146 protein-coding genes, 1 tRNA gene, 1 rRNA gene, 1 pseudogene and 3 riboswitches are annotated in these 177,412 nt (G+C 73.4%); of the genes and pseudogenes, 63 read left to right on the forward strand and 86 right to left on the reverse strand.

The genetic code is table 11. The annotated features are described in order from the left end of the window. The 4 genes from ACIRVF_RS06580 to ACIRVF_RS06595 all read right to left on the reverse strand — a co-directional run. Positions 1–93 (reverse strand): 16S ribosomal RNA (locus ACIRVF_RS06580); the annotation flags it as partial. Positions 94–542: 449 nt separating this feature from the next. After that, complete coding sequence (locus tag ACIRVF_RS06585; RefSeq protein WP_402815740.1) at positions 543–1,619, reverse strand: threonine aldolase family protein; 1,077 nt, start codon at positions 1,617–1,619, stop codon at positions 543–545. Continuing rightward, complete coding sequence (locus tag ACIRVF_RS06590) at positions 1,616–2,371, reverse strand: SDR family NAD(P)-dependent oxidoreductase (RefSeq protein ID WP_402814646.1); 756 nt, start codon at positions 2,369–2,371, stop codon at positions 1,616–1,618. Before ACIRVF_RS06590 ends, ACIRVF_RS06585 begins: the two co-directional genes overlap by 4 nt. Next, a complete protein-coding gene (locus ACIRVF_RS06595; protein WP_402814649.1) occupies positions 2,368–3,768 on the reverse strand; it encodes a DUF6421 family protein in 1,401 nt (466 codons plus the stop codon). The genes ACIRVF_RS06590 and ACIRVF_RS06595 overlap by 4 nt, the downstream gene beginning before the upstream one ends. 524 nt (positions 3,769–4,292) lie before the next feature. Between ACIRVF_RS06595 and ACIRVF_RS06600 the strand changes: the two genes are divergently transcribed. From ACIRVF_RS06600 to ACIRVF_RS06620, 5 genes are all read left to right on the forward strand, one after another. Next, the gene (locus ACIRVF_RS06600) at positions 4,293–5,186 is read left to right on the forward strand and encodes an ABC transporter substrate-binding protein (protein ID WP_402814652.1); all 894 of its coding nucleotides are present in this window, start codon (positions 4,293–4,295) and stop codon (positions 5,184–5,186) included. Between the two features lie 173 nt (positions 5,187–5,359). Continuing rightward, positions 5,360–6,181, forward strand: a complete 822-nt coding sequence (locus ACIRVF_RS06605; RefSeq protein WP_402815741.1) for an amino acid ABC transporter permease — start codon at positions 5,360–5,362, stop codon at positions 6,179–6,181. Continuing rightward, the gene (locus ACIRVF_RS06610; protein ID WP_402814655.1) at positions 6,178–6,936 is read left to right on the forward strand and encodes an amino acid ABC transporter ATP-binding protein; all 759 of its coding nucleotides are present in this window, start codon (positions 6,178–6,180) and stop codon (positions 6,934–6,936) included. Before ACIRVF_RS06605 ends, ACIRVF_RS06610 begins: the two co-directional genes overlap by 4 nt. 276 nt (positions 6,937–7,212) lie before the next feature. Continuing rightward, positions 7,213–7,785: a DUF5134 domain-containing protein gene (locus ACIRVF_RS06615; protein ID WP_402814657.1), complete on the forward strand. Its 573-nt coding sequence runs from the start codon at positions 7,213–7,215 to the stop codon at positions 7,783–7,785. Between the two features lie 225 nt (positions 7,786–8,010). Then, entirely contained in the window at positions 8,011–8,958 is a 948-nt protein-coding gene (locus ACIRVF_RS06620) for a M56 family metallopeptidase (protein WP_402814659.1), read from the forward strand. 146 nt (positions 8,959–9,104) lie between these two features. On the opposite strand, the gene ACIRVF_RS06625 is transcribed toward ACIRVF_RS06620, so the two are convergent. After that, positions 9,105–9,551 (reverse strand): MarR family winged helix-turn-helix transcriptional regulator, encoded by a 447-nt coding sequence (locus tag ACIRVF_RS06625; protein WP_402814661.1) that lies wholly within the window; start codon positions 9,549–9,551, stop codon positions 9,105–9,107. An 87-nt stretch (positions 9,552–9,638) separates the two neighbouring features. Between ACIRVF_RS06625 and ACIRVF_RS06630 the strand changes: the two genes are divergently transcribed. Both ACIRVF_RS06630 and ACIRVF_RS06635 read left to right on the forward strand, forming a co-directional pair. Then, entirely contained in the window at positions 9,639–11,153 is a 1,515-nt protein-coding gene (locus ACIRVF_RS06630; protein WP_402814664.1) for an MFS transporter, read from the forward strand. Between the two features lie 227 nt (positions 11,154–11,380). Then, a complete protein-coding gene (locus ACIRVF_RS06635; protein ID WP_402814666.1) occupies positions 11,381–11,986 on the forward strand; it encodes a TetR/AcrR family transcriptional regulator in 606 nt (201 codons plus the stop codon). Positions 11,987–12,069: 83 nt separating this feature from the next. Here ACIRVF_RS06635 and ACIRVF_RS06640 read toward each other — a convergent pair whose 3' ends face one another. After that, entirely contained in the window at positions 12,070–12,936 is an 867-nt protein-coding gene (locus ACIRVF_RS06640; protein ID WP_402814669.1) for a helix-turn-helix domain-containing protein, read from the reverse strand. A 418-nt stretch (positions 12,937–13,354) separates the two neighbouring features. Between ACIRVF_RS06640 and ACIRVF_RS06645 the strand changes: the two genes are divergently transcribed. After that, complete coding sequence (locus ACIRVF_RS06645) at positions 13,355–13,948, forward strand: ATP-binding protein (protein ID WP_402814672.1); 594 nt, start codon at positions 13,355–13,357, stop codon at positions 13,946–13,948. A 325-nt stretch (positions 13,949–14,273) separates the two neighbouring features. Here ACIRVF_RS06645 and ACIRVF_RS06650 read toward each other — a convergent pair whose 3' ends face one another. Next, positions 14,274–14,537, reverse strand: coding sequence for a DUF397 domain-containing protein (locus ACIRVF_RS06650; RefSeq protein WP_402814675.1), 264 nt, complete (start codon positions 14,535–14,537; stop codon positions 14,274–14,276). 558 nt (positions 14,538–15,095) lie between these two features. Here ACIRVF_RS06650 and ACIRVF_RS06655 point away from each other — a divergent pair. Both ACIRVF_RS06655 and ACIRVF_RS06660 read left to right on the forward strand, forming a co-directional pair. Further along, positions 15,096–16,043 (forward strand): hypothetical protein, encoded by a 948-nt coding sequence (locus tag ACIRVF_RS06655; RefSeq protein ID WP_402814678.1) that lies wholly within the window; start codon positions 15,096–15,098, stop codon positions 16,041–16,043. Positions 16,044–16,505: 462 nt separating this feature from the next. Beyond that, positions 16,506–16,668, forward strand: a riboswitch (cyclic di-AMP (ydaO/yuaA leader). Positions 16,669–16,675: 7 nt separating this feature from the next. Then, positions 16,676–17,974 carry a transglycosylase family protein gene (locus tag ACIRVF_RS06660; RefSeq protein ID WP_402814680.1) on the forward strand — a complete coding sequence of 433 codons (1,299 nt, stop codon included), beginning with the start codon at positions 16,676–16,678 and terminating at the stop codon, positions 17,972–17,974. A 567-nt stretch (positions 17,975–18,541) separates the two neighbouring features. On the opposite strand, the gene ACIRVF_RS06665 is transcribed toward ACIRVF_RS06660, so the two are convergent. The 5 genes from ACIRVF_RS06665 to ACIRVF_RS06685 form a co-directional block, all read right to left on the reverse strand. Next, positions 18,542–19,561 carry a LacI family DNA-binding transcriptional regulator gene (locus ACIRVF_RS06665; protein WP_191093550.1) on the reverse strand — a complete coding sequence of 340 codons (1,020 nt, stop codon included), beginning with the start codon at positions 19,559–19,561 and terminating at the stop codon, positions 18,542–18,544. A 25-nt stretch (positions 19,562–19,586) separates the two neighbouring features. After that, positions 19,587–21,302 (reverse strand): glycoside hydrolase family 13 protein, encoded by a 1,716-nt coding sequence (locus ACIRVF_RS06670; RefSeq protein ID WP_402814682.1) that lies wholly within the window; start codon positions 21,300–21,302, stop codon positions 19,587–19,589. A gap of 55 nt (positions 21,303–21,357) precedes the next feature. Beyond that, complete coding sequence (locus ACIRVF_RS06675) at positions 21,358–22,266, reverse strand: sugar ABC transporter permease (protein WP_402814685.1); 909 nt, start codon at positions 22,264–22,266, stop codon at positions 21,358–21,360. Positions 22,267–22,305: 39 nt separating this feature from the next. Further along, on the reverse strand, positions 22,306–23,307 hold the full coding sequence (locus ACIRVF_RS06680; protein WP_402814687.1) for a carbohydrate ABC transporter permease: 1,002 nt from the start codon (positions 23,305–23,307) through the stop codon (positions 22,306–22,308). A gap of 79 nt (positions 23,308–23,386) precedes the next feature. After that, a complete protein-coding gene (locus ACIRVF_RS06685) occupies positions 23,387–24,667 on the reverse strand; it encodes an extracellular solute-binding protein (RefSeq protein ID WP_402814689.1) in 1,281 nt (426 codons plus the stop codon). A 309-nt stretch (positions 24,668–24,976) separates the two neighbouring features. Here ACIRVF_RS06685 and ACIRVF_RS06690 point away from each other — a divergent pair, with 309 nt between their 5' ends. Then, positions 24,977–25,489 carry a GNAT family N-acetyltransferase gene (locus tag ACIRVF_RS06690; protein WP_402814692.1) on the forward strand — a complete coding sequence of 171 codons (513 nt, stop codon included), beginning with the start codon at positions 24,977–24,979 and terminating at the stop codon, positions 25,487–25,489. Here the strand turns inward: ACIRVF_RS06690 and ACIRVF_RS06695 are convergent. After that, the gene (locus tag ACIRVF_RS06695) at positions 25,482–26,558 is read right to left on the reverse strand and encodes an aldose epimerase family protein (RefSeq protein ID WP_402814695.1); all 1,077 of its coding nucleotides are present in this window, start codon (positions 26,556–26,558) and stop codon (positions 25,482–25,484) included. The genes ACIRVF_RS06690 and ACIRVF_RS06695 overlap by 8 nt on opposite strands. 213 nt (positions 26,559–26,771) lie before the next feature. Continuing rightward, on the reverse strand, positions 26,772–29,771 hold the full coding sequence (locus ACIRVF_RS06700; protein WP_402814697.1) for an AAA family ATPase: 3,000 nt from the start codon (positions 29,769–29,771) through the stop codon (positions 26,772–26,774). Between the two features lie 336 nt (positions 29,772–30,107). On the opposite strand from ACIRVF_RS06700, the gene ACIRVF_RS06705 reads away from it, so the two are divergent. The 3 genes from ACIRVF_RS06705 (at position 30,108) to ACIRVF_RS06715 (ending at position 33,419) form a co-directional block, all read left to right on the forward strand. Further along, complete coding sequence (locus ACIRVF_RS06705; protein WP_402814699.1) at positions 30,108–31,055, forward strand: terpene cyclase; 948 nt, start codon at positions 30,108–30,110, stop codon at positions 31,053–31,055. A 273-nt stretch (positions 31,056–31,328) separates the two neighbouring features. Next, positions 31,329–32,828 carry an aldehyde dehydrogenase family protein gene (locus ACIRVF_RS06710; protein ID WP_402814701.1) on the forward strand — a complete coding sequence of 500 codons (1,500 nt, stop codon included), beginning with the start codon at positions 31,329–31,331 and terminating at the stop codon, positions 32,826–32,828. A gap of 267 nt (positions 32,829–33,095) precedes the next feature. After that, positions 33,096–33,419 (forward strand): nuclear transport factor 2 family protein, encoded by a 324-nt coding sequence (locus tag ACIRVF_RS06715; RefSeq protein WP_402814704.1) that lies wholly within the window; start codon positions 33,096–33,098, stop codon positions 33,417–33,419. 18 nt (positions 33,420–33,437) lie between these two features. On the opposite strand, the gene ACIRVF_RS06720 is transcribed toward ACIRVF_RS06715, so the two are convergent. Next, positions 33,438–34,658 carry a serine hydrolase gene (locus tag ACIRVF_RS06720; RefSeq protein WP_402814706.1) on the reverse strand — a complete coding sequence of 407 codons (1,221 nt, stop codon included), beginning with the start codon at positions 34,656–34,658 and terminating at the stop codon, positions 33,438–33,440. 85 nt (positions 34,659–34,743) lie between these two features. On the opposite strand from ACIRVF_RS06720, the gene ACIRVF_RS06725 reads away from it, so the two are divergent. The 3 genes from ACIRVF_RS06725 (at position 34,744) to ACIRVF_RS06735 (ending at position 38,271) form a co-directional block, all read left to right on the forward strand. Next, positions 34,744–35,262 (forward strand): NUDIX hydrolase, encoded by a 519-nt coding sequence (locus ACIRVF_RS06725; RefSeq protein ID WP_402814709.1) that lies wholly within the window; start codon positions 34,744–34,746, stop codon positions 35,260–35,262. Between the two features lie 140 nt (positions 35,263–35,402). Further along, positions 35,403–36,278, forward strand: coding sequence for a TetR/AcrR family transcriptional regulator (locus ACIRVF_RS06730; protein ID WP_402814711.1), 876 nt, complete (start codon positions 35,403–35,405; stop codon positions 36,276–36,278). Positions 36,279–36,417: 139 nt separating this feature from the next. Next, a complete protein-coding gene (locus tag ACIRVF_RS06735) occupies positions 36,418–38,271 on the forward strand; it encodes a hypothetical protein (protein ID WP_402814714.1) in 1,854 nt (617 codons plus the stop codon). A gap of 30 nt (positions 38,272–38,301) precedes the next feature. Here the strand turns inward: ACIRVF_RS06735 and ACIRVF_RS06740 are convergent, their stop codons facing one another. The 12 genes from ACIRVF_RS06740 to ACIRVF_RS06795 form a co-directional block, all read right to left on the reverse strand. Continuing rightward, positions 38,302–39,381, reverse strand: a complete 1,080-nt coding sequence (locus ACIRVF_RS06740; RefSeq protein WP_402814717.1) for a TetR/AcrR family transcriptional regulator C-terminal domain-containing protein — start codon at positions 39,379–39,381, stop codon at positions 38,302–38,304. A 137-nt stretch (positions 39,382–39,518) separates the two neighbouring features. After that, entirely contained in the window at positions 39,519–40,226 is a 708-nt protein-coding gene (locus tag ACIRVF_RS06745) for a spermidine synthase (protein ID WP_402814719.1), read from the reverse strand. Positions 40,227–40,386: 160 nt separating this feature from the next. Then, complete coding sequence (locus ACIRVF_RS06750; RefSeq protein WP_402815742.1) at positions 40,387–41,445, reverse strand: YeiH family protein; 1,059 nt, start codon at positions 41,443–41,445, stop codon at positions 40,387–40,389. A gap of 14 nt (positions 41,446–41,459) precedes the next feature. Further along, the gene (locus ACIRVF_RS06755) at positions 41,460–42,041 is read right to left on the reverse strand and encodes a cysteine dioxygenase (RefSeq protein WP_402814721.1); all 582 of its coding nucleotides are present in this window, start codon (positions 42,039–42,041) and stop codon (positions 41,460–41,462) included. A gap of 106 nt (positions 42,042–42,147) precedes the next feature. After that, positions 42,148–43,053 carry a LysR family transcriptional regulator gene (locus ACIRVF_RS06760; protein WP_033348451.1) on the reverse strand — a complete coding sequence of 302 codons (906 nt, stop codon included), beginning with the start codon at positions 43,051–43,053 and terminating at the stop codon, positions 42,148–42,150. Between the two features lie 140 nt (positions 43,054–43,193). Further along, entirely contained in the window at positions 43,194–44,060 is an 867-nt protein-coding gene (locus ACIRVF_RS06765) for an amino acid ABC transporter permease (RefSeq protein WP_402814724.1), read from the reverse strand. Then, positions 44,057–44,701, reverse strand: coding sequence for an amino acid ABC transporter permease (locus tag ACIRVF_RS06770; protein ID WP_402814726.1), 645 nt, complete (start codon positions 44,699–44,701; stop codon positions 44,057–44,059). Before ACIRVF_RS06770 ends, ACIRVF_RS06765 begins: the two co-directional genes overlap by 4 nt. A 12-nt stretch (positions 44,702–44,713) precedes the next feature. Further along, positions 44,714–45,637, reverse strand: coding sequence for a glutamate ABC transporter substrate-binding protein (locus ACIRVF_RS06775; protein WP_402814728.1), 924 nt, complete (start codon positions 45,635–45,637; stop codon positions 44,714–44,716). Positions 45,638–45,647: 10 nt separating this feature from the next. Next, positions 45,648–46,367: an amino acid ABC transporter ATP-binding protein gene (locus tag ACIRVF_RS06780; RefSeq protein ID WP_402815743.1), complete on the reverse strand. Its 720-nt coding sequence runs from the start codon at positions 46,365–46,367 to the stop codon at positions 45,648–45,650. Positions 46,368–46,423: 56 nt separating this feature from the next. Beyond that, entirely contained in the window at positions 46,424–46,669 is a 246-nt protein-coding gene (locus tag ACIRVF_RS06785) for a LapA family protein (protein WP_402814730.1), read from the reverse strand. 138 nt (positions 46,670–46,807) lie between these two features. Continuing rightward, entirely contained in the window at positions 46,808–48,580 is a 1,773-nt protein-coding gene (locus tag ACIRVF_RS06790; RefSeq protein WP_402814733.1) for an ABC transporter ATP-binding protein, read from the reverse strand. A 73-nt stretch (positions 48,581–48,653) separates the two neighbouring features. Next, positions 48,654–50,414, reverse strand: coding sequence for an ABC transporter transmembrane domain-containing protein (locus ACIRVF_RS06795; RefSeq protein ID WP_402814736.1), 1,761 nt, complete (start codon positions 50,412–50,414; stop codon positions 48,654–48,656). 457 nt (positions 50,415–50,871) lie between these two features. On the opposite strand from ACIRVF_RS06795, the gene ACIRVF_RS06800 reads away from it, so the two are divergent. Next, positions 50,872–51,735, forward strand: a complete 864-nt coding sequence (locus tag ACIRVF_RS06800) for an aldo/keto reductase (protein WP_402814739.1) — start codon at positions 50,872–50,874, stop codon at positions 51,733–51,735. 220 nt (positions 51,736–51,955) lie between these two features. On the opposite strand, the gene ACIRVF_RS06805 is transcribed toward ACIRVF_RS06800, so the two are convergent. Next, the gene (locus tag ACIRVF_RS06805; protein WP_402814741.1) at positions 51,956–52,822 is read right to left on the reverse strand and encodes a MarR family winged helix-turn-helix transcriptional regulator; all 867 of its coding nucleotides are present in this window, start codon (positions 52,820–52,822) and stop codon (positions 51,956–51,958) included. 402 nt (positions 52,823–53,224) lie between these two features. Between ACIRVF_RS06805 and fabG (ACIRVF_RS06810) the strand changes: the two genes are divergently transcribed. After that, the gene (fabG, locus tag ACIRVF_RS06810) at positions 53,225–53,992 is read left to right on the forward strand and encodes a 3-oxoacyl-ACP reductase FabG (protein ID WP_030281264.1); all 768 of its coding nucleotides are present in this window, start codon (positions 53,225–53,227) and stop codon (positions 53,990–53,992) included. 232 nt (positions 53,993–54,224) lie between these two features. After that, a complete protein-coding gene (locus tag ACIRVF_RS06815) occupies positions 54,225–55,067 on the forward strand; it encodes a phosphatase PAP2 family protein (RefSeq protein WP_402814743.1) in 843 nt (280 codons plus the stop codon). Positions 55,068–55,085: 18 nt separating this feature from the next. Here ACIRVF_RS06815 and ACIRVF_RS06820 read toward each other — a convergent pair whose 3' ends face one another. Then, positions 55,086–55,304, reverse strand: coding sequence for an I78 family peptidase inhibitor (locus ACIRVF_RS06820; RefSeq protein ID WP_402814747.1), 219 nt, complete (start codon positions 55,302–55,304; stop codon positions 55,086–55,088). 77 nt (positions 55,305–55,381) lie between these two features. On the opposite strand from ACIRVF_RS06820, the gene ACIRVF_RS06825 reads away from it, so the two are divergent. Beyond that, positions 55,382–55,654 carry a DUF6343 family protein gene (locus tag ACIRVF_RS06825; RefSeq protein WP_402814749.1) on the forward strand — a complete coding sequence of 91 codons (273 nt, stop codon included), beginning with the start codon at positions 55,382–55,384 and terminating at the stop codon, positions 55,652–55,654. 58 nt (positions 55,655–55,712) lie between these two features. Here ACIRVF_RS06825 and ACIRVF_RS06830 read toward each other — a convergent pair whose 3' ends face one another. The 15 genes from ACIRVF_RS06830 to ACIRVF_RS06900 form a co-directional block, all read right to left on the reverse strand. After that, positions 55,713–57,113 carry an aspartate aminotransferase family protein gene (locus ACIRVF_RS06830; protein WP_402814752.1) on the reverse strand — a complete coding sequence of 467 codons (1,401 nt, stop codon included), beginning with the start codon at positions 57,111–57,113 and terminating at the stop codon, positions 55,713–55,715. Continuing rightward, entirely contained in the window at positions 57,103–59,013 is a 1,911-nt protein-coding gene (dxs, locus tag ACIRVF_RS06835; RefSeq protein ID WP_402814754.1) for a 1-deoxy-D-xylulose-5-phosphate synthase, read from the reverse strand. The genes ACIRVF_RS06830 and dxs overlap by 11 nt, the downstream gene beginning before the upstream one ends. 135 nt (positions 59,014–59,148) lie before the next feature. Next, positions 59,149–60,177: an adenosyl-hopene transferase HpnH gene (hpnH, locus tag ACIRVF_RS06840; protein ID WP_402814757.1), complete on the reverse strand. Its 1,029-nt coding sequence runs from the start codon at positions 60,175–60,177 to the stop codon at positions 59,149–59,151. 2 nt (positions 60,178–60,179) lie between these two features. Next, positions 60,180–60,860: a 1-hydroxy-2-methyl-2-butenyl 4-diphosphate reductase gene (locus ACIRVF_RS06845; RefSeq protein WP_402814759.1), complete on the reverse strand. Its 681-nt coding sequence runs from the start codon at positions 60,858–60,860 to the stop codon at positions 60,180–60,182. Then, complete coding sequence (shc, locus tag ACIRVF_RS06850) at positions 60,857–62,938, reverse strand: squalene--hopene cyclase (RefSeq protein ID WP_402814762.1); 2,082 nt, start codon at positions 62,936–62,938, stop codon at positions 60,857–60,859. Before shc ends, ACIRVF_RS06845 begins: the two co-directional genes overlap by 4 nt. 7 nt (positions 62,939–62,945) lie before the next feature. Then, a complete protein-coding gene (locus tag ACIRVF_RS06855) occupies positions 62,946–64,034 on the reverse strand; it encodes a polyprenyl synthetase family protein (RefSeq protein ID WP_402815744.1) in 1,089 nt (362 codons plus the stop codon). A gap of 239 nt (positions 64,035–64,273) precedes the next feature. Then, the gene (gene hpnE, locus ACIRVF_RS06860; protein WP_402814765.1) at positions 64,274–65,707 is read right to left on the reverse strand and encodes a hydroxysqualene dehydroxylase HpnE; all 1,434 of its coding nucleotides are present in this window, start codon (positions 65,705–65,707) and stop codon (positions 64,274–64,276) included. A 148-nt stretch (positions 65,708–65,855) separates the two neighbouring features. Beyond that, positions 65,856–66,713, reverse strand: coding sequence for a presqualene diphosphate synthase HpnD (gene hpnD, locus ACIRVF_RS06865; RefSeq protein ID WP_402815745.1), 858 nt, complete (start codon positions 66,711–66,713; stop codon positions 65,856–65,858). Positions 66,714–66,754: 41 nt separating this feature from the next. Beyond that, positions 66,755–67,702, reverse strand: a complete 948-nt coding sequence (gene hpnC, locus ACIRVF_RS06870; RefSeq protein ID WP_402814768.1) for a squalene synthase HpnC — start codon at positions 67,700–67,702, stop codon at positions 66,755–66,757. Positions 67,703–68,007: 305 nt separating this feature from the next. Then, positions 68,008–68,817, reverse strand: a complete 810-nt coding sequence (locus ACIRVF_RS06875) for an ABC transporter ATP-binding protein (RefSeq protein WP_402814771.1) — start codon at positions 68,815–68,817, stop codon at positions 68,008–68,010. After that, positions 68,810–69,751 (reverse strand): ABC transporter permease, encoded by a 942-nt coding sequence (locus tag ACIRVF_RS06880; protein ID WP_402814774.1) that lies wholly within the window; start codon positions 69,749–69,751, stop codon positions 68,810–68,812. The genes ACIRVF_RS06875 and ACIRVF_RS06880 overlap by 8 nt, the downstream gene beginning before the upstream one ends. Before the next feature lie 140 nt (positions 69,752–69,891). Further along, the gene (locus ACIRVF_RS06885; RefSeq protein ID WP_402814777.1) at positions 69,892–70,794 is read right to left on the reverse strand and encodes a glycosyltransferase family 2 protein; all 903 of its coding nucleotides are present in this window, start codon (positions 70,792–70,794) and stop codon (positions 69,892–69,894) included. Beyond that, complete coding sequence (locus ACIRVF_RS06890; protein ID WP_402815746.1) at positions 70,791–71,528, reverse strand: CDP-alcohol phosphatidyltransferase family protein; 738 nt, start codon at positions 71,526–71,528, stop codon at positions 70,791–70,793. Before ACIRVF_RS06890 ends, ACIRVF_RS06885 begins: the two co-directional genes overlap by 4 nt. Before the next feature lie 91 nt (positions 71,529–71,619). Next, positions 71,620–72,681, reverse strand: coding sequence for an iron-containing alcohol dehydrogenase family protein (locus ACIRVF_RS06895; RefSeq protein WP_402814779.1), 1,062 nt, complete (start codon positions 72,679–72,681; stop codon positions 71,620–71,622). Further along, positions 72,669–73,424, reverse strand: a complete 756-nt coding sequence (locus ACIRVF_RS06900; protein WP_402814781.1) for a sugar phosphate nucleotidyltransferase — start codon at positions 73,422–73,424, stop codon at positions 72,669–72,671. Before ACIRVF_RS06900 ends, ACIRVF_RS06895 begins: the two co-directional genes overlap by 13 nt. A gap of 487 nt (positions 73,425–73,911) precedes the next feature. Between ACIRVF_RS06900 and idi the strand changes: the two genes are divergently transcribed. Further along, positions 73,912–74,559: an isopentenyl-diphosphate Delta-isomerase gene (gene idi / locus ACIRVF_RS06905; protein ID WP_402814786.1), complete on the forward strand. Its 648-nt coding sequence runs from the start codon at positions 73,912–73,914 to the stop codon at positions 74,557–74,559. A gap of 209 nt (positions 74,560–74,768) precedes the next feature. On the opposite strand, the gene ACIRVF_RS06910 is transcribed toward idi, so the two are convergent. Beyond that, positions 74,769–75,326 carry an ATP-binding protein gene (locus tag ACIRVF_RS06910; RefSeq protein ID WP_402814789.1) on the reverse strand — a complete coding sequence of 186 codons (558 nt, stop codon included), beginning with the start codon at positions 75,324–75,326 and terminating at the stop codon, positions 74,769–74,771. 356 nt (positions 75,327–75,682) lie between these two features. Here ACIRVF_RS06910 and ACIRVF_RS06915 point away from each other — a divergent pair. Further along, positions 75,683–75,767 (forward strand) — tRNA-Leu (locus ACIRVF_RS06915). 297 nt (positions 75,768–76,064) lie between these two features. After that, entirely contained in the window at positions 76,065–77,732 is a 1,668-nt protein-coding gene (locus tag ACIRVF_RS06920; RefSeq protein WP_402814792.1) for an APC family permease, read from the forward strand. A 212-nt stretch (positions 77,733–77,944) separates the two neighbouring features. Here the strand turns inward: ACIRVF_RS06920 and ACIRVF_RS06925 are convergent, their stop codons facing one another. After that, positions 77,945–78,919 carry a class I SAM-dependent methyltransferase gene (locus ACIRVF_RS06925; RefSeq protein WP_402814795.1) on the reverse strand — a complete coding sequence of 325 codons (975 nt, stop codon included), beginning with the start codon at positions 78,917–78,919 and terminating at the stop codon, positions 77,945–77,947. A 387-nt stretch (positions 78,920–79,306) separates the two neighbouring features. Here ACIRVF_RS06925 and ACIRVF_RS06930 point away from each other — a divergent pair, with 387 nt between their 5' ends. Then, the gene (locus ACIRVF_RS06930) at positions 79,307–79,837 is read left to right on the forward strand and encodes a DUF6624 domain-containing protein (RefSeq protein WP_402814798.1); all 531 of its coding nucleotides are present in this window, start codon (positions 79,307–79,309) and stop codon (positions 79,835–79,837) included. A 102-nt stretch (positions 79,838–79,939) separates the two neighbouring features. Continuing rightward, the gene (locus tag ACIRVF_RS06935) at positions 79,940–81,367 is read left to right on the forward strand and encodes an aldehyde dehydrogenase family protein (RefSeq protein ID WP_402814800.1); all 1,428 of its coding nucleotides are present in this window, start codon (positions 79,940–79,942) and stop codon (positions 81,365–81,367) included. 45 nt (positions 81,368–81,412) lie between these two features. Here the strand turns inward: ACIRVF_RS06935 and ACIRVF_RS06940 are convergent, their stop codons facing one another. Continuing rightward, positions 81,413–82,888: a glycine hydroxymethyltransferase gene (locus tag ACIRVF_RS06940; protein ID WP_402814803.1), complete on the reverse strand. Its 1,476-nt coding sequence runs from the start codon at positions 82,886–82,888 to the stop codon at positions 81,413–81,415. Positions 82,889–82,908: 20 nt separating this feature from the next. Next, a riboswitch (ZMP/ZTP riboswitch) is annotated at positions 82,909–83,004 on the reverse strand. A 536-nt stretch (positions 83,005–83,540) separates the two neighbouring features. Between ACIRVF_RS06940 and ACIRVF_RS06945 the strand changes: the two are divergent. The 3 genes and pseudogenes from ACIRVF_RS06945 to ACIRVF_RS06955 all read left to right on the forward strand — a co-directional run. After that, positions 83,541–84,062, forward strand: a pseudogene (locus ACIRVF_RS06945) (ABC transporter permease); the annotation flags it as partial. A 50-nt stretch (positions 84,063–84,112) separates the two neighbouring features. Then, positions 84,113–85,315 (forward strand): dipeptide ABC transporter ATP-binding protein, encoded by a 1,203-nt coding sequence (locus tag ACIRVF_RS06950; protein WP_402814806.1) that lies wholly within the window; start codon positions 84,113–84,115, stop codon positions 85,313–85,315. A gap of 379 nt (positions 85,316–85,694) precedes the next feature. Then, complete coding sequence (locus ACIRVF_RS06955) at positions 85,695–86,258, forward strand: EF-hand domain-containing protein (RefSeq protein WP_402814809.1); 564 nt, start codon at positions 85,695–85,697, stop codon at positions 86,256–86,258. A 77-nt stretch (positions 86,259–86,335) separates the two neighbouring features. Here the strand turns inward: ACIRVF_RS06955 and ACIRVF_RS06960 are convergent, their stop codons facing one another. Further along, complete coding sequence (locus ACIRVF_RS06960) at positions 86,336–87,367, reverse strand: EamA family transporter (protein ID WP_402814812.1); 1,032 nt, start codon at positions 87,365–87,367, stop codon at positions 86,336–86,338. A 133-nt stretch (positions 87,368–87,500) separates the two neighbouring features. Between ACIRVF_RS06960 and ACIRVF_RS06965 the strand changes: the two genes are divergently transcribed. From ACIRVF_RS06965 to ACIRVF_RS06990, 6 genes are all read left to right on the forward strand, one after another. Continuing rightward, positions 87,501–87,944, forward strand: coding sequence for a gamma-glutamylcyclotransferase family protein (locus ACIRVF_RS06965; RefSeq protein WP_402814814.1), 444 nt, complete (start codon positions 87,501–87,503; stop codon positions 87,942–87,944). A 76-nt stretch (positions 87,945–88,020) separates the two neighbouring features. Beyond that, entirely contained in the window at positions 88,021–89,259 is a 1,239-nt protein-coding gene (gene cbiE / locus ACIRVF_RS06970; RefSeq protein ID WP_402814817.1) for a precorrin-6y C5,15-methyltransferase (decarboxylating) subunit CbiE, read from the forward strand. Next, a complete protein-coding gene (cobM, locus tag ACIRVF_RS06975; RefSeq protein ID WP_402814820.1) occupies positions 89,256–90,017 on the forward strand; it encodes a precorrin-4 C(11)-methyltransferase in 762 nt (253 codons plus the stop codon). The genes cbiE and cobM overlap by 4 nt, the downstream gene beginning before the upstream one ends. After that, on the forward strand, positions 90,014–90,769 hold the full coding sequence (locus ACIRVF_RS06980) for a cobalt-precorrin-6A reductase (RefSeq protein ID WP_402814823.1): 756 nt from the start codon (positions 90,014–90,016) through the stop codon (positions 90,767–90,769). The genes cobM and ACIRVF_RS06980 overlap by 4 nt, the downstream gene beginning before the upstream one ends. Before the next feature lie 70 nt (positions 90,770–90,839). Continuing rightward, positions 90,840–91,343 (forward strand): DinB family protein, encoded by a 504-nt coding sequence (locus tag ACIRVF_RS06985; RefSeq protein ID WP_402814826.1) that lies wholly within the window; start codon positions 90,840–90,842, stop codon positions 91,341–91,343. A 56-nt stretch (positions 91,344–91,399) separates the two neighbouring features. Continuing rightward, positions 91,400–91,906: a protein phosphatase gene (locus tag ACIRVF_RS06990; RefSeq protein WP_402814829.1), complete on the forward strand. Its 507-nt coding sequence runs from the start codon at positions 91,400–91,402 to the stop codon at positions 91,904–91,906. 42 nt (positions 91,907–91,948) lie between these two features. Here ACIRVF_RS06990 and ACIRVF_RS06995 read toward each other — a convergent pair whose 3' ends face one another. Together ACIRVF_RS06995 and ACIRVF_RS07000 are read right to left on the reverse strand one after the other, a co-directional pair. Continuing rightward, positions 91,949–93,478, reverse strand: coding sequence for a UDP-N-acetylglucosamine 1-carboxyvinyltransferase (locus ACIRVF_RS06995; protein ID WP_402814831.1), 1,530 nt, complete (start codon positions 93,476–93,478; stop codon positions 91,949–91,951). 166 nt (positions 93,479–93,644) lie between these two features. Beyond that, a complete protein-coding gene (locus ACIRVF_RS07000) occupies positions 93,645–94,835 on the reverse strand; it encodes a cobalt-precorrin-5B (C(1))-methyltransferase (protein WP_402814834.1) in 1,191 nt (396 codons plus the stop codon). 326 nt (positions 94,836–95,161) lie between these two features. Between ACIRVF_RS07000 and ACIRVF_RS07005 the strand changes: the two genes are divergently transcribed. After that, positions 95,162–96,901, forward strand: a complete 1,740-nt coding sequence (locus ACIRVF_RS07005; protein WP_402814837.1) for a TIGR03767 family metallophosphoesterase — start codon at positions 95,162–95,164, stop codon at positions 96,899–96,901. A gap of 156 nt (positions 96,902–97,057) precedes the next feature. Here ACIRVF_RS07005 and ACIRVF_RS07010 read toward each other — a convergent pair whose 3' ends face one another. From ACIRVF_RS07010 to ACIRVF_RS07020, 3 genes are read right to left on the reverse strand one after another with little or no spacing between them, the layout of a single operon-like run. Next, positions 97,058–98,575: a precorrin-2 C(20)-methyltransferase gene (locus ACIRVF_RS07010; protein ID WP_402814840.1), complete on the reverse strand. Its 1,518-nt coding sequence runs from the start codon at positions 98,573–98,575 to the stop codon at positions 97,058–97,060. Next, positions 98,572–99,198: a precorrin-8X methylmutase gene (locus ACIRVF_RS07015; RefSeq protein ID WP_402814843.1), complete on the reverse strand. Its 627-nt coding sequence runs from the start codon at positions 99,196–99,198 to the stop codon at positions 98,572–98,574. The genes ACIRVF_RS07010 and ACIRVF_RS07015 overlap by 4 nt, the downstream gene beginning before the upstream one ends. Then, complete coding sequence (locus tag ACIRVF_RS07020; protein ID WP_402814846.1) at positions 99,195–100,487, reverse strand: cobalamin biosynthesis protein CobG; 1,293 nt, start codon at positions 100,485–100,487, stop codon at positions 99,195–99,197. The genes ACIRVF_RS07015 and ACIRVF_RS07020 overlap by 4 nt, the downstream gene beginning before the upstream one ends. Before the next feature lie 223 nt (positions 100,488–100,710). Next, a riboswitch (cobalamin riboswitch) is annotated at positions 100,711–100,796 on the forward strand. 157 nt (positions 100,797–100,953) lie between these two features. Here ACIRVF_RS07020 and cobN point away from each other — a divergent pair. Beyond that, complete coding sequence (gene cobN / locus ACIRVF_RS07025) at positions 100,954–104,568, forward strand: cobaltochelatase subunit CobN (protein ID WP_402814848.1); 3,615 nt, start codon at positions 100,954–100,956, stop codon at positions 104,566–104,568. A 162-nt stretch (positions 104,569–104,730) separates the two neighbouring features. Beyond that, a complete protein-coding gene (gene lnt / locus ACIRVF_RS07030; RefSeq protein WP_402814850.1) occupies positions 104,731–106,326 on the forward strand; it encodes an apolipoprotein N-acyltransferase in 1,596 nt (531 codons plus the stop codon). A gap of 8 nt (positions 106,327–106,334) precedes the next feature. Here the strand turns inward: lnt and ACIRVF_RS07035 are convergent, their stop codons facing one another. The 4 genes from ACIRVF_RS07035 to gdhA form a co-directional block, all read right to left on the reverse strand. After that, entirely contained in the window at positions 106,335–107,099 is a 765-nt protein-coding gene (locus tag ACIRVF_RS07035; protein ID WP_402814853.1) for a VOC family protein, read from the reverse strand. A 67-nt stretch (positions 107,100–107,166) separates the two neighbouring features. Continuing rightward, positions 107,167–108,075, reverse strand: a complete 909-nt coding sequence (locus ACIRVF_RS07040) for an NADP-dependent oxidoreductase (RefSeq protein WP_402814856.1) — start codon at positions 108,073–108,075, stop codon at positions 107,167–107,169. A gap of 182 nt (positions 108,076–108,257) precedes the next feature. Continuing rightward, a complete protein-coding gene (locus ACIRVF_RS07045) occupies positions 108,258–109,133 on the reverse strand; it encodes a GyrI-like domain-containing protein (protein WP_402814859.1) in 876 nt (291 codons plus the stop codon). A gap of 151 nt (positions 109,134–109,284) precedes the next feature. Beyond that, complete coding sequence (gene gdhA, locus ACIRVF_RS07050; protein ID WP_402814862.1) at positions 109,285–110,694, reverse strand: NADP-specific glutamate dehydrogenase; 1,410 nt, start codon at positions 110,692–110,694, stop codon at positions 109,285–109,287. A gap of 290 nt (positions 110,695–110,984) precedes the next feature. Between gdhA and ribA the strand changes: the two genes are divergently transcribed. Continuing rightward, entirely contained in the window at positions 110,985–111,659 is a 675-nt protein-coding gene (gene ribA, locus ACIRVF_RS07055; RefSeq protein ID WP_402814865.1) for a GTP cyclohydrolase II, read from the forward strand. 125 nt (positions 111,660–111,784) lie between these two features. Here the strand turns inward: ribA and ACIRVF_RS07060 are convergent, their stop codons facing one another. From ACIRVF_RS07060 to ACIRVF_RS07070, 3 genes are all read right to left on the reverse strand, one after another. Next, positions 111,785–115,231, reverse strand: a complete 3,447-nt coding sequence (locus ACIRVF_RS07060; protein WP_402814868.1) for a hypothetical protein — start codon at positions 115,229–115,231, stop codon at positions 111,785–111,787. 252 nt (positions 115,232–115,483) lie between these two features. Then, positions 115,484–117,604, reverse strand: a complete 2,121-nt coding sequence (locus tag ACIRVF_RS07065; RefSeq protein ID WP_402814871.1) for a putative bifunctional diguanylate cyclase/phosphodiesterase — start codon at positions 117,602–117,604, stop codon at positions 115,484–115,486. An 82-nt stretch (positions 117,605–117,686) separates the two neighbouring features. Then, on the reverse strand, positions 117,687–118,493 hold the full coding sequence (locus ACIRVF_RS07070) for an SAM-dependent methyltransferase (protein ID WP_402814874.1): 807 nt from the start codon (positions 118,491–118,493) through the stop codon (positions 117,687–117,689). A 298-nt stretch (positions 118,494–118,791) separates the two neighbouring features. Here ACIRVF_RS07070 and ACIRVF_RS07075 point away from each other — a divergent pair, with 298 nt between their 5' ends. From ACIRVF_RS07075 to ACIRVF_RS07110, 8 genes are all read left to right on the forward strand, one after another. Further along, positions 118,792–119,307, forward strand: coding sequence for an SRPBCC family protein (locus ACIRVF_RS07075; RefSeq protein WP_402814876.1), 516 nt, complete (start codon positions 118,792–118,794; stop codon positions 119,305–119,307). Between the two features lie 209 nt (positions 119,308–119,516). Beyond that, the gene (locus tag ACIRVF_RS07080; RefSeq protein WP_402814879.1) at positions 119,517–120,572 is read left to right on the forward strand and encodes an aminotransferase class I/II-fold pyridoxal phosphate-dependent enzyme; all 1,056 of its coding nucleotides are present in this window, start codon (positions 119,517–119,519) and stop codon (positions 120,570–120,572) included. Positions 120,573–120,707: 135 nt separating this feature from the next. Next, positions 120,708–122,141 (forward strand): ergothioneine biosynthesis glutamate--cysteine ligase EgtA, encoded by a 1,434-nt coding sequence (gene egtA, locus ACIRVF_RS07085; protein WP_402814882.1) that lies wholly within the window; start codon positions 120,708–120,710, stop codon positions 122,139–122,141. Further along, complete coding sequence (gene egtB / locus ACIRVF_RS07090) at positions 122,138–123,490, forward strand: ergothioneine biosynthesis protein EgtB (RefSeq protein WP_402814885.1); 1,353 nt, start codon at positions 122,138–122,140, stop codon at positions 123,488–123,490. Before egtA ends, egtB begins: the two co-directional genes overlap by 4 nt. Then, entirely contained in the window at positions 123,490–124,239 is a 750-nt protein-coding gene (gene egtC / locus ACIRVF_RS07095) for an ergothioneine biosynthesis protein EgtC (RefSeq protein WP_402814888.1), read from the forward strand. The genes egtB and egtC overlap by 1 nt, the downstream gene beginning before the upstream one ends. Positions 124,240–124,284: 45 nt before the next feature. Beyond that, positions 124,285–125,256 carry an L-histidine N(alpha)-methyltransferase gene (gene egtD, locus ACIRVF_RS07100; protein ID WP_402814891.1) on the forward strand — a complete coding sequence of 324 codons (972 nt, stop codon included), beginning with the start codon at positions 124,285–124,287 and terminating at the stop codon, positions 125,254–125,256. 155 nt (positions 125,257–125,411) lie between these two features. Continuing rightward, a complete protein-coding gene (locus ACIRVF_RS07105) occupies positions 125,412–126,836 on the forward strand; it encodes a sugar porter family MFS transporter (RefSeq protein ID WP_402814894.1) in 1,425 nt (474 codons plus the stop codon). A 154-nt stretch (positions 126,837–126,990) separates the two neighbouring features. Beyond that, positions 126,991–128,235, forward strand: a complete 1,245-nt coding sequence (locus ACIRVF_RS07110) for a nitric oxide synthase oxygenase (RefSeq protein ID WP_402814897.1) — start codon at positions 126,991–126,993, stop codon at positions 128,233–128,235. Between the two features lie 77 nt (positions 128,236–128,312). On the opposite strand, the gene ACIRVF_RS07115 is transcribed toward ACIRVF_RS07110, so the two are convergent. Beyond that, positions 128,313–128,966, reverse strand: a complete 654-nt coding sequence (locus ACIRVF_RS07115; protein WP_402814900.1) for a TetR/AcrR family transcriptional regulator — start codon at positions 128,964–128,966, stop codon at positions 128,313–128,315. A 128-nt stretch (positions 128,967–129,094) separates the two neighbouring features. Between ACIRVF_RS07115 and ACIRVF_RS07120 the strand changes: the two genes are divergently transcribed. The 4 genes from ACIRVF_RS07120 (at position 129,095) to ACIRVF_RS07135 (ending at position 133,992) form a co-directional block, all read left to right on the forward strand. Further along, positions 129,095–130,258, forward strand: a complete 1,164-nt coding sequence (locus ACIRVF_RS07120; protein ID WP_402815747.1) for an acyl-CoA dehydrogenase family protein — start codon at positions 129,095–129,097, stop codon at positions 130,256–130,258. A gap of 42 nt (positions 130,259–130,300) precedes the next feature. Next, on the forward strand, positions 130,301–131,500 hold the full coding sequence (locus ACIRVF_RS07125; RefSeq protein WP_402814903.1) for a thiolase family protein: 1,200 nt from the start codon (positions 130,301–130,303) through the stop codon (positions 131,498–131,500). 29 nt (positions 131,501–131,529) lie between these two features. Continuing rightward, positions 131,530–132,288 carry a 3-oxoacyl-ACP reductase FabG gene (gene fabG, locus ACIRVF_RS07130; protein ID WP_402814906.1) on the forward strand — a complete coding sequence of 253 codons (759 nt, stop codon included), beginning with the start codon at positions 131,530–131,532 and terminating at the stop codon, positions 132,286–132,288. A 297-nt stretch (positions 132,289–132,585) separates the two neighbouring features. Beyond that, the gene (locus ACIRVF_RS07135; RefSeq protein ID WP_402814909.1) at positions 132,586–133,992 is read left to right on the forward strand and encodes a S8 family serine peptidase; all 1,407 of its coding nucleotides are present in this window, start codon (positions 132,586–132,588) and stop codon (positions 133,990–133,992) included. A 277-nt stretch (positions 133,993–134,269) separates the two neighbouring features. Here ACIRVF_RS07135 and ACIRVF_RS07140 read toward each other — a convergent pair whose 3' ends face one another. After that, positions 134,270–136,567 (reverse strand): hypothetical protein, encoded by a 2,298-nt coding sequence (locus ACIRVF_RS07140; protein WP_402814912.1) that lies wholly within the window; start codon positions 136,565–136,567, stop codon positions 134,270–134,272. Between the two features lie 172 nt (positions 136,568–136,739). Between ACIRVF_RS07140 and ACIRVF_RS07145 the strand changes: the two genes are divergently transcribed. Then, positions 136,740–137,243, forward strand: a complete 504-nt coding sequence (locus tag ACIRVF_RS07145) for an HAD domain-containing protein (RefSeq protein WP_402814915.1) — start codon at positions 136,740–136,742, stop codon at positions 137,241–137,243. 97 nt (positions 137,244–137,340) lie between these two features. Here the strand turns inward: ACIRVF_RS07145 and ACIRVF_RS07150 are convergent, their stop codons facing one another. From ACIRVF_RS07150 to ACIRVF_RS07210, 13 genes are all read right to left on the reverse strand, one after another. Then, complete coding sequence (locus tag ACIRVF_RS07150; protein WP_402814918.1) at positions 137,341–141,309, reverse strand: LysM peptidoglycan-binding domain-containing protein; 3,969 nt, start codon at positions 141,307–141,309, stop codon at positions 137,341–137,343. 92 nt (positions 141,310–141,401) lie between these two features. Continuing rightward, positions 141,402–141,860: a TadE/TadG family type IV pilus assembly protein gene (locus ACIRVF_RS07155; protein WP_402814921.1), complete on the reverse strand. Its 459-nt coding sequence runs from the start codon at positions 141,858–141,860 to the stop codon at positions 141,402–141,404. A gap of 173 nt (positions 141,861–142,033) precedes the next feature. Then, positions 142,034–142,492, reverse strand: coding sequence for a TadE/TadG family type IV pilus assembly protein (locus ACIRVF_RS07160; RefSeq protein ID WP_402814924.1), 459 nt, complete (start codon positions 142,490–142,492; stop codon positions 142,034–142,036). Then, complete coding sequence (locus ACIRVF_RS07165; RefSeq protein ID WP_402814927.1) at positions 142,489–142,863, reverse strand: TadE/TadG family type IV pilus assembly protein; 375 nt, start codon at positions 142,861–142,863, stop codon at positions 142,489–142,491. Before ACIRVF_RS07165 ends, ACIRVF_RS07160 begins: the two co-directional genes overlap by 4 nt. Positions 142,864–142,898: 35 nt before the next feature. Then, positions 142,899–143,198, reverse strand: coding sequence for a hypothetical protein (locus tag ACIRVF_RS07170; protein ID WP_402814930.1), 300 nt, complete (start codon positions 143,196–143,198; stop codon positions 142,899–142,901). Positions 143,199–143,247: 49 nt separating this feature from the next. Continuing rightward, on the reverse strand, positions 143,248–144,126 hold the full coding sequence (locus ACIRVF_RS07175) for a hypothetical protein (RefSeq protein ID WP_402814932.1): 879 nt from the start codon (positions 144,124–144,126) through the stop codon (positions 143,248–143,250). After that, the gene (locus tag ACIRVF_RS07180; RefSeq protein WP_402814935.1) at positions 144,123–145,076 is read right to left on the reverse strand and encodes a type II secretion system F family protein; all 954 of its coding nucleotides are present in this window, start codon (positions 145,074–145,076) and stop codon (positions 144,123–144,125) included. The genes ACIRVF_RS07175 and ACIRVF_RS07180 overlap by 4 nt, the downstream gene beginning before the upstream one ends. Then, complete coding sequence (locus ACIRVF_RS07185; protein WP_402814938.1) at positions 145,076–146,743, reverse strand: CpaF family protein; 1,668 nt, start codon at positions 146,741–146,743, stop codon at positions 145,076–145,078. The genes ACIRVF_RS07180 and ACIRVF_RS07185 overlap by 1 nt, the downstream gene beginning before the upstream one ends. After that, positions 146,733–147,986, reverse strand: coding sequence for a hypothetical protein (locus ACIRVF_RS07190; RefSeq protein WP_402814941.1), 1,254 nt, complete (start codon positions 147,984–147,986; stop codon positions 146,733–146,735). Before ACIRVF_RS07190 ends, ACIRVF_RS07185 begins: the two co-directional genes overlap by 11 nt. Then, the gene (locus ACIRVF_RS07195; protein WP_402814943.1) at positions 147,986–148,843 is read right to left on the reverse strand and encodes an SAF domain-containing protein; all 858 of its coding nucleotides are present in this window, start codon (positions 148,841–148,843) and stop codon (positions 147,986–147,988) included. Before ACIRVF_RS07195 ends, ACIRVF_RS07190 begins: the two co-directional genes overlap by 1 nt. A gap of 65 nt (positions 148,844–148,908) precedes the next feature. Beyond that, entirely contained in the window at positions 148,909–149,805 is an 897-nt protein-coding gene (locus ACIRVF_RS07200) for a hypothetical protein (RefSeq protein WP_402814946.1), read from the reverse strand. Between the two features lie 26 nt (positions 149,806–149,831). Then, complete coding sequence (locus tag ACIRVF_RS07205; RefSeq protein ID WP_402814948.1) at positions 149,832–150,224, reverse strand: hypothetical protein; 393 nt, start codon at positions 150,222–150,224, stop codon at positions 149,832–149,834. 367 nt (positions 150,225–150,591) lie between these two features. Then, the gene (locus ACIRVF_RS07210; RefSeq protein ID WP_402814951.1) at positions 150,592–151,443 is read right to left on the reverse strand and encodes a hypothetical protein; all 852 of its coding nucleotides are present in this window, start codon (positions 151,441–151,443) and stop codon (positions 150,592–150,594) included. A 174-nt stretch (positions 151,444–151,617) separates the two neighbouring features. On the opposite strand from ACIRVF_RS07210, the gene ACIRVF_RS07215 reads away from it, so the two are divergent. The 3 genes from ACIRVF_RS07215 to ACIRVF_RS07225 all read left to right on the forward strand — a co-directional run bounded on the left by ACIRVF_RS07215 (position 151,618) and on the right by ACIRVF_RS07225 (position 154,176). Beyond that, on the forward strand, positions 151,618–152,091 hold the full coding sequence (locus tag ACIRVF_RS07215) for a pyridoxamine 5'-phosphate oxidase family protein (protein ID WP_402814954.1): 474 nt from the start codon (positions 151,618–151,620) through the stop codon (positions 152,089–152,091). 102 nt (positions 152,092–152,193) lie between these two features. Next, complete coding sequence (locus tag ACIRVF_RS07220) at positions 152,194–152,646, forward strand: MaoC family dehydratase (RefSeq protein ID WP_402814956.1); 453 nt, start codon at positions 152,194–152,196, stop codon at positions 152,644–152,646. 351 nt (positions 152,647–152,997) lie between these two features. Continuing rightward, positions 152,998–154,176: an MBL fold metallo-hydrolase gene (locus ACIRVF_RS07225; RefSeq protein WP_402815748.1), complete on the forward strand. Its 1,179-nt coding sequence runs from the start codon at positions 152,998–153,000 to the stop codon at positions 154,174–154,176. A gap of 153 nt (positions 154,177–154,329) precedes the next feature. Here the strand turns inward: ACIRVF_RS07225 and ACIRVF_RS07230 are convergent, their stop codons facing one another. Both ACIRVF_RS07230 and ACIRVF_RS07235 read right to left on the reverse strand, forming a co-directional pair. Further along, a complete protein-coding gene (locus ACIRVF_RS07230) occupies positions 154,330–157,128 on the reverse strand; it encodes a DUF6493 family protein (protein WP_402814959.1) in 2,799 nt (932 codons plus the stop codon). Next, on the reverse strand, positions 157,125–158,480 hold the full coding sequence (locus tag ACIRVF_RS07235) for an SWIM zinc finger family protein (RefSeq protein ID WP_402814962.1): 1,356 nt from the start codon (positions 158,478–158,480) through the stop codon (positions 157,125–157,127). Before ACIRVF_RS07235 ends, ACIRVF_RS07230 begins: the two co-directional genes overlap by 4 nt. Positions 158,481–158,606: 126 nt before the next feature. Between ACIRVF_RS07235 and ACIRVF_RS07240 the strand changes: the two genes are divergently transcribed. Together ACIRVF_RS07240 and ACIRVF_RS07245 are read left to right on the forward strand one after the other, a co-directional pair. Beyond that, on the forward strand, positions 158,607–159,518 hold the full coding sequence (locus ACIRVF_RS07240) for an acyl-CoA thioesterase (protein ID WP_402814965.1): 912 nt from the start codon (positions 158,607–158,609) through the stop codon (positions 159,516–159,518). A 221-nt stretch (positions 159,519–159,739) separates the two neighbouring features. Then, a complete protein-coding gene (locus ACIRVF_RS07245; RefSeq protein WP_402814968.1) occupies positions 159,740–160,390 on the forward strand; it encodes a TetR/AcrR family transcriptional regulator in 651 nt (216 codons plus the stop codon). 14 nt (positions 160,391–160,404) lie between these two features. On the opposite strand, the gene ACIRVF_RS07250 is transcribed toward ACIRVF_RS07245, so the two are convergent. Beyond that, positions 160,405–161,670 (reverse strand): sulfite oxidase, encoded by a 1,266-nt coding sequence (locus tag ACIRVF_RS07250; protein WP_402815749.1) that lies wholly within the window; start codon positions 161,668–161,670, stop codon positions 160,405–160,407. A gap of 174 nt (positions 161,671–161,844) precedes the next feature. Between ACIRVF_RS07250 and ACIRVF_RS07255 the strand changes: the two genes are divergently transcribed. The 4 genes from ACIRVF_RS07255 to ACIRVF_RS07270 all read left to right on the forward strand — a co-directional run bounded on the left by ACIRVF_RS07255 (position 161,845) and on the right by ACIRVF_RS07270 (position 164,924). After that, a complete protein-coding gene (locus tag ACIRVF_RS07255) occupies positions 161,845–162,624 on the forward strand; it encodes an alpha/beta fold hydrolase (protein ID WP_402814971.1) in 780 nt (259 codons plus the stop codon). Between the two features lie 69 nt (positions 162,625–162,693). Further along, positions 162,694–163,065, forward strand: coding sequence for a MerR family transcriptional regulator (locus ACIRVF_RS07260; protein WP_402814974.1), 372 nt, complete (start codon positions 162,694–162,696; stop codon positions 163,063–163,065). A gap of 193 nt (positions 163,066–163,258) precedes the next feature. Then, complete coding sequence (locus ACIRVF_RS07265) at positions 163,259–163,438, forward strand: hypothetical protein (RefSeq protein WP_402814977.1); 180 nt, start codon at positions 163,259–163,261, stop codon at positions 163,436–163,438. A 112-nt stretch (positions 163,439–163,550) separates the two neighbouring features. After that, positions 163,551–164,924, forward strand: coding sequence for an NAD(P)/FAD-dependent oxidoreductase (locus tag ACIRVF_RS07270; RefSeq protein WP_402814980.1), 1,374 nt, complete (start codon positions 163,551–163,553; stop codon positions 164,922–164,924). A gap of 238 nt (positions 164,925–165,162) precedes the next feature. On the opposite strand, the gene ACIRVF_RS07275 is transcribed toward ACIRVF_RS07270, so the two are convergent. Further along, positions 165,163–166,956: a DUF2398 family protein gene (locus ACIRVF_RS07275; RefSeq protein WP_402814983.1), complete on the reverse strand. Its 1,794-nt coding sequence runs from the start codon at positions 166,954–166,956 to the stop codon at positions 165,163–165,165. Positions 166,957–167,190: 234 nt separating this feature from the next. On the opposite strand from ACIRVF_RS07275, the gene ACIRVF_RS07280 reads away from it, so the two are divergent. Further along, entirely contained in the window at positions 167,191–167,934 is a 744-nt protein-coding gene (locus ACIRVF_RS07280) for a lysoplasmalogenase (RefSeq protein ID WP_402814986.1), read from the forward strand. A gap of 70 nt (positions 167,935–168,004) precedes the next feature. On the opposite strand, the gene ACIRVF_RS07285 is transcribed toward ACIRVF_RS07280, so the two are convergent. From ACIRVF_RS07285 to ACIRVF_RS07315, 7 genes are all read right to left on the reverse strand, one after another. Continuing rightward, positions 168,005–168,592 (reverse strand): hypothetical protein, encoded by a 588-nt coding sequence (locus ACIRVF_RS07285; RefSeq protein ID WP_402814988.1) that lies wholly within the window; start codon positions 168,590–168,592, stop codon positions 168,005–168,007. Between the two features lie 177 nt (positions 168,593–168,769). Then, positions 168,770–169,573: an exodeoxyribonuclease III gene (locus ACIRVF_RS07290; RefSeq protein ID WP_402814990.1), complete on the reverse strand. Its 804-nt coding sequence runs from the start codon at positions 169,571–169,573 to the stop codon at positions 168,770–168,772. Between the two features lie 133 nt (positions 169,574–169,706). Next, entirely contained in the window at positions 169,707–171,500 is a 1,794-nt protein-coding gene (gene ggt, locus ACIRVF_RS07295) for a gamma-glutamyltransferase (protein WP_402814993.1), read from the reverse strand. Between the two features lie 323 nt (positions 171,501–171,823). Further along, positions 171,824–172,930 carry an ROK family glucokinase gene (locus tag ACIRVF_RS07300; protein ID WP_402814995.1) on the reverse strand — a complete coding sequence of 369 codons (1,107 nt, stop codon included), beginning with the start codon at positions 172,928–172,930 and terminating at the stop codon, positions 171,824–171,826. Beyond that, the gene (locus ACIRVF_RS07305) at positions 172,927–173,784 is read right to left on the reverse strand and encodes an ATP-binding cassette domain-containing protein (RefSeq protein WP_402814998.1); all 858 of its coding nucleotides are present in this window, start codon (positions 173,782–173,784) and stop codon (positions 172,927–172,929) included. The genes ACIRVF_RS07300 and ACIRVF_RS07305 overlap by 4 nt, the downstream gene beginning before the upstream one ends. Beyond that, on the reverse strand, positions 173,781–174,821 hold the full coding sequence (locus ACIRVF_RS07310; RefSeq protein WP_402815001.1) for an ABC transporter permease: 1,041 nt from the start codon (positions 174,819–174,821) through the stop codon (positions 173,781–173,783). Before ACIRVF_RS07310 ends, ACIRVF_RS07305 begins: the two co-directional genes overlap by 4 nt. Then, positions 174,818–175,837, reverse strand: a complete 1,020-nt coding sequence (locus ACIRVF_RS07315) for a sugar ABC transporter substrate-binding protein (RefSeq protein WP_402815004.1) — start codon at positions 175,835–175,837, stop codon at positions 174,818–174,820. Before ACIRVF_RS07315 ends, ACIRVF_RS07310 begins: the two co-directional genes overlap by 4 nt. A gap of 361 nt (positions 175,838–176,198) precedes the next feature. On the opposite strand from ACIRVF_RS07315, the gene ACIRVF_RS07320 reads away from it, so the two are divergent. Continuing rightward, complete coding sequence (locus ACIRVF_RS07320) at positions 176,199–177,275, forward strand: alpha/beta hydrolase (RefSeq protein ID WP_402815007.1); 1,077 nt, start codon at positions 176,199–176,201, stop codon at positions 177,273–177,275. The last annotated feature ends 137 nt before the right edge of the window (positions 177,276–177,412 follow it).

Consider the following 177,412-nt stretch of genomic DNA (forward strand, 5'->3'; position numbering starts at 1 on the left):
ACTGATCCACCCCGAAGGGCTTCACCGTTCGACTTGCATGTGTTAAGCACGCCGCCAGCGTTCGTCCTGAGCCAGGATCAAACTCTCCGTGAATGTTTACCCGTTGTCGGGTCGACACCCGCGTTGAGCGGCACGGCAACCACCGGAATAGGGCGGCCCCGCGCACTGCGTCCTCGCTAGTGTTATTTCAAAAGGAATCTCCAACCCCGATCATGCGATCGAGGCCGGGGATGTCAACATATCTGGCGTTGACTTTTGGCACGCTGTTGAGTTCTCAAGGAACGGACGCTTCCTTCGGACCGCCTTCCAGCGGGCCCTCCGGGCGCTTCGTTCTTTCGTGTTTCCAGCTTATCAGATGTTTTCCGCTCCGTTTTCCGGAGTTTCATTCATCGGATTCGCTTTCCGCTTTGTCGCCCCGGTCTCCCGCGGCGACTCCGGAACTGTACGGGCACCGGCCCGCCACATGCAAATCGCCTCCGCCCGGGGTCCCGGACGGAGGCGATCGTCGTTCGCGCGGAGTCGGCGCGCCGTCAGGAGCGTCGTCAGACGCGGCCCATCTCCTCGGCGATGGCCGCCGCGAAGGCGTCGATGTCCGCCTCCGTGGTGTCGTACGAACACATCCAGCGCACCTCACCGGTGTGCTCGTTCCAGAAGTAGAAGCGGTAACGCTTCTGCAGCCGCTCACTCACCTCGCGCGGGAGGATCGCGAACACCGCGTTGGCCTGAACCGGCCGGACGATCTCGACGCCGTCGATCTTCCGGACCGCTGCCTCCAGCCGGCTGGCCATCGCATTGGCGTGGCCGGCGTTGCGCAGGTAGAGGTCGCCCGCGAGCAGGGCCTCGAACTGGACGGAGACGAAGCGCATCTTCGAGGCGAGCTGCATCGAGGTCTTGCGCAGGTACTTGATGTTGCGCACCCGCTCCGGGTTGAGCACCACCACGACCTCGCCGAGCAGCAGGCCGTTCTTCGTGCCGCCGAAGGACAGCACGTCGACGCCGAGGTCCGTCGTGAAGGCCCGCATCGGCTGGCCGAGCGAGGCGGCGGCGTTCGCCAGTCGGGAGCCGTCCATGTGGACGAGCATGCCGAGCTGGTGGGCGTGGTCGACGATCGCGCGGATCTCTTCGATCGTGTAGAGGGTGCCGAGCTCGGTGCTCTGGGTGATGGAGACCGCGAGCGGCTGCGCGCGGTGCTCGTCGCCGAAGCCGTAGGCCTGGAGGTCGAGCAGCTCGGGGGTGAGCTTGCCGTCCGGGGTGGGGACGGTGTGCAGCTTGATGCCGCCCATCTTCTCCGGGGCGCCTCCCTCGTCCACGTGGATGTGGGCGGTGTCGGCGCAGACCACGGCGCCCCAGCGGGGCAGCAGCGACTGGAGGGCGACCACGTTGGCGCCGGTGCCGTTGAACACCGGATAGGCCTCGGCCTTGTCGCCGAAGTGGCGGCGGAAGACGTCCTGGAGGTGGGCCGTGTAGTCGTCCTCGCCGTAGGAGATCTGGTGGCCTCCGTTGGCCAGGGCGATCGCGGCGAGGACCTCGGGGTGCACGCCGGCGTAGTTGTCGCTGGCGAAGCCGCGGACGGCGGGGTCGTGCCGCCGTACCGCGTCCGTACGGGTGAGGTCGGTCATCGGGCTGTCAGCCACAGGTGCTGTCCGTTCAGTTCTGCTGCGGGGCGGTCCCAGAGGTCCGCCAGGTGTCCGGCGAGGTCGGCGGTGTCGGTGAAGCCGGCGAACTTCGCCTCCGGCTTCTCGGCCCGCATCTCGGGGCTGACCAGCGCCTTGATGACCAGGATCGCAGCCGCCGCGGTGGGCTCGCCGTCCGGGGAGGTGGTCTCCTTCTTGAAGGAGTCCGCCATGGCGAGGGTCCAGGCCTCGGTGGCGGCCTTGGCGGCCGCGTAGGCGGCGCCGCCGGCGGTGGGCTTGTGCGCGGCCGCGGCGGAGACCATGGCGTAGCGGCCGGCCTGGCTGCGGACCAGCGCGGGCTGGAAGGCCAGCGAGGTGTGCTGGAGGGTCCGCACGACGGTGTCGTGCAGGAAGTCCCAGTCGTCCAGGCGGGTGTCGAAGAAGGTCTTGCTGCCGCGCCAGCCGCCGACCAGGTGGAACAGGCCGTCGACGTGGCCGTGCTCGGCCTCCAGGTGGTCGGCCCAGTCGTGGACCTCCTGCGGGTCGAGCAGGTCGATCACCTGGCCGCTCACCTTGGCTCCGCGCACCGCGACACGGGTGGCGTCGAGGGCGGACTCAAGGCGCTGGGGGTCGATGTCGGCGCCGATCACGGTCGCGCCGTCGGCGGTGAGGCGGCGCAGCACGGCCTGCCCGGCCGGGCCGCTGGCGCCCGCGACGGCGATGACCTTGCCGGCCAGCTTGGTGGAGGTGGTGGTCATGCGGCGACTCCCTGGATGCCGGCGCCGGTGATGCCGGCGGTGGCGGCGATGACGCCGCGGAGCTTCTTGGACAGGGCCTCGTAGAACATGCTCAGCGGGAACTCGTCCGGGAGCACGGCGTCGCACAGCGCCTTGTTCAGGGCCTTGCCGTCGGTGATGTCGAGCGGGAGGGCCTCGGGGCCCTTGGCCCAGGTGGAGGCCGGGTGCGGGGTGAGGTAGCGGGAGACCAGCTCGTAGGCGGCGATCCAGTGGGCCGGCTTGGGCCGGTCGATGCCGTCGCGGTACAGGGTCTCGATCTCGCCGCAGAGGTCGTTGGTGACCTGCGGGGCGCGCTCCCAGTCGATGGTCAGGCGGTTGTCGCGCCAGCGCAGCGCGTCGTGCTTGTGCAGGTACGCGAAGAGCAGCTGGCCGCCGAGGCCGTCGTAGTTGCGGACGCGGTCGCCGCTGACCGGGAAGCGGAACAGGCGGTCGAAGAGGATCGCGTACTGGACGTCGCGGGCGTGCGGGTTGCCCTCGGTCTCCAGCTTCACCGCCTCCTTGAAGGTGGTGAGGTCGCAGCGGAGCTCCTCCAGGCCGTACATCCAGAACGGGCTGCGCTGCTTGATCATGAAGGGGTCGAACGGCAGGTCGCCGTGGCTGTGGGTGCGGTCGTGGACCAGGTCCCACAGGACGAAGGTCTCCTGCGCGCGCTCCTGGTCCTTGAGCAGGCCTTCGGCGTCGGCCGGGATCTCCAGGCCGAGCTGCTCGACGGCGCTGCTGGAGACGGCGCGGAAGCGGGCGGCCTCGCGGTCGCAGAAGATGCCGCCCCAGGTGAAACGTTCCGGCGCCTTGCGCACGGCGACCGTTTCGGGGAAGAGGACGGCGGAGTTGGTGTCGTAGCCGGCCGTGAAGTCCGTGAAGGTGATCGGCACGAACATCGGGTTGTCGAAGCGGGTGCGCTCCAGCTCGTCCAGCCACTCGGGCCACACCACGCGCAGCAGGACGGCTTCGAGGTTGCGATCCGGGTTGCCGTTCTGGGTGTACATCGGGAAGACGACCAGGTGCTCCAGGCCGTCCTCGCGCTGCTCGGCGGGCTGGAAGGCGAGCAGCGAGTCCAGGAAGTCGGGCTCCCGGTAACCGGTGTCGGCCCACTTGGCGAGGTCCGCGTCGACGGCGGCCAGGTAGGCGGCGTCGTGCGGGAAGTTCGGGGCGAGCTCCTCGACGGAGGCCCGGACAGTGGCGACCAGCGGGTCGACGGTCTGCCGCTGCACGGCGGACAGGTCGATCGAGCCGTCCTTGGACTGCAGCGGGCGCAGCGTCTCGACGGCCTCCTTCAGGCGCAGCCACGCCGGGTGGACGGCGAGGGTCGAGACCGGGGCGTCGGCCGCCGCTGCGAGCCTTGGCGAAAGATTCTGCATCGTGGACTCACTTCGACAGGAGTTATTTCAACGAGGACACCATAAGTACGAAAGGTTCTCCTGTTCAAGGGGGTCCGGACCGACAAACCTCCGGCGTGCTGCCGTTCCGGCCCCAAAACCTGCACCGAGGCAGCGGGTGTCCGGCATGTGGACGGTGTCCTGGATGCTCTGGACAGATGCGCGGCTCTGATGCGAACCTCCCCGCATGCTCCCGGCGGTGATCACGGTGGCCGAGCGCCACGACAGCCCGTTCCGGGTGCCCTCCCGTCAGCAGGCCTGTTGTTGCCGCTGCCGCACGCACGGCCGCTGTCGCCGCTGTCGTTGACCCGGCCGCGGCCCACCGGCTGCCGCTGATCCGGCCCGGGGCGCCGCGGAAGCGGGCCCGTACGCCGACCATGCCGCGTGTGTTCCGGCGCCGCCACCGGGGGAAGTGACCCGCCGGGAAGCGGCCCGCCCGGCCCGTACCGCCGCCGCCCGCCCGGCCTCTCCCTGTTTCCCGTCGGTCCTTCCCCTGGAGTCCTGCCATGAGCCTCCGCAAGCCGTCCGCCGTCCTGCCCCTCGCCGCACTGGTGGTGGCCGCCGCCTCGCTCACCGGATGCGCGCCGCAGGACGCCAGGTCCGACGCGGCCGCCGCCTCGGGCGCCTCCGGTCCGACCGGTGCGGCGGCGGGTTGCGCGCCGGGCGCACTGGCCACCCGGACCGCCGGGAAGCTGACCGTCGGCACCGACAAGCCGGCGTACGACCCGTGGTTCTCCGGGGACGACCCGGCGAACGGCAAGGGCTTCGAGTCGGCGGTGGCGTACGCCGTGGCGGAGAAGCTGGGGTACCCGAAGGACAAGGTCGGCTGGGTGGTGGCGCCGTTCGGCAAGGCCACCGCGCCGGGGGCCAAGGACTTCGACTTCGACATCAACCAGGTGTCCATCAGCGACGAGCGCAAGCAGGCGGTGGACTTCTCCTCCGGCTACTACGCCGTGCGCCAGGCCGTCATCGCCCTGAAGGGCTCCAAGGCCGCGGGGGCGAAGACCATCGCCGACCTCAAGGACGCCAAGCTGGGCGCGCAGATCGGCAGCACGAGCCTGGACACCATCACCAACACCATCAAGCCCAGCGGCGGCCCGGCCGTGTTCGACTCCAACGACCTGGCGAAGGCCGCGCTGAAGAACGGTCAGGTCGAGGCGCTGGTGGTCGACCTGCCGACGGCCTTCTACATCACCGGTGCCGAGGTGCCGGAGGCCCAGGTGGTGGGGCAGTTCGAATCTGCCCCGCAGGGCGAGCAGTTCGGGCTGGTGCTGGACAAGGGGTCCCGGCTGACCTCGTGCGTGTCGGGCGCGGTGGACGCGCTGCGCGCGGACGGGACGCTGGCGAAGCTGGAGAAGCAGTGGCTGTCGGACGCCGTCTCGGCGCCGGTGCTGAAGTGAGCGGGGAGACGGGCGCGGCCGGACCGGTCGAGCTCGCGCAGGAGCCGACGGAACCGAAGGAGCTGACAACGGCGAGGAGAGCGACGGGGCCGAGGAGGGCGACGGCGGCCGGGGCGACGGAGGCCTTCGCGGCCGGGGCGGAGCAGGACGGGTACCGCCCGTCCGAGCGACGGCTGGCGCACGAGGCGTACCGGCGCTCCCGCGCCCGCCGCTCGGCGCTGATCGCCACCGCCTCGACCGTGCTGACGGCGGTCGCGCTGTACCTGCTGGTCGTCAACTCCCCCGGTTGGGAGGTGACCCGGCGGACCTTCTTCAACCTGGACTACGCCCGCCGGGCGCTGCCCGAGGTGTTGCGGGGGCTTCGGCTCAACCTGGAGCTGATGCTCGGCTGCGGGGTGCTGATCCTGGTGTTCGGGCTGCTGCTCGCGGTGCTTCGGACGCTGCGCGGGCCGGTGTTCCTGCCGGTGCGGCTGCTGGCCACCGCGTACGTGGACTTCTTCCTCGGGCTGCCGATGATCATCTGCCTGCTGGTGATGATCACCGGGGTGCCGGCCCTGCGGCTCACCGGGGTGACCACCGATCCGCTGCTGCTCGGCGGGGCGGCGCTGGTGCTGACGTACTCGGCGTACGTGTCGGAGGTGTTCCGCTCGGGCATCGAGTCGGTGCACCCGAGCCAGCGGGCGGCCGCGCGGTCGCTGGGGCTGACCAACGCCCAGGCGATGCGGTACGTGGTGCTGCCGCAGGCGGTCCGGCGGGTGGTGCCGCCGCTGATCAACAACCTGGTGAGCCTGCAGAAGGACACCGGGCTCGTCTCGATCGGCGGCGCGATCGACGCGGTGTACGCGGCGAAGATCATCGCGGCGCACTCCTTCAACTTCACGCCGTACCTGGTGGCGGGGCTGGTGTTCATCGTGCTGACCATTCCGCTGACCCGGTTCGCCGACTGGCTGACCGGGCGGATGAACCGTCGGCAGTTGCAGGGGGGTGCGGTGTGAGCGGGACCGAGGTGCTCCGGCTGGAGTCGGTGCGCAAGGCCTTCGGCAGCCAGGTGGTGCTGCGCGACGTGGACCTCGCCGTGCCCGAGCACTCGGTGACGGCGCTGATCGGGGCGTCCGGCTCCGGGAAGTCCACCCTGATGCGGTGCGTCAACCTGCTGGAGGGGATCGACGACGGGGCGATCTTCCTGGACGGCGAGGAGATCACCGACCCGCGCGCGGACGAGGACGCGGTGCGGCGCCGGATCGGGGTGGTGTTCCAGTCGTACAACCTGTTCCCGCACATGACGGTGCTGGAGAACATCACGCTCGCGCCGCGCCGGGTGCACGGCGTCGCACGGGCGGAGGCCGAGGCCAGGGCGCTGGAGCTGTTGGACCGGCTCGGGCTGGCGGCGAAGGCGAAGGAGTACCCGGACCGGCTCTCCGGCGGGCAGCAGCAGCGCGTCGCCATCGTGCGGGCGCTGGCGGCGGGACCCCGGCTGCTGCTGCTCGACGAGATCACGGCGGCGCTCGACCCGGTGCTGGTCGGGGAGGTACTGGCGGTCGTACGGGACCTCAAGGAGCAGGGGATGACGATGGTCCTCTCCACCCATGAGATGGGCTTCGCCCGCGAGGTCGCCGACCGGGTCTGCTTCCTGGACGGCGGGGTGGTGCTCGAACAGGGGCCGCCGGAGCAGGTGTTCGGCGACCCGCAGGAGGAGCGGACCCGGCAGTTCCTCAGCCGGGTCGTGGCCTCGGGGCGGCTCCAGGGCTGAGCGCCGCACCACGGTGGTCACCACTGTGCGCCCCTGCACGCGCCCTGGCCGCGCCGGGGGCCCAGCGGTGATCGTGGACGGGACGATCGTCGCCGTGGCGGAGGGACGGCGGGAAAGCGGACGACGGCGGAGAGCTGGCAGCCGACAGAGGACAGATAACAGATAACAGATTTCGACATCTGTTCTCTGAAATCTGTTCTCTGAAATCTGTCAGCTGTTCTCTGTCAGCCGTTCGCTGCCCGTCGTTCACCGCCCGCCACCCCCGGGAGGCCGCCGTTGCACGGACCCAACCTGGTCAACTGGCTCCTCGCCCTCCTCACCGCCACTACCGGCGTCTACTGCCTGACCCGCCTGCGGCACACCCCCTGCGCCACCGCCGCCGCCCCGGGCGCCCGCCCGGGCCATCCGCCGCTCGCCCGGGAATCCGACGCCGCCGAAGCCCTGATGGGGCTCGGCATGGCAGCCATGGCCGTCACCGGCGCCACCGTCCCGGCCGCCGTCTGGGCCTGCCTGTTCGGCCTCCCGGCCACCGCCTTCCTGCTCGCCGCCGTGCACGCCCCCGCCGGCCGGGCCCACCGGCTGCACCACGCGGTCGGCGCGCTCGCCATGACGTACACCGCCCTCGCGATGACCGCCTCCCCCGGCGGCGGACACCACCACGCCACCGCGCTCGGCACCCCCCTGGTGACCGGCACCCTGCTGCTCTACTTCGGCGGCTACTCGCTCTGGGCCGGCGCCCGCCTGCTGCGCACCCCGGCCGGCACCCTCGTACTCGGCACCACCGGCCTGCCCCGGGCCTGCCGGCTGACCATGGGCATCGGCATGTTCGCCATGCTCCTGACCATGTGATCCACCCGTACGAACCGCCCCCACACGGCCCCACGCCGCCACCCGCGCGTCCGCGCCCGCGTCCGCGCCCGCGTCGGCGCGAGAGCTGGAGCCCCCGCCAAAGCCCGCTCCCCCGCGTGGCGTTGGTCACTGGCCCGTCGAAAGCCGTTCCACCGGCCGTCGCCAGCGCATAGGTTGGCAGGGAGCGCGTTGTCGCGTTCCGTGCGTACTCGGGGAGCCCATGCGATGACTGCCCTGATCGGCCTGCTGCTGCTCGGCCTGCTGCTCTCCACCGTGGTGCCCCGGGCGCTGGCCCGGGCCCGCTGGGTGGAGCGCGAACCGGTGCTGGCCCTGCTGGTGTGGCAGTGCATCGTGGTGGCCGTCCTGCTGTGCTGCGCCCTGGGCCTGGTCCTCGCCGCCGCCGCAGCCGAGCCCGAGCTGCGCGCCTGGGTGTTCTCCGGCGCCCCGCACGGCGTGGAGGACGCGTACGGCCTCCAGGACGCCGAGGGCTGGGGCCGGCTGTGCGCCGCCGCCCTCGCCGCGGGCGCGCTGCAGACGGTGCTCGCGCTCACCCGCGAGGTTCGTACGGCCAAGGCCCTGCGCAACCGTCGGCACGCCCAACTGGCGACCCGCGCGCCGGAGTTGCCAGCGGCGATCGAAACCGCCCGGAGCCGCCGGGAGCGGTTGGTGGTCCTGGAGAACGTCCGCCCCGAGGCCTGGTCACTGCCCGGCCCGAACTCCCGCCTGGTGGTCACCACCGGCGCCCTCCAGCAGCTCACCGAACGGGAGTTGGCAGCCGTACTGAGTCACGAGCGCGGACACGTCCGCGCCCGGCACCACTGGCTCCAGCAGTTCGCCCAGGCGCTCGCCTCCGGCTTTCCCGGCATCGGCGTGTTCCGCGCCTTCCGGGACCAGGTGGCGGAGCTGGTCGAGCTGGCGGCCGACGACCGGGCCGCCCGCCGGCACGGCCGGCACACCACCGCCCTCGCACTGGCCGAACTCAATCTGGACCGCGGGGTGTTCGGCTCCTGCCCGCCAGGCCTGGCGCAGTCGCCGAAACGGGTGGACCGGCTGCTCGCGGGCCGCCCCCGACTGTCCGTCCCGCAGCGGCTGCGGCTCACCGCCGTCGCCCTGGCCGCACCCGTCGGGGCCGTCCTGCTGGCCGTTGCCCCGGGGCTCCACTCGCTCCTCTGACGAAACGCCGCCTATCACCGACGCCATTGATCACCGGCGCCGCCTATCACTGACGCCACAGGTCACCGACGCCCCCGTTCACCGACGCCGCAGGTCACCTGCCTCACCAGTCAACCAAGAACAGCAGTAAGTGAGTTGGCGCGAAGTCAGCCCGCCGCCGAATCCCCGCAGAGCGGAGCGAACCGCCCGCCGAGCGTCTGCCCGAGCACCTCGCGGTGGAGCGGCCGGGCCTGCTCGTAGCGTTCCCGCCCGGCCTCGGTCAGGGCGACCATGATCCCCCGCCGGTCGCTCGGACACATCGCCCGGGTCACCAGACCGGCCTTCTCCAGGCGGGCGATCAACCGGGACAGCGCACTCTGGCTCAGATGGACGATGGATGCCAGCTCGCTCGCCCGTAGGGCGTGCCGGGCCTCGGCCTCGCACCCCTCCACCAGGCGTTCCAGCACCTCGAACTCGCTCATGCCCAGCCCGTACTTCTCGCCGAGTTCACGGTCGAGCGCGCAGACGGCCGCGGCATGGCGAGCGAGCAGCTCGCGCCATTCCGCGATGAGACCGGCCTCCGCCGAGGCTTCGAGGGAGTCGAGTTCAGCCACGCCGCCAGCCTAGCACGTGCATCGTAAATTTATGCGTTCACATCTAATTCATTTGCATTGAATGCACGTGCATGTAATGTCCTCCCCATGACCACCGCGACCGTCACGCCACCCGACGCCCCGTCAACCAGCGGGCCGAACTGGACACCCCGCCTCTGGGGCACCCTCGTCGTGCTCTGCGCCGCCATGTTCCTGGACGCCCTGGACGTCTCGATGGTGGGCGTCGCCCTCCCCTCCATCGGTTCCGAACTGCACCTCTCCACCTCCACCCTGCAGTGGGTGGTGTCCGGCTACGTGCTCGGCTACGGCGGCCTGCTGCTGCTCGGCGGGCGCGCCGCCGACCTGCTCGGCCGCCGCCGGGTCTTCCTGGTCGCCCTCAGCGCCTTCGCCGCCGCCTCACTGGTCGGCGGCCTGGTCGACGACGGCGGCCTGCTGATCGCCGCCCGCTTCCTCAAGGGCGCGAGCGCCGCCTTCACCGCCCCGGCCGGCCTGTCGATCATCACCACGACCTTCGCCGAGGGCCCCGCCCGCAACCGGGCACTGTCGATCTACACCACCTGCGGTGCCAGCGGCTTCTCGCTCGGACTGGTGCTCAGCGGCCTGCTCACCTCGGTCGGCTGGCGCTGGACCTTCCTGATGCCCGTCCCGGTCGCGCTGCTCGCCCTGGTCCTCGCCGTGCGCCTGCTCCCCCGCCCGGTCGAGGAGCCCGCCAAGGGCGGCTACGACGTGCTCGGCGCGATCACCGGCACCGCGACCGTCCTGCTGCTGGTGTTCACCGTGACCGAGGCCCAGGGCGCGGGCTGGCTGAGCCTGCGCACCCTCGGCTCGCTGGTGGTGGTCGCCGCGCTGGCCGCCGCGTTCCTGCTGGTCGAGAGCCGTACCGCCCACCCGCTGGTCCGGCTCGGGATCTTCCGCAACGGCTCGGTGGCCCGGGCCAACGTCGTCGCCTTCACCATGACCGGCGCGTACGGCGGCTTCCAGTTCGTCGTCACGCTCTACCTTCAGCACCTGCTCGGCTGGTCGGCCCTGCAGATGGCCCTCGGGCTGCTGCCCGCCGGCGCCTTCATCGCGCTCTCCGCGCCGTTCATGGGCCCGATCGTGGACCGCTTCGGCACCGCCCGGCTGCTGCCGATCGGCCTGCTGGCCCTGGCCGGCGCCTTCGCCCTGTTCCTTCGCCTGGACGAGCACAGTTCGTACCCGGCCCTGGTGCTGCCCTCGATGCTGCTGCTCGGCGTGGGCTTCGCCCTGGCCTTCCCCTCGGTGAACATCGCCGCCACCGACGGAGTGGCCGACGAAGAGCAGGGGTTGGCCTCGGGGCTGGTGAACACCGCGATCCAGGTCGGCACCGCCGTGGTGCTGGCCGGGGCGACGGCGATGATCACCGCCGGGAGCGCGGGCGGCGACAGCGCCCGGGCCCAGTTGGACGGCTACCGGCCGGCCCTGGTCCTGGTCACCGCGGTCGCGCTGCTCGGACTTCTGGTGGCCGCGGTCGGTGCCGTGGTGGACCGACGCCGGAATTCAACTCCTGTGCCGGTGCCGGATTATGATTATCCGCCTGCCGGACCGGCCGTTGCCCGGACCGAAGTCCTGACCGAGCGCTGACCCACTGGCCCCCGCCCACGGTCGACCCCTGACCGCCGGGCACCGGTGCCGGCTCCACCAAACCCCCGTGTTGGTGGAGCCGGCCGTCTTTACGGGCCGCCCGGGCGGCGCCCCCAAGGGCACGGTTCCACGGCGCGGCTGCCGGCTCCGCAAGTATATTGGCCCGGAGCCAACGAACGTTCGGAGCAGACACGATGGCACCTCGCGGGGATTCGGTCAATGAGGAGATGCGGCAACGCTCCCGCCGCCGCATCATGCGGGCCACCATCGAGCTCGTCGACCAGCGCGGCTATGCGGGCACCACGCTGACCGACATCGCCGAGCGGGCCGGACTCGCCCGCGGCCTGCTGTCGTACTACTTCGACGGCAAACGACTGCTGATGCAGTCCGCCACTCACCGGATGATGCACCAGGCGCTCTCCGGCGCCCTGGCCGAACTGCCGCCGGGCGCCTCCCCCGAGGCCAGGTTGGCCCGCGCGATCGACACCGTCCTCAGCCTGGCCATGGACCACCCCCGGGTCATGCGCTCCCACCTGGCGCTGATCCTCGACCCGGACACCGGCGCCTTCGTCCAGGACCCCGAGCAGCAGCAGGTCGGCGCGATCCTGCAGGGCCTGCTGGAGGACTGGGGCGCGCCGGATCCGGTCGCCGAGCACGGGGTGCTGCGCAGCGCGCTGATGGGCGGTTGCATCGGGGTGCTGCTGCCGGGCGCGGAGATCCCGCTGGCGCCGATCCGGGCCGACCTGTTCGGGCGCTACGGCCTCGCCTGGGAGCTGGGCCGCCCGCCGCAGCCGCTGCCCCCGGAACGCGAACGGCCGCCGACCCGCGGTTGACGGCGGGCGGGCGGCGGGCTTGCGGCGGGTTGGCGGCCGGTCGGCGGCCGGGGCCCGGATCCCCCGGGCCGCACGGGAGTTGCTCAGCGCTCCTTCAGGATCGAGGCGAGCAGGTCTATCGTGCGCTCGGGCGTGAGACTGTCCACGCAGAGCCGCTCCATGACCTGGACGTACGCGTCGACGTCGTCCCGCTTGTCGAGGTAGAGCGCACTGGTGAGCTGTTCCAGGTAGACCACGTCCGCGAGGTCCTGCTCGGGGAAGCGCAGGATGGTGAACGCCCCGGACTCGCCCGCGTGCGCGCCGAAGCGGAACGGCATGACCTGGATGACCACGTTGGCCTGCTCGGCGACGTCGATCAGGTACTGAACCTGACCGCGCATCACCTGGGGGCCGCCGACCGGCCGGCGCAGCGCCGCCTCGTCGATGACCGCCCACAGCCGCGGGCTCGCGCCCTCGGTCAGCAGCTTCTGGCGGCGCAGGCGGAGGCTGACCCTCCGCTCGACCTCCTCCTCACTGATGACCGGCCGACTCTGACCGAAAACCGCCCGTGCGTACTCCTCGGACTGCAGCAGTCCGGGGATGAACTGCACCTCGTAGGTGCGGATCAGCTGGGCGGCCTCCTCCAGGCCGACGTAGGTCTGGAACCAGCCCGGCAGCACGTCGTTGAAGCTGTGCCACCAGCCGGACTTGTTGGCCTCGCGGACCAGGCCGAGCAGGGCCTCCCGCTCCAGTCCGTCGTCGACGCCGTAGAGGCTGAGCAGGTCGGCGACATCCCGCTCCTTGAAGCTGACCCGGCCGAGCTCCATACGGCTGATCTTGGACTCGGACGCGCGGATCGCGTAGCCCGCGTCCTCACGGGTGATCCCGCGCGCCTCGCGCAGGCGGCGCAGCTGCGAGCCGAGGAGGATCCGGCGGACCATCGAGCCGCCGCCCGGCTGAACTGTGGTCATGCGGTCGAAACCTCCACCTAGGGCAAACAGCGCACAGTCTGCCATCAGTTGAGCGCTCACGGTGCCGATACTGACGGATGTTCCTATCAGTTCCGCGCTCCGCACACCAGGATGCACGTGCATCCGGCGCTTGCATATGCCAATAGTGCGACTGCACGTGAATCGACTCTTGCATCTGCAGTGAGCGCACACCACCATGGTGCACGTGCACCTGCACATCCCTGGCAATCCCGCGGGCTCCGCGTCGACCCCACGCGCGACTCCGTGCACCGGCTCGACGGCGTCCCCCGCGCCATCGGGCGTCCGAGTGCGCGCGCGCCTGGTCGAGGGGGCGGCCGAGCGGCCGAGCGAGTCGGAGGTGACCGGCATGACCCCGGCGGGTCCAGCCGTGTCCGCCCCCTTATGGGAGGAGCTCTTCATGAGCACCGGTACGGCTTTGGCGGTTGACCCCCTTGTGGTCACCTGTACGCTCGCTCCTCGCTTCGAAGCCGTGAGAACCGCGCGCGACTTCGCCCGGACCACTCTTCAGCGCTGGGGCCTGACGGAGCTGTTCGACGATGTCGCGCTGGTGGCCTCGGAACTCGTGACCAACGCGCTCCGGCATGCGATCGGCGCACGGCCCGGCCCGTCGGGCGGCGCCCTGGGCGAGTACGACTTTCCCACACAGCCGACCCCGGAGGGGCGGCTGCCGATCCGAATAAGCCTGGTGCACCGCGCTCCCCAGGTGGTCTGCGCGGTGAGCGATCCGAGCAGCGTCGGCCCGGTGGCCCGGGAGGCGGACTTCGTCGCCGAGTCCGGCCGCGGACTGCACCTGGTGGAGTCGTTCAGCCGCTCCTGGGGCTGGCACCCGCTGGGCAGCGGCAAGGTGGTCTGGGCCGTGTTCGAGGCGGAGCCGGCCGGCGGCAGCAGGCTCGACGGCGCCGGGCTCGACTGCGGCCCCCTGGACGGCCGCCAGCTGGACAAGCTGGACGGACGAGTCGAAGTCGGTGGACGGCACCGGCGCTCGGCCTAGCGCCGCAGGGCGCACGGCCGGCCGAGGGACGACCCGGGAGGACCACGCCCCGGGCCCTTCAGCCAGGCCCCCGCGCCGGTCCGGACCGCGGTCCCGGCACCGGCTCCCCGCACCGGACACCCGGGCTCCGGAGGAAGCGGGCAGCCCGCGGGAGCACCCGCGGCACCCCGGCAGGCCCCGCCGCACGGTCCACCACGGGACCGGACGGGAGCGGGACGGGCCCCGGGCAAGGACAGAGGCCGTCGTGACGGGCCCCCGGGCAAAGACAAAGGCCGTCGTGGTGTCAGCACCCACGACGGCCCCCCGATGGTGGAGCAGCAGCCGGTCAGACCGCCAGGTGGTCGAACTCCCCGTCCTTGGCCCCCAGCAGCAGGGCGGCGATCTCCGCCCGGGTGTAGATGAGCGCCGGACCGTCCGGGAAGCGCGAGTTGCGCATCGCGACGTCGCCGCCCGGCAAGGCCGCGAACTCGACACAGTTGCCCTGGGAGTTGCTGTGCCGGCTCTTCTGCCAGACCACCCCCTGGAGGTCGGCGGCGGCCATCCCGTTGTAGGTGTGGTTCGAGCCGTGCTTGTCCTGCGAGTCGTGCATAGAAGTCTCCCGAAGAGCTCCGGAGTTGTCGTCCAGCGCGGCGCCCCGGCACCCGCCGAACGAGAGGACCGGCCCCGTACCGGTCCGGCGCAACGCCTCACTTGACGCGATGATAGCTGCAGTGCACGTGCATCAGCACGGGACATTGCAGGTGCACGAGGGCTTTTACCGGTCGCCCCGAACTCTTCACGGCCCCTTCTCCTGACGGTACGTAAACGGACATAGCCGATGGAATCGTCGGTTCGTCCATAACCGGCCGTGAGCATCCCCCCGCTAAATGTTGATCTTCGAATGCCGGGAGTCGCACCGTCGTGACCCTCCGTCAGGCCACCTCCGGGCTGTGAGACATCTCACGCACCCCGGATGCAACGCGCCGCCCCACCGGACACGTCAGGGCAACAATGCGGGCCCTGGCGGACATGGGGCGAGGAATGTCCGGATTGTAGGCAAACCGCCCGGACCGGCAGGGCGGCGACACGGCCTCCGCACCACGACCACCCGAAACCCGTACGGCAGCCGACTGCAGGCCTGACGGGCCGATGTCCTACGATCTCCGGCATGAGCACCGCAGCCATCCCGGGCGCGCCACTGCCCGTCCGCACTCCAGGCTCCCGTGCGCGGGGGCGCCACCGCCGCCCCGAGCGCCCCGAGATCCGCACCGGCTCGCCGGCCCTGGTGCTCGCCGTGCCCGCGACCGCGGGGCCCGAGTCCCGTTCGGTCGTCGAGGAGCTGCTGTCGATCGTCCGCAGCGAGCACGCCGGCGTCCAGGCCGCGGTCGGCTACCTCCCGGCCGACGGCGCCGGGGACGGCGGCTCCGAGGACCGCACCGTCGCGGAGCTGCTGGCGGCGGCCGCCGAGGCCGGACTGCCGACGCCCGTCGTGGTGCCCCTGGTGCCCGGCCCGCACGGCTTCCTGACCGGGCTTCACGCCCTCGCCGCCGAGTACGGCGCGACCGTCACCGACGCCCTCGGCCCGCACCCGCTGCTCGCCGAGGCCGTCCACGTGCGGCTGTCCGAGGCCGGACTGGCCCGGGCCGACCGGGCCCGGCTGTTCGCCATCGCGACCGCCGCCGACGGCGTCGTGCTGACCACCGTGGGCGGCGAGGACGCGGCCGCCGCGGCCGGCATCACCGGCGTGCTGCTGGCCGCCCGACTGGCCGTCCCGGTCGTGGCCGCGGCGCTCGACGTGCCCGGCTCGGTCGCCGGGGCCGTCAACCACCTCAAGGAGACCGGTTCCGAGCGCCCGGCGCTGGCCCCGCTCGTCATCGGCCCGGAGGCGGACTCCGAACTGCTCGCCACGGCCGCCGAGGAGACCGGCTGCCCGTCGGCGGCGCCGCTGGGCGCGTACCCGACCGTCGGCCAGCTGATCGCCTCCACCTACCTGGCCGCGCTGCCGACGCCGTCGGCGGAGGAGCTGGCCGAGGCCGAGGCGGAGGCCGCCACCGCCGGGGCCGGGGAGGGCTCCCGGCGCGCCCACGCGGCCGCTCAGGGGCCCGTGGAGGGCTGACGGAACCCCGCGGCCACCCGTCGCCGCACCCGTACCACCGAGGGCCCGGAACGACCGCGTTCCGGGCCCTTTCCGTTTGTTCTGTTTGCCCCGCAGGAGAGTTACGCGGGCATTGCCATGCAATGTCCGTTCTGGTGCCTTTTGTCGATGAATAGTCGGCGCATCATCGGGCGCTCGGGTTCGGGACGCTCCCCCGGCCCGGCGAGCGCGCCCCCTCCACAATTCAACGCCCCGTCACCTCACTTCTGAGGCGGAGCCAGTTTTGGGAATTCATCGCAGAATTGCCGGAAAACGATCATTTCCGATCATGGAATTCAAGCCGCTCGACCCTTTCCCGTAAACCGTGATGCTCATCACAGGTATTTGCAGTTCGAACTTAAGTCTGCTTAACGTGCTCCCCGTTCGTGACCACACGGACCCAGTTCATCCGCGACGCCGAGTCCTGCCGTCGGATGTCCTGGCAGCGCGAAAACGCATCACGGCAGGAGCGGGGGAACCACAGGTAAGTCGCCCCGGACCGCTTCCCGGAAACGGTCCTGGGCTAGGGGTGAAGCCGTGCCACAGCGCGGCCGGGCAACTCCAGCCCGAATCCGACAGCTCACCTCGCAGGCGTGGGAGAGGACCGCGTCTTCATGCTGCCTTCCAACGGCAACCGCCTGTCCAGCCGCACCCGTCGCGTGATCGCCGCCCTCGGCGTGGCGGGCGTCGGCCTCACCGTCCCCTGCCTCACCACCGGCACCGCCAACGCCGCCTCCGTCGCCACCTGGGACAAGGTCGCCCAGTGCGAGAGCGGCGGCAACTGGAGCATCAACACCGGCAACGGCTTCTACGGCGGCCTGCAGTTCAGCTCCAGCACCTGGGCCGCCTTCGGCGGCACCGCGTTCGCCCCGCAGGCCAACCTCGCCACCAAGGACCAGCAGATCGCCGTCGCCGAGAAGGTCCTCGCCTCGCAGGGCCCCGGCGCCTGGCCGGTCTGCTCCGTCCAGGCCGGTCTGACCCAGGGCGGTGCCCCGGCCGCCGTCGACACCTCGACGACCGCCAAGCCCGCCGCCAAGCCGGCCCAGACCCCGGCCCCGGCCCCGGCCGCGACGTCCGCCAAGCCGTCCGCGCCCGCCCAGGCCCAGGCCTCCGGTGACTCCGCCTCGGCCTCCGCCAAGTCCGCCACCGGCAACTCGGCGAAGCAGCGCCCGGCCCAGGCCCGGACCGGCGACTACACCGTCGTCGAGGGCGACTGGCTGTCCTCCATCGCCGCCAAGCACAACGTCCAGGGCGGCTGGCAGCACCTGTACGAGCTCAACCGCAGCACCCTCACCGAGGGCCCGGACAGCATCTACCCGGGCCAGCAGCTGACCTTCGGTGACGGCACCGCGGCCCAGGCCGACCAGTCCTCCACCGCCACCAAGTCCGGCTCGGACTTCAGCTGGTTCGACCGCTCGCAGAAGTCCGGCCAGGCCTCGAACGGCGGTTCCGTGGACGCCAAGCCGATCGCCCAGAGCACGGCCCCGGCCGCCAAGCCCGCCTCGAAGCCGGCCGCCCCGGCGCAGACCCAGGCCCCGGCCCAGACCGCCACCGGCAGCATGGCCGCCGCGGTCGCCTTCGCCGAGTCGAAGGTCGGCCAGGCGTACGTCTACGGTGGTACCGGCAACGGTGGTTGGGACTGCTCCGGACTGACCCAGGCCGCGCTGCGCGCCGCGGGCATCAACATCCCGCGCGTCGCCGCCGACCAGGCCGCCGCCAGCACCCACGTGTCGCTGGACAGCCTCCAGCCGGGCGACCTGCTCTTCTGGTCGAACAACGGTCAGGACTCCGGCGTCTACCACGTCGCCATCTACGTCGGCGGCGGCCAGTACGTCGAGGCCGCCAACCCGAGCTCGGGCGTCCGGCTCCAGACCATCGCCAACTGGGCCCCGGACTTCGCCGGCCGGGTCTGAGCACCGCTCACGCCGAACAGCTGACAGGAAACGGCTGACGGACGACAACTGACGGACGACAGATAATGGATAACAGATTTCATCATCTGTCACCTGTCACCCGACAGCCGTCCGTCCTCACCCGTCAGCCCTCGCCCGACCGCCCCCGGGGAAGAGCCCGCTCGCTCCTCCCCGGGGCGTCGGCGTACCCGGACGACCGGACCCCCCAGCCCCCCCGGTTCCGCATGGTCAAACTCCCCCGCAGCGGGCATCCTGCTGCTCCGCAGCCGAGGAGGAGTCACCATGGCCCAGGTCACCGTCACGATCGATGCGAACCTCGCGATCGACGCGATGCTGCTCTCCGGTACCAAGAACCCCCAGGACGCCGTCGAACGGGTACTGCGCGACTACCTGGCCCGCGGCCGCCGCACCGAGACCCGGACCGGCGACGCGGCCGACGGCCGGCGGGTCCCCACCGACCGCCGGAACGTCCAGGGGGGGCTGACCGGCCGCCGAACGCCGACCGGCCCCGGAGAGCAACCGCCCTCCGGGGCCCGTCAGTCGGCCCGTTCCCGCCGACCGGCCGGCTCAGCGTGCGCAGGCCCCCGTGGAGCCCCGCATCACCAGCTCCGGCTGGAACATGAACTCCCCGCGCTGGGCGGCGTTCCCGCCGACCTCCTCCAGCAGCGCGTCCACCGCCGCCGTCGCCATCGCCTCGACCGGCTGGCGGATCGTGGTCAACGGCGGCTCGGTGAAGGCGATCAGCGGCGAGTCGTCGAAGCCGACCACCGAGACGTCGTGCGGCACCGACAGCCCGCGCTGCCGCACCGCCCGGATCGCCCCGAGCGCCATCATGTCGCTGCCGCAGACGATCGCCGTGCAACCCTTGTCGAGCAGCGCTCCGGCCGCCGCGTGCCCGCCCTCCACGCTGAACAGCGTGTGGTGGACGAGGCCTTCCGCCTCCTCCTGCCCGAGCCCGAGCACCTCGCGCATCGCCGCCGTGAAGCCCTCGATCTTGCGCAGCACCGGCACGTACCGCCGCTGCCCGACCGCCAGGCCGATCCGCTCGTGCCCGAGTTCCGCCAGGTGCTGGACGGCCATCCACATCGCGGACCGGTCGTCCGGCGAGATGAACGGCGCGTCGATCTTCTCGCTGAAGCCGTTGATCAGCACGAACGGCACCCCGCGCCCGGCCAGCCGGGCGTAACGGTCGTGGTCCGCCGTGGAGTCGGCGTGCAGCCCGGAGACGAAGACGATGCCCGCCACGCCCCGGTCGACCAGCATCTCGACCAGTTCGTCCTCGGTGGACCCGCCCGGGGTCTGGGTGCACAGCACCGGCGTGAAGCCGTGCCGGCTGAGCACCTGCTCGATCACCTGCGCCAGCGCGGGGAAGATCGGGTTGCTCAACTCCGGCGTGATCAGCCCGATCAGCCCGGCACTGCGCTGGCGCAGCCGGGTCGGCCGCTCGTAGCCGAGCACGTCAAGCGCCGCCAGGACGGTCTGCCTGGTGGCGGCGGAGACGTTCGCCTTGCCGTTGAGCACGCGGGAGACGGTGGCTTCGCTGACCCCCGCCTGTGCCGCGATGTCTGAGAGTCGCGCCGTAGTCACGGTCCCAGAGCCTATTGCAACCACGTCAGACCGCCCACCAGCCGGTGGCGTCCGGAGCGAGCACCGTCTCGCCGCCGTCCACCACGAGTTCGGTCGAGGCGAGCAGCAGTCGGCCCGGGGCCGCGATCCGCACCGGCTCGCCGGTGGTGTTCACCGTGCAGACGAAGGAGCCGCGCCGGAAGAGGAGGGTGCCCTCGGGGCCGTCCAGCCACTCGACCTCGGTGCCGGCGCCCAGGTCGGGCTGCGCCCGTCGGACGGCCAGCGCGCTGCGGTAGAGCTCCAGGGTGGAGGACGGGTCGCCGGTCTGCGCCTCGACACTCAGCTCGGCCCACTCGGCCGGCTGCGGCAGCCAGGACGGTCCGCCCGCGACCGGCCCGAAGCCGTACGGGGCCTCGCTGCCGGACCACGGGATCGGGACGCGGCAGCCGTCGCGGTAGCCGTCCTGGCCGGCCTGGCGGAAGAAGGACGGGTCCTGGCGGACCTCGTCCGGGAGGTCGGTGACGTCCGGCAGGCCGAGCTCCTCGCCCTGGTAGACGTACGCGGAGCCGGGCAGCGCGAGCATCAGCAGGGTGGCGGCGCGGGCGCGGCGCAGGCCGAGCGCGCGGTCGCCGGGGGTGCGGATCTGGGTGCCCAGGCCGGGCTCGTTGGCGAACCGGGTGGCGTGCCGGGTGACGTCGTGGTTGGACAGCACCCAGGTGGTGGGGGCGTCGACGGGGCGCATCGAGTCGAGCGAGAGGTCGATCACCTCGCGCAGCGCGGCGGCGTCCCAATCGGTGCCCAGGTACTGGAAGTTGAAGGCCTGGTGCAGCTCGTCGGGGCGGACGTAGTTGGCGGTGCGCTGGACGGTCGGGGTCCAGGCCTCGGCGACGCCGATGCGCTGCCCCGGGTACTCGTCGAGGATCCGGCGCCAGCTGCGGTAGATCTCGTGCACGCCGTCCTGGTCGAAGAACGGCATGACGTCGTTGCCGAGCAGCTTGAGCTGGTCTGCGCCGCCGATGTCGGGCAGCCCTGGGGCCTTGACCAGGCCGTGGGCGACGTCGATGCGGAAGCCGTCCACGCCCATGTCCAGCCAGAACCGCAGGATCGAGCGGAACTCGTCGGCGACGGCCGGGTTCTCCCAGTTGAAGTCGGGCTGCTCCGGGGCGAACAGGTGCAGGTACCAGTCGCCGGGGGTGCCGTCCGGGTTCTCGGTGCGGGTCCAGGCCGGGCCGCCGAAGATGGACTCCCAGTCGTTGGGCGGCAGTTCACCCTCCTCCCCCTTGCCGGGGCGGAAGTGGTAGCGCTCGCGCAGCGGGGAGCCGGGGCCCTCGCGAAGGGCGCGCTGGAACCACTCGTGCTGGTCCGAGGAGTGGTTGGGGACGAGGTCGACGATGATCCGCAGGCCCAGCTGGTGGGCGTCGCGGATCAGCGCGTCGGCGTCCAGCAGGGTGCCGAACATCGGGTCCACGGCGCGGTAGTCGGCGACGTCGTAGCCGGCGTCGGCCTGCGGGGAGGCGTAGAAGGGGGAGAGCCAGACGGCGTCCACACCGAGGTCGCGCAGGTACGGCAGGCGGCTGCGGATGCCGGGCAGGTCGCCCATGCCGTCGCCGTTGGAGTCGGCGAAGCTGCGCGGGTACACCTGGTAGATGACCGCGTCCCGCCACCAGCCTCTGGACGTGCTGCCGGTCACAGGATCCAGGGCGGCCGCCTCGTGAGCGGCGTCGGCGGCAGGCCGGGAGGTGTCGGCCAGGTTCTGGGTCATGGACGGTATCCCTTGGGGACTAGAGGAGCGAGGAGCGCTGAGGGGTGCGGGGGCGTCACGACTTGGAGGCACCGGCGGTCAGGCCGGTGACCAGGTGGCGCTGCACCAGGTAGAAGAAGGCCGCCGACGGGATCGCGATCAGCACCGCCGTGGCGGCCATCAGGTTCCACTGGGCGTCGTGCTCGCTGACGAAGCTCTGCAGGCCGACGGCCAGCGTGTACTTGTCGGAGCTGAGCATGAAGGTGGAGGCGAACGGCACCTCGGCCCAGTAGGTGAGGAAGGAGTAGAAGGCGGCGACCGCCAGGCCGGGGCGGGCGAGCGGCAGCACCAGCCGCCAGAAGGTGCCGAACGGGCTGAGCCCGTCGACCCGGCCGGCCTCGTCGATCTCCACCGGGATGGTGTCGAAGTAGCCCTTCATCAGCCAGGCGCAGTACGGCACGGTGGTGGTCGAGTAGACCAGGATCAGGCCGGTGTAGCTGTCCAGCAGCCCGAGTTCGGAGAGCATCGTGTACATCGGCACGATCAGCACCGCGATCGGGAACATCTGGGTGACCAGCAGCGACCACATCAGCGGCTTGTGCCCGGGGAACTTCATCCGGGAGACGGCGTAGCCGGTGGTGGCCGCGAGCAGCACGCCGAACACGGTGGTGACGCCGGAGACCAGCAGGGCGTTGCCGAACCAGGTGAAGAAGTCGGTGTCGGCCAGCACGTGCTGGTAGTTCGACAGCGTGAGCTTGCCGAAGATCTCGCCGGGGTGGAGGTAGTCGGTCTTGTCCGGTCCGAGCGAGACGAAGAGGATCCAGCCGACCGGGAACAGCGCGATCAGGCTGGCCAGGACCAGGACGCCGTGGGACAGCGCCTTGGACAGCGGGCTGCTCTCACCGCGCGGCCGGAACCTGGCGGGCCGGGCGGCCGGGGCCGCGGTCGCCGCGGCGGCGGCGGGGCGTTCGGTGGTGGTGCTCATCGGGTTACCTGCCTTCGTGGGTCAACTGGGTCCGGGGCCTCAGCCGTTGGCCTGCTCGTTGCGGGCGAGCCAGCGCCGGTAGAAGGCGGTGAAGACGATCAGGATGGACAGCAGGATCACGCCGTACGAGGCGGACTGCGCGAAGTCCTGGGGGATCTGGCCGAAGGCGAGGCGGTAGGCCCAGGTGACCAGCAGCTGGGCGTCGGGGGCGCCCTTGCCGAACAGCAGGAAGATGACGTTGAACTGGTTGAACGTCCAGATCACGCCGAGCAGCACGACGGTGGAGGAGACGCTGCGCAGCCCGGGCAGGGTGATGTGGCGGAACTGCTGCCAGCGGGTGGCGCCGTCCATCTCGGCGGCCTCGTACAGCTCGGCCGGGATCGCCTGCAGGCCGCCGAGCAGCGAGATCATCATGAACGGCACGCCGGCCCAGGTGTTGACCAGGATCGCGGCCGCCTTCTGCGCCCAGGGGTCGGTGAGCCAGCCGGGCTCGGGCAGGTGCAGGCCGGACAGCACGGTGTTGACGACGCCGCCGTCGGAGAGCATGAGGCGCCAGGAGAAGACGGTGACGAAGGTCGGGACGGCCCACGGGAGGATGAGCAGCATCCGGTAGGCGGCGCGCCCGCGCAGCTTCTTGTTGAGCAGGACGGCGAGGCCGAGGCCGAGGGTGTAGTGCAGGCAGACGCAGATGACCGTCCAGGCGATGGTCCACACGAAGTGGGACCAGAACCGGTCGTAGGAGCCGGGGCCCCAGAGGATGTCGGCGTAGTTGTGGAAGCCGATGTACTGGTAGCTGGCCGGGATCTCGTTGACGCCGATGTGGCGGGCGACGTTGAGGCTGTTGGCGTCGGTGAGGGTCAGCCAGATGCCCTGGACGAGCGGGTAGAACACCAGGACGCCGAGCACCAGCACGACCGGGGCGATCATCGCGTAGGCGTACCAGTGCTTGGCGTAGGAGCGCTTGAGGCGTTCCAGCAGGCCCGGACGCTGATCGCGCTCCCGGCTGCCCTTGCCGGTGGCGCCCTGCACGGCGACTGACATCGTTTGCACCTTCTCGGGGGGAAGTCTCGGGGGAGCCGACGGCCCGGCCCGCCGGTGTCGGCGGGCCGGGCTGCGGGGACTACTTGGCGAAGCCCGGCAGGAGCTTGGCGTAGTCCGTGGCCACGGTGTTCAGCGCGTCCTGGGTGCCGGTGCCCTGGACGGCCTTGCCCAGGTTGGTGCCGAGCGAGTCGAACAGCGAGCCGTACTCGGGCAGTTCGGGGCGCGGCTTGGCGCTGCCGAGGATGGCCTGGAAGCCGGAGATGCCCGGGTCGGCCTTGACGTCGGCGGTGAAGGCGTCGGAGCGGGTCGGGAGGGTGGAGTTCTTCTGCGCGATGAACGCCTGGCTCTCGGCCGAGGTCATGAAGGCGGCGAACTTCTCGGCGGCGGCCTTGTGGGCCTTGTCGGCGCCGGCGTAGACGGCGATGTTGTGGCCGCCGGTGGGGGCACTGGCCTTGCCGCTGGAGCCGGCCGGGACGGGGGCGATGCCGAGGTTCTTCTTGTCGGCGAAGGCGGAGCCCTTGTAGATGTTGGTGATCTCCCAGGGGCCCTGGATGATCGCCGCGACCTTGCCGCTGTTGAAGGCGTCCATCATGTGGGCGTAGGCGTCGGTGGTGACGTCGGCCTTGGCCGTGCCGGGCGAGGTGAACATCGACTTGTAGGTCTCGATGCCCTTGACGGCCTCGGGCGAGGTGATGGTGATCTTCTTGTTGGCGGCGTCGACGGTGTCGGTGCCCTCACCGAACAGGAACGGCATCGCGTAGTAGCCGTCGGCGGCCTTGAGCCAGAAGCCGTCGACGCCCGCCTTGTCCTTGATGGCGGCGGCGTCGGTCTTCAGCTCGTCCCAGGTCTTGGGGGCGTCGGTGATGCCGGCCTTGGCGAACAGGTCCTTGTTGTAGAGGAAGCCGAGGGTGTCGGTGACCAGCGGGACGCCGTACAGCTTGCCCTGGTACTTGGCCTGCTGGATCAGGCTGGGCTGGAAGGCGGAGGTGTCGGCGGCGGCGGGGGTGCCGTCCAGCGGCTCCAGGAAGCCGGCCTTGGCGAAGGCGGCGGTCCAGCCGACGTCGGAGCGGAACACGTCCGGCGCGCCCTTGGCCCCCATGGCGGTCTGCAGCTTGTTCTGGGCCTGGTCGAACGGCACGTTGACGAAGTTGACCTTGATGTTCGGGTTGGCCGCCTCGAACTTCTTGGCCAGTTCCTGGTAGTTCGGAGCCTCGTTGGTGGCGTTCGACGTGTCCCAGTACGTGAGGGTGACCGGGCCGTCGGCCTTGCTGTCCGAGCCGGAGCCGCCACTGCTGCCACAGGCAGCCATCGAGACCGCGAGGGCCACAACGAGGGCAGAGGCCGCGATGCCACGCCGCATGAGAACTCCTTGGGAGGGTGGGGGTGCCCGAGATGTTCGGAGACAGGCGCATAATGGCTGCCTCGTGCCGACCGCACCGTTGCTGCCGTCGGGCTCGGAAGGAAGTTAACAGCGGCGCAAGAGTGACGGAAAGTCCTTGCAGCAAGTTTCTGCAAGAAACGCTGATTGTTACGCCCACGTGTCCTGGACGTAGCCGCACGGTAGTTGACGGCGCGGTGCGATGTCCGTCTTCGTCCGTTTCACCCCGATCCCGGCTGGCCGGCACCACCACCCTCGGTGGCTGAAAGACGCTTGCAGCAGACTGGGCGCATGCGCATCAGAGCCGTCACCGAGGACGAACTGCCCCTGCTGGGCGAACTGGAGCGGGCCGCCGGAGCCCCCTTCGCCGCGATCGGGATGCCGGAGATCGCCGAGGACGAACCCCCGACCCCGGAGGAGTTCGCCCGCTACCTGGAGCACGGCACCGCCCTGGTCGCCGAGGCCGCGGACGGAACCGTCGCCGGCTACCTGCTGGCCGAGCCGGTGGACGGTGCGCTGCACGTCGAACAGGTCTCCGTCCACCCCGACCACGCCCGCCGGGGCATCGGCCGGGCGCTGATCGAGCACCTCGCCGAGGGCACCGACGCCCCCGCGCTCACCCTGACCACCTTCGCGGACGTCCCCTGGAACGCCCCCTACTACGCCCGGTGCGGCTTCCGCCCGCTGACCGACGCCGAGCTCACCCCCGGCCTGCGCGAGATCCGCCGCAGGGAGGCCGAGCACGGCCTCGACCGCTGGCCCCGGCTCTGCATGCGCCGGGACCTCGGCCGAGCGGTCAGCTGACCCCCAGCCGCAGCACGGTGGTCGAGCGGAACTCCTGCCCCGGCCGCAGCTCGGTGCTCGGGAAGGCCGGGTGGTGCGGGGAGTCCGGGAAGTGCTGGGTCTCCAGCGCGATCCCGGCGAACGGCCCGTACGGCACCCCGCTCGCGCCGGTGACCGCGCCCTGGAACTTGTTCGCCGTGTAGACCTGGACGCCCGGCTCGGTGGTCAGCACCTCCAGGGTGCGGCCGCTGACCGGGTCCTCCAGCAGCGCCGCCCTGGCCGGTCGGCCGTCCGCCGGGCGGGGGCGCAGCACCCAGTTGTGGTCGTAGCCGCCCGGGCCGGTCAGCTGGGGGTGGTCGTTGTGCACCGACTTGCCGATCGGGGTGGCCACGGTGAAGTCGAAGGGCGTGCCGGCCACCGGCTCGGTCCGCCCGTACGGGATCTGCCGCTCGTCGGCCGGGGTGTACTCGTCGGCGTCCAGGGTGAGCAGGTGGCCCAGGACGTCGCCGCTGCCCTCACCGGCGAGGTTGAAGTAGGCGTGGTTGGTCAGGTTGACGACGGTCGGCCTGTTGGTGACGGCCCGGTAGTCGATCACCAGCTCGCCGGCCGCGCCCGGGGCGTACGACAGGGTGTAGGAGACGGTGACGTCCAGCGCGCCGGGGAAGCCCTGGTCGCCGTCCGGGCTGTGCAGCCGCAGCAGCACCCCGTCCTCGACCGGCTCGGCCGCCCACATCCGGTGGGCGAAGCCGTCCGGGCCGCCGTGGATGGTCATCCCGCCGCCGGTCGGGGCCAGCGGGTGCTCCTGGCCGTCGATGGTGACGCTGGAACGGTCGATCCGGTTGGCGTACCGGCCCACGACCGTGCCGTAGTGCCGCGCGGGGCCCAGGATCTGCGCCAACTCGTCGGTGGAAAGCAGCAGTTGGGCCGTACGGCCGGCCCGGTCCGGCGCGCTGAGGGTGTGCAGGGTGGCGCCGAGGGTGAGCACGCTCGCCTCGTACGGGCCGGCGGTCAGCGTCCAGCGCTGGATCGCCGCGCCCGCGCCCGAGGGGTCGAGGGGTTCGCGGCGCACCGTGGTGGCCTCGCTCGCCATGGCCTGCTCCTCACTGGCGGCGGCAGTGCGCCGCCTCCGCCCGGTCCCGGTCCGTCCAGGGGCGTCGCGGCGGCCCCGTGGTGTCCGGTCAGCCTAGCGAGGGCGGCGCCGCTGGGGGCGCTTCCACGCCTCCGCGCGCCGCCCGGACGCCTCGGCCGCCCGCCCCTCACGGCCGCCGCCCGCCGCCGGGCCCTCGCCGTGCCGCGCCCGCCGCTACTCCGCCGGCTCCTCGCCCTTCCGCTGCTGCAGGCCGAGCGCCGAGGCCAGCCCGTCCGGCCCGGTGCCCGCCTTGCGGTAGACCGCCGCCAGCCGCCGGTTGACCAGGCTCAGGTGCACCCCGAGCTGCTCGGCGATCCGCTGCGGCGGCAGGCCCTTGACCGCCAGGTCGGCGACCTCCCGCTCCGGCCCGCTGAGCGCCTCCAGCGTCTCCTGGAAGTCGTGCAGCCCCAGCCGGTTGGGCCGCAGCCCGTAGTTGGCCAGCTCCCGCCGGGCCCGGTCGACCAGCTTCTCCGCCGAGCAGTGCTGGGCCAGCTCGATGCCCTGGTACAGGTACTCCTGGGCGTCCTCCAGCCGGCCGACCCGGCGCAGCGCGGCACCGAGGTCGACCAGCGCGACGGCGTGCTCGTACCCGGCCGGGGACTGCCCGAGGTGCTCCACGGCCTGTTCCAGCAGCTCCACCGCCTGCTGACCGTCCTCGATCCGCGCCTGCAGCCGCAGCGCGCTGCCGACCGCCGAGGCGGTGCCGAAGGTGCGGGCGTCCCGGACGGCCTTCTGGGCGTACTCGCGGGCGCGGTCGGGCTCGTCGGTCGCGATCGCGACCGCGAGGTGGCCGGCCCACGGCGCCCAGACGGTGTTGCGCCAGCCGCGGACCTCCAGCTGGGCCCCGGCCTCGGTGAGCGCGGCGGCCGCCCCGGCGTGCCGGTTCTTGGCGACCAGCAGCTTGCCGTACAGCGAGGCGGCGTCCGGCAGCACCATCGCGGTCGCGTGGTACGGCGGGTGGAAGCCGAACAGGTTGGCCTCCTCCCAGGCCTCCTCGACCCGGCCGCGGGCGATGAGCGTGTCCACCAGGACGCCGACGGCGTCCCAGGCCAGCGGCAGCTTGGGCCCGATCCGCTCGGAGATCCGGTAGGCCCGGCGCAGGAAGTCCTCGGCCTCGGCGAGCAGCCCGCGGCGGAACCGCGCCAGCCCCATCAGGAAGTAGGCGAAGCCCCGGTGGGCGCCGCTCCAGCCGGCCACCTCGAACTGGATGATGGCGTCCGCGGCCAGCCGCTCGGCCTGGGCGATGCGGTCGTTGTAGATGTACGTGAGGCAGAGCATCGAGGGCAGTTCGAAGCCCCAGGTGGTGTCGGTCCAGCCGAGGCCCTTGGGCAGCCGGCCGCCGTCCAGGACCTCGTCGGCGAGTGCCAGCGCCTCGGCCGAGGAGGCGCCGCGCAGGGTCAGGTCCCAGGCGCGCATGGCGAGCACGGCCCGGTCGGCGGCCTCCCGGCCGGTCAGGTTCCGGCAGAGCTCGGCGAGCCGGGCGGAGCGGCCGGGGCCGTCCTCCTCGGACTTGCGGAAGGCGTGCCACATGAAGGAGGCCGCCTGGAGCCGCTGGCGCCGGACCGGGTCGGCGGTCCGCTCGGCCTCCTCCTGGCAGACCAGGGCGGCCTGGCCGAGCTCACCGCTGTGGGCGAGCACCTCGGAGAGCCGGAAGGTGGCGTCCACCCGCAGTTCGGGGCGCAGCGGACCCTCGTCGGGGTCGAGGGCCAGCCGGAGCTGGTTGACGGTGGCGCCGGGGTCGGTGAGCAGTGCGGAGCAGCCGAGCTCGTACAGCACCTCGGCCTTGATGTCGTCGGCGGGCGGCTCGTTGAGCGCGCGGTGCAGGCAGCGCTGGGCGGCCTCGGGGGCGCCGATCAGCTGGTGCTCGACGGCGGCGCGGCGCAGCTTCTTGACGATCCGGTCGTCGCCCTCGCCGGAGTGGGTCTCGACCAGGTGTCGGGAGGCGGCGAGCAGGCCGAGTCCGGCGTTCTCGATCTCGACGGCGGCGATGCCGTGCATGCCGAGCCGGGTGGCGTCCGGCATGGTGTTGTAGATGGAGCTGGCGATCAGCGGGTGGACGAACTCCAGGTTCCCGTTGGGGGCCTGGGTGAGCACGCGCTGCTTGCGCAGCTGCTTGATGGACTCGCGGGCGCCCTCGGAGCTCTGGGTGGAGATCCGGGTGGCGAGGTCGACCCGGATGTCGGTGCCCAGCATCGCGCAGGCCCAGGCGAAGCGCAGGGTGGCGGGACCGAGCCGGTCCAGCCAGCTCTTGAGGGTCATCCCGGTGGCGTCGACGGCGAGTTCTCGCAGCTGCCGGGAGTTCTCCTCGACCGGTTCGAGCTCCTGTTCGCGGACCTGGTCGAGCAGTCGGCCGGCCTCGAACGGATTGCCGTTGACGACGTTCCAGAACTCGTAGCAGAAGGCGTCCTCGGCCTTGTCGCCGAGTTCGGCGCGGATCATGTCGGTGACGGAGCTCAGGGTGAGCCGACTGAGCTCGTGCTTGCGGCTGGCGAGGTTGAGGACGCCGCGGCGCAGGTCCTGCGTCTCGGCGGGCCAGTCGTTCTCGTCCTCGCGGAAGGCGAAGACCAGCAGCACCGGCAGTTCGCCGGAGCGGACGGCGAACTTGGCGAGCCAGGAGAGGGATTCGGCGTCCGCCCAGTGCAGGTCGTCGACGATCATCACCATCGGCGCGCGGCGCGGAGCGAGCTGGGTGAGGACGTAGTCGAGGCCGTCGCGCACGCCCTGGGGGTCGAGGCGGCGGGCGCCGGCCTTGGGCTGCTTGAGCCCCATGGCCGGTCCGACGACCTCCTCCCAGGTGCCCATGACCTGGCGGAACTCGTCGGCATCCAGCTTGGTCAGGACGGGCTGGAGGAGCTGGCGCAGCACGTGGTACGGCTCCTTGAACTGCTGCTCGCCACCGCGTGCGAACAGCACGCTGGCGCCCTCGCGCAGACTGGCGATCCGTCGGACCTCGTGCAGCAGGCTGGTCTTGCCGATGCCGGGGCGGCCGGAGAAGGCGAGCAGTTCGCCGATCTCGGTGCCGCCGGCGGCGAACTCGCGGCAGAGCCGGTCGACGGCCGCTTCAACGGAGCGCAGCTCGGCGTCGCGGTCGCGCAGCCGGACCCGGACCGCCGGCCCGTCGTCAACCCGGTCGACCCCGGTTCCCGTTCGAAGTTCGTTGCCCTGATCGGTCACCGTCGCGCCTCCGCCTCACCCGCTCGCGGCACGGCTCCGCCGCCGCGCGGAGGGAGCCGGTCCATCACTGTTCGTGATGCCGAGGTTAGCGCCGCGTAGGGCTCGCCGTGGGGCATTCGTGCAGGCTGGGGCGGACGGTGAGGGTTCGGACGGCTTGCCAAGGGCAATTGCCCTATATCCCTAACGTCCGATCATTGCATCAGATACCCTACGGCCCGCGAGGCGCGGATGATCTTGCGCGATCCACCCTCACCCGCCGCGCCCCGTCACGTCAACTCCCCCACGAGAAGTGCTCGAACCATAAGCGCCCCCACCCTCCGCTGCACCGGGAGTCCGATGTCTGACGACACCTCACTTCGAATCCCGTTCCCGTACCGCCGCAGTCCGCACGGCCCGTACGCCACCGCGCTGCACCGGGACTGGCTGATCCGCCACCCGCTGCTGCCCGACGCCGACCACCCCGGCTACGCGCACTGGGAGGTGGTCGACCTCGCCGCGCTCGGCTACCCGGATGCCGGTCCGGACGAACTCGCCTTGGCGGCCGACCTGATGGGCTTCTACTTCCTGTTCGACGACCAGTTCGACGGACCGCTCGGACGCCGCCCCGCCGAGGTCGCCCCGATCTGCGAGCGCCTGATCGCCGTCCTGCACGGCGCCCGGCCCGACCGGCACTCCCCGGTCGAGACCGCCTTCGCCGACCTGTGGGCCCGCAGCGTGCGCGGCATGCCCGCCCGCTGGCAGGCCCGGGCCGCCTACAACTGGGAGTACTACTTCGCCAGTCACCCGGCGGAGGCGGCCGGCCGGATCTCCGCCCGGCCGCCGGACCGCGACGGCTACCTTGAGCTCAGACGGGGCACCGCGGCGATGGAGACCATCTTCGACATGGTCGAACGGATCGGCCAGTTCGAGGTCCCGGCCTCCGTGCTGCACCATCCGGTGCTGCGTCAGATCCGGCAGCTGGCCGCCGACATACCGTCCCTCAGCAACGACGTGCGCTCCTTCCCCCTCGAAGCCCCGCGCGGCGACGTCAACAACCTGGTGATGATCGTCCAGCGCGAGCGCGAGTGCTCCGCCGAGGAGGCCTGCTCCGCGGTGATGGCGGAGGCGCAGCTGATGGTCGAGCGCTGCGCCGAGCTGCACGAGCGACTGCCGGACGTCTTCCGGGAGTTGGGCCTCTCACGGATCGAACGCACGATCGCCCAGCGCTACGCCGACGGGCTGATCACCTGGCTGGCCGGCTACCTGAGCTGGGAGGCCCGCACCGGCCGGTACCACGCGGTCTGAGCGGCCCCCGCCCCTCGGACGCCGGGGAACCGCCGGGCGCGGCCGCCCGCGACCGGCCGGAACGAGGACCCTCCGTACGGGTCCGGCGTACGGACCGTAGCCGCGGCGCACGCCCGGCGGCTATCGTGCTCGTCGGCGGGCGCCCCGGCGGGGCGCCGCCAGACTGCGTGTCCGCACCCTCCCGCCGGACCGCCCCCTGACCGGGCGGCCCGGCGCGCCGCCCCCGGTCCGACCGGCGCCGGGGACGCCCGACGTCGCGAGGAGACACAGAGCATGACGGTCTACCAGCCCCCCGGCGCGCCCGGCAGCATCGTCGCCTACCGTTCCCGGTACGACCACTGGATCGGCGGCGGATGGAAGCCCCCGGTGCGCGGCGAGTACTTCGGCGACCCGACGCCGGTCACCGGCGAGGTGTTCACCGAGGTCGCCCGCGGCACCGCGGAGGACATCGAGGCCGCCCCGGCCTGGGGCCGCACCTCCGCCGCCGAGCGGGCGCAGGTCCTGCTGCGGATCGCCGACCGGATGGAGGCCAACCTGGAGCAGCTGGCCGTCGCCGAGAGCTGGGAGAACGGCAAGCCGGTGCGCGAGACGCTGGCCGCCGACCTCCCGCTCGCCGTCGACCACCTGCGCTACTTCGCCGGCGCGCTGCGGGCCCAGGAGGGCAGCCTCTCCCAGCTGGACGAGGACACCGTGGCCTACCACTTCCACGAGCCGCTGGGCGTGGTCGGCCAGATCATCCCGTGGAACTTCCCGATCCTGATGGCGATCTGGAAGCTCGCCCCGGCACTCGCGGCCGGAAACGCGGTGGTGCTCAAGCCCGCCGAGCAGACCCCGGCCTCGGTGCTGCTGCTGGCCGAGCTGACCGCCGACCTGGTGCCGCCGGGCGTGCTCAACATCGTCACCGGCTTCGGCGAGGAGGCCGGCGCCCCGCTGGCCGCCAGCAAGCGGGTCCGCAAGCTCGCCTTCACCGGCGAGACCGGCACCGGCCGGCTGATCGCCCGCGCCGCCGCCGACAACCTGATCCCGGCGACCCTCGAACTCGGCGGCAAGAGCCCCAACCTGTTCTTCGCGGACGTCGCCGCCGCCGACGACGCCTTCTACGACAAGGCCGTCGAGGGCTTCGCGATGTTCGCCCTCAACCAGGGCGAGGTCTGCACCTGCCCCAGCCGTGCGCTGATCGAGTCCCCGGTCTACGAGCGGCTGCTCGGCGACGGCCTGGCCCGGGTGCGCGCGATGCGCCAGGGCGACCCGCTGGACACCGAGACCCAGGTCGGCGCCCAGGCCAGCGTCGAACAGCTGAAGAAGATCCTCTCCTACTTCGAGATCGGCCAGGCCGAGGGCGCCAAGGTCCTGGTCGGCGGCGAGCGCGCCGACCTCGGCGGCTCGCTGGCCGGCGGGTACTACGTGACGCCGACGGTCTTCGAGGGCGTCAACAGCATGCGGGTCTTCCAGGAGGAGATCTTCGGACCGGTCGTCTCGGTCACCCGCTTCGACGGCTTCGACGAGGCCGTCGCGCTCGCCAACGACACCCAGTACGGGCTCGGCGCGGGCGTGTGGACCCGCAACATCAACACCGCCCACCGGGCCGGGCGCGCCATCCAGGCCGGCCGGGTCTGGACCAACTGCTACCACGCCTACCCGGCGCACGCGGCCTTCGGCGGCTACAAGAACTCCGGCATCGGACGGGAGAACCACAAGGCGCTGCTGGAGCACTACCAGCAGACCAAGAACCTGCTGGTCAGCTACTCCCCCGACGCGGTCGGCTTCTTCTAGCCCCGGCCGGCCCCCGACCGGCCCCGACCGGCCCCCGGCCGGCCCCCGACAGAAGTGGAGCGGGAGACCTCCTCCGGCCTCCCGCTCCACCGCCACTCCCCGCGGCGGCATTCGGGGCAAATCCCCGATTCCGGGAATTCCACCTGGTTCGGGATCCAAGCACATCAATCGGCTGATTTTCCCGACGCGCCGCCGACATGCCCGGACGGCCCCCGCGAACGCCGTAGACAGGACTCCCCGTTCCCGATCCCGCCCTGGGAGTCCGGCATGACCATCGCCCCCGCCAAGCTCACCGACCCCACCGTGCGGGCCTTCGTCACCGCGGTCAACGCGGGCGACCGCGAGGCCTTCTTCCGCGTACTCACCCCGGACGCGACCATGTCCGACGACGGCTCCGACCGCGACCTCGACGAGTGGGTGGACCGGGAGATCTTCGGGCCGAAAGGCCGGATGGACGTCCAGAGCGAGTCCTCCGGCGGACACGCGCTGGTCGCCAACTTCACCAACGAGACCTGGGGCGAGATGCGCACCGCGTGGCGGTTCACCGTCGACGGCGGGAGGATCAGCCGCTTCGAGACCGGACAGGCCTGAACCCGCGGCCGACCGGCGTCAGGACAGCCCCAGGCACTCCCGGACCGCGCGGATCAGGTTGCGCGAGCGGACGTCCCCGGTGACACCCGGCTGCATGCCGTTGGTGACGTACCCGAAGCCGAGCCCGAGCTCCGGGTCGGCGAAGCCCAGCGAGCCGCCCCGGCCCGGGTGGCCGAAGCTCGCCGGGGAGGCCATCGGCGCGGTCGGGCCGTGCCGCCAGAAGCCCAGGCCGAAGGTGGAGTTGACGATCAGCACCCGGTCCGGGCCGTGCACCGCCGGCCCGACCGCGCGGGCCAGCACCTCCGGGCCGAACAGCGGCGGCAGCAGCGCGCCGGACCCGTCCGGGCGGTCGGCCGCGCCGATCAGCGCCGCGTAGAACCGGGCCACCGAACGGGCGGTACCGATGCCTCCGGCTCCCGGGATCTCGGCGGCCTGCACCGCCGGATCGTTCATGTTCACCCCGGGCAGCACCGAGGCGAAGGCCCGGGCGGTCAGCGAGGCCGGGTCCTGGTAGGCGTCCCGGACGGACTGCTTGGGGCGCAGCCGCAATCCGCTCGGCCCGGTCCGGGCCGCCTCCGGGGCGGGCAGGTCGACCAGCTTGCCGACCCGGGGCGCGGCGCCGGCCGGCAGCCCGATCCACAGGTCCAGCCCGAGCGGCCGGGCGATCTCCTCGGCGAAGTACTGGCCGACCGTACGGCCGCTCGCCCGGCGCACCACCTCGCCGACCAGCCAGCCGAAGGTGTACGGGTGGTAGCCGTGCGCCGTCCCCGGTTCCCAGGCGGGCGCCTGCGCTGCCACCGCGGCCGCCGCCCGCTCCCAGGTCAGCACGTCCTCCAGGCGCAGCGGCACGTCCAGCGCCGGCACCCCGGCCTGGTGCGAGAGCAGCCAGCGCACCGGCACCGCGCCCTTGCCGGACGCCGCGAACTCCGGCCAGTACGAGGCCGCGGGAGCGTCCAGGTCGAGCTGGCCGCGCTCGGCCAGCAGCAGCGCGGTGGCCGCGGTCAGGCCCTTGGTGACCGAGCGCAGCACCTGGGCGGTGTCCGCCGTCCAGGGCACCGCCGGCGCCGGCCGCCCGCCGACCTCGGGCCGGGCGTCCCCGCCCCACAGGTCGACCACCTTGCGCCCGCGCAGGTACAGCGCGAACGCCGCGCCCAGTTCGCCGTACACGGCGAAGTTCCGCGCGAAGGCCTCCCGTACGGGCTCGAACCCCTCGGCCGTCTCGCCCCAGATGTCCACCACCGCGTGCCGTCCTCAGGTCGTTCGTCGCCGCCCAGTTGATCGATCCCGCGTTCGAAGCGGGCTCCGAAACACTAACCTGTCGCTCATGAGCAACCCCGCCGAAGAGCTGCTGGACATCGTCGACGACAGCGACCGGGTGATCGGTACCGCGCTGCGCGGGGAGGTGTACCGGCAGGGGCTGACCCACCGCTGCGTCTTCGTCATGGTCCGCGACCCGGCCGGCCGGATCTTCGTCCACCGCCGCACCGACACCAAGCTGTTCGCCCCCGGCGCGTACGACATGTGGGTCGGCGGCGTGGTCGGCTCCGGCGAGACCTACGCCGAGGCCGCCGTCCGCGAGGCCGAGGAGGAGCTCGGGGTGCACGGCATCGCCCCGCGGCCGGTCTTCAAGTTCCTCTTCCGGGAGCCCGACGGCGGCAGGCTCTCCTGGTGGTGCGACATGTACGAGGCGGAGTGGGACGGCCCGGTCTCCCCGCAGGAGTCCGAGGTCGCCTGGCACGCCTGGCTCACCCCGGCCGAACTGTCCGAGCGCCTCGCCCGCGACACCTTCGTGCCCGACGGCCTGGAGGCCTACCGCCGCTACCTTGAGCTCCGGGCCGGCTAGCGCGGACCGGGGGGGCCCGCCCGTCCGGCCGCGCCGCCCTTCCGACCGGGCCCGCTCGACCGGGCCCCGGGCCGGCGGCCGGGAGATGACCGGGCCAGGTCGCATGGGCCCGCGGGCGGCCGCCGGATAGGCTGACGCGCATGGCCTCCCGTACGCCGTCGCCGACGGCCGACCGCGCAGCACGGACCGCCCCCGCCCCCGACCGGGGCGCCGCGGGTGAGCGGCCGCGCCGGCGGCTGAGCGTGGACGAGCGGCGGGAGCAGCTGATCGCCGTGGCGCTGGAGCTGTTCAGCCGGCGCCCGCCGGAGGAGGTGTCGATCGACGACATCGCCGCCGCCGCGGGCGCCTCCCGGCCGCTGGTCTACCACTACTTCCCGGGCAAGCAGGCGCTGTACGAGGCGTCGCTGCGGCGCGCCGGGCGGGAGCTCTCCGCCCGGTTCGAGGAGCCGATGGAGGGGCCGCTGTCGGACCGGCTGTACCGGGTGATGGGCCGCTACCTGGACTTCGTGCAGAGCCACGGGCCGGGCTTCGCCGCGCTGCTGCGGGGCGGCTCGGTCGCGGCCAGCGCGGGCACCTCCGCGGTGATCGACGAGGTGCGCCGGGCCGCGCACGACCAGATCCTCGCCCACCTGGCGATCCCCGCGCCGAGCCCCGGCCTGCGGCTGACCGTCCGGGCCTGGATCGCCAACGCCGAGATCACCTCGCTGGAGTGGCTGGCCGAGCGGTCCGTCCCGCTGGAGGAGCTGCAACTGCACCTGGTGCAGGAGTTCGTCGCCTCGCTCACCCTGACCGCCGCCCGGGAGCCCGCGCTCGCCGCCGAGCTGGCCTCCTTCTTCGCCGACGAGCGGCCGGACGGGCCGAGCGGGCGGCTGGTCCAGGACCTCGCCGGGCTGTTCGCCGTGCCCGGCATCCTCGACGCGGTCACCGCCCTGGCCGGCGGAGCGCGGCCCGCCGGGTCGGTGGACGAGGCGTCCGCGCAGGCCCCGGAGGGTTCCGGCGCGGCCCCCACGGAGTGATCACCGGGTGATCCTGCGGTTCGGCGACGACGGTGGGCTCTGATAGGAATGGGCGGGGACCTGACGGCCCGCCGTCCGGGCGGGGACGGTCCCACCCGAACCACCGACCGCAGACGGAGCAGAGCGGGGGGCTCACCAGTTGACCCAGGACGTCCAGTTCAGCGCGGAGGCCAACCCCTTCGCGGCGGCCGAGCAGGTCTGCGCGACTCTCGGCATCCTCACCGACGCCCTCTTCGACGAGCACACCTCGCGTCATCCGGCGGCCGCCCTGAGCGCCCTGAAACCGGCTGACCACCCCGCCGCCGAGGCGCTGTTCGGCCTGCCGCTGGCCCCCAACGGGCCGGTGCACGAGGCCCTCGACCGGCTCGGCACGGTGATCACCGCCGGCACGGCCCGACCGGGCACCGGCGCGCGGGTCGCCGACCGGGTCACGGCCGCTCTGCACCAGCGCTACGGCGGCGGAGCCGTGCGCGGCGCCATCGCCGACCGGGGCACCACCTCGGCCGCGCTGTTCCAGCTGCCGGTCACCGGCGAGTTCGCGGACGCCAAGCTGCGCCCGCCGTTCACCCCGGCGCTGGCCGCGCTGGCGGCCGGACAGAAGACCCGGCAGCCGGTCGAACTCGCCACCGGCGCGGGCACCGAGGTCCGGCTGGTCGTCCCGCCGGGCTTCCACCCGCTGACCTCCCCCGGCGGGCCCGCCGGGGCCACCGCCCGTACGGTGCCCCCGGTGCCGGACGGCGGCGACGGTACCGCGGGCGCCGACCGGGCCACCGTGGCGGCGGCCGCCGAGCTGACCGGCCACCTGGCCGAGGTCGCCGAGGAACTCTTCAGCGCCACCGGCCCGGAGCCGCGCCGCGACTTCGCGGTGATCGCGGCGACCCTGACCGACCTGGTGCAGGACGCCGGTGTCCGCTACGCGGGGGTGTGCGCCCTGGAGGTCGACGGGCGCGCCTCCGAGGCCGCGCTGGTCATCTCGCTCGCCCGCCACCCGCTGCCGATCACCGCGTTCGCCACCGAGCTGGCCACCGTACGGCGGCACGCCGAGGTCTGGACGGTGCTGCTGCCCGCAGGTCCGGCCGCCGTCCTGGTGGAGGGGCGGACCGTCCCGGTGCCCGGACCGCTGGCCGCCGACGGGCAGCGCCGCTGGGTCGTCACCTCGGTCGCCCAGGCCTTCGTGCCGCTGCCGGACGGCGGAACGGTGCTGTGCGCCCAGCTGTCCACGGCCCGGCCGGAGGACTGGGAGCTCTACACGGAAGCGTTCGCGGAGCTGCTGAGGAGCATCCAGTTCGGCTGGGACGGCGTGCCGCTGACGGCGGCGGCCGCGCCCTCGTCGACGGCCGCACCGGTGCCGGTTCCCACCGCCCCTCCCGCCACCGCCCCTCCCGCCACCGCGCCGGCCGCGGCTCCGGCCGCTGCGCCCGTGGCGGAGGAGCCGGAGGAGAAGCCGGTGCACCTGCGCGGGACGCCGGTGCGCATCCCGCCCGCGGACTTCAACCCCTTCGCACCCGTCGCGCAGGAGGAGGCGGCGGCGGACGCCGCTGCCGCGGCCGTCGGTGCCCAGCCGGCCGCCCGCAAGGGCACGCCGGTCATGATCCCGCCGCCGGACTTCGACCCCTTCGGCATCTCGGGTACGACCCCGGCCCCGGACGAACCGCAGGCGGAGGCCGCGGCCGGTCCGGCGGCGCCCGACCCGTTCGGGACGACGGTCGCGGCCGAGCAGAAGCCCGACCCCTTCGGCACCACCGTCGCCCCCCAGGGCCCGGCCGTCCCGCCGCCGCCCGCCGCCCCGCCGCTGATCCCGGCCCGGGCCCCGGCGGCCGCTCCCACGGGGAACGCCGAGGAGCCGGCCAAGCGCAAGGGCACGCCGGTCATGATCCCGCCGCCGGACTTCGACCCCTTCGGCATCTCGGGTACGACCCCGGCCCCGGACGAACCGCAGGCGGAGGGCGCGGCCGACGCCGAGGCGGAGCCGGAGCACCGGCCGTTCGGCTGAGGTCGGCGGAGGGGCCGGCCGGCCCCTCCGTCAGCCGTTACCCGTCAGCCGTGACCCGTCGGCCTTCCCCCGCGCCTCGATCAGCGCCCCCACCCCGTCCAGCATCCGCGCCAGCCCGAACTCGAACAGCGCGTCCAGACCGAGGTCGATCTCCGGCCGCCGGTTCAGCGCGTCGAACATCGGGAAACGCTCCGGGTCCGCCATCAGCCGGTCGCGGTCCTCGTCGTCCAGCCGTGCCATCCACTCGTCCGCGGACATCCCGCTGTCCTGCTCGGCCTGCGCCTCCCGCTCGAAGTGGACGGCCAGCCCGCAGGTGAAGGCCGCCAGGCTGACCGCGGCCTGGGCCATCTCCTCCCAGCTCAGCCCCAGCCCCGCCAGCGCGGAGATCGCCCGCTCGGTGTGCAGCGCCGCATCGGGCGCCGGCACCGGCCGGGTGAAGGACATCGTGGACGCCAGCCAGGGGTGGCTCCGGTAGATCCGCCACTGCAGCCGCGAGACCTCCTCCAGCCCCGTCCGCCAGCCGGGCGCCGGCGCCCCCGGGAGCGGCTGCTCCCCGAAGACCTTGTCCATCATCAGCCGCAACAGCTCGTCCTTGCCCGGCACATGGTGGTAGAGCGACATGGTGGCGACGCCCAGTTCGGTCGCGACGCGGCGCATCGACAGCGCCGCCAGTCCCTCGGTGTCGGCGACCCGCACCGCGGCCTCGACGATCCGCTCCCGGCCGAGCTCCCGTTCCCCGCCCCTCGGCAGCCGCGCGCTCGCCGCACCCGCCGCACCCGGCAACCGCTCCGCCTCCCGGGACGCACCACGGCCCGCGTCACGCCCCGCGTCCCGGCCGGTCCCCGGACGGGCGGCGTCCGCCGCGGCCCCCGCCGGAGCCCGCCGGGCCGCCACCACCGTCCCGACCCCCGGGACGGCCCGCACCAGCCCCTCCTCCCGCAGCCGGTTCAGCACCTTGGTCGCGGTGGCCATCGCCACGCCCCACTCCTGCATGATCCGCCGGGTGGAGGGCACCCGGGCGCCAGGGCTCAACTCCCCTGCCGTGATCCGGCGTCGGAGCTCGGCCGCGATCCGTTCCGAAGGCGTCCCGCCGTCCACCACAACCACCACCGCCCACTCGACCGCACTAGTGCACCGCAGGCACCCACGCTAGCAGTAGGCCGCGCGGCCAGGGCGAGGCCCAACCGGCACGGACGTCCGGTCAGTTGACGGCCGTCGTCGCCAACACGACGGAACGGCTGCCCGGTTCAGCCGGAGCGCCGCGCCAGGTGCACCACGTCCGGCACACCCCGGCTCACCGGGACCTCCCGGCTGACCACGTCCGTGAAACCCGCGGCCCGCAACGCCTCCTCGAAGTCCGGCGACGGCTGCGCGCTCCACACCGCCAGCACCCCGCCCGGCCGCAGCCGGTGCCACAGCACCGCGAGGCCGTCCGGCCCGTACAGCCCGGAGTTGGAGTCGGTGACGGTCCAGTCCGGTCCGTTGTCGATGTCCAGGCACAGCGCGTCGTAGCGTTCGCCGTCGGAGGCCGCCAGGTACTCCAGCAGGTCGGTGTGGATCACCGCGACCCGCTCGTCGTCCAGCGCACCGTCGGAGAAGCCGCCCAGCGGGCCGCTGCGGTGCCAGTCGATGATCGCGCTCTCCCGCTCGACGACGGCGATCCGCCCCCAGCGCGGTTCGGCCACCGCGTACGCGAGCGAGAAGCCGACCCCGAGGCCGCCGATCAGCACCGACGGCGCGGCCACGCCGCCGGTCCGGTCCAGTTCGTCCAGCGCCGCCTGGATCAGCAGCCGTTCGGAGCGCCCGTCGGCGGTGTCCATCAGGAAGCACCCGTTGGCGATGATCTCGTAGTGCCGTCCGCGCTGCCGCAACACCACCTCGCCGAACGGGCCCTCCCGTCGGTCGAGCGTGACGACGACCTCGTGGCCGTCCCGTTCGGGCAGTGCGGTGGTCATGCGTCCTCCTCGACGGACTCGGCAGCGGGACCGTCCCGGTGGGGGCGGTCACCCGCCCGACAATAACCGAGTCCGCACACGTCCGGCCCGTGAAAACGGAAGGGCCCAGCGGACCGGGCCGGGCCCCCGGCGAACCCGGCCCGGACGCAAGCCGCCCCCGTCAGGTCGTGATCAGCACGCCCGCGTAGGACACTCCGGCGACGACCACCCACGAGCCGAGCCCGAGCAGTGCGATCCGCCCGCCGGTCCGCACCATGGTCGGCAGGTGCACCGCGCTCCCCAGCCCGAACAGCGCGGCGGCGAGCAGCAGTTCCTGGGCGTCCCCGGCCAGCGTCAGCGCCCGCTCGGGCAGCGCCCCGGTGGTGCGCAGCACGATCATCGCCAGGAACCCGGCCACGAACAGCGGCACGATCGGCGGCCGGCTGCCGCTCCTGGCCACACCGTCCGCCCCGACGGCCGACGCCCCGCGCGCGTTGCGCCGCGCCACCACGGCGACGCCCGCGACCAGCGGCGCCAGCAGCACCACCCGCATCAGCTTGACCAGCACCGCCTCGCGCAGGGCGCCGGGTCCGCCGGTCTGCGCGGTGGCGACCACCTGCCCGACGTCGTGCACGCTCGCGCCGACCCAGCGCCCGAACTCGATCTCGCCGAGCCCCAGCGGGTGCTGCAGCAGCGGCAGTACGGCGATCGCCAGCGTCCCGCACAGGGTGACCAGCGCGACCGAGGAGGCGACGTCCTCCTCCTCGCTGCCGGCCGCCTGGCTGACCGCGCCAATCGCCGAGGCGCCGCAGATCGAGTAGCCGGTGGCGACCAGCAGCGGCTGGTCCCCGGGCAGTCCGAGCCGCCGGCCCAGCCAGAGCGTGCCGGCGAAGGTGGCGGCGACCACGGTGAGCACCATGGCGACGGTGGCCCAGCCGAGGCCGAGCACGTCGTCCAGGCTGAGCTTGAGCCCGAGGAGGACGATCCCCGCCCGCATCAGCCGCTTCCCGGCCGTCGACAGCCCGGGCCGGGCGACCCCGCGGACCACCGGGCGAAGCCCGGGCAGGTGGGCGGCCGCCATGCCGAGCACCACGGCGGCGGTGAGCTCGGGCACGGCCGGGACGGCCGCGTGGACGGCGATCGCGGCGGCCACCCCGACCGCCGCGAGCAGCAGGCCGGGGGCGTCCCCGCCGAGCGGGGGCAGTGAGCGGGTGCGGGCGGCCCGCTCCCGGAGGGTCAGTGCCACGCCGCCGCTCACCGCTCCTGGTCGGCGGGGAGCCGGTAGACCCGCCGGATGCTGGTGCCGAGCCGCGAGATGTCCGCGCCGTACACGTGGATGGAGATGGCGGTGGTGCCGCAGGCGTTGCGCACCAGGTGGATGTCGCCGGGCGGGGCGAAGGCGGCGACCGTTCCGGCCGGGCCGGCCACGTGCTCGGTCTCGACCAGTCGGGAGCTGCGCCCGTCGGAGACCAGCCGGTAGCGGGTCTCGCTCTCCTGGCCCTGGTGGACCCCGGCCACGCACCAGGAGACGTGGTCGTGGATCGGGGTGTGCTGGCCGGGCAGCCAGACCAGGGCGACGACGGAGAAGCTGCCGTCCGCCTCGGCGTGCAGGACGTGCTGGCGGTAGCGCTGCGGGTCGCCCTCGCGCTGGGCGGGGGTGAGCAGGGCGTCGGGCCCCTCGGGGGCGGTGAGCAGGTGCGGGGCGAGGCGTTCGCCGACCAGGTACGCGGTGAGTTCGGGAGGCAGTCCGCGGTCCACTACGGCGCGGATCTCGCTGACCAGTGCGGTCATCCGCTCGGTGAGCCGGTCGCTGCCGACCGTGGCTGAGGGTGTCATACCAGCAGGTTCGGACCGACCGACCTATCAGGTCCAACGAGGGTTGCTAAGCGACACCCCCACTCGCACTTATGGATCGGCGGTCCCCGGGCAGCTCGGACGGGCCTCAGCAGCCGACCCGGCTCGCCGCCGCCTGCCGCAGGTGGTCCAGCACCAGCGCGGTGGCCGGGATCCGCCGGTGCTCGCGCAGCACGTACGCGCTCACCTGCCGGCGCAGGTGCGGCTCGACGGCCCGCCCGGTCACCTTGCGGTGGCACATGAAGGAGAGCACCAGCGCGGGCATCAGCGCGATCCCGACCCCGGCGGCGACCAGGCTCTGCACCGCGAGGTTGTCGTCGGTGGAGAACACGATGTCCGGCGCGAAGCCCTCCTCCGCGCAGACGTGCAGCAGGTTGGCCCGGCAGCGCGGACAGCCGGCGATCCAGCGCTCGCCGTCGAGGTCGGCCAGCCGGACGGCGTGCCGGCGGCCGAGCGGGTGCCCGACCGGCAGCAGCACGGTGAGCAGGTCCTCCATCAGCGGGATCTCGTCCAGTCCGTCCGGCACCTCGGTGGCCTGGCCCGGATAGCGGAAGGCCAGCGCGATGTCGCACTCGCCGCGCAGCAGCCGCTGGACGGAGTCCGGCGGCTCGGCCTCCAGCAGCTCGACCCGGACGCCGGGGTGCTCGGCGAGCAGCCGGGCCATCGCCTCCGGTATCAGGGTGGCGTTGGCGCTGGGGAAGGCGCAGACCCGTACCCTCCCGGCGCGCAGCCGGGCGAGCGCGGCGAGCTGCTGTTGGGCGGCGGAGAGGCTGCCGAGGATGAGTTCGGCGTGCCGGGAGAGCGCCTCGCCCGCCTCGGTGAGCCGCAGGCCGCGCCCGGCGCGGGTGAACAGCGGGACACCGACGGTGCGTTCGAGGGCCTTCATCTGCTGGGTGATGGCGGGCTGGGTGTAGCCGAGCTCCCGGGCCGCGGCCGAGTAGGAACCGGCCCGGACGACCTCGTGGAACGTCCTGATGTGCCGCGAGTCGAACACCGGCTCCATGGCCCCTCCGCCCGGTCGTCTGCCGCCTGCCTCCGCAATCATAAGAGGAATTTGGAGGTTCCGGTCCCGACCCCACCGGTGCCTATGGTTCAGACTCGAACCAGCCTTTCCCCGCCAGGGGCGAGCCGGCACTACTGCGCCGACGGCGGCAGCCCCATCGTGACCTCGGCCTTGGCCACCGGCGCCCCGCCCCGCACGCTCGGGCTGCGGCGGCTGCGCTGCTCGACCCAGCGGGCCAGCCAGGACAACAGCAGACACATGCCGATGTAGATCGGCGCGATCACCATGACCACCGGGATGAACGGCAGGTCGTAGTCCAGGTTGGTGGCGATCAGCTTGCCCGCGTGCAGGAACTCCTCGAAGGTGATCAGGAAGCCCAGCGAGGTGTCCTTGAGCGCGACCACCAGCTGGCTGATGATGGCCGGCAGCATCGCCCGGTTGGCCTGCGGCACCAGCACGTACGCCATCACCTGGGTCTTGCGCATGCCCAGCGCGTACGCCGCCTCCCGCTGGCCCTTGGGCACCGCGAGCACACCGGCCCGGAACACCTCGGCCAGCACCGAGCCGTTGTAGAGCACCAACCCGGCGACCAGCGCCCACAGTGGCTGCACCCTGAGGGCGACGAACACGAAGAAGATCATCACCAGCACCGGCATGGCCCGGAAGAACTCCACCACCAGCGTGGCGAACCAGCGCACCACCCGGTGGTCGGACAGCCGCCCGGCCGCGAACAGCGCGCCGAACGGCAGCGCGAACAGCACCGTCCAGCCGAAGGCCCGCAGGGTGTTGCCCAGGCCGCGCAGCAACAGGTCCTGCACGCCCTGGTACGTGAAGGGCTCCCACTTGGCGGAGGTGAACTGCTGGGTGTGGAACAGCATGTAGACGACCCAGCCGATCAGCGCCGCGATCAGCAGCAGCGCGATCCCGCCGTAGAGCCGGTGCCGGGCCAGCGCCTTGGGGCCGGGGATGTCGTACAGCGCCGAGGATTCACCGGTCATCGGGACACCGCCACTCGTCGTTCCAGCAGGTTGAAGACGGCGCTGATGGCCAGGGTGATGATCAGGTAGCCGACGGCGATCCAGAAGAAGGTCCAGATGATGCTGTAGCCCAGTTCGTTGATGGTCCGGTAGGTGCCCAGCAGCTCGGTGACGCTGAACGAGCCGGCGATCGCCGTGTTCTTCGCCAGCGCGATCATCACACTGCCGATCGGCGCCACCACCGAGCGGTACGCCTGCGGCAGCACCACCAGGCTCATCGTCTGCCCGAAGCTCATGCCCAGGCTGCGGGCCGCCTCGCCCTGCCCGGACGGCACGGTGTTGATGCCCGAGCGCATCGACTCGCAGACGAAGGCCGAGGTGTAGCAGCCGAGGGCGAGAACGGCGAAGGTGTAGAAGGGCAGGGTGATGTTGAACCGGGGCAGGCCCAGTACCACGATGAAGAACAGCAGGGTCAGCGGCGTGTTGCGCAGCACCGTCACCCACACCGTGCCGAACACCCGCAGCGGCCGGACCGGCGAGACCCGGAAGCCCGCGATCAGCACGCCCAGCACCAGCGACAGCACGGCGCTCGCCGCGAACAGCGAGAGCGTGCCGAGGAAGCCCTGCCAGTAGGTCGACCAGTTGTCGGTCAGCGTTTTCACGGCGCGGCCCTCTCAGTACCGGTCGATCGTCGGCGGGGTCGGAGCGGGTGCCCCGGACAGGCCGAGGGTCGCCTCGAAGGCCTTCTTCCAGTCACCGTTCTGCTCGTGGTGCTCCAGCGCGTCGTTCAGCGCCCCGCGCAGCACGGTGTCGTTCTTCGGCGTGCCGATCCCGTACGGCTCGGTCGAGAACAGCGGTCCCACCACCTTGAGTTCGTCCGGCACCTTGGCCGCGTAGCCCAGCAGGATCGCGTTGTCGGTGGTGACGGCGTCGACCTGACCGGTGATCAGGTTGTCCACGCAGGCCGAGTAGGTGTCGTAGCCGATCAGGTGCGCCTTGGGGTACTGCGACTGGATCCGCTGGTACGGGGTCGAGCCCGACGCCGAACAGACCTTCTTGCCGTCCAGGTCCTGCGGCCCGTGGATGCTGCTGTCGTTCTTGCGCACCAGCAACGACTGCCCGGCGACGAAGTACGGCCCGGCGAAGCCGACCAGCTTCTTTCGGTTCTCGTTGATGGTGTAGGTGCCGACGTAGTAGTCCACCTGGCCGTTCTGCAGCGCGGTCTCGCGGTTGGCCGAGGCGATGGTCTTGAACTGGATCCGCTCCGGCGGGAAGCCGAGGGAGGCGCCGACCATCTTGGCGATCTCGATGTCGAAGCCGGAGTACACGCCGGTGGCCGGGTTCTTCTGGCCGAGGTACGGCTGGTCCTCCTTGGCGCCGACCACCAGGTGGCCCCGGCTGCGGGCGGCGTCCAGGGTCGGCGAGCCGGTGATCGAGGAGGCGTCCTGCACCTGGTAGCTCGGCAGCGCGCTGGGCTGGGGGCCCTTGGGCGGCGGGGTGCCGGGCTTGCCGCAGCCGGTGGCCAGCAGGGTGAGCAGCAGGGCGGCGGCGGTCAGGCGGCCGCGCGCCCGCGCGGCGGGCGTCGTCGTACGGTTCACGGCGCCGCCCTCAGTGCTTCAGGATCTTGGACAGGAAGTCCCGGGCGCGCTCGCTCTCGGGAGCGCTGAAGAAGTCCTCCGGGGCGCGGTCCTCGACGATCCGTCCGTCGGCCATGAACACCACCCGGTTCGCGGAGGCCCGGGCGAAGCCCATCTCGTGGGTGACCACGACCATCGTCATGCCCTCGCTGGCGAGCTGGCGCATGACGTCCAGCACCTCGTTGATCATCTCGGGGTCCAGCGCCGAGGTCGGCTCGTCGAACAGCAGCGCCTTCGGGTCCATCGCCAGCGCGCGGGCGATCGCGACCCGCTGCTGCTGGCCGCCGGAGAGCTGGGCCGGGTACTTGTCGGCGTGTGCCGAGAGTCCGACCCGGTCCAGCAGCGAGCGGGACTTGGCGTCCGCCTCCGTCCTGTCGCGGCCGCGGACCTTGATCTGGGCCAGCGAGACGTTCTGCAGCACGGTCTTGTGCGCGAACAGGTTGAAGGACTGGAACACCATGCCGACCTCGGCGCGCAGCTTGGCCAGCCCCTTGCCCTCCGCGGGCAGCGGCCGGCCGTCGATCAGGATGGTGCCGCGCTCGATCGGCTCCAGCCGGTTGATCGCCCGGCAGAGCGTGGACTTGCCGGAGCCGGACGGGCCGATCACCACCACGACCTCGCCCCGGCCGACCGTCAGCTCGATGTCCCTCAGCACGTGCAGATCGCCGAAGTGCTTGTTGACCCCGCGCATCTCGATCAGCGGCGCGAAGGCCGGGGAACCCGCCGGGGCCGGTTCGGGAACGCTGCTCACCGGTCGCGCCGTCCCTTTAGCAGCCAGCCCAGCGCGCCGCCGGCGACCAGGGTCGCCAGCAGCGCGATCCACAGCGGCGCGGTCACGGTGAACACCCAGAACTGGATCTTGACCTTGTCGAGGTTGGCGAAGAGGAACCACACCGCGAGGACGACGATGACGCCGATCCCGATGTACCGCGTGGGAATCCCGCCGATTTCGCTGCGCCGGGGGCGGGACGAGCCGTCTGAAATCTTGGTCACCGGAGCAGTCTGCTGGTCGGGCTGACGATTTGCCCGGTTACGCGCCCTTGCGGGCCAGGAGTAACCCGCACGGGGCAATCCGGCCCCGCGCGGGTTTCGAACCCCGTTACACTGCCGCGCCCGCGCGGGCCGACGCGCTCACCCTTCGTCCCGCCAGGAGCGCCAGAGCGCCGCGTACGGGCCGCCGGCCGCGACCAGTTCCGGGTGGCTGCCGTACTCGCTGATCCGGCCGCCCTCGACCACCGCGATGACGTCCGCGTCGTGCGCGGTGTGCAGCCGGTGGGCGATGGCGATGACCGTCCGGCCCGCCAGCACCCGGGACAGCGAGCGTTCCAGGTGCCGGGCGGCCCGCGGATCCAGCAGCGAGGTGGCCTCGTCCAGCACCAGGGTGTGGGGGTCGGCCAGCACCAGCCGGGCCAGGGCGAGCTGCTGGGCCTGCGGCGGGGTCAGCGAGGTGCCTCCGGAGCCCACCTCGGTGTCCAGCCCCTCCGGGAGGGCGTCCACCCAGGCCCCGGCGTCCACCGCGTCCAGCGCGGCCCGCAGTTCGGTGTCGTCCGCCCCGGGCGCGGCCAGCCGCAGGTTGTCCCGCAGGGTGCCGACGAACACGTGGTGCTCCTGGTTGACCAGGGCTACCTCCGACCGCACCCGCTCGGCCGGCATCCGGGACAGCACCGCTCCGCCGAGGGTGACGCTGCCGCGGCCGGGCGCGTAGATCCCGGCCAGCAGCCGCCCGAGGGTGGACTTGCCCGCCCCGGACGGGCCGACCAGCGCGACCCGGCTGCCCGGGGCGACGTCCAGGCTGATCCCGTGCAGCACGTCCGCGCCGTCGCGGTAGCCGAAGCGGACGTCCCGGGCCTCGACCCGGCGGCCCTCCGGACGCGCCGACTCGTCCCCCTCGTGCTCGGGCACCTCGTGCACGCCGACCAGCCGGGCCAGCGAGGCCTGTCCGATCTGCAGCTCGTCGTACCAGCGCAGGATCAGGTCCACCGGGCCGATCAGCATCTGGGCGTACAGCACGCCGGTGGTCAACTGGCCCACGGTTAGCCAGCCCTTGAGGGTCAACAGCCCGCCGACCACCATGGTGGCCAGCACCGCCGAGCTGTAGACCGCTTCGATCGTCGGGAACCAGACCGAACGCAGCCACAGGGTGTAGCGCTCCCAGGCCAGCCACTCGCGCAGCTTGCGGTCCGTCAGCCGGATCCGCTGCTCGCCCAGGCGCAGCGCCTCGACCGTGCGCCCGGCGTCCACCGTCTCGGCCAGCACGTTGCTCACCGCCGCGTACCCGGCCGCCTCGTTGCGGTAGGACTGCGGGGCGCGCCGGAAGTACCAGCGGGAGCTGGCCAGCAGCAGCGGCAGACCGACCAGCGAGGTCAGTGCGAGCAGCGGTGAGGTGACCAGCAGCGCGCCGATCACCAGCAGCAACGACACCACCGCGACGGCGAGTTCCGGGACCGCCTCGCGCACCGACTTGTCCAGCCGGTCGATGTCGGTGGTGCCCCGGGAGACCAGGTCCCCGGTGCCGGCGCGCTCCAGCACTCCGGTCGGCAGCGCGACCGAGCGGACCAGGAAGTCCTCGCGCAGGTCGGCCAGCACCCGTTCGCCGAGCACCGACCCGCGCATCCGCGACCAGCCGGTGAACGCGGACTGCACCGCCAGCGCCAGCAGGTACCAGCCCACCGCCACCGCGATGGTGGCCTCGGCGGTGCCGGTGGCCAACGACTCGACCAGGTTGCCCAGCACCCAGGGCCCGACCAGCCCGGCCAGGGTGGCCACCGAGTGCAGCGACACCACGGCGGCGAACCCGCGCCGGTGCCGCCGGGCCAGCAGCCCCAGGTAGCGGCGGACGGCGGCCGGGGAGCCGACCGGCAGGGTGGTGGCCGGCCCCCGTTCCTCGTGGACGGGGGGCTTCATGACGTACTCCTCGCTCGTTGGGCCGAACAGCAGGTCGGACGGTGGACGGCGGGGACGCCGTTGACGGCGGTGCTCATACCGGCGCGGCCTCCTCGTCCCGGGTGACCACGGACCGGTAGGCCGGTTCGGTGCGCATCAGTTCGCGGTGCCGGCCGGTCGCGACCGCCCGGCCGTCGCGGACCAGCACCACCCGGTCCGCCTGGTCGAGCAGCAGCGGGCTGGTCGCGAACACCACGGTGGTGCGCCCGGCCCGGGTGTCCCGCAGCCCGCCGGCGATCCGGGACTCGGTGTGGGCGTCCACCGCGCTGGTCGGCTCGTCCAGCACCAGCACCGGCGGGTCCACCAGCAGCGCGCGGGCCAGTGCCAGCCGCTGGCGCTGCCCGCCGGAGAGGGAGCGCCCGCGCTCGGTGATCCGGGCGAGCATAGGGTCCCCCGCGCACTCCGGCGAACCGTCCACGAGCGCCTCCAGCACGTCCTCGCAGCGGGCCGCGGCGAGCGCCTCGGCCACCGGGATCCGGCCGGAGGACGGGATGTCCAACAGCTCGGCCAGCGTGCCGGAGAGCAACACCGGCTCCTTGTCGTGGACCAGCACCGCGGCCCGGGCCTCGGCCAGCGGCACGGAGTCCAGCTCGGTGCCGCCGAGCCGGACGGAGGGCGGTTGCGGCTCGCCCTCGGCCAGCGGGACGTGCCCGCCGAGCCGCCCGGCGAGCGCCCCTGCGAAGTCCGGGTCCCCGCAGACCACCGCGGTCAACTCGCCCGCCCGGGCGGTCAGTCCGGTGGCCGGGTCGTGCAGGTCGGACCGGCCCGGCCGGGTCAGCACGCCCTCGGCCCCGCCGCCGGTCCGGCTGAGCGAGAGCACCCGCACGGCACGCCCGGCGGAGACCCGGGCGACGCTCCAGGCGTGCGCCGCCTCGCCCAGGATCCGCAGCGGCGCCGCGAGGAAGGCGGTCGCGCCGTAGACCGCGATCAGGGTGCCCACGCCGAGCTCGCCGGATGCCGCCAGGCGGGCGCCGTACCACGTCACCCCGACCACGAACAGGCCCGGCAGCAACACCTGTTGGGCCTGCATCAGCGACCACGTCCGGGCCGAGCGCACCGCCGCCGCGCGGACCTTCTGGGAGGCCGCCCGGTAGCGCTCCAGGAACAGCTCCTCACCGCCGATGCCGCGCAGGACCCGCAGCCCGGCCACCGTGTCGGCGGCCAGCTCGGTGGCCTTGCCGCCCAGCTCGCGCTGCTTCTCGTAGCGCCGCTCGAACGGCCCGATCAGCGGCCAGACCGAGGCGGCCAGCACCGGGACGCCGAGCAGCACCCCGGCCCCGAGCACCGGTTGGACCACCAGCACCACCGAGCTGACGGTCAGCCAGACGATCACCGCGGCCCGGACCCGGGCGACCAGTTCGACGTACCAGCCGATCCGCTCGACGTCCCCGCTGCCGACCGCGACCACCTCGCCGGTGGCGATCCGCCGGGACAGCCCGGCCCCGAGGTGCGAGGCCTGACCTGCCACCAACTGCCTTACGTGGCAGGCGGCTTGGATCCAGTTCCAGACCGCCTGCCGGTGCAGCAGCACGGCGCCGAGCGCGGCGACCGCGGACAGCAGCAGCGCGAGGGCGCCGGCCCGCCAGATCCCGCCGGCGTCGGCATCGACGGCGGCCTGGACGCCGCACCCGAGCGCCACCGGGAACGCGGCCTGAGCGCCCATCTCGACCAGCGCCCAGCAGGTGGCGCGGATCTGCCCGCGCCGCTGGGCGCGTTGCAACCAGCGGAGGAAGGCGAGGGGTGAGGAGAGGTCGGGACTGCCGGGATCGGCGAGCGGAAGTGGGGTGAGCGGCATGACACTCCGATGCGAAGGTGCGGGAGGTACGGAGGTACGGGGGTACCGAGGGAGCGGAGGTACCGCGGGAGCGGAGGCGCGCGGTACCGGGATGCGGGAGACACGGGCGCGGGCCGTACGGCGCGGCCGCCCCGCTCACGCACGAGGACGGGCGATGGACGCGCGGCGCGACTGCGCGGCGACGTCGACGCGTCCGGCGGAGGCGCCGGACGGACACGGGGTGGGCACGAAGGACCCGGTCTCAGGAGGTCATGTCCGCGAGCCTGCCAACCCCGGTGTGATCCGCGCAACAGGTTTTCCGCGGCCCGGGCGCGCCGGCCCGGCCGGCGCGCCCCGGCGTACGCCACGCCGTCGTAAAGCCTCGCCCAGGTTTCGCCCGAACGGCGGGAACAATCGTGCCGGGGCACCAGTTGCCCCTTTTCGGAACCAACGGACGACCAGGAAGGCACCCCTTCCCGTGAGCAACATCCCCAGCGTCACCCTGAACGACGGCACGCAGATCCCGCAGCTCGGATTCGGCGTGTGGCAGGTGCCGGACGCCGAGGCCGCCCCCGCGGTCCGCACCGCGATCGAGGCGGGCTACCGCTCCATCGACACCGCCGCGATCTACGAGAACGAGACCGGCACCGGCGCGGCCATCACCGAGGCACTGGCGGGCGGCCTCGCCCGCGAGGACCTCTACGTCACCACCAAGCTGTGGAACTCGGGCACCCGCGACTGGTCGGGCGAGCAGGGCCGCGACGCGGTGCTGCGCGAGTTCGACGCCTCCCTGGAGAAGCTCGGCCTCGACTACATCGACCTGTACCTGATCCACTGGCCGCGCCCGATGCACGGCACCTTCCTGAACATCTGGAAGGCCATGGAGCAGCTGAAGGAGGGCGGCCGGGTCAAGTCGATCGGCGTCTCCAACTTCGGCCCCGAGCAGCTGACCCGCCTGCTGGGCGAGGCCTCGGTCGCCCCGGCGCTGAACCAGGTCGAGCTGCACCCGTACTTCCCGCAGGACGAGCTGCGCGCCTTCCACGCCCGGCACGGCATCGCCACCGAGGCGTGGAGTCCGCTGGGCCAGGGCGGGGAGCTGCTGGCCGAGCCGGCACTGGCGAAGATCGCCGAGAAGCACGGCCGCACGGTCGCCCAGGTGGTGCTCCGCTGGCACCTGCAGAGCGGCGTGATCGCCATCCCGAAGTCGGTCACCCCGTCCCGCATCCGGGAGAACCTCGACGTCACCGGCTTCGAGCTGGACGGCGAGGACCTCGCGGCGATCGCCGGTGTCGCCACCGGCAAGCGGATCGGCCCGGACCCGCAGGGCTTCGACTGGAACTGACGGCGGCGGGGGCGCCGGCCGAACCGGCCCGGCGCCCCCGACAACGACGGTCGGAACGAATCTGACAGTCGGTCATGGCGAAGTACCGCTCCGTCCGGTCAGGGACGAGCGGTACTTCGGTGTGCCCGGATCCACCTGCGCCCACGGTCGGCCGACGTCGACGACCGAGGACTTCAGAACCCTTGGTGAATCGTTTTGGCTATTGTTACCAAAGCTTGGGCTAGAGCCTGGCCGCCTTGGCGATGAGCGAGAGCGCAGCCTCGTGCTCCTCCTCCGCCAGCGGCGCGAGCAGCAGCCGCTGGACCTCGGCCACCCCGGCGGCCGAGCGGTGCAACAGGTCCTGACCCGCCGGTGAGAGCGAGAGCAGGTTGCGCCGCCCGTCCGAGGGGTCGCGCCGGCGCTGCACCAGACCGCGGCGCACCAGTCGGCTGACCATCTCGGCCATCGTGGCCTTGTCCAGCGAGGCCAGCTCGCCGACCGTGCGCTGGTCCGCGCCCGGTTCCAGCTCCAGCGCGTCCAGCACGGCGAACTGCGGAGCCGTCAGCTCCGCCCCGACGTGTTCCGACCAGAGCTTGGTGTGCACCTGCTGACCGACCCTGATCAGGTAGCCGATCGCCCGCTGGGCGTCCAGTATCGGCCGCGCGTCGGAGAAGACGGCCACCGCCGCGGGCTCCAGCCTGGCTATCTTGGCCATCACCCGGACGATCTCGACCTGCTCCTCGGGCGTGAGGGGCTCGAACAGCACCCGCTGGACGCGGACCACACCACCGGTGGCCTCGCGCACCGCCTGGGCGCCGCTCTGCGAGAGGGCGAGCAGCTTGCGTCGGCCGTCGGCCGGGTCACGCCTGCGCAGCACGAGGCCGCGGCGGACCAGCCGCGCGACCATCTCCGCCATCGTGGCCTTGTCGAGCGAGGCGCGCTCGCCGACCGTCCGCTGGTCCGCGCCCGGTTCGAGGGCGAGTACCAGCAGGACGGCGAACTGCGGAGCCGTGAGATCGGCTCCGACGTGCTCGGACCACAGACGGGTGTGGACCTGCTGCGCAACGCGAATGAGGTGTCCGGGCGACTGCTGCAGTCGCGCGGACACGCGGGTTGTCGGGATCTCCCCCAGCACCATGTATCCGTCCCGATGTCACACCCGGTGTGTGTGGGACACCCGGGTGGGGCAGTAACGGCGAGTGGGCGTCCAGCTATGAGGGAGGGCGCTCCAGCCGTGCAGCCGGTGGCTGCTGGCGGACACTATACAAACGGCGGGCCCTTGCTGGCAGGCAGGGGCGGATAGTAGACGCAGGTTCGGCAACATTGGCATATTTACGCGCTGCCACGCCCTTGCAGTAACCCGTTCTCAGCAGAAAGCCGACCGGTCGGTCCTTACCGACCGTCACCTGCACCTCTCCACCCTGGCCGCCACCCCTACCCGCCGGTAGGGTGTGGGCACCCTCTCCGGGGGCACTCCCCGGAGGCACCCCCGAGAGAGACGAGAGCGAGCATGACCGAGCAGAGCACCGCCCCCCGGGTCGCGGTCGTCACCGGCGCCGCCCGCGGGCTGGGCGCCGCCACCGCCGTGCGGCTGGCCGCCGACGGCTACGCGGTCGCGGTCCTGGACCTGGACGAGGCCGCCGGCAAGGACACCGTCGACCGGATCACCGCGGCCGGCGGACGGGCCCTGGCCGTCGGCGCCGACGTCTCGGACGCCGAGCAGGTCCAGGCCGCCGTCGACCGGGTGGTCGCCGAGCTCGGCGCCCCCGTCGTCCTGGTCAACAACGCGGGCGTGCTCCGCGACAACCTCCTCTTCAAGATGTCCGAGTCCGACTGGGACACGGTCATGAACGTTCACCTGCGCGGCGCCTTCCTGATGACCCGCGCGGTGCAGAAGCACATGGTGGACGCCGGTTTCGGCCGCATCGTCAACCTGTCCTCCTCGTCCGCCCAGGGCAACCGCGGCCAGGCCAACTACTCGGCCGCCAAGGCCGGTCTGCAGGGCTTCACCAAGACTTTGGCCATCGAGCTGGGCAAGTTCGGCATCACGGCCAACGCCGTCGCCCCCGGCTTCATCGCCACGGACATGACGGCGGCCACCGCCGCCCGGGTCGGCATGGACTTCGAGGACTTCAAGCGCGCTGCGGCCTCCCAGATCCCGGTCCAGCGGGTCGGCGAGCCGGAGGACGTCGCCAACACCATCTCCTTCCTCGCCGGCGAGGGCGCCGGCTTCGTCTCCGGCCAGGTGATCTACGTCGCGGGCGGCCCCCTCGACTGAGCACGGAACCTACACAGGGTTACCACGGAGTGGGAAGCCGGGCGGACCGGCCTCCCGCTCCGTTTTCTTTACCGGGGCTTTTGCAGAATCATTCGAAGACCACACGGGCATTCGATCCTGGAATACTGGAAATCACTCCCCGGGTCACCCGGGGACGACCCAATTGTCGATTTCCCGGGAAAATGACAATTTGCTCCGGGATACTCCCGGTCGGATGGGTATGGTCACCCTCGTGCAATCCAGAAGTACCGCCGCTCGCATTCCGCGGCAGGAGCCGGAACACCGCACCGACGGCCGCAGGGAACTCCCGGCCGCCGACCGTGCCCCGGCCCGCGTGCCCGGCCCGACCCGCCCCGGCCTGACCGGCCCCGGTCCGACCCGCCCCGGCCCGACCGGCCGCGACCGCGGCGAGCCCGGCTGGCCCCCGATGAGCCGCCGCCGGGCCGTCCTGTTCGGCGGGACCTTCGCGGTCTACCTGCTGGTGCTGGCCGGGGTGCTGCTCAACACCGACCTGGTCGACCTCGACTGGTCGGTCCGCCTGCTGCGCCCGTACGAGCGGTGGCCCAGCCTGGAACCGGTGCTCAACGCCTGGGTGGTGGTCGGCCAGCGCGGGCCCAGCGCCATCGCCGCCTTCGCCTGGCTGCTCTGGCGCGCCCGTCGACTCGGCCGGCTGCGCCCGCTGCTGGTCATGGGCGTCGCCCTGCTGCTCCTCAACGTCACGGTCGGCGCGGTCAAGATCATCACTGGTCGGCTCGGCCCGCACTACGCCCAGTACGTCGGCTCGCCCGAGCTGTTCTCCGGCGGCACCATCTTCCCTTCCGGCCACACCGCCAACGCCGTGGTCACCTGGGGCGTGCTCGCCTATCTCGCCGTCCGCTGGCGGCGCACCGGCGCGGTGATCGCCGCCGCCACCGCCTGCTCGATCGGCCTGACCACCGTCTACCTGGGCACCCACTGGGTCTCCGACGTACTGGCCGGCTGGGCCGCCGGGCTGCTGGTGCTGCTCTCCCTGCCGCTGCTGGAACCCCTGCTCTCCGTCGCCGAGCAGCGCCTCCACCGGCGGTTCGCCCGCTGAGCCGCACCCCCGGGAGGGCTACCCCTCCCAGCTGCGCTCGACCACACCGTCCCGCACCGCGAGGTTGAGCCGCCCCTGCCGGTACTCCATGGTGATCAGCTGCCCCGGCTCCAGCACCCGGACAGAGGCCCAGCCGTGCCGCCGGGCGAGCTCCCGGGCCCGCTCGATCCGCAGCCCCGCGTACCCCTCGGCGTCCTCCCCGCCCGTGCCCGCCCCCGCGGCGTCCGACCCCGTCATCGCGCCTCCCCGGCTCTCCCCCTCGGACGTACGCTGGAATCGTAGCCCCCACCCGCGCGGCCCGGAGGTGAACGGAGATGCGCACCACCACCCCGCGACGGTGGCGCAGCGGCACCGAGCCGGCCACCGCCCGCAGCGACCTCAGGCTCCGCTACCTGCTCTCGCTGGTCTTCACCCCGCTGTTCGCACTGGGGACGGTGGGTTTCGCGCTCTGGGCGGCCTCCACGCCGGTGGACGGCGCGCCCAGCCGGGGCACCCTGACCGGTTTCGCGATCGCCCTCGGGCTGATCACCCTGTTCGCCGTCGTCGATCTCGTGGTGGTGATCCGGCGCCGCCGGACCGAGCTCTGACGCGGTGTCTCCCCGGGAGTGGGAAGCCGGTCCGGCCGACTTCCCACTCCCCGCCCGGCTACCGGTTGCCCACCGCCTGTTTCACCAGGGTCCGGCCGAAGTCCCACATCAGGCCGTTCCCCCGGTGGGCCTCGTCCATGATCTCGGTGAAGGCCTCCAGGAACCGGTCCGCGTCCCGATCGGTGATGATCAGCGGGGGAATAAGTTTGATCACTTCCACATGGTCCCCGGACACCTGGGTCAGGATCCGGTGCCGCTGGAGCAGCGGGACGACCACCATCTGCGCGAACAGCCCCTTGCGCGCCGCCTGGAGGGCCGTCCAAGCGGTGCGCAGCTTCAGCGACTTGGGCCGGCCGAACTCGATGCCGATCATCAGCCCGCGGCCGCGCACCTCGGCGAGCAGCTCGTACCGGTCGATCAGCGCGGTGAGCCGCTCGCGGAGCCGGTCGCCGACCTGCCGGGCGTTCTCCACCACCTTCTCCTCGCGCATCACTTCCAGGGTCGCCAGCCCGGCCGCCATCGCCTGGGCGTTGGACCCGAAGCTCGCCGAGTGCACCAGGACCCGGTCCATCGAGGAGTACACCTTCTCGAAGATCCAGCTCTTCCCGAGCGTCGCCCCGATCGGCACGTACCCGCCGGAGAGCGCCTTGGCCGCGCACACCAGGTCGGGCAGCACGCCCTCCTCGTGCTGGTAGGCGAAGAACTCGCCGGTGCGGCCGATCCCGGTCTGCACCTCGTCGCAGATCAGCAGTGCCTTGTGCTCGTGCAGCAGCGCCTGGGCGGCGCGCAGCCAGCCGGGCGGCGGCGCCTGCACGCCCTTGCCCTGGATCGGCTCCACGATCAGCGCCGCGACGTCCCCGCGCTTCAACTCCTTGGCCAGCGCTCCGAGGTCGCCGAGCGGGACGGCGGTGTCCGGCAGCAACGGGTCGAAGCCCTTGCGGAAGCCGCTCTCGCCGTTGACCGACAGCGAGCCGGTGGTCAGCCCGTGGAACGCGTGGTCGGCGTAGAGGACGCGCTTGCGGCCGGTGGCGTAGCGGGCGAACTTCAGCGCGGTCTCCACCGCCTCGGTGCCGCTGTTGCCGAAGAACACCCGGTCCAGCCCGGGCGCGTGGGAGAGCAGCCGCTCGGCCAGCAGCCCGGGCAGCGGCGAGCAGTCGAAGCGGACCAGGTCCGGGAGGCCCAGGTCCATCACCTGCTGGACCGCCGAGCGCACCGTCGGGTGGTGCCGGCCGAGGGCGAAGATGCCGAAGCCCGCGAGCATGTCGAGGTACTCGTTGCCCTCGGCGTCGTAGAAGTACTGGCCCTCCGCGCGCTCGTAGTACTTGTCGAACCCGATGGTGCGCAGCATCCGGGGCAGCTGGGGGTTGAGGTGGCGGCTGTGCAACTCGTAGCGTTCGCGGCCGCGTTCGGCGAGGAGCGCGGCGAGGTCGAAGGCGGGGCGGTCTGGTTCAGCCGGCATGGCGCGGGTTCGCTCCTCGGGTCGGTAGCAGGTTCTTGGCGACGACGGCGGTCTGGGCCGCGACCCCGGTGCCGGTCAGGCCGGTCTCCTCCAGGATCTCGCCGCGCGCGGCGTGGCCGAGGAACTCCTGCGGCAGGCCGAGCACCCGCACGGGGACGTCCACATCGGCGTCGCGCAGCGCCTGGGAGACGGCCGAACCCACGCCGCCGGTGCGCCCGTTGTCCTCGACGGTGACCACCAGCCGGTGGGCGGCGGCGAGTTCGGGCAGCACCGGGTCGACCGGCTTGACCCAGCGCGGGTCGACCACGGTCGCCGTGAAGCCCTCGGCGAGCAGCAGCCGGGCGGCGTCCAGGCAGGCGGAGGCGGTGCTGCCGACGGCCACCAGCAGGATCTCCGGAGCGGGCCCGGTGCGCAGCAGCACGTCCGTTCCGCCGATCCGCTCGACCGCCGGGACGGTCGGTCCGACGTTCCCCTTGGGGAAGCGGACCACGGTCGGCGCGTCCTCGACCTCGACGGCCTCGCGCAGCTGGGCCCGCAGCTGCTCGGCGTCGCGCGGCGCGGCGAGCCGCAGCCCGGGGACGACCTGGAGGATCGACATGTCCCACATGCCGTTGTGCGAGGCCCCGTCCGAGCCGGTCACCCCGGAGCGGTCCAGCACGAAGGTGACGCCCAGCCGGTGCAGGGCGACGTCCATCAGGACCTGGTCGAAGGCCCGGTTCAGGAAGGTCGAGTACACCGCCACCACCGGGTGCAGCCCGCCGGTGGCCAGTCCCGCCGCGCTGGTGACGGCGTGCTGTTCGGCGATCCCGACGTCGAAGGTCCGGTCCGGGTAGGCCTTCGCGAACGGCGTCAGCCCGACGGGCTGGAGCATCGCGGCGGTGACCGCCACCAGATCGGGCCGCTCGGCGCCGAGCGCGACCAGCTCCTCCCCGAACACCGAGGTCCAGGAGATCCCGGCGCTGGGCGAGATCGGCAGGCAGGTGTACGGGTCGATCGGGTTGACGGCGTGGAAGCGGTCCGCCTCGTCCTGCTCGGCTGGCAGGTAGCCGCGGCCCTTGACGGTCAGGCAGTGGACGATGACCGGTCCGCCGAAGTTGCGGGCCTGTCTCAGCGACTGTTCCACCGCGCCCACGTCGTGGCCGTCGATCGGCCCCAGGTACTTCAGCCCGAGGTCCTCGAACATGCCCTGCGGCGCGAAGGCGTCCTTGAAGCCCTTCTTGGCGCCGTGCAGCGCGTCGAAGATCGGCTGCCCGACCAGCGGGGTGCGCTGCAGCGCCTCCTTGCCGAGGGCGAGGAAGCGCTCGTAGCCCTGGGTGGTGCGCAGGGTGGCCAGGTGGTGGGCGAGCCCGCCGATCGTCCTGGCGTAGGAGCGCTCGTTGTCGTTGACGACGATGACCAGCGGCCGGTCCTTGGCGTCGGCGATGTTGTTGAGCGCCTCCCAGGCGAGCCCGCCGGTGAGCGCGCCGTCGCCGATCACCGCGACGGTGTGCCGGTCCTGCTGGCCGAGCAGCTGGACGGCCTTGGCCAGCCCGTCGGCGTAGGAGAGGGCGGTGGAGGCGTGCGAGTTCTCGACCAGGTCGTGCTCGGACTCGGCCCGCGAGGGATAGCCGGACAGCCCGCCCTTCATCCGCAGCCGGGAGAAGTCCTGGCGGCCGGTGAGCAGCTTGTGGACGTAGCTCTGGTGCCCCGTGTCGAAGACGATCCGGTCGTACGGCGAGTCGAACACCCGGTGCAGCGCGATGGTGAGCTCCACCACGCCGAGGTTCGGCCCGAGGTGGCCGCCGGTACGGGTGACGGCGTCGATCAGGAAGTCGCGGATCTCGTCGGCGAGCAGCGGCAGTTCGGACGCGGGGAGCTTGCGCAGCTCGGCCGGGGACGTGACGCGGGAGAGCAGTGACATGGGTACACCTCACGACTCGGAGCGGTGCGGTGGTGCCTCCGCCCGGCGGGGCGGGGCCGGCCCGGGCACGGTGGCCCGGGCCGGACGGGAGCTCGGGGCGGTACGGCTGCTGAGCCGGGCGTCGCCGGCCCGGTCTCAGTGCCCGCGGCCGGAGCTGACGGTCTCGGTGATCGCGCGCAGCGACTGCTGGAGCGAGCCCATGGTCGCGAGGACGGCTGTCGGCTCGTAGCCGCAGTGGGCCATGCAGTTCTCGCAGCGCGGGTCCTTGCCGCGTCCGTACTTGCTCCAGTCGGTCTTCTCGACCAGCTCGCGGTAGGTCGGCACGTAGCCGTCGGCCATCAGGTAGCAGGGCCGCTGCCAGCCGAACAGCGAGTAGTTGGGGATGCCCCAGGGGGTGCACTCGAAGTCGGCCTTGCCCTCCAGGAAGTCGAGGAAGAGCGGACTGTGGTTGAGGCGCCAGCGCTTGCGGTTGCCGCCGGCGAAGGCCTTGCGGAAGAGCTCCCTGGTCTGCTCGACGCCGAGGAAGTGCTCCTGGTCGGGGGCCTTCTCGTAGGCGTAGGCCGGGGAGATCATCATCTCGTCGACCTTGAGCTCGTCGTTGAGGTAGTCGAGGACGTCGATGACGGTCTGCGGGGTGTCGGTGTTGAAGAAGGTGCTGTTGGTGGTCACCCGGAAGCCGCGCCGCTTTGCCTCCTTGATCGCCGCCACCGCCTCGTCGAAGGTGCCCTCCTTGGCCACCGACTCGTCGTGCCGCTCGCGCAGGCCGTCGATGTGCACCGCAAAGGTGAAGTAGGGCGAGGGCTTGAACTTGTCCATCTTCTTGCGCAGCAGCAGCGCGTTGGTGCAGAGGAAGACGTACTTGCGGCGCTCCACCAGCTGCCGGACGATCTCGTCGATCTGCGGGTGCATCAGCGGCTCGCCGCCGGCGATCGAGACCATCGGGGCACCGGACTCCAGGACCGCGCCGACCGCCTGGGCGACGGGCATCCGCTGCTTGAGCACGCCCGCCGGGTGCTGGATCTTGCCGCAGCCCTCGCAGGCGAGGTTGCAGGCGAACAGCGGCTCCAGCTCCACGATCAGCGGGAACTTGTCCCGTCGCTTGAGCAGCTTCTGCTGCATCAGGTAGGTGCCGACCCGCACGGTCTGGCGCAACGGCATGGCCATGGCTAGCTCGCCTCCTGGGGGAGCGTCGAGGATGTGGGGTGGTTCAGGTCTGCGGAGCCGTCGCCGGGCTCCGGCCGGTACCAGTCGACCAGGGCGGGTACCGTCGCCCGAAGGGTCCGCCAGGCGCGCACCCCGGCGGGCAGGGTGCCGGGGCGCAGCAGTTCGTGGTCGGGGGTGTCGACCACCACCCGCAGCACCGCGACGGGCAGGGCCGGGCGCACCTCCCGCAGCGCGGCGAGCACGGCGGCGGCCTCCATGTCGACGGCGAGCGCGCCCAGCCGGTGCAGGGCGCGCCGTTCGATGCCGCGCACCACGTGGTCGGCGGTGTGGTGCACCCCGGTGTGCACGGTCAGGCCCTGCTCCTTGAGCGCCCGGGCCAGATCCGGCCCGGAGTCGACCGGGTAGAGGTGGCCCTCGGCGTCGCGCACGCCGTCGGCGGCCACCACGTCGCCCGGGGCCACGCCCGGCCCGACGGCGGCGCCGAAGCCCGCCACCACGACCGCGCCGTAGCTGCCCGGGGCCGAGCCGAGCAGCCGGCGGACGGCCGACCCGGCCCGCCGCCGGCCGACCCCGGTGCGTACCAGCACCGGGGACCCGCCGACCGCGCCGCGCCAGTCCCCGCCGCGCAGGGCCCACACCTCGGGGCCCAGCGCGCAGAGCACCAGCAGGGGTGCGGTGGTCACCGCGCCGCCCCGATCGCCGGGGCACCGCCGGGCTTGACCATGCCCGGCGCGCCGTGGAGGTAGCGGCCGAGCGCGGTGACCGGGAAGACCAGCCGGTACAGGTGGTAGTTGATGGAGAAGTCCCAAGGGAAGCCGGTGCCGGTGAACTGCGGCTCGTCCCAGGTCCCCTCGGGGAGCTGGGTGCGCACCAGCCACTCCACGCCGCGTTCCACCGCGGGGTTGGCCCGGCCGTCCGGGCCCTCGCCGGCCGCGAGCAGCGCCATCAGCGCCCAGGCGGTCTGCGAGGCGGTGGACTCGCCGCGCCCGGCCCAGCGCGCCGGGTCCTCGTAGGAGCGCATGTCCTCGCCCCAGCCGCCGTCGGTGTTCTGCCGGTCCTCCAGCCAGCGCACCGCCCGGCGGATCGCCGGGTGCTCGTCCGGGACCCCGGCCGCGACCAGGGCGGGCAGCACCGAGCCGGTGCCGTAGATGTAGTTGGTGCCCCAGCGGCCGAACCAGGAGCCGTCGGCCTCCTGGTTGCTCAGCAGCCACTCGATGCCGCGCCGGGTCCGCGGGTCGCGGGCCCGGCCGGTCTCGGCGAGCATCTCCACCACGTGGGCGGTGACGTCGGCGGACGGCGGGTCGACCACCTCGCCGAAGTCGCAGAACGGCAGCTTGTTCGGCAGCAGGCTGGTGTTGTCGACGTCGAAGGCGCCCCAGGCGCCGTTCTTGGACTGCATGCCGAGGTTCCACTGCACGCCCCGCTCCACCGCCGCCTCGACCTTCGCCGGGTCGGGGTGGGCGACCCGGCGCAGCGCGAGCACCACCTCGGCGGTGTCGTCGATGTCGGGGTAGGTGTCGTTCTCGAACTCGAAGGCCCAGCCGCCGGCCGGCAGGGCGGGCCGCCGGACCGACCAGTCGCCGCGCTTGCGGATCTCCTCGCCGAGCATCCAGTCGACGGCGGAGACCAGCGCCGGGTGGTCGGCCGGCACCCCGGCGTCGACCAGGGCGATGGTGGCCAGGCAGGTGTCCCAGACCGGGGACTGGCAGGCCTCCATCCAGCGCATGCCGTCCTCGGTGTGCACGGTGAAGCGGTCGAAGGAGGAGAGGCCGGCCTTCACCACCGGGTGCTCCAGCTCGTAGCCCTCCAGGTGCAGGGCGATCAGCGAGTAGACGGCCGGCGGCTGGATGCCGCCCCAGCAGCCGTCGGCCTCCTGGCGCTCGACGATCCAGCGGCAGGCCTGGGCGACGGCGAGCCGACGGAGCGGCCGGAAGGCCCGGTGGTGGTAGGCGTGCAGCACCTTGTCCAGGCGCTCGAACAGGCCGTCCCAGCTGGTGGCGGGGGCGAGCGGCCGGTCGGGGTACGGGTGGTCCGGGTCGGTGTGCAGCTCGGTGAGCGCGAAGGGGGCCGGACGGACCGGACGGTGGGCCGAGACGACGGTCAGCGGGACGATGGTCTGGCGGGCCCAGCAGCCGAAGGCGTAGATGTTCAGCGGCAGCCACTTGGGCAGGAAGATGATCTCGGGCGGCATCTCGGGCAGCCGCTCCCAGGGCCACCAGCCGAAGAGCGCGAGCCAGATCCGGGTGAACACCCGGGCGGCCGCGATGCCCCCGGCGGAGCGGACGTACCGCGCGGCGGCCAGCATGTGCGGGGCGTTCGGGTCGTCGCCGGCGAGCTTGAGGGCGACGTACGCCTCGACGGTGGTGGACAGTTCGGCCGGTCCGCCGTGGAAGGTGGCCCAGGTGCCGTCCTCCCGTTGCTGGGACCGGATCCACTCGGCGGTGGCCCGGGTCTGGTCCTCCGTCCGGATGCCCAGGAACTGGCGGAGCAGTAAGTCCTCGGCGTCCATGGTGACGTTGGTCTCCAGGTCGCCCTTCCACCAGCCCTCGGAGGACTGCAGCGAGAGCAGGTGGGTGGTGGCACGCGCCAGGGCCTCGCGCGCGTCGCCGGGCTGCCCGTCCGCCTCACCGGCCGGCCGCGGCCGGTCGGTGTCCTCGGGCTGCCACCGCCCCGGACCCAGCAGGGCCGGGGGGCGGTCGCCCACCGCGACCGGCTCGGAATCGTACTCAGGGTCGAGCCGGCCGTCCGCGGTTGCTGTCAACGTAACGTCACCTCTCTCGTACCACCACGAATTCGGCGAGTGCGACGAAGTGCTCGCGCACCGCGTCGGACATCGGCACCTCGTCCAGGGCGGCGAGGGCAGTCGTGTGCTGGCGGCGGGCCTCCTCCTGGGTCCAGGCCCGGCCTCCGGCCTCCTCGATCAGCGCGGCCCGGGCGGCGAGCTCGGGCTCGCTCTCCTCGCCCCGGCCCTTCGGGTCCGCGAGCGCCTCGGCGAGCCGGCGCGAGGCGGCCCCGCCCTCGGCGAGCGCGGCGGCGACCGGCAGGGACTTCTTGCGCTGGCGCAGGTCGCCCCAGTGCGGCTTGCCGGTGACCTCGGTCGCGCCCCAGATGCCGAGCAGGTCGTCCACCGCCTGGAAGGCCAGGCCCAGGTGGTGGCCGTAGCGCTGGAGCGCGCCGGAGACCTTGTCGTCGGCCCCGGCCAGTACGGCGCCGATCGCCGAGGCGGCGGCCAGCAGGGCCGCCGTCTTGCCGCCCTCCATCTCCAGGCACTCGGCGACGGTGACGCTGTCGCGCTGTTCGAAGGCGACGTCCATGGCCTGGCCGTCGATCAGGCGGCGGGTCGCCGTGGTGAGCAGCCGGACGGCACGCCCGGCGTCGGCCGGGGTGGTGCCGCCGGTGTCCCCCGCGTCGAGCAGCACCTCCGTGCCGAGCGTCGCCAGGGCGTCGCCGACCAGGATCGCCTGGGCCGGTCCGAAGACCGTCCACGCGGTGGCCCGGTGCCGGCGGGTCTCGTCACCGTCCATCAGATCATCATGGAGCAGGGAGAAGTTGTGCACCAGTTCAACAGCCACCCCACCGGGCACGCCCACCTCGGCCGCCGCACCGGCGGCCTGGGCCGAGAGCAGCGCCAGCGCCGGGCGCACGGCCTTGCCGCCGTCCCCCTCCACCGGGGTGCCGTCCCGGTCGATCCAGCCGAAGTGGTACGCCGCGACGGTGTCCATCGGTGCGGCCAGACGGGCGACGGTGGCCCGTAGCGGCGGGGTGCAGAGCGTACGGCTGCGGGCGAGCAGCTCCGGCACCGAGACCGGTTCGGCGTGCGCCGTGCCTCCGACGGCGAAGCCGGTGCGTGACTCCACGTGCGTTCCCTCTCCCTCGTGGTGCCGGACCGCACGGGGCGGCCGGGTGCTGTCGGTGCGGCCGGTGCCGGTGCCGGTGCGGTCGGTGCGGGTGCCGGCGGTACTGGTGCCGGCGGTGCTGGTGCCGGTGGTGCTGGTGCCGGTGGTGCTGGTGGCGGAGCGAACGGTGTCCGTACGGCCGATGGGGCCGACGGTACGCCCGTCGGCTCTGGCGGGCTCCCCGGGGACGGGGCCCGCCGTCACCTGGGCCACCGCCCGTCGCCCCGGTCCACCGGCACCCGGGTACCGGCCGCGGCCAGCGCGGCGTCGGCGGCGGCGTGGCCGCTGCGCACCGCGCCCTCCATGGTCGCGGGCCAGCCGGTGGCGGTCCACGCGCCGGCCAGCAACAGGCCGGGGACGCCGGTCGCGGCTCCGGGGCGCAGCTCGGCGCTGCCGGGCGCCCCGTCGAAGGTGGCGGTGCGCTCCCGGGTGACGAAGAAGTCCAGCACCTCGGCGCCCGCGGCCGCCGGGAGCAGCCGGGCCAGCTCGGGCAGGTAGCGGCGGCGCAGCTCGGCCACCGGCAGGTCGATCTCGTCCCGCACGGCGGACTGGGACAGGGCCAGGTACTGGGCGCCGGGGTGGGCGCGGCCCAGCCCGGTGCCGGCCAGGCCGGAGTGGGTGGTGCGGTCGAAGACCCACTGGACCGGGCTGCCGAGCGCGGCGAAGAACGGCCGGCGCAGCACCTTGCGGTCGTAGACCACGTGCACGTTGAGGATCGGCGTGGTGCCGAACTCCGCCAGCCGCTCCTGTCCGGGGACGGCGCCGGGCGGCAGCAGGGCGGCCGCGGTGTCCTGGGCACCGGCCAGCACGACGGTGTCGGCGGTGAGCAGCTGCCCGTCCTCCAGCCGGACGGCGTGCTGGGGGGCGGCGGGCTTGAGTTCCGCGACCCGGGCGCGCAGCAGCACCCGCACGCCGGCGCGTTCCAGCTCGGCGAGCGCCCGGTCGTGGTGGATCACGCCGAGCGGGACGGCGGGGACGCCGATGTCGGAGGCCCCCGGGTCGGAGAGCAGACCGGTCTTGAAGACCATGGCGGCGAGCGCCAGCGACACCTCGTCGGCCCGGGCGTTCAGGGTGGCGACGCCGACCAGGTCCCAGAGCGCGGCGGTGGTGGCGGCGTTCTGGCCGTTGCGGCGCAGCCACTCGCCGAAGGAGAGCCGGTCCAGCGCCGGGTCGGCGAGGTCCAGGCCCTTCAGGGCGAGCGCGCCGCGGACCACCCGGGCGCGGTCGGCCGGCGACAGGTGGGGGTAGCGGGCGAGGCTGCCGGCCAGGTGCAGCGGAACGGGCAGACCGGCCCGGCGCAGTCGGCCCAGCGTGCGCACCGGGGCGTGCTCGGGGCCGGTGACGGAGAGCACCGGGACGTCCAGGCGGTCCTGGAGGTGGGTCATCCGGGCGGCGCCGAGGCGCTCCAGCAGGCCGCGGTAGGCGGTGCAGCAGCGCAGGAAGACGTGCTGGCCGTTGTCGACGGTCAGCTCGCCGCGCTGGAAGGAGAACGCCAGGCCGCCGAGCCGGGGGCGCCCCTCGGCCAGGGTGACGTCGTGGCCGGCCTCGGCCAGGCGCAGTGCGGTGGTGATTCCGGCCAGGCCGCCGCCGACCACGACGGCGGCCGGGCGCGCGGCATCGGCTCGCCCGGTCATCGGCCCTCCCCCTCGCTCGACCGCCCGGTGGCGGTCGGTGCGGCCGGCGCGCTCGCGGCCGGCACCGTCGTGTTCAGCATCGTGGTCAACGCGGCTCTACCCGGATGTGATTCCCCGCTGACACAGCGTGACAGAACCGTGGCGAGAATCAAGAACGCCCCCCGGCGAGCCCGGAAAGCGCGACGTACGCCTTCTCCCAGCCCGGCAGCGAGACCCGGCCGCGCAGCACCGACTCGGGATCGGCGGCGATCCGGCCGAGCAGCCGGTGGTAGATCCCGGCCATCGCGGCGGTGCAGGCGCGGCTGCGGCGGTCGAGCATCGGCAGCAGCCGCAGGCCCTCCTCGAAGGCGGCCTGGGCGCGGGCGGCCTCGAAGGCCACCAGGCCGGTGAAGTCGGCGCCGACCGGCGGCTTGGACAGCGCGAAGCCCTGCTCGCAGCCGAACCGGACCAGGTCCTCGGTGGGCAGGTAGGTGCGGCCGTTCAGGGCGTCCTCGCGCAGGTCGCGCAGGATGTTGGTGAGCTGCAGGGCCAGGCCCAGGGTGTCCGCGTAGCGCGCCCCGCGCTCCGGGTCCTCGCAGCCGTAGACGCCGAGCGAGAGCCGGCCGATGGCGCCGGCCACGCAGCGGCAGTAGACCTTCAGCTCCTCGTACGTCTGGTACTCGGCGCCCTTGAGGTCCATCTCCACGCCGTCGATCAGCTCGTCGAAGCCGCCGAGCGGGATCGGGAAGCGCCGGGACGCGTCGGCCAGGGCGACCTTGATCGGGTCGGTGTCGTCCTCGGTGACCGTCCCGGAGCGGACCTCGTCCACCAGTTCCCGGGTGCGCACCAGCGCCTCGGCCTTGCGGTCGGCCGGGAGGTCGCCGTCGCCGATGTCGTCCACCCGGCGGGCCAGCGCGTACAGGGCCGACATGGCCAGCCGCTTGGGTTCGGGCAGCAGCCGGATGCCGTAGCTGAAGTTGCGCGCCTGCAGCCCGGTGACTGCCTCGCAGTACCGGTACGCCGCCATGACCTGGGCCGACGCCAGTGGTGATGCCGCCACTCGGGCGTTCACCTTCCCTTCGCGAAGATGGCCGCCGCCTTCACTGCGAGGCGGCGCTTGTCCGGCTTCGCCTGCCGGGCGAGCACGTCGAACCCGGCGTCCTCGACGGCCGCCAGGGCCGCGTAGCCGCCTGCGGTGAATCCCGCCAGGAGCAGTCGAAGCCTCCCCCGAACCGTACCTACCAATGGTGCGCCGCGGTCGAGCAGGGTGCGGGCCCGTTCGGCCTCGAAGGCGATCAGTTCCCGCACCGCTCCGGTCGCGCGGGGGGCGGCGAGCTCCTCCTCGGTGACGCCGAAGCGTTCGAGGTCCTCGGTGGGGAGGTAGATCCGGCCGCGGGAGAGGTCCTCGGCCACGTCCTGGAGGTGTTCGACCACCTGGAGGGCGGTGCAGATCGCGTCGGAGAGGGCGATCCGCTCGGGGGTGGAGACGCCCGCGATGGCCAGCACCAGGCGGCCGACCGGGTCGGCGGAGAGCGTGCAGTAGCCGGCCAGGTCGTCGTAGGTGGGGTAGCGGGTGATGGTCTGGTCCACCCGGTTGGCCTCGATCAGACGGCGGAACGGCTCGGGGGTCAGCCCGTGCCGGTCGACCAGCGGGACGAGGGCGCTCATCAGCGGGTGGCGGGGCGGTTCGGCGCCGGCGGAGCGCAGGGCGGTCTCGAACGCCCGGTCGAGGTCGCGCTCCAGCCCGTCGAGCAGGGCGAGCCGGAAAGCGGTCTCCGCCGGGCTCGGCGGGCCGGACTGGGCCGAAGGGGTGGCGGGGGGCCGCTGCTCGACCCCGAGCAGGGCGGCGGTGGCGGCCGGGTCCGCCAGGTCGCCGTCGCCCGCGTCGTCGACCAGCCGGGCGAAGCCGTAGGCGGCCATCAGGTCGTCGCGCCAGGCCGCGGGCAGGAAGAAGGGGGCGACCGGGAAGTTCTCCGCACCCGCCTTCTCCAGGGTCTCTACCGCGGAAGGGTTCACCGGCGTATCTCTGGGCTGGGCCGAAGCCGACACTGCAGTCACTCCCCCGTTCTACACCGCTGGGTACCACCGGTCCGACTCGGACACGCGTCCGAGCGCGGGCGTCACGCACGGCACAGCGCCCCCGTGCCCCCAGCCTGACACCACGCGACGCGCCCGAGAAGAGCGCCCCGCCCGGCGCACGGTGGCGCTCACCCCCCGCGGGGACGGCCAGCCGGACTAGCGCCGGGCCGCACGCCGAAGGGCCGGCTCCGGAGTCTTCCGGGGCCGGCCCTCAGGAGCCAGGGCTTTTCCGAGGCGGACGGCTACGGGCGCTCGCCGCGCTCGTAGCGGCCGACGACCTCGTCGGTCGGGCCGTCCATGACCAGCTCGCCCGCCTCGATCCAGATGGTCCGCTCGCAGACCTCGCGGATCGAGTTGTTGTCGTGGCTGACCAGGAAGACCGTACCGGCGGAGCCGCGCAGCTCGTCGATGCGCCTCTTGCTGCGCTGCTGGAAGGCCTGGTCACCGGTGGCCAGCGCCTCGTCGATCAGCAGCACGTCGTGGGTCTTGGCGGCGGCGATCGAGAAGCGCAGCCGGGCGCCCATGCCGGAGGAGTAGGTGCGCATCGGCAGCGAGATGAAGTCGCCCTTGTCGTTGATCCCGGAGAAGTCGACGATCTCCTGGTAGCGCGCCTTCACCTGGGCGGGGGTCATGCCCATCGCCAGGCAGCCCAGGATGACGTTGCGCTCACCGGTGAGCTCGTTCATCAGGGCCGCGTTGACGCCCAGCAGCGAGGGCTGGCCGTTGGTGTAGATGCCGCCCTTCTCGGTCGGCAGCAGGCCCGCGATGGCGGCCAGCATGGTCGACTTGCCGGAGCCGTTGGAGCCGATCAGGCCGATCGCCTCGCCCTTGTACGCGGTGAAGCTGATGCCCTTCACCGCGTGCACCTCGCGCACGCCGGCGCCGCGCTTGCGGCTGAGGATGCGGCTCAGCGCCGACGTGGCGCTGCCCTTGCCGGAGCCGGCGCCGTGCACCCGGTAGACGATGTGGACGTCGTCGACGACGACGGTGGGCTCGCGGGCCACGTCCACGGTCGGGACGGCGTCGCGCTTGCTCAGGTCGGTGTCAGCCACGGCCGTACTCCTCCTCGGCCTTCCAGAAGAAGACGTATCCGATGACGAACATGCCGACGCCCCAGGCCAGACCGTACGTCCACTGGTGCGGCGGGATGGTCTGGTGCGCGGCCTGGTGCTTGTTGTAGATGATCGGCGCGAAGGCGTGCCGGAGCAGGTCCATGTAGACCGAGGCCGGGTTGAGGGCCATGATCGTCTGGATGTAGTGCGGCCAGCCGGAGATCTTGTCCTGGATGCTGAACATCACGCCGGACAGGAACATCCAGGCGCGCATCACGAACGGGATCAGCTGCGAGATGTCGCTGGTCTTGGAACCGATCCGGGCGAAGATCAGCGAGACGCCGGTGTTGAACAGGGTCTGCAGGAACAGCGCCGGGATGATCAGCAGCCAGGTCTTGCCGGGCGTGATGCCGGCCGCCAGCACGGTGATGACCAGCACGACCATCGAGATCAGCAGCTGCTGGAGCTGGATCACGGTGAAGGCGATCGGCAGGCTGGCGCGCGGGAAGTGCAGCGCGCGGATCAGGCCGAGGTTGTCCGAGATCGCCCGGGTGCCGGACTGCACCGCGTTCTGGGTGAACTGGAAGATGAAGACGCCGATGCAGAGCCAGGCGATGTAGGTGTTCGGCGGGAAGTTGTCCTTGCTCTTCAGGATCACGCCGAAGACCAGGTAGAACACACCGCAGTTGAGCAGCGGGGTCACGACCTGCCAGAGCTGGCCCAGCTTCGCGTCGGTGTACTGCGCCACCAGGCGGGCGGTGGCGAAGGCCCAGACGAAGTGGCGTCGGGCCCAGAGCTGCTTGGTGTAGGAGAACAGGCTCGGCCGGGCACCGCTCACCGACAGACCGTACTTGTCCGCAAGCTGCTTGGGGGTCAGGCCCGCGTCCGCCCCCCGGGGGGCTGAGAGGCTGACGGGTTCACTCACTGTCGACACATTCGTCCTTCACGCGGGATCGGTCGGGGCGGCCGGTCGGCGGGGGTCCGCCGGCCTTGCGCCGATGGGGATCCACTGGGATCACGGGGGTTGCGGCCGGTGTGTGGTCACCGGCCGCGACGATCGATCACTCGATCCAATCAGATGATCGGAGGTCGGCCCATCCTGGTCAGTCGCCAGACGGTCCGCCATCGCATGGGCTTGCGCGGGCCGCAGGGTTCGCGGAAGCCCGCCCGGAATCCGCCCATCCAGGCCTTCAGCCCCTCCGCGGAGGGACGTCGGGCCAGGGTCAGCAGAAACCAGGTTCCCAGATAGAGAGGCACCAACGGGGCCGGAAGGTTCCGCCTCGCGAGCCAGACCCTGTTACGGGCCACGTTGTGGAAGTAGGCGGCGTGCCGGGCCGGCGACGTGGCGGGGTGGTGCAGCACCACGTCCGCCCGGTAGTCGATGGCCCAGCCGGCGTCCAGGGCGCGCCACGCGAGGTCGGTCTCCTCGTGGGCGTAGAAGAACTCGGCGGGCAGCTGCCCGGCCTGCTCGAACACCTTGCAGCGCACGGCGCTGGCGCCGCCCAGGAAAGTGGTCACCCGGGAGGAGCGCATCGGGTCGCTGGCGCGCAGCCGGGGGACGTGCCGGCGCTGGGTGACGCCGGTGTCCGGGTCCTCGATCCGGAAGGACACGATGCCCAGCTCCGGATCGGCGGTGAAGGCCTCGCGCAGCAGGCGGGCCGAGTCGGTGCGGGGCAGCAGGCCGTCGTCGTCCAGGAAGAGGACGGCGTCCACCTCCCGGCCGTCCGGCCCGAACAGCTCGATGCCGACGTTGCGCCCGCCCGGGATGCCGAGGTTCTCCGGCAGCTCGACGGTGCGCACGCCCTCGGCCAGCGGGGGCAGCTCGACGCCCTGGCCGACCACGGCCAGCTCGACCGCCGGGCCCTCCTGGGCGCGGACGGACTCGATCAGGGCGTTGAGCTCGGCGGGCCGGTTGCCCATGGTGATGATGACGACGCCGAGGCGGAAGGTGTCCGCGGTGGTGGTGGTAGTGGTCATCGGAGCCTGCTCGAAAGGACGATGCTCAGCAGGTGCAGGACGGTCTGCAGCATGGCGATGGCCGCCAGCACCACGACCGCGAGCCGGGTGAGGAACAGCCCGCCGTGCACGGCGTCGCCGATCCCGGCCGCCAGGATGAACAGCGAGGCCTCGACCGCGCCGACCAGGCGGTGGAACTTCAGGAAGGAGGCCGCCCGGCGGGCCCTGGCCACCGAGGAGGAGCGCGGCACGGAGGCGCTGTCCTCGACCGCCGTCATGCCGCTGCGGGCCCGTGCCACGTCCACCAGGTCCGTCTCGGACTTGATCAGGATCGCGCCGAGCGCGGCCAGCGTGCCCAGGAACGCCCACTCCCAGTGGGAGCCGTGGCCCTCGCGGTGCAGCAGGTCGGTGGCGCGCAGGCCGAGCCCGGTCAGCAGCGCCGCCTCGGACATGTAGTGGCCGACCCGGTCCAGGTAGACGCCGGTGAGCGAGGTCTGCCGGCGCCAGCGGGCCACCTCGCCGTCCACGCAGTCCAGCAGCAGGTAGACCTGGATCAGCAGGGCGCCCAGGACCGCGCCGGTGATGCCCGGCACGACCAGCGCGGCACCGGCCAGGATGCCGGTGAACATCATCAGGTAGGTCAGGCCGTTGGGCGTGATCGCCGTCATGGTGGACAGCACGCGGGTGATCCGCAGCGAGATCTTCCGCATGTACAGACGCCCGGCCCAGTGCTCGGCGCTGCGGCGCTGGAGCATGCCCTCCGGGTGGATCACCGCGCGCAGTTCCTCGATCGAGGGCCGGCGGGTCAGGTCCACCGGGGGCCGCACGGCGCCCGCGGTGGAGGGGTCAGCTGTTGACGGCTTGGACATAGTCGGCGTACGCGTCCCTGATTGCGGAAGGGGAGAGGTCGAGGTGTTCCAGGATGGTGTAGCGGCCCGGGCGGGTGTTCGGAGCGTAGTGCACCGCTTCGGTGAACTCTGCTTCGGTGAAGCCGATTTGAGCTGCGGTCACCGGCAGTCCGTGACGCGCCAGGCGCTCCACGATCAGGCCGGTCAGCTCGCGCTCGCCCCGCAGGAAGCTGGCGAACGCGGCGCCGAGGCCCACCTGTTCGCCGTGCTGGGCGGAACGCTTGGGGTACATCACGTCCAGGGCATGGCAGATCTCGTGGCAGGCACCCGACGAGGGCCGGGAACTGCCCGCGATGTTCATCGCGATGCCGGACAGTACCAGGGCTTCCGCGAGGGCCGTCAGCAGGTCCTGGTCCTGGGTGCTCCCCGGGTGCCGCAGCAGGTTCTCGCCCGCCGAGCGGGCCATCGCCACGGCCAGTCCGTCCACCGGTTCGCCGGTGACGGCGTGGGACAGCTCCCAGTCCGCGCAGGCCGAGATGTTGGAGACCACGTCGCCGATCCCGGCCGCCACGAAGCGCTGCGGGGCCTGCCGGATCACGTCCAGGTCGACGATGATGCCGATCGGGCTGGGCACCCCGTAGGAGCCCCGGCCGGCGTCGTTGTCGAGGGTGGAGACCGGCGAGCAGATGCCGTCGTGGGCCAGGTTGGTGGCGACCGCGACCACCGGCAGGCCGACCCGGGCCGCGGCGTACTTGGCGGCGTCGATGATCTTGCCGCCGCCGAGGCCGACGACCGCGTCGTAGTGCTTGCCGCGCATCTCCTCGGCGAAGCGCACCGCGCTGTCGAGGCTGCCGTCGTCCACGTGGTACCAGTCGGCGCCGGGCAGGGCCGGCTCCAGGCGCTCGCGCATCGCGGCGCCGGAGCCGTTGCTGATCGCCACGGCGATCCGGCCCGACGCCGACAGCCGCTGGTCCGCCAGGATGCCGCCGAGCGCGTCCAGCGCGCCCGGGCGGATCTCGGCGAACAGCGGCGACGGGACCAGTCGGGTCAGTACCGGCACGCGATCTCCCGCGCCTTCGCCAGGTCGTCGTGGTTGTCGACCTCGACCCAGGACACCTCGCCGATCGGCTGGACGTCGATCCGCAGGCCCCGGTCGACCATCTCCTGGTAGCCGTCCTCGTAGTACAGCTGCGGGTCGCGCTCGTAGGTGGCGCGCAGCGCGTCGGTCAGGTCGGCGGCAGCGGCGGGGTTGATCACGGTGACGCCGATGTACTCGCCGGTCGCGTCGGCCGGGTCCATCAGCTTGGTGATCCGGCGCATGCCGGCGGCCGGGTCGACGACGACCTTCATCTCCTCGTCGGCGAGCTTCTTCACCGTGTCGAGGGCGAGCAGGATGCCCGGGGCGCGGCCGGCCTCGGCGAGCTGCCGGTTGCCCTCCAGCATGGTGCGCTGCACCGAGGCCGGGTGGACGGTGTCGCCGTTGGCCAGCAGCAGGCCCTCGGAGAACAGCTCGCGGGCGCACCAGAGCGAGTAGGCGTTGTTCCACTCCTCGGCCTTGTCGTTCTCGACCAGGTGGAGCTTGACGCCGTACTTGCTCTCCAGGGCGTCCTTGCGGTCGTACACCGCTTCCTTGCGGTAGCCGACGACTATCGCCGCCTCGCGCAGGCCGACCTCGGCGAAGTTGCCGAGGGTGAGGTCCAGGACGGTCCGCTCCCCGTCGACCGGCACCAGCGCCTTGGGCAGGGTGTCGGTGTACGGGCGCAGCCGGCGGCCGGCGCCGGCTGCCAGAACGAGGCCGATCATGCGGGGTCTCCTGATCCGTCGTGCGTCGTGCGGTGCGCGCGGTATGTGCCGACGGGCGCGGCAGCGCTGTATCGCCCCGGAGCGGCCTTCGGCCGGGTCCGGTGGCGGCGCGCCGGACCGGCACAGATCCGGGCAGCGTGTCGTAAGCGATGGTAGGCGACCGGGACCACCCTCCCGAACGCGGCCGGAGGCGGTGAGGTGACGGCGGGGTGGAGGAGCCGTGATCGAACGGGATGGGAACGGATATCGAACTGGTCTGCGGGTCGAATGACCCTTCCGGGGACTTCCCGGGCCCGTCTCTGCCCGGATCCGGGCGCCCCCGGGTCATGATCCGTCCGGTTGTGCGTGGGACCCGTCCCGACCGCCACCCATACGGCAGACTGGAGCCCGACGCCGGCGCCGGTGCCCCCACTGTGTCCCGTGCCTTCCACCCGGTGCACGGGACGCACCCGATGCTTCCGTTGCTCCCGCCCCCGAAAGAGGCCCCATGCCCCAGAGTCTGCCGACCGACCCGACGCACTTCGCCGCCGAGATCGACACCGGTCTCGACGTCGAGACCGACGTGACGGTCGACCCACGGGCCTCCGCCGCCGCGGGCGCCGAGATCCTGCTGGAACTGGTCGACGACGAGGGCGTCACGATCGGCACCGCCGAGAAGCACTGGGCCCACCAGCAGCCGGGCCGGCTGCACCGGGCCTTCTCGGTGTTCCTCTTCGACCGCCAGGGCCGGCTGCTGCTCCAGCGCCGGGCGCTCGGCAAGTACCACTCCCCCGGCGTCTGGTCGAACACCTGCTGCGGGCACCCGTACCCGGACGAGCCGCCGTTCGTCGCCGCCGCCCGGCGCACCGGCGAGGAACTGGGCGTCGCGCCGGCGCTGCTCTGCGAGGCGGGGACGGTCCGCTACGACCTGCCGGACGAGGCCTCCGGGCTGATCGAGCGGGAATGGAACCACCTGTTCGTGGGGCTGGTGACCGCGCCGGTCGAGCCGGCCCCGGAGGAGGTGGACGACTTCGCCTTCGTGACCGCGCAGGAGCTGCGCGAGCTGCGGGCGGAGCGGCCCTTCTCGGTCTGGTTCGAGACGGTCTTCGAGGCGGCGCTGCCGGGGATCCGGGAGATCGCCGGGCGGGACTGGTAGCAGCCCGCGCGCCTGCGCGTGGGCGGCCGTCCTTCCGGGGGCGGCCGTCCTCGTGTCCGGGGCAGCCGCCCTCGGGTTCGGGACGGGCGGTGTCGTTTCCGGGGCAGCCGTCCTCGGGTTCGGGACGGGCGGCGTCGTGTCCGGGTGGGGCGGTGTCGTGTTCCGGCGGGCCGCCTCGGCGCGGGCCGCCCCCTTCGCGGGGCCGGGCTTCAGCGCGCGGGCTCCGGGGGCACGGGGAGCGAGGCCCAGATGACCTTGCCGCCCTCCCCCGTGCGTTCGACGTCGCACACCCCGCCGGCCTGCAGGGTGACGCTCTTCACCAGCAGCAGGCCGCGCCCGCCGGTGCGGCCGGTGTCGCTCTCCAGCGCCTTCGGCCGGTACGGGTCGCCGTCCTCGACCGAGACCCGCACCCAGCCGCGGCGCACCGACAGCTCCGTCGTCACCTCGGGCGACAGCTCGGCCGCGTGCCGCACCGCGTTGCCGACCAGTTCGGAGACGATCAGCAGCACGTCGTCCACCAGCTCCTGGTAGCGCACCCCGGTCATGCCCTGGGCCAGCAGGCGGTCGCGCACCGCATGGCGGGTGCGCGGCACGGAGGCCTCGACGGCGGGCACCCGGAAGCGCCACACGCCGTCGGCGGGGCCCTCGGCGGCCTGCCGCCGCTCCGACCGGCCGCCGGGTCTCGGCTCGGCCTTCGCCGACCCGCTGATCTGCTCCACGTCCAGCCGCCCTTCGTCCGCGACCCGCGAATCAGGCGATCCGCTCATGGCGCCCTCGGTCCACAGAGGCTAGGAGAGCGGTCGGCGCGGCCGGGCCACCGTCGACAAGTTGCCCGTGTCGGATCGGTTCCGATCGAGATCGATCGCGGGTGGGGTCGGAACCGATCGTTTGCTTCGCGCTCGCCACCGCTTCGGCCGGGGTTCGAGCGCCCTCACGAAGCGTCCCAGCCAGTCCTGCCAGGCCCGGCGTCCCCGCCGGGGCCTGGCGGGGGGCCACCAGGGCGGGGCGGCGGCACGGCCCGCGGGGCCCGGGCGAGGAAACGCAGGTGAGAAGCACTCCAGAACCCTGGTAATGTTCTCTCTGTCGCCGAGGGGGCGAGAAAAACCCCCGGAGCACACACCCCGTCCGGGTGGCGGAATGGCAGACGCGCTAGCTTGAGGTGCTAGTGCCCTTTATCGGGCGTGGGGGTTCAAGTCCCCCCTCGGACACAGTCGAAATTCCCCGTGGAATCCGAAAGGAAGCCACGGGGAATTTCCTTTTTTCGGCCCGAGCTCGGCTCCCACCCGTGATCAACTGCCGTCCGGCGGTGTGGTGTTGGTCTCGCTGAGCGGGTCCGGCCGTCCGGAAGCCGGACACGAGATGGCAACGATCGGGCAGTTTGAGCTTCCTCTGAGGTATTCGCCCCTTTTCGAACCATAGGCTGCTGGGGTTTGTCCGGAATACCGACCCAAAACCGTAAAAGCACCGACACCATCCGCTGAACCCCGAGCGAGAGGACCGATACGTTGAGTGAGCCCGCTTCGTCGACGGCATCACACCAGAACTACCGCCGATCGCTCGGGACGATCAGCCTGACAGCGGTCGGCCTGGGTTCGATCATCGGATCCGGCTGGCTGTTCGGTGCCGAGCGGGCGGCCAAGCTGGCCGGCCCCGCCTCGATCCTCGCCTGGGTGATCGGCGCCGCCGTGGCGCTGACCATCGCCCTCACGTACAGCGAGCTGGGGTCGATGTTCCCCAAGGCCGGCGGCATGGTCCGGTACGGCCAGTACTCGCACGGTTCGCTGGCCGGCTACCTGGCCGCCTGGGCCAACTGGATCGCCATCGTCTCGGTCATCCCGGGTGAGGCCACCGCGTCCGTCCAGTACATGAGCTCCTGGCACTTCGGCTGGGCCAAGGGGCTGTACGACGGCAAGGAGCTCACCGTCAGCGGTGTGGCGCTCGCCAGCGTGCTGCTCGTCGTGTACTTCGCCCTCAACTGGTTCGCGATCACGCTGTTCGCCAAGACCAACACGGCTATCACCGTGTTCAAGGTCGTCGTGCCGACGCTGACCGCCGGTGCGCTGCTCCTCGCGCACTTCGACACCTCGCACTTCACCGACCAGGGCGGCTTCGCGCCGAACGGCTGGAGCGCGGTCTTCACCGCCGTCGCCGTCTCCGGCATCGTCTGGGCCTTCAACGGCTTCCAGTCCCCGCTCAACATGGCCGGCGAGGCCCGCAACCCGGGCAGGTCGCTGCCGAAGGCCGTCATCGGCTCGATCCTGATCGCCCTGGTGATCTACGTCGCGCTGCAGATCGCCTTCATCGGCGCCATCCCGGCCGCCGACCTGTCGAAGGGCTGGAGCAGCCTCTCCTACACCTCGCCGCTGGCCGACCTCGCGATCGCCTGGGGCATCAACTGGCTCGCGCTGCTGCTCTACGCGGACGCCTTCGTCTCGCCGTCCGGCACCGGCATGATCTACGCCGCCACCACCTCGCGCATGATCCACGGCGTGCAGGAGAACGGCCACCTGCCGAAGATCTTCGGCAAGGTCGACGCCAAGACCGGCATCCCGCGTCCGGCGCTGCTGCTGAACCTGCTGGTCGCCTTCCTGTTCCTCGCGGTCTTCCGCGGCTGGGGCTCGCTGGCCGAGATCGTCTCGGTGGCCACCGTGATCTCGTACATCACCGGCCCGGTCGCCGTGATGTCGCTGCGCCGCCTCGCCCCGGACCTGAAGCGTCCGGTCCGGCTCAAGGCCATGCCGGTGATCGCGCCGGTCGCGATGGTGTTCGGTTCGCTCGTCCTGTACTGGGCCCGCTGGCCGCTCACCGGCAAGGTCATCCTGCTGATGGCCGCCGGTCTGCCGATCTGGGCCTTCTACGAGCTGCGCAAGCCGTTCGCCGAACTCAAGCCGCACCTGAAGGCGGGCGCCTGGATGGTCGCCTACCTGTTCGTGATGGCCGGGATCTCCTGGGCCGGCAGCACCGACTTCGGTGGCCACGGCTACCTGCCGGAGGGCTGGGACCTGCTGATCGTGGCCGCGATCGGGCTGGCGTTCTACTACTGGGGCGTCGCCAGCTCCTGGGCGAACCCCTCGCTGGCCGAGGTGCGCCGTGAGCTGGCGGTCGAGGCCGAGGCCGAGGCGTCGGGCGACGCTTCGGGGGCCGCCGGGGCTTCGGAGCCCTCGCGGGTCTGAGCGGGTACTCGCTTTCGAAGGGCCGGTCGGGTTTCCGACCGGCCCTTCGGCGTTGGCGGGGAGGGACAGGGTTCAGCTGACAGAGTCTGAAATCTGTTCGCTGATATCTGTCAGCTGTTATCTGTCATTTGTCAGCTGTTCGCCGGCATCCGGTCACGGACGGCTGTTCGCGACCGGCGGTCGGCTGTTCGCCGACGGCATCCGCGGGCCGGTCAGCCGCGGCGGGCGCGGCGGATGGCCGAGGTGACGACCGGCGGGAGGAGGTCCTTCGCCGCGCGCTTGGCGACGTTGACCGGGCGGCGCGCCTCAGCGGCGCGGGCGCGGCGGGCGGCGAGGTCGAGCGCCGCCTCGTCCTGGGCCACGCGGAGCTCGTCGCGGGACACCGACGGCTCGACGGCGGGGCGCCGCTGGTGGCGGGAGGCGCGGAACGGCCGGATGCCCTCCGAGCTGCCGGTCATCCGCAGCAGCTGCCGACCGTTCAGGGTCTCCGTGCTGAGGTCGCAGCCGGACGCGAGGCCCAGCCGGTCGAGCAGGTCGCGCTGGAACGGCTCCGGGTCACCCCAGGTGCCGTAGAACTTGCACTCGGTGAGCATGATCGGCTTGAGACCGTGGTTGAACACCGCCTCCCAGGTCGCGGCCGCGACGCCGGGGGTGTGCTGGGCCCGGTAGTCGTCCAGCACAACGACGCCCTGGTCCTGCAGCGCGATCCGGGCCACCTGGAGGTCGCCCACCACGTGCTCGTAGAGGTGCGAGGCGTCGATGTGGATGAAGCGGTAGGCGTCGGCCGGGATCCGTCCGCCGGCCAGCGCGGAGGTCGGGGCCTGGATGATGTCCGGCAGCTTGTCGTGGAAGGACAGGTAGTTGGCCTCGAAGGCCGACCGGGTCAGCGTCTTCCGGTAGGAGATGTCCATCTCGCTGGAGTTCTCCGCGTCCGGCGCGTCCGAGTCGAAGAGGTCGCAGACGGTGAAGGTCTCGCCGGGCTGGAGGTGTTCGCCGATCACGATCGCGCTGCGGCCGAGGTAGGCGCCCATCTCCAGCAGGTCGCCGGTCACGCCCCACTCGGTCTGCCGGTCGAGGAACCATTCGAAGGAGTGGCGGTCGTGGTCCCAGAACCAGCCCGGGACGTCCTCCAACACGGCCGGTTCGCCGGGCTGCTGCGCTTCGCCCTGCATCGCGGTGTCGGTCACGGGATGCTCCTTAGCGGTACGGATGACCTGAGGGTGCTGAGCCACATCTCGGCGCGGTGGCAGCCTGCTCGGCCTCGGCGACGCCCGGGCAACCCGGCCGCACGCGAGTCGCCCCCACTGACAGTAGGCCCCACCACGGAGTTCGCTGCAATCTACAGCGGGTACCCGGGCGATGAGGAGGGCTCTGGGCTGCCGATTTGCCGACCTGCGGAACCCGGGCCTTCGCAACCGGAGGTGAACACGGTCTGGCGGATGGGCTACGTCCAATTGTTCCCCGACCAACCACCCGTTGTCACCGGCCTCATGGACGATCTTGGTCGCAATTTCCGCTCCTACCGTGGTGGCGGGCGCCCGAACGACGGGACCTGACGCACGGAGGAGACCGACATGGCAGAAGCACAGCGTGACCGGACGACTGCACAGGAACAGCCGCCGGCCGCCGAGTTGGTGGCGATGATGGCCGAGGACAACGCGACCGCACCGCTGGCGCACAGCGCCGACCTGGCCGAACAGGCCGTCTGGCGACGGCTCACCGCCCGGCACGGGGACCGGCTTGCGGAGATCATGGCGGAGCACGGCTGGCCCACCGAGCAGGTCCACGGCCCCGACGCCGCCCGGGCGGCCTGGCTCATCGCCCAGCACGCGGACCGTCAACTGGACTTCCAGCGCCGGGCGGTGGAGCTGATGGCGGAGGCGGTGGCGGCCGGCGCGGCGAGCGCCCGGGACCTGGCCTTCCTCCAGGACCGGCTGGCCGTCAACGAAGGACGCGAGCAGCGCTACGGCACCCAGATCGGTGCGGTGACGGACGGTCGCCCGGTGCCGTGGCCGTGCGAGGACCCGGACCGGCTGGACGAACGCCGCGCGCAGGTGGGGATCGAACCGTTCGACGAGTACACCGCGCGGTTCGCCCCGCGGTAACCGGCCGCTCCGCACCGCGGGACCGGCTCTTGCGCGCGGCCCGTCCGGCCGCTTTGACTGAGGCCCTATCGCTGTTGATCAATGCGGCTGAGAGGACGACCTGTGCAGGAGTACACGGCGTACGGCGACCAGTACATCGACGGCGCCTGGCGGCCCTCCGGGGACTCCGGGTCCATCACCGTGCTGAACCCGGCCACCGAGCGGGTGCTCGCCACCGTACCGGCGGGCGGGACGGCCGATGTCGACGCCGCGGTGGCGGCGGCCCGCCGGGCTGCCGCCGGCTGGGCGGCCTCCACCCGCGAGGAGCGGCTCGCGCTGCTGACCCGGCTGCGGGACGGGATCGCCGGCGCCCAGGCGGAGATCACCTCGACCGTGGTCGCCGAACTGGGCGCCCCGGTCGGCTTCGCCGGGGCGGTGCACGCCGGGCTGCCGCTGACCGTGGCGACCTCCTACCTGAGCCTGCTGGCCGAGTACCCCTTCGAGGAGCGGATCGGCAACTCGGTGGTGCTCGCCGAACCGGCCGGGGTGGTCGCGGCGATCACGCCGTGGAACTACCCGTTGCACCAGATCACGGCCAAGGTCGTGCCGGCCCTGGCGGCCGGCTGCCCGGTGGTGCTGAAGCCGGCCGAGGACACCCCGCTGGTGGCCCGGCTGTTCGCCCGGCTGGTGCACGAAGCGGGGTTCCCGGCCGGGGTGTTCAACCTGGTGACCGGCACCGGCGCGGTGGCGGGCGCGGCACTCGCCGCCCACCCGGAGGTGGACGTGGTGTCGTTCACCGGCTCCACCGCGGTCGGCCGGCGGGTCGCCGAGACGGCCGGGCGCGGGCTGAAGCGGGTCGCCCTGGAGCTGGGCGGCAAGTCCGCCAACGTGGTGCTGCCGGGCGCCGACCTGACCCGTGCCGTGAACGTGAACGTCGCCAACGTCTTCGCCAACTCGGGCCAGACGTGCAGCGCCTGGACCAGGCTGCTGGTGCACCGGGACCAGTACGACGAGGCGGTCGCGCTCGCCGCCAAGGCCGCCGAGAAGTACGTCCCGGGCGACCCGACCGACCCGCAGACCCGGATCGGTCCGCTGGTCAACGCGGAGCAACTGGCCCGGGTGCGCGGCTACCTGGAGGGCGCGCTCGCCGAGGGCGCCCGGCTGGTGGCCGGCGGCCCGGAGCCGCTGCCCGAGCTCCCCACCGGCTTCTACGTCCGCCCGACCGTCCTCGCCGACGTCACCCCGGACATGACGGTAGCCCAGGAGGAGGTCTTCGGCCCGGTGCTGGCCGTCCTCCCCTACCGGGACGAGGACCACGCGGTCGAGTTGGCCAACGGCACGGCCTACGGCCTGGCGGGCGGCGTCTGGGCCGCGAACACGGACACCGCCGCCGCCTTCGCCCGCCGGCTCGACACCGGCCAGGTCGACCTCAACGGCGGACGCTTCAACCCGCTGGCCCCGTTCGGCGGTTACAAGGCCTCCGGGCTCGGCCGCGAACTGGGCCGGCACGGGCTGGAGGAGTTCCTGCAGTACAAGTCGCTGCAGTACTAGCCGGGTCGGCCCGGGCCGGCCGAGGCCGACCCGGGCCTGCCCGGGTCAGGCCAGGTCGACGCCCGGGTAGAGCGGGAAGGGCGCGAGCAGGTCGGCGGCGCGCTTGGCGATGCCGTCGCGCAGGGACTCGTCGAGGGCGTAGTTCGCCTTGGAGGGCGCCCCGTTGGCGGTGGTGGTGGGGGTGGTGCCGCGCAGGACGGTGTCGATCAGGGCGGCGATCTCGTCCATCTCGGCGGTACCCAGGCCACGGGTGGTGAGCGCCGGGGTGCCGAGCCGGACGCCCGAGGTGTACCAGGCGCCGTTCGGGTCCTGCGGGACGGAGTTGCGGTTGGTGACGATGCCCGAGTCGAGCAGTGCCGCCTCGGCCTGACGCCCCGTCAGGCCGTAGCCGGAGACGTCGGCGAGCACCAGGTGGTTGTCGGTGCCGCCGGTGACCAGCTTGCCACCGCGGCGCAGCAGGCCCTCGGCGAGCGCCTGGGCGTTGTCGACCACGGCGCGGGCGTAGGACCGGAACTCGGGGCGGCGGGCCTCGGCGAGGGCGACGGCCTTGGCGGCCATGACGTGGGAGAGCGGGCCGCCGAGCACCAACGGGCAACCGCGGTCGACGTGTTCGGCGAGCTCGGCGTTGCTGAGCACCATGCCGCCGCGCGGGCCGCGCAGCGACTTGTGGGTGGTGGTGGTGACGATGTGGGCGTGCGGCACCGGGTCGTGGTCGCCGGTCAGCACCTTGCCCGCGACCAGGCCGGCGAAGTGCGCCATGTCGACCATGAGGGTCGCGCCCACCTCGTCGGCGATCTCGCGCATCTTGCGGAAGTTCACCAGCCGCGGGTAGGCGGAGTAGCCGGCCACCAGGATCAGCGGGCGGAACTCGCGGGCGGTCTCGCGCAGCGCGTCGTAGTCGATCAGGCCGGTCTCCGGGTCGGTGCCGTAGCTGCGCTGCTCGAACATCTTGCCCGAGATGTTGGGCCGGAAGCCGTGGGTGAGGTGGCCGCCGGTGTCCAGGGACATGCCCAGCATGCGCTGGTTGCCGAGCTCCTGGCGCAGCCGGGCCCAGTCCTGCTCGGTGAGGTCGTTGACGTTGCGCACCTGGGCGCGCTCCAGCGCCGGGCTCTCGACCCGCTGGGAGAGGACGGCCCAGAAGGCGGTGAGGTTGGCATCGATGCCCGAGTGCGGCTGGACGTAGGCGTGTTCGGCGCCGAACAGCTCGCGGGCGTGCTCGGCGGCGAGCGCCTCGACGGTGTCGACGTTGCGGCAGCCCGCGTAGAAGCGGCGGCCGACGGTGCCCTCGGCGTACTTGTCGCTGAACCAGTTGCCCATGGCGAGCAGGACGGCGGGGGAGGCGTAGTTCTCGCTGGCGATCAGCTTGAGCGAGGCGCGCTGGTCCTCCAGCTCCTGGCCGATGGCGGCGGCGATCCGCGGCTCGACGCCGGCGACGACGTCCAGGGCGCTGCGGAAGGCGGTGTCGGCGGCGGGACTCGCGGCGGTGTGCGGCTGGGCGGGGGTCTGCTGGGGCTGGGCCATGGCGGTCTCCTGGTGCGGATGCGGGCGGCCCAGGCGCTCGGCAACCGACGTGAGGATTCACGGGACCGCTTCCCGATGGTCGATTCCATCCCTACGCGCCAGTCGCGGTCCACCGGGATCGTACCAACACCCCGCGGAGTGTGGCGGAGGTCTCAGAATGCGGGACGGCCCGCCCGGTTCGTCCGGACATGTCCGCTCTTCTGCGACGGTCGTGTTGCGGGGAAATGAAGCCGCCACAATTCCCGAAACAGTCCGGAAGGAATTCCCCAGGAGCGCCTTCCAGGTGATTTGCGGAACCCCGGACGCATCCGATCTGATGTCACTCGAACGGTCACCGGGAAACCCCCGGCAGCCCGATCTGAAATGCCCACCAGCGCCCCTCACCCACAGGGCGGCGGAGAATTCGGGGAGTAAGCCTGTCATGACAGCGGTCGACACACTCGCAGTCACCGGCACGGCCTCCCGGCCCGCCGCCCCGAACCTGCTGCGCCGGGTGCTGCGCGACCGGGTCGGCGCCGCGGCGCTCGCCGTCGTCCTGCTGTTCCTGGTGCTCGCCCTGGCCGCACCCCTGATCGCCGCCCTGTACGGGAGGAACCCGGTCGAGCACTACGGCCAGAACGCTCCTCGCCTGCTCAGCGACGGTGGCCTGCCGATGCTGCCGAACGGCGGGATCTCCGGCGAGTTCTGGTTCGGCCTGGAGCCCGGCCTCGGCCGGGACGTGCTGACCCAGCTGCTGTACGGCATCCGCACCTCGTTGCTGATCGCCCTCGCCTCGGCGGCCGTGACGACCGCGCTCGGCGTGCCGGCCGGGGTCGCGGTCGGCTATCTGGGCGGAATCACGGACCGGCTGTTCGGATTTCTGGCCAATGTGCTGCTGGCTTTCCCGACGCTGCTCCTGCTGCTCGCGCTCAGCCCGGTGATCCAGTCCCGGCTGGTCGATCCGGGCACCGCGGAACCGGAGTGGATGCAGTTCCTGATGCTGGTCCTGGTTTTCTCCGCGTTCGGCTGGATTCCGCTCGCGCTTTCCCTGCGAGCCAGTGTGCGCTCGCTCCGGGAAAGGGATTTCGTGCAGTCCGCGCGGGCGCAGGGAGCGGGCCGGTTCCACGTCGTCGTCCACGAACTGCTGCCGAACCTCCGCTCCCAGCTGCTGGTGCACGCCACCATGGCGGTGCCGACCTTCGTCGCCTCCGAGGCCGCGCTGTCCTTCCTCGGCGTCGGTGTCACGTGGGTGAGTCGGGCTCCGGGAAGTCCACCGTCGGGCTGGCCGTCCTCGGCCTGCACGACCCCCGCACCACCACCGTCAGCGGCTCGATCCGGCTGGGGGGGCAGGAGTTGGTCGGCGCCGGGGAGCCGGTGCTGCGCGGGGTGCGGGGCGGCCGGGCCGCGCTGGTCTTCCAGGACGCGCTCACCTCGCTCAGCCCCTTCCACGGCGTCGGCGCCCAACTCGCCGAGACGTACCGACTGCACCACCCGGGGGCCGGGCGCGCCGAGGCCCGCCGGCGTGCGGCCGCGATGCTCGACCGGGTCGGCATCCCGTCCGCCCGGCTGCGCGACCACCCGCACCGGTTCTCCGGCGGGATGCGGCAGCGCGTGATGATCGCGATGGCGCTGATGAACGACCCCCAGCTGCTGATCGCGGACGAGCCCACCACCGCGCTGGACGCCCGGGTCCAGCGGCAAGTGCTGGACCTGTTGGGCGAGTTGCAGCGCGAGAACGGCACGGCGGTGCTGCTGGTCAGCCACGACCTGGGCGTGGTCGCGGGGACGACGGACCGCACGCTGGTGCTGCGCGACGGCACCGAGGTGGAGTCCGCGCCGACCGGCGAGCTGCTGGCCGCGCCGCGCGCCCCGTACACCCGGGCGCTGGTGGGGGCGGCGCTGCGGCTGGACTCCGCCCTGGGCAGCGCACTGCCGACACGCCGGGAGGTCCAGCTGGTGTTCCAGGACCCGTACGCCTCGCTCAACCCGCGCCGCACCGTCGCCCAGACCATCGACACCCCGCTGCGGCTGCACACCGCGCTGGACGCGGCGCGGCGGCGGGAGCGCTCGGCGGAGCTGCTGGAGCAGGTCGGGCTGTCCGCCGGGCACCTGGACCGCTACCCGCACGAGTTCTCCGGCGGTCAGCGCCAGCGGATCGGCATCGCCCGGGCACTGGCGCCCGAGCCGCGCCTGATCATCGCCGACGAGCCGGTCTCGGCGCTCGACGTGTCGGTGCAGGCGCAGGTGCTCAACCTGCTGATGGAGCTGCGCGAACGGCTCGGGGTGGCCTTCCTGTTCGTCTCGCACGACCTCGCGGTGGTCCGGCACTTCTGCGACCGGGTGGCGGTGATGCACCGGGGGCGGCTGGTCGAGTCGGCCGACCGGGAGCGGTTGTTCGGTGCGCCGCACACCGAGTACACCCGGGAGCTGCTGGCGGCGGCGCGCTGAGGCCGGTGCTACGGGCCGGAGGGGCCGGCGCCCCGGGCCGGAGCGCCGGTGAGGACGGCTGGCGCTGTCCCGGGCGGGGCGGTCATGGTCGGACCGCCGTGCGGGTGCTGTCGTCAGGCCGCGCTCGACGGCTTCCCGGATCGGGGCGTCATCCCTCGAACGGGGCCCGGAGTCGCGCACCGTGCCGGTGCGGGAGCTGCTGCCGGCCTCGTACGTCCGGGCCGGTCACAAGGTGGACCGAGCGCGCAGCCGTGCGCCGCCGTTCGCCCTTCGTTCGGCTGCGCGAGCACGGCTCCAGGCGTTAGCGTGCTGGCGACGTGACGTCGCTCAACGTGCCGCGGCCCTCCCGAGCCGCGGGATCGCCACCAGAGGGGGCACATTGTCGGACGACCTGCTCATCGCAAAGATCAATCACGGTTTCGATCACCTCGACGCCGACGGGGACGGACTGCTCACCGAGCGGGACCACGTGCTGATGGGCCACTCGGTGGCCCGCTCGCTCGGCCACCAGGAGGGCTCGGAGGCGGAGGCCCTGATCGTCCGCGCCTACCTGACCGTCTGGCACGACCTCCACCTCGCCGGGAAGCCCGCCGGGACGGAGGCGATCACCCGCGAGCAGTTCGTCGCCTCGACCGGCGCGCTCGCCGACGACCCGGAGGCCGCCCGGGAGATCCTCGGCGCCCTGGCCGAGGCCTTCCTCACCGTCGCCGACGCCGACCGCAGTGGAACGGTGGACGCCGGCGAGTTCTTCGTGTTCCAGCGCGGCCACTTCGCCGGGCTCTGCCGCGACGACGCCGACGAGGCGTTCCGCCACCTCGACCTGGACGGGGACGGGACGCTGTCGGCGGCCGAGTTCACCAGCGCGATCATCGAGTACTGGACCAGCCGCGACCCGGACGCGCCGGGCAACTGGTGGACGGGGAAGCCGCCCCACGCGCTCTGACCCCCACCCTCAACCGCACGGGCCCAGCCCAGGGGCCCAACCGCGCGGGCTCGCCCCACGGGCTTCCGCCGATCCGTTCAGGACCGGCGGAGGCCCTTCGACGGCCTCCCCGACGGGCTCCCTGACGGGCTCCCCGACCGCCGGCTGACGCTGACCACCAGACAGACGCCGACCACCACGATCGCCCCGCCCGCCAGCGTCGGGCCGGTCAGCGGCTCGGCCAGGATCAGCCAGCCCAGCAGCACCGCGACCACCGGGTTGACGTACGCGTAGGTGCCGGCCAGGGTCAGCGGCGCCGACTGCAGCAACCAGGCGTACGCGGTGAAGGCCAGCAACGAGCCGAACAGCACCAGGTAGGCGAGGGCCAGCCAGGACCGGCCCGAGACGGCCCCGAGGTCCAGCCCGTGCTGCTCGCCCCGGGCCAGCCCGATCAGCACGTTGCACAGGCCGCCCGCCAGCATCTGGTAGGCGCTCGCGGCGAGCACGTTGCCCGGCATCGGGATCTTCTTGCTCGCGAAGGAGCCGGCCGCCCAGGCCAGCGTGGCGCAGATGATCAGGACCACGCCGATCGGCTCGACCGACCCGCCGATCGCGGGGGCGGACAGCACCCCGAGGCCGACCAGGCCCAGCAGCACCCCGGCCAGTTCGGCGCGCTTGGGGCGCTCACCGCCGCCGACGGCCGTCAGCACGACCATCCACAGCGGGACGGCGGCCACCAACAGGGCGGCCAGCCCGGACGGGACGGAGGTCTCGCCGAGCACCACCAGCCCGTTGCCGCCGGTCAGCAGCAACAGCCCGACCAGGGCGGCCGAGGCCAGCTGACGCCCCCTCACCCGCAGACCGGCCGGGCCCTGGCGGACCAGCAGGTAGCCGGCCAGCAGCAGGCCCGCGGTCAGGAAGCGGGCGGCCGCCGAGAAGAACGAGGGCATCGTCTCGACCGCGATCCGGATCGCGAGGTAGGTCGAGCCCCAGACCACGTAGACCACCGCGAGGGCGATCCAGACGGCGCCGGAGAGCCGGGTGGGGGTGGGGGCGGAGGAAGTCGAAGGGGTGGCGGTGGTGGCGCTGCCGGGCGTCGTCGCCGGTGGTGGGGAGGCGGGCGATGTCATGGGTGTCCCCCTGGGACGGTGCTGGCTGAACACCCGACATGACAGCGCATCGGCGGCCCACCGCGCCAGTGGGTATCACGGATCGGTCAGCGGAACGTAGCGTGGGCGCTCCCCCCGCGAGGAGGTCCAACCCGTGTTTGCGTCCGAGCAGAACCCACCGGTCGAGGCGGCCCTGCCGTTCTTCGTGTACGGCACCCTGCGCAGCGGCGGCCGCAACCACGCCCTCCACCTGGCCGGACGCTGCGCCGGGATCCTGCCCGCGGTGCTGGACGGCGCCGCCCTGCACGACGGCCCCGGCTACCCGTACGCCGTGCCGGACGCGACGCCCGGGCGCCGGATCCTGGGTGAGCTGGTCATCGTGCGCCCGGGCGCGTACGCCGGAGTGCTCGCCGACCTGGACCGGCTGGAGGACTGCCGGCCGGACGGGACGGGGCTGTACCTGCGACGCCGCACGACGGTCCGGACGGCGGCGGGCGAGCGGCGCGAGGCCTGGGTGTACCTCGCCGGTCCGGCGGCCGCGGCACGGCTGCGCGCACGGCCGGCGCTGATCGCCTCGGGGGACTGGACGGACAGGTGAGGGCGGCCGGTTCCGGCCCGGATACCGCCAGGTAGGCTGCCCCGGCCAGCAGGAACGAACGACGAGGAGCCACCCGGTGCCCGAGCAGCCACCTCCGATCACCGTCGTCGGGATCGGGGCCGACGGCTGGTCCGGCCTCGCCGCCGGCTCGCGGGCCGCGCTGCGCTCCGCCGAGGTGGTCGTCGGCGGCCCCCGGCAGTTGGAGCTGCTCCCCCACGACGAGGTCGCCGCCGAGCGCGTCGCCTGGCCGTCCCCGCTGCGCCCGGCCGTCCCCGGGCTGCTCGCCGACCACGCGGGGCGCCGCCTCGCCGTCCTGGCCAGCGGCGACCCGATGTTCTTCGGCATCGGCCGCACCCTCGCCGAGACCGTCGGCGCCGAACGGCTGCGCGTGCTGCCGCACCCGTCCTCCGTCTCCTACGCCTGCGCCCGGCTCGGCTGGCCGCTGGAGGCCGCCGAGGTGGTCAGCCTGGTCGGCCGCCCGCTGGACACCCTCACGCCCGCCCTCAATCCCGGGCGCCGCCTGCTGGTGCTCAGCGCCGACGCCGCCACCCCGGCCGCCGTCGCCGCGCTGCTCACCGAGCGTGGCTTCGGGTCCGCCCGACTGCACGTGCTGGAGCAGCTCGGCTCCCCCGCCGAGCGCCGCCTCGACGGCCGCGCCGACGACTGGCCGCACCCGCCCGGCGACCCGCTGAACCTCATCGCCGTCGAACTCGGCGACGGCCCGCGCGGCTCCGTCGTCCCCGGCCTGCCCGACGCCGCGTACGAGAGCGACGGCCAGCTCACCAAGCGGCACGTGCGCGCCGCCACCCTGGCCGTCCTCGCCCCGTCGCCCGGCGAACTGCTCTGGGACGTCGGCGGCGGATCCGGCTCGATCGCCGTCGAGTGGCTGCGCGCCCACCGGGACTGCCGGGCGGTCAGCATCGAGCGCGATCCCGTCCGGGCCGGGCGGATCGCCCGCAACGCCGCCGCGCTGGGCGTGCCCCGGCTCCGGGTGGTGACCGGCCCCGCCCCCGCCGCGCTCGCCGAACTGCCCACTCCCGACGCCGTGTTCATCGGTGGCGGCCTCACCGCGCCCGGCCTGCTGGACAGTTGCTGGGCCGCGCTGCGCCCCGGCGGGCGGCTGGTCGCCAACACCGTGACGCTGGAGTCCGAGGCGCTGCTCACCGAGTGGTACCGGCGCCACGGCGGGGAGCTGGTCAAGCTGGCCGTCGCCCACGCCGTCCCGGTGGGCGGCTTCACCGGTTGGCGGCAGGCCATGCCGGTCACCCAGTGGTCCGCCGTCAAGCCCAACACCCCCCAGGAGGACGCCTCGTGACCGTCTACTTCATCGGAGCAGGCCCGGGCGCCGCCGACCTGATCACCCTGCGCGGCCAGCGCGTCCTGGCCCGCGCCGAGGTCTGCCTCTACGCCGGCAGCCTCGTCCCGCGCGAGCTGCTGGAGGAGTGCCCGCCCGGCGCCCGGCTGATCGACACCGCCCAGCTCAACCTGGACCAGATCACCGCCGAGCTGGTCGCCGCGCACCGGGCGGGCCGGGACGTGGCCCGGCTGCACTCCGGCGACCCGTCGGTCTTCTCCGCCGTCGCCGAGCAGATGCGCCGCCTGGACGCGGCCGGCGTCCCGTACGAGGTCGTCCCCGGGGTGCCCGCCTTCGCCGCCGCCGCTGCCGCGCTGAAGCGGGAGCTGACGGTGCCGACCGTCGGCCAGACCGTCATCCTGACCCGGATCGCCAAGCGGGCCACCCCGATGCCCGAAGGCGAGGATCTCGCCACCCTCGGCCGCAGCGGCGCCCTGCTGGTGCTGCACCTGGCCGCCGGGTACGTGGACGACCTGGTCGAGCAGCTGCTCCCGCACTACGGCGCGGACTGCCCGGCCGCCGTGGTCGCGATGGCCAGCCGCCCCGACGAGCTGGTGCTGCGCGGCACGCTCGCCGACATCGCCGGGCAGGTCAAGGAGGCGGGCGTGGTGCGCACCGCCGTCATCATCGTCGGCCGTACGCTCGCCGCAGAGCAGTTCCGCGACAGCCACCTCTACTCGGCGGACCGCGAGCGCCCGCACGAGCCCTGCGGCGCATGACCGGGCAGGCCCCGGCCCACGTCCTGATCCTCGGCGGGACGACGGAGGGGCGGGCGCTGGCCGCCGCGCTGGACGGCCGCCCGTCCCTGCGGGTCACCAGCTCGCTGGCCGGGCGCGTCGCCCGCCCCCGGCTGCCCGCCGGGCAGGTGCGGATCGGCGGTTTCGGCGGCCCGGACGGCCTGGCCGCCTGGCTGCGCGGCGAAGGGGTCACCGCCGTGGTGGACGCCACCCATCCCTTCGCCGCCGGGATGTCCCGCAACGCCGCTCTGGCGGCCGCCGCCACCGGGGTGCCGCTGCTGGTGCTGCGCCGCCCCGGCTTCGCGTCCGTCCCCGGGGACCGCTGGCACCTCGCGCCCTCGCTCGCGGCCGCCGCCGAGCTGCTGCCCGGCCTCGGACGGCGGGTCTTCCTCAGCTCCGGCCGCCAGGGCATCGGCGCCTTCGCCCACCTGGAGGGAATGCACTTCCTCGCCCGCTCGGTGGACCCGCCGGAGCCGCCGCTGCCGTCCTCGCTCGAAGTCCTGCTGGACCGCGGCCCGTTCACCCTCGACGGCGAACGGGCGCTGCTGCGCGACCACCGGATCGACGTGCTCGTCACCAAGGACAGCGGGGGCGAGGCGACCGCGCCCAAGCTCACCGCGGCGCGCGAACTCGGCCTGCCCGTGGTCGTGGTGGAACGCCCGCCGGTGCCGGAGGGCGTACCGGTCGCGGCGGACGTGGCGGGCGCGGTGCGATGGCTGGAGCGTAGGGCCTGAGTCCAGGGGCGCGTCCGGTCCGTGGAATTCACCGTGCGGCCGAGCCCGTCGGACGGTCAGGATGGGGGCCATGACCGATGACCAGCGCACCGTCACCCTGCAGACCGCCGACGAACGGGCCACCCTGGCCAGCTTCCTGGACCACCAGCGCGACACCCTGGCGATGAAGTGCGCCGGCCTGACCGCCGAACAGCTCCGCACCCGGGTGCTCGAACCCTCCGGGCTCTCCCTGCTCGGACTGGTCCGCCACCTCGCCGAGGTGGAACGCAGCTGGTTCCGCAACGTCCTCGACGGCGAGGGCCGACCCGGCTTCTGGAAGCACCCCGACGGCAGCTCTGCCGAGTTCGACGTCGAGACCGCCGCCCCGGAGGAGGCCTTCGCCGTCTGGCGCCGCGAGTGCGACCACGCGCGGGAACTCGTCGCCGCCGCACCGTCGTTGGACGTCCTGGGCCACTACGGCGAGGAGGCCTTCTCGCTGCGCTGGATCCTCACCCACATGATCGAGGAGTACGCCCGCCACAACGGCCACGCCGATCTCCTGCGCGAGCACCTCGACGGCAGCACCGGCGAGTAGCGGCCGCGCCGGTGCCGGGGCGACGCCGGCGCCGGCGGGCCCGAGGGGGGGGCAGGATGCGAACCCGTCAGAAGGACCGCGGGACGCCGGGACCGTCCGAACCGTGGAACGAGATCGTTCCCGGGCTCTGGATGGGCGGGCACTACCACACCCCGCCCGGCGGGGAGCTGGAACCCGTCGTCGTCGGGCGGCAGTTCGACGTGGTGGTCAGCCTCTTCACGCTCCCCGGGCACGGCCCGGCACCGGGAGTGGAGCACGTCGTGCGGGAGGTGCCCGACCGTCCGCTCTCCCCCGGCCAGCTGCTCGCCGTCCAGGAGGCGGCGCGGCTCACCGCGGCCGCCGTACGCCGGGGCCGCCCGACCCTGGTGCGCTGTCACTCGGGCTACAACCGCTCGGGCCTGGTGGTGGCGCAGGCGCTGGTCGACCTCGGGCACCCCGCCGACGAGGCGGTCCGGCTGGTGCGGGAGCGGCGTTCGCCCTGGGCGCTGAACAACCCGGTGTTCGTGGACTACCTGAACACCGGGTTGGACGTGGCGGTACTGCTGACCGGCCTCAACGGGTGAGGCGCCTTCGCCTTCCGGCGGGGCGTCAGGCAGATGCCGTCATCAGATGTCGCGGAAGGTCTCGATCTGGGCGCCGATCGAGTTGAGACGCTCGGCGAGGTCCTCGTAACCGCGGTTGATGACGTAGACGTTGCGCAGGACGGAGGTGCCCTGGGCGGCGAGCATCGCGAGCAGGATGACCACGGCCGGGCGCAGCGCGGGCGGGCACACCATCTCGGCGGCGCGCCAGCGGGTCGGGCCCTGGACCAGCACCCGGTGCGGGTCGAGCAGCTTGACGTCCGCGCCGAGCCGGGTCAGCTCGGTGAGGTAGATCGCGCGGTTGTCGTAGACCCAGTCGTGGATCATCGTGGTGCCGTGGGCGGCCGCGGCGATGGCGGCGAAGAACGGCACGTTGTCGATGTTGATGCCGGGGAACGGCATCGGGTGGATGGTGTCGATCGGGGCGGCCAGCTTGGAGGGGCGCACGGTGAGGTCGACCAGGCGGGTCCGGCCGTTGTGGGCCCGGTACTCGGGGGTCCGGTCGTAGTCGAGGCCCATGCCCTCCAGCACCGCGAGCTCGATCTCCAAGAACTCGATCGGCACCCGGCGGATCGTCAGCTCGGAGGAGGTGACCACGGCGGCGGCGAGCAGGCTCATCGCCTCCACCGGGTCCTCGGCCGGGGTGTAGTCGACGTCGCAGCTGATCTGCGGGACGCCGTGGACGGTCAGGGTGGTGGTGCCGATGCCCTCGATCCTGACGCCCAGCTTCTCCAGGAAGAAGCAGAGGTCCTGGACCATGTAGTTGGGCGAGGCGTTGCGGATGACGCTGACGCCGTCGTGCCGCGCGGCGGCCAGCAGGGCGTTCTCGGTGACGGTGTCCCCGCGCTCGGTCAGCACGATCGGGCGGTCCATCGGGGCACCCGGCTCGACCGAGGCGTGGTAGGCGCCGCCGGTGGTGGCGACCTCCAGGCCGAAGCGGCGCAGCGCCGTCAGGTGCGGCTGGACGGTGCGGGTGCCGAGGTCGCAGCCGCCGGCGTACGGGATGGCGAAGCGCTGGGCGCGGTGCATCAGCGGGCCGAGGAACATCAGCACGCTGCGGGTGCGGCGGGCGGCCTCGACGTCCATCGCGGCGAGGTCGAGCTCGGCCGGCGGGGTGAGTTCGAGGTCGCGGCCCTCGTTGAGCCAGCGGCTCTTGACGCCGATGCTGGTCAGCACCTCAAGGATGCGGTAGACCTCCTCGATCCGGGCGACGCTGCGGATCGTGGTCCGGCCGGTGGTCAGCAGCGAGGCGCACAGGATCGCCACGCAGGCGTTCTTGCTGCTGCGGACGTCGATGGCGCCGGAGAGGCGGGTGCCGCCGGTGACGCGCAGGTGCATCGGGCCGGAGTAGCCGAGGGAGACGATCTCGCTGTTGAGCGCTTCGCCGATGCGGGCGATCATCTCAAGGCTGACGTTCTGCTTGCCCTGTTCGATGCGGTTGACCGCGCTCTGGCTGGTGCCGAGGGCCTCGCCGAGCTGCGCCTGGGACCAGCCGCGGTGCTGGCGCGCGGTACGGATGAGGGTGCCGATACGGGTGAGGTAGTCGCCTGTCACTCGGCAGACCATATCTCATGGTTGAGATGGCACCGGAATCACCGACGGGCATGGCGCTACTTTTGTCCGTTTCTCACCCCGTATGAGCGTCAGATCTTCACATCACCGCGTGACAGTGTTGAGGTTTCGCTGAGGAGTTCGCGTTCGTCCTCGCGCTCGACGCCGTTCAGGGGCCGAGCGGTTCCGCCCGGCCGACGATGGTGCCGGCGCGGTCGATGCAGATGACGTCCACCGCGACGGGCGAGCCGAGCAGCACGCCGAGCGCCGTCGCCCGGGCCGCCTCGGCGACCAGGTCCCCGAGCGGCACCCCCGCCGCCCGGCACAGCTGCACCGCCTCCAGCCCGGTGTTGGCCACCGCCACCGCGGCCGCCAGCTCCTCGTCCGCCCCGCCGCGCCGGGCCAGTTCCGCCAGGTACCCCTTGTCCACCTGGGAACGCGCCGAGTGCAGGTCCAGGTGGCCGTGGGCGAGCTTGGACAGCTTGGCGAAGCCGCCCGCGATGGTCAGCCGGGGCACCGGGTGGCGCTTGAGGTACTTGAGGACGGCCCCGGCGAAGTCACCCATGTCGAGCAGCGCGTCCTCGGGAAGTCCGTGCACCGCGACCGCGACCTTCTCCGAGGTCGAACCGGTGCAGCCCGCCACATGGGTGCGCCCGGCCGCCCGGGCCACGTCGACGCCGCGGCGGATCGAGTCGATCCAGGCCGAGCAGGAGTAGGGGACGACGATCCCGGTGGTGCCGAGGATGGACAGACCGCCGAGGATGCCGAGTCGGGGGTTCCAGGTCGAGCGGGCGATCTCCTCTCCGTGGTCCACCGAGACCTCGACCACCACGTCCCCGCTGCCGCCGTGCGCCGCCGCCACCTCGGCCACCGCGTCGCGGATCATCTGGCGGGGCACCGGGTTGATCGCGGGCTCGCCGACCGCCAGCGGCAGGCCCGCCTTGGTGACCGTGCCGACTCCCGGGCCGGCCCGGAACACCACCCCGACGCCGGGCTCTCCGGGCCGTACGGTGGCCCGGATCAGCGCGCCGTGGGTCACGTCCGGGTCGTCGCCCGCGTCCTTGACCACGCCGGCCATGGCGACGACCGGCCGCTCGCCCTCCGGGGTGGGCCGCTCGGCGGCGGCCGGCTGCGTGGGCCCGGTGGCGAAGGTCAGCTGCTCGGCGGCCAGGGCGAAGGCGGGCTGCTGGCCCTTGGGGAGGGTGATGGTGACCGGGTCCGGGAACTCACCGGTGAGCAGCGCGGTGTACGCGGCCTTGGTGGCGGCGGTGGCGCAGGCGCCCGTCGTCCAGCCGTGCCGCAGCCCGCTGCTCTTCAGCTGACCGGCCCGGCCTCCCGCCTCGGCTCCCGCTGCGGCCACCCTGCGCCTCGCTTCCGCACTGCCGGGGCGGCGCCCGCGCACCGCCCTCGTCCCGTCTGTGGCCGCACCGGCCGTCGCCGCCGATTTTCCCCCATCCGTCCGGCGCCGCCCCGTCCGGGGTGGCGGCCGTGTCCACCTCGTCAGTAGGGGGCGGGGGAAGTGCCGGCCCGCGTTCCCGAAGAGTTCTCCGCCCGGACCTAACACCCGGCGGCTACCGGTGGGTAATCTGGCGGTCCGCCAGAAGCGGGTTCATGACACTCAGGTCCGGTGGGCGGGGCGCTACTTCCCGGCCGGGCCGACAGCATGTGGGGGTTTTTGTGGCAGGCATGAAGCGACGTACGTTCATCACCGGTACGTCGGTGGCCGCCGCCTGGTCGGCCTTGTCGCTGGGCGGGGCGCAGTTCGCCTCGGCCGCCGGGCGGGACCAGGCACTGGCGACCACGGCCGCGCGGGCCGTCGACGTCTCCGGGACGACCCTGGAGCAGGTCGCCACGCCGTCCGGCACCGGCGCCTACAAGCGGCTGACGGCCGGGCCGGGGTGGCCGCTGGTGGTGCGCGGGGACCTCGCGGCGCCGGGCGCCGGGCGGGACGACCGCCGCACCGGGCTGGCCAGCTTCGTCCAGTTCAGCGACCTGCACCTGGTGGACACCGAGTCCCCGGTGCGCTTCGAGTTCCTGGCCAAGTACAACGACAGCGCCTACCGGCCGCAGGAGGCCCTGAACGCCCGCGGTGTCTCGGCGCTCGTCGAGCGGGTCAACTCGCTGTCCGGCGGCCCGTACACCGGGATGCCGTTCAGCATGGTGATGGCCACCGGCGACAACACCGACAACCACGAGCTGGCCGAGCTCGACTGGTACCTCACCGTCATGGGCGGCGGGCGGATGGCCCAGAACACCGGTGACCCGACCCGCTACGAGGGCGTCCAGAACTCCGGCAACTCGGCCTTCTGGAACCCCGAGATCGCCTACAACGACGTCTACAAGGCGAAGGGCTTCCCGCAGGTGCCCGGCTTCCTGTCCGCGGCCGGGCGGCCCTTCGACGCGCCGGGCCTGAAGACCCCCTGGTACACCACCGTCGGCAACCACGACGACAGCATCGAGGGCTCGCTGCCGGACTTCGGGCTGCTGAACGACCTCTACACGGGCGGGCTCAAGCTGGAGGGCTGCGACGACGCGACCGCCGCCCAGCTGATGGACTCGCTGCGCCGCGACCCGGCGGGCGCCGTGCTGCTCCTCGCCAAGCTGCTCGCGAACGGCGAGGCGGTGCGCCGGGTGACCCCGGACGAGCGCCGGCACCCGTTCACGCTCAAGGAGTTCGCCAAGGCCCACCTCAACCCGGCCGTCACCGGCGCCGGCCCGTTCGGGCACGGCTTCACCTCGGACATGGTGGGCAGCGGCAAGCTCTACTACACCTTCCGGATCTCGGAGAAGGTGGTCGGCATCAGCCTGGACACCACCAACCAGGCCGGGTTCGCGGACGGTTCGCTCGGCACCGCGCAACTGCGCTGGCTGGAGCAGCAGTTGAAGGACCACAGCGGGCACTGGTACGACACCAACGGGAACCGCGTCGCGGGCGGCAGCACCGATGACGTGATCCTGGTCTTCAGCCACCACACCAGCGGCTCGATGGGCAACCTGCTGCCGGATCCGCGCAACGTCTTCGAGAAGCGGCACGACGGCAACGAGCTGGTCGCGCTGCTGCAGCGCTACCCGAACGTGGTGGCCTGGGTGAACGGGCACACCCACATGAACAAGATCACGGCGCACGGGCACGCGGTGCCGGAGCGGGCGTTCTGGGAGATCAACACCGCCTCGCACATCGACTACCCGCAGCACGGCCGCATCATCGAGATCGCGGACAACGGGGATGGCACGCTGTCGCTGTTCACCACGCTGATCGAGTCCTCCGCGCCGTACACGACGGACTTCGGCAGCACCTCGGACGCCAACCTGGCGGCGCTGTACCGCGAGCTGTCGTACAACGACCCGAACGGGCGGGTCTCGGCGCTGCTGGGCGCCGGGGAGGACCACAACACCGAGCTGCTGATCGCCAAGCCGACCCGGTGACGGGTGACGGGCGCCGGGTGGCCTGTCGCGGGCGACGGGTGGCCTGTCGCGGGTGACAGGTAGCAAGTAACAGGTAACAGCGAACAGAAAACGGATAACGGCTGACAGATGATGAAATCTGTCAGCTGTTATCCGTCGTCCGTCATTCGTCCGCCGTCACGCCTCCGGGTACCGCCGGGGCGTCCAGACGACCTCCAAGCCGCCGCCCCGCTCGACCGCCTGGGTCTGCGAGGAGCCGATCAGCAGGATGGTCCGCATGTCGACCAGTGCCGGGTCCAGCTCGCCGAGCCGGACGGTCCGGATCCGCTCGGTCGGGCCGCCGACGTCGCGAGCCATCACCACCGGGGTCTCCGGCGCGCGGTACTCCAGCAGTACGTCCCGGGCCAGGCCGACCTGGGTGGTGCGGGACTTCGAGCCCGGGTTGTACAGCGCGAGCACCAGGTCCGCCTCGGCGGCGGCGCGCAGCCGCTTCGCCACCACGTCCCACGGCTTGAGCCGGTCCGAGAGCGACACCACCGCGTAGTCGTGCCCCAGCGGCGCACCGGCCCGGGACGCTGCCGCGTGGGCGGCGGTCATCCCGGGGACGATCCGCACCGGCACGTCCCGGTAGTCCGGCTCGCAGGCCACCTCCAGCACGGCGGTGGCCATCGCGAAGACGCCCGGGTCGCCCGAGGACACCACGCAGACCCGGTGCCCGCGCCGGGCGAGGTCCAGGGCGAACTCGGCGCGCTCCGACTCCACCTTGTTGTCCGAGCCGTGCCGCCGCTGCCCCGGCCGCTCCGGCACCCGGTCCAGGTAGGTGGTGTAGCCGACCAGGTCGGTGGCCTCGGCCAGCGCGCCGCGCGCCTCGGGGGTCAGCCAGAGCGGACCGGCCGGCCCGGTGCCCACCACGGTCACGCTGCCCACGCCGTCCGCGAGCCGTACGGCGGGCTCCAGTGGGGCGACCTTGCTCGGCAGCACCGCCACCGAGAAGTACGGGACGCTCTCCCCGTCGACCTCGGCGAGCGGCGCGATGCGCTCCCCGTCCATGAAGGCGCGCTCGACGTACTGGGCGTCCTCCAGTCGCCCCGCCCGCTCCAGCGCGCGCCGGACGGCCGGGAAGGTACGCCCCAGCTTCATGATCACGGCGGAGTCGGCGGAGGCGATCCGCGCGGTCAGCTCCTCCTCGGGCAGGGTGCCCGGGATGACGGTGAGCGTCTCCTCCGCCTCGGTCAGCGGCTGCCCGAGCCGGGCCGCCGCAGCGCTGACCGAGGTCACGCCGGGCACCACCTCGGTCGGGTAGCGGTGCGCGAGCCGCTTGTGCATGTGCTGGTAGGAGCCGTAGAACAGCGGGTCGCCCTCGGCGAGGACGACGACGTCGCGCCCGGCGTCCAGGTGGGCGGCCAGCCGGGCGGCGGCCTCCTCGTAGAACTCGTCCAGCGCGCCCCGGTAGCCGCCGGGGTGGTCGGTGGTCTCCACGGTGAGCGGGTAGACCAGCTTCTCCTCGATCTGGCCACCCGTCAGGTAGCGTTCGGCGATCGAGCGGGCGATGGACCGGCCGTGCCGGGCGCTGTGGTACGCCACCACGTCGGCCTTGCCGATGAGTTCGGCCGCGCGGACGGTCACCAGCGACGGGTCGCCGGGGCCGAGCCCGACGCCGTACAGTCGACCGGTGGTGATCTGACGGTCCGTCACTCTTCCTCGCTCGCAATCGCATTGACGGCGGCGGCGGCGATCGCGCTGCCGCCGCGCCGGCCGCGCACAACCAGGTGCTCCAGGCCGGAGGGGTGTTCGGCCAGGGCCTGCTTGGACTCCGCGGCGCCGATGAAGCCGACCGGCACCCCGATCACCGCGGCCGGGCGCGGCGCGCCCGCCTCGATCATCTCCAGCAGCCGGAACAGCGAGGTCGGCGCGTTGCCGACGGCGACCACCGCACCCTCCAGCCGGGGCAGCCAGAGCTCCATGGCCGCCGCGCTGCGGGTGTTGCCCATCGCGCGGGCGAGTTCGGGCACCGACGGGTCGGTGAGGGTGCAGATCACCTCGTTGTCGGCGGGCAGCCGCTTGCGGGTCACACCGCTCGCGACCATGTTGACGTCGCAGAGGATGGGCGCACCGGCGTGCAGCGCCGCGCGCGCCGAGGCGACCACGCCGGGCGAGTACACCAGGTCCTCGACCAGGTCGGTCATCCCGCAGGCGTGGATCATCCGCACCGCGACCTGGGAGACGTCCGCCGGGAGGGCGGCCAGATCGGCCTCCGCACGGATGGTGGCAAAGGACTGGCGGTAGATGGACGCGCCGTCCTTCTCGTACTCGATCACTTCGTGGTCCTCCTGGCCTCGGCGACCGCCTCGGCCATCTCCTCGTTCCTCACGTCCACGGGTGCGCCCGCGGTCGTGGTCGGCCCGTTCACCGTCACCCGGTAGCCGTGCCCCGTGGCGAGCACGTCCACCCACCGCCCGGCCGGGTGGCCGCAGCGCCGTTCACACCCGGACCAGTGGACGGGCAGTCCGCCGGCCCCCGCACCGGCCCCGGTCCCCGCACCGGCCCCGGCAGCCGCGTCCAACGCCCGGGCCGCGTCGGCCCGTACGTCGGCCAGCGACCTGGCGCAGCCCGGCAGCCCGGTGCAGGCCGTGGCCCGTTCCCAGGGGGAGCCCGGCTCGGTACGGAACCCGGCCGCCGCCAGGGCGGGCAGCCGGTCGGCCGGGGCACCGGGCAGCACCGCGCCGCGCCAGGGGGTCAGCCGCAGTTCGCCCGCCGAGGCGGCGACCAGCGCGCGCCACTGGGCGGCGCTCGCCCGGCCGAACCGCATGCCCACCGAGAGCCCGCCGGGCAGCGCGCCCACCGGGGCGGCGACGGCGGCCGGGGCGCGAACGGTCGGGGCGTAGGCGGTCGGCAGCGGTTCGGAGCCCGTCGGCAGCAGGTCGGGGACCTCGCGCAGGTGCCAGGCCGCGCGGCCGCTGCGGCGCAGGGCCTCCAGGAAGGCGCGGGCCGCGTCCAGTACGGCCGTCACCTCCCGCCCGGGCTCCACCGGGTGTCCGCGCTCGGCCCGGCCGAGCCGCAGCAGGGCGGGGCCGCCCGGAGCTGCGATCAATGTCACATCGGCGTCGAGCGAGGCGACGTCGCCCCGCCCGTCGTCCAGCGCGAACAGGAACTTGCCGGACAGTCCGGCCGCCCAGTCGCTCGCGCACAGCCGCTCGTCCAGTTCCCGTACCCAGGCCTGCACATCGGCGTTGCCCTCGGCGTCGAGCCCGGCCAGTGGCGAGGCGACGATGTTGCGCACCCGCTCGTGGGTGTCCGAGGGCAGCAGCCCGACGGCGCGCAGGCGCTCGGCGAGGTCGGCCCCGCAGTCCGGGGCCAGACCGCGGAGTTGGACGTTGCCGCGCGAGGTGGTCTCCAAGTCCCCGTCGCCCAGGGCCTGTGACGCCTCGGCCAGCGCGAGCGCCTGACGGTCAGTCAGCAGACCGCCGGGCAGCCGGACCCGGGCGAGGCCGCCGTCGTCGGCGGTGTGCAGGCGAAGCGCCCCGGGGCAGGCGTCCGCGCGCCCCCGGTCGGGCACGGCGGCGCCCGGCGCGGTGGCGTCGGGTGTCGGTGGCATGGCGGCGAGCATACAGATGATCCGATCGCTTGCCTCCGTCCGCTGCGTCACACCCGGCAGCACACCGGGCAGCACGTCCGGCACGCCGCCCGCGCGCCCGAGCACCGTGCGCCCGCCCGTGCGCCGGGCGCTGCGGCGGGCGAGGTGAAGCCGGCACTCCCCCAGGTCAGCCGCAACCCGTACGATGCTGGCGGGCGGTCCCCAGCGGGCCGGCCACGCCAGAGACGGCGCAGGGGAGGAAACCGGTGCAAGCCCGGTGCGGTCCCGCCACTGTGACCGCGGTTCACCGGGAAGCCGGTCGGCCGCGGGAGCCAGGAACTCCCGCCGTCCTCCACCGGCCCGGGGCGCGGACCCCGAGGAAGGCAGAAATGCACCAGCGCCGTCGCATGCCCGCGCGCGTTCCCGCGGCCGCCACCGCGGCCGCCCCGGCCACCACTGCGGCCATCCTGGCCACCGACGAGGCCGGGAGGGCCTTCGCATGATCCTGCTGCTGTCGACGTCCGACACCGACCTGCTCAGTGCCCGCGCCTCGACGGGCCCGGTCCCGTACCGGCTCGGCAACCCGACCCGGCTGACCCCCGAGGACCTGCCCGCACTGCTGGAGGGCACCGAGCTGGTCGTGGTCCGTCTGCTCGGCGGGCGCCGCGCCTGGCAGGAGGGCCTGGACGCGCTGCTGGCCGGCCCCCGCCCGGTGGTGGTGCTGACCGGTGAGCAGGCCCCCGACGCCCAGCTGATGGAGCTGTCCACCGTCCCGGCCGGCATCGCCGCCGAGGCGCACGCCTACCTCGCCCACGGCGGCGCGGCCAACCTGGCCGAACTGGGCGCCTTCCTCTCCGACACCGTGCTGCTGACCGGCCACGGCTTCGCCCCGCCCGCCTCCGCCCCCGCCTGGGGCCCGCTGGAGCGCGAAGCCCGTACGACCGACGGCCCGACCGTCGCCGTGCTCTACTACCGGGCCCACCACATGAGCGGCAACACCGCCTTCGTGGAGACCCTCTGCCGGGCGATCGAGGATCAGGGCGCCCGCGCCCGGGCCTACTACTGCGCCTCGCTGCGCGGCGCCGAGCCCGAACTGCTGGCCGAGCTCGGCGCCGCCGACGCGATCGTCACCACCGTGCTCGCCGCCGGCGGCACCCGCCCGGCCGATGCCCAGGCCGGCGGCGACGAGGAGGCCTGGGACGCCGGCGCGCTGGCCGCCCTGGACCGCCCGATCCTCCAGGCGCTCTGCCTCACCTGGTCGCGCGCCCAGTGGGAGGCCAGCGACGACGGCCTGTCCCCCCTGGACACCGCCACCCAGGTCGCCGTGCCGGAGTTCGACGGCCGCCTGATCACCGTGCCGTTCTCCTTCAAGGAGCTGGACGAGGACGGCCTGACCGTCTACGCCGCCGACCCGGAGCGCGCCGCCCGCGTCGCCGGGACCGCCGTCCGTCACGCCCGGCTGCGCCACGTCCCGGCCGCCGAGCGCCGCCTCGCCCTGGTGCTGTCCGCCTACCCGACCAAGCACGCCCGGGTCGGCAACGCCGTCGGCCTGGACACCCCGGCCAGCGCCGTCCGGCTGCTGCACCGGCTGCGCGAGGAGGGCATGGACCTCGGCGACAACCTGCCCGGCCTGGACGACAGCACCGACGAAGGTCACGAGGGCGACGCCATCATCCACGCGCTGATCGCCGCCGGCGGCTACGACCAGGACTGGCTCACCGAGGACCAGCTGGCCCGCAACCCGGTCCGCATCCCCGCCGCCGACTACCGCCGCTGGTACGCCACGCTCCCCCAGGGCCTGCGCGACCAGGTCGAGGAGCACTGGGGCCCGGCCCCCGGCGAGCTGTACGTCGACCGCTCGCAGAACCCGGACGGCGACATCGTGCTCGCCGCGATCCGCTCCGGGAACCTGCTGGTGCTCATCCAGCCGCCGCGCGGCTTCGGCGAGAACCCGGTCGCCATCTACCACGACCCCGACCTGCCGCCGAGCCACCACTACCTGGCCGCCTACCGCTGGATCCAGGCCGCCCAGGAGGACGGCGGCTTCGGCGCCCACGCCGTCATCCACCTCGGCAAGCACGGCAACCTGGAGTGGCTGCCCGGCAAGACCGCCGCGCTGTCCGCCGAGTGCGGCCCGGACGCCGTCCTCGGCGACCTCCCGCTGATCTACCCGTTCCTGGTCAACGACCCGGGCGAGGGCACCCAGGCCAAGCGCCGCGCCCACGCCACGCTGGTCGACCACCTCGTCCCGCCGATGGCCCGCGCCGACTCCTACGGTGACATCGCGCGCCTGGAGCAACTGCTCGACGAGCACTCCAACATCGCCGCGATGGACCCGGCCAAGCTGCCCGCGATCCGCGCCCAGATCTGGACCCTGATCCAGGCCGCCAAGCTGGACCACGACCTCGGCCTGGACGAGCGCCCCGAGGACGACGGCTTCGACGACTTCCTGCTGCACGTCGACGGCTGGCTGTGCGAGGTCAAGGACGCCCAGATCCGCGACGGCCTGCACGTCCTCGGCCAGGCCCCGGTCGGCACCGACCGGGTCAACATCGTGCTCGCCATCCTGCGCGCCCGGCAGATCTGGGGCGGCGTCAGCGCGCTGCCCGGCCTGCGCGAGGCGCTCGGCCTGGACGAGGCGGCCCTCACCCTGGGCGCCACCGACGCGGCCGAGGCCCGGGCCCGGGCGCTGGTCGAGGCGATGGAGGCCGAGGACTGGGCGCCCGAGGCCGTGGAGAAGGTCGCCGCGGGGCTCCCGGAGGCGGTCGGAGAGGTGCTGACCTTCGCCGCCACCCAGGTGGTGCCGCGGCTGGGTGCCACCACCGACGAACTGGACGCCGTGCTGCACGCGCTCCAGGGCGGCTTCGTCCCGGCCGGCCCGTCCGGCTCCCCGCTGCGCGGCCTGGTCAACGTGCTGCCGACCGGCCGCAACTTCTACTCCGTCGACCCGAAGGCCGTCCCCAGCAAGCTCGCCTGGGAGACCGGCCAGGCGCTCGCCGCCTCGCTGGTCGACCGCTACCGGGCCGACAACGACGGCGCCTACCCGCCCTCGGTCGGGCTCTCGCTCTGGGGCACCAGCGCGATGCGCACCGCCGGTGACGACATCGCCGAGGCCTTCGCGCTGCTCGGGGTCCGCCCGGTGTGGGACGACGCCTCGCGCCGGGTCACCGGTCTGGAGCCGATCCCGCTCGACGAGCTGGGCCGCCCGCGCATCGACGTGACGCTGCGCATCTCCGGCTTCTTCCGGGACGCCTTCCCGCACGTGGTCGCCCTGCTGGACGACGCGGTACGCCTGGCCGCCGCCCAGGAGGAGGCCGACGCGGACAACTTCGTCCGGGCCCACGTGCAGGCCGACCTCGCGGTGCACGGCGACGAGCGCAAGGCCACCGTCCGCGTCTTCGGCTCCCGCCCCGGCACCTACGGCGCCGGCCTGCTCCAGCTGATCGACAGCCGGGACTGGCGCACCGACGCCGACCTCGCCGAGGTGTACACCGTCTGGGGCGGCTACGCGTACGGCCGCGGGCTGGACGGCCGCCCGGCGCGCGAGGAGATGGAGACCGCGTACAAGCGGATCACCGTCGCCGCGAAGAACACCGACACCCGCGAGCACGACATCGCCGACTCGGACGACTACTTCCAGTACCACGGCGGCATGGTGGCCACCGTGCGCGCCCTCACCGGCAAGGCCCCGACCGCCTACATCGGCGACTCGACCCGCCCGGAGACGGTCCGCACCCGCACCCTGACCGAGGAGGCCGCCCGCGTCTTCCGCGCCCGGGTGGTCAACCCGCGCTGGATCGAGGCGATGCGCCGCCACGGCTACAAGGGCGCTTTCGAGATGGCCGCGACGGTCGACTACCTCTTCGGCTACGACGCCACGACGGGCGTGGTCGCGGACTGGATGTACGAGAAGCTGACCCAGGAGTACGTCCTCGACCCGGTCAACCGCGAGTTCCTGGCGGGCGCCAACCCGTGGGCGCTGCACGGCATCAGCGAGCGGCTGCTGGAGGCGGCGAGCCGTGGCCTGTGGGAGCAGCCGGACCCCGCGCTGATCGAGCAGTTGCAGGCCGCGTTCCTGGAGACCGAGGGCGACCTGGAGGGCGACGAGGGCTGACACTCCCGCGGGCCCTCCGGAAGGCGCACCGCCGGAGGGCGCGCCGACCGGCCCGTCAACCGGCCCGCCAACCGGCCCGCCGGAGTGCCGGTCGTCGGGCCGGTGTCAACCCCGCGTGACGCCGTCTGGCACCGGCCGCCACCCGGGCGGACAATACGGGGCATGTCGCGCCGCACCGGTACCGCCAGCCCAGCCCCGAGCACGACCCCCACGGAGGAACGGCCGCCGCGCGCGCCGCACCGGTACCGGGCGCGACTCGGGGCGCTGGCGGCGGGCGCCGTGCCGGTGGTGGCCTTTCCCACGCCGGGGCAGGCGTGGCTGGCCTGGGTCGCGCTGGTCCCGGGGCTGCTGCTGATGCAGCGGGCGCCGTCGGGGCGGGAGGCGGCGGTGCGGGGCTGGTGGTTCGGGGCCGGGTTCATCCTGACCGCGATGTACTGGCTGGTGCCGTCGATCGGACCGGCGCTGCCGGTGCTCGCGGTGCTGTTCGGCGCGCTGCAGGCCGTGGTCGGCTACGCGGTGCACCGCCTGCTGCACCCGCCGCTGACCACCCGTCGGGCGCTGCTCGCGATGGTGGTGGTCCCGGCGGTGTGGGTGAGCACCGAGTACGCGCGGTCCTGGCACGCGCTCGGCGGGCCGTGGGCGCTGCTCGGCGCCACCCAGTGGCAGCACCCGGCGATCCTCGCACTGGCCTCGGCGGGCGGGATCTGGCTGGTCAGCGCGGCGGTGGCGACGGTGAACACCGGGGTGCTGATCGCGCTGACGGCGGTGCACCGACGGCCCCGGGCGGCCGCCGCCCTGGTGACCGTCCTGGTGCTGGCCGCCGGTCCGCTGCTGTTCGCGCTGCGCCCGGCGCCGGTGGGGGCCGGGGCGGTGACGGTGGCGCTGGTCCAGCCCGGCGTCGTCGAGGACCCGCAGGCCCGGTTCGAGGCCGGCGTGCGGGACACCGCCGCCCTGGTCGGGGAACCGGTGGACCTGGTCGTGTGGGGCGAGAGCAGCACCACCGCCGACCTGGACCGCGACCCGGCCGCCCTGGACGCCCTGCGCCGGCTCGCCGCCACCACCGGCGCCGAGGTGATGGCCGGCGAGGACGCCCGCAAGGCCGACGGACGGATCTCCAAGGACGCGGTGCTGGTCTCGCCGACCGGGGTGGTGGACCGCTACCGCAAGATCCGGCTGGTGCCCTTCGGTGAGTACATCCCGCTGCGGCCGGTGCTCGGCTGGATCGCCGGGGTCAGCCGTGCGGCGGGCGAGAACCGGGCGCCCGGCACCGCCTTCCACGTGCTGCCCGCCACCGACCGCTCGGGCCGGCCGCTGCCGGTCGGCGCGCTGGTCTGCTTCGAGTCGGCCTTCCCGGACATGGCGCGGACGGCGGCCCGGGACGGCGCCCGGGTGCTGGTCTACCAGTCCTCGACCTCGACCTTCCAGCACACCTGGGCGCCCGAACAGCACGTCTCGCTGGCGGCGATCCGGGCCGCCGAGACCGGGCGCCCGGCCGTCCAGGCCTCGCTGACCGGGGTCTCCGCGGCCTTCGACGCCCAGGGCCGGGAGCTCGCCCGGCTGGGCACCGACGGCACCGGCGCGCTGACCGTACGGCTGCCGCTCACCGCCCCCGGGACCGTGACCTGGTACGACCGGATCGGCGACGTGGTGCCGATGGGCGCCCTGCTGGTCACGGCGAGCGCGGCGGTGGCCGCCGCCCGGCGCTCGCGCGCCGCCGCCCGGGGAGCGGCCGGACCGGACGCCCAGCCCTCGGTGTAGGGCCCGTCTCAGCGCTCGGTGGCGTCGCGGTAGATGCCGAACGCGGCGCCCTGGGGGTCACGCAGCACGGCGGTCCGCCGACCGCCCGACATGGAGACGGCGGGCACCAGCACGTCGCCGCCCATGGCGACCGCCCGGTTGACGGTGTTGTCGGCGTCGGCGACCGAGAAGTACGGCAGCCAGTGCGGCGAAACCTGGGGCGGGAACCGGTCCTCCATGTCCAGCATGCCGCCGAAGTCCTGGCCGTCCAGGCCCCACTGGGTGTAGTGCTCGGACGGCGCGACGGACCATCCGAAGACCTCCGGGTAGAAGGCCCGCGCGCCGGCCGTGTCCCGGGTGGCCAGTTCCACCCACCCCAGCGAGCCGGGCTCGTTGAACACCCCGGCGCCCTTGAAGGCGCGGGCCTGCCAGAGGATGAAGACCGCGCCGGACGGGTCGGCGGAGACCGAGAATCGGCCGTGGTCGAGCACGTCGGTGGGCTCCTTGATGACCTTGCCGCCGGCCGCCTTGATCTTGGACGCGGTGAGCTCGGCGTCGGCGACCGCGAAGGCGACCGTCCAGGCCGTCGGCTGCTGGGGCGCGTACCGCTGGGTGACGGCGGCGGCCAGTGCGTCGCCGACGAACATCTGGGTGTAGCCCTCGGCTTCGGGACGGGCACCGCTGTCGGGGCGCCAGCCGAACAGTTCGGTGTAGAACGTCCGGGCGGCGGGCGGGTCGTCGGTGCCCAGCTCGACCCAGCAGGGGGCGTTGGTGGTGACAGTGGTCTGCTTCATGTTCTGGCCCTGGCTCTCTAGGGGGTGCTGGGGAACTTCTCTGATGGAACGTCAACAGCGCTGGCAGTCAGGAGACTTCAATGACGACCTTGCCGCGGACGTGGCCGGACTCGACCGCGGAGACCGCCTCGGCGGCGCGGTCGAGCGGGTAACGGCCGGTGATGTGCGGATCGAGGTCGCCGACGGCGACCAGGGCGGCGAGTGCGGCGAGGCTCCCGGAGGTGGTCGAGCGGGCGACAGGCTTGCCGCCGAGTTCGGCCACGGTGGCGGAGTCGGCCGTACTGACCAGTTCGGTGCGGTCGGTGCGAACGGCGGCCACGGCACGCAGGGCGTCGCCGCCGACCAGGTCGAGGATGGCGTCGACGCCGTCGGGGGCGGCCGCGGCGACCCGTTCGGCGACGCCGTCGCCGTAGCGGACCTGGGTTGCGCCGAGGGACTCCACGAACGAGCGGTTGGCGTCGCTCGCGGTGCCGAGCACGTTCACGCCCTGGCCGCGGGCGAGCTGGGCGGCGGCGCTGCCGACGCCACCGGCGATGCCGAGGATCAGCAGCACCCGCCCCGCGCCCAGGGCGAGTTGGCGCAGGGCGTCGTCCGCGGTGGCGACCGAGACGCCGAGCACGGCGGCCCGGTCGAAGCCGACGGCCTCGGGCTTGAGGGCACTCGACTCGGCGCGCAGCAGCGTCTGTTCGGCGAAGCCCCCGGCGGCGGCGAGGCCGAACACCTCGTCGCCCGGGGTGAACCCGGTGACCCCGGGGCCGATCTGCTGCACCACCCCGGAGGCCTCCTGGCCCATGACGGCGGGGAGTTGGCGCTGGCGCCCGAGGTGGCCCCGGCGGACCTTCCAGTCGACCGGGTTCACCCCGGCGGCCCGGACCGTGATCGCCAGCTGACCGGGACCGGGGGCGAGCACCGGACGGTCGAGGAACTCCTGCACTTCCGCTCCGCCGTAGTCGACGAAGCCGAATGCCTTGGCCATCGGTGATCCCACTCCTCGGGTAACGGCCTGCGGCCCCTGCCCCCCGCCCCAGCATGCGGGGCGCGGCGGGGTGGGGGCGGGCGCTGGTGGGCCGAACGGGGGTGGGCGAACGATCACCAGCGGACAGCTGACAGATTTCGAAATCTGTCAGCTGTTATCTGTTCGCGCTTGCCTGTCGGCTGTCAGCTGCGAACGGCCCGCGTCACCGGCATCCAGAGCTCCGCCTCCGCGTCGCCCGACCCGGGAACGAAGCGTGTCCGCAGGATCTCCGGGCCCGGCCGGGTCTCGTACGGGTTGGACGGGAACCACTGGCTGTAGGTGTCCCCCCACATCTTCTGCAGGGCGTGGGGGAACGGCCCGGTGTTGCTGAACACCGCCCACGTCCCGGCCGGGACGTGCAGGATCTCCAGGTCGTCCGGGACGACCGCATCCTCCCGCGCCACCACCGCGTGCCAGTAGTCGAGTTCGGACCCCTCCTCCCGATTGGGCGAGAAGTCGTCGGTCACCGACACGATGCCGAGCGGGTCCTTGCCGGTCAGGGCCGTGATCCGCTCGACGGTCTCCGCACCGAGCCCCTTGATGAACTCGGCGATGTGCGGGTTGACCCCCTGATAGATCAGCGGTACCCGGGCCTTCCGGCCGACGATCCGGAAGGCCGGCTTCTCGGTGATCCGGTACTCCATGCTGCTGCTTCCCTCCACGACGAGTCTGAAGGACATCCGGGGCTGGGAGATGAGCGCCGCACCGTCGCGCCGGGCCTCCCCGGGCCCGACCCCGTGCATCGACCGGAACGCCCGGGCGAACGCCTCTCCCGAGGTGTAGCCGTACCGGACCGCGATGTCGAGCAACGTCCGCCCGCCGCCGAGCACTTCGGCCCCGGCGACGGTCAGCCGCCGGCGCCGGACGTACTCCGACAGCGGCATCCCGGCGAGCATCGAGAACAGCCGCCGGAAGTGGTACTCCGACGTCATCGCGGTCCGAGCCAGCTCGGCCACGTCGATCTCCTGGTCTAGGTTCCGTTCGATGTCCTCCATCGCCCGGTTCAGGTGCTCCAGCACGCCGACCCCGTCCTTCCCTTACTGATCACACCGTAGGAAGGACCAACCTTGCCGCACCCGACGATCGGTGCCCGATCCGGTCGGGTGCCGAACCGGTCCGGTGCCGAACCGGTCCGGTCCCGGTCGCCGGGGGACGGAAGGACGAGAGGGCTCAGACCAGGCCGTGGGCCAGCATCGCGTCCGCGACCAGTTCGAAGCCCGCGATGTTCGCGCCCACCACGTAGTCGCCCGGGTGCCCGTAGCGCTCGGCGGTGGTGAAGCAGGAGTCGTGGATGTGCTTCATGATCCCGGCCAGCCGCTCCTCGGTGCGCTCGAAGGTCCAGGAGTCGCGCGAGGCGTTCTGCTGCATCTCCAGCGCGCTGGTCGCGACGCCGCCCGCGTTGGCCGCCTTGCCCGGGCCGAAGGCGACCCCGGCCTCCTGGAGGACCCGCACGGCCTCGGGGGTGGTGGGCATGTTGGCGCCCTCGGCGACCGCCAGCACGCCGTTCCGGACCAGGGCGAGCGCGTCGGCCTCGGTCAGCTCGTTCTGGGTGGCGCAGGGCAGCGCGACCTCGCAGGGCACGCTCCACACGCCCGGGCCCTCGACGAACCGCACGTGGCTGCCGCGCAGTTCGGCGTAATCGGAGACCCGGCCGCGCCGGATCTCCTTGACCTCCTTGAGCAGGTCGAGGTCGATGCCCTTCTCGTCGACCACGTAGCCGGAGGAGTCGGAGCAGGTCAGCACGGTCGCGCCGAGCTGCTGGGCCTTCTCGATCGCGTACACGGCCACGTTGCCGGAGCCGGAGACGACCACCCGGCGCCCGTCCAGGTCGTCACCCCGGCTGCGCAGCATCTCGGCGGTGAACATCACGCAGCCGTAGCCGGTGGCCTCGGTGCGGACCTGCGCGCCGCCCCAGCCGAGGCCCTTGCCGGTGAGCACGCCGGCCTCGTAACGGTTGGTGATCCGCTTGTACTGGCCGAAGAGGTAGCCGATCTCCCGGCCGCCGACGCCGATGTCACCGGCCGGCACGTCGGTGTGCTCGCCGAGGTGACGGTACAGCTCGGTCATGAAGGACTGGCAGAACCGCATGATCTCCGCGTCCGAACGGCCCTTGGGGTCGAAGTCGGAGCCGCCCTTGCCGCCGCCGATCGCCAGCCCGGTGAGGGCGTTCTTGAAGATCTGCTCGAAGCCGAGGAACTTGATGATGCCGAGGTTCACCGAGGGGTGGAAGCGCAGGCCGCCCTTGTAGGGGCCGAGGGCGCTGCTGAACTCCACCCGGAAGCCGCGGTTCACGTGGATGTCACCCGAGTCGTCCGTCCACGGCACCCGGAACATCAGCTGCCGCTCGGGCTCGCAGATCCGCTCGACGAGCCGGGCGTCGAGGAGTTCGGGGCGGTGGGCGAGCACCGGGGCGAGGGTTTCCAGCACCTCGTGGACCGCCTGGTGGAACTCCTCCTCGCCCTTGTTGCGGCGGACCACGTCCGCGTAGAGCGCCTCGATCGCGCGCTGCTCGGCGTCGAAGCGGGACTGCGGGCCGGGGACGGAGGAGGCGGAGGGGGTGGTGACGCGGCTCGTGGGCATCTGATCAGGACCTTCCGTTGGTCGTCGGTGGTCGTGCGCAAGGCGTTCCCGTGCCCAGGAAACACGGGGAAGTCTCGCAGTGACCACACCTCGACTCCCATCCCTTCCACATGCTGGACCGCCGCGAACGGGAACAGACGGGACGGGTGGAGTGTTGTGCGCCACGAGTGCCGAGCCGGGCACCATCCGTAAGCAGTTGTTCAAATTGGAACAACCTAGTACGGTCAACACCCGATCCATCCGGATCCCCGATCCAACCCGGTCCACCCCCGATCGACGGAGGCCCACCCATGCCGCAGCCCGGCTCCGCCACGGTGCGCTCGCGTGTGCGCATCCCGCTGACCTTCCCGGACGGCTACCGCGCCGAGGCGGAGGTCTTCACCTTCCACGGCCTCGCCGACGGCGCCGAGCACCTGGCGCTCGCCCTCGGCACGGTCCCGGACGGCGGAACGCCGCTGGTGCGGCTGCACTCCGAATGCCTGACCGGCGACGTCTTCGGCTCGGACCGCTGCGACTGCGGCCCGCAGCTGCGCGAGTCGGTGGAGCTGATCAGCGAGGCCGGCGGCTACCTGCTCTACCTGCGCCAGGAGGGCCGGGGCATCGGGCTGTACAACAAGCTCGACGCCTACGCGTTGCAGGACTCTGGACTGGACACGTACGACGCCAACCTCGCGCTCGGCCTCCCCGAGGACGGCCGGGACTACACCGCGGCCGCTCAGATGCTCGCCGCGCTCGGCATCGACGGCCTGGGCGGCCTCGACGGCACGGGCGGCCTCGACGGCACGGGCGGCATCGACCTGCTGAGCAACAACCCCGACAAGGCCGCGCAGTTGACCGGGCTCGGCGTCACCGTACGGCGGCGGGTGCCCACCGGCGTCCACCTTTCGGCGACCAACGTCCGATACCTGACGGCGAAGGTGGAGCGGACCGGGCACTCGATCGAGCTCACTCGGCTGGTCGGCTGACCATCGCGGCCGGCGGTCGGGCGACGGTCGGACGCGGTGGGACGCGCGGCGAACAGATGACAACGGACAGATAACAGATGACAGATTTCGAAATCTGTCATCTGTTATCTGTCACCCGTTGCCCGTCACCTGTCAGCCGCCCGCCCTCGCACCGTCCACAGCACCCCGTACGCCGCCAGCGGCAGCGCCACCAGCAGCGCGGCCCAGAAGGCCCCGTGCCCCCACCAGCCCGCGATCGCGGCGAACAGTCCCTCGAACACCGGGATCCGCAGCGCCTCCACCGGCCCCAGCGCCCCGGGCCAGGCCCCCAGGAAGAGCGTCCCGAGGATCCAGACGACGAACAGCATCCGCGCGGTGACCAGCGTCCCGAGGGTGCTCAGCAGCGACGCCGTCGCCAGCAGGATCACGAACCCCGCCTGGTAGGACGCTCCGGTCTGGCCGGTCCCCCAGGAGTCCGGCGTCCGGTGCACCCCGGTGGCCGCGAGCCGCACCTCCACGGCCGCCCAGAGCAGCAGCACCAGCACGCCGGTGCCGGTGAGCGCGAACCGGAGCCGGTCGCGCGTCCCCGCCCGGCCCGGCCGCCACGCCCCGGAGGCGGCCGCCTCCGGCAGCGGTCGCCCCGCCGCCCGCGCGGCGCGCCGGTCGAGGTCCCGCCAGCCCTCCCGGACCTGCCGCCGGGCCCGGTGGGCGGGCTTGAGCAGCCGGTCGCAGGCCCGCTCGATCAGCACGAAGGCCACCACGACCGCGATCACCGCCACGATCCCGGCCCAACTCCCCATCCCGCCCTCGAACATGACCACCCGCTCGGCCACCGGCTGCGGCGCCTCCACCGCCGTCATCGGCGGTCCCAGCCGCAGGTAGCCGATCGCGAGGGCGCCCACACCGGTCAGCAGGGCCGTGCCGAAGCCGACCCGGGCCGGGAAGAAGGCGAGCACGGCGGCCGCCACGAAGGCCGCGCCGAGTTTGCCGACCACCTGCTCCGCCGCGCGCTGCCCGCCGGAGTGCAGCGGCCCGCCGAACAGGTCCGGCGAGAGGTCCAGCTGGTGCCCGGCCTCGACCGGCAGGCGCAGCACCGCCCCCGCCCACAGCAGCAGCCCCAGGCCCAGTACCAGCAGCGCGACCGCCGCCACCCGGCGCGGCACCATGGTGCGGGCGTACGGCCACCAGAGCCGCAGCCGGGCCGCCCAGTCCACCGGCGGCCGTTGACGCCGCTCCCGCCACAGCCGGGCCGCCCGCCCGACCCGCGCCCGCCCCTCCCGCAGCACGCCCGCCTCCGGCTCGGGCCGCTCGACCCGCCCGCGGCCCCGCCGTCGCAGCGCCTCCGCGGCGACCATCGCCGCCCGTCCCGCGACCTGCCCCTGGTCGGCCCCGACCGCCCGCCGCCGCAACGCCGACCAGCGGCGCCGCACCACGTCCCGCGGGGTGGCCGCCTCCGGGTCGGGCGCCGGCCGCCGCGCCGCCGAGCGCACCGCCGTACGCGCCCCGGCACCCGCCGTCAGGGCCCCGTCCACCACCGCCGCCGCGACCACCGCGGCGAGTTCCGAGACCCGTACGGGCAGGGGCAGTCGGTGCAGCGCGGCGGGCAGCGGGGAGAGCCTGCCGAGCAGCCGGTACCGCTCCTCCGGGCGGATGCTCAGCCAGACCGCCAGCCGGTGCGCCTCCTCCCGCTCCTCGGGGCTGAGCCCGCCGTCACCGCGGCGCCCGCCGCCGACCGTACGGGCCGTGCGCTCGACCTCGGCGAGCACCTCCGGGAGCGCCGCGAGGGCGAGCAGCCGCGAGCAGTGCTCGCCGGAGCACTCGGGGTGGAAGCAGTCGTAGCGCGCGGCGACGGCCGGGGCGCCGCCGCGGACCAGTTCGTCGACGAAGGCGGCGCCGTCCGGTTCGGTGGCGATGCGCTCCAGCCCGGCCGGGTCGATCGGCCGGTCGCGGTAGTGCGGGACGGCGGACGGCGCGTAGGCCGCGCCGAGGGCGAGCACGGCGACGGCGGCCACGGCCTCCCGCCGGGAGCCGGGCGCGCGGACCACGTCGGTGAGGTAGTGCAGGTCGAACACGGAGTCCTTGACCTCGTCGCGCAGCCAGTCGCGCAACCGCTCGGCCCCCACCGCCGCCAGCCAGCGCGCGGCCGCACCGGAGTTGCGCAACAGCACCTCGGTGAGCCGGACCGGGTCGGTGAACGGGTCGCCGAGGAAGGTGATCGGCCGACGCGCCTGCGGGCGGCGCCGGACCACCGCCGGGCTGCCGCCGGCCAGCCAGCTGCGAACCTCCGGGGCGGTCCAGCGGTCCTCCGGCTTCTTGGTGAACAGGCCCTGGAGGAGGAGAAGTTGGCGAGGGTCGGTGACCGCGGTGAGGTCCACCTCCTCGCCCATGACCAGTTCCAGCTCCAGGTCGTGGTCGGCGGCCCGCTCACCGTCCGCGCCGACGAACCGGGGGCGGCCGACGAACAGCTCGTAGAGCACGTTGCCGAGGCCCCACCAGGGCCCGGCCTCGTGGTTCTTGCCGGCCAGTTGCTCGGGTGCCATGTAGGCGACGGTGACCATCATCGCGGAGGTGAAGCGGCGGCTGTCGGTGAGCCGGTCGACGCCGCCGAAGTCGGCGATCACGAACTCCCCGGGCCCGCGGCCGGGCCGGACCAGGATGTTGGCGGGCTTGAAGTCCAGCGGGTTGCGCTGGATCCGCCGTTGCCAGAACTCCAGCAACGACACCAGCTCGTAGACGATCTGCTCGACCGTCCGGGGATCGGTGTGGGCGCCGCTGCGGCGCAGCTCGGCGACGTGCGCGGAGAGGGTGACCGGTAGGTACTCCATCGCCACCCAGTCGACCAGCGCGCCGTGGTGGCGGACCCGGCCGAAGTCGATCAGGTGCGGGACGTGCCGCCGGAAGCCGTCGTTGCGCAGGTGGGCGAGCAGCTCGTGGTCCATCGGCTGGCCGACGACGGACACCTTGACCGCGGCGTCGGCGCCGCCGTCGGTGCGCCGGACGTACCAGACGGTGCCCTCGGCGCCGGCGCCCGCCTTGCCCAGGGGGGTGAACCGGGCGCGCAGGGCGTCGGGGAAGCCGTCCTCGGACGGGTCACTGTGCGGGGCCGCAGTGCCAACAGGCCCGGGGCCGCCGTTCGGGGTCGCAGCACCAACGGGCCCCGGGCCGCCGTTCGGGGCCGCAGTGCCGCCGGGCGCGGGGCCGCCGTTCGGGGTCGGCCCCGGGCCGATGTTGTCCTGCCAGGACGGACCCCGGCCGCCCCGTGGCCGCACCACCTCGGTGTCGGCCTCCGGGTCGAACCGGCCCGGGGCGCCGGGCCGGACCCTGGTCGCGGCCTCCGGGTCGTGGCGGGGTCCGGGCATCCGCCGGGTGGCGGCCTCCGGGTCCACCACGGCGGTCGGCCGGGCGCCGAGCCGGGACGCCCGGTCCGCGCCCGCCTCCGCACCGGGCCGGACACCGCGCCGCCGGTCCCACGAGCCCCGGAACCGCGAGCCCCGCTCCCGCGATCCCCAGTCCACCCTGGTCCGCGGCGGCTCCTCCGGCGTTCCCTGGCGTCGGTCCTCCCCGACCGGCCCGGCGTCCTCCGTTGCGCCCATGGCGGCGCTCCCCTCCCCGTGCCCCGGGGCCGGTGCGAGGGCCGTGACCACGGGCGCACCGGTGCCGGGTGGTGATTTTGACGCGTCATCATCCCGCAGACGGGGCAGCGCCGCAGGGCGGTTTCCGCAACGCTTCCCGAACGGTTGCCGGACCGGAACGAAGGTCAGGACGTCGGGAAGGGGGCAGAGGATTCGAAGCCCGGGAACTTCGAAGCCCGGGAACTTCGAAGGCCGCGAGCTGGGCCCCCGGGATCAGCCCTCCTCGACCGGACGCCCCTCGGGCTCCTCGACGATCCGGCGGGCGATCTCGGCGGGCCGCACCGGGCGGCCGAAGTGCCAGCCCTGCGCCCAGTCGCAGCCCATCCCGCGCAGTCGCTCGGCGTCCTTGCGGGTCTCCACGCCCTCCGCGGTGACGTTCAGTCCGAGCGTGTGCGCCATCGACACCAGGCCGCTGACGATCCGCCACCCGGTGGCCCCGTCCTTCGCCGGGTCGTGGAGGTCGCCGACGAAGGAGCCGGCGATCTTCAGTCCGGAGACCGGCAGGTCGCGCAGGTAGGCGAGGTTGGACCAGCCGGTGCCGAAGTCGTCCACCGCCAGCGACACCCCGAGGTCGACCAGCCCGTGCAGGGTGCGCAGCGCCTCGTCCTCGGGGCCGACCACGGTCGACTCGGTGATCTCCAGCTGCAGCCGGGCCGGGTCCAGGCCGGTGCTGTCCAGGATCCGGCCGAGGTCGGTGACCAGCGCGGCGCTGCGTGCCTGCCGTACGGCCAGGTTGACGTTCAGCTGCGGTGCGGCGTCGCCGTACTGCTTGATCCACTCGGCGGCCTGGCCGCAGGCCTGCTCCAGCACCCAGCGGCCGAGCGGCATGATCAGCCCGGTCTCCTCGGCGGTGGTGACGAACTCGTCCGGGCCGAGCACGCCGAGCTGCGGGTGGCGCCAGCGCACCAGTGCCTCCACGGCGGCCATCCGGCCGTCGGCGAGGCGGTGGAGCGGCTGGTAGTCGATGAAGAACTCGCCGCGGTCCAGGGCGGCCGGCATCCGGACCGAGACCGCGTAGCGGCTGACCGCGCGGGCGTTCTCCTTGGGGTCGAAGAGCGTCCAGCGGCCGCGGCCGGCCTCCTTGGCGCGGTACAGCGTGAGGTCGGCTGCCCGGACGGCGGCGCCGGGCGTGGTGGTGGACACCCGCCGCTCCAGCACGCCGACGCTGGCGCCGACGGCGAGCTTGTGGTCGCCGATCAGCACCGGTCCGGCCAGCGCCTTGAGCACGGTCTTGGCGGCGGCCACCGCTTCCTGTTCGCCGCGGCAGTTCTCCAGCAGGACGACGAACTCGTCGCCGCCGAGCCGGGCGACCAGGTGGCCGAGCGGGGTGAGGGCGGCCTTCAGCCGGGCGGCGACGGCGGACAGCAACTGGTCGCCCATGTCGTGGCCGAGGCTGTCGTTGACCACCTTGAAGCCGTCGAGGTCGACGTAGCACAGGCCGAAGCGGGCGCCCGGCTCCGGGGCCTCGAACAGCTTCTCCAGCCGTTCGAAGAAGGCGGCGCGGTTGGGAAGACCGGTCAGCGGGTCGTGGGTGGCCTGGTGGCGCAGCCGCTCCTGGAGCCGGTAGCGGTCGGTGATGTCCTCCAGCATGGCGACCTGGTACTGCGGGACGCCGTCGTCGTCGCGGATCAGCGAGACGGTCAGGTGGGTCCAGATGATCTCGCCGTCCTGGCGGTAGTACGGCTTGTCGAACTGGAAGTACTCACGCTTGCCGCTGATCAGCTCCTCGTACGCCTCCCAGACACCTGGGGTGTCCTCGGGGTGGACGAGGTCGCCGACCCGGCGGCCGATCATGTCCGCCGGGCTCGCGCCGAACAGCTCCTGCAGGGCCTTGTTGACGGCCAGGATGTTGCCGTCGGTGTCACCGATGCCGATGCCGATCGCGGCGCTCTCGAACAGGGCGCGGAACCTGGCCTCGGAGGCGCGCAGGGCGCGCTCGGCCTCCTTGCGGGCGGCGTCGGCGGCGGTGCGGATGGCCTCCTGCTCGCTCAGGGTGCGCTCGCGCAGGGCGTTCGCCCAGCCGGCCGCGAAGGCGCCGGTGAGGGCGGGGCCGCGGTCGTCGCCGATCGGCTGGGACTGCAGCAGTTCGACCGCGCGGGCGAGCAGGCCGGGGTCGGTGAAGTGCGCGTCGACCAGTTCGGCGCCGGCCTGGGCGGCCAGCCGGGGCTGGAAGGGCTCGTCCAGCTGGGCGCGGTGCAGCAGCGCGGCGGTGCGCGCCACCAGCCGGCCGAGCACTCCGGGGTGGACGACGGTGCCGTGGTCGGCGGAGAGCAGCCGGGACCAGTCCTCGTGGAACCGCTCGGCGGCGCTGTTCGCCGGGGTCGCGCCGCTCATCCGGCCGCCCCGGCTCTGCGCCCGGTGGCGTCGGACGTTCGGTGGGGCGTACGGCCGCCGGTTGCGCGCCCGGTGCGAACGTTCAAGCGCGGAACCCCACGCCCGCCACCCCGGCGATCCGCTCGGGGTGCTCGCCGACCGTGCCCGGCTGGTCCGGGCGCCACTGCGGCAGCGGGACCACGCCCGGCTCGACCAGTTCGAAGCCGGTGAACATGGCGGTGACCTGCTCGTTGGTGCGCATGGTCAGCGGGGTCGGGGTCATCCGGTAGAGCTTCTGGTGGTCCTCGGCCTGGTCCGGCCGGGCCTCCAGGGAGGCGTGCGAGAGGGCCAGCGCACTGCCGGCCGGGAGCCGGTCGCGGATCGTGGCGATCAGTTTCCAGGGGTCCTCGTCGTCGCTGACGAAGTGGGCGACGGCCACCAGCAGGACGGCGACCGGCTCGCCCTCGGCCAGCAGCGCGGCCACCTCGGGGCGGTCCAGCAGGTCCTCGACGTCGCGCAGGTCGGCCTGGACGACGGTGTTGTCCGGATCTCCCTCCAGCAGCAGGCGGCTGTGGGCGACGGCGACCGGGTCGCGGTCCACGTAGACGACCTTCACCCCGGGGCGGATCGCGCGGGCGATCTCGTGCACGGCGCCGAAGGTGGGGATGCCGGAGCCGATGTCCAGGAAGCGGGTGATGCCCTGTTCGGCGAGGAAGGTCACGGCGCGGCGCAGGAAGGCCCGGTTGGAGCGCATGATCTGGGGCAGCTCGGGCCACAGGGCGAGCGCCTTGCGGGCCATCTCGCGGTCGACCTCGAAGTTGTGGGAGCCCCCGAGGTAGTAGTCGTAGACCCGCGCGGCGTTCGGTTTGTCCAGGTCCGTACCTTCCGGTACCCAGCTCGGTCGCCGCATGCCTGTGACTCCTTCACTCCGGTTCCGGGGGCGCAGCGCCTGGTGATGCTGCCGTGACTCATGAGACTACAAGCACACGAGATCCTGCCCCGCACCCCGAACGGGTGCAAGCGGAGTGCGCACTTCCCCGTGATCTGCGTGCTTTGCCCAGAATTCTCCTCAGGTTCGTTCGCGGTCGAGGAGCGCCGGGGCGGCGTGATCCGGGCCACGCACGCCGACTCGGTGCCCGCGCCGACCGTTCGCGACCGTTGGCGCTCGTTCGGCCCTCGGGTGGCGGGTGCCCGACTAGGGTGGGCCCGTGGATCCCAACCACTACCGCTTCCGGGGCGTGTGGCGGCTCGCGGCGCCCGCGTCGGCGGTGTTCGCGGCGCTGGAGGACGTCCGGAGCTACCCGCTGTGGTGGCCCGAGATCCGGGAGGCCCGGGAGACCGAGCCGGACGCCGGGGTGGTGGTGGTCCGCGCGCTGCTGCCGTACCGGCTGGTGATCGGCCTGGAGACGCGACGGCGCGACCCGGCGGCCGGGGTGCTGGAGGCCGCGATGCGGGGCGACCTCGACGGGTGGTCGCGGTTCACCGTCACGGCGGACGGGCCGGGCGGCGCGGGCTGCCGGGTGCTGTTCGAGGAGGACACCCGGCCCGGCAAGCCGTTGCTGCGGCGCCTCGCCCTGCCGCTCCACCCGGTGTTCCGCGCCAACCACGCCGTGATGATGCGCCGGGGACGGCGAGGGCTGGCGGCGTACCTGGCGGGCGGTGGCCGGCCGGAGGTGACGGACGGCGGACGGACGGACGACGGACGGGAGACGGCGAACAGATGACAGCTGACGACTTTCAGCAAACAGATGACAACTTTCGAAATCTGTCAGCTGTCAGCCGTCCGCCCCTGCCACCTTCCCCTCCCCCGCTTACCCCTCCCGCCTCCTCCCCCTTCTCCCCCTTCTCCCCCTTCTCCTTCGACACCCCCTTCGACCGCACCGGCACCGGCAGCAGCAAGTGGTCCCGGACCACCGCCCCCGGGGTGATCCCGATGGGCCTGGCGGACATGGACCTGCCCGGCCCGCCCGCCGTCGCCGAAGCCCTGGAACGGCGCGCCCGCCACCGCGCCTACGGCTACACCGTCTGCGACCCGGCCGGGCGGACCCTGGTCGCCGACTGGTACCGCGCCCGGCACGGCGCCGACGTCGACCCGGACTGGGTCCTGCTGCTCCCCTGCGGCCCGCGCACCGCCCTTCGCCTCCTCCTGGAGACCGTACGCACGGACGCCCCGCGTCCGCAGGCCCCCGCCCTCTTCCCCACCCCCGAGTGGGGCGGCTTCGCCCAGCTCTGCCGCGCGGCCCGCCTCCCGTACCGCGAACTGCCGCTGCACACCGGCCCGGACGGCTACCGCGCCCCGCACGGCCCGCTCCCCGGTCCGGCGTCCGCCGTGCTGCTGAGCAACCCCCACAACCCCTCCGGCACGGTCTGGCCGGCCGGCGACCTACGGCGCCTGGCCGAGCGGGCCGCCGAGGCGGACGCCCTGTTCGTCTCGGACGAGGTGCACGGCGACCTCACCCACCCCGGCCGGGCCCACCCCGTCGCCGTCACCACCGTCGACCCCGCCCTCCGGCACCGCGTCGTCACCCTCGGCTCCGTCGGCAAGACCTTCAACTGCTCCGGCATTCCGAGCAGTTACGCTCTCGTCCCCGACCCCGGGCTACGCGCCCGGCTCACCGACACCCTGGCCGGCTACGGCCTCTGGGAGGGCGGCCTGCTGGAGCAGACCGTGCAGCGCGCCGCACTCGCCGAGGGCGGCCCCTGGCTGGACGCGCTGCTCGCCCACCTCGCCGCCGCCCGTACCCGGCTCACCGACCGCCTCGGCCCCGCCGTCCGCTCCACCCCGCACGCCTCCTACCTGCTCTGGCTGGACGCTGCCGCCCTCGGCCTGCCGCCCGCCGCCGCCCGCGCGGCGCTGGTGGAGCGCTGCGGCCTGGAGGCCTCCGACGGCACCGAGTTCGGCCCCGGCGGCGCGGGCTTCCTGCGTCTCAACTACGCCCTGCCGGGCCCCGTCCTGGACACCGTCCTGGCGCGGCTGGACCGGCTGTGACCGGGGCATGTGCCCCGGTCGAACACGCCCCCGGCGCTCTGTCCACACCACCTCCGAACCCCCGGATTCACCCGATCGCCACGTCCCTGACCTGCCTGAACGAACATTCACGCGATATTTGCGAAGCGGCCTCGCATGCTCCGTAGCAGACTGGGCAAGGTAGACCGGGCCGCAATCGTGATCCCGAGGACGGTGAGTCCGGTGATACCGACATCCCGCACCACTCCACCCAACCGCCAGAGCACGCAGCCGCCCCCCACAGGGGTCACCCCGCTGACCGAATCGGGGGCGCGCAGCCATGTGTCGGGCGTCTGTTTCAAGATCGGACCGCCCGGTCTGGTGGGTGTCGAGGTCGAGTGGTTCGTCCATGACGACCGATGTCCCACCCGTCCCGTCCAGCCGGAACTGATCCACGCCGCGCTGGAGTCGCTGCCCCTCGGCGGCCCCGACGGCACCTCGCTCCCCTCCGGTTCGCGCCTCACGCTCGAACCCGGCGGACAGGTCGAGCTCAGCTCCCCGCCCGCCACCGGCCTCCTGGCCTGCGTCGACGACACCCGTCGCGATCTGACCGCCCTGCGGGCCGCCTTCGCGGCGCAGGGCCTGCGACTCACCGGCACCGGCACGGACCCGCTCGCCCGCCCCCGCCGGATGGTGCTGGACCATCCCCGCTACCTCGCGATGGAGCGCTTCTTCGAATCGGCCGGCCCCTGGGGCCGGGTCATGATGACCGGCACCGCGTCCGTGCAGGTGTGCCTGGACGCCGGCGACTCGGAGGGTCCGCAGGCGGCCGAACGGCGCTGGCAGCTGGTCCACCGGCTCGGCCCCGTGCTGGTCGCCGCCTTCGCCAACTCCCCGTTGCTGGACGGAAAGCCGACCGGCCACCGGTCCACCCGGCAGACCGTCTGGTCCCGGATGGACCCGACCCGCACCCTCGCCCCCGAGCCCGACCACGGTGACCCGCGCGAGGCCTGGGCCCAGTACGTGCTGGACGCCCAGGTCCTGTGCGTGCGAAGGCCGGAGGGGCTGCCCTGGACGGCCCCGCCCGACCTCACCTTCCGCGACTGGATCCGCGGCGGCGGTGAACGACCGCCCACACTCGCCGACTTGGAGTACCACTGCACCACCCTGTTCCCCCCGGTGCGCCCGCGCGGCCACCTGGAGCTGCGGATGATCGACGCCCAGCCCGGGGACGGCTGGATGGTGGTCACCGCTCTGGTCACCGCACTGCTGGACGACCCGGTGGCCGCCGACACCGTGTTCGCCGCCCTGGAACCGCTGGACGCCTTCGACCGGCAGCAGGGCGCAGCCGCCCCGCGCCCGCCGCGCAGCGCCGCCTGGCGACGCGCCGCCACCCTCGGCGTCGCCGACCCCGAGCTGCGCCGCGCCGCCCTCACCTGCTTCGCCGCCGCCGACGCGGCGCTGGGCCGCCTGCCCGGCGCCGGGTGGCTGCGCGCCGCCGTCGCCGAGTTCGCCGAGCGCTACCCCGCGCGCGGCCGCTGCCCGGCCGACGACCAGCTGGACGCCCTGCGGTCCGGCACCCGACGCACTCCGCAGGAGGAGGCATCATGACCGACGTTCGACCGCCCGCCGCCCCGGCCACGGGTACGACGGGCACCGAGGCGCTGCGCGAGGCCATCGCCGCCGAACTGCTCGCCGCCCGCGCCCGGACCGCCGCGCTGACCGACTGCGTCGAGGACGCCGACCTCACCGCCCAGCACTCCCCGCTGATGTCCCCGCTGGTCTGGGACCTCGCGCACATCGGCAACCAGGAGGAGCTCTGGCTGCTGCGCAACGTCGGCGGCCGCGACCCGATGCACCCCGAGATCGACCCGCTGTACGACGCGTTCCAGCACCCCCGGGCCGAGCGCCCCGCCCTGCCGCTGCTGCCGCCCGCCGAGGCCCGCGGCTACGCCCACGAGGTGCGCGGCCGGGTGCTGGACCTGCTGGCCGCCAGTCCGTTGGAGGGCGCACCGCTGCTGGACGCCGGGTTCGCCTTCGGGATGATCGCCCAGCACGAACAGCAGCACGACGAGACGATGCTGATCACCCACCAGCTCCGCCGGGGCGAACCCGCCCTGGCCGCTCCCCCGCCGCCGCCCGCCCCCGCCGACGCGGCCGCCCTGCCGGCCGAAGTGCTGATCCCGGCGGGCCCGTTCACCATGGGCACGGACACCGAACCGTGGGCGCTGGACAACGAGCGCCCGGCGCACACCGTCGACCTCCCGGCCTACTACCTGGACACCACCCCGGTCACCAACGCCGCCTACCAGCGCTTCATCGCCGACGGCGGCTACGACGACCCGCGCTGGTGGACCGAGGAGGGCTGGCAGCACCGCCTGCGGGCCGAGCTGTCCGCCCCGCTGTTCTGGAAGCGCCGGGACGGCCAGTGGCTTCGCCGCCGCTTCGGCACGGTCGAGCCCGTCCCGCCGGACGAGCCGGTGCTGCACGTCAGCTGGTACGAGGCGGACGCGTACGCCCGCTGGGCCGGGCGGCGGCTGCCGACCGAGGCCGAGTGGGAGAAGGCGGCCCGGCACGACCCGGCCACCGGCCGCTCCCGCCGCTACCCCTGGGGCGACGGGCCGCCCGGCCCCGAGCAGGCCAACCTCGGCCAGCGCCATCTGCGCCCGGCCGCCGCCGGCAGCTACCCGGACGGACAGTCCCCGTACGGCGTGAGGCAGTTGATGGGCGACGTGTGGGAGTGGACGGCCAGCGACTTCCGCCCCTACCCGGGCTTCCGGGCCTGGCCCTACAAGGAGTACTCGGAGGTCTTCTTCGGGCCGGAGTACAAGGTGCTGCGCGGCGGCTGCTTCGCGGTGGCACCGGTCGCCTGCCGGGGCACCTTCCGCAACTGGGACTACCCCGTCCGGCGGCAGATCTTCTCCGGCTTCCGCACCGCCCGCAGCCCGGAGGAGACCTGATGTGCCGTCACCTCGCCTACCTGGGCGAGCCGGTGGCACCGCAGGAGCTGCTGGTGCACCCGCCGTACGCGCTGTACCGGCAGTCCTGGGCGCCCCGGACCCAGCAGTACGGGACGGTCAACGTGGACGGCTTCGGGCTGGGCTGGTACGCGGACGGCGACGAACTGCCCGCCCGCTACCGCCGGGCCGGGCCGATCTGGGCGGACGCGACCTTCGCCGACCTCGCCCGGGTGATCCGCACCCGGGCGCTGCTGGCGGCCGTCCGCTCCGCCACCGAGGGCTGTGCGGCGGGCGAGGGCGCGGCCGCGCCGTTCGCCGCCGAGCGCTGGCTGTTCAGCCACAACGGCGCGGTGGCCGGCTGGCCCGGCAAGCTGGACGCGCTGGCCGCCCTGCTGCCGCCCGCCGAGCTGCTGGAGCTGGAGGCCCGCACCGACTCGGCCCTGCTGTGGGCGCTGACGCTGCACCGGCTGCGTCGGGGCGCCGGCCTCGGTGAGGCGCTGGCGGGCACGGTGGCCGACGTCGCCGCACACACCACCGGCCGGGTCAACCTGCTGCTCACCGACGGCACCGCGCTCGCCGCGACCACCTGGGGCGACACCCTGCACCACCGCAGCCTGCCCGGCCTGGGCACGGTGGTGGCCTCGGAGCCGTACGACGACGACCCGGGCTGGACGTCCGTCCCGGACGGCTCCCTGCTGCTGGCCGACGCCGGGGGCGTCCGGGTCCGGCAGCTCCCCAGCCACTACTGACCATCCACTCTCCCTTCATCTTCTGAACAGAGGAACCACCCTGTCATGGACACCTTCGATCTCACCCGACTGCTGCCCGCCGACCACTTCAGCACCGCACTGCGCCACGACGTCCGGCAGGGCCTGACCGCCGCCCCCAAGTGGCTGCCGCCCAAGTGGTTCTACGACGCGCGGGGCAGCGAGCTGTTCGAGGAGATCACCCGGCTGCCCGAGTACTACCCGACCCGCGCCGAGCGGGCCATCCTGGCCGCCCGGGCCGACGAGATCGCCGCCGCCACCCGGGCCCGCACCCTGGTCGAGCTGGGCTCCGGCTCCTCCGAGAAGACCCGGCTGCTGCTGGACGCGCTGCGCGCGACCGACACCCTGGAGGACTACGTCCCGGTGGACGTCAGCGAGAGCGCGCTGACCTCGGCCGGCGCCGCGCTGGCCGCCGAGTACCCCGGACTGTCCGTGCACGGCGTGCTGGCCGACTTCACCGCCCGGCTCGGCCTGCCCCCGGAGGGCGGCCCCCGCCTGGTCGCCTTCCTCGGCGGCACCCTCGGCAACCTGCTGCCGAAGGAGCGCGCCGCCTTCCTGCGCGGGCTGCGCGCGGCCCTGGACCCGGGCGACTTCCTGCTGCTGGGCACCGACCTGGTCAAGGACCCGGCGGTGCTGGTCGCGGCGTACGACGACCGCGCCGGGGTGACGGCCGAGTTCAACCGCAACGTGCTCAACGTGCTCAACCGCGAGCTGGGCGCCGACTTCGACCCGGCCGCCTTCGAGCACGTCGCCCTCTGGGACCCGGAGCGGGAGTGGATCGAGATGCGGCTGCGCTCGCTGCGCTCGCAGACCGTGAAGATCCCGGCCCTGGACCTGCCGGTGCACTTCGAGCGGGGCGAGGAAATGCGCACCGAGGTCTCGGCCAAGTTCCGCCGGGAGCGGGTGGCCGAGGAGCTCACGGCGGCCGGGCTGCGGCTGACCCACTGGTGGACCGACGCCGGGGGCCGGTTCGGTCTCTCGCTGTCCGCCCCGGCGTGAGTCCTCGGGCCACAGCTGCCGGGGGGCCTCAATTTGCTTGTTCACCTTACGAATTCTCCGAGCAGGGCTTGGGCCTCCCCGCTTACAAGGGTTGAACGAATAGGGGTTACGATCTCGGCTACCGAGCTCAGCGTTGAGTACCAGGAGTCAAGATCGTGAGCGTCACCCAGAAGCCCTCCGGGGCGGCCGAGGCCACCGCGCCCGGCCGCCTCGGCTTCGTCGTCTTCATCACCGCCGCCGCGGCCCTCGGCGGCTTCCTGTTCGGCTACGACAGCTCCGTGATCAACGGGGCCGTCTCCGGCATCCAGGGGAAGTTCGGGGTGGGCAGCGGCGAGACCGGCCTGATCGTCTCCTCGGCGCTGCTGGGCTCGGCGGTCGGCGCCGCGCTGGCCGGCCGCTTCGCCGACCGCTACGGCCGCATCAAGGTCATGAAGGCGGGCGCCCTGCTGTTCGCCGTCAGCGCCGTCGGCTCGATGCTGCCCTTCTCCCCCTGGGACCTCGCCCTGTGGCGCGTCCTCGGCGGCGCGGCCATCGGCATCGCCTCGGTGATCGCCCCGACCTACATCGCCGAGGTCGCCCCGACCAAGTACCGGGGCCGCCTGGCCTCCTTCCAGCAGGCCGCGATCGTGCTCGGCATCGCGATATCCCAGCTGGTCAACTGGGTGCTGGCGGACGCCGCCGGCGGCGACACCCGCGGCCACCTGCTCGGCCTGGAGGCCTGGCAGTGGATGCTCGGCATCTGCGTCGTCCCGGCCGTGGTGTACTTCGTGCTGTCCTCGGTGATCCCCGAGTCCCCGCGCTACCTGATCCAGGCCGAGCGCCTGGACGAGGCCCGCAAGGTGCTGACCGAGGTCGAGGGCGAGGGCGTCGACACCGACGCCCGGATCGCCGAGGTCCAGTCGCTGATCGCCTCCGACCACCGCCCGCGCTTCCGCGACCTGCTCGGCGGCCGCTTCGGTCTGCTCCCGATCGTCTGGGTCGGCATCGGCCTGTCGGTCTTCCAGCAGCTGGTCGGCATCAACGTGATCTTCTACTACTCGTCGATCCTGTGGCAGTCCGTCGGCATCGACCAGAGCAACTCGCTGCTGATCAGCTTCATCGGCTCGGTCATCAACATCCTCGGCACCGTGATCGCGATCCTGCTGGTCGACCGGATCGGCCGCAAGCCGCTCGCCCTGATCGGCTCGGCCGGCATGGCCGTCACCCTCGCCGCGGCCGGCTGGGCGTTCTCCTCGGCCACCGGCTCGGGCGACAACGTCTCGCTGCCCGACCTCCAGGGCACCGTCGCGCTGATCTCGGCCAACGCCTTCGTGCTGTTCTTCGCGATGTCCTGGGGCGTGGTCGTCTGGGTCATGCTCGGCGAGATGTTCCCCAACCGGGTTCGCGCCGCCGCGCTGTCCGTGGCCGCCTCCGCGCAGTGGATCGCCAACTGGGCCATCACCGTGTCGTTCCCGTCGCTCTCGCGCTGGAACCTCTCGGCGACCTACCTGGTGTACGCGGCCTTCGCGGCGCTGTCGATCGTCTTCGTGGCGAAGTTCATGAAGGAGACCAAGGGCGTCCGGCTGGAGGACATGGGCTGACCGGCCCGCCCACACCGGTCCGACGATCCCACGATCCGACGGTCCGGGCTTCGGCCCCCGCACCCTAGCGCGCTCGGCGCGGGTGCGGGGGCCGAATCGTTCACTCCCTGCGGCGGGTCCGCGGCCTCCGGTACTCCTGGGCGGCAGGAGGGATGTGTCCTTGATCTTCAACCGGCTCCGCACCCGCAGAACCGCCGCCGCCCCGAGCGGCGGCTGTCCGTACACCCACGCCCACCCCGCCCACGTGGTGCCGGGCGCTCCCCGGCAGCAGTCCGTACCGTACCGCCCAGCTGCGCAACTCCCTTACCCGGCAACGCTGTTCACCGACCCTGACCGGGCCGCCGAGTTCATCCGCCAGTTCCACCGGGAGCAGCCCGCGGCCGGCGACCCGGAGCCGAGGCTGCGCGCCGTCCGGGAGGAGATCGACCGCACCGGCAGCTACCGGCACACCCCCGCCGAACTGGCCCACGGCGCCAGGCTCGCCTGGCGCAACGCCGCCCGCTGCATCGGCCGGCTGTACTGGCGCAGCCTGGTGGTCCGCGACCTGCGCCACCTGTCCTCCGCCGACGACATCGCCGCCGAGTGCTTCGAGCACCTTCGGCTGGCGGGCAACGGCGGCCGGATCCGCCCGGTGGTCTCGGTGTTCGCCCCCGACCTCCCGGGCCGCCCGGCCGCCCGGATCCTCAACCAGCAGCTGGTCCGCTACGCCGGGCACCGGGTCGACGGCGCCGTCATCGGCGACCCGGCGGGCGCCGCGCTCGCCGCCCGGGCCCGTGAACTGGGCTGGAAGTGCGCCGAGGACCGCTTCGAGACGCTGCCGCTGCTGGTCCAGGAGCGGCCCGGCGAGCGCCCGCACTGGTACGAGCTGCCGGACGACACCACCCTGGAGGTGCCGCTGAGCCACCCCGAGCACGGGTGGTTCGCCGAACTCGGGCTGCGCTGGTACGCGGTGCCCGCGATCAGCGACATGACCCTGGAGATCGGCGGCGTCCGCTACCCCACCGCGCCGTTCAACGGCTGGTACATGGGCACCGAGATCGGCGCCCGCAACCTCGCCGACGCCGACCGCTACGACATGCTCGGCACCGTCGCCGAACGGCTGGGCCTGGACACCTCCAACGACCGCACGCTCTGGCGCGACCGCGCTCTGGTCGAGCTCAACCTCGCGGTGCTGCACTCCTTCCAGGAGGCCGGGGTGACGATCGCCGACCACCACACCGAGTCGGAGCGCTTCCTCAAGCACGTCGCCCAGGAACGGCGGCTCGGCCGGCCGACCCCGGCGGACTGGAGCTGGATCGTGCCCCCGGTCTCCGGCGGGCTGACGCCGGTCTACCACCGGTACTACGACCCGGTGGACCCGGACCAGCGCCCGGCCTTCCTCGTCCGCGAGCCCTGGTAGGACGCCACGCACCGCTGTCCGGGCACCGCCGTCCGGCGCGCCACCGCCGGCCGGGGCTACGGAAGCACCGCCCGGGGCTACGGAAGCACCGGGCGGGCGGCGAGGCGCTCGAAGCGCAGCGCGAGTCCGTCCAGCAGCGCCTCCAGCCCGGTCTCGAAGGCGCCCTCGTCGACCGTCCCCCGGTGCCCGGCCAGCCGGTGCGCCTCGCCGAGGTGCGGGTAGTCGGCCGCGTCGTAGACCTCGGCGTCGGCCGGGAAGCCGGCCGCGAAGGAGGCGAGTGCGGAGCCGGTGACGAAGTAGCGCATCAGCGCGCCGATCCGGGTGGCCTGGCCGCGCGGCCAGCCGGCCTCGACCAGGTGCCCGAAGACGGCGTCGGCCAGGCGCAGCGCGTTGGGCCGCCGCCCCGGCCCCTGGGCGAGCACCGGGACGATGTTGGGGTGGGCGGCCAGCGCGGCGCGGTAGGAGCGCGCCCACGCCCGCAGCGCCTCCGGCCAGGGGGTGTCCGGGCGGCCGAACATCGACAGGTCGACTTCCCCGATGACGCTGTCCACCACCGCGTCCAGGAGTTCGTCCTTGGTGGCGAAGTGGTTGTAGAGCGACGGCCCGCTGACCGAGAGCTCGGCGGCGAGGCGGCGGGTGGAGAGGACCTCCAGCCCTTCGCCGTCGATCAGCCGCAGGGCAGCGGCGACGATCCGGTCGCGGCTGAGCAGCGGGGTGCGCGGGCGGGCCATCGGGTCGCTACCTCCGGTCGGGTGGGTGAGGGACCGATTCTGGCAGGTGCCCCTTCCCAGCACGGCGGGTCGGAGCTACAGTCCCCTCGTAAAACTTGCAGCGCTAGTTTAACGAGGTGGGCACCGCCGTGAACCTGGAGTTGTCCGAGGAGCAGAGCGCCGTCCGGGACCTCGCCGCCGCTTTCACCGACCGCGAGATCGCTCCTCACGCCGCCGAGTGGGACCGCGTCGAGTCGGTGGACCGCGCGATCGTCGGCAAGCTCGGGAAGGTCGGCTTCCTCGGCCTGACCATCCCCGAGGAGTACGGCGGCAGCGGCGGCGACCACCTGGCGTACTGCCTGGTGCTGGAGGAGCTCGGGCGCGGCGACTCGGCCGTGCGCGGGATCGTCTCGGTCTCGCTCGGCCTGGTCGGCAAGTCGATCAACGGCTTCGGCACCGAGGAGCAGAAGCGGCACTGGCTGCCCCGGCTCACCTCGGGCGAGGCGCTCGCCTGCTTCGCGCTCACCGAGCCCGGCACCGGCTCGGACGCCGCCAACCTCACCACCCGGGCCGTCCGGGACGGCGACGACTGGCTGATCAGCGGCACCAAGACGTTCATCACCAACGGCACCTGGGCCGACGTCGCACTGGTCTTCGCCCGTACCGGCGGCAGCGAGCCCGAGCAGCGGGGCCACCGGGGCATCACCGCCTTCCTGGTCCCCACCGACCTGCCCGGCTTCGGCCGCACCGAGATCCACGGCAAGCTCGGCCTGCGCGGCCAGGCCACCGCCGAACTCGCCCTGGACGGCGTCCGGGTGCCCGACGGCGCCCGGCTCGGCGAGGTCGGCAAGGGCTTCACGGTGGCGATGGCCGCCCTGGCCAAGGGCCGGATGTCGGTCGCGGCCGGCTGCGTCGGCATCGCCCGCGCCTGCCTGGAGGCCGCCGTCCGGTACGCGGGCGAGCGCGAGCAGTTCGGCAAGCCGATCGCCTCCCACCAACTCGTCCAGGAACTGCTGGCCGGCATCGCGGTGGACGTCGAGGCCGCCCGGCTGCTCACCTGGAAGGTCGCCGACCACATCGAACGCGGCCTGCCGTTCGCCACCGAGTCCTCCGTCGCCAAGCTCTACGCGAGCGAGGCCGCCGTCCGGGCCGCCAACAACGCGCTCCAGGTGTTCGGCGGCTACGGCTTCCTCGACGAGTACCCCGTCGGCAAGTACCTTCGCGACGCCCGGGTGATGACCCTCTACGAGGGCACCAGCCAGATCCACCAACTGCTCATCGGGCGTGCCCTGACCGGCGTCAACGCCTTCTGAGAACCGCAAGCGCATCCCACCCCTCTCGACAAGGAGCACGACGTGCGCCCCGTCTACTTCGCCGCAGCCCGCCGCACACCCATCGGCCGGCTGCGCGGAGCGCTCGCCACGGTCCGCCCGGACGACCTCTCGGCCACCGTGCTGCGCGCCCTGCTCGCCGACGTACCCGCCCTCGACCCGGCCCGCATCGACGACGTCTACTGGGGCGCCGCCAACCAGGCCGGCGAGGACAACCGCAACGCGGCCCGGATGGCCGTCCTGCTGGCGGGGCTCCCGGAGACCGTCCCCGGAGCCACCGTCAACCGGCTCTGCGCCTCCGGCCTGGAGGCCGTCACCCTCGCCGCCCGGGCCATCGGCTCGGGAGAGGCCGACGTGGTGCTGGCCGGCGGCTGCGAGTCGATGACCCGCGCCCCCTTCGTCCTGCCCCGCCCCGACGAGGCGCTGCCGCACCGGATCGAGACCCACGACACCCGGCTCGGCTGGCGGCTCACCAACCCGCGGATGGCCGAACTGCACGGCGTGCTCAACATGGGCGAGACCGCCGAGGAGGTGGCGAGCCGGTACGGCATCGGGCGCGAGCGCCAGGACGCCTTCGCGCTGCGCAGCCACCAGCGGGCCGCCGCCGCCCGCAAGGACGGACACTTCGATGCCGAACTGATCCCGGTGGAGCGGCCGGACGGGGTGACGGTGACCCAGGACGAGGGCATCCGCGAGGACACCAGCCTGGAGAAGCTCGGCAGGCTCAAGCCGGCCTTCCGTCAGGGCGGCACCGTCACCGCCGGGAACGCCTCGCCGATGAACGACGGCGCGGCCGGGCTGGTCCTGGTCAGCGAGGAGGCGCTGCGCGACCTCGGGCTGCAGCCGCTCGGCCGGTACGTGGCCGGGGCCTCGGCCGGGGTGCACCCGGACGTCATGGGCATCGGTCCGGTGCCGGCCACGGCCAAGGTGCTCGGCCGGGCCGGGTGGGACCTCGCCGACCTGGACACCGCCGAACTGAACGAGGCCTTCGCCGCCCAGGCGCTGGCCTCCGCCGACGGCATCGGCTTCGACCCGGAGCGGGCCGACGAGGTGGTCAACCCGAGCGGCGGGGCGATCGCCCTCGGCCACCCGCTGGGCGGCTCGGGCGCCCGCATCCTCACCACCCTGCTGCACCGGATGCGCCGCACCGGCGCCCGGCGCGGCCTGGCCACGATGTGCGTGGGCGTGGGGCAGGGTACGGCCGTGCTGGTCGAGAACGTCTGACGGAGTTACGAGTGAGCGGAGGAACCGACATGACGCGATTCGCAGGAAAGGTCGCCGTGGTGACCGGCGCGGCGCAGGGCATCGGCGCGGCCACCGCCCGCCGACTGGCGGAGGAGGGCGCGACCGTCGCCGTGGTCGACCTGACCACCGAGCGGGCGGCCGGGACGGTCGCCGAGATCACCGCCAAGGGCGGCACCGCCAAGGCCTACGGCTGCGACGTGGCCGACTACGAGGCCGTGGACGCGGTGTTCGCGCGGATCGCGGAGGAACTCGGCGGGCTGCACATCCTGGTGAACAACGCCGGGATCACCCGGGACAACCTGTTCTTCAAGATGCCCAAGGCCGACTGGGACACCGTCCTGACCGTCAACCTGACCAGCGCGTACAACTGCAGCCACGTGGCCCAGAAGTACATGGTGGCCCAGAAGTACGGGAAGATCGTCTCGCTCAGCTCGCGCTCCGCGCTCGGCAACCGGGGCCAGGCCAACTACGCGGCCGCCAAGGCCGGCATCCAGGGGCTCACCGCGACCCTGGCGATCGAGCTCGGGCCGTTCAACATCAACGTCAACGCCGTCGCCCCCGGCTACATCGCCACCGCGATGACGGCGGCCACCGCCGAGCGGGTCGGCGCCACCGCCGAGGACCACCAGGCCGAGGTCGCCGCCCGCACGCCGCTGCGCCGGGTCGGGCAGCCCGAGGAGATCGCCTCGGTGGTGGCCTTCCTGGCGAGCGAGGAGGCCTCGTACGTGAGCGGGCAGACGCTGTACGTCAACGGCGGGGCCCGATAGTCCCGGCAGCCGGATCGATTTCGGCGGCCCGGGCGGCCCGGGATTGAAGTGGGTGAGTGCTGGGTAGATACGGTTAATATTCATTGAATATTACTGACGTGTCATCAGATGGCCGTTCCAGGAGCGCGGTTACTTTCTCCTGGGACGGCCTTTACCTTTTCGCGTGGCCGATCATGACCATATGCCTGGTCAGACGACCCCACCAAATGACTATGGCATGATCATGCGGCGCTCGATGGGATGTCCAAACCGACCCGACCGGTCCTCGGTCGGGCCCTCTGCGTCCCAAGGAGTCCCATGGGCAGCCCCGCCACCCTCCGCCGTGCCCTGGCTCTGCTCGCCGTGGGGGCCACCGCCCTCACCGCCGGCACCATCGCCGTCCCGGCCGTCGGCGCCGCGACCGCCGCCCCGGCGCACGACCTCTCGGGCGTCCACGTCCACCCGGCCTCCTTCGGCCACCACCTCGCCACCACCCGTCCGGCGCCGCTGACCACCACCCAGTGCGTCAGCCAGATCGGCATCCACTGCTACTCGCCCGTCCAGTACCAGGCCGCCTACAACCTGGCCCCGCTGTACAAGGAGGGCATCACCGGCAAGGGCCGCACGATCGTCATCGTCGACTCCTTCGGCTCGCCGACCATCCAGCACGACCTGGAGGTCTTCGACAAGCAGTGGGGCCTGAAGGACACCCAGGTCGAGGTCCGCAAGTGGGGCAACGTTCCCGCCTTCGACCCGAAGAACCCCGACCACACCGGCTGGGCCGGCGAGACCACCCTGGACGTCGAGTACGCCCACGCGATCGCCCCCGACGCCCACATCGTCCTGGTCGAGACCGGTGTCGCCGAGACCGAGGGCACCACCGGCCTGCCCGAGATGATGGACGCCGAGAAGGACCTCATCAAGAAGGGCATCGGCGACGTCATCTCGCAGAGCTTCGGTGCCACCGAGAACACCTTCCCGGGCTACGACAAGGGCGACTTCAAGTCGCTGACCGACCTGCGCTACGCCTTCAAGGCGGCCGCCGCGCGCAACGTCACCGTCCTCGGCGCCTCCGGCGACAACGGCGCGACCGACTCGCAGTCCAACGGCACCGACCTGTACCCGTTCAAGGTCAACTCCTGGCCGTCCTCGGACCCGCTGGTCACCTCCATCGGCGGCACCCAGCTGACCCTGGACGACAAGGGCAACCGCACCGCGCCCGACAAGGTGTGGCACGACAAGTCCGGCGCCGGCGGCGGCGGCGTGTCCGGCATCTTCGACCGCCCGTGGTACCAGGCCGGCGTCGCGAACGTCACCGGCAACCACCGCGGCACGCCCGACATCAGCATGAGCGCGGCCGTCGACGGCGCCGCCTGGACCTACGAGTCCTACGACCCGACCGCGGTCGGCTGGCACCTCACCGGCGGCACCAGCGAGGCCACCCCGCTGTTCTCGGGCATCGTCGCCCTCGCCGACCAGCTCGCCGGCCACCGCCTCGGCCAGCTCAACCCGAGCCTGTACGGCCTGAGCCTGCTCCCGAGCAAGTGGAGCGGCATCGTGGACGTCAAGGAGGGTGACAACAGCTGGGGCGGCGTCACCGGCAACAACGCCACCGAGGGCTACGACCTCGCGAGCGGCCTGGGCACCATCGACGGCGCCAAGTTCGTCCACGCGCTCGCGGGCGACGTGCGGGGCGACGACGACAGCCAGGGTGACGAGCAGTAATCAGGGACGGTTGGATCGGTGGATGGCGGTCGGCGTCCGATCGACTGAGGACCGGCCGCTGACGACCGGCGACTGACGACTGACAAGTAACAGCGAACGGATAACAGATTTCGAAATCTGTTATCCGTTCGCTGTTTTCTGTTTGCTGTTATCTGTTCGCCGTGACCGGGCTTCCGGGCTTCCGGGCTTCCGGGCTTCCGGGCTTCCGGGCTTCCGGGCTTCCGGGCTTCCGGGCTTCCGGGCCTCGGGTGCCCGCGGCCCGGAAGCCGACCGGCTGTCAGGCCTGGTCGGCCGGGGCCGGGGTGGCGGCGAGTTGGGTGAGGTAGCGCTCGGCGGCGCGGAGCTTGCGGTTGTCGGGGCCCGGGAGGAATGCGCGGAGCTCGATGATCTCCGGGGCGATGCGGATGGCCTCCGCCCGGTCGGTGATCGAGCGCCAGCAGGCCTCCGCGTTGGTGGCCGCCCGCTGGGTCTCCGGGTGGTCCGCGCCCTGCGAGCGGAGCAGCGTCATCGCCACCTCGCGGTAGATCTCGGCGGCGTCGACCGGTCGGCCCGCGAGCCGGCACACGTGGGCCCGCACCTGGCGCACCTGGAGCACCGTCTCGGAGACGGCGCCGTGCTCGGCGATCGCCTCCAGTTCGAGAGCGAAGGCGAGATCGGTGGCGGCGGCGTGGTCCCCCGCGTCGGCACTGCGGACGATCCGTCCGATGACCTCCCGGTAGTCCGCGCGCGGCGCCTGGGGAGCAGGGGTGTCGGCCTGCGGGGCGGCAGGGGCCGCAGCGGCGGCCGGGGCCTCAGCCGGTGCGGGCGGTTCGTCGACCGGAACCACATCGACCGGCACCGCGTCGGACGGCACCCGGTCCTGCGGCACCTCGGCCGTCGGCGGGGCGTCGGCCGGGACCTCGTCCCGGGACTCCTCCGCGGCCTCGTCCGTCGTCTCGTCGACGACCTCGTCGACCTGCTCGGTGACGTCGACGACGCCGTCCTCGACGGCCTCCGCCACGCTTCCGTCCTCGTCGACCGGCGCCGCCGGGACCTCAGCAGCGGCCGAACCCGCTTCCGGGGCCTCCGGCCGGGCCTTGCGCAGCGTGACGCCCGCCGAGGGCGCGGCGTCCGCCGGCTCCGCCACCGCAGCGGCGGGAAGGACCTTCCGCAGGCTCACGCTCGACGGCGCCTCCACCGGCTCCTCGCCCGCCTTCTTCAGGCTGACCGGGCGGGACGGTCGGGGCGGCGTGGGCGGCACGCCGGGCTTGATCAGGCTCACCGGACCACCGACCGGCGTGGTCGGCACCGACACCTCGGCCACAACCGAAGCCACAGCCGAAGCCGCCGCAGTCTCCGGAACCGCCGCAGCGGCCGACGCCCGCTCGACGGCGGCCACGGCGTCCCGCGGCCCCGCCTGACGCGGCAGCGGCGGGACCGTGGCCGGAGCCGGAGCGGCCGGAGCCGCGTCCGCGAGGGGCAGCGCGTCCGCCACCGGCAGCAGGGCGTCCACCGGCTGGGCCTCGCCCCGGCGGGCGGTGTTGCGGAAGACCGGCCGGTCCGGGCTGTGGGTGGCCAGGATGACCACGTCGGGCCGCAGCACCGAGTACACCTGCTGGCGCAGCTGCTCGGGGGCGAGCACGTCGCCCGCGCCCGGGCGGCCGCCGTGCAGCGCCTCGATCAGGGCGCGGGTGAAGGTGCCGATCTGCTCCGGGTCCGGGCTGACGACGGCCCACAGCGGGATGCCCTCGCTGAGCGGCGAAACGGTGCCCTGGAGGTACGGCCAGGCGTTCTGGTCGGCGCTCAGGTCGGCGATGACCAGGGTCTGCCACTCTGCCGGACGGTGGCTCAGCTCGGCGGCGATCGCCTGCCAGGGCAGGCCGTCCTGCTTGGCGTCGCGCAGGGTGAGCTGCAACTGGCCGCCGCGCTTGTCGGCGACGACGTGCCCGCCCAGGTGGACCAGCAGCGGTCCGGGGTGCCGGGAGGCGGCGCGCAGGTGGGCGAGCACGGTGTGCGGGTCGCTGGCGCCGGGGAGGTGGACGGCGTCCACCGCGTCCGCGGCGAGCAGCACCTGCGGCGAGACGGCGGCCAGCATCGCCGACAGCACCGGCGCCTGGGCGGGGCCGCCCCGACCCCAGGTGCGGCGGCCGGAGTTGCCGTAGCCGCCCTCGATCACCAGGATCCGGCCGCGCGGCGAGGCCCCGAGACCGCCGGGGCCCGTGGCCGGACCCGAACCCGGAGCCTGGGCCTGAGCCGCGGCAGCGGCCGCGTGGGACGGGGCACCTGCGGCGGGCAGGCCGGTGAGGGTCCATCCGGTGGGCGCGGCCGGCGGCGCGGGCGGCAGCGAAGCCCCCGGCGGCGGCGCGGGCGGCAGCGAAGCCCCCGGCACCGAGGCGGCCGGTGCCGGGCCCGACCCGGCCGGAGCCGGAGGCACCACCGGGGGTGCCGGGGGCGCGGGCGGCGGCTCGTACAGCGCGGCGGGCCCGGGCGGGTGCTCCTCGGCGGGCCGGCGTACGGGCGGCGGCGGTACGGCGTCCCAGGGGCCCGAGTCCGCTGCGGGTTCGGGACCTCCGGAAACAGCTGTCGTCTCCGCCATTTTCTGGTCACCGCCCCGCCCCGCCGCTTCCACGGCGTCTGATGCCCTTGCCTTCGTGGTGCCTGCCACCACAACCCGTGCGCGCCACCCTACGAGATCCCGGCACGCCCGATCCAGGCCGGGTGGCCGATCGGCCTGCCACGCCGCCGCCACCGGCCGCTATCGTGCCGTCATGACCGGTTTCGGCCCGCCCCTGCTGTTCCTCGACGTCGACGGTCCGCTCATCCCCTTCGGCGCCCCGCCCGCGGGTGGCTACCCCACGTACCCGGGCCCGGCTTCGGAGCCGTCCGGCAATCCGCTGGTGGCCCGGGTCGACCCGGCCCTCGGACGCCGATTGCTGGCTCTGCCCTGCGAACTGGTCTGGGCCACCACCTGGCTCGCGGACGCCGACGACTGCCTGTCCCCCCGACTGGGTCTGCCGCAACTCCCCCACGTGGAACGGCCGATGGACGAAGAAGCCGGAGGAAACGGTCAACTGCACTGGAAGACCCGCACCTTGGTCGCCCGGGCCGCCGGACGCCCGTTCGCCTGGGTGGACGACGAGATCACCCCGGCCGACCGATGCTGGGTCGACGCCCACTCCCCCGGCCCCGCGCTGCTCCACCGCGTCGACCCCCGAGTCGGCCTCACCGAAGCCGACTTCACCACCCTCGACGCCTGGCTGCGCACGGTCTGACCACCCGCCGACGCCATCGGGTCCCGCCCGCCTCAAGGCAGTGCCGCCCGCCGGCCGCCCCGGCGGACCGGGGTGACCGGGCGGGCGGTCGGCCGGCTCAGGAGCCTGCGAGCAGGTCCCGCAGCAGGGCGACGGTGTCGGCGTCCAGGTCCCGGCCGGTACGGCGGCTCAACGCGTCGAGGCGGTTGACGGCGCGCAGGAGCTGGTCGCGCGCGCCGGCCGAGGCGTAGGCGTAGAAGAGGTCCCGGTGCAGGAGTTCGACGTCCGGGGCCACGGCGAGGCCGCGGAAGACGGCCGCCTCGGCGCTGCGGTGGTCGCCGTACTGGAGGCGGCGGGCGGCGAGTTCGTGGGCGGTGTCGACGATCGCGGCGATCATGTCCTGGCGCTCCGACTCGGCCCAGCCGTAGGAAGCCGGCGGGGCCTCGGCGAACGGGGCTCCGCGTACCAGCGCCAGGGCGTGGGCGAGGGCGGCATCGGCGGTCGCACTGGTGCTGCGCATGCCGCGCCGGTAGAGGCTGCGGAACTCGTCCCAGTCGCAGGTGACGGCCGGGGCGAAGGCGTAGCCGTCGGTGGAATCGGTGGGCAGGTAGGCGCGGCCGTCGGGCGAGCTGCCGAACCAGGCCGCCAGGTCGGCGAGTTTGGCCGGAAGCGGGCTCCTGGCGTCGGACGCGGTGGGGTGCGGGTCTAGGTGGGCGGCGCCGGGGTGCAGGTCGTGGTCGAGCGCGTGGTGGTCGGCGCCCGGGCGCAGTGCCAGGTAGACGGCGAGTTCGGTGAGTCTGGGCAGCGCGCCGGGCTCGACGGCGCCGGGGGTGCCGGCCACGTCGATCGGGCCCAGCAGCCTGATCCGGGGGGCGTTGCGCGGGGTGTGCGCCTCCGGGGAGCGGAGGATGGCGAGCAGGTCGTCGCAGTCGCTCCGGCCGGAGCTGGTCCGGGCGACCGGGGCCACGGCGGCCGGACCGGGCTCGACCGCCGTCCCCGCCCCGGCGCCGGAGGGGCCACCAACGACCCCCGGAGCCCCGGCACCGGACGCACCGGGGCCGGTATCGGGCTCGGGATCGGGATCGGGCTCGGGCCTGTCCGGGACGCGCGGGTCGGCGCCGGTGGGAGCGGGCGCACTCTGGTGTGTCGGCGCGGGCTCGGCGGGCCGTACGGGCTCGGTGGGCCGTACGGGCTGCACGGGCTGGACGGCCGGCACGGGAAGCACCGTCACCGGCGCATCCGCCGGTGCCGCCTCGGCCGTTCCGGTCGCGTCCTCCGCACCCGTTCCGGCCGGCTGGTCCGTCTCGGCGGGACCGCCGCCCGGCAGCCGCAGGTCGCGGGTGGCCTCGTCGGCGGGCTGCTCCGTCCCGGTGGCCGCCTGACGCCCCTGTCCGTTGACGGCGAACCGCGCCGGACCGGCCGACGGGGGAACCGGCGCGGGAACGGCGAGCGGGGCGGGGGCAGGTGCCGGCGCCACCGGGTCGGTGCCCGCGAACGGGCTGGCGCCGGTTCCGATGACCCGGGTCAGCAGCCGGGGCCCGGCGCCCGCGTCCGCCTCCTGCTCCGCCGCCGCGCCCGGAGCGCCGACGGCGGCCAGCACCGGTACGGCGACGGGCAGTTCGGTGGTGTCGGTGTCCTCGTCCCGGTCGTCCGGGTCGAGGCCGGGACCGTCCAGGGTCCAGGCGGGTGCCGGGTGCTGGGTGGTGTCGTCGGCGGCCCGGAGCAGTTCGGCGACCTGGTCGTACTGGTGGTCGTCCAGTCGCTGGAGCTCGACGGTCAGGTGCAGACCGGGGATGGCGGCCTGGCCGGTGGTCGGCAGGGTCCAGCGGGCCACCGGTCCGGTGCCGCGCTCGGGGGCGCGGGTGATCACGGCGACGCAGGTGCGCGGGCGGGCGTCCAGCAGTCGGCCGAGCTCGGCCGGCACGTCGCCGCCGGGCTGCTGGGCGCAGAGGACGATCTCCGGCACCCAGGACTCGTCCGCCTGGCCCCGGCTGCGGGCCTCCCGCGGGCTGGCGGCCTCGGCCGCGATCAGGGTGGCGCGGGCCTTGGCGGTGCGCGGGCCGAGGGCGGCCAGCGCGGCCTCCAGGGTGGGGTGGCGGTGGATCCGCTCGGCGGCCGGTCCGCTGATCGGCACCTCCTCGGCGAGGTCCACCAGGTGGAGGTGGAGCCGGTCGGCCAGCGGGCTGTGGGCGAGCTCGATGGCGAGGGTGCGCAGCACGTCGCGGGCGTCGTCGGGGTGCCCGGACAGGTGCAGCAGCCGGACGGCCTCCAGGTCGGCGAGCACCACGGAGCCGTCGGGCGAGGTGCCGAGGGTGACCAGCGCGGGGTAGGGCGCGGCGGTCTTGCGGGCCTGCGCGGGGCTCAGCAGGTCACCGGACCCGTCGCCGCACCACCAGACGTTGGCGGCGTGCGCGGCGCGGAACGGGGCGATCGGGGTGGCCGGGCCGGAGAGGTGCAGTTCGATGGTGTGGTCGGAAGTGATCCGGGCCGCGACGATCGCGGGCAGCCGCTTGCCGCCGCGCACGGTGTTGCGGGCCAGGGTGCGCAGGGCGCGGTCCAGCAGCTCCAATCCGGCCTGGTCCTGGCGGACCCTCAGTTCGTTCTCGAAGGCGGCGGCCTCGGAGTCGGGCATCGCGATGCGGTGCCGGGGGCGGCGGCCGCGCAGCTGGGTGCCGCGCTTGTAGGCGACGGTGCCGACCATCATGGCGGCCAGCAGCACGCCAACGGTGGAGGCGCCCAGGGCGATGCGGTAGTCGTCGCTGGGCGCCGGATCGGCGTGCGCGGCGGGGGCGGGAGCCGGCGTGTGGGCGGGCGCGTGGGTCGGCGCCGGGGCCGTCTGCGGCGCACCCTGGCTCGGGGCGGCCTGACTCGGGGCGGCCTGACTCGGCGCACCCTGGCTCGGGGCGGCCTGGGAGGGCGTGGGCGCCGGGGACTGGGTGGCAGCAGTCCGGCCGGCAGGGGTCTGCTCGGGAGTCCCCGAGGGAGCGGGTGCCTGCTCCGACCCGGCCGCGGGCGCGGGAGCCTGCGCGGCCGCCCCCGGTACGGTCAGCACCATCCCCGGCTCCAGCACGTCCGGATCGGTCAGCCGCTCCCCGTCCGGCGCCTGAACACCCTTGTTCGCCTCGAACAGCTCGGGCCAGGCCTCGGCGTCACCCAACTCCCGCTGGGCGATGGCCGACAGGCTGTCCCCGGGCTGCACGGTCACCGTCTTCTGCCCGCCCGCGGTCGGCTCCGTCCCGGACTGCGGTGTCTGTGCCCGGCCGGAAGCAGGAGCCGGGGCAGGAGCCGGGGCAGGCGCAGGAGCGGGGACGGGTGCGGGTGCCGGCGCGGGTGCGGACGCCTTCGCCTCGTCCGGCTTGGCGTCCGCCGGCATCAGCAGCTCCCACCCGGGCTGGATCGGCCGATCCGCGTCGAAGCGGAGACCCGAATCATCCATCACCCGGCCGTCGTTGAGCCTGGCGATCTCCTCCCAGCGCTCACCGGAGCCCAGTTGGCGCTCCGCGATGGACCACAGGCTGTCCGCCGGGCGGCTGTCCCGCACGGTGTAGGTGGGGTGCTGGTCCGCCGCCGGGGCCTGAGCGGCGGCCGGCCGGGCGGCGGGCAGCGCGGCGCGCTGCACTCCTGGTGTCAACTGCGCTTGGACAGAAGGGGCGTGGGCGATCTCGGGCACGGCCGCGAAGGCCGAGCCGGCCACCGGCAGCAGCGCGAGCACCGAGCCGACCAGCCCGGCCGCGAGCCGCTGGCTCCAGCCGAAGGCCGGGATCCGGCGGGCGATCCGGCCGCGCAGCTGGGCGGGGACCTCCAGCAGGACGGAGAGCGCGAAGCACGCCCAGGCCAGCCAGCCGACCACCACCAGCAGCCAGAGGAACAGCCGCCCGTCGTCCGGACCGGTGAGCGCCTCCCCCACCCCGCCGGACGCGACCTCGCCCATCGAGGCGACCGCCTGGGTGCCGTAGAGCAGCAGCGCGGGGACGCCGAACAGCAGGGCGAGCAGGGTGACCAGCGCGGCGAGCGCGGTGATCAGCGCGCCGCCGCGGCCGCCTCCGGTCCGGCGCCCGCTCCGGGCGTGCCCCCTCACGGTTCGCATCCCGCCCCTCCCTGTTCCCCCGGAGCCCGATCCCGGCCCACCGGTACGGGCCTGGGCGGTACGGGCCTGGTCCTTGGCACGTGGCGCGGCCATCAGTCGGTCTCCGCTTTCTTGACTCCGTGGACGAGGGTCGCACTGCCCTTGCCCGTTACCTTCCGCTGCCCGAGGGCTCCCAGCAGGACCGGCCGGTAGTCGGTCCGCACCGTGACGGTGACGACCTTGCCCTCGTCGGAGAACACGACGTCGTCGACCTGCAGGCCGTACAGCCTCAGGTAGGCCGCGGCGGCCTGCCGGACGTAGTCCTGCTGGACCTTGAAGCCCTTTCCCTGCAGCACGGCCGCCTGGTCGAGCTGCTGTCCGCCGACCCGTGCGGCCTCCTGGGCGTAGGCGTCGGTGCGTTCGGCGACCCGCAGCCGGCCGCCCGCGTCGATCACCAGCGCGATGACGAGCACCAGGTAGGCCGCGCAGATCGCCACGAAGAGGGCGACCGCGCCGCGGTCGGACCGGCGCCCGGCCGGGCGGAGGCCCGGGCGTCGCAGTCGGCTCAGCATCCGCATCCCCTCCCCCCGATCCCCACGATGTCTCCCCACCGGCCCCCCACCGGGCGCCGCTCGGTGCCGTTGCGTCATCCCCCGAGCGCTCTCCGCTTGCGTCTCCCCCGCACGGGCCGTCCCCAATCCCCCGGCCGGGCGCCTTGCGGCCCGGGGGCCGCCGCGTTCCGCCGTCATGTGCCGCGGTAGCGGTCCATCACGGAGATGAACTCCCCGCTGAGGTGCTTCGTCACGGGCACTCCGGACGGTCCGCCGAGCAGGTCGGCGAGTTCGACGTCGCAGTCGACGGTGACCTTGACGGTCACCAGCGGCCCGTCGTCCAGCTTCAGCTCGTCCGTGGTGACCCGGACGTCCTCGTGGCGGCAGGTGACGCCCTGTTGGTGCAGCGTCGCGAGGGCGGACTCCTTGGCGGGCTTGTCCACCCCGGCGACGCTGCGCTGCAGCGAGCCGGTCCGGGCGCCGGCGCGGGCGGCGGCCTCCACCGTGCCGGCCGCGGTCTGCACCCGTCCGGCGGCGATCGCGAGCAGGACCAGGCCGACCACGCCCGGGACGACGATCGCGGCCTCGATCGCGATCCCGCCGCGGTCGGACCGGCGCGGCGGCCGACGCCGGGCGCCGACGATCGCTCTCACGGCGTCACCGCCGGCGGGACGAAGCGCTCGCGCGGCGCCTCGGCGTACTGGCGGATGCTGGGCCCGGTGAGCCCGGGGATCAGCAGCGGGGGCGTCAGCTCCACCGTGACCTTGATCGTCTCGGCCGTGCTGCCGCCGGTCTCCACCTGGTAGGCGTGCACGCCCTGCCGGTCCAGGAAGTCCCGGGCCTGGCGCTGGGCAGCCTCCTCCCCCGCCGGTTCCGTCGCCTTCGCCTGCACCCGCCCCGCGTCCACGCCCTCGCGGGCGGCGGTGAGCGCGACCTGCCGGTCGTACCAGATCAGCGCGGCCTGGACGACGAGAAGCAGGAGCAGCAGGACGACCGGGAAGACGATGGCCAGACTGATGCTCATCGATCCCCGGTCGCCGCGGCGGCGAAGCGGGCCGATCACTTGGTGGCGCCGCCCGCGCCGCCCCCGCCACCACCACCGGGGAGGTTCGGGTCCTGCTCGACCTTGGTGACCACCTTGTCCTTGAGCAGGTACAGCGCGGTCGCGACGGCGCCCGCGACGAACACCAACGCGATGATGGCGAGGGCGAGTTCGATGCTGATGGCACCGCGGTCACCGCGCGCCCGGGCGGCGCGCAGCCGGCCCAGGCGCAGCGTGAACAGCAGCAGGGCGAACTGCACGGGCAGCAGCACGGGCCGCAGCACCCGTCCTGCCAGCTGAACGAGTCGTACGGTCATCGGGATCTCCGGGGGGTGAGGTGTGGTGTCAGCTGCTCGGCGAAGCGCGTCAGTTGAGCATCTGGTGGAGCGCGGGGAAGACGATCAGGACGGTCATCAGCAGGGTCAGTGCGGCGCCCGGCGCGACCATCCGCTCGCTGTCGGCGTTGGCCCGGGCCAGGTCCTCCGCGAGGAGTTCACCGCGCAGGCCCTTCGCACGGGCCCGCAGGGTGTCGTACACGGCGGCACCGTCGGTGCCGGACAGCCGCATGATGTCCGCCACGTCCTGGAGCGCGCTGAGGCCCAACTCCTCGGCCAGCGCGTCCAGTCCGGACCAGGGCGGGAGCCGGTCGGTGGCCGCGCGCTCCAGCGCGTCGCGGATCCGCCGGAACACCGCGCCCTGCCCGACCGAGGCGGCGCGGCGCAGCGCCTCGGCGGGGCCGCAGTCCGCGGCCCGCTCCAGCGCGACGAGTTCCAGGTAGGCGGCGATGCCGTGCAGGTACTCGGTGCGGGCCTCCTTGGCCTCGCCCCGCACCACGGCGTCCGGGACGAACCACAGCAGCCCGGCCAGCAGCGGCCCGACCACCAGCGGCAGGGCGAACGGCAGGCCGATGTCCATCAGTACGGCCATCGCGCCCAGGTAGGCGGGCAGCACCAGACCGAGCGCGGCGAACAGCAGCTTGTGCACCATGAACCGGGCCGGGGTGCGGCCGATCAGGGCGAGTTCGCGGCGCGGGATCGTCACCCCGCGCAGGGTGAGCGAGCGCTCGCCGATCCGGTCGTACCAGCGCGGCCGCTCGTCCGGGTCCTGCTCGCGGTCCGCGGGGGCGCGGTGCAGCCGCTCCAGGGCCTGGCCGAGGTCCGGCGGCGCGGGCCGCAGTTCGGCGATCAGCAGGGCGATGCCGCCGGCCGCGACGGCGCCGGCCAGCACGGGCCAGGGGGAGATCACCGGACCTCCCCGAGCTGCTCGGCCGGCTCCTGCGCGGGCCTCCGGCGGCCGCCCTTGCTGCGCCGGTCCGGGGTGAGCAGCCGGGGCACCGGCGGATGCGAGGCCAGGGCCCGCATCCAGGCGATGATCGCGACGAACAGGGCGGCGACCACGGCGAGCACGACCTGGCCGAGGAAGGTCCCGTACGGGCGGGTGTACTCGGTGTTGAAGGAGCCGGCCGTGACGACCAGCACGATGATGCCGACCAGCCAGCGGATCGTGGTGCGGTGCTTGGCGCGGTCGGCCTCGATGGCGCGGCGCTGGCGGACCTCCTCGCGCACCGAGTCGGCCATGTCGGAGAGCGTCCGGGCCAGGCCCGGGCCGCTGTCCCCGGCCCGCAGCACCAGGGCGGCGAGCACCTTGTCGGCGGTGGCGTCGGCCAGGCTGTCGGCGAAGGCGTGCAGCGCCTCCTCGGGCCGCCAGCGGGCCTGGAGCCGGGCGGCGAGCTCGCCGATCTCGTCCTCCAGGGCCGCGGGGGCGGTGCGGCGGCTGGTGACGATGGCCTGGTTGAGGCCGACGCCGAGCAGCAGCACGTCCGCGATCCGCTGGGTCCACTCGGACAGCGCCTCCAGCCGCTCGATCCGGTGGGTGTCCGGGCGGGTGGTGTCGAACAGCCAGGGCAGTCCGAAGACGGCCAGCGGCACCAGCAGCGCGGTCAGCGGGATGCCGGTGAACAGCCAGCCGAGCGGGCCGCCGACGAGCGCCAGCGGCAGCTGGATCCGGCGCAGCCGCACCATCCGCAGCGAGGCCGCGCCGGGGGCGCCGTACCAGAAGACGTGGGCGCGGCCGGCCAGTGGGTTGTCCCGGCCGCCGGGCCCGTCCTGGTCGGCGGGCTCGCTGCCGCGGGCCCAGGCCACCAGGGCGACCAGGCCGCCCGCGACGGCCAGCCCGCACAGGGCGTAGAGCAGCATCACCGCGCGCCACCGCCGATCCGCAGCTGCAGCGGGGCCGTCCAGCTCCCGTACCGGGAGCCGAGCAGGGCGGCGTCGAAGCCGGCCCGGCGCAGGTCGTCCAGGCACTGCGGCGGGGTGTGCGGGACGGCGCGCGGCTCGCCGAGGTCCGGCCGGGGGCCGAAGACGGTGTTCAGCGCGGGCCGTCCGCTCTCGCCGAGGCCGGTGACCTCCAGGACGTGGGAGACGAACCGGTGCCGGCGGCCACCGACGGCGGTCTCGTCGACCATGCTGACGTGCACGATGAGGTCCAGGGCGTTGGCGGTGAGCCGGTAGGCGAGCGCGTCGGTCATGTGGGAGCCGTACTCCAGGCAGAGTTCGGCGATCCGGTCGACCACCATGTGCGGGCCGCGGGCGTGCAGGGTGCACATCGAGCCGCCCTCGCCGTTGGTCATCACCCGCAGCATCGGGACGACCTCGCCGGAGCGGACCTCGCCGACGATGATGCGCGAGAGCGTCATCCGCAGCGCGGCCGGGATGAGGTCGCCGATGCTCAACTCCCCGGCCAGTCTTCCCTCGACGCGTTCCCCGTTGCCCTCGCGGGCCTCCATCGGGACGACCTGGCGCAGGTGGCCGAGGGTGTGCAGCCACAGCTCGAACTCCGACTCCAGGGTGCCGATCCGCTCGTCCGGCGGGATCTCGGCGGCCATCGCGCGCAGCAGGCTCGTCTTGCCGACACCCTGGGTGCCGGTGATCATCACGTTCTTCCGGGCCCGGATCGCGGCGGCCAGGAAGGCGGCCAAGGTCGCGTCCAGCGTGCCGAGTTCGACCATCTCGGGCAGCGTCGCGGAGGCCACCCGGTGGCGGCGGATCGCCACGTACGGGCGGGGCGTCACCTCGGTGAGCGCCTGGAGGCGCATGCCGCCCTCCAGGCGCAGCGCCAGGGTCGGGCTGGCGGTGGACAGGCTGCGCTCGCCTCCTCCGTGCTGGCGGGCCAGGTCCTGGAGCAGTTCCACGAGTTCGGCGTCGCTGTCGGCCACCGGCGGGACCTGGCGCAGGGGTTGGTGCACCTTGGAGACCCAGACGTCGTCGCAGCCGTTGATCAGGATGTTCTCGATCTCCGGGTCGTCCAGGTAGGGCTGGAGCCGGCCGGCCCGGAACAGCAGGTCGAAGACGGCCTCGGCGAGGGCGCGGTCCTGTTCCCGGGTGGGCGGGATGCCGTGGGTCTGGGCGTAGGCGTCGGACCAGCGGGCGACCGACTCCTCGATCAGCGCCCGGCCGCGCTGGCGGCGGGTGGCGCGGTCCGGTTCGGAGCCCGAGGTGGTGGTCAGCCGGGTGATCTGCTGGTGGAGTTCGGCCGCGACCTGGCGCTTGAGCTCGCGCGCGACCTGCGGGTCCACGGCCGGGCGGGTGACGGCGCCGCGCAGGTCCAGCGAGGGCAGCTGGGAGGGCACGGCGGTCGGACCGGCGGCCTCCCCGCCGGGCGGGACGGGCGGCGGCGGGACCGACGGCGATGCGACGGGCTGCGACGCGACGGGCTGTGGCGCGACCGGGCCGGGCCGGTACGCCTGTGGCTGCGGTTGGGGCTGCGCCTGCGGCTGCGGCTGCGCGGCGGCCGGTACGGGCGCGGCCCAGAGCAGGGCGGCCGGGTCGGCCATCGGGTGCTGGTGCAGGGGGCTACCGCGCACGGAGCACCTCCCCGGGGTTGTACGGGTACTGGTCGTCGTTCATCCGACTGTCCGTCACCATCGGTTGCTGCAAGCGGTACTGGCCGTCCTCCTCGGCCGTGCCCGCCGCCTGGACGTGCGCCGGGAACGGCGCCGGGGCGGCGGGCTGCGGTGCCAGCCCGGCGAGCGGTGCGACCGGGCCGGTGGTGATCACCGGCGGGGTGTAGGAGGGCGGCTCGCCCTCGCCCTGAGCGTGGGCCGCCGTGTACGCGGACGCGGGCCCGGGCGGGCCGTAGGGCTGCCCGTAGGCGGACTGCCCGTACGGGGCCGGTCCGGGCACCGGCGACGCCTGCGGCACCGGAACGGGCGGCACCCCCACCGTCACCGGTGCGCTGGGCGCCGCCACCGGTGCGGCGGGCACCGGCCCACCCGGCGCCGGGAGCTGCGCCGCGGGGGCGGCCGCGGGCGCCGCGTTGGGCGCGAGCCGCTGCCGCCGGCGCCGGACCAGCAGCTGCACCTCGTCCGCCGCCGACCGCGCCGCGCGCATCAGCTCCGAGCGGATGAACCGCCGGTCGGTGGTGTCCCCGCCGTCGGAGAGCACCTTCGCGGTGCGGGTGGCGTGCGGCAGCACCCCGAGCAGCGGCAGGCCGAACTCCCGCGCGACCTCCGCCCCCGAGTACGGCCCCTCCGCGACCAGCAGCAGTCCGAGCGCGTCCGTCCCGGTTCCGGCGACGGCCAGGTCCTCGCCGAGCGCGGCGAGCCTCGGGCGGGCCGCGCTCAGCCCGCGCAGCGTGCTGCGGACGGTCACGGCCACCACGTCCGCGCGGCGGGCCAGCACCGCGCCGGCCCCGGTGGCGCCGGAGCGGCCGAGGTCGACGATGACGTCGTAGCCCTGCTGCTCGATGCCGTGCAGCAGCTCGGCGAGCGGCTCCCAGGTGTAGGCGAGGCCGGGCGCCTGGGCCGGGTCGGTGAGGCCGGGCAGCAGCAGTCGTTCGGCGTTGCCCTCGGGCGAGAGGTCGATCAGCTGCTCCCAGATGGTCTGGGCGAGCAGCCCGCGCCGGTCGGCCACGGCCAGGTTGCGCAGCCCGTACACCGCCTCGACCCGGCCCTCCAGGGCGCCGGCCAGCACCGCGCCGCCGTCCGGGTCGGCCTCGACCAGCAGGATCCGCCGGCCGGGCTGGAGCGGCCAGGCCAGCAGCAGGGCCAGGGCGGTGGTGGTGGCCCCGGGCGCGCCCGGTCCGCCGACCACCGCGATCACCGCCATCAGGCGCCACCCGTTCCGGCCGGGGCCGTCGGCGCGCCCGCCCCGCCGGCGGGCGTCGCGCCGGTGGAGGCGGCCGGGGGCGCGGCCGAGGGGGAGGCCGGGGCGCCGGACCCGGCCGAACCGGTTCCGCCCGAGGCCCCGCGCGGGGCCAGCAGCACCTGGATCCGCCCGCCGGCCACCCACTGCGCCAGCCGTGGCCCGTCCGCCGAGCCGACGGCCACGTCGATCACCTGGCTGCCGTCGGTGTCCACCCGGCCGACCGTGATGACCGTCGCGGCCAGCGAGTCGGGCCGGCCGTTGTCGGGGGTGTTGACCACGACGATCTGCACCCCGGGCTGGAGCCGGCTGGCGGGCAGCTGGGTGCGCTTGGCGGACACCCCGACCACGATCTGCCCGGGCTGCACGGTCAGACCCTGCGCCAGGTCCGAACCGGTCAGCATGGCACCGCGCTTGAGGTCCGTGGCGGCCCGCATGCCGACGGCCCTGGACCGGTCCTGTGCGGAGACCGGCCGCAGCGCCGGGTCGCCCGCGATCCGGGCCACCACCAGGTCGTCGTCGGTGATCACCTGCCCCCAGGGCACGTCCCGGGCCAGCGCCAGCACCGCGACCCGCTGGCCGGTGCTGTTGTAGAGGGCGGCGCCGCCGAGCCCGCCCGCCGCGATCAGCGCGACCGCCATCGCCAGCACCGCGGGACGCCGCCGCCGCGCCCGCATCGTCCGGCCGGGCGCGTGCGGCACCGCCCGTCCCCGGCCCCGGCCGCCTCCGCCGCCCTGCTCCTGCTGCTCCGGCAGCGCCACGGACACCGCGGCGCCGGCGGGTGTGCCGGATCCCGGCGTCGCGAATGTACGGTTCTCCACCGGGTTCCGCCCTTCCCTCGTTCGCTCTTCGGATCGTCAGTGGCCGAATCGCCGCCGTGACGCGGTCAGTTGAGGACCTGCACCTCGGCGACCTCGACCGTGAAGGGGTCGCTGTCCTGCGCGGGCATCGGGATCGTGTACTTCTCCGGCTTCGGCCCCGTCACGACCACGTCGGCCACCCAGTGGGTGGACACGGTGGCGGTGAAGACGCCGTTCCGCTTGGTTCCCGAGCCGACCGTGAACTCGTAGCCGCAGTCCGGGGACCGGGCGCCGCCGTACTTGGGGTCGTACGGCGTCCCGGCCGTCGCGCACTGCTTGGTGCGGCCGTCGCCGAAGTCCCAGGTGGTGCCGGTCAGTCGGGCCGTGACGGTGACGCTGACCCCGCCCGCCGCCGCGTTGCCCGGCTTGGGCGGCGTCGCGTTCTCCGCCCAGAGCCACACCGGCGCCTTGACCACCGCCGTGCCGCGCGGCGCGACCCGGCCCACCGGCGCCGGGAGGTGGACCTGGTCCGTGGCCTCCTGCTTGAGCTCGGCCACGCTCTTCACCCGCTGCCCCGTGGGCACGAAGACGAACTGGGCGCCGTCCTGGCCGCCGCTGGTCTGCGGGCAGACCTTGGAGTAGATCGAGCCGTCCGAGGGCTTGTTCGTGCCCCAGGCCGGGTCGTCCGCCGGGGGCTGCTTGTCCAGCTCGCGGTAGTAGCAGCCCTGGCCGCTGTCGAAGGAGCCCCACTGCGGGTCGTAGCAGGCCCATTGGACGCCGTGGTAGCTGCACAGTTCCGGGCCGCCGTCCGATCCTCCGACGCTTCCGCCCGGATTCGGGGTGGCGGTCGATCCGCCGGAACCGGCGTGCGCGCAGATCACGTTGGGGAAACACTGTTCGGCCCCGCCACTCGGCGGTTCGTCCGCCGTCGCCGTCACCGCCGAGGACAACAACAGGCCGGCCGACAGGGATGCGACGGCCACGAATCGTCCGGCCGGTTTCCGCGCGTTCAGCATGTCCGGTCCACCTCCCGTGTGAACTCGTAGATCAGCCAATGTGCTTGGAACCTGCGCAGGGAGGCGGTCGCGACGTACCGGTTCAGGCGCCCGCCCGGATCCTTCGCCGCCCCGGTGGCGGCGTCGACCCGGTGCCAGTCCGAGAGATCGACGCAGTCCTCGATCACGGCGGTCTGCGGATCGGCTTTCAGGTCAATCGCCTTCACCACCGCGGAATTGCGCGGGGTTCCGGTCATCACCACTTTGGCGTCGTGGAGTTGGCGCAGCCCGATCAGGGTGTCGGACAGGGCGCGCCCGGAGGAGTACTGCGCGAACGCCGAGCCGTCCGAATCCGTTCGCCCGAACGCCTCCGCCTGGGCCTGCCACCAGTCCTGATAGGTCTTCACGGCGAGCCGCCCCATGGCCCCCTCCGGGCCGTCGGTCGGCGCGATCGTGGCGTTTACCGAACCACCCGAAGGAGTTAACGGTCCCACTCCCGCAACCGTGGGCGCGGACGAACCCAGACGATCGACGGAACCACTCGCACCACCGCTCGCACACCCACCGAGCAGTAACACCAGAACCGCCCCGCCAGTCACAACCGCCCCAGGGCGCAACACATTTCCGCGCTGCCGCATCGCCCACCTCGTCGCGACCGAGCCGATCCGTGATCCACGGCCGCCAGGAGAATTCCGCCGTCCTGCCGATGTTTCCGCTGGGGATCGATTCTTCGCCAACCCACCCCATCACGGCAACACCTCAGGCCCCCTGACCTTACGCGGAAGGCGGTTCCGTCGGGGCACTTTCCCGCCACAGGACGGCCAACAGTTCTTCGGAAAGCGACAATCCGGCCAATGCGCCCCGAACCGCGGCCCGATTGCGCATCAACAGGCGCCCGCCGTGCGGCGGAACGAGCAGGCGCGCGCCCGGCGCACCCGAACTACCGGACGGATCTCCCCCGTCGAGCAGACCGGCCACGGCGGGCTGGAGGTCCAGCGGGGCGACGGCCGCGGCGGCACCCGGGACGCCCTGCCGCAGGACGGTGGTGAGCGCCCGGCTGAAGGAGCCCTCGTCGCCCGGCAGTACGGCGTCCCGGCCGCGTCTGCCCGGCGCGTACCGGCCGATCCGGCCCCACAGCGGGACCCTGGAGTAGCTGAGCAGCTCACCCGCCGTGTCCTCGCCGGTGCGCTCCAGCGCCGTCCAGGTGTCCCGGTCGGCCACCGCGTCGACCAGCAGCAGCGCCTCCTCCTGGTCGCCGTGCACCATCGCGCTGATCACCCAGTCCCAGGCCAGGCCGCGCCGGTAGGCGTTGTCGGGGGTGCTGCCACCGGTGACCAGCGCGAGCCGGCGCCCCCGCGGGTCGGCCACCAACTGGCCGACCAGGCAGACCACCAGCCAGCGGCCGGGGTGCTGGGCCGCCTCCCGGACGGCGGTGAGCATCGCGTTGGCGTCCGCGTCCGGCGCCACGGCGCTCACCCGGCAGCCCGCCGCCCCGGTGTCGAAGCACATCCCGGGCAGCACCTCGGCCAGCAGCCGGGCGCCCATCGGGGCGTGCGCCGAACCCCCGTAGGCCCGGTCGGGCCCGCCGTCCGCCCCGATCACCACCAGATCGACTCCGCCGGCCATCCGTCCGCCCCCTCCTCCGCCCGCCCCGCCACCGAATACCGCCGCGGACACCGCCAGCTGTCCCGCCGCCGGGCAGGCTACCGCTCCGGGCGGGCGCCGACGGGGCTCACGGCCCGTCCGCGCAGGGACCATGGGCCCTATCGACGCGCGCGCCGACCGAGGACGATCGGACGCATGGAGCGTGAGGACCGTGTGGAGACCCTGAGCGAGGCCGAGTGCCTGCGGCTGCTCAGCACCGTGCCCGTCGGGCGCGTGGTGTACACCGAGCACGCGCTGCCGGCCGTCCTGCCGGTCTCCTTCGAGGTCCTGGACGGGCGGCTGGTGCTCGCCGTGCGCCGGGGAAGCTCCACCGCGCGCGGGCTCGACGGCACGGTGGTGGCCTTCCAGGCGGACCTGCTGGACCCGGTCACCCGTACCGGGTGGAGCGTGCTGGTGCACGGACGGGCGGACGCGGTCAGGGACCCCGAGCAGGTGCGCCGGGTGCTGCGCTCCGGGCTGCGGCCGTGGGTGGGGGATCCGGAGCCGCTGTTCATCGCGCTGGTGCCGGAGCTGGTCAGCGGGCGCCGGCTGTTCCCGACCGGGCGGGGCACGCCGGGGCAGGGGGCCCTGGGACAGGGCGTCGTCGGGCAGCCGCTGCGGTGGCCCTGAACTGGTGTTTCGCGTTCCGCTCCTGACAGGTACCGGTGGGTAGGCATACGCTTCCGGCGTCCTGACCCCTCCCCGGGGCCCGTCCCCCTCCAGGAGCGCACCGTGACGACCTTCGCGTCCCTCGCCGAACTGACCGCCGCCGTCGGCACCGAACTGGGCACGAGCGAGTGGCACACCATCGACCAGCGGAAGATCGACCTCTTCGCCGAGGCCACCGGGGACCACCAGTGGATCCACGTGGACCCGGAGCGGGCGAAGGAGAGCCAGTTCGGCTCGACCATCGCGCACGGCTACCTGACCCAGTCGATGATCCCGGTGCTGGCCAAGGAGTGCTACGGCGTCGAAGGCGTGCGGATGGCGCTGAACTACGGCTCGGACAAGGTCCGTTTCCCGGCCCCGGTGCCGGTCGGTACGGCGATCCGGGCCACCGCCGAGCTGCTCTCGGCCACCGAGGTCCCGGGCGGGGTCCAGGCGGTGGTGCGGTTCACCATCACCAGCGAGCGGAGCAGCAAGCCGCACTGCGTCGCCGAGGCGATCACCCGCTTCTACGTCTAGCGGCGGAGCGGCGGCCGCCTGGTGGGGGCGGCCCGCGGGCAGGCCTCCGGAGGCGAACGGGCCTCCGCGCACCGGGTACGCCGATTGGACCGTGCCGGGCCCTCCACCAGGTCCGAACGGCCCCCGGCGAGTAACGTCCGACGAGATGGTTGTCGTACTCCAGTGGCCTCATGAGCTCCCTGGGTACGCGCCCCGGCCTGCCCGGTAGCCGTGACCGTCCCTGGAGGAGCCGTGCCCCGCCCCGCCCCGTGGTTCTCCCGCCTCGCCGGTCTCGCCTCGCAGTTCGCCCCGACGCCCGCCGGGACGCCCGCCGTGCCGGTACGGGCGGTGCCGGAACGCGCCGTCCCCGGCCTGGCCGGGCTCCCCCGCGCCGCCTGGCACCGGGTCCGCACCGAGGCCTTCGGGGCCGAGCCCAGGGGCGAGCGGCTGGCCCGGATCCGCCGCTCTCCGCAGTTCGCCGACGGCGCCTTCCGCAACCCGGTGCCGACCCGCCGCCTGGTCTACGAGCGGAGCCCGCTGGAGATCACCCGCGCCCAGCTGAGCGCGGACAAGACCCGCCGGGCTCCGGCCGCCGCCGTGCCGGTGCACCGGCTGCTCCCGGTCGACCTGGCGAACCCGCCGGCCTCCGGACTGCGGCTCACCTGGCTCGGGCACGCCACCGTGCTCGCCGAGATCGGCGGACGGCGTGTCCTGCTCGACCCGATCTGGGGCGAGCGCTGCTCCCCCTTCGACTGGACGGGGCCCAAGCGGCTGCACCCGGTGCCGCTGCCGCTGTCCGAACTCGGGCCGGTGGACGTGGTGGTGATCTCGCACGACCACTACGACCACCTCGACATGCGCACCGTACGGGCCCTGATCGGCAGCGGCGCGGTGTTCGCCGTACCGCTCGGGGTCGGGGCGCACCTGGAGCACTGGGGGGTGCCGGCCGGGCGGATCGTCGAGCTGGACTGGTGGGAGTCGGCCGAGGTCGCCGGGCTGACCCTGACCGCCACACCGGCCCGGCACTACTGCAGCCGCGGTCCGCGCACCAGCGCGCTGTTCCTGTGGGCGTCCTGGGTGGTGGCGGGCGGCGGGCACCGGATCTTCCACAGCGGGGACACCGGGTACTTCCCCGGCTTCACGGAGATCGGGCGCCGGCTCGGCCCGTTCGACGCGACCATGGTGCAGGTCGGCGCGTACAGCGAGTTCTGGCCCGAGGTGCACATGACCCCGGAGGAGGGCGTGCGGGCGCACCTGGACCTGGGCGGGCAGCTGATGCTGCCGATCCACTGGTGCACCTTCAACCTGGCGATCCACCCGTGGGAGGAGCCCGCCGAGCGGGTGGTCGCCGCCGCCCAGGCGCTCGGCGCCCACCTGGCCGTCCCCCGTCCCGGCAAGCCCTTCGAGCCCGTGGACCCGCCGGCCCTGCGGCTGTGGTGGCGCGCCGTCGCGGCCAAGCCGCGGGGCATCGAGCCGTTGGTCGGGGGACGGCCGGAGACGGGGGTAGGGGTGCCGGATGTCGACGAACAGATTTCAAACTCTGTCAGCTGAAAGTTGTTCGCTGAATTCTGTTTTCTGACATCTGTCAGCTGTTGTTCGTCGGTTGTCCGCTGTCGCCCCGGTCCCCGCGCCGGGGGCGGCCCGGACCCGCCCCGGTCCCCGCGCCGGGGGCGGCCCGGACCCGCCCCGCCCTCGGCGCGCCGCTCAGCCCGCGAGGACGTCCCGCAGCGCCCGGGCCTCCTTCGCCACCCGGCCCGACCCGCCGCGCTCCGCCGCCGCCGTCACCTCGGCCACCGGTCCCCTCGCCCGGGTTCGCCGGGCGCAGTCGGCGGCGAGGCCGACCAGGTCGCCCAACCCCCGGGCGGACGGATCGACCGCACCCAGCAGCCCCGGCAGCGCCGCCCGGAGCACCGACCAGACCGTCCCGTACGCGCCGGTCTCCGCCGCCGGACCGAGCGCCGCCACGAGCCGGTTCGGCTTGACCGCACCCGTCCCCACCAGCTCGCCCAGCTCGCGCCCGAGCAGTTCGCCGTCCAGGTCCCCGCGCGCCGCGAGCACCAGCAGCGCGTCCACCGCCCCGGTCCGGTCCTCGGCGTGCCGGGCGCCCAGTCCGTACGCCACCGCCAGGTGCAGCGCCGGGCCGGCCGGGCCGCCGGACTCCGCGAGCAGCGGCAGGTACCGGCCCGCCCCGCGTTCGTCCCGGTCGGCCCCCGCCGCGAAGTGGTCGAGCCAGCGCGCGGCCAGCTCCTCGCGGTGGTGGGGCAGCATCGCCGCCCAGTGCCGCACCGGCCGCCAGGACCAGTCCTGTTCGGCGCGGGCCCGGGAGACGCTGGGTTCGGTCGACTCCAGCAGCTTGCGGAACTCCGGGGCGAGCCGCTCCCCGGCCGGCCCCTCCGGGCCCGAGCCGATGCCCGGCTGGGCGACCGCGACCCGCCGGAGGTCCTCCCACCAGCGGTCCGGGTAGGTGTGGCCGCGCTTCGAGCCCCGGCCGGGCGCGAACAGCACCCGTTCGGAGTGCTGCCCGGGCAGGCCGCCGGTGCGCAGCCAGTGCGCCAGCCACCGCCCGGCCGGCGAGGTGAGCGCCCCGGCGGCCCGTAGCACCTCGCGGTCACTCACCTCGCGGTCGCTCACCCCCCGGTCACTCACCTCCCGGTCACTCACCTCGCGGTCACTCACCCCCCGGTCCCCGATCGGCCGGACCCGCAACAGGGCCGCGCTCAGATCGGCCTCGCCCGGGGTGACGCCCGCCGCCTCGTACCCGGCGAGGCGCTCGACCAGCGCGCCCGGTTCGATCGCCCCGGTGGCGTCGGTCGGGGTGGCGAGCAGGTACGGCGGCCGGTGGGCGGTCACCTGCCAGGCCGCCTCCTCCAGCCGGGCGGCGAGGACGGCGCCGTGCGCGCTGGCGCGGGCGGTGCGCAGCGGAGTGCGGCCGATGCCGCTGAGGGCGTCCCAGAGTCGGCGTGGCGGCGTCTCCCCCGCGATCGCGGCCACCACGAACAGCACCTCGCGGGGGGTGCAGTCCGCCCATTGCGGGACCGCTCGCCAGGGGTGCGCCCGGCGGACGGGTTCCAGTGCCCGGAGCAGCCCGGCGCGGTCCAGGTGGGTCTGCCGGACCAGTCCGTCCAGCACCCGTTCGAAGGCGGCGACCTCGGGCTCCCGGGCGGAGAGCAGGGCGGAGAGCTCCTCGGCCAGCTCGGCGGCCGAGGAGATCGGCGGCCCGACCGGGCGCGGCTCGGTCACCGGCGGCAGGATCTCGTCCCAGCCGGTGTCCGGTCCGTCCCCCTGGTCGCCGCCGACGGACGCGCCGAACAGCTCGCCGGCCCGCGCGTGGTGGACGGGGTTCAACAGTTTGGCGGCCAGCCGCAGTCGGGGCAGCACCGCCTCGCCCGCCGCGCCGAGGTGCCGGGCCACCACGTTCAGTGCCCGCTCCTGGATGCCCGCGTCCGGCTGCCCGAAGGCCTCGGCCGCCGCGAGCACCACCGGGCCGGAGCGTCCGGGCGCCCGCCGGGCGGCCTTCTCCAGCATGCCCAGTTGAGCCCGCACCAGCTTCTTCTCGGTCCGGAACAGCACCACCGCCGAGGCCTCGATGAGCACCTCGGGCCCGATCAGGCCGGCCTCGTCCAGCCTGGCGAGCACCTCCTGGGCGTGCGCCGCGATCGCCGACAGCCCGTCCAGCAGTGCCAGCACGTCCCGCGACCGGGCCGCGTACTCCTGGGGCGTCGGACCGAGCGCCCGCAGGACCTCCAGGAAGGCCCGCTGGTCGGCCGGCTTGCCGCCGCGCAGCAGCCGGGCCAGGCAGCGGTCGAGCAACCCGGTCCGGTCCACGACCCCGGCCGCGGCCAGTCCGGCGATCGCCTCGGTCCAGACGTCGCCGGGGCGCGGGCTGAGCTGCTGCGTCAACTGCCAGCTGACATCGGAGAGTTCGAAGATGCGCGGGAGCAGCACGGGGGTGAGGGAGTCGGCGCGCAGCCGCTCGGCCAACGGCGGGCGCGGGCCGTACTCGCGGGTCAGGCCGTCGAACCAGCCCCGGACGAAGGGCTCGTTCGTCGGCACCGGGCAGCCGGTGCGCCGGACGATCGCCGCCGTGAGCGGGTGCGTCGACGAGCCCCACGAGCGGGCGGTCCGCGCGGCGAGCCGGGTGGCCACCTCGATCTGCCACTCCTGCGGCTGCGCCTCGACGACCTCGTGCAGCGCCGGGTGCCGGAACCAGTCGCGGACGCCGAAGTCGCTGCCGCCGAGCCAGCCCGCCGCGCCGGCCGGGCCCGCGTGGCACCCGGCCCCGGCGATCAGCAGCGCCCCCTTGGTGTCGGTGCCGGACCGCGACCAGTCCCGGCGCAGTTCCTTGCGCAGTTCCCTGAGCACGGCCAGGCAGGCCCGCCGCTGGGCCCGGTCCAGCCCGGCCAGCAGCTCCGGCACCGCCTCGACGAACCCGGCCCGGACGGCCGCGAGCAGTTCCTCGACCGGCCCCGCCTGCTCCACCACGGTCTTCTCCCCCGCTCTCACGCGCCCGCCTCCCGCACCATCGCGACCGCCAGCGCGTGCTTGCACGGCCCGCGCCCGCCCCGGTACTTGCCCCACCACAGGCACGTGCAGCTCACCCGCCCCGAGGCGTCCGTGCGCACCCGCTGGATGTGGTCGTCCACCGTGACGACGGCCGTCATCCCGCCGTCCTCCAGCCGTACCGCACCCGCCGCGACCAGGTCCCGGGCGGCCCGCAGCCGGGGGTTGGCCGCCTCGGCGCGCCCGGCCTCGTACGGGAGTTGGCGGTGGAAGTACGCGGCCTCGGCGGTGTCGTAGCCGATCTGCCCGGCGGTGCCCAGGCGGGTGAGGGCGGCACGGACCCGCTCGGCGCTCAGCCCGGACTGCTCGGCGAGTTCGGCGACCTCGATCCGCGGCTCCCAGGCCAGCAGCACCGCGACGAGTTCGGCGTCACGCTCGGCAGCCCCGGTGGCGAGCGCGCCGAGCACGCCGCCCTCGCCGGAGAAGCCGCGCGAGGCGTCGGGCGAGAGGGTCAGGGTGAGCCGCATGGCGGGCAGCACCACCTCCCAGGCCGAGGCCGTGGGTTCGGTGGCCGCGACCGGCCCGTACACCCGCAGGGCGAGCGCGTGCCGCAGCACCCGCTGCAGAGCGACCAGTCGCTCCGGCCCGGGCAGGCAGACCGCACCGGGCAGCGGGCGGGTGGTGGGCCGCAGGGTGCGCCCGGCCGGGACGACCCAGCCGACGCCGCCGCGCCCGCCGCGCGGCAGCGAGCGCAGGAAGCGGACGGCCTCGACGGCGGGAAGTTCGGCGCGCAGGTCGAAGCCGGCGGCGATCACCTGGGTCTCGGCGAAGCCGCGCAACCAGCGCTCCGGCAGCGGCACCTTCTTCTCGACCAGCGGGCCGTCGAAGCTCGTGACCTCCAGCGCGTCCGGGCCGACCGCGAGGTGCAGCGGGTCCGACGGGCCGATCCTGGTGAGCGCCTCCCGCAGCGGGTCGTTGACGTCCACGTTGGTGGTGCCGTGGCCGATCTCGTCGCCGTCCAGCCCGGCCCGGAGCACGTCGAGCCGGGCGTACACCCCGCAGCAGCCGGAGAAGGACTCGAAGCGCAGCCGGTCCCCGTTGGCGGTGACCACCGGGTCGAGCGAGGCGCGCAGCCGCGGCTGGTGGTAGCGGGTGGCGGCCACGTCCGCCACCGCGAGCAGTGCGGCGGCGGCCGGCGCCGGGTCGGCCAGGAAACCCGCGAAGAACCGGGGATGGGCCTGCGCCCCGAGCGGGGTGGCGCCGCCGGAGGTGGCCAGGTCGAGGCTCCGGCCGGCGGCGCCGTCGTGGACGGCCGACGGGCGCAGATAGGCGTACGCGTGTGCGGATTGCGTCATGCGGAGCACGCTAGGTGACGGCTCTGACAGCCCGCTGACCCGCCACTTCAATGAAACACGTTCTACTCGACCGGAGCGTTACCCAGGTCACACCGCCGCACGGTTGGCTTCTGCCACTATGGGCCCGTGACCGACCTGACAGAACAGCAGAGGCCGACCGATCAGGCGCCCGATCCGGCCGCCCCGTTCGCCCAACTGCTGGAGATCGAGCAGCTGGACGAGAACACGTTCCGGGGCCACTGCCACGCCGGCGCCCCGATGCGCGCCTTCGGCGGCCACGTCGCCGCCCAGGCCCTCGCCGCCGCCGGACGCACCTGCCCCGCCAAGCGCGCGGTGCACTCGCTGCACGGCTACTTCATGCTGCCCGGCGACCCGACCCGGCCGATCGACTACCAGGTCGAGCGGCTGCGCGAGGGCTTCACCTACACCACTCGCCGGGTGCGTGCGGTGCAGGAGCGGAAGGAGATCTTCAACCTCACCGCCTCCTTCAAGCTCCCCGAGCCGACCGCCGACGACCGCCACCGCGCGATGCCCCCGCTGCCCGCCCCGGAGGGCCTGCCCGACGCCTTCTCCCACTGGGACGAGGAACTGCGCGCCGCGATCAAGAGCTCCGACGGCTTCCGCGACCTCGAACTGCGCTTCGTGCCGCCGGACGCCCCGGGCGTGCCGCCGGCCGTCCCCGGAATGCCGCAGCAGTTCGTCTGGCTGCGCATCTCCACCCCGCTGCCGGACACCGAACCGCTGCTGCACGCCTGCGCGCTCACCTACCTCTCCGACCTCACCCTGGCCTCCACCGCCGGTCTGCACGAGCAGGCGAACTTCTTCCAGCGCACCGAGCCGCCCCGGCTGCTGATGACCTCGCTGGACCACGCGATGTGGTTCCACCGCCCGTTCCGGGCCGACGAGTGGCTGCTGTTCGCCCAGCGCAGCCCGTCCGCCTCGGACGGCCGGGGCCTGTCGCTCGGCGAGTTCTACGACCGGGACGGCCTGCTGGTGGCCTCGGCCGTCCAGGAGGCGCTGATCCGCCGGCTGCCGTAGCGCCCGCCGCCGCGGCACTCCAGCCCCGGGCGCTCCCGTGCCCCGGCGCTCGCATGCCCGGGCACTCCCGTGCCCCGGCGCTCCGGCGCTCCCGGCAGCAGCCCCGGGAGCCGCCGGACGCCCCGGCACCCTCCGGAGGAAGCCCGGTTGCCGCCGGGCGAACGGAAGGGGGCCGGTCGGCGTCATACTCCTGAGCGGCCCCGGCCCGTATCATGGTGCGGGTGACCAAGGTTGACCTGTCACCACGACCGGTGGAGGCGATGTCTCCGCGTCAGCTCGAACGCCGCGACAGCCTGATCGCGGCCGCGCTCGCCCTGGTGAACGAGATCGGCGTCGAACGGCTGCAGATGAAGCAGGTCTGCGAGCGGTCCGGAGTCGCCCTGGGGACGGCGTACCGATACTTCTCCTCCAAGGACCACCTCCTGGCGGCGGCGATCGCCGAGTGGCACCGCCTGCTGCTGGCGGACCTGGTGGCCGAACTGCGGGGACCGCGCGCCGGACTGGGGGCCACGGACCGGGCGGTGCGGTTCGTCCGCGGCGGGATGCGGGCCTACCAGCGCCAGCCCGAACTGGCCCGGCTCCGGGTGGCCGTCGCCGCCTCCACCGATCCCTTCGCCAGCGAGGCGCTGCAGGGCATGGCCCGGGCCGACAGCGCCGCCCTCCAGGCGGTGACGGCCGAGGTGCCGGCCGCCGCCAGCGAGCTGGTGCGGCACATCGTCGCGCACGCCTGGCAGGGCGAACTGACCGCCTGGGTGACCGGCCGCACCACGCTCGGGGACGCCCGGCGGCGGCTGGAGGACGTGGTGCGGCTGGTGCTGACCCCGTACGAGACCCACTACCCGGCCCCGTACGAGGTCCAGTCCACCGGCTGAGCCCCGTCGGGCGCTCAGACCACCGTCACCGGGTGCGCCACCACCGCGCCGAACAGGTAGCCCTCGCGGTTGAAGGCCTCCCGTTCGGGCTGGGTGGCACCCCGGCGGTCCGTCGCGCGGGCGCGCAGCTCGTAACGTCCGGGCCGCTCGGGGCGCCAGACGGTGCTCCAGCGCGTCCAGTCACCGGCGCACGGCTCCTCGGCCAGCTCGGCGGTCCGCCAGCTCAGGCCGCCGTCCGTGCTCACCTCCACCTGCCGCACCGGCGCCGTACCGGACCAGGAGCGTCCGTGCAGCCGGTGCTCGCGCCCGGCCTCCAGCCGCGCACCCTCGGCCAGTTCGAAGGCGGACTTGACCACCTGGGTGGTGAGCGCGGCCCCGCCGCCGGGCGGGTGGCCCGGGCCGAACATCCGGTAGAAGACGGTGTTCCAGGGCGAGTGGAGCGGGTGGTCGGCGACCTCGATGGTGCCGACCCACTTGATCGAGGCGATGCCGACCCAGCCGGGCACCACCAGCCGCACCGGCGCGCCGTGGTCGGGGGTCAGCGGTTCCTCGTTCATCTCGTACGCGAGCAGCGTGTCGTCCAGCGCCTTGGTGATCGGCAGCGGGCGGCGCACCGGGCCGTGGTTGGTGCCGTCGACGACGTAGTCCGGGTCCAGCCCGGTGGGCAGCACGTCCACCGCGGCACCGGTCAGCCCGGCGGCCCGCAGCACCTCGGCCAGCCGGACGCCCCGCCAGCTCGCAGAACCGATGCTGCCGAGCGTCCACGGTGTGCCCGGGGTGAGCCGGCCCTGCTGGCGGTGGAAGTAGCTGCGGCCGTTGCCCGCGCACTCGATCAGCGCGTGGATCCGGGTGGCGGGCAGCGCCCGCAGGTCGTCCAGGGTGAACTCCACCGCCCGCTCCGGCGCCGGGGCGCCGCGCAGGCCGCTGCCGAACACCTTGAGCCGCCAGCCGACCGGGTCGATCAACGGGGTGCTGGTGTGGTTGCGGACGAAGAACCGTTCCACCGGGACATGACGGCCGACGGCGGCCCGGCCGTCGGCATCGCGCAGCGCCTCCCAGCGCATCTCGGCGTTGGTGTCGCGCCGGACGAACCACTGGGCAGGCAGCGGCTTGACGATTCCGGGCACATCGACGGTTCCGGACACGGGCCTGGACACCTCCTCGGCGACCGCTCGGCCCGGGGCGAACACCGGTGCGGCCGACGCGGGCACGGTGGGCGCCCCGGCGGCGGAGCGCAGCGGATTCCGGACGGCACCGTCCGGATGGCGCTCCACGCCCAGGGTAGGCGCTCCGGCGCTTTCCGTGACCGGGGCGGACGCCCGGGCTTCGCGCTTGACCTTCTCACCGGTGTGAATACCTAGCGTTCCCGGTGTCGCACGGGCGGCCCGCCCGACCGGACCGCCCGTGCGACGACCAGCCCGTCCGTCCCGCCGAGGAAGCACCGAGGAGCACCCGTGCCGTCCACCGCCACCCACCCCGCCCCGCTCGCCCGGATCGTCCAGGGCTCGGGCCCCGGCCTGCTGCTCGCCCACGGCGCCGCAGGCAGCGCCCGGGACAACTGGGGCCCGCTGCTGCCCGACCTCGCCGCGCACCGCACCGTCGTCGCCCCCGACTACCCCGGCTCCGGCGACAGCCCGTACGAGCCCGGCGAACCCACCCTGGACGAGTACGCCGACCGGCTGGTCGCGACCGCCGACGAGGAGGGCCTCGACACCTTCGACCTGGCCGGCTTCTCGCTGGGCGCCGCCGTCGCCGTCCGGATCGCCACCCGCCACCCCGGGCGGGTCCGCTCGCTGCTGCTGATCGCGGGCGTGGCCGGCGGGTCGGCCCGGCAGAGCGCCCTGTCCGAGCTCATGGTCCGGCTCCGGGACCGGCCCGCCGACCTCGCGGAGGTGATGCTCACCGTCGTCCTCGGCCACAGCTGGGTGGACGCGCTGCCCGCCGACCAGCTCGCGGCGCTGCGCGAGGGGCTCCGCTCCCCGCTGCCGGCCGGTTTCCCGCAGCAGTTCCGGCTGGCCGCCCGGGTCGACGTCCGCGCCGAGTTGGCCTCGGTCACCGTACCCACCCTGGTCGTCGGCGCCGCCGAGGACATGCTCGTCCAGCCGTCCCAGCACCGCCTGCTGGCCGAGGGCATTCCTGGCGCCCGCTTCGTCGAACTGCCCTCCGGACACCTGCCGATGGTCGAGGCGCTTCCCCAACTGCGCGAGGTGGTAATGGAGTTCGTGAAGAACTGAGCCGAGGGGATCCGGGCCGGGAACGGGCGCGGCGGGAACACCCCTACGGCGGCCCGCGTTGACCCGATCATGCGCATCGGAGAACTCGCCCGCCTGACCGGGGTTTCCGCCCGCCTGCTCCGCTACTACGAGGAGCAGGGCCTGCTTCAGCCCGCCCGCACCACGGCCGGCTACCGCGAGTACGGCGAGGACGACACCGTACGGGTGTGGCAGATCCGCAGCCTGCTCGCGGCCGGTCTGCCCACCCGGATCATCGCCGAGATCCTGCCCTGCGCCACCGGCCCGGTGCCCGCCCTGACGGCCTGTCCGAACCTGCTGGCCACCCTGCGCGGCGAACTCGCCGACCTGGACGCCCGGATCGAGGACCTCACCCGCAGCCGCCGGGTGCTCTCCCACTACCTGGCGACCGCGCACGCACCGAGCGAGGAACGGGCGGCCTGACGGAACGCTCTACGGGACGCCGTACGGGACGCCGTCGGCGAGGCCCTCACCGGCCGCGGAAGGCCCCGCTGAACAGCGCATACGCCCTGCCCGGGGGTCGGGTGGGGCGTATGCGGCCAACCGACGCCCAACCCCCGTCCGGACTTCACCCGCGCGTACCGACCGTTCACACCGCCCTGGAAGCCTCCCTGTCATGAACGCCAGCACTCAGGCGCCCTACCAGGAACCGCGCTTCCCGCTCCCCCAGCGCCACCGCCGCCTTCTCGCCTGCACCGCCGTCCTCGCCTCCATCGCCCTGGGCACCCTCGGCGTCGGCGCCACCGTGGAGACCGTCCAGCACGGCCCGCTCGCCACCGCCAGCGCCAGCAAGTAGCCGCCGCGGTCCGGCGCCGATCCGGGGGACAGTGCCCAATCCGGGGGACAGCGCCCGATCGAAGATCATCAGGTACTAGGATCCTCCCGCAACACGACGCGAAGGGGAGCCAGTGGCGCGGGTTGCGATCATCGGGGGCGGTATCAGCGGGCTGGGGACAGCACTCATGCTCGGCCGACGCGGCCACCCGGTCACGTTGTTCGAACAGGACACCCGGCAGGCCGAAGAGGATCTGGACCAGGACTTCCACCACTGGAACCGGCCCCGCGTCCCGCAGGCCAACCAGCCCCACTCGTTCCTCGCGCCCGTACGCAGCGTGCTGCGCGCCGAGGCCCCGGACGTCTACGCGGACCTGCTGGCCCGCGGGGCCCGGGAGTACCACGACTTCGACTGGTTCGACGAGCACCCCCCGCACCGGGCCGGCGACGAGGAGCTGGTGACCCTGCGCACCCGCCGCATCGTCCTGGAGGCAGCGCTCACCGCAGCCGTACGGCGGGAACCCACCGTCGAGGTGCGGCGGGGCACCCGGGTGAGCGGCCTCACCGTCGAGGCCGCGGACCCGCCCCGGGTCACCGGCGTGCGGACGGACACGGACACCCACCCGACGGACCTCGTCGTCGACGCGGCCGGCCGCCGCTCACCGGTCCCCGCCTGGCTGGTCGAGGCCGGCTGCCGCCCGCCCGTGGTCGACAGCCACCGCACCGGGATCACCTACATGTGCCGCTGGTACCGCCTGCGCGCCGACGGCCCGCGCGACCCCGGGCGGGTGAAGACCGGATCGGCCGCCGGATTCGCGCTCGCCGGCGTCTTCCCGTCCGACAACGACACCTTCGCGCTGAGCATGGTGCTCTCCACGGGCGACCCCACCCGCGGCGCCCTCACCGACCCCGCCGTGTTCGAGGCCCTCCTCCGGCACTTCCCCGCCTGCGCCGCCTGGCTCGACCTCGACCCCGAACCCCGGTCGCCCGTCCTGGCGATGGCCGGCCTGGACAACCGCTGGACCTCCCTCACCGACGACGTCGGCCCCGTCGTCACCGGCCTGGTCAACGCCGGGGACAGCCTCGTCCACACCAACCCCACCCTCGGCCACGGCGTGGCCCTCGGCCTGCGAGCCGCCCAGTACCTCGCCGGCCACACCGAGCAGGTCGCCACCGACCCCGCCGGCTACCACGCCTGGACCACCGGGACCATCCGCCCCTGGTTCGACGCCCAGGTGACCGCAGACCGCACCAACGAACAACGCCTCAAGGACGGTTCGGCCCTCCCCGACCACCGCGCCGCCGCCCTCGCCGCCTGCGCCTTCGACGACCCGGTCGTCATGCGGGCCCGCGCCCACGTACGCCACCTCGTACGGACCCCCGACGTCGCGTACGCCACCAAGGAAGTCGACCAGGCCGTCACCACCTGGCTCGCCGCCCGCCCCGGCTTCACCCCGCACCACGACGGCCCCACCCGCGACCAGTGGGACGCCCTCATTCCCGGCTAGCCCCTGGTCCGGCTCGGGGTCGTCGCAGGGGGATCGGCTTCAGCTGCGGCCGGGCTGATGACCGTGCCTCCTCACCGCGGTGAGAGCGCACCGGGCCACGGCGTCCCACCCGGAAGGACGGCGAACCCGTGCGGCCACGGCACCGGCCGTAGGGACCGCACGGGTCGGGGGTGGCGGTAGGTGCCGGATCGGCGCGGAAGGTCGGGGCGGAGCTCCGTGCCGGTGACCAGGGGCGTCGCTAGGTGTGCGGGCCCTCGTGGGGCGGGGGCGGAGTCGGGCCGACGGGGCGGGAGTGGCGGCCGGTGCCGGGGGTGGGGTGGAGGTCGGGGGCCGGGGCGTAGCGGGCGGCCGGGGGGCGCAGGAGCCAGGTGGTGCGGGGAGTGGGGGTGATCAAGCCGAGGCGGTGGAGGAGGTCGAGGGCGTCGCGGCGCAGGGCGGTGCGGTCGGCGAGGTAGCGGGCGGGGAGGTCGTGGTCGTCGGCGATGTCGCCGAGGACCCCGTCTATCAGCGCGTCGGGGATCGGGACGTCGCCGCCCGTGTCCTCGCCCGGCAGCGGGCGGACCTCCTCGACCAGGCGTTCCACCAGCAGCAGGGTGGCCTGGGCGAGGGTGCCGGCACCGGGGAGGGCGAGGTCGGTGAGTTCGGCGGCCGGGTCGAGCAGGGCGACGCCCTCGGCCCGCAGTTCGGCCTCCAGTCCGAGGAATTCGGCGAGCGCGGCCGGGCCGCTGAGCCGGTGCTCGCGCAGCCATTCGCGCTGGTCCTCGGGGAGGTCGGCGGCGAGGACGGCCGGCGTCTCGGCGAGGAGGCGGCGCACGGCGGTGCCGGGCTCGGCCTCGGCGGCGCGGCGGATGAGGTCGGCGGCGTCGTCGGCGAGCGCGGGCGGGCCGGCCGGGACGGCGCGGGCGAGTTCGCGGTCGACGGTCAGCACGAAGGCGGTGTCGCCCGGGTCGGCCGGCAGTTCGCCCAGCACCTGCCAGTCGGCCAGCGCGGCGAGTGCCATGTCGAGCGCCGTGTCGAGCGCCGTGTCGAGCCCGACGTCGGCTCCCTCGCCGCCCCCGCGCCCGGCCATCAGCTCGGGCGCAGCCGCCCGCATCGCCTGGAGCAGCCGCCCGTAGGCGAGTTGCTCGGGGGCGTCGACGAGCAGGGCGAGCGCGAGTGCGAGCCGGGCGTAGCCGGCCGGGGTGAACGGTGCACCGGTGGCGGGGTGTCCGAGGCGGCGGGCGGCGCCGGGACCGAGGCCGGCCTTGCAGAGCCGGGCGTGCCACGGGCCGACGACGAGGCGGTAGCCGAGCAGGGTGTCGAAGCGTTCGGTGAGCCAGTCGCGGTGACGGCGGATCAGGGGGAAGCCCTCGGCGTGCGGACCGGAGGCGGTGACCAGCGGGTGGGCGAGCAGCAGCCGGGCGGCGATGCGGCGTTCGGCGTCCGGGAGTTCCCCACCGGAACGATCCTGCACGTCGCAGGGCAGTTCCGGGAGGGCAGGGCTGCGCTCCGGCCGGCGGTGCCTGCCGGGCCCGCCCCGCTTGGCGCCTGACCGGACGACGGGCAGTGCGGCGGCGTCGCGGCGGGCGCGGCGCAGACCGCCGTCGGCGCGGGCCTCGCGGGCGCGCGGGACGGCGCCCGCGTGGGCGGTCGGGCCGTGCCACCAGCTGACGGCGGGTTCGGCGGGCGCGGCCGCGGCGCCGAGGTGGCGGGCGGGGTAGAGGCCGAAGGAGGCGGTGCACAGGTCGTCCGCGGTGCCGGGGGTGGCGGCGGCGAACCAGTGGGCGAGCCGCAGCAGTCCCGGGTCGGGCGAGAGCCCTTCGGCGGAGGCCTGCGGATCGTCAGCTCCGCTCCCGGCCACGGCGTCGACGGGGCCGGACTCGCGGTCGGACCCGCAGTCGGACCCGCGTGCGGCTTCGCATTCGGCTTCACGCACGGCTTCGCGTACGGCGAGGACGGCGTCGGCGCTTCCCCGGCCTGCCCCGCCCGTGCGTCCGTCCGGCCTGCCGGCGGCCACCCGGGTGGCGCCGACCGCGTACTCCTGCTGCTCCATGTCGGGGTCAAGACTAGACGGTGACCGGGTCACCCGGTGGCAGCAACCGTCCTCCTGAGGAAGTCTCCGCAGGAGCCCTCGAACCGGCCGTCCGCCCTCCGCTCTCCCGGCCGGGCCGTCATCCGCCGTGCGGCACCCGGGTTACGCACCGGTAACCCGGTCTTCCCCCGCCCGAACGGCTCCCGTAGGGTCGGTGGATCTCCCCAGCCGAGCGACCTCGGAGGCAGTCCCCGCATGAGCATCCGCACGACCACCCGCGCCGCCGGTCTCGGCGCGCGCCTGCGTTCGGCCACCGGCCTGCTCGGCGGCTTCGCGGCCACCTCGGCGGCGCACCTGGGCTCGATCCTGTCCGGGGCCTCGGTGCTGCAGAACGCCACCAAGCCGGCCCTGATGCCGCTGCTGGCCGCGCACAGCGTGTCGGCGGCGACCGCCGCCGGGCGGAAGGCGCCGAAGCTGCTGGCCCCGGCGCTGCTGGCGAGCGCCGGCGGGGACGTGCTGCTGCAGCTGAAGGACGACACCGCGTTCCTGGCCGGCATGGGCTCGTTCGCGGCCGCGCACGTCTGCTACGTCACGATGTTCGTCCAGCGCGGGGCGTTCACCGACCGCCGGCGCGCACTGGTGGTCGCGGCCGCGTACGCGGCGGCCTGGGTGGGCCTGGTCGGTCAGCTCTGGCCGGACCTCGGGGAACTGAAGGTCCCGGTGGCCGGGTACAGCCTGCTGCTCACCTCGACGGCCGTCACCTCCGCCGGGCTGGGCTGGCGGACCGGGCTGGGCGGGGCGCTGTTCCTGCTCTCCGACACGCTGATCGCGACCCAGCTGGCGAAGTGGCGCGAGCTGCCGGGGCATCAGTTCTGGATCATGGCCACGTACGTGCTGGCCCAGTACCTGCTGGCCAGCGGCATCCTCCGGCACGAGGAGCGGCACGAGGAGCAGCAGGAGTACCACCACACTCGGCTGCGGGCGCGATCGGCCGTCTGACGCGTCGAGGCGCCGCCGGTCCTGTCAGGGTCCGGCGGCGCGACGCGCTGGTGCGGAGGGGCCGGGGCCGTCAGGCACTGCGCCTCCGGAGCAGCCAGAAACCGCCGAGGCCGCCCGCGACCAGGGCCAGCCCTCCGGCCAGCTCCGCGGGGTCCGCCGCGACCGAGCCGCCGAGGCCGGTCTTCACCGCGCCGTGCGGGGCGACCTGCTGGCTCCCGGCGCCGGACTGACCGAGCGAGCCGGCCCACTCCCCGGCCGCCTTGCCCCAGTCGCCGAGGCCCTTGTCGGGGCTGGAGGCGGCGACGGTGGTCACGGTGACGCTGGTGGAGAAGGCTCCGCCGTTCGGGCAGGTGCCGTCGACCTTGCTGCTGCCGTTGTACTGGGAGGCCAGTCGGGCGGAGCCGGTGTGCTTGCCGTCGGCGCCCAGGGTGAGGGTCGCGGGGCCGCCCTCGAAGGCGGCGGAGTGGGCGGAGATGGTCTTGGCGTCGGGCTTGTCCGACTTCTCGCAGGAGACCGTGACCGTCACGGTCTGGCCCGGTGCGGCCTGGGACGGGCTGACCGAGGCCGCGCCGTCCCTGGCTGCCGCGAGGGGGGCCGTCAGACCGGTCAGCACCGTCGCGCCGATCAGGGCGGCGGCGGCCGTACGCATGGGGCGCATGCCGGAACCTCCGGGATTCTCGGGCGCAGCCGGGGACTCCCATGTCCACGTGGTGTTTCAACTGCACCCGGTCATTCACCGACGGTAGGCAGGGGCTCCGGACCCGGCCACCGCTCAGAGCCGTTCGAGCGACGGACCATCACGCACTGTCACGACCGAGCGCGGAGCCCCGGTGCCTCAGAGGTCCAGGTCCACCACGACCGGGGCGTGGTCCGAGGTGCCCTTGCCCTTGCGGGCCTCGCGGTCCACGTAGCTGTCGGTGACGGCGTCGACGAAGGGCTTGTTGGCGTAGGTGAGGTCGATCCGCATGCCCCGGTTCTTCGGGAAGGCCAGCTGGCGGTAGTCCCAGTAGGTGAAGGGGCGGTCGTACTTCAGCGGGCGCGGCACCACGTCGTGCAGGCCGATCTCGCCGAGGGCCTCCAGCGCGGCGCGCTCGACCGGGGTCACGTGGGTGAGGCCCTCGAAGGCGGCGGCGTCGAAGACGTCCTCGTCGGTGGGGGCGATGTTGAAGTCGCCGAGGACCGCGAAGGGGCGCGGGCCGGCCGCGTCCTCGGCGGCGGCCTTGCGCAGCGCCTCCAGCCACTCCAGCTTGTAGCGGTAGTGGGCGTGGTCGACCTCGCGGCCGTTGGGCACGTAGACCGACCAGACCCGGACCGGGCCGCAGGTGGCGGCGATGGCACGCGGCTCGACGGCGGGCAGCAGGGCGTCGTCGGCCAGGTAGCCGGGCTGGCCGGGCAGGTCCCGCACGACGTCCTCCAGGCCGAGCCGGGAGACGACCGCGACGCCGTTCCAGCGGCCGGTGCCGTGCGCGGCCGTCTCGTAGCCGAGCTCGCGGACCTGCTCGTACGGGAAGGCGTCGGCCGCGCACTTGAGCTCCTGGAGGCAGAGCACGTCGGGCTTGGCGCTCTCCAGCCACTCCAGGAGCTTGGGCAGCCGCGCGGTGACGGAGTTGATGTTCCAGGTGGCGATGCGGACGGTCACGGCGGGCGGCCTTCCCGGTGGTTCGGTCGGTGCGGACGGGGGCGGGCCGCCCCGGAAGGAGGCCCACCCCGAACATACCGCCCGGCACTGACAACCCGGCCCGATCAGCCACCGGGACGGGCGTCTGCACGGATCAGCGCGAGCCCGCGGGGCGCACCACCGCGGCCGAGCCGCCACCGCGCCGCACCGGTTCGGCGGCGGCGACCCAGCGGCCGTCCGGCAGCCGTTCCACGCCGGTGGCGGCGCCGATCTCGCCGCCGTTGGTGAAGCGGTGCCCGAGGGCCTCCAGCCCGGCCCGTTCCGGCAGTGCCAGGAAGCCCGGCTCGGCCTGGGTGACGGCGGCGTTGCGCTGGCTGGCGCGCGGCGCGGCGATGGCCTGCTCCAGGCTCAGCCCCCGGTCGAGGCGGCCGAGCAGCACCTGGAGGGTGGTGGTGATGATGGTCGCGCCGCCGGGGCTGCCGGTGGCCAGCAGCGGCTCACCGTCGCGCAGCACGACGGTCGGGGACATCGAGGAGCGCGGCCGCTTGCCCGGACCGGGCAGGTTGGGGTCGGGGACGCCGGCGGTGAGCGGGGCGAAGTCGAAGTCGGTCAGCTCGTTGTTGAGCAGGAAGCCGCGGCCGGGGACGGTGATGCCGCTGCCGCCGGTCTGCTCGATGGTGAGGGTGTAGGAGACGATGTTGCCCCAGCGGTCCGCCACCGTGAGGTGAGTGGTGTTGGGGCCCTCGTAGGGCTCGGCGACGGCCTGGCCGGTGTCGGCGCAGTCGGCCGGGTGGCGCGGGTCGCCGGGGGCGAGCGGGCCGGCGAGGGCGTGGTCGGGGCTGATCAGGCAGGCCCGGGAGGCGGCGTAGCGCTCGGAGAGCAGCTGCTTGGTGGGGACGTCGTTGAAGGCCGGGTCGCCGACCCAGCGGTTACGGTCGGCGAAGGCGATCCGCGAGGCCTCCAGGAAGTGGTGGTAGTACTGCGTGCTGCTGTAGTCCGAGAGGTCGCCGTCCTCCAGGATGTTGAGCGCCTCGCCGACGGTGGTGCCGCCTGAGCTGGAGGGGGCGATCGAGTAGACGTCGTAGTCGCGGTAGGCGACGTGGGTGGGCGCCTGGCGGCGGACCTGGTAGGCGGCCAGGTCCGCGGTGTCGACCTTCCCCGGGCGGGCGTTGCGGCCGGAGGCCGGGTCGACCGGCGGGTGCTGCAGGGTGTTGACGATGTCCTTCGCCAACTCGCCCTGGTAGAAGGCCTTCACGCCGTCCTTGGCGAGCAGCTTGTACGTCGCGGCGAGGTCCGGGTTGCGCAGGACGGAGCCGACCTCCGGGGGCTTGCCGTTCGGCAGGTAGAGCTTGGCCGTGGCCGGGAAGTCCTTGAACCGGCCGTAGTTGTCGGCGGTCTGGCCCCGGAAGGTGTCGTCGACGACGAAGCCGTTCTCGGCGATCCGCTCGGCGGGTTCCAGGGCCTGCGCGAGCGAGCGGGTGCCCCACTGGCGCAGTGCGGAGTCCCAGGTGGCGGGGGTGCCGGGAACGCCGACGGACAGGCCGCTGGTGACGGCGTCGGCGAAGGCGAGGGGCTTGCCGTCCTCCAGGAACAGTCCGCTGTCGGCGGTGTGTCCGGCCACCTCCCGGCCGTCGATGGTGTGGACCCGTCCGGTGGCGTGGTCGTAGTAGACGAAGTACCCGCCGCCGCCGATCCCGGACGAGTACGGCTCGGTCACCCCGAGCGCCGCGGCCACGGCTACCGCCGCGTCCACCGCGTTCCCGCCCTTGCGCAGCACCTCGATCCCGGCCGCGGTGGCGTCGGCGTCCACGGACGCCACCGCCCCGCCCCACCCCACCGCCTCCGGCGCCTTCGGTGGCGGCACCGCGGCACCGGCGGGTCCGGTGGTGGCCCAGACCAGTGCGGTGGCGAGCAACAGCGGTGGTGCGAGACGGGTCAGCGCCCTCATCCGAGTCCTCCTGAGTTGACGTCAACTCACCAGTTGTTGCACAGGAGAGGTAATCCGACAACCACATCGCACTATTACCGATGGGTAGTTGACGTGACGACAGGAACGGGCGCGAGGGGGCGGGAGTGGCGGACGGCGGATCGGGGCCGACGGGGCGGGCTACGGGCCGACGGCCGCGGGCCGACAGATGACAGATGACAGATGACAGATTTCGGCGAACAGATAACGTCATCTGTTCGCTGAAATCTGTTCCCTGAAAGTTGTCAGCCGTCAGGCGCCCCCCAGCCCCGCCCAGCCCCGGGCCGGCCCGGGCCGCCCGCCCCCTACAGCGCGCTGCGCTCCACCCGCCGCCGCTTGATGGTGCGGAACCGCCGCGCCACCTGACGCGCCAGGTCGGCCGCGCCGACCAGTCCGGCCTCGTTGCCGAGGGCGGCGTGGACGATGCTGGCCTCGGGCCGGAAGCCGCGCCCGGTCAAGGTGCGGCGGAAGGTGTCCCGGGCCGGGCCGAGGAGGAGGTCGCCGGCCTCGGAGACGCCGCCGCCGATGACGAAGCGCCCCGGGTCGAGGCCGGCGGCGAGGTTGGCGATGCCGACGCCGAGCCAGGTGCCGACCTCGTAGAGCAGCTCGACGGCGGTCGGGTCGCCGTCCCGGGCGGCCTCGGTGACCAGCGGGCCGGTGATCCCCTCGACCGTCCCCCCTGCCCGGGCCAGCAGCGGCTGCACCACCGGGGACTCCTCGGCGACCAGTTCGCGGGCGTCCCGCACCAGCGCGTTGCCGGAGGAGTACTGCTCCCAGCAGCCGCGGTTGCCGCACGGGCAGCGGTGCCCGCCGGGCACCACCTGCATGTGCCCGAACTCGCCCGCCAGGCCGTACTTCCCGCGGTCGACGTAGCCGTCCCGGACGACCGCCCCGCCGATGCCGGTGCCCAGGGTGAGCATCACCATGTGGTCCTCGCCGCGCCCGGCGCCGAAGCGCCACTCCGCCCAGGCGGCGGCGTTGGCGTCGTTCTCCACGATCACCGGGAAGCGCAGCCGTTCGCTCAGCGCCTGCTGGAGCGGCTCGTTGCGCCAGTTGAGGTGCGGGGCGAAGAGCACCCGGGAGCGGTCGGCGTCGACCCAGCCGGCCGCGCCGATGCCGACCGCGTGGACGTCGTGCCGGTCGGCGAGCTGGAGCACCAGCTCGACGATGACGTCCTCCACGACCTTGGCGCTCCTGCTCTTGTGCGGGGTGTCGGTGCGCAGCTTCTCCAGCACCTTGCCCTCGCCGTCGACGACCCCCGCGACCACCTTGGTGCCGCCGATGTCGACGCCGATGGTGGGCAGCCGCAGTATCCCCGCCGGCAGGGCGCGGCGGCGGCGTTCGGCGCGCGGGCCGAGGCCGAGCAGGGTGGGCAGGACGGCCGGCCGGGTGGTGCCTTGGGGGCTGGTCACGGCTGCGGACGCTCCTCACGGGTCTCGCGGGTCTCACGGGTTTCACGGAGAACGGGGGATTCGAGGGGCTCGGCGGCGGACGGCCGGGCGAGCTCGTGCGAGAGCTCGGCGAGGTCGGAGCCGCCGGCCATCTCGGTGGTGAGCTGTTCCAGGCCGATCTCGGCGCGCGGGTGGCTGCCGGCCATCCGCCCCCGCTTGAGCAGGGTGAAGTGGTCGCCGACCAGGTAGGCGTGGTGCGGGTTGTGGGTGATCAGGACGACTCCGAGCCCGGCGTCGCGGGCCGCGGTGACGTATTTGAGCACCACCCCGGACTGCTTGACGCCGAGCGCGGCGGTCGGCTCGTCGAGGATCAGCGCCTTGGCACCGAAGTGCACGGCGCGGGCGATCGCCACGCACTGCCGCTGCCCGCCGGAGAGGGTGCCGATCGGCCGGTCGACGTCGTGCAGGTCGATGCCCATCCGCGCGAGCGCCTCGCGGGTGGTGGCGCGCATGCCGTCGGCGTCCAGCCGCAGGCCGCCCCAGCGGCGCATGCCCCGTTCGGAGCCGAGGAAGAAGTTGCGCCACACCGGCATCAGCGGGACGACCGCGAGGTCCTGGTAGACGGTGGCGATGCCGAGGTCCAGGGCCTGGCGCGGGGAGTCCAGCCGGACCTCCTCGCCACCGACGGTGTAGGTGCCCTCGTCGTGCTGGTGCAGCCCAGCGATGATCTTGATCAGGGTGGACTTGCCGGCCCCGTTGTCGCCGAGCACGCAGCTGATCTCGCCGGCCCGCAGGGTCAGCGAGACGTCCTGCAGCGCCCGGACCGTGCCGTACGACTTGCCGACGCCCTCCAGCGCCAGGAGCTCCTCGTTCATCGCGGCCCCCGCTCGGCCCGGCGCTTGACGTACGCGTTGAGCAGCGCGGCCAGCAGCAGCATCGCGCCGAGGAAGAACTTGAACCAGTCCGGGTTCCACTGGGCGTAGATGATCCCCTTGCTGGCCATGCCGAAGATCAGCGCGCCGAGCGCGGAGCCGACCACCGAGCCGTAGCCGCCGGTGATCAGGCAGCCGCCGATGACGGCCGCGACGATGTAGATCAGCTCGTTGCCGACGCCCTCGCCGGACTGGACGGTGTCGAAGGAGAACAGCAGGTGCTGTCCGAGCACCCACGCGCCGAAGCCGACGCCCAGGTAGAGCACGGTCTTGGTCCGGGCGACCGGCACGCCGACCGCGCGGGCGGCGGCCGCGTCGCCGCCGACGGCGAAGATCCAGTTGCCGAAGCGGGTGCGCAGCAGCACCCAGCTGCCGATGACGAGCAGGCCGAGCCACCACCACACGGTGGCCTTGATCGCCAGCCCGCCGATGTTCACCTCGGAGGCGAACAGCCGGCGGCAGCTCTCGAAGCCCTGCATGTCCGCGATCGACTTGGTGGAGACCGTCCCGGAGACGGCCTTGGTGACGCCGAGGTTGGCGCCGGTCAGCATCAGGAAGGTGCCCAGGGTGACGATGAAGCTGGGCAGCTTGGTGCGTCCGAGCATCCAGCCGTTGAACCAGCCGACCGCCAGCGTGGTCGCCAGCGAGACCAGGACGCCGACCCAGGTGACGGCGGTGAACTGGTACGAGACCATCGAGGAGGTCAGCGCGGCGGTGGTGACCAGCACGCCGGCCGACAGGTCGAACTCGCCGCCGATCATCAGCAGCGAGACCGGCACGGCCATGATCCCGATGGTGGAGGCCGCGTAGAGGACGGTGCCGAGCGAGGAGAGCCGCAGGAAGGGCTCGGCGGCGCCGGCGAAGACCGCGAACACCGCGACGGCGGCGATCAGCGAGCCGAGTTCGGGGCGGGCGAGGAGCCGCCGCAGGGCCGCCGGGCGGTCCTGGACGAGCACGTCGGGGGTGGTGGAGGCGCTCACCTGGTCCCCCTCGCGACGTACTCGGCGAGCGCGTCGGCGTTGTCCTTGGTCAGGATCTGCGGGCCGGTCGCGACGGGCTTGCCGCCGCCGAGCATGTCCAGGTTGGACTTGTACAGCCACAGCAGGTCGACGCCCTCGTACCCCTGGAGGTAGGGCTGCTGGTCGACGGCGAAGCCGACGCTGCCGGACTTGAGCCCGGCCACGACCTGCGGTCCCAGGTCGAAGGTGTCCAGCTCCACGCTGCGGTGGGCGTCCTGGACGGCCTGCAGCCCGGTGGCGGCCATCGGGCCGGAGAGGGTGAGCACGGTGTCGACGGTGGGGTCGGCCTGGAGCTTGGCGGAGATCGCCGCCCGGGCGTCGGGCATGTCGACGCCGTTCACGTAGAGCACCTGGAAGCCGCCGCCGGCCTTGGACTGGGCGCCGGAGCAGCGCTGCTCCTGGCCGACGTTGCCCTGCTCGTGGATCACGCACAGCACGTTCTTGCGGCCGCGGGAGGCCAGCTCCGCCCCCGCCGCCTGACCGGCCGAGGACTCGTCCTGACCGATGTGGGTCAGCGCTCCGAACTTCGCGGAGAACTCCTGACCGGAATTGATCGTGATCACCGGGATGCCGGCCGCCTTGGCCTTGCCGAGGACGTCGGCCATCGCGTCGCCCTTGGCGAGGGTGACCAGCAGGCCGTCGACCTTCTGGTCGATCGCGGCCTGGACGAGCTGGACCTGGTTCTGGGTCTGCGCGTCGTTGGAGTACAGGAAGGTGATGTTGTCCTTGGCGGCGGCCTGCTCGGCGCCCTTGCGCACGCTGTCCCAGAAGGCGTCCCCGGCGCCGGCGTGGGTCACCATGGCGACCTTCCAGCGCGGGGTGGTGACGGCGCTGCCACCGGCGGCCGCGGCCTTGGCGCGGGCCTCCTCGGCGCGTCTGCCTCCGGTACTGCTGCAACCGGCCGCGGTGACCGCGAGGGCCAGGACGGCGCACACGGGCCAGAAGCGGCGGGACGGGCGAAAGCGGGTAGTGCTCATCCCCATAGTCTCTCTGGCCCGTCCGCGCGGGATCGCACCGCCTCGCCCGGCGGCGCGAACGGGCCGGGCGGTAAGGTGCCCCGGGGGACCTTCCTGGAAGTTCGCTGAGCGTCTGGTCCGGAGCACCGCCGTCCGGGTGACAGACTAGGCGCCGACCCGAAGCGGGAACATCACGGAAACGTGATGTTCCTCTCAGGTTCCGCACAGATTCGGACGGCAACCGATCATCGGTTCTCAGCCGTCTGATGCCATTGACGTGCGTTCGGGCGACTGGGGCCCGGGCGGCGAGCGACCCGGATACGAGAACTCGATGGAACTGACAGGTACGCCATTCTTCATCCTCACCGTCATCCTTGTACCGGTGTCCATCACAGTGGCGCTGCTGTTCTGGGGGAAGGTGCGCGGTCCCCAGCCGGTCCGCACCCTGTCCCGGATCGTCATGATCATGTTCTGTCAGGTCACGGCCGTGCTGATGGTCTTCGTGATGGTGAACAACGCGAACCTGATCTACGGCAACTGGGACGACCTGCTCGGCACCGGTGACCACGTCCGCGCGGTGCCCTCGGTGCCGCCGGTGGACCCGGCGGGCAACGGCCAGTCCGGCGAGGCCGCCAAGCAGCCCCCGAAGGTGCTGCAGAAGTTCGGCGGGGTGAACGACCCGGCGGTGCCCGGCGACGTCCAGAAGACCGAGCTCAAGGGCCAGGTGTCCGGCGTCGACGGCGAGGTGCTGGTCTGGCTGCCGCCGCAGTACAACGACCCGGCGTTCAAGGACAAGAAGTTCCCGGTCGTCGAGCTGATCCCGGGCTACCCGGGCTCCTCCTCCACCTGGTACGGCACCCTCAAGGTCTCCGAGCAGCTGAAGCCGCTGATGCAGCAGGGCAAGGTCGCGCCGTTCATCCTGGTCTCGCCGCGCACCCTGCTGCTGGGCAGCCACCAGGACGCGGGCTGCACCGACATCCCCGGCAAGATCAACGCGGACGCCTGGATCACCCGCGACGTCCCGCAGATGGTGATGGACAACTTCCGCGCCGACCCGTCCGCGGACCGCTGGGCGATCGCCGGTTACTCGGCCGGCGCCCACTGCGCGGCCAAGCTGTCGCTGGCCCACCCCAACCGTTACCGGGCCGGCATCGCGATGTCCGGCTACAACGACCCCGCGGTCGAGCCGGACTCGCTGGTCGGCAAGGACGCGAAGCTGCGCGAGGCCAACAACCCGGTCAACATCCTCAAGACCGCCCAGCAGCCGCCGAAGGTCGCCCTGCTGGTCAGCGGCGCCAAGGGCGACGGCTACGAGGACGGCCAGGCGATCGCCGCCGTGGCCAAGGAGCCGACCAAGGTCCAGGTCGAGGAGAGCACCGGCCCGCACACCACCGAGATGTGGAAGAAGATGGTCCCGAGCGCCTTCGAGTGGCTGACCGGGATCATCCCGGCTCAGTGACCGACCGTCACGACCGGCCGGTTTCCATGACCGACCGTCACGGCCGAGGGGCCCCCCCCCCCGGGGGGGGGGGGGCCCCCGGGGGGGGGCGGGGGGTGGGCGGGGAGCAACGAAACATAGACCCACCACACCACGAG

This window comes from Kitasatospora sp. NPDC101157, from assembly GCF_044768255.1.
Taxonomy (GTDB): Bacteria; Actinomycetota; Actinomycetes; order Streptomycetales; family Streptomycetaceae; genus Kitasatospora.

What these genes read in the sequence shown, in the direction of transcription:
- hpnD (WP_402815745.1), bottom strand. Translation starts at nt 66,713, where the DNA reads ATGGCGGCGTACCGGTACTGCGAGGCAGTCACCGGGCTGCAGGCGCGC.
- ACIRVF_RS07285 (WP_402814988.1), bottom strand. Translation starts at nt 168,592, where the DNA reads ATGCGCCCCATGCGTACGGCCGCCGCCGCCCTGATCGGCGCGACGGTG.
- ACIRVF_RS06930 (WP_402814798.1), top strand. Translation starts at nt 79,307, where the DNA reads ATGGCAGAAGCACAGCGTGACCGGACGACTGCACAGGAACAGCCGCCG.
- ACIRVF_RS07150 (WP_402814918.1), bottom strand. Translation starts at nt 141,309, where the DNA reads ATGCGAACCGTGAGGGGGCACGCCCGGAGCGGGCGCCGGACCGGAGGC.
- hpnH (WP_402814757.1), bottom strand. Translation starts at nt 60,177, where the DNA reads ATGGCCATGCCGTTGCGCCAGACCGTGCGGGTCGGCACCTACCTGATG.
- egtA (WP_402814882.1), top strand. Translation starts at nt 120,708, where the DNA reads ATGCTCCGTAGCAGACTGGGCAAGGTAGACCGGGCCGCAATCGTGATC.
- ACIRVF_RS06645 (WP_402814672.1), top strand. Translation starts at nt 13,355, where the DNA reads ATGAGCACCGGTACGGCTTTGGCGGTTGACCCCCTTGTGGTCACCTGT.
- ACIRVF_RS06650 (WP_402814675.1), bottom strand. Translation starts at nt 14,537, where the DNA reads ATGCACGACTCGCAGGACAAGCACGGCTCGAACCACACCTACAACGGG.
- ACIRVF_RS07210 (WP_402814951.1), bottom strand. Translation starts at nt 151,443, where the DNA reads ATGGCCGGCGGAGTCGATCTGGTGGTGATCGGGGCGGACGGCGGGCCC.
- ACIRVF_RS07280 (WP_402814986.1), top strand. Translation starts at nt 167,191, where the DNA reads ATGAGCATCCGCACGACCACCCGCGCCGCCGGTCTCGGCGCGCGCCTG.
- ACIRVF_RS07180 (WP_402814935.1), bottom strand. Translation starts at nt 145,076, where the DNA reads ATGCTGCTCTACGCCCTGTGCGGGCTGGCCGTCGCGGGCGGCCTGGTC.
- ACIRVF_RS07065 (WP_402814871.1), bottom strand. Translation starts at nt 117,604, where the DNA reads ATGAGCGGCGCGACCCCGGCGAACAGCGCCGCCGAGCGGTTCCACGAG.
- ACIRVF_RS06690 (WP_402814692.1), top strand. Translation starts at nt 24,977, where the DNA reads ATGCGCATCAGAGCCGTCACCGAGGACGAACTGCCCCTGCTGGGCGAA.
- ggt (WP_402814993.1), bottom strand. Translation starts at nt 171,500, where the DNA reads ATGAGGGCGCTGACCCGTCTCGCACCACCGCTGTTGCTCGCCACCGCA.
- ACIRVF_RS06765 (WP_402814724.1), bottom strand. Translation starts at nt 44,060, where the DNA reads ATGACCGGTGAATCCTCGGCGCTGTACGACATCCCCGGCCCCAAGGCG.
- ACIRVF_RS06830 (WP_402814752.1), bottom strand. Translation starts at nt 57,113, where the DNA reads ATGCCGGCTGAACCAGACCGCCCCGCCTTCGACCTCGCCGCGCTCCTC.
- ACIRVF_RS07275 (WP_402814983.1), bottom strand. Translation starts at nt 166,956, where the DNA reads ATGGAGCAGCAGGAGTACGCGGTCGGCGCCACCCGGGTGGCCGCCGGC.
- ACIRVF_RS06695 (WP_402814695.1), bottom strand. Translation starts at nt 26,558, where the DNA reads ATGGCGAGCGAGGCCACCACGGTGCGCCGCGAACCCCTCGACCCCTCG.
- ACIRVF_RS06885 (WP_402814777.1), bottom strand. Translation starts at nt 70,794, where the DNA reads ATGACCACTACCACCACCACCGCGGACACCTTCCGCCTCGGCGTCGTC.
- egtC (WP_402814888.1), top strand. Translation starts at nt 123,490, where the DNA reads ATGTGCCGTCACCTCGCCTACCTGGGCGAGCCGGTGGCACCGCAGGAG.
- ACIRVF_RS06635 (WP_402814666.1), top strand. Translation starts at nt 11,381, where the DNA reads ATGCGGCAACGCTCCCGCCGCCGCATCATGCGGGCCACCATCGAGCTC.
- ACIRVF_RS07305 (WP_402814998.1), bottom strand. Translation starts at nt 173,784, where the DNA reads ATGAACGAGGAGCTCCTGGCGCTGGAGGGCGTCGGCAAGTCGTACGGC.
- ACIRVF_RS07170 (WP_402814930.1), bottom strand. Translation starts at nt 143,198, where the DNA reads ATGACCGTACGACTCGTTCAGCTGGCAGGACGGGTGCTGCGGCCCGTG.
- ACIRVF_RS07235 (WP_402814962.1), bottom strand. Translation starts at nt 158,480, where the DNA reads ATGACGCAATCCGCACACGCGTACGCCTATCTGCGCCCGTCGGCCGTC.
- egtD (WP_402814891.1), top strand. Translation starts at nt 124,285, where the DNA reads ATGGACACCTTCGATCTCACCCGACTGCTGCCCGCCGACCACTTCAGC.
- ACIRVF_RS06675 (WP_402814685.1), bottom strand. Translation starts at nt 22,266, where the DNA reads ATGAGCACCACCACCGAACGCCCCGCCGCCGCCGCGGCGACCGCGGCC.
- ACIRVF_RS07040 (WP_402814856.1), bottom strand. Translation starts at nt 108,075, where the DNA reads ATGGCCAAGGCATTCGGCTTCGTCGACTACGGCGGAGCGGAAGTGCAG.
- ACIRVF_RS07070 (WP_402814874.1), bottom strand. Translation starts at nt 118,493, where the DNA reads ATGCGGCGACCGAGCTGGGTACCGGAAGGTACGGACCTGGACAAACCG.
- ACIRVF_RS06680 (WP_402814687.1), bottom strand. Translation starts at nt 23,307, where the DNA reads ATGTCAGTCGCCGTGCAGGGCGCCACCGGCAAGGGCAGCCGGGAGCGC.
- ACIRVF_RS06755 (WP_402814721.1), bottom strand. Translation starts at nt 42,041, where the DNA reads ATGACACCCTCAGCCACGGTCGGCAGCGACCGGCTCACCGAGCGGATG.
- ACIRVF_RS06710 (WP_402814701.1), top strand. Translation starts at nt 31,329, where the DNA reads ATGACGGTCTACCAGCCCCCCGGCGCGCCCGGCAGCATCGTCGCCTAC.
- ACIRVF_RS06595 (WP_402814649.1), bottom strand. Translation starts at nt 3,768, where the DNA reads ATGCAGAATCTTTCGCCAAGGCTCGCAGCGGCGGCCGACGCCCCGGTC.
- ACIRVF_RS06730 (WP_402814711.1), top strand. Translation starts at nt 35,403, where the DNA reads ATGGCCTCCCGTACGCCGTCGCCGACGGCCGACCGCGCAGCACGGACC.
- ACIRVF_RS06990 (WP_402814829.1), top strand. Translation starts at nt 91,400, where the DNA reads ATGCGAACCCGTCAGAAGGACCGCGGGACGCCGGGACCGTCCGAACCG.
- ACIRVF_RS07265 (WP_402814977.1), top strand. Translation starts at nt 163,259, where the DNA reads ATGAACGCCAGCACTCAGGCGCCCTACCAGGAACCGCGCTTCCCGCTC.
- ACIRVF_RS06795 (WP_402814736.1), bottom strand. Translation starts at nt 50,414, where the DNA reads ATGCCGCTCACCCCACTTCCGCTCGCCGATCCCGGCAGTCCCGACCTC.
- ACIRVF_RS06985 (WP_402814826.1), top strand. Translation starts at nt 90,840, where the DNA reads ATGACCGATGACCAGCGCACCGTCACCCTGCAGACCGCCGACGAACGG.
- lnt (WP_402814850.1), top strand. Translation starts at nt 104,731, where the DNA reads ATGTCGCGCCGCACCGGTACCGCCAGCCCAGCCCCGAGCACGACCCCC.
- hpnE (WP_402814765.1), bottom strand. Translation starts at nt 65,707, where the DNA reads ATGACCGGGCGAGCCGATGCCGCGCGCCCGGCCGCCGTCGTGGTCGGC.
- ACIRVF_RS06940 (WP_402814803.1), bottom strand. Translation starts at nt 82,888, where the DNA reads ATGGCCCAGCCCCAGCAGACCCCCGCCCAGCCGCACACCGCCGCGAGT.
- ACIRVF_RS06590 (WP_402814646.1), bottom strand. Translation starts at nt 2,371, where the DNA reads ATGACCACCACCTCCACCAAGCTGGCCGGCAAGGTCATCGCCGTCGCG.
- ACIRVF_RS07080 (WP_402814879.1), top strand. Translation starts at nt 119,517, where the DNA reads ATGGGCCTGGCGGACATGGACCTGCCCGGCCCGCCCGCCGTCGCCGAA.
- egtB (WP_402814885.1), top strand. Translation starts at nt 122,138, where the DNA reads ATGACCGACGTTCGACCGCCCGCCGCCCCGGCCACGGGTACGACGGGC.
- ACIRVF_RS06900 (WP_402814781.1), bottom strand. Translation starts at nt 73,424, where the DNA reads ATGATCGGCCTCGTTCTGGCAGCCGGCGCCGGCCGCCGGCTGCGCCCG.
- ribA (WP_402814865.1), top strand. Translation starts at nt 110,985, where the DNA reads ATGCCGCAGCCCGGCTCCGCCACGGTGCGCTCGCGTGTGCGCATCCCG.
- ACIRVF_RS07215 (WP_402814954.1), top strand. Translation starts at nt 151,618, where the DNA reads ATGGAGCGTGAGGACCGTGTGGAGACCCTGAGCGAGGCCGAGTGCCTG.
- ACIRVF_RS06600 (WP_402814652.1), top strand. Translation starts at nt 4,293, where the DNA reads ATGAGCCTCCGCAAGCCGTCCGCCGTCCTGCCCCTCGCCGCACTGGTG.
- ACIRVF_RS06825 (WP_402814749.1), top strand. Translation starts at nt 55,382, where the DNA reads ATGCGCACCACCACCCCGCGACGGTGGCGCAGCGGCACCGAGCCGGCC.
- ACIRVF_RS07145 (WP_402814915.1), top strand. Translation starts at nt 136,740, where the DNA reads ATGACCGGTTTCGGCCCGCCCCTGCTGTTCCTCGACGTCGACGGTCCG.
- cobN (WP_402814848.1), top strand. Translation starts at nt 100,954, where the DNA reads ATGATCCTGCTGCTGTCGACGTCCGACACCGACCTGCTCAGTGCCCGC.
- idi (WP_402814786.1), top strand. Translation starts at nt 73,912, where the DNA reads ATGCCCCAGAGTCTGCCGACCGACCCGACGCACTTCGCCGCCGAGATC.
- ACIRVF_RS06705 (WP_402814699.1), top strand. Translation starts at nt 30,108, where the DNA reads ATGTCTGACGACACCTCACTTCGAATCCCGTTCCCGTACCGCCGCAGT.
- ACIRVF_RS06790 (WP_402814733.1), bottom strand. Translation starts at nt 48,580, where the DNA reads ATGAAGCCCCCCGTCCACGAGGAACGGGGGCCGGCCACCACCCTGCCG.
- ACIRVF_RS07165 (WP_402814927.1), bottom strand. Translation starts at nt 142,863, where the DNA reads ATGAGCATCAGTCTGGCCATCGTCTTCCCGGTCGTCCTGCTGCTCCTG.
- ACIRVF_RS07005 (WP_402814837.1), top strand. Translation starts at nt 95,162, where the DNA reads ATGAAGCGACGTACGTTCATCACCGGTACGTCGGTGGCCGCCGCCTGG.
- ACIRVF_RS07035 (WP_402814853.1), bottom strand. Translation starts at nt 107,099, where the DNA reads ATGAAGCAGACCACTGTCACCACCAACGCCCCCTGCTGGGTCGAGCTG.
- ACIRVF_RS06820 (WP_402814747.1), bottom strand. Translation starts at nt 55,304, where the DNA reads ATGACGGGGTCGGACGCCGCGGGGGCGGGCACGGGCGGGGAGGACGCC.
- dxs (WP_402814754.1), bottom strand. Translation starts at nt 59,013, where the DNA reads ATGTCACTGCTCTCCCGCGTCACGTCCCCGGCCGAGCTGCGCAAGCTC.
- ACIRVF_RS06890 (WP_402815746.1), bottom strand. Translation starts at nt 71,528, where the DNA reads ATGCTCCAGCGCCGCAGCGCCGAGCACTGGGCCGGGCGTCTGTACATG.
- ACIRVF_RS06910 (WP_402814789.1), bottom strand. Translation starts at nt 75,326, where the DNA reads ATGAGCGGATCGCCTGATTCGCGGGTCGCGGACGAAGGGCGGCTGGAC.
- ACIRVF_RS07315 (WP_402815004.1), bottom strand. Translation starts at nt 175,837, where the DNA reads ATGAGCACTACCCGCTTTCGCCCGTCCCGCCGCTTCTGGCCCGTGTGC.
- ACIRVF_RS07115 (WP_402814900.1), bottom strand. Translation starts at nt 128,966, where the DNA reads ATGGCCCGCCCGCGCACCCCGCTGCTCAGCCGCGACCGGATCGTCGCC.
- ACIRVF_RS06655 (WP_402814678.1), top strand. Translation starts at nt 15,096, where the DNA reads ATGAGCACCGCAGCCATCCCGGGCGCGCCACTGCCCGTCCGCACTCCA.
- fabG (WP_030281264.1), top strand. Translation starts at nt 53,225, where the DNA reads ATGACCGAGCAGAGCACCGCCCCCCGGGTCGCGGTCGTCACCGGCGCC.
- ACIRVF_RS06745 (WP_402814719.1), bottom strand. Translation starts at nt 40,226, where the DNA reads ATGACCACCGCACTGCCCGAACGGGACGGCCACGAGGTCGTCGTCACG.
- ACIRVF_RS06670 (WP_402814682.1), bottom strand. Translation starts at nt 21,302, where the DNA reads ATGACCCAGAACCTGGCCGACACCTCCCGGCCTGCCGCCGACGCCGCT.
- ACIRVF_RS06640 (WP_402814669.1), bottom strand. Translation starts at nt 12,936, where the DNA reads ATGACCACAGTTCAGCCGGGCGGCGGCTCGATGGTCCGCCGGATCCTC.
- ACIRVF_RS07155 (WP_402814921.1), bottom strand. Translation starts at nt 141,860, where the DNA reads ATGCTGAGCCGACTGCGACGCCCGGGCCTCCGCCCGGCCGGGCGCCGG.
- ACIRVF_RS07135 (WP_402814909.1), top strand. Translation starts at nt 132,586, where the DNA reads ATGGGCAGCCCCGCCACCCTCCGCCGTGCCCTGGCTCTGCTCGCCGTG.
- ACIRVF_RS06725 (WP_402814709.1), top strand. Translation starts at nt 34,744, where the DNA reads ATGAGCAACCCCGCCGAAGAGCTGCTGGACATCGTCGACGACAGCGAC.
- ACIRVF_RS06960 (WP_402814812.1), bottom strand. Translation starts at nt 87,367, where the DNA reads ATGACATCGCCCGCCTCCCCACCACCGGCGACGACGCCCGGCAGCGCC.
- ACIRVF_RS07260 (WP_402814974.1), top strand. Translation starts at nt 162,694, where the DNA reads ATGCGCATCGGAGAACTCGCCCGCCTGACCGGGGTTTCCGCCCGCCTG.
- ACIRVF_RS07060 (WP_402814868.1), bottom strand. Translation starts at nt 115,231, where the DNA reads ATGGGCGCAACGGAGGACGCCGGGCCGGTCGGGGAGGACCGACGCCAG.
- ACIRVF_RS07020 (WP_402814846.1), bottom strand. Translation starts at nt 100,487, where the DNA reads ATGCTCGCCGCCATGCCACCGACACCCGACGCCACCGCGCCGGGCGCC.
- ACIRVF_RS07190 (WP_402814941.1), bottom strand. Translation starts at nt 147,986, where the DNA reads ATGGCGGTGATCGCGGTGGTCGGCGGACCGGGCGCGCCCGGGGCCACC.
- ACIRVF_RS06715 (WP_402814704.1), top strand. Translation starts at nt 33,096, where the DNA reads ATGACCATCGCCCCCGCCAAGCTCACCGACCCCACCGTGCGGGCCTTC.
- ACIRVF_RS06780 (WP_402815743.1), bottom strand. Translation starts at nt 46,367, where the DNA reads ATGCGCGGGGTCAACAAGCACTTCGGCGATCTGCACGTGCTGAGGGAC.
- ACIRVF_RS07140 (WP_402814912.1), bottom strand. Translation starts at nt 136,567, where the DNA reads ATGGCGGAGACGACAGCTGTTTCCGGAGGTCCCGAACCCGCAGCGGAC.
- ACIRVF_RS06585 (WP_402815740.1), bottom strand. Translation starts at nt 1,619, where the DNA reads ATGACCGACCTCACCCGTACGGACGCGGTACGGCGGCACGACCCCGCC.
- ACIRVF_RS06685 (WP_402814689.1), bottom strand. Translation starts at nt 24,667, where the DNA reads ATGCGGCGTGGCATCGCGGCCTCTGCCCTCGTTGTGGCCCTCGCGGTC.
- gdhA (WP_402814862.1), bottom strand. Translation starts at nt 110,694, where the DNA reads ATGCCCACGAGCCGCGTCACCACCCCCTCCGCCTCCTCCGTCCCCGGC.
- ACIRVF_RS06630 (WP_402814664.1), top strand. Translation starts at nt 9,639, where the DNA reads ATGACCACCGCGACCGTCACGCCACCCGACGCCCCGTCAACCAGCGGG.
- ACIRVF_RS06620 (WP_402814659.1), top strand. Translation starts at nt 8,011, where the DNA reads ATGACTGCCCTGATCGGCCTGCTGCTGCTCGGCCTGCTGCTCTCCACC.
- ACIRVF_RS06980 (WP_402814823.1), top strand. Translation starts at nt 90,014, where the DNA reads ATGACCGGGCAGGCCCCGGCCCACGTCCTGATCCTCGGCGGGACGACG.
- ACIRVF_RS06660 (WP_402814680.1), top strand. Translation starts at nt 16,676, where the DNA reads ATGCTGCCTTCCAACGGCAACCGCCTGTCCAGCCGCACCCGTCGCGTG.
- fabG (WP_402814906.1), top strand. Translation starts at nt 131,530, where the DNA reads ATGACGCGATTCGCAGGAAAGGTCGCCGTGGTGACCGGCGCGGCGCAG.